This window comes from Filimonas lacunae, assembly GCF_002355595.1.
Classification (GTDB): Bacteria; Bacteroidota; Bacteroidia; order Chitinophagales; family Chitinophagaceae; genus Filimonas; species Filimonas lacunae.
In genome coordinates this window covers 4,844,402-5,075,087 of record NZ_AP017422.1, presented here as the reverse complement: position 1 = coordinate 5,075,087, position 230,686 = coordinate 4,844,402, and the positions used below count along the sequence as shown (strand labels likewise).

The following is a 230,686-nucleotide window of genomic DNA, read 5'->3' as shown; positions in this document are numbered from 1 at the left end:
GTTATAAGAAAGCAGGCAAGGAGGTAGAGTTTGATGCCAACAATATACCTGCCGACCTGGACTCTACTTATGAATATGTAGACAGGTACGATAAGCTGATTAGAAAAGGCAACGCAGTGGCCCCGATTGAAGACTTTAAACTTTCCAGTGAATCTGGTACGGATACTACCAACGCTATTTTACAGCAACCGGTGCCTTATGTGCTGGTAATGGCGCAAAATTTTGATAACTGGGGTAAGGCTTCTGTAGTGTTTGATCAGTTGCTGGCCGAAGCCAGAACCTGGAATATGCCGGTGATTGTGGCTACGCCTTTACCGGATGCTGCTGCCAAACTGTTTGACAAGAACAAGGTAACTATAGTAGGTTTGGATGCCACCGTATTAAAAACCGCCGCCAGGGTAGTACCTACCTTCTTTTTAATGAAGCGGGCGGATATCCTGGACAAGAAGAGCTATAAGAGCGGCAATTCTTTCCTGGAGAGTATGCGGAAAACACACCTCTAAAATAACAACACATGCTTCAGCTACTCCTACGCAAAAGTATATATGGCTTGCTGGTACTGGTAGGAGTAGTGATGCTGGTGTTTGTGCTGTTTCAGGGCTTTGGCGATCCTGCCCGCCTGGTGCTGGGCCAAACCGGCGACAGCGCCACTATTCAAAACATACGTAAAGAGCTGGCGTTAGATCAGCCCCGCTGGAAGCAGTTTCTGCTATATGCAAACGATGTATCGCCCATCAGCATTTACACGGCTGATGCTATCCAATCTAAACAACTCAAAGGCTTTTTTATAGGAGGTAACACCCGCATAGGGGTGAAGTTGCCCTACCTGCGCCGGTCGTACCAAACCAAAAGGAACGTATCGGACATGTTACTGCAGGCATTACCGCAAACCATAGTGCTGGCGTGTATAGCTATGTGCATCGCTACTATTGTGGGGATATTATTGGGCATTCTGGCTGCGGTAAAACAAAACACCTGGTGGGATGGGGCAGCCATTTTTACCAGCATACTGGGTATTTCGGCCCCTTCTTTTTTTATGGGCATTGTGCTGGCTTATATTTTCGGTTTTGTGTTATCTGATTATACCGGCCTGCATATGACCGGCAGCTTGTTTGAAGTTGATACTTTTACCGGCGAACACCTGCAACTGCGCAATGTGATTTTGCCGGCTATTACTTTGGGAATCAGACCATTGGCGGTAATAGCACAACTTACCCGCAGCGCCATGCTGGATGTGCTGGACCAGGATTACATACGTACTGCTTATGCCAAGGGGTTAACCCGTTGGCAGGTAATTACCCGGCATGCCCTGCGTAATGCCTTAAATCCGGTAGTAACAGCCATTACTGGGTGGTTTGCCGAGCTACTGGCAGGTGCCTTTTTTGTAGAATACATTTTTGGCTGGAACGGGATAGGCAAGATGACGGTAGATGCACTGGAAAAACTGGATTTTCCGGTGGTAATGGGCAGTGTTTTAGTAACAGCATCTTGTTTTATTGTTGTAAATTTACTGGCAGACTTGTTGTATGGCATTATAGATCCCAGAGTAAGAATCAATTAATCCTTAGCCTGGCCTTTTTGTGGCTTTCTTTTTGCATTAAATCCTCCACTTCACAAATTGTCAATCGCTGGTAAAAACCAGCATAAACCGAAGCGCTATGTGCACCGTATCTAAACTCCTGTCCAGGCAGGGAATGAAAAGCAATTACATTGACGCCAATGCCACCGTTCTGGAAGCGTTAAGCGCCATGGAATGCGAAAATTTAAGTTACCTGGTGGTTATGTACCAGGGCAAGTATGTGGGTATTTTTTCAGAACGCGATTATGCACGAAAGGTGATTTTACAGGGGCGCTATTCACAATCAACCCTGGTTAAAGAAGTGATGTCTGCTGATTTGCCGGTTGTTAGCAGTAATGACGATGCCGAATATTGCATGATGCTGATGAATGCCTATAAAGCCCGCTACCTGCCGGTGTTTGACGATTTTGAATTTAAAACAGTAATTACCGTGAACGACCTGGTGCGTGAAGCCTTACAGGATAAAGCCCTGGCTCCCATTGTAGAGGAAACTATTAACAATGGCTGGGTAGGTGAAGGATTTAGCACAAGGAAATTTATATACTAAGCTATTCCGCCTGGAAAGCAAAGGGCCGCTATATACAGGAAACTTCCTGCAATAGCGGCCTTTGTATTTGGGGGGATTTTATTGGATGAACTTGAATTAACGAAGCAGGTTAATGTCTCCTTTTCGTATTACCTGGTTGCCGTTGGTTAATGTTATTTTGATGGCATACACATAAATGCCTACCGGTTGCGGCTTGCCTTTGTAGGTTCCATCCCATGCCGCGTTGCTATCGCTGCTGGAAAAAATCAGTTCGCCCCATTGGTTAAATACTTTCAGCTGCATGCTTCTGATAATGTTGCTGTATACTTTAAACACATCATTCTTTCCATCTGCATTAGGTGTAAACACATTGGGTATATACACTTCGGCTGATAAGGTTTTGCCTGTTGCTGCACCTGCTGCACTGTTCTGGCAGGTTTGAACGCCCAGGGCTATTACCCGTATGCTGGCTTCCGTCATAGGCGTGAGGTCGGTAACCGTATGTGACAGGCCCGAAGGATCGTTAGGTGTTTGATATGTGCTATTGTTTACAGATACCTGGTAGCCTGTAGCGCCTGTTACCGGTGCCCAGCTGAAAGTGATGCTGTTGAGTGTAGTAGTGGTAACAGTTACCACCGGCTGTGCCAGCACAGTTAATACCGTAGCGGAAACAGCAGTGCGGGGTGTGCTTTTGCAACCTGTGGCGCTGATAGCTTCCACATAATAGGTGGCGCTGGCTGATAATGCGCCGGTGCTATAGCTGGTGCCGGGTGCTGTGTTACTGAGTGGCGTGCCGCCGGTGTTGCTGGTATACCAGGCATAGGTAGCGCCGGTAGCCGGGTTCTTTACGGTGAAGGTGGCTGTTTGATTAGGGCATACAGATTGATCGTCTACCTGTGGCGTAGTGGCGGCTTCTACAGCCTGTATGGTGGCGCTGGTGGTGTAAGTACAGCCTGCGTGGGTAACAGCCAATGTGTAAGTGTCTCCGGATAAATTAGTAATGCTGGCTGTGGTGGCAGCAGAAGGCGTCCACAAATAGGTATAAGGCGTTACGCCACCTGTTACTCCGGCGCTGACAGAGCCGGCATTAGGATGGTCGCAATCTGGTTGAACTGTAGTTACTGCTACATGCAAGGTATCGGTACCGAAAGTGAAATATACTTTATCTGTTAAATGCACCGCCGTAGCTAACTGTCCGCTGATGCTTTTTAAAGGATAGCTTACTGTAGCAGCAGCGGGGAAAGTATTGTCAGCGCTCACCAACAGGCGGGTAGCATTAGCAGGTACATCTGTAGCATTTACTGCTATGGTAACAGAGTCAATACCGCTGCCTGTTTTTTGCACTTTCCATATACGGGCCATATGCACTAATTGATTATCGGGAGAGCAGCGGGTTATCTGGGTAGAGAGGCCATTGTCTGCCGTTAATAAAAAGGAATTGTCTGTTGCTATCGTATTGCTGTTGGTAGCGTTTGCTGTGGGCAGGCTGGTATATCCAAAACCATTGTACAGGCTAATGAGTGCATTGTTGTGCATGCTGCGTGATTGCTTTTGCTGCAGACCCGATGCATCGTCGCGACCTATGCCGGTAATGTTATACCAATAACCCGTGTTAGCGGTAGTGTCCCATAACACTGTTCCGGTAGCTGCCACATAATTAAGATTATAGAAGGAGTGTTTTTTAGTTAAGGTAATTCCATATTTAATAGCCAGGTAGCTTTCTACTTTATTTTGATCCGCATCGGAAAGCAGGGTGTTAAAAGTGATGAGTTCGGCAATGCCACAACTCATGTTTTGTGCGCCTGTAGTAGTGGCATCACTGCCGAGGAAGAAACCATATGATATAGAAGGTGTGTAACTATAGCCATCGTAAGGGGCATCATAACGGTGTGTGATGGCTATGGAATCGCCATTGCGTCTGCCATTGAAAAATTTGTCGGTAGTGGCTTTGTCTACACCTTTAGCAGTAAGTAAAATACCGGAGGTTTCCGGATAGGTAGGAGCAGGGGAGGGAAGTGGTGCGCCCCAGTTATAATAATCGGCCGTGCTGCCCGAAATACCATCGCCTGTTTGAATACGAAAGCCGGGTTTAAACTGGTACGCAATGGAAGAGTTGGTAACACTATTTTTATAAGTAAAACTACTGGGGTTGCCATCGGCAATAGTGCGGTAGGTGTTAATAACCATAAATATACTGCCATTATTACCCAGCAGATTGTCGGTATTAGAGGTGTTGTATAAAACCGTATTACTGGTTTTGCTAAACTGCACAAAGGGATTAAAATTAAAACTGCCGTTTGTGGTGTTAGTGGCCGTAAAAACGGGCTGGCGGCTGGCAGTGGCCTGGGTAATGGAAAACGTGCCTTTTTCACTGTTCCATTGCGACACCCCATTAGTGGTGGTGTTAGGTATAATAATATTGCCTGTGGTATTGGCTTTAAACCAGGTGGTAAGTGACCCGGATACACCACCCGGCCACTGGCCAAAAATACAGGTTACTGTTAGGGTGAGGCATGCACATAATAAGGCAATACCTCTAACAGGGTTGCTTACAGGTGTGTTAAGCATAAGTTGTTTTGTTAGTTTGGTTGCTGAATAAAAAATCAATGATTAGCAATATCCTATATATATTCTTCCACTCCCTGAACTTACCGGGGACAAAAAGAGGACAATGGAGAAGGGGGAAAGGCTAAACCATGCAGATACAATGGTTTATTGTTGGATTGATTGGTTGGCAGAAAGTGTATTTTTCATTTTTTACCAAGGTTAGTCGCAGTTAGTTCAATTCCGCCTGAAAGGATATGCAGGCGGAATTGAAGACGCTATAGCTATTACTGTATCACCACTTCGGTGATCAGTTTTTCGCCCAGGGCTTCGTTTACCCTTTGAATGATCTGGGGTTTCTGGTAGTGTAACTCTTGTTTTAGTGGGCCTACGCTGGTGCGTATGAACAGGGTGTTGTTGATGATCTGGATTTTTTCGGTGTATTTCGAGATGGTTTTACCCATCAGTTGTTCCCATACTTCTTCTATCTGAACGGCGCGGATACCATTCTTTAGCCTGCTCTTTTGAATAAACGCCTTCATGGCATCTCCTAATGACATTTCCATAGTGCAAATGTAGTTTACAATTGAACGAGTTGGTAGACAACTGACAAATCTGTAAAAGCTTTTTCCAGGCGCTCTTTATGGGTATCAGTAATAAATACCTGGCCTTCTTCTTCTACACAAACGCGGTGCAGTAAATTATGCATACGACTGGCATCCAGTTTTTCAAAAACATCGTCCAGCAGCAACACCGGGGTAAAGCCCTTATGCTGCTTCAAGGTAATGAATTCTGAAAGCTTGATGGCAAATAAAAGGCTTTTACGCTGTCCCTGGGAGGCTATATTTTTAAATATAAGTCCATTCATGAAAATGTCTATATCATCTTTATGAATGCCGCAGGTAGTACGTTGCAAATGCATGTCGCGCTGACGGTTCTGTTGCAGCAGGGTAGCAAGTGGTGTGGTGTTAAGTTGACTATCATATTGTAGCTGTACCAGGTCGTCTTTTCCGGCTATGTGCGTGTATTGTTGTTGCACCAGCGGAATAAACTGGTCAATAAAACTCCGCCGCCACTGGTAAATGGCATCACCGCGCTCGCACAGCTGAATATCCAGTATTTCCAGTAGAGAGTGGTCTAGTCGCCGGTGTTCAGCGGCGGCTTTCAGCAGGCTATTGCGTTGTTGTAATATCTTATTATAGGCGATCAGCTGTTGCAGGTAGCCGGGAAATAGTTGAGAAAGCAGGGTGTCAAGGAATTTTCTTCTTTCCTCACTGCCGCCGGTGATCAGTTCGGTATCGTCGGGGGCTATCATTACAGCCGGAAACAGGCCAATATGGTCAGAAAATTTTTTATACTCCTCGTCGTTGGCGTAAAATTCTTTTTTGTTGTTCTCCCGTACAATGCACACTAATTTTTCGTCGGCCCCGTTTTTGGCCAGTTGTGCTTCCAGTCGCAAACCCTGTAACCCGTGGTGAACATTTTGTCCATCGGTACGTGAAAAATAGCTACGGGTAAAGCATAAATAGTACACTGCATCCAGCAAATTGGTTTTTCCACTGCCGTTTGCGCCACAAATACCCACTATCCGCTCCGAAAAATCAAACGATTCAAACAGGTAATTTCTGAATTGGGTTAACGCGATATGCCGGAAAGAGAACATGCGCAAAAATAATTAATATACCCTCCCCGTGCCGGTTTGAGATATATTACCCGGTGATTTAATTTATACCCTGCACTTTTTAAGCTTTAACTCCTATATTTGCCCCTCAAATTTTAATGACTGTGGCTACAAAGTTTTCCAAAGAAACTTATTTATACTGGTACGAGCTCATGCAGCTTATACGTCAGTTTGAGTTGAAATCAGAAGAAATGTATAAGATGGCTGGTAAGATTCGTGGTTTTTTCCACGTTTACAACGGTCAGGAAGCTATTGCCGCTGGTTGTATGACCGCGACTAAGCAAGAAGATCCATTCATCACGGGTTACCGTGACCACGGTTTGGGTTTAGCAAAAGGCATGAGTCCGAACGCTTGTATGGCTGAACTGTATGGTAAGGCTACAGGTTGTGCGAAAGGTAAAGGTGGTAGCATGCACTTCTTCAGTAAAGAACATTACTTTTTTGGTGGACATGGTATAGTAGGCGCTCAAATTGGTACTGCTACCGGTTTGGCTTTTGCTGAAAAATACAAAGAGTCCGGTAACGTAGCTTTAGGCTTTTTTGGTGATGGCGCTGCCCGTCAGGGTATGTTGCACGAAACCTTTAACCTGGCTATGACCTGGAAGCTGCCTGTAATTTATATTTGTGAGAACAACCAATACGCAATGGGTACTTCTATTGAAAGAACCTCTAACGTAGTGGATATTTATAAACTGGCTGAAGCTTACCAGATGCCTTCTGAAAAGGTGGACGGTATGTCTCCTGAAGCTGTTCACGAAGCAGTAGCACGCGCGGCTAAAAGAGCACGTGACGGCGAAGGTCCAACCTTGCTGGAAATTAAAACTTACCGCTACAAAGGGCACTCTGTTTCTGATCCTCAGAAATACCGTACCAAAGAAGAAGTGGATGAGTATAAAGCAAAAGATCCTATCACACAGGTTCTGGCTACTATTAAAAAGAACAAGTACGCTACAGAAGCAGATATCGCGGCTATCGATGCCCGTATCAACGCAGTAGTGGAAGAGAGCGTTAAATTCGCTGAAGAAAGCCCATGGCCTTCTGATGACGAACTGCTGAAAGACGTTTATGTTGATCAGAACTATCCATTTATTGTTGACTAATTAACGGTTGCCTTTTTAATTTTAAATAACAAGTATACATATCATGTCTGAAAAGCATGCGCCTGAAGTATTAGAAACGAATGACACTTTGTTAAGAGCACAAGGTTTCTGGCAAAAAAACTCTAAAGTTATCATTGGTGCTGTAGTAGCAGTAGTGGTAATAGTGGGTGGTTACTTCGGTTACCAGAATTTTGTGGTAAAACCGAAGGAAGAAAAAGCCGGAGAAGCTATTTATAAAGCTCAACACTATTTTGCTATCGATTCATTTAAGTTAGCATTAGAAGGAGATAAAGCAGCAGGAGCCAAAGGTTTCCTGGATATTGCTAAATCTTTCAGCGGAACCAAAGCCGGTAACCTGGCTGCATATTATGCAGGTATCTGCCATCTTCGTTTAGGTGAATTTGACAAAGCGGTTAAGCAGTTGAAAGACTTTAGCACCGATGCTCCACAAATTCAGCTGGTTGCGTATGGTACCCTGGGCGATGCTTACAGCGAACTGGGTAAAAAATCAGAAGCCATTGACGCTTATAAAAAAGCGGCTGTTACTTTTGAAAAAGATGAAACTTCTTCATCAGAATACTTGTTTCGTGCAGCACTGTTAAGTGAAATTAACGGTAACAGCAAAGAAGCGCTGGAGCTGTACAAACAGTTAAAAGAGAAATTTCCAAGAACTGATAAAGGTTTTCAGGCTGATAAATATATCTATCGCCTGAGCGTTGAAAAAAATGACTTTAGTGTAAAATAATGGCAACACAAGGAAATAACGCACTTCTCAAAGGCATCCCTACTACAAAGGATGCCTTTGTAGTTATAGTGAAAACGGAATGGAACGCCCCCATCATTAACAAACTGGAAGCAGGCGCAAAGAAAGTATTTAAGGCAGCAGGTGTAACGGTGAAAGTATTAACCGTGCCCGGTGCTTTTGAAATTCCCTATGCTATAAAAGCTTATGCCGAAAGCGGCGAGCCAAAGGCAGATGCCTTTATTGCATTTGGAACCGTGATCAGGGGCGATACGCCGCACTTTGATTATGTGTGTAAAGCAATTACCGATGGTGTACTTTCTTTGAACCTTACACTGGAAGTACCTGTTGTATTTGGAGTGCTTACTGTTGAAAACGAACAACAGGCACTGGAAAGGGTTGGTGGTAAACATGGACATAAAGGCGAAGAAGCCGCTGTTACTGCTATTAAAATGATAGCCCTTAAAAGAAAGCTAAAGAAGTAGTTTGCCTATGAATGTGCAGATTTTTGTTCCCTGCTTTATTGACCAGCTTTATCCCGCTGTGGCTTTTAACATGGTGAAGGTGCTGGAAAAGGCAGGCTGTACCGTACAGTATAACGGCAATCAAACCTGTTGCGGACAACCGGCTTTTAATGCTGGTTTCCATAACGAGGCTAAAGATGTGTGCAGCAAGTTTTTAAAAGACTTTGAAGGTGCTGAATATATTGTGGCCCCCAGCGCCAGCTGTGTAGGGTTTGTGCGTAACTATTACCAGCAGCTGTTCAACAATTCATCTGTACATAACGAGGTAAGACAACTGGCCGACCGTACTTACGAATTATCGGAGTTTCTGATAAAAGTGGTGGGCATTGATGATATTGGCGCTATCCTGGAGGGTAAAGCCACTTATCACGATAGCTGTGCCGGTTTGCGTGAAGTGGGCATTAAAAAAGAACCCCGTCAGTTATTGAGCAAAGTAAAGGGGCTGGAACTGGTAGAAATGAATGATGTGGAAACCTGTTGCGGCTTTGGCGGTACGTTTGCGGTAAAGTTTGAGCCTATCAGCATTGCCATGGGCGATCAAAAAATTACCAATGCCGGCAACACGGAAGCAGAATACCTCATCAGCACAGATATGAGTTGTCTTATGCACCTGGATGGCTGCTCTAAGTATAAGGGCAGTAAGTTAAAGCTGATGCACCTTGCCGATGTACTGGCTAATGGGTGGTAGGATTTTAGCGGGAAATGGGGAGCTGGCAATAGATTGTTGATGGTAGTGTTTTTTTAGTAGTGAGTTTATAAAACAAATAATAGATGGCTGCATACTGGTTAGTGAAGTCAGAACCATTCAAATACAGTTGGGATCAGTTTGTAAAGGATGGACAAACGTTTTGGGATGGTGTGCGTAATTACCAGGCACGTAATAACCTGCGTGGTATGAAAAAAGGCGACCTGGTGTTTTTCTATCACAGCAATGAAGGGCTGGAGATAGTAGGTATTGCCAAAGTAGTAAAAGAAGCCTACCAGGACCCTACTACCGATGATACCAATTGGGTGGTAGTAGATTTAAAGCCTGTAAAAAAATTGCCTAAGCCGGTTACGCTGGCGCAGATGAAAGCTGATATCCGCCTGGAGAAATTAGGATTGATTAAACAGGGCCGTTTATCTGTATCTTCTGTAACAGTGGAAGAGTGGGGCGTAATAGAAGAGATGGCCGGTTTTTAAAACCAGCCATCTCTTTTTGGTATATACGGGATATGTTAATAGCTCACATCTTTTAAGCCTTCGCAAGCTATGGTAGCTTTTACCCGGCTGCTTTCTTTCGCCAATTCAATGATACGTATAGTGTTAAAGCCGTGTTCTGCTTTTTCTAAAAGCGGCTTGCCTTCCCGGATAGCCTTGTACAGGTTATCGTAATACAAGCCAAAGTTGCCTTGTAAGGAAGGATACTTCTCTTTAAACTCTTTATCATTCACGGTGGTGTGCAACAAGCCATAGTCGTCCATATGCTCTTTGCCCCAATCTTTGCCTAATGGTAGCTGACCGGTTTTTAAAATAGCTTCCTGTGGATCTTCTCCATACTTCACAAAAGACCCGGCTGTGCCGTGTATCGCATAGCGGGCGCCTGGTTCACGTACCAGCATACCGGCTTTTAATATCACTTTAGTATAATCGTAGTGCAGCTGTATATCAAAGTAGTCATCTACTTTGGCTTCGGGGCGTTGGGTTTTAATATCTGCTGTAATATGCTTAGGCAGGCCAAACAGGCATAATGCCTGATCTATCAGGTGTGGGCCCAGATCGTACAGGATGCCACTGCCGGGCAGGTTTTCTTCGCGCCATGCGTTGGCCTTTAGCTCAGGACGGTAACGGTCGTAATGTGCTTCGTATTCATGTACATTGCCCAGTAATTGTTGCTGCAGTATCTGGCGGATGGTTAAGAAGTCGGCCACATAGCGCCTGTTATGAAACACGCTTACTGTTCTGCGTACTTTAGCAGCTGTATCTATTAACAGTTGCGCATCGGCTGAAGTAATGGTAAAAGGCTTTTCCAGTACTACATGCATGCCGGCTTCCAAAGCCTGTATGGCGTAAGGTACATGGGTTTCGTTAGGGGTGGTAATCACTACCAGTTCTATGTGACTGTTCAGTAGTTCTTCTATAGTGCGTGCTACCTTTACATCCGGAAACAATGCCTTTGAATCTTCTTTATGTCTTTCCATTACTGCCGCCACTTTATATAGTGGGGTAGTAGCTAAAAAAGGTGCATGCATTACACGTGCCGCCATTCCATATCCTATCAATCCTACATGAATCGCTGACATATCTTCTTCATTTAAGGTGACATCCAATAAGCAAAAAACAGGCAACAATTGCTGTATTGCCTGTTTTTAACGTTTTTACAGTTATATATGCTAGCCTGTTAGCGCTACTGTTACATCCAGATCGGGATTTTCGTTCAGGTAAATAGCCAGTTCGTCGTTCATCTGAAATCCTTTATCTACGCTGTACAGGCTTAGTTTAATATTCTCTTTGGGTTCCAGTATTACAAAGCGTATAGATGATTTACCAGGGTTAGCTGTGACATTACTATCTAAAAACTTCACAAACTCTTCTGTTACTGCACTGGGGTGCATGGTAATATCTATTTGCTTGGTAAGGTTTTGCTTCATGGTTTCGAGCAGTTGCAGGCTTTGTACTTTAAACTCGTAGGTGCCGGAGTTAAAGCGCTGCTTATAAAAACCATTGATCAAAATGTTCTTACCTTTTTCCATGTAGTTCTGGTACTTCACATAATCATCGCTCCATAACATCATTTCCGTTTTACCGGTAAGGTCTTCAATGGCTAAAATACCAAAGTTGCGACCTGTTTTAGTTACGCGGTGTTGTGCGTCAATTACCAGACCTGCTATACGGAAGTTACGACTGCCTGCTGCTGCCTGCAGGGTCACGCTATCTTTTACCTCGTTAAAGTCGGCAAGGGATGTAATACCGTAATGTTTTAACTCAAACTTGAAGTGATCTAACGGGTGACCACTAATGAAGATGCCCGTTACTTCTTTTTCATGCTCCAGCTTTTCGGTCAGCGTCCATTCCTCGCAAGGCAGAATTTTTGGTGGTGGAATTTCCTGCATTACTGCGTCGCCAAACAAGCTGTTATTGCTTTGGTTAAGGTTGGCCTGGTACTGGTTGCCAAAGAGTACAATGCGTTCCAGGTTGCTTTTCGTTTCATCTTTAGGGATATGGAAAAACTGACCACGGTGCATTTCTTTAAAGCAATCGAATGTGCCGGAGTGCACAAGACTTTCCAACGACTTTTTGTTTACCGTACGTTGGTTAACCCGTTTGATAAAGTTGAATATATCGGAGAATTCACCGTTCTTTCTTTCTTCAATAATGTTTTCAATCGCCGCTTCACCCACACCTTTTAAACCGCCTAAACCAAAACGGATTTCTCCTTTTTTGTTAGGGGCAAAGCCTTTGAGCGATTCGTTGATGTCAGGACCTAGTACTGTAATGCCCATACGCTTACACTCTTCCATAAAGAAGGTGATCTTTTCAATGCTACCGGCGTGGTTGAGTACTGCGGCCATGTATTCACTGGGGTAGTGGGCTTTGAGGTAAGCGGTTTGGTAAGCCACAAAAGCGTAACAGGTACTGTGCGATTTGTTAAACGCGTATTGCGCAAACGCTTCCCAGTCCGTCCATACTTTATCCAGTACTTCTTCGGGGTGCCCTTTTTCTACGGCACCCTTCACAAACTGGGTTTTCATTTTATCCAGTACCGACTTTTGTTTTTTACCCATCGCCTTACGCAGTACGTCCGCATCTCCTTTAGAGAAGCCCGCCAGTTTCTGCGACAGCAACATCACCTGTTCCTGGTATACGGTAATACCGTAGGTATCTGCCAGATCTCCTTCCATGTCGGCCAGATCGTACGTGATGGGTTCACGTCCATGCTTACGGTCGATGAAGTTAGGGATGTAGGCAATAGGACCAGGGCGGTACAAGGCGTTCATGGCGATAAGATCCGCAAACTTATCCGGTTTTAATTCGCGCAGGTACTTTTGCATACCCATACTTTCAAACTGGAACGTTGCGTTGGTTTCGCCTTTCTGGTATAGTTCAAATGTGAGTTCATCATCCAGCGGAACATCATCAATAGTGATATCAATGTTGTAGTTCTGTTTGATTAACTCCAATGCAGTCTTAATGATGGAAAGGGTTTTCAAACCCAGGAAGTCCATCTTAATTACCCCGGCATCTTCAATGATGCTACCTTCAAACTGGGTAACCCACAAGTCGGAGTCTTTAGCCGTAGATACGGGTAACAGATCGGTTAAGTCGCGCGGGGCAATGATGATACCTGCTGCGTGAATACCGGTGTTTCTTACCGATCCTTCCAGCCTTTCGGCCTGTTGCAGTACTTCGGCGCTCATGTCGCTGCCGTTGTATATTTCCCGCAGGCGTTTTACTCCTTCCAGTTCATCGGGGCCAACACCGTCTTTTTCTTCCAGAGATTTTGGGCCGTCTTTAGGAGTAAGCGGGGCTTGTAATACCCGCCCCAGCTCAATCCCCGGCCTGTCAGGTACCATTTTAGCCAGTGCGTTCGCTTCGGCCAGGGGTAAGTCCATGGCGCGTGCCACGTCTTTTATACTCATTTTGGCAGCCATGGTACCATAGGTGATAATCTGCGCTACCTGGTTTTTGCCATATTTATCTACTACGTAGTTAATTACCTTCTGACGGCCTTCATCGTCGAAGTCCGTATCAATATCGGGCATTGACTTACGATCGGGGTTCAGAAAACGTTCGAACAGCAGGTTGTACTTAATAGGGTCAATGTTAGTGATACCTATACAGTAAGCCACCGCACTACCGGCAGCCGAACCACGACCAGGGCCAATGAATACCCCGAGGTCTTTACCGGCTTTAATAAAGTCGGATACAATGAGGAAGTAACCGGCAAATCCCATTGTTTTAATAGTGAACAGTTCAAAGTCCAGTCGCTCCCTTACATGTTCTTCAATTTCGCCATAACGCTGGCGTGCGCCTTCGTAAGTAAGGTAGTGCAGGAAGTTCCACTGGTTGATGTTGTTGTCGTCACCGGTAACAAACTCTTTAGGCAAAGGGAAGGCAGGAAGCAGGATATCCTTCTTCAGGTTCAGTACCTCTACCTTGTCTATGATCATGTTGGTGTTGTCAATACTCTCCGGCACATCACTGAACAGCTTTTTCATCTCTTCAGTGGTTTTAAAATAGAACTGATCGTTCGGGAATTTAAAACGGCGGTTCTTTACCTGTGTATCATCATTCACAAAATCGTCGAAGCCTGGTGTTGCTTTCTTTTCACCGGTGTTGATACATAACAGGATATCATGGGCGTTATAATCGTCCTGATCGGTATAGTGACTATCATTGGTGGCAATAACAGGTACATTAAACTTCTTGGCAAATTTCAGCAGGGTGTGGTTGATAATTTCCTGCTCTTTTATTTCGTGGCGTTGAATTTCAATAATGAAATCTTCGCCAAACAGGTCGAGCCACCATTTGAATTCTTTTTCCGCCGCTTCTTCGCCGTCATTTAAAATGGCCTGGGGCACAGAAGCGCCAATGCAACAGGTTGTGGCTATCAGCCCTTCATGGTATTGTACAATCAGTTTTTTATCAATACGGGGGTACTTGCTATACATACCCTCAATAAAGCCCATAGAAGTAAGCTTTACCAGGTTTTGATAGCCGGTTCTGTTTTTGGCCAGTAACACCTGGTGCAAACGGCTATCGCGTTGCTCTTTGGAAAACGTTTTACGAAAGCGGTCTTCCACTACATAAAACTCACAACCCACAATAGGCTTTACTACCGGTTCGGTAATGTCTTTCCCCTTTTCATCTTTACCAATAACACGGGTATTTTTCCAGGCCTGGTTCACAAAGTCAAACACCCCGAACATATTACCGTGGTCGGTGATGGCCAGGGCCGGCATATTGTCTTTTGCCGCTTTTTTATATAAGCTTTCAATACTTGCTGCACCATCGAGCAATGAGTATTGGGTATGGACGTGTAAATGAGAGAATTGGCACATAGCTGCAAATTTCGGCTAAAAAAAGGTTTTTATGAAGTCTAAGAAATCCACATTGGAAGGGTGTTTTCCACCGGTTTGCTTTACAAGAATCTTAACAAAGTGCAAAAAAATAGCATGGAAATGTCAGCTATAGGCAACAGGGGGCTATATTGCAGCGATGTTACTATTATATAGATGTAGAAATGTAATATATGCTTGCTCCATGGTAATTGCCGTTGCCAGTTGCAAAAGCATTAAAAATATAGGAGCCAAGGACAATTCCACCGCCAAAAGCAGTAAAAGCAGCACCCGCACACGCTCGGGCAGTGGCAAGTTTATTGATGGCATTGAAGTAACGCCGGGTTCGGTGGTTACCTCCAAACATGCTACCAGCAGCAGCCTTACCGGCAAGAAAGGCAAGCTGTATCAGCCCGAAGATGATGTGCCTGCATCAGGCATGAACATAGAAGAGGCGCAATGGCTGCAGCTGAAATTTGCCATTATACTGGACGCATCGGTGGAAAAGCTCACGAATATGGCCTTGTTGCGTTCGTTGGACGAATGGTGGGGAACCCGCTATTGTTTAGGGGGCAATACGCAGAATTGTGTGGACTGTTCCGGCTTTACGCTGGCGGTAATGCGGGATGTGTATGGTGTGTCGGTACCACGCACTGCGCAGGAGCAATATGATAAAAGCGCCCGCGTGGATATGGAAGATTTACGGGAAGGCGATTATGTGTTTTTTCATACCTCAGGCCGTAGCATATCGCATGTAGGCATTTATTTGTTCAACAATAAGTTTGTACACGCTTCTACCAGCAACGGTGTTATGGTAAGCGATTTAAACGATAAATACTGGCAGCCCAAATACCGGGGCGGTGGCCGGGTTACCCGCAAATAAAAATTCCTTCTTATACAGACCCTGCCAGGGGAACCGGTATAAGAAGGAACCGCAATCTGATAGCCTTATTCTGCTACATATTCGTTTTCTTCAGTGTTATATAAAACTGCCGGTTGATAAAGGCCGGATCAAACAGTTCCTTATCATTTTTATTGACTGTAACATGCTGCCAGCTGATGCCGGGACGCAGGGTAATTATTTTACCACCTTTGGTTAAAGGCAAAGGCATGTCAAAACCTTTGATACAGTTGTTCCAGCGGAAATAAAACTGGTTACCTCTTACGCTGTATTGCAGCTCTGGTATTTGAATGGTACGCAGGTACTGATCGAACACTTTGCCCAGGTTAATACCAGCGTGTTTGCTGATATAATATTCTATTTGCTGGGTGGTTACAGTTTGATGATAGTAGGTAGTGTTTAACCCTATCAGTATTTGACGAAACAGGCTGTCGTTATTGATAATATGGCGAATAGTATGTAGCATATTGCCACCTTTGTAATACATATCGCCACTGCCTTCCTGGTTTACGCCATAAGGGCCGATGATAGGTTTATCGTTCAGTATTTTAGCACGGGTGCCATAGCAGTAATCACTGCCCGCTTCTTTGCCATAAAAATATTCGGTGAACAGGGTTTCGCTGTAATTGGTAAAGCTTTCATGAATCCACATATCCGCAATGTCGCGGGAGGTGATGTTATTGGCAAACCATTCATGCCCGCTTTCATGTACAATAATGAAATCCCATTTCATACCCCAGCCGGTGCCACTTAAATCTCTGCCCAGGTAGCCGTTTTTAAAATGGTTGCCATAAGCCACAGCTGTTTGATGCTCCATGCCTAAGTGTGGTGCTTCTATTATTTTATAGCCATCTTCGTAAAAAGGATAGGGACCAAACCAATACTCAAAAGCACGCAGCATCTGTTTTACCTGTGTAAACTGCTGTTTGGCTTTGGGAATATCGTAGTCCAGCGCCCAGTAACTGATGTCAAGTACACCTTTTCCACCTTGCATGGTGTCGGTGTAATTTTCATATTTACCTATGTAAGGAATGAGGTTGTAGTTGTTGATAGGGTTTATCACCTGCCATTTCCATTGGGTGTAGCCATTCTGCTGTGTTTTGGACTGTAACCGGCCATTGGCTACTGCTACCATTGTGTCGGGTACCGTAATGGAAAGAGAGGCGCCGTTATCAGGTTCATCGCTCTGGTGGTCTTTACAGGGATACCATACGCTGGCTCCCAGACCCTGGCAGGCTGCACTTACCCAGGCACGGTTTTGTTCATCCTTCGTCCATATCCAGCCGCCATCCCAGGGTGGCCTGATGGCTTCACGCGGCTGGCCATGAAAGTAAACGGTGATGTTGCCCTCACTATCTTTTTTTTGCTTAGGTACCTGCACGTGCCAGGCATTGCCTTCGCGGGTAAAGCGTAAAGCACGGTGGGCATCGAACAGCACGCTGTCAATATCCATAGGCTCCTGCAAATCAATTTGCATAAAAGCCGGATAGCTGTCGGTAGTTACCTTGTAACGGATCACATTGCTACCGCTGATGGTTTTGGTGGCTATATCGGGTATTACGGTGATGTCATAACGTAATACATCCCACCAGCTTCTTTCGGGGTTCATACTGCCGCGTAAAGAATCTGCATGCGTAGCTACTGGTTTATTGGTCATGAGCTGTGCCTGTGAAAAGCCAGACATCGCCAAAAACAATACAAAAAATGCTTGCTTCATACTTTAAAAATAGGATATTACACCTAATGAAAACAGTGGCAAAGGACATAATCAGCTATTGCTCAGGCACAACGGCTGTAAACACCGATAAGCGGCTGATGAGGCTGTGGAGCTGCATTGTGCTGGCAAGCCTGTGGTTATCAGCCTGCCAAAACGCCTCCACTTCTGATAAGCAGGTGTTTTACTACAATGAAGCCACGGGCATTGCAACACTGGACCCCGCCTTTGCCAAAAATCAGAGTATTATGTGGGCTACGCATCAGCTGTATAATACCCTGGTGGAAATAGATTCCGGTTTGAACATAGCCCCCTCGCTGGCTACCCGCTGGGATATTAGTGCAGACCGGCGTACTTATACCTTCCATATCCGCCCGGATATCTGCTTTCATAACAGTGTCGCTTTCCCAGGAGGAAAGGGGCGCCGGATGACAGCGCATGATATTGCCTACAGTTTGCAAAGAATTGTGGATAAAACCACCGCCAGCAGTGGTGCATGGATATTCAATAACCGTGTTGCCCCGGATGGATTTAAGGCCATAGACGATACTACTTTTCAACTGATGTTGCTAAGGCCTTTTCATCCCATACTGGGCATATTAAGCATGCAGTATTGCAGTATTGTGCCACACGAAGTGGTGGAGTACTATGGTAAAGAATTTCGCAGGCATCCCTGTGGCACAGGGCCCTTTCAATACAAGTTTTGGGTAGAAGGGCAGTCGCTGGTGCTGGAAAAGAACCCGCGTTATTGGGAAAAGGATAGCAGTGGTAAAGCATTGCCTTATCTGGATGCGGTGCATATCAGCTTCTACGATAACAAGGCTACGGAGTTTTTACAATTCAGGCAAGGCAGGCTTAGCTTTATTAATGATATAGATGCTTCTTTTAAAGATGAGGTATTGACGAAGAAAGGTGCATTGCGTGAGCAATGGCAACACAAGATTATATTACACAAGCACGCCTATCTGAATACGGAGTACTTCGGCATTCTTACAGACGAAAAAAATACTTTACTGCAAAAATCGCCTTTACGCAGCAAGGCTGTACGTCAGGCAATTAACTACGCTATAGACCGGCGTAAACTGGTGATGTACCTGCGTAACTCTATTGGCATACCTGCTGAAGCAGGTATTGTGCCAGGTGGTTTACCCTCACGTAACGAGCAACTGGTGAAGGGATATCCTTATAACCCGGCCAAAGCACGGGAACTGATTGAGCAGGCAGGTTTGAGATATGCTGCCCAATGGCCTATGGTGAAACTGCTGACGATACCTGTTTATGCCGATATGGCCAGCTTTGTTGCGCGTGAACTGGAAGAGGTAGGTATAAAAGTGCAGGTGGAAGTGGTGCAGAAAAGTTTGCTGCTGGAGCTGACCGCGCATTCCAACGCTTTCTTTTTCCGGGCCAGCTGGATAGGGGACTACCCTGATGCCGAAAACTATATGGCCATGTTTTACAGTAAAAACCCGGCCCCACCCAATTACACCAGGTATAACAACCCGCAGTTTGACAGGTTGTACGAGCAGGCATTGGAACAAACCAACGACTCGCTCCGCTATGATCTTTACCGTAAAATGGATCAGCTGGTGATTGACGATGCACCTGTGGTGCCTTTGTTTTATGATATGGTAATTCACCTGGTAAATCCTTCGGTGCATCACATGCAGGCCAATGCCTTGAATTTGCTGGAACTGAGGAATGTTACCATTCAATAATTTGTATACTAATTTGCATATATGAAAGTACTGGTTACCGGAGCTAACGGATTTTTAGGACAACATCTTTGCCTGCACCTGGATAAAGCAGGTTTTTCGGTAGCTGCCACCGGTCGTGGCGACAGCCGCTTACCGTTTGCCTTTTCACAGATCTATTACCCGGCAGATCTTACCAGCAGGGAAGAAGTGGCTGATTTAGTAAGCCAGGTACAACCCGATGTGATAGTGCATGCCGCCGCTATGAGCAAGCCCGATGAATGTAACAATCAACGTGAAACCTGTTTGCTGCACAATGTAGAGGTTACCCGCTATTTAATAGATGCAGCTAACAACACCCATCGGCAGGTGCATTTTGTATATATATCCACTGATTTTGTATTAGGAGATAATGGCCCGCATGATGAAACAGTGGCGCCGGCCCCGCTTAACTTTTATGGTGAAAGCAAATTGCAATCAGAGCAACTGGTGGCTGCACACATGCCGCTTTATACCATTATGCGCCCTGTATTCATTTATGGCCCTGTATGGGAGGGATTAAAAGGTGGCTTTCTACAATGGGTGCAGCAAAGCCTGGAACAGGGCAAGCCCATTAAAGTGGTCAACGATCAGTTACGAACACCCACTTTTATAGGAGATATATGCAAAGGGCTGGAAGCCATTATTCACAAACAGAATAATGGTATTTATCACCTGGCAGGTAAGGAGGTGTTATCGCCTTATCAAATGGCTATTCAGCTGGCTGAACGTTTAGCGTTGGATGCTTCCCTTATTACCAGCGTAACAGCAGATACATTCAATGAGCCGGTGAAGAGAGCAAAGAAGGCCGGGTTGCAAATTGGGAAGGCGGAGACAGAGTTGGGGTATGTGCCGGTGAGTTTTAATGAGGGTCTGCAGGCGACCTTTGGTAAAAGATAATAAGCAGGAATAAACTAATTGGAATTTTTTTGTAGTAGCTATTCAGGACGTAGTGCGTCCTGAATAGCTGGTAAAGTATTAATCAAACACCTCGGCAAGCATACAACGCGCACTACCTCCACCATTGGTTTCAATAGTATCCAGCGGAGAATGTATAATGTTATTATAAACCCCAAGTTGTTTTATTTGCTCTTCGGTGAGCGACTGATAGGCCTGTGTACTCATAATCAGGCATGTTTCCAGTGCTCTGCTGTGTACTTGCAGCATATTTCCGGCAAAGTGATTCATCTGGTCAAGGCTGATGTCGATAATCTCTTTATGGTTGCTTTTTAACTGCTCCACAACATACTGCCTTTCCCCTTCATCTGGGATGGCATCCAGGCATATAACTGCAAATAAACTGCCAATACACATTACTACATTGGTATGATAAATCTGCTGACCATTGGCGTCTGTGGCATGAAACACTACAGGCGTGTAATTCATCTGCTCGCAATAAGTACGGAACAGTCTTTCGTTGGTGCGGGGCGACAGGCAGGCGTAAGCTTTTCTGTTTACACGGTCTAATACCATGCTGCCAGTGCCTTCGAGAAAAACATTCTGTAACTCGTAGTAAGAAAAGTCCAGTATAGGAAGGGGGCCGCAGGCTTCTTGCATTTGGGCAATTACCGCCGGTTTACGTTCCTGTCTTCTGTTGGGCGCATACATGGGATACAGACAAATGCGGCCTTCGTGAAAGGATATCCAGTTATTGGGAAAGATAGAATCAGGTGTGTGTGGCTGTGGGGTATCGTTAATAACGGTAACCTTGATGCCATTCTTTTGTAACACTGCGGCAAAGCGGTCAAATTCTTCCAATGCTTTTTCCTGGGCATTTTCTTGTTTCCCGGTTTGTTGAAAGGCATTGTTTACAGCTGTCTGTTCGTTGTAAGTAAACTGAACAGGACGTATCATTAAAAGGTGATTGGTAGTTTGCACAATGGTAATGTTTAGATTTAGAAACGATCTCTTAATAAAGGCATGCTCATACAATGCGATCCGCCGCGGGCACGTGATAACTCAGCAGAAGGCAATAGTATCAGCGTGTTTTCCAGGCTTTGAGGAGCTACACCGCTTTCAAACAAGGTAAAGGCCTGTTGGGTGGTAATTACCTGGAAGCCTGCCTGGCGAAAAGCCTCAGAGGTTTTATCGTTACGGTCGTAACCTATTACCACGCCTTCTTTTAATGCCACTACGTTACAGGAGTCGGTCCATTGTTCACGGTCATCGTGTGGGAAATCATTACCACCACTGTAAATGATGGTTACGTCTTCTTCTTTACAGCCAAAGTCGTTTACACTTATCTGTACCAGCAACGATTCTATGCCGGCCGGATTGTTGGGGCAGCTATAGTCTTTATTGCGTTGATAAGGTTCTGCTGCTTTTTTATAAAACTGGATAATCTCCGGTTGTTCTTCTTTCTGTTGATCTGAACTATGGGCGAGAATGTTTAAGTAAGACTTTTTACTGTTGTTCTCGGCTTCCATAATCTTTTCTGAATAGCGGCCATATAGCACCCACACATTCTTTTTTACTTGTGTGAAGATGGTGTCAATATGCATCTGGGCACGTTTACGGGGGATTTTTACTACCGATATCTTTTCAATGCCCAGTTCTTCGCGGCTAAACAGGGTATGTATGATTTCGTTCACTGCATTGGAAGAGGTGCGTTCGCTGCAACCTACCACCAGGTGACCGGAATGTATCATCATAATATCACCGCCTTCTATAGTGATAATGCGTTGGCGGCGTTCCTGCTCTTCATATAAAAAGAAATCGCTTTCCTCAATAATCTCGATCACCTTTTCGGGGGTGTCTTTAAAGAAGTAATACAGCGCCAGGAATTTGGTGATCAGTGATTCTCTTTTACGGGCAGTGGTGGCCATACGGCTTAACAGTATATGGTCTTTAAGCATGATGCCAATGTCGCGCGTAAAAATGAAATTGGGGATAGGAGGGAAGATGTAATGATCTTCACCACTACCGGTTTCAGCAGCAGGCAATATGCCTGTGATCATTATTTTAGCCAGTAAAGCGTTGTTTTGAATGGCTTCCAGTTTTTGCTGTATGCTGTAGCTGGATTCTTCGTAGGAACAGATGGCGGCAATCAGGCGTATTTTCACCTTTTCGTCCTGCATAATGGCTTCCAACAGGTTCTGGGCTTCCAGTACCTTATCGGAGTTAAAGTATTCTTTCTTACCGGGTATAAAACAATTGGCCTGCACCTCTTCACTGGCCGATTGCTGGCAGCTGTTTACATACGCTACTTTTTCCGGATCAAGGAAGTATAACAACAGCTTTACATAGTGGTTATACTCTTTCTGCATTTTTTTCAAATGCACAATATCATCGTACAGGTTGTCCTGGAAAGTGCTGGGAATAATTTTACCAATGCCCCCGTCAGGGCTATGTATTAATAGTTTGCGAAGGGTACCTAATTCAGATTCTACGTAAAACGGCTTTTGTGCGCTCATACAATAGCTTTAAATGGAATAATAGAAATAGCAAAGCAGCAGGCAATAGCAGGTATTGCCCTGATTATAAAGCATAACAGGCCGTATCAGTAATCCGGAGAACCGCCACCATCCGCTGATGAAATCAGGTTGAGGAAGTAGGCGAGGAGTAGAAAAGGAGTAGTATGTTTAATGTTAAACATACTGCAATATAGCATTTTGATGATAAACACACCCGCTGTTACCGGAAAACACTAGTTATAACTCAGCTGTAAAATCTCTTGCCGGTAACGGTCTAATATGGCGGCTTTGGTAATAAAGCCAGCCCAGGCGCCGGTTTCGGTAACTACGGCCAGGGTAGAAACGTTTTGTTGCTCAAATGTATATAAGGCTGTTTCTACATCGTCGTTAACGGTAAGAAACCGCTGTTTAATCATGACATCAGTAGCGGTGGTATACTGGTTTTTATCCAGGTAGTCCAGCATAAGTGATTTAATGTCATTCAGATAAATGACCCCTTCCAGTTTATTGCCTTCGCTGGTAACAGCGTATACATCGTTTAAATCGTGACTGATGAGCCTTGCTATTTCGGGCAATGTTGTTTTAGTATTAAATCGCAGGTAGTCGGTACCTACCATGTGCGTAAGTTCTAACCGGCTTAACAGGAATTTATCTTTATCACTAGGGTTTAAGCGGCTGGTGTGCGATAGTTTTTTCATTTCCATTGATAGTGGTTCAAACGACTTCACCACAAAGAAGCTGATAGCAGCTACCAGCATTAAAGGAATGATGAGGCTGTAGCCGCCTGTTATTTCTGCACTTAAGAATATGGCTGTTAAAGGTGCGAAGAATACGCCGCTTAGCATGGAAGCCATGCCTGCGACTACAAAGTTAGCTACCGGCACATCTTCATAACCTAAAAGGATAAAACATTTGCCTATCACAAAGCCCAACACGCCGCCAATAAACAATGCAGGTGCAAAGCTGCCGCCATTACCGCCGCCTTGTACTGTAAAAGCTGTGGCAAATACTTTCATTAATATCACTGCTACCAGAAACAGCAGCAGGCCCCAGGTAGTTCCAAAATTATGCAGTAAAAAACCAGTGCTGTTAGATATGCTATTGTTATCGGCCAGCATTCTTATGGTTTGATAACCTTCTCCAAATAGCGGTGGCAGAAAAAAGATCAGCACTGCCAGTAACAGGCTACCCCATATCCAACGGTGTGTAGCCGTGCGCAAATGCTCAAACTTATGTTCAATCCAGGTGTACATACGCGCATAGTACAGGGCGCAAAAGCCGCCCAGTATGCCTATGCATACATAGAACAAAGTGTTGCTGTAATTAAAGGGATGCAGGTTGCGGAAGGATAATAAAATTTCATCTCCTAATATCATGCGTGCCAGCAATGCACCCGTAGCAGCGGATATAATTAATGGTATGAAGGTAGTAATGGTAATATCTATCATCAGCACTTCCAATGCAAACAACACACCTGCTACAGGAGCACTGAATGCTGAAGCGATGCCGGATGCAATGCCACAGGCCAGTAGTACGGTGCGTTCTTTATAAGGAAGAAAATACAGGCGGCCAAAGTTGGAGCCGATAGCTGCACCAGTGGCTACCATGGGGGATTCCAGGCCTGCTGATCCTCCTAAGCCTACTGTAATGCTGCTGGTAACAATATGAGAATATATCTGGCTGGAAGGAAGGTTTGCGCCATTTTTGGCAATGGCATATACTATTTTATCATTGCCTTTCTTAAACTCTTTAAACACTTTTACTATCAATAAACTGCTTACGCCAATACCCACAATAGGCAATAGTACCTGGTACCACATAACGTTGCCGGGGGCAGCATGTGTAAAGAATAATTCTTCTAATCTAAACACCAACAGCTTTAAGGTGACAGCTGCAAGACTGGCTGTAGCGCCTACTATTACGCAGGCAACAAGCAGAAATTGACGTTCGGTTAACTTTGACTTTACATAAAGTACTCCTCTGCGAACCGGGCCATGCACTATGTTCATCATGAAACAAAGGTACTTATCCTGCGTTTAACATCTTCCTGTTATCTTTGCCGCGTGAAAAGGGGGACAAGGCCGTATGTTAAAAAAGATGAAACGGGTAACCCGTATATCCCGTTATGTAGTATATAAAGAAACGTTAGTAGATTTTAAAGAACACTTCTGGTCGTTTATTGGCTCTTTTGTGGGCATTGGCCTTATTGCTTATCTCCAGCAGTTTGAAGTAGCCGTTCAGGATAACATTTTTCTTATTGGCAGTTTTGGTGCTTCCAGTGTGCTGGTGTATGGTTTTATACAAAGTCCACTGGCGCAACCCCGTAATTTAATTGGTGGACATGTTGTGTCGGCTATAGTAGGTGTTACAGTAGGCAAGTGTTTGCCGGATATAGTATGGCTTACGGCTCCTTTAGCTGTGTCTTTGTCTATTGTGCTGATGCAGATCACTAAAACTATTCATCCACCCGGAGGTGCCACTGCATTGATTGCGGTTACAGGTTCAGGGCAGATTAAGGCGCTAGGTTATGGATATGTGCTTTCGCCTGTATTATCGGGAGTGCTTATTTTATTTATAGTGGCACTCATTTGTAATAACCTTACACCTCATAGAAAATACCCGACAGATAAACGCTTTACTAAAACAGTGAAAAGGCTGTTTTTTAAAAGAATGCGTTTGAAAGAACATAACCCTGATGTCCATCATGGTTAGTAATTCGTTTTTGATTGGGATTATTAGATATTGAATTATTGTTTATGTGTTTGCTGTTGCAGCGCATGTTCCCTATCTTATTACTAATCTTATTCATAATTAAGCAGTTAGCAATTGTTTTCGCCACACTTTTACTGGGAAAATGAACCTTATGGGGTTTTCATGTGTTACGGTAATGGAAGATTTTAACCGTAAAATGAAAACAGATATGAAAAGAAAGCTACTAGCTTCGGCTTTTGCCCTTATTGCAGCCATGACTGGTGTGAAAGCTCAGATTCAGAAAGGCAACGTATTGGTAGGGGGAGATCTTGCTAACTTATCCCTCGGATTGAACAGTTCCAAGACCTTTAATGTAGACATTACTCCCAAAGCCGCCTGGTTTATTAAAGACAATGTGGCCATTGGTGGTTATGTAAACTTTAACCTGTATACCGCTAAAGACTATGGTGGCAGTGATGTTGGGTATGGAGTAGGTGCGTTGGGCCGCTATTATGTAAGTGATCCCAGTATTAATATCCTGAAACATTCCCGCTTTTTTGTAGAGGGGAATGTGGGGATAGCTGGTTATAACCCTGCCGGAGCCGGTGGAAGCACCAATGGCTTAGGTATTGGCTTTGGTCCGGGTATGGCCTATTTTATTACGCCCAATATTGGTTTGGAAACCTTGTTAAAGTATGATGGTATTGTTGGCTTTGGCTCTGCTACCACTACTAATACCTTAACGCTTGACTTTGGCTTTCAGATTTATCTGCCTACCAGCAGAATCAAAAATGCCGTTAATCGCGAGCGTTAGTTTTCCCTTGGTTTAGCTATAAACGAAAACGGGGCTTCTTATTGCTAGAAGCCCCGTTGCTTTTGAATATGTTGTTGGTAGTGAACGTTTCCGGAGTTACATTCTTTCCGGAACCTGTATGCCCAGCAGTCCCATTGCTTTGCTTAGCGTTTGGGCAGTAAGCTGTGCCAGTTTCAGACGCAGTTCTTTTTTCTCTTCGTTTTCGGCATTGCCAATAGAATGACCCTTATCGTTATAGAAGGTGCCAAAGGCCTGGGCCAGGTTAAAGGCAAACACTGCTATTTTAGATGGGTCGTGTTCGGCAGCTGCTTCTGCTATAACGCCTGGATAGAGTTCCAGTTGTATGATCAACGCTTTCTCTAATGGTGTTAATTCAGTGGCGATGCTGCTGTTACCTGCTGCTTCGCCAAATTTGCGGATGATGCTTTTAATACGCACATAAGCATATTGTATAAAAGGGCCGGTAAATCCATGTGCATCAATGCTTTCTTCCGGATTGAAGATCATTTTCTTTTTAGGATCTACCCGTAGCAGAAAAAACTTCAGGGCGCCAATACCAATGGTATCGCATAGTGTGGTCAGTTCTTCCTCGCTATAATTTTGTATACTACCTATTTCGGTCAGCTTTTCTTTGGTAGTGTCGTAGGCGGTAGAGGTCATCTCCTTTACCAGGTCGTCAGCATCTACCACCGTGCCTTCGCGGCTTTTCATTTTACCACTAGGTAGTTCTACCATGCCGTAGCTTAAATGGTAAATACCGTCAGCAGAAGGTAGGCCTAGTTTCTGGCAAATGAGTTTTAATACTTTAAAGTGGTAGTTCTGTTCGTCGCCTACTACATAAATGCTTTGTTCTGCGCCGTATTCTTTTTGTTTCAGTTCGGCCAGGCCAATGTCCTGGGTAATGTATACAGAGGTGCCGTCTTTTCTTCTTACCAGTTTTTCGTCCAGTCCGTCAGCAGTAAGGTCAATCCATACGCTGCTGTCTTCTTTCTGGAAAAACACGCCTTTGGCCAATCCTTCTTCTACCAGGTCTTTACCCAGCAGGTAGGTATTGCTTTCGTAGTAGGTTTTCTGGAAATCGCTGCCAATGCGCTGGTAGGTGGTGTTAAAACCATCGTATACCCAGCTGTTCATTGTTTTCCATAATGCAATTACTTCCGGCACTCCGTTTTCCCAGTCCAGCAGCATTTGCTTGGTGGCTTTCATAATAGGAGTAGCGTTTTCGGCAATGTCTTTTATTTCCTCCTGTTCGGTGGCTATTTTATCTTTCAGGGAAGGCGCTTTTTTAGCAACCTGGTCTGCTGGCAGATTTTCCAGAATACCTGTCAGTTGCGCCACTTTTGCCTGGTGAGTAGCTATTTTAGCTTGTTCTTCACTGGTGAATGCAGAAACATCGCCTTGAGCGATAGCGTCTGTCAGCACCTTTGACTGTACTTTTAGTTCATTGCTGAATTTTACATAGTAGTCACCCACAAAGTGGTCGCCTTTTTTACCAGTGCTTTCAGGAGTGGCGCCATTGGCAAATAATTGCCAGGCAATCATGCTTTTACAAATGTGAATGCCCCGGTCGTTTACCACGCATGTTTTTACCACCTCGTGTCCATTGGCTTCCAGGATGGCGGCAATGCTCCAGCCTAAAAAGTTATTTCTGAGGTGACCCAGGTGTAAAGGCTTGTTGGTATTAGGGGAGGAATATTCCACCATCACCTTGCTGCCATTGGCAGGCTGGGTGCCGTAGGCGGGGTTTTTATATTGCTGTTCCAGGAAATTTACCCACCATGGGGTGCTTACTTCCAGGTTTAAAAAGCCTTTAATAACGTTAAAACTGCTGAAGAGATCCGGGTGGTTTTTTACCAACAGGGCGCCCAGCTGCTCGCCCAGTTCGTCGGGCGATTTTCGCAGTTGCTTTACAAAACCAAATAAAACAATAGTATAATCGCCGGTAAATTCAGGTTTGGTGGCATTGATAGTAATATCCTGTTCAGCTATATCCTGCTGATACAATTCTTTAAGCGCTGCTGCTGCTACCTGTTTTATCTGGGCTACTATACTCATGATTCTTTATTTGGCTGGCAAAAATAGCGATGTAAATTGACAGGTTGAAAATTGCCTTATCTTCACGGGCATTTATGAGGCAATTGCACCACCAGATACGCGGATTCATTCTGAAAATAATAGATGCATTTTATCCGCTTTTTAAAAAGATAATGCCCCTGCAAACATTCCGTTATGCGGTTTGCGGTGGGGGAAATACGGTATTAAGTATTGCATTACTGTCTATAGCCCACAACTTTATTTTCAATAACGAAATTGTACAGCTGCCTTTTGGACTGGCCATGACCTCTTATATAGCTGCTTATGTACTGCAGTTTTGTATCACTTTTCCTTTAGGCTTTTACCTGAGCTTGTATGTGGTATTCCCCGAATCGCATTTGCGCCGGCGCATACAATTGTTCCGTTACCTGCTGGTGGTGGCTGGCAGCTTTATGCTCAACTACGTGTTGCTGAAATTCTTTATCGAAAACCTGGGCTGGTATCCTACACCGGCCATGGCGGCAAACTGTGTAGTTGTTATCACCTTTAGTTATGTGAGCCAACGTTACTTCTCGTTCCGGACTAAAAAGCAGTCTGAGCCGGTTAAAACTGAAGCTTAAAGCTGCCGAATACACCAAAACGTTGCTGTACGTAACCTGGTAAAGTAGGCGTTTTTACTGGTGGAGCAAAGCGCCATACAAAGTCTATACGGAAGAATTTATAGATGTTATCCAACCCGGTACCTACTTCTGTATAACGGTTGCCATCCAGCGTACGCAGGTGGTAAGCGCCATATTCAATACGGTTGAAGCCCCGGTTTTCCTTACCCAGATTACCCCATACAGTTTTAAAGTTCCAGAATTGACGCATACGGGTTTTGCGCATGAAAGGAATGATATTCAATAGTTTCTTCTCAAAATTATGTTCCAGGTTAATGCCGGCATACCGGTCGCTGATGTACTCAAAACGGTTCATCAGGTTAAAAGCATCTTTGCTGTAGTAGTATATTTCGTTGCCAGGATGAATTTCCAGTAGCATAAAAGGTATTTGCTGGCCAAACACACGGCCTCCATAAGCCATATAACTCACCTGCCCCCAGCGTGGAATGCGGAAATTCTGACTTACACTCATCTGTATTTTGTCGTAAGTATACTCGCTTCCCATCATGTTAGGACGGGCTATGCTGTATTTCAGCTCTGTTACCGGCATCCAGTTTTTCAGCGAATGTGACCGGCGGTGCGTTTTTATCAGCTTTTCTCCGGGGGCGTAGCGTAGTTTAATGCTGGCTTCTGCATTTACAATAGAGCCTTTGGAGTTTAAAGAGAAAATATCTTTGGGTGGAAGTGGGGTAAAGGTTTCAAAATCGCTGCGGGTGCCTGCTACCTGTACCGAAAAGTTGTTCGGGAAGGTTTTGGTAATGGCTAAACGGGTTTGGGAGGTGCGGATAAACTTCTGTCGGATACCGTGCCGGCGCAATAACTGGCTGAACATATTATCTGTAGTAACATCTTCATCATTGAATCGCGTTCGGCCATTGTCCAGGTCGTGAATAAAGGAGGGGCTGATATTCCAGCCACCATGCCCAGGTAAATTCCAGGAAGCTGCGGCCTGACCTTTCCAGGTGCCATCGCGATAGCCATAAGCCAGATAGCCATATAGGCGCAATTGTTTGCTAAAAGCTTCGGTGGTGCCGAGGTCAAAACGCAGACGCAGCTTTTCCAGCTGGTTTCCGCTGATCCAGCGATACCAGGGGCCAATTTCAATCTTACCCAGTTTTTTATGGCCATCTATTATAAATGTAACGGTATTGCTTAGCTTTTTAAAAGCGGGCAGCTCGCGTAATGTGTCAATTAAGCGGTAGGCGTGTTGCTCGTTTAATGATAAAGGTTCGCTTCTTTGTGCGCTCCAGAAGGTTTTGTCCTGCTCCTGCGCACTATCGGCAATCACCACTTCTTCGCGTTTATTGTTGGTCTGCAGCTTATCTACAATAAATGTTTCATTCACTTTTACCTTGCGGTAAGTGCTGCTTTTGCGACCAATAAAAGACAGTTTGTCTTTACTGAAAGGGGAGAGGGCGACGATGAATTTATCTTTTGCCACTACCCACTGTTGTTCGTTTAAACGGGTAAACTCCTGGGAGATATTTAAGCGGGTAACAAAGTTGATGTTGGCTGTGGCCGAAGCTTCCAGGCTTATCCTGTACAGCGCCCAGCTGGTGCTATGCAGCCAGCAATCACCACTAAATACGTTTTCTCCTTCCTGGCGGGGCGAGAACAGCAGATGAAAATACTTTTCGCCATTAATTACCTGTGTATCGGCTCCTTTATAATTATAGTATTTATCGCCCACGCTGCTGGCAGGACTAATAAATTCCTTGCCAAACAGGGTAATGTAATCGCTATAGGTATTCACTTTCTGGCTCATACCACCCAGGTATTCCATTACCGATTCATTTTTTATACCGCTGGTATGAATGGCTTTGATCTCTTCCCGTTGTTTATCGGGGTGGGGAGAGCTGTAATAATCACTGAGGGTTTCTGTTAAAAACACAGGCAGGAAGGGTTTGGCCTCACTGGTGCTGTCTACATCGTTCCACACGAACGACATAGGTTTAAGTAATTTGTGTTTATCAAACTGCTCCTTTTTCAGGTTGCTGATATCTATTTCCAGTTTATTGTATAGCTCGCAATAGTAGCTACTGTAATGGGTGGGCGCATTTTCTTTTTTGTGCGCCACCAGGGCTTTCCACCAGCGAAGGCCCTTATTGAACTTGGTTTTAACTACAGCGCCTTCTTTTTCAGGAGCTGTTTCCATAGAAACAATCAATTCTTCTTTATGCTGCAACAGTGTTTGTAAAGCAATTTTTACTTCTTTATAGCCTACAAACGTAATAAGAAGGGTATCGCTTTTAAACAAGGATGGTTTTATAGTAAAACGGCCTATACTGTCGGTGATGTTGCCAAAGCCGCCAATTTTCCAGTGTACGCTGGCAAAGGTGACAGGATCTTTGGTAAAACCGTGAATCACCACCCCGGAAATAGGGGTTTGCTGAGCGAAAGAAGGAGAAATGTAAAAAGAAAAGAGTACATACGTAAATATGTACCAGTTAATGGGTTGAATATGTTTGAACAGCCGCTTCAATGTCTACCTGTTAAGGGGATTTTGTATGGAATGAAAGTATGTTAATTTTTGATTAATCAAAATATTAAATAGACATTTTAAGCTGTTTTGGGGTTGAATTTAAGGTATACATTGAAAAAAGCCGGCTATCAGCCGGCTTTTGACACTTGAAAAATAATAAATATGCGTTTATTCCTTAGTAATGCTCCAGATTGTGTTGGAAGCATCATCTGCCACCAGCATGCTGCCATTTTGTAATACGGCCACACCTACCGGGCGACCATATACATTATTATTGCCCGCTGCTGTGTTGATAAACCCGGTTAAAAAGTCTTCGGGTTTACCATTGGGGTGCCCGTTTTTAAAAGGTACAAATACTACTTTGTAGCCTACCAGGGTGCTATTGTTCCAGGAACCGTGCTGGCCAATGAAGGCCCCGTTCTTATACTTGTCGGGAAAAGCGTCTTTATCGTAAAACGCCAGTCCCAGAGAAGCGGTGTGCGATCCTAAAGGCACGTCGGGCACAATGGCTTTGGCTACCAGGTCTTCGCGCTGATTGTTTAAACGAGGATCTTTATGATTGCCGAAGTAGCTGTAAGGCCAGCCATAAAAGCCGCCTTCTTTTACAGAGGTCAGGTAATCGGGCACCAGGCCATCGCCCAGGTTATCCCTTTCGTTTACTGCAGTCCATAAGCTGGCACTGCCAGGTGCCCAGGCCATGCCCACAGGGTTACGTAGTCCGCTGGCATAAATGCGTTCGCCCGATCCATCGGGGTTTATCTCTAATATATTGGCCCTTCTAATCTCGTTTTCCATCCCATGCTCTGCCACATTAGACCCGGAACCTACAGATACATATATTTTGGAACCGTTGCCATTGGCCACTATATTACGTGTCCAGTGATTGTTGTAACCGCCTTTGGGCAGGTCGAGAATCTTTTGGGCCTTACCGGTTATTTTATGTGTTTGGGCATTATAAGGATAACGGAGTAGTGCATTGGTATTAGCTACGTAGAAGAAATTTCCCAAAACCAACATTCCAAAAGGCTGTTCCAGGCCTGACAGAAAAACTTCCTGCACATCAGGCACACCATCGTTAGTGGTGTCGCGAAACAATAATACATTATTGGCGCTGTTGCCCAGGTTTTGTGATTTGCCTTTGCCGGAAATGGCGGCTGCAGCTTTTTTGATGGCATTGGCGTCGGTACTTGCCTGGGTTACGAAAATGTCGCCATTGGATGCCTGGTAAATCCAGCGGGGATTATTCAGTTCTCCTGCAAATTTTACCACTTTAAAGCCATGTGGTGCTTTTGGGGTTATTCCTTCGGGCCAGCCGGTGACATTGCTGAACAAATTAGAGGATTTAGTGGCAAATGGTGCAGGGAGCTCTACAGAATCGGTGCGGGTAGCTACGGTATCTGCCGGTGTGTTGGTGGTATTATTCTGCTGATTTGTACCTGTTTGGCAGGAAATCAGGGCTACCACTGTACAAAATGACATAATCACAAATTTCATAAAAAGAGGTGTTTGGCTTAGTGCTGCAATAGGAGTGCCATTAATGATGGCACACTAACTGCCATTTTTTCACTCTAACAGGCAGTGGCATAATGATTGAGAAATGTAAATGTAACAACAAGGAAATTAAATTAATATGGGAAAGATAATTGGAATAGACCTGGGTACTACCAACAGTTGTGTAGCCGTAATGGAAGGTAACGAACCGGTGGTAATAGCCAACGATGAAGGCCGTCGCACTACACCGTCTGTAGTAGCATTTCTTAAAAATGGAGAACGTAAGGTGGGCGACCCTGCCAAGCGTCAGGCAATTACCAACCCGCATAACACTATAATGAGTGTGAAGCGTTTTATGGGTCGCCGTCACGACGAAGTGACCGAAGAAATCAGCCATTGGAGCTATAAAGTGGCAAAAGGTGACAATAATACCGTTCGCGTTGATATTGACGGACGCTTATATACGCCACAGGAAATTTCTGCTATGGTGCTTCAGAAAATGAAGAAAACCGCAGAAGACTACCTGGGCCAGGAAGTTACAGAAGCGGTTATCACGGTTCCTGCTTACTTTAACGACGCTCAGCGTCAGGCTACTAAAGAAGCTGGTGAAATCGCTGGTTTAAATGTACGCCGTATTGTAAACGAACCTACTGCCGCTGCGCTGGCTTACGGTTTGGACAAAGCCGGTAAAGAGCAAAAAATTGCCGTATTCGACTTAGGTGGTGGTACATTCGATATCTCTATCCTGGATTTGGGTGACGGTGTATTTGAAGTAAAATCTACCAACGGTGATACGCACTTAGGTGGTGACGACTTTGATAAAGTAATTATGGACTGGCTGGCTGACGAATTCAAGAAAGATGAAAACGTTGACCTGCGTAAAGATCCTATGGCTTTACAGCGTTTGAAAGAAGCTGCTGAAAAAGCGAAAGTAGAACTGTCTTCTTCTTCAGAAACAGAAATTAACCTGCCTTATATCACTGCTATTGACGGTGTGCCTAAACACTTAGTGTTAAAGTTGAGCCGTGCTAAATTTGAGCAGTTAGCAGATAAGCTGTTTGAAAGATGTTTGAGGCCTTGTGAAGCTGCCCTGAAAGATGCAGGTTACAGCACTTCACAAATTGATGAAGTTATCCTGGTAGGTGGTTCCAGCCGTATTCCTAAAGTTCAGGAAATTGTTGAGAAGTTCTTTGGTAAAAAAGCCAACAGAAGCGTAAACCCGGATGAGGTTGTTGCTGTAGGTGCTGCTATTCAAGGTGCGGTATTAACCGGTGAAGTGAAAGATGTGTTACTGTTAGACGTTACTCCATTAAGCCTGGGTATTGAAACCATGGGCGGTGTAATGACTACCATGATCCCAAGCAACACCACTATCCCTACCAAGAAGTCGGAAGTATATTCTACTGCCAGCGACAATCAGCCTGGTGTACAAATACACGTTCTGCAGGGTGAAAGACCTATGGCTACTCAAAACAAGAGCCTGGGTGTATTCAATCTGGATGGTATTCCACCAGCACCACGTGGTGTTCCGCAAATTGAAGTAACCTTCGATATCGATGCCAACGGTATCCTGCATGTAAGTGCAAAGGACAAAGGCACCGGTAAAGAACAGAAAATTCGTATTGAAGCGGGTAGCGGCTTAAGCAAGGAAGAAATTGAAAAAATGAAAGCCGAAGCTAAAGCGAACGAAGGTGCAGATAAAGAAGCACGCGATCGCGTAGAAAAGCTGAACCAGGCCGACAGTATGATTTTCCAAACAGAAAAGCAACTGAAAGATTTTGGCGATAAAGTTCCTGCTGATAAAAAAGCGCCTATCGAAGCTGCCTTAGAGAAGCTGAAAGAAGCGCATAAAAACCAGGATTTTGCTGGTGTAGAAACTCACCTGGCTGAATTGAACACTGCATGGACTGCCGCTAGTGAAGAAATTTACAAAGCGCAACAAGATGGTGGTCAACCAGGTGCAGATGCTGCTCACGCAGGCGCACAAACTGCAGATAACGCAGGCGATCATGTAACCGATGCAGAGTTTGAAGAAGTGAAATAGTCGGATTCATTATATGTGATATAAAAAGGCCAGTCAGTAATGACTGGCTTTTTTGCGTATTGTATTTGAATTGAATTTTAGTAACTTCGGATTCAAACGTCATATTAATGGGTAGCAATCAGATAAAGTTATTATTAGATCTGGCAAAGCAGATCGAATCTGAGCCAAGGAAAAAGGCAGAGATTGTGGAGACCCTGACCGCAGCAAAAATTCTTACTCCTAAAGGGAAATTTACCAGTCATTACTCAAATCTTAGAAAGGTAGTAGCTACTCCTAAATAATGTACAGTAACAGACCTAACCTTATGCTCGGATTCCACGGATGTGATGAATCTATAAGGAATAAGCTCGTGTTAAGCCCTAATACAGTTAAGAAAAGCGAAGAGGTGTTTGATTGGTTAGGACATGGGTTTTATGTTTGGGAAAATAATTACGAAAGAGCATTTAAGTGGGCAAAGGATAAGAAAAAGCGTGGTAAACTGACTAAGCCTGCTGTACTAGGAGTTATGTATCAGTTAGATAATTGTCTTGATTTAACAGATTCCGGATCTATTAGTGTTTTATCAACTTATTATAATTTTATGAAGGTTGATTTTCAGGCATTAGGGTCTGAACTGCCAAAGAATAAAGATCTTCCCCAATCACTTTATCACGATTTGGTTTTTCGTGAACTGGATTGTGCTGTAATAGAATACATGCATCAGAAAATTGAAGAAAAAATCAATTTAGATATAAGAAGGCAAGGGTTTAGTGATTTAAAACACTTTGATACCGCCAGAGGGATTTTTACAGAAGGAGGGCCTGCGTTTGAAGGGGCAGGTATTCAATCTAAGAATCATATTCAAATTTGTATTAGAAATTTAAATTGTATCAAAGGCTTTTTTGTTCCAAGAGATGAAGCTCCGTTTCCTTTAAATTGGTAATGTTTTCTTGATTTTTCACATGTCTAGAATTGTTAAGTTGTCAATAGCATTCTCATCTGCTTTGATAAATAACCCAATCCGCTTATAAACCATAAAAACACATGAAGCAAACCATTACAGTAATTACTGTTGTTCTCCTGATTACCCTTGCAGGGTGCAAACCCAACAAGCAAAAGGAAAACACAAGCAAAAACATGGAAATGCCCAAAATAACCAAACCCGTAGAGAACATTGAAGCGACCCCGGAACAACGGGAGAGACGCAACAAATCTGAAGACATTTGTAAAGCACATGACGTTCCTGTGTATGTAAATCCTAATTCGTTATTTGTAGAAACGGATGAAAAAGTAACCATTCGCAGTAAAGACGAAGTGGTGGATAGGGCGTTAGCTTTATTATACATCGGACTCAAAAGCGAAGGGCTGGAGCAGAAATATTTAGATCAGATTGAGAAGGAGTATGGGATAAAGCAAAAGCTTTCTGAGAAGGAAAAAGATTATGCTTTCGCGCCTAATGCCACCGAGCAGCAAAAAACGGATGCTAACTGGCGATATGAAAGTTTGCATGTGATGCTTTGGGCTTTAGGTTTTATAGATCAGTTAGTGTATCCTGACCAGATGTGTGATGTAGCGAGTGATGTAAAAATAATTCATGGTCTTTCGGAGAAGCAGTTCAGAGACAAAGCCAGGCTGAGAAGCAAGAGTGAAATTCTTGATCAGGCAGACCTTATTTTACGATTAGATTGGGCTTGTGTAAGCGCAAAAGTGGCTAATAAGCCTGCCCCGGGGCATCTGGATAAAAGCGTTGTTTATGAAAGGCATTATTCATTAAACTGGCTTATTAATTATCTGAATCAATACTGGGATGATGTTTCTGCTGATACATAATTCATATTAAACATTCATTGATGACAGTTGCAGGATTGGAAGATAATATCCGGAAACTTGTTTCGGACTTGCTTACTATGGCAAGAGAGCTGACATGGAATACTATTTCAGATAATTGTAAGTACATTATAACAGAGATTAAAGACATTCAGGGTAATATTCATGAAGAAAAAAGACTGCAACAAAAGATCAATAAACAGAAAATACCGTTGGAGTGGCAAGAGATTATGCCAACGTTAAATGCGTTATATGATAATGTCTATGATTTCAATCTTTATGTTTATAGGGCTAAGAAAAATGTAACTATAATAGAAATTTGCTATTATCCAAAGTCATCTCTCGGGGTTGCTTACCACGAAGAGGTTTTGCATAATCCACCTATGTATCATTGTAAGGTAGCCATGCCGTGGGTAGATGATAAGAAAAAGAAGTTTAATATTAACTGGCAGCATTATGAAATGTTGATCAAGTGGAGAATGTTCTGGGAGAGATTAAAGCTAAAAGTTAATTAAGTATCCTTCTAACTGTATCATTCTGATGTGCCGCCGTATACGGAACCTTACGTGCGGTGGCTCCAAACTATTCTTATCTTTTATACACAGCCAGGTGATATAGGATAACTGGCAAATGATTCTAAAAGTGCTTTATATACCAGGCGGTTGGCTCGCCTGGTATTCCATTTCCGGCTTCGTAAAAACTGAACCTTTTTTGTAAGCTTGTTAAAGTCGTCGTTGGGCTTTGTGAAATCGCCTAGCCGGGCAGGAGCGTATTTTTTATCCAGCTTTTGAAACCGGCTTTTTCTTTTAGGGGAAGTCAACGTTTTTACAGGAGGTGCAGCTATGATAATGGTGGTAGCTTCTGCTTGTAAAAGTGTAAGAACTTCTTCCGTAGAATGGCCTTGTTTTAACCATAGAATGGCTTTTCCTGCCAGTTGCTGGTAATGTTTTCGTTGTTTGCCGGAAGGTAATGCCTGGTATACGGTGGATGCAAGCGGGGAAGCTATTTTAAGCCAGTGGGCGTATTGGCGAAGTCCTGCAAATTCAGGTGCTGTTTTCACCCGTTTACTGCCGGGTGGATTGCTGATGCGGGCTAATCCTTCGCCATTGGCTACATAAAAATTGACGCCGCCAATAGTTCCTTTTATCCAGATAGGCCCAAGCTGCTTTGCCATAACATACGGATTTTGCTTTCTGAATTTAATGATTTTTTTTATGAACTGCTTATTTGTTTTTTAACCTAATAGCGCCTGGTATAAGGCATTCATATTTGTATGGAATATGAATAGAAATAAATATTATGTTTGAATTATTTTAATCATACACCATTTTTTACTTCTTTGAGTGCTAACCTATATGTTGCGATTTGAACGCTTTATCCCAGGGGATGGCATACATCATCCATACGGTTAGCATGCTTATAGTATAGGTTTGATATAGGGTTAACCCGCCTTTGGTGTAGCTATATCGTCTTACATAATGTTATTATAAGCTGACCGGGTTATATGCTGTTCTGGCTCGATTTTCGGTAATTATCATTTCTCCTGGTTAACCTAAAAATCGGCACTCATGAAAAGACATCTTTTGCCGGTATTATTGACGGCATTGCTAATAGGAACAGTGGCTCAGGCGCAGCAATTGGAAGGCGTATATGCGGGGGCTGAATTGTACAACACTCCTTTTAATGGTATGCAAATCAGCTACCTGGCATTTTATCTTAGAAAAGACAAAACATTTAGTGATAAGCTGGATGCGACAGACTGGCAAACCCATAAAAGCGGCACTTACAGTGTAAATGATGGGGTGTTGCAGCTGGTGTTTGCCAATGGAGAGGATAGTAAAAAATACCGGTTAAGTAAAAATGGTAATCTGGAAAGCACTGCTGGTATTAAACATACCCTGCACAAACTACAACGCGTGGATCGTATACCTGAAGGGTATTATCAAATGAAATCAGCTGATTATAGTGGTGGCATGGGAACAGGAACGCCGGGTGTATTTTCTTCTGCTTCTAAAGGTTTGTATTTTGATGGTAAAGGTCATTTTTCGCTGGATGGTTCCAGGCTGGTGAGCATTGGTGGTGATGCTGCCGGCGGTACAGTGGCCGGTAAGTTTGAAAAAAATAAGCCGCCTACCGGGGGAACGTATCAGTTGACTAATGGCGAGATTGTTTTACAGTATAATAATGGAACTGTTTCGCGACATAGTTTCTTTTACAGTCCACCTAAAGAAGAAGACCTGGTTTTGCTGGATGGAGTGTTTTACTTTAAAGAGGAACCGGAAAACACTACTACAAGTGCTTCTGCGAGAAGCAGCCATACGCCTGCTTCATCTGCAACCTCTTCAACAGATATATCTGCAACGGCTTCATTACTGGAAAAATTAAGGCAACGTTATGGCGGTATTGCTATTGATAAAATAGTAAGATTGAAAGAAGTTGCCACTATCAGTCCCAACCTTGAAGCGGTTACTTTAACGGATATCAGCAACCAGAAGATGCGGATAGAAATACGGCAGGGTGGCAAGTTATTGCTGGTAAAGATGATGGATAAAAACTCGGGTTGGCAATGGCAAAATGGGGCTATACACTCTATGGCGCCAGATGATTTAACAGAGATGCGTTTAAGCCTGTACCAGGGTGTTTTGGGGCTGCATCAAAAACTCAACACGTTTTTTATGAATGGAACGGTTTCCAGTAAGCAAGGAGATTATATGGTAACCTTTTCGGTGAATGATAAGCAGGTGGTTTACCTGGTAGGAGGTGATTACAGTATGAAAGGAAATGCCTACTCCATCACGGGAAAGCCTAATATATCTGTATATAAAAAGTTTATTCAAACAGAAGGTATTTCTTTTCCTTCTGTTACAGAATCTTCAGACGGCTCCCATACAATTACTGTAACAACAACAGCAGTGGTCATTAATCCGGTTATCCAGGATACGGAATGGGCACAGCCCTAAAAAAAGGAAAAGGTGTACTCTCCTGCATTGCTGCGCTCAAGTACACCTGATCATGAAACAGAAGGGGGAAGGGGAATAATAATTTAGTACCCTGTATTTTGACTCATATTCGTATTAATATCTGTTTCGGCCTTCGGAATAGGAAATAGTAGGTTAGTGGTAGAAGGCTTCACCACAATGCTGTCTGCGGCTGTTTCAGAGATAGGTTTGGTAAAGGTTCTCTGTAAACGGTACAGGTCGTAGAAGCGGTTACCTTCAAAAGCCAGTTCTTTTCTTCTTTCGTTGATAATATCTTCCAGCACCTGTGTTCCGCTATTGGCATAAGCTTTTGCGGAAGGATCTCTTTGCTGTGCCACTTTGTTCAGGTACAGGTTGGCATTGGTGATATCACTGCCGTTGTAATAAGCTTCTGCCAGTATGAGCAGCACATCTGAGTAACGGATCACTTTGTAATCGGCATTGTAGCTGCTGTATTTTAAGCTGAAATAGGTGGTATTGGACTGGCCGGTACGGGAAGCTGTTTTCATCAGGCTTCTTCTTGCATCGGTGGTACTAAACAGGTTGTATACAGCGGGATTTACCAGCACATCGCCATAGCTACCGCCCAGGGCAGAAGTGAGGTAAATGCCTGAGATGGAGTTGCTGCCATTGTTGGCGTTGTCATCTGCTGCAATTTCAAACAGGGTTTCCAATCCATCGGTACGCGTAGTTAAAGTAGCCCAGTAATCACTATAAGCGGTGCTGCTGGCCAAAGAGAAGGAGCTGCTGCTTACTACTTTTAAGGCCTGTGTTTTAGCATTATTCCAGTCGCCCATAAATTGATAAACGCGGGCCATCAATGCGTATATGGCATACTTGCTCACCTCAGATGTGTTTAACTGTCGGGTGGTGCCGGTGCTAAAGGTCATGGTATTACCTAATTTATAGCTGATGAGTGAATCGGCTTTGTTTAAGTCTTTCAGTATTTGTGTATACACCTGGCCTATGGAGTTGCGGGCTGGTTTGGCAAACTGATCGTATTGCAATACAATAGGAACACCTGCTGCACTGGTATCGGCTGCATACGGGGCGGCAAAGTTTCTTACCAGCTCAAAATGCATCAGGGCTCTGATAGCGTAGGCTTCTCCTCTCAGTTGCTTTGTGTTGGTGTCGTCAGTAATAGTAGCGTTGATGATGTTGTTGGCATCTTTAATGGCTGCATAGCAATACAGCCATACTTCTTCAACGTAGGAGTCGGTGGAAATGATCTGGTATTTGTTCCAGTTGAGATAACGGCCGGAGTTGGAAGTGGCCATGAAAGCGTTGTCGCTCATTAAATCACCTCTCACGGGGATGCTGCGTCCGTATACACGATAGGATAACAGATCGTTGTACATACCATTTACAGCTGCATACATACTTACATCGTCGGTAATGGATTCGCTTAATACCACCCCATCGGTAGGAGATTTTTCGAGGAAGCTTTTGCTGCAGGAGGTGAATGCCGCTGCCAGTAAAAATGCTCCTGCTATATATATCTTTCTCATTTGTTTCTTTTGAATCATAAAAAAATGTGCATTGCTTTAGAAGCCTACGTTTAAGCCAATGGTCATTGTTTTGGATAATAGCAAGCCTTGCAGGTTGGTGCCGTTTACGCCTTGCTCGGGATCAAAAGGAATGCTTTTGTCGTAGATTTTAGTCCAGAAGTTGCTGCCACGTACGTACAGGTTTACAGATGTTAAGTGCATGCGCTCCAGCATTTTGTTGGTGCTGCTGTTCATTCTATAGCCTAACTGAACGTTCTTTAAGCGGATGTAGTCGCCTTTGTATAAGGCTCTTTCGCCACTGGTGGTGTTGGTTTCGCCATATACATATTTGGGAACATTGGTAATGTCGCCGGCTTTTTGCCACCTGTTTAGGTTAGCTGCATATTTACCACGCGTAGGGTAAGCGGCTCCCATAAAGTAAGTGCCATAGCTGTCGTATACGTAGTTGCCATAGTTGTAGTAGAAGTCGAAATTAAGCGAGAAGCCTTTATAGGTGAAGGTGTTGTTTAATCCTCCGAAATATTTAGGAGAAGCGCTTTTGCCTACAAACTGGTAACCGGCACTGCTGTATGAGGTGGTAGTGGTTGCACGGGTGGCATCGGTATACCATAATGCACTACCGGTAGCAGGATCTACACCTGCAAATGCTTTCAGGTAGTAGGAGTTGATGTCCATACCTTCTTTAAAGCGTTTGGTTCCATCGTTGGCATTGGCCATTTCGGCATGGTTGGGTAATTCCAGGATGGTGTTTTTGTTATGCGCGATGTTAAAGCTGATATCCCATTGAAAATCTTTTTTCTGGATAGGAGTGGCGTTGATGGCGAATTCCCAACCTCTGTTACGCATTTTACCAATGTTGTTGGAATATTTGCTAAAGCCCACTGTTTCTGATAACGGGTTATCAAACAGCATGTCATCTGCTACTTTATTGTAGTAATCGGCAGTGATGTTGATCCTGTTTTTAAAGAAGCCTGCATCAATACCAAAGTCCAGCTGGCTGTTCTTTTCCCAGGTAAGGTTGGGATTACCGGCATTGTAGAAAACACCACCTGCTACACCATTATAGGCATAACCATAATTAAAGGTTTTCATGGAAGCGTAGTTGTCAATGCCAGCGTTACCGGATTTGCCGTAAGTAGCGCGGAATTTGAGTAAGCTGATGGGTTTAACTGATTTCATAAACTCCTCCTCGCTCACGTTCCAGGTAAAACCAGCTGCGGGGAAGGTGCCGTATTTGTTGGCATCGCTAAAGCGGGAAGATCCATCCCGGCGCATGCTCAGGTATAATGAATAGCGGCTATCGTAGCTGAATACGGCATTGCCATACATAGAGGCAAAAGTGTAATCGCTGCCATAAGCGCCTGCGCTAACAGCAGTGGCTGCGTTTACAGAATAAGGCAGGTCCATGTTGAATGGATAGCTTTTGGCAGTAGATGTTTGTTTGTAGCGGCTGCTGCTGATGGCTTCATAACCTACTTTAAAATCAGCAGTGAGTTTGCTGGCTTTTATAATATCCAGGTGGTAATCGGCCTGGTTGTACCAATCCCACAGGAAATATCGGTTGTATACATCAGAAGAATAACCGCCGTACGATTTACCATCGCCATGGTAGGGGTTGTTATAGGAAAACTCTTCCAGGTTATTGCTTTGAATGCCCATGTGAGAAGTGAATTTCAGGCCTTTGATAACTTTATATTCCAGGTTACCGCCGCCAATGATTTGCGTACTTCTCATCCAGTTTTTATCATGCGCCAATACATACAATGGGTTGTAGTGCGTGGCAAAGCCGGTGTCGTTGGCTGCTATGTTTAAGCTGCCATCGGCAGTATATGGGTTTTGTGTTGGGCGTAAGGTTAAAGCTACGTACCAGGGGTTGCCGTAATAACCAGAGCCGGAAGCGGGCGTATTCTGATACACGTTACCTACGTTCCAGTTGGTGGATACGGATACTTTATCGCTGATGTTATGGTTTACTTTCAGGTTGCCTGAAATTCTTCTAATACCAGAACCGATGTTGGCGCCTTCCTGCTGGAAATAACCGCCAGACATAAATATCTGTGTTTTGGCATCGCCTGCGGAAAGACTCAGGTTGTATTGTTGTTGTTTGCCGGTTTGGGTAGTAAGGCCTAACCAGTCTATATCTACACCATTACCATAGCCGTATTGTTTAAGGGTGCTGGTAATTTGTGCATCGGTATACGTGCCTTTGTTTACCATACCTTCTTTTAACAGTGCAAACCAATCGGCTGCACGCAGTGGCTTACCTGCATCGGGCAGGTTGGCATATTTAGATGCACCTACTTCGGTATCGAAACGTAACTGGCTTTTGCCGGTTTTACCTTTTTTGGTAGTAATGATGATAACACCGTTGGCGCCGCGTGAACCGTAAATAGAAGTGGCGGCGGCATCTTTTAATACAGAAACGCTTTCGATATCGTTGGCGTTGATATTGGATAATACGTTGGAAGTAGACTGGTTGGTTGACAGGTCGCCACTGTTAATTTGTACACCATCTACAACATATAAAGGCTGTGAAGTAGCGGTATAAGAGCCAATGCCCCGTATACGTACCTGCTGGTTGGCACCTGGCTGTCCGTTAGAGGAGGTAGACTGTAAACCGGCTACTTTGCCCTGCAACATCTGGTCAACAGAGGGCATGGGGGTGTTTTCTATTCTTTCGCCACCTATTTTGGCTACAGAACCGGTTAGTTGAGCTTTCTTCTGTGTACCATAGCCTGTTACCACCACTTCGGATAAGCTGCTGGTGCTGGCTGCCAGTTTAATGGTCATGTTATCTGATAAGATTGTTTCCTGTACTTCAAAGCCAATGGCTGAAATAACCAGTGCTGTTGCAGTGGCAGGAACATTGATGCTAAAAGAACCGTCAGCTTTGGTAAGCGTGCCTGCCTGAGCGCCTTTAATGGTAACCGAGGCATTTTCAACAGGATGGCCGGCTGCGTCGGTAATTTTACCGGTTACCTTTTTCTGTTGTGCTAATAGTTGCAGTGTGGAACAGAGTAACACCGCAATAACCATTAGTTGTTTTCTCATAATAAACACATTTTATAATTAATAAAAAATCACAGACGTTTGGTGCAGGTCATAACATTCCCGTCAGGCTTTTACGTTGCGGTAACAACCTGTTCAGGTAATAGCATAGCTGTATTCTTTGCTGTTGCGTGCGCAGTGCACACAATAGCATCCGTGGCCTGTTGCTGTGCAACAGGTGCCAGAATAACGGCTTCGTTTGTTTGGTGTAAATCAGAACAATGAAAGGTCAACTACCCGTGTAAAGCAAGCTTTACAGGATATGCGCGCCGGAATGTTTTATTGCTTCCGGTGCAGGAAGTGTAATAAGGGAATTCGCACAACGAATAAGGGGATGTGAAATAAAAGGACGTACAATCCACGCCTGGTAACGGTTTTACAATTTTCTCATGCCTATATATTTCATCAACACTGTAAACTTATGGATAACGACCGTATTTTTTTCGGTAAAAAGACCAAATGCCAAATTGTGTCGACATTAACAGAAAATAAAGCCAATTAACCTGAATAATATTGTGTTTGTTGTACGCAAATGGTAGAAACAATAATGGCATCCTTTGCGGGGATGCCATTATACATGGGAAATATAGAAAGGATTAGTAAGTCTTTAAACTGGCTCTGATCACAGAATCTTTCTGCGCAGTAGTTAACTGGCGGTTATACTGAACCAAAGCGTTTTCCCAATCACCGTAGGCTGCATTGGGCAGTACAATGAATTTTTTACCAAAGTCAGCGGCGGAGGATAATACATTGGATTCCCTTTCCTGCTGGCTCTTTTTATCAAACAAGGCACTGAAATCGCCCAGGTTATCGCCTAAAAGCAACACAATGTCGTGTGTCTGTAATACCTGCTGTCTTCTGCTTTCCTTGCTGGAAGCGGCACCGGGTTGTTTTAGCACCAGGTGTTCGTTATCGGCATAGGGAAAGCCATAACGTTGCAGGTTTTTTAAAGTGCCTTCCCGCTCCGTTTCATCCCGGTTGGTGATATAATAAACAGCTACCTGGTTGGCTGCTGCATATTTAAAAAAGCTAAGCGCACCGGCCAATGTATCGGCCTGGCCCAGTTGGGTCCAGCCATGCCAGCTGTCGGTGGTATAGTCTTTTCCCTGTAACGCCTGTTTGGCATCGTACGGGCTGTTATCCAGCATAGTTTCATCAATATCTGTTACTACTGCTAAAGGCCGGTTATGCGGCTGCTGTAACGCCAGTTGCAAACGCAGCTGAGCAATGTTATAGGCTTGCAGGCATAATGCCTTGTATTCTGCGGCTTTTTGCTGAAACAGGGAAGCCCATATTTTACCATCGGGTATTAATGTGCTTTCTGCCGTAGCGGTTGATGCGGGTTTTTGCGTGGCGCAACCTGCCAGTAAAGCGGCAGCCAGGATAAAACGGGAAGTTTTTTGCATATTACTTTACCATTAAACCGGTGAAAGAAAGATTTTAGATACTTACGTTAAAATCTCTCAAACAGTCGTTCAGGCTGGTTTTTAAGTCTGTGCTTTCTTTGCGTTTGCCAATGATCAGCGCACAGCTTACCTGGTATTCGCCCGCAGGGAATTTTTTGGTATAGCTACCGGGAATAACCACGCTTCTGGAAGGAACACGGCCTTTCATTTCAACAGGAGTATCTCCACTTACGTCAATGATTTTTGTAGATTGGGTCAGTACTACGTTTGCACCGAGTACGGCTTCTTTTTCTACAATTACGCCTTCTACCACAATACAACGGCTGCCTATGAAACAACCATCTTCAATGATTACGGGAGAAGCTTGTAATGGTTCTAAAACGCCACCTATGCCTACGCCACCGCTCAGGTGAACGCCTTTGCCAATTTGTGCGCAGCTGCCTACTGTAGCCCAGGTATCTACCATGGTACCTTCACCTACATAAGCGCCAATGTTTACATAGCTAGGCATTAATACTACGTTGCGGCCAATGAAGGCGCCATAACGTGCTACTGCATGGGGTACGGCACGTACGCCCAGGTTTGCATAGTTCTTTTTCAGTAACATTTTGTCATGAAACTCAAACGGCTCTACCGACCAGGTTTGCATTTGCTGAATACCAAAGTATAAAAGAATAGCCTGCTTTACCCACTCGTTCACAACCCAGCCGTTCTCTGTTGGAGAGGCTACACGTAAACGGCCTTTATCTACTTCTTCCATCGTAGTTTTAACGGCTTCTGAATAGGTGTTCTCTTTTAACAGCTCTCGGTTTGCCCATGCGTCCTGGATCAGTTGCTTTAATTCCATGATTGTTACAATTTTTCACAAAAATAGGCAAACTGAACTAAGGGCAAGCAACTACAAACCGAGTACTTCTTTTAAGCGGCTATATCCGCTTTTACTAACGGGTAATCGCATGCCGGTTTGCAGTATTACCAGGTGGCTGTCTTTTTCGTATGGATCTATACGGGTGATGAGTTGTATGTTGATGATGTAAGAACGGTGAATGCGCACAAACTGCTGTACACCCAGCAGCTGCTCAAAATGCGCCATTGTTTTGTTTTTGAGGTAGCAGCCATCTGCTGTATGAATTTTTACATAATCGTCGGCTGCTTCGATATATTGGATGGAAGGAACGGGAATGATCTTGATTTTGCTGCCTTCTTTCACTACCACACGGTGCTGGTTGGCAGGGCCTTGTGCGGCCGTATCTAATAATGCCTGTGTATTGTCGGCGCTGGTGTTGACAGCGGGTGTATTGGCCGCGTTGGCGCGGGTGTTTAGCCATTTTTGAATAGCCTTATCAAATCTTTCCTGGCTAAACGGTTTTAATAAATAATCCACCGCATGTGTTTCAAATGCTTTAATGGCATATTCATCAAAGGCGGTGGTGAATATAATGGCGGGTGCTTTTTCTACCAGTTCCAGCATTTCAAATCCGTTGATCTTAGGCATCTGAATATCCAGGAATATGATATCCGGTGTGTGTGCCGTAATAGCTTTAATGCCTTCAAATCCATCCCCGCATTCCTGCGCTATGGTAAACTCTGGCCAGGCCTGCAGGTATTCTTTTACAATACTGCGTGCCAGGGGTTCGTCATCTATCACAAGGGCTTTAATCATGAATCTGCGGTATAATTAACGTGGTGGTAAAAATAGTATTATCTGTATGTGTTTGAATAAGGTCGGTACGGGCAAAGAGTAAAAACAAACGACGCTGTATGGAAGCCAGTCCAAACCCGGTTCCTTTGCCGCCAACGCTTGTTTCGGGATCAAAGGGATTGCTAACGGTGATGAAGAGTTTGTCGTTCTCTTTATAAGCTTTCAGTACAATTTCCACGCCTTCGGTGGTATCGTATAAACCAAATTTAATAGCGTTTTCTACTACGGGTTGCAACAGCAGGGCAGGCACCTGCAATGTCATAGCTTCTTCTGTGCATTCCACGCAGGTTTGCAGCCGGTGACCGAAACGTACCTTTTCTATTTCGAGGTATAGTTCCAAATCGGCCAGTTCTTCCTGTAGCACAACCCATTGCTTGCCATCTTTGCGCAGGGTACCTCTTAAAAAATCGCTCAGCTGCTGAATCATGTGCCTGGCCTTTTCGGGCTCGGTGCGGGTGAGGGCGCTGATGGAGTTAAGGCTGTTGAATAAAAAGTGCGGTTGCAGTTGTTCTCTTAATTTAAACAGCTCGGCTTCCCGTGTTAGTTTTTCTGCATCTGCCTGTCGGCGTGCGGTCAGTGTTTGTTCCTGCTGTGTGTACCACAGCAGGCCAAACATGGCAATGAAACCTACCAGTAAACTATCGAATGCAAATCGTAAAGGAGCAGATGCTTTTACAAAGGCCACATATTCCGGGTTGTTGTAACCTACCAATACTAACAGCCATTGAGTTAATAACATGCACACTACACCTAACACCACGCTTATTACCAGTATATACCAGTATTTTTCGTTTCGCGGTAAATAATAGCGCATGTTGTTAATGATAAGCAGGCAACTGCCGGCCAGCAGGTTGTTGCTGATTAAGCTGTCGGTGATGGGCAGCATCAGGCCAAAGTTGTCTTTGTACACTACTGCTACATGAATAACAGCGCATACCAGCCACCATTTAAAAAAACTACGGTAAAAGCTACTATCGGAAAGGGCCGTTTTCAAATGCGATGATTTATAATGATTCAATAAACTCGTGTGAGTGCTTATCCAGTAACTGGGCTGCGCGCACATTGGTCATATGAACATAAATATCGGCATCCTCTTCTTCTTTTATGCGGGAATATATTTCTGCTCCGTCTGTTAGCTTATCCAGCCGGTGCAATTCGCTTACATTAATAAATTTCCATTGCACGGGTGAGTGCTGCTGGTTTAAAAAGGTTTCCTGTTCGCGTTCGCCCATTGCCTGGGCTTTGTTAAAGGCCTGTAAGCCATCTTCTGCTTCAATTAAGCGTAATTGCTCATCAAACTGTGGCGTGTGGTCGCCATCGCCGCAAATGATGCGGTATACAATTTTTGCCAGATACCAGTTCATAAGTAAAAGATTGTTTGTTTGTTCAATAGATTTTAATAGCTCACTATATCAATACCGCCAAAAACGGACGTGCCTTTTAATATCAACACTTTGCTAAGGTCTACGGCTGTGCCATGTAATACGCGTTTGTCTTCTACGCCGCCAAAAACGGCTGCTACATCGGCCTTCAAATCCCAATGGGGCGGAACAATGAGTTTGGTGCCCCCAAACACCTGGGTAATGTCTAATATCACTTCTCCCTGAATGTCGGCCTGTGAAAGGTCTATTTCTGAGCCACCCATAAAGCAGGTAACCTCGCCGCCTGCAAATTTTTTAGATACCACTTTTTTGCGTACGGCTCCGAAAACAGATACCGAGTCGAGAATTTCATTTGCCTGCGCGCCTGAATTGCCGGCAGTGGCAAAAGTGTCTGCCATGCCTGAATAATCAGTTGTGCCAGCTGCTCCTGCATTACCTGCTACTCCGCCTGATTCATTTTTTTTTTCTCCGTATACAGGCTCACCGGTATTCATGAATGGATGCTGGCGCATACGATGACGAAAATGACGTGGGCCGCAACGGGAATGATCTTTAAAATGCCGTGGGCGAAACAGGAAGCAGATACCTATAAAAATAACCACAACAGGTAATATGTATTCTTTAAAGTTGAGTTCGGGAAACATGCGTTCGGTAAGGAAAATGCCGCCCAATGCAATGAGTATAAGCCAGCTGAAATCGCGAAAGCGTTTTTTGATACCACTGAATATACCGGCAACAATTAATATCATGGGCCAGGTAAACAGCCAGTCGGGGAAAGGAGCGCCCATTTTGTGCGCCAGTAATACAGAACCTATTATCACCAGAAACAGTCCCCCCAGCACTCCGCTTCGTTTTATTTCTGGTTTATCTTCGAAATTATCCATGTGATCAGTTATTTAATTTGTTCCTCAAAACTATACACATGGCTGTTTGTGGGAAAGTGTATTTAGGTTGTTATCCGTTCACCGCCGGTTAATGACGTAAAAAAGCCGGTGAAAATTTTACCTTCGCGCCATGAACATCGCATTTGAGGCAAAACGTGCTTATACAAATGGCACTGGATTGGGTCATTACAGCCGTACATTAATCAGTTCACTGGCAACGGCATTTCATCAGAACGAGTATTTTCTTTGTACGCCTAAATTGACGAACAGGTTCAATACAGATGGATTTGATAATGTGCATGTAGTGCTTCCCAGGCACTTTCCTTCTAATTTGTTTACAGCCGCCTGGCGCAGCAGCTGGGTGAAAAAAGATCTGAAAAAGCTGGATATTGACGTGTATCACGGTCTTAGCCATGAAATACCGGTGGGTATACAAAGCACGGGTATCAAATCAACGGTAACCATACATGATTTGATTTTTGAACGCTATCCTAAGCAGTTCAATCCTATAGATGTGCAGATATACCGTAAAAAATTTAGTTACGCCTGTCATAATGCGGACAGGGTTATTGCCATCAGCCAGCAAACAAAACAGGATATCATTGACTATTATCAGGTGCCGGAAGAGAAAATTGATATCTGCTATCAAAGCTGTAATCCCTCTTTTGCGGTAGAAATATCAGAGATGGAGAAAGCACGTATTCGTGAGGAGTATCAACTGCCCGAACGCTTTTTCCTGTATGTGGGTTCTATTATTGAACGTAAAAATCTGCTGACCATTTGTAAGGCTTTACAATTGTTGAAAGATAAGCCTGACTTACCTCCACTGGTGGTGATAGGTGAGGGGAAGGAGTACAAGCAACAGGTTCAGCAATATATTAGCGAAAATGGTTTGCAACAGCAGGTTATTTTTATGGCCGACAAGCCGGTGGTAAAAGACAAGCCTTCTTATCGCAATGCGGCCGATTTTCCTGCTATTTATCAGCAGGCTATCTGCATGATCTATCCTTCTATTTTTGAAGGCTTTGGTATTCCGGTTTTAGAAGCGCTGTTTAGCAACCTGCCGGTGATTACCAGTAATGTTTCGTGCCTGCCTGAAGCCGGTGGCGATGCGGCTTTTTATGTAAACCCCTATAGTGCCGAAGCGTTAGCCAATGCTATGTGGCAACTGGCCACCAATGATGGATTGCGACAGGAGATGATGGTGAAAGGGCAATTGCATGCACAAAACTTTACACCGGAAAAATGCGCTGAGGCTGTGATGCAGGTGTACCTTCGTTTATGATGACAACAAATAACGACTTTAACCAGGACGTGGAAGCCTGTCTACAGGTGTTACAAAATGGAGGAATAATTCTCTACCCCACCGACACTATCTGGGGGCTGGGTTGTGATGCTACCAATGCTGCTGCGGTGGAGCGTATCATTGCCTTAAAACAACGCCCGGAGGAGAAAAGCTTTGTGGTGCTGGTGGCTTCGGAAAGAGATGTTTTACAACATGTTGCAGGGCCTGATCTGGCCGTTTTTGATTACCTGAACCAGGCGTCTAAACCTACTACGGTTATTTATGAACATGCGCTGGGACTGGCGGATAATGTAACCGCTGCTAACGGATCGGTAGCTATGCGGATATGTGGTGACGATTTTTGCCGTCACCTGATAAAACGGTTTAAAAAACCGATAGTTAGTACTTCTGCTAACATAAGTGGTAAACCTTCCGCACCTGTATTTTCCGCCATTGACGAGGTAATTAAAAATGGGGTGGATTATGTGGTGAAACACAGGCAACAGGAGCAAACACCGGCTGCGGCTTCTGCAATTGTAGTATGGAAAGATGGCGAGGTAAAGGTGATTCGCCCCTAACGGAAAATGTGGATAACTTTTGATAGGTTTCAGGAAATATTAATGTAAAAAGGTTGCATGGGCCGGGTAGTGGTTGTACCTTAAATATGTGAAAGCAGAGATACCTTGAATTGAAATACCCATTAGCGTACTTCAAAATCCGGTGCCCATGACAAAGGTTATATTAGATGTCCCTACGGACAAAATGCACTCATTTATTAAGCTGGTGTTGAAACTAGGCATTGATAAACATGCCATCAGTTCCAGTTCGCGGGATGCGGATGGAAATATGAAAACTACCGCTCTTTTAGACGCTTACCCGAGCGGCGGCAAAAAGCATTTTGCCCCATTTCTTCTGTTTGACTGGGAATTTTTCAGCAACGAGCTTGAGTTTGAATAGCTTACCGGTTGTTTTCTTTTCAGATCCCCTTTTCAGAATGCCCCATGCCTGATTATTTGACCGAATAGTTCATTGGCTTATTTTTGCCGCAATGCAAATAGTATGTTCAGATAAGGAGGCGGAAATATTCAGGCATATATCAGCAGCAGCGCAGTCGTTACAGATGCCTGCTTACCTGATAGGCGGTTTTGTGCGCGATAAAATAATAGGAAGGCCCACCAAGGATGCAGATATTGTATGCTTAGGGGATGGCATTGAACTGGCGCATGCCGTAGCTAACCGTTTTTCTCCCAAACCAACAGTGGCATTTTTTAAAAATTTCGGTACCGCCCAGATTAAGCTGGACGAGTTTGAAATTGAGTTTGTAGGTGCCCGTAAGGAAAGTTACCGTAGCGATAGCCGGAAGCCGGAAGTGGAGCCTGGTACACTGGAAGATGACCAGAACCGGCGCGATTTTACCATTAATGCACTGGCTATTAGCCTGAACGAAGCCGATTATGGTGTGCTGGTAGATCCTTTTAATGGAGTAGTTGATATAGATAAGAAAACTATTCAAACGCCGTTGGAACCCGACCGCACTTTTAGTGATGACCCCTTGCGTATGATGCGTGCCATCCGTTTTGCCAGCCAGCTGGGATTTGCCATTGCACCTGAAACGTTTGAGTCTATCAAACGCAGCGCTCATCGTATTAAAATAATTTCCCAGGAAAGAATTACAGACGAGCTGAATAAAATTATGCTAAGCCCTGTGCCTTCTGTGGGCTGGGATTTGCTGGATAAAAGCGGGTTGCTGAAATTTATTTTTCCTCAGATGTGCGATTTGCATGGGGCGGAATATATTGACGGTAAGGGACATAAGGATAATTTTTATCATACGCTGCAGGTGCTGGATAATATTGTACCGCACACAAATGATTTGTGGTTGCGTTGGGCAGCATTATTGCATGATATTGGCAAACCGGCCACCAAACGTTTTGAAGAGGGGCATGGCTGGACTTTTCACGGGCATGAGGTGGTGGGTGGCCGTATGGTACCCAAAATTTTTGCCCGCTTAAAGCTTCCACTGAACGATAAAATGAAGTTTGTGCAAAAGCTGGTGGAGCTGCATTTGCGCCCTATTAGCCTTACCAAGGAAAATATCACAGATAGTGCTATCCGCCGCCTGTTGTTTGATGCGGGTGAGGATATTGAGGCGTTGATGTTACTGTGCAGTGCAGATATTACCAGTAAAAACAAACAGAAAGTAAAACGTTACCTGCAAAACTTTGAACTGGTGAAGCAACGGTTGCTGGAAGTGGAAGAGAGCGACCGCATTCGCAACTGGCAACCACCAGTAACCGGTGAAATGATTATGGAAACTTTTGGGTTATCGCCCAGCCGTAATGTAGGACTTATTAAAGATGCTATCCGGGAAGCAATTCTGGATGGTATTATACCCAATACCTTTGAAGCGGCGCATGAATTTATGCTGCAAAAAGGTGCAACCCTGAACCTGGTACCCGTAAAACACTAAATTCAAAAGTTTCCTTTATTTTAGTGTTTTATATAGAAGTGATTAAATAGCATAGAATTTAAACTAATGGCTGTATTAAAGTTCAGGGCTTACTACGAAGAAGATGATGCGATATATCGCGACATCGTTATTAAGCATACGCAAACTTTCCTGGATCTTCATTTAGCAATATTGAAGTCCTATGAGTTTGATAGTAAGCATAAGGCTACCTTTTATCGCAGTAACGACCACTGGGAACGTGGCCGTGAAATAAGTGTTGATAAATATGATAAAGAATATCGTGCACAGCCATTATTGATGGCCGAAACAACTATAGGCAGCGAAATTCGCGATCCTAACCAGAAGTTTGTTTATGTGTATGACTTTGATAAAAACTGGACTTTCCTGGTGGAGTTAATTAACGTAACCAAGGAAGAAAGCTCTAAAATAACTTATCCATCGGTATCGCGTTTAGAAGGTATCGGCCCCCAGCAATACGGCACCCGCAGCCTGTTAGGCAGCAAGTTTGTTGAAATTGAAGAGAAGTACGATTTAACGAAAGGATCGGAAGGTTTTGGTGAAGAAGGAGAGGAGAGCAACGGGTCGGACGACTTAATAGACGATGGTGAAGATCATTCAGAAGTAGTAGGGGAAGATTAAACATCTCCCCTTTCTTTTTATCTGTTTATGTTGTTCTTTAGCTTGTCTTTAAATACTTTTTCAAATTTTTCCAACTTGGGCATAATTACGTATCTGCAATACATTTGCTGATTGTTGTTGTTGTAAAAATTTTGATGATAGTCTTCGGCCGGGTAAAAATTCCGGTAGGCTACAATTTCTGTTACAATCGGTTGGTCGTAAGCTCCGCTTTTATTCAACTGTTCCTTATAATATTCTGCTTTTTCCTTTTGCGCTGCGTTCTTGTAAAAAATAGCGCTACGGTATTGGGTGCCCACATCATTACCCTGCTTGTTTAAAGAGGTGGGGTCGTGTGTTTGCCAGAAAACCGCCAGCAAATCGTCGTAACTGATTTTGGAAGTATCGTATATAAGCTTACACACTTCGGCATGTCCGGTGGTGCCATTGCTTACTTCTTCGTAGGTGGGATTTTTTACAGTGCCGCCGCTATACCCGCTGATTACTTTTAAAACACCGTTAAGGCGTTGAAAAACAGCTTCGGTACACCAGAAACATCCTGTTGCAAAAACAGCCGTATCGGTAGTGATACCCGCAATGGAGCGGTCTTCTACCAGACTTTTTTTCTGACTTTTGTTTTCTGCACAGGAACTAAGTAATAAAAAGCTTAGCAGTGATCCTGATACCCACAATTGCTTAAAATATGCCTTTGCTTTCATGGATGCAAGTACCTAAGTATTATTTGAGTGAACAAGTTAATTAACAAATCGCTAATTTAAGGGTATTTGTGGTTAAGCTGTCATAACTTATTCACATCTGAAATAAATACTCAATACCTTTGTATGATAATTTTTGTGAGACAATAAATGAAACTATATCCCGAATCTGCGGCGGTACAACTGGAATTTGATAAGGTGAAGCATTTACTAACTGAGTATTGTAAAACCGAGTATGCCAAAAACAAGGCATCAAATTTAAGGATACACACCAAAAAAGAATACATTTTAACAGAGTTGCAGCAAAGCCACGAGTACAAACTCATCACTCAAACTGCGCAATATTTCCCTAATGACCATGTGTTGAATATTCACAGGGACATTAAACTGTTAAGCATACCCGGAAGCACGCTGGTGGGCGAGCAATGGATGGTTATTCGTAAACTGGCAGAAAGCATGGAAAAGCTGTTCCGCTGGTTTGACAATGAGCGGCGCCTGGCTTATCCTGCGCTAACCCAGGTAATAGCAGAGAGCTATTATGAGAAAACGATCATTGAGTTAATTGATGAAGTGCTGGACGAGCAGGGGAATGTAAGAGACAACGCTTCGCCTGAACTGGCGAAAATAAGAATGAGCCTGTATCGCAAGCGTAACGAGCTGCGGCGCATGTTTGATAAAGTGTTGTCTAAACTGTCCAAATCGGGCTATACGGCCGATATTGACGAAAGCTTTAGCAACGGGCGCAGGGTAGTGGCTGTGTTTTCGGAACATAAACGCATGGTAAAAGGCATTTTGCACGGCGAAAGTGACAGCCGCAGAACTGCTTTTATTGAACCGGAAGAAACCATCGGGTTAAACAACGATGTGTTTAGCCTGGAAAACGACGAGCGGAAGGAGGTAATGCGCATTCTGCGTGATCTTACCGGCCGCATGTCGGTGTACAGCTCCCTGCTATTTGTATATCACGATATTGCCGGTGAGCTGGATTTTATACGCGCTAAGGCAAAGCTGGCCATTGATATGAATGGCAACATGCCCAATGTGGCAGATAAAGCGCATATTGAATTAAAAGATGCTTATCATCCTTTATTATACATCTACAACCAGAAGTCGGGTAAAAAAACAATCCCTGTAAACCTTACCCTGGACGAGAAAGAGCGGATATTGATTATCAGCGGTCCTAACGCCGGTGGTAAAACGGTTACCATGAAAACGGTAGGCTTAAACCAGTTGCTGCTGCAAAGTGGCTTGCTGGTGCCTGTGCATCCTACCAGCCAGATGGGCATCTTCCGTCAGTTATACATACATATTGGAGATACGCAAAGTATAGAGTTTGAACTAAGTACTTACTCCTCTCATCTGCTGCACATGAAGCATTTTATAGAAAATGCCAACGGTAAAACGATGTTCTTTATTGATGAGCTGGGTAGTGGTAGTGATCCTAACCTGGGTGGGGCTTTTGCCGAGGTGATTCTGGAAGAGCTGGCCCGCAGGCATTCTTACGGCATTGTAACCACACACTATCTGAATCTGAAAGTGATGGCTAATCGTACCAATGGTATTATTAACGGTGCCATGGCGTTTGATGAGGTGCATTTGCAGCCTTTATATAAGCTGATAGTGGGCAAGCCGGGCAGCTCTTATACTTTCTCAATTGCAGAGCGTATAGGTTTGCCACAGCAACTGATTAACCGTGCCCGCAACCTGGTGGATGAAGATCATTTCAAGCTGGACAGGTTGTTGAACCGTACCGAACAAGACCTGCAGCAACTGGATAAAGAAAAGAAAGACCTGCATAAGCTGATAAGGGAGAATGAGAAGCTGAAGAAGGAAATGGAGCAGGTGCTGGATAAAGAAAAACATCGCCAGCAGGTTGAACTATTGAAACACCAGAATGTTATAACAGAAGATCGTATTAATTATTTAAAAGATACTGAGCGAAAATTAAAACAAATTGTACTTGAATGGCGTAAAGCAGATGACAAAGCTGCGGTGATGAACCAGGTGCAGAATCTTCTGTTTAAGAAAAAAGAGCAACTCGTTAATAATAAAGTGGCGAAAAAGCTTGATTCTAAGTACAAAGAGGTGAGCGCTGACATAACAGTGGGAGCTAAGGTGAAGCTTCGTAAAAACTTCCAGGTAGGACAGGTGAAGGAGATAAGAGGTAAAAGAGCTATCGTTCAAATAGGCGTGGTTCCTATGAGTGTAGAGCTGTCTGACCTGATTGTTGTAGAAGAAAAACCAACATCTTAGCTAAAATCATATATATTTGAATCCCCTGAAAGGAGAGTGCATCGTTATTAAGAGTCAGTAAAATTACTTATGAATGTCCCGTTTTAAATCAATTTTGCTAATTGAGGATGATCCTATTACTATAATGGTATGTGAGCGAATAATCCGAATGACTGGTTTTGCTGAAAAGCTGAAATCAGTAACCAATGGTCAGGAAGCGATGGATTATTTGCAGGATCTTGCCAAAAAGCAGGAGAGTGAAATGCCGGACATTATTTTCCTGGACATCAATATGCCTGTGATGAATGGTTGGGAATTTTTAGAACAATTCAATAAGGTAGAAGCTCTTTTTACCAAACAGCCTTCTGTTTATGTACTTTCTTCTACAGTTGACCCGGAAGATTATGCCAGGGCAGCTTCTTACGGAGTGGTAAAGCGTTTTGTTTCAAAGCCATTAACTAAAGACGTACTGGAGAGTATAGACTAAAAAGATTTGTGTAACAATTACACAATGTCTACTTTTAGCGCTCATTTTGCTGCCATTTCCGTACCGGGCATGCTTTTTATTCTGTACACGGTAAACATTGACTTTGATGAAGGTTATCTTTCAACTTCGTTTTCACACGCATTTCGGACAATCGTTGTTTGTAAGTGGGAACCATCCGGTGCTTGGAAATGATGCGTTTTCTTCTGCTGTACCCATGCATTACTTTAACAGTGACTATTGGGTTGCAGAAATTGCTATCAACAGCCAGCAACTTCCGCTGGAAAATATCAGTTACCATTATATATTAAAAAATGCCGATGGCAGCATCTATGCTGACTGGGCAGGCAGCAGAACACTACAGTTTACCGGTAATGAAACTGATACTGTGGTAATTGTTGATGCCTGGAATCATGCGGGATTTTTTGGAAATACCTTTTATACCGAACCTTTTCAGCAGGTGTTGCTGAAAGAAAATTTTACGGAGGTGCCTGCTGCAGCTGTTAAAGCTGTTGCGTTTTCGCATACATTTCGTGTAAAAAGTCCCTTACTGCAAAAAGGGGAGGTGCTGTGTATTACAGGCAGCGCTCCAGGATTGGGTGAGTGGAATACTGAAACTCCTACCTTATTGCATCGCCAGCCTGGACAGGACGATTGGACTGTTTCGCTGGATCTGAACAAGGAAGATTTTCCTATTGCTTATAAATATGGTGTGTACAATACCATTATTCACCGCTTTGTGCATTACGAAGAGGGAGTAAACCGTGTATTGTTTGATACACCTGCTAAAAACAGGAAGATTGAAATTAACGATGGCTTTACGGCATTGCCTGATAATACCTGGAAAGGGGCGGGCGTGTCTATTCCTGTGTTTAGCTTAAAAAGCGACAGCAGTATGGGGATTGGCAGTTTCAGTGATATTCATTTGCTGGTTGACTGGGCTGTGCAAACGGGGTTGAAATTGATTCAGCTATTGCCTGTTAATGATACTACAGCTAATTACACTATTTCTGATTCTTATCCATATGCAGCTATTTCTGCTTTTGCCCTGCATCCTATTTATATAGATGCCGGGCAGGTGGCTTTGCCTGCCAATCAATTTGTGGTAAGCAATGCTGCTAAAGAGGCGGCCCGGTTAAACAAGCTGGAAGCCATTGACTACCCCGAAGTAATTAAACTCAAGCGCAGCCTGTTGAAACAGCTGTATGCTTTACAGGGGAAAGACACTTTTGCGGATGCGGACTTTAATGAATTTTTTGAGGAAAACAGTCATTGGTTGGTTCCTTATGCGGTGTTCTGCCACTTCCGTGATAAATACAATACTGCGGATTATAGTCAATGGGCTGAGCATGCAGTGTATAACGAAGCTGCCATTGCGAAGCTGGCTTCTGATACGCAGGGACGTGCTTTTGAAAGTATTGGACTGCATTATTTTATACAATATCATTTGCATTTGCAGCTGAAAAAAGCTACGCAATATGCGCATGATAATGGAGTTATTATTAAAGGGGATATACCTATTGGCATTTACCGTTACAGTGTAGATGCCTGGCAGCAGCCTTCGTTATATAATATGAATGTGCAGGCTGGTGCGCCACCGGATGATTTTGCCATCAAAGGTCAAAACTGGGGCTTTCCTACTTACAACTGGCAATTGATGCAATTAGATGGCTTTGCCTGGTGGAAGCAACGTTTGCACCAGATGAGCTATTATTTTGATGCCTTCCGTATTGATCATATACTGGGCTTCTTTCGCATATGGACGATTCCTATTCATGCAGTAGAAGGTATCATGGGGTATTTTGAACCTGCTATTCCTGTGCATGTAAGCGAGTTTTACAACAATAATATCTGGTTCGATCATCATCGTTATACACAGCCTTATATTAACGACCAGGTATTGCAGGACATTTTTGGTGATAACAAAGAGAATATCAAGAAAGAGTTTCTGAATAATAATGGTCCGTATGAATATACGCTTCGTGCCGAGTTTGCTACGCAACGGCAGGTGGAAGCGCATTTTGCGGCATTGGACGATTCTGATTATAACAATGCTACCCGCCAGGGATTGTACGATCTGTTATCGAATGTTATACTGTTTGAAGTAAAGGGGAGCGAAGGCCAGCAGTATCATTTCCGTTTTGGAATGGATCAAACCCTGAACTTCCGCTATCTCGATCCACACACACAATACCAGTTACACCAGTTATATGTAAACTATTTTTACCAGCGTCAGGATGATTTCTGGCGTCAGGAAGCCTTGAAAAAGCTGCCTGCTTTGAAGCGGGTAACCAACATGCTTATTTGTGGCGAAGACCTGGGTATGGTGCCTGCCTGTGTGCCGGATGTAATGAAACAACTGGGTTTTTTAAGCCTGGAAATTCAGCGTATGCCTAAGAACCCGGCTACTGAATTTTTCCATCCTGCCTATGCACCTTACCTGAGTGTGGTTACGCCTTCTACGCACGACATGAGTACCATACGTGGCTGGTGGGAGGAAGACAGGAACAAAACACAGCATTTCTTCAACAACGAATTAAACCAGTGGGGCGATGCGCCTTATTTCTGTGAGGCGTGGGTAAACAAAGCCATTGTAATGCAACATCTGTATTCGCCGGCTATGTGGAGTATATTCCAGTTACAGGATCTGTTGGGTATGGATGCTCATTTGCGCAGGGATAACCCGCACGATGAGCGTATTAACATCCCGGCCAATCCTAAACATTACTGGAGGTACCGCATGCATCTGAGCCTGGAACAGTTGATGGAAGCCACTTCATTTAATACAGAATTAAAAGAAGCTGTAAAAGCAGCTAACCGGTAATTAGCTCCTACATTTGGCTTTTAATCGTTTTCTGAATTATTGTTATGGTGCTTCATTACCGTACTTACGAATTGCCTTTTGAGTATCCGTTTACCATTTCTAACGGACGTACCAAAACGCATCAGCCAGCATTAATGGTGGCCCTGCAGTTGGGCCCTTTCTGGGGCTTTGGCGAAGCGCCTGCCATTGCTTATTATAATATTACCGTAGAGCAGATGGTGGCCGAGCTGGAAGCGAAAAAGCGCATGGTGGAAAAATTTGCTTTCACCGAGCCGGAACGATACTGGCATTACCTGCATCACCTGATGCCGCAAAATCCTTTCCTGGTATGTGCCCTGGATATGGCCGGATGGGATTTGTTTGGAAAAATGAAAGGGAGGGCGTTGTACCAGTTGTGGGATACGCCTTTTACAGCATCTACTACACTTACCGATTACACGATAGGGATTGATACTGCCGAGGCTATGATTGCTAAAATGAAAGCAAAGCCCTGGCCGGTGTATAAAATAAAAGTGGGCACGCCAGGGGATGTTGAACTGGTGAAAGCTTTGCGTGCGCATACGGATGCCACTTTTAGAGTAGACGCTAATGGTGGCTGGACGCTGGAAGAAGCGCTGGACAAAATTCCTCAGTTACAGGCGTTAGGGGTAGAACTGGTTGAGCAGCCCCTGGCAAAAGATAACTGGGAAGGGATGAAGGAGTTGTACCAGCAATCGCCATTGCCGTTGTTTGCGGATGAAAGCTGCGTAGGCGAAGCAGATGTGGCAAAGTGTAACGGATTTTTTCATGGAATTAATATTAAGCTTACCAAATGCAGCGGCATAACGCCCGCTATCCGCATGATTAAACAGGCTCGTGAACTGGGTATGAAAGTGATGATGGGCAGTATGAATGAAAGCTCGGTTGGCTCTGCTGCTATAGCTAACTTTTTGCCTCAGCTGGATTATGCCGATCTGGATGGTCCGCTGTTGCTAGCCGAAGACAAAGCCACTGGTCTTACTTACGACCAGGGAACAGTAAGGCTTTCCGGTAAGCCCGGCCTGGGCATTCACCCTGTATAATGGTGGCAATAGCCCCTTAAAATATGCTAAAAAGCTGCTTAGGCAGCTTTTTATGTTGTATTATTACTAATCGTTACTGAGTATCTATGAAGCTATCTTTAAATTCCCGCTTATATGTGTTGTTTACATTGGCTATCTTCCTGGTATTGGTTGTAGGCGTGAGATCGTATACTGCTTTTCAGGCACAGACCGAAGAGGGGGAGCTGGTAAAGCATACTTACCAGGTGATTGCTGAAGCTGATAAACTCCAGAAGCTGCTGGTGGATATGGAAACTGGCAGAAGGGGCTACCGAAACACTACTGACACCTCCTTTCTACGTCCTTATTATGAGGCATTGCCGAATGTGGCCCTTACTTCTGCTAACATCAGAAGGTTAGTGCGGGATAGTTCTACACAAATTTCCAAAGCCTACGAAATGCAGCAGCATATTCAAAATCTGCTGAATTTTTGGGAAAGTCTGGGGCAGGAGGCAGATTCTTATGACCAGGAAAAACGCATATCGGTTACCCGCAAGGAAAAGGAGCTGATGGATATGGTAAGACATTCTGTGAGCGATATTATTGTAACAGAAACTGCATTGCTGAAAAAACGGGAACTGAAAAATGCTGCCACCATCCGCACTACCAACTGGGTGTTAATTATAGGCACTTTGCTGATATTGCTGATTGTGATTACACTTATTTACATCATTGCAGCAGAATTCAGGCGGAGGCGCAGGACAGAAATTGAGCTGCAAAAAAGTCTTGAAGAGCAGGAGCAGTTAAATGACGTGAATGTAGAAAGAAACTGGTTGCTTACCGGCATGACTGATGTAAATCATGGAACACAGGGAATAGACGATCTGGATGCCCTAAACAAGTTTGTTATAGATGCGCTGATCAAGTATATGGAATTGCCTGCCGGCGCCTTATATTATTATGATGAGGAAACAAAACTGCTGGAATTAAAAGCGGCTACAGGAGTTACTTATACTAAAAAGCAATTTTCATTAGGTGAGGGAGTTCCGGGAAGGGCAGCTGAGGGTAAAAATATTCTGGTAGTGAAGGATGTGCCTGAAGGATATTGGTCTATTGCATCAGGCACAGGTAATACACAAAAAGGTTGTATTATATGCATGCCTTTATGGTATAACCAGGAGTTGAAAGGCGTGCTGGAGTTGATTTCTTTTGCACCCATGAAACAGGCCTGGCTTGATTTGCTGAATGCCATCAATAATAACCTGGCCATTACATTAAATGCAGCAGAAGGAAGGGCCAGGATATTGAACCTGCTGGAACAGGTGCAGGTACAGAAAGAAGAACTGGAGCATCAGCAGGAAGAGCTGCGTCAGACCAATGAAGAGCTGACGCGTCAGGCAGAAGTGTTGCAAGCCTCCGAGGAAGAGCTTCGTGTGCATGATGAAGAGTTAAGGCAAATTAATACCGAGCTGGAAGAGAAAAACGAGGCGGTGGAGTTAGCCAAAGTGGCACTTACCCAAAAGGCCAAAGAGCTGGAAATAACCAGCCAGTATAAATCGGAATTCCTGGCTAATATGTCGCATGAATTGCGTACGCCCTTAAACAGTGTATTAATTCTTGCCAATATTCTGGCTGAAAATAAAGGCAATAACCTCAACTCCAAACAAATTGAATACGCGCAAATCATTCATAAGTCAGGTTCCGATCTGTTGAAGCTGATCAATGATATTCTTGACCTGAGTAAAATTGAAGCAGGCAAGGTGGAGCTTTCCTTTGAAGCCGTAAGTGTTAAAAATATTACAGAAGATATTCAACAGCTGTTTCATGTGGTGGCTGAAGAAAAAGAAGTGGAGTTTACTGTTACCACACAGCCGGAAGTGCCTGCTACCATTACTACCGATATACAACGTCTGGAGCAGGTGATTAAAAACCTGTTGTCCAACGCCTTTAAGTTTACGCCTAAAGCAGGAAGAGTGAGTTTACAGTTTTATTATGCTTCTTCTGTTTCCACTATCAAAGGGCAGCCTTTGGCAGATGGTGAAGCGGTAATTGGTATAGCTGTTACTGATACAGGCATTGGTATTTCTCCTGTAAAACAACAACTCATTTTTGAAGCTTTCCAGCAAGCAGATGGCAGCACCAGCCGTAAGTATGGCGGCACCGGGCTGGGGCTTTCTATCAGTAAAGAACTGGTAAGGATATTGGGGGGGGAATTGCAGGTAACCAGTAAGGAAGGCGAGGGTAGCACCTTTACTATATTGTTGCCGGTAAATGCTTCTGCTATTCAACAGCATATTGCCACCACGCGGCCATTGCCCGAAGAGATGGATGGTGATGTTGCTGATATCACTCCATTGCAGGTAACAGAGCAAACCAAAGTGCTGGACGATCGTAATAAGCTTGCCAAGGGCGATAAGATAATGCTGATTATTGAAGATGATGCACAGTTTGCCCGTATAGTGCAGGACTTTGCCCGGAATAAAAACTACAAAACTATTGTTGCATTACAAGGGGATGAAGGTTTGTATTACGCCCGTAAATACCGTCCCAATGCCATTATACTGGATATGCAGTTACCAGTAATTGATGGCTGGAACCTGCTTAAAATATTCAGGGAGGATGAAATGGTAAAAAATATACCTGTTCATATTATTTCTGCTGCAGATGAGGCGAGGCTGGCATCCAATGGTGCAGTAGCCTATCTGTCGAAACCTGTTTCTAAAGATGACCTGGAAAAAGCTTTTTCTGTGCTTGGCGAGCAGGTTTCGGCTGGTATTAAAAAGCTGTTGGTTGTGTCGGGGGAGTATTTAAAAAGCAACGATCTGCACGGCATATTGCAGGAAAGGCACCTGGATGTAAACTGTACCTATGCCGGCAATATCAACGAGGCCATTACGCTGATTAAAGAAACCCGGTTCGATTGCATTATTGCAGATATAGGAAAGGATATAGAAAAAGGTATTGAAGAGGTGCAACGGTTACGCAATAGTATACAGGGGATAGAGATTCCGGTGATCATTTACCTGGATAACGATATTTCTGCTTCTGACGAACTGCAGCTGAAACGTATATCTAACGTTATTATCCGCGACTCTTCATTTGCGCGCGACAGGCTGATTGATGAAATGGAGCTTTTTTTATACAAGCTGCAGGAGGGCGCTAAAAAAATAACCCCGCCGCAGAATATTACCCTGGTTGATAACGATATTTTAATAGGGAAGAAGGTGTTGCTGGTAGATGATGATATGCGCAATGTGTTTGCATTAAGCACGGCACTGGAAACTCAGAAGATGGAGGTAATTACTGCCAGTGATGGTAAGGATGCCCTGGATCAATTAAAAAATAACCCTGGTATACAGGTGGTGTTAATGGATATCATGATGCCTGAGATGGATGGTTTTGAAGCCATCAGGCAAATTCGCGGGCAATTGAAATTAACACGTTTGCCAGTGATTGCTTTAACGGCAAAGGCTATGCAGGGTGATAAGGAAAAATGCCTGGAGGCAGGGGCGAGTGATTATATAACCAAACCAATAGATATTAACAGGCTGTTTTCGCTGATGCGGGTATGGCTGTCGCAATAATATGAGCGCAAAGTATGAAATTAGTCTGGATGAGCTTGCCGGTATTGTAGAACTGATCAGGTTAACGTATGGTTACGATTTCAGTGACTACGCGCAGGCTTCCCTGCAGCGCAGGGTGTTGCGGTTTATGGATACGGCAAGGGTAAAAACGCCCTACGATTTAAAGTATAATCTCACCAATGATAAAGATTTCTTTGCCTGGTTTTTACAAACGGTTACGGTGAATGTAACAGAAATGTTCCGTGATCCGTTGTTTTATAAAACCCTGCGCGAAAAAGTGCTGCCTAAACTGGCTACTTACCCGGTGATAAAAATATGGCATGCAGGCTGTGCTACGGGGGAAGAAGTGTATTCTATGTGCATTCTGTTGCATGAAGCGGGTTTGCTGGACAGGACGCGTATTTATGCTACTGATATCAACCCGGCCAATATAGAAAAAGCGAAAACGGGTATTGTGCCTATGCGGTATATGAAGGACTATACTGCTAACTACCAGCAATCGGGCGGGCTTCACGATTTCTCTACCTATTATACTGCCCGTTACGAAAATGCGTTAATAGCGAAAGAGCTGCGCAGTAAAATCATTTACTCACAGCACAATCTGGTAAGCGACCAGGTTTTTAACGAATTTCAACTGATATGCTGCCGCAATGTGCTTATTTACTTTAACAGGGACTTGCAAAACCGCATTTATCATTTGTTTTACGATAGCTTGTCGCCGATGGGATACCTGGCAATTGGTATGAAAGAGTCATTATTATTTACCGATTTGCGGGGCAGGTTTGAAACGGTACATGCCAGTGCCAAAATTTTCAGGCGAAAAATATAAACTCCGGATTGCTATGCACAAATCTGTACAACATATGGTGCTTATTGGAGGGTCGGCAGGAAGTGTGTCGGTGATTATGTCGCTGATAGAACAACTACCTCCTGACTTTATACATCCAATCGTAATTGTACTACACCGGTTAAAGAATGTAAGCAGCGAGCTGGATAAAATACTGATGGGGCTGCATAAACATAAAAGGGTGCGGGAACCGGAAGATAAAGATATTATCAGGAATAAACATATTTACCTGGCCCCACAGAATTACCATTTGTTAATAGAACCGGATAAAACCTTCAGTTTAGATTATTCTGAACCGGTGCATTTTAGCCGGCCTTCTATAGATGTAACTTTTGAAAGTGCTGCAAGGGTATTTGGTGGCAATCTTACTGCTATATTGCTTAGCGGGGCAAACCAGGATGGTGCTGCCGGATTGCAGATGATACAGCAACAAGGTGGGCAGGTTGTGGTGCAGGACCCGAAAACGGCAGAATATCCAACTATGCCTTTGGCGGCGATAGAGATAATCCCGGAAGTGCTTATCTTGCAACCTTCCGGATTACCCTTATTTTTTGAAAACTTATTACGCACCAAATGACCAGTATCCTGAATAGTAATGATAAGGTTTTTACGATTTTATTAGTAGACGACCGGGAGGAAAACCTGATTGCCCTGGAAGACATGCTTGAGGGTGAAAACCGGCATTTTATTAAGGCCACATCGGGTAACGATGCATTAAAGTATGTTTTAAAGAATGAAAATATAGGCCTTATTATGCTGGATGTGCAAATGCCCGGCATGGATGGTTTTGAGGTGGCCAAGCTGTTGAAGTCGAACCCTAAAACGCGCGATATCTCTATCATATTTGTTACCGCTATTAATAAAGAGCAGCAATATGTAATGAAGGGCTATAGCCATGGTGCTGTAGATTATCTGCAAAAACCATTAGATCCGCATGTTACCAAGGCTAAGGTGAGTGTATTTGAGCATCTTCATTTTTATCAGCAAAGCCTGAAAGACTCGCTGGAAGAGGTGGAGCGTATCAATAAACAACTGGAGCGTTTTGTATACATTGTTTCGCATGATTTAAAATCACCTTTGTCAGCCATTATTACCCTGTTATCAGTAATGGGGCAAAATGAAAATGTAAACAAGCAAGCTGATGTAAGAGATCATGTGGAAATGCTGTCGCAGGCAGCAAATCATTTAAGTGATATGATTGGTTCTATCCTGGAATATTCCCGTAAAAGCATAGGGCAGCAAACCAGGGAAGAGGTGGATGTGCGCGAGTTGGTGTTACAAATAGCCTATCTGTTATTTCCTCCAAAGCGTATTACCATAGATGTGGTAACGGAAATGCCGGTGCTGAACACCCGTAAATTAAAGCTGCAGCAGGTGTTTCAAAACCTTATCAGCAATGCTATCAAATACAACAATAAGCCGAATGGGGTGGTGGAGATAGGTTGTAACGATAAAGAAGGTGAATTTTACGAATTTTTTGTAAGAGATAATGGTCCTGGTATTGCACCGGAAGATCGTAAGAAGATATTTCAGCTGTTTCATGTAACCAACAATGTATCTACGCAGGACAGTAGTACAGGTGTGGGTTTGAACATTCTTAAAATGCTGATAGAAGAGCAGGGGGGAAGAATATGGGTAGAGTCACAACCCCATGAAGGCAGCTCTTTCTTCTTTGAATGGAGAAAGCAATAAAAAAATTAAAGGCAGCTTCTGGCTGCCTTTGCTCTTGAATTTATTTAGAAAGCTCGTTAAACTTGTCCATTGCCTTTTCAAAAGCAGGATAGTTTATACTGTAGCTTACAATACGGCCGAATTTTTCGGAAGTTACAAGGCCCGCTTTTCTCAGAATGGCCAGGTGCTGCGATACGATAACACCATCAATTACATTCTTAGCCTTTATCTCTTTCACCGTAATGTTTTTCTTCTTGTCGATTAATTTCAGCAATTTTTGCCTTAATGGATGATCAATCGCTCTCAGAATTAATACATTCTGTTTCAGTGCAGACTTGTTGAACGCTAATGCTTCAGCGCTGTTAGAAGAACTGCTTTTAGGAGTAACTGCTTTCTTTGCCATGCTAATAATTTAATTAGGGGAAATACCTACCGGTGAACCGGCAGGTTACTTAATAAATAATAGGGTACCAATTACGTTAGATTTTAGCAGAAAGTTCTTTACCTGCTTTGAAGCGGGCTACTTTCTTAGCTTTGATCTTAATTTTTTCACCAGTTTGGGGATTGCGACCAGTACGAGCTGCTCTCTTAGACACAGAGAATGTACCAAATCCAACAAGGGTAACTTTATCACCCTTTTTCAAAGTCTTAGCTACTGCTTCAGTGAAAGAGTCAATTGCAGCGCCAGCTTGTTTTTTAGTGATGCCTGCGTCGCCGGCAAGTTTTTCAACTAATTCGCCTTTGTTCATAAATGAAGTGTATTGGATGAAATAATGGACCAAAGATAGGGGACATGAATCAAGTATAATCATTCTAATTAACAGTATTATACATAATTTATGATTTTTTTTATACTCGTGGCTCCCTATTCCATTGGTGTTGCATTACCTGAACGTTGTTAAACGCAGTACAGGTAATGTTTTCGCGATTTTTTACTATTAAACAATCATGAATGGGTATTGTTGAAAAGCTGTGTAAAAAAAATAGCCTGTACCGTTATCATTCCTTTAAATATGGGGTGTCCTGCCCTTTCTATAGGGGAGGGGCTTTTTATTGATGAAATATGGTTTTTTATACTTATTTGTTGCTTTTACACCTTTAAATGATGGGATATGTAGTGCAGATAGGGTAACACAGCTGGTGTTTTCCGGTACACTCGGGCATTCTTTGTACTTTTGCTGCGATGCAAAACAAAAAATATTCTATAGAGGATGCCCTGGCTGGCTTAAACATTGAAGCTTTAAACGAGATGCAGGTGGCATCTATAGAAGCTAATAAGACGCATAACAATGTGCTGCTGTTGTCGGCCACGGGCTCGGGTAAAACGCTTGCGTTTCTGTTACCGGTGCTGGAGGGACTGGATTACAGCAATACCAAATCCACACAAGCCCTTATTATAGTGCCCTCGCGCGAGCTGGCGCTGCAAATAGAGCAGGTGTTACGTTCTATGCGCACGGGCGTGAAAATAACCTGCTGCTACGGCGGGCATTTGCGCGAAACAGAAGAGAAGAACCTGGTGCAACCGCCTGCTATATTAATAGGCACGCCCGGGCGTTTAAGCGATCATATCAGAAGGGGTAATATTACCATAGATACCATTACCACATTGGTGTTGGACGAGTTTGATAAATCGCTGGAAGCCGGCTTCCAGGATGAGATCTCTTTTATTATAGATTCGTTGCCGGGCATACAAAAACGTATTCTTACTTCTGCAACAGAAGCGGTAGAGGTGCCGGACTTTGTAAAATTTGACGAGCCGCATAAGCTGAATTTCCTTTCTGAAGAAGATGCAGAGAACAACAGACTGGCCATAAAAACGGTGATTTCGGAAGATAAAGACAAAATTGAAGCCTTATTCCGTTTAATATGCTTCTTAGGTAACAGGCTTACCATTGTGTTCTGTAACCACAGAGAAGCTGTAGAGCGCACCAGCTCCCTGTTGTCTGAAAGAGGTATTACCAACGTGTTTTACCACGGTTCTATGGAGCAGCGTGACAGAGACAGCGCCTTGTGCAAGTTCAGGAACGGAACGGTGAACATCCTGGTGACCACCGATCTGGCAGCCCGTGGACTGGATATACCACATATCCGTTACATTATACATTATCATCTACCACATACCGAAGATATATTTACGCACCGTAATGGCCGTACAGCCCGTATGGAAGCCAGCGGTACCGCTATTTTACTGCTTTCGCGCGAAGAAAAGGTACCGGCATATGTAACGCAAATAGAAGAAGAAATTACCTTACCTGAGGAGGTGGAGTTGCCTGAAAAGCCTAAATGGACTACTTTCTTTATTGCCGCCGGTAAAAAGGACAAGGTGAACAAGGTGGATATTGTAGGCTTCTTTACCAATAAGGGCCAGTTAAAGAAAGAGGATATAGGGTTGATTGAGGTAAAAGATTTCTCTTCCTTCGTTGCCATCCGAAAATCCAAAGCGAGCACCACGTTGAACCTGGTGAAAAATGAAAAGATAAAGAACCAGAAGGTGAAAATAGAAATTGCCAAGTAACCGGCTTACAATGGCGGTCAATTGGTAAATTTATAACATGTTTAAACCAACTGCCTATATGGCCATGAGCGCCTGTGTGCTCATGGCCTGTGCCAATAATACCAACACTGCCCGTGAGCAAACGCATGTGGAAGCGGTGAAAAAAGATTCGGAGATGTCGTGTATGAGAACGCCATCCCGCTTTGGCGCTATCTCCGATACGCCTGCTATCAAAGAAAGTAGTGCTGCTTCTACAGAAGGCATGGTATTGATTCCCGCTGGCATTTTTGACATGGGCGGGGATAATAACCAGGCCAGTAACGACGAATATCCCAAACACAAAGTAAAGCTGAATGCTTTTTGGATAGATGCTACAGAGGTAACCAATGCGCAGTTTCGTGCGTTTGTAAAAGCAACGGGGTATGTTACCACGGCAGAAAGAAAGCCGGATTGGGACGAACTGAAGAAAACCCTCCCTCCTAACACTCCCAAACCGCCTGATAGTGTGATGGTGGCCGCTTCTCTGGTGTTTCACACTACCAACGGCCCAGTAGATTTACAGGACTATAATCAATGGTGGAGCTGGGTACCCGGCGCCAGCTGGCAGCACCCTGAAGGGCCTGGAAGTTCTATTACAGGAAAAGATAACTACCCCGTAGTGCAGGTAAGCTGGTTTGATGCGGTGGCTTATTGCAAATGGGCGGGTAAGCGCCTGCCTACCGAAGCTGAATGGGAATTTGCAGCCCGTGGCGGTTTACTCAATCATATATATCCCTGGGGCAACGAGCACATTAATACCGGTAAACCCAAGGCCAATAGCTGGGAGGGGAGCTTTCCTTATAAAAACGATAAAAAGGATGGTTTTGCTACACTGGCTCCTGCAAAGCAGTTTGCCGCCAATGGGTATGGTTTGTATGATATGGCGGGTAATGTATGGGAGTGGTGCAGCGATTGGTACGATGCGGGCTATTATGCCACCTTACCGGCGCTAAGCGATAATCCGAAGGGGCCTGCTAAAAGCAATGATCCTGATGAGTTGTATACGCCTAAAAGAAGCCTGCGCGGGGGCAGCTTCCTGTGTAACGATAGTTATTGCAGCGGCTACCGCGTGGCGCGTAGAATGAAAAGCAGCCCGGATACGGGGTTAGAGCATACCGGTTTCCGCTGTGTAAAAGATGGGGCCCGGTAATAAAAAAACTACCGCCCTGCCGTAGCAGAAGCGGTAGTTGACAATCCAACAGGGATAAAGCTATTAGTAACCGTAGTTTTGGGTAACTACACCGGCACCTGCGTTAATTTCAGATTGCGGTACAGGCCATAACAAACGGTAACCTTGAGAAATAGATAAAGCAGATTTTGCTTTGTTTAATCTGCGAAGGTCAAAGAAACGTTGCCCTTCATGCGCCAATTCCACACGACGCTCATTCAATACAGCGTCTACAATTCCATCTACCGTAGTGGCTGTTGAAGCTTTTAACCCGGCGCGGGCACGCACCATGTTTACATCAGCTAAAGCACCGGTTAAGTCAGGTGTCGATTTCCTGGCACGGGCTTCTGCTCTTATAAGGTATACTTCTGCCAGTCTTATCAATGGGATGTTGTCAGAATAGTCAGAGTGGGTAAACTTCAGCTGGCGGTATTTTGTAGCACTTACACTGTTGTTGTAGTTTACTGTTAAACGCACGTCTCCCGATTCGTGTGCTGCTGCCAGGTTGCTGTTGCTGGCCACTTCGCTACGGCCATAGTAATAATAGCCCAGGTAAGTGCCATCTGTAGCAGTATTCTGTATTTCCCAGATGCTTTCCGGCTTCGTGTTTTTAGTAGAGAAGATAGAAGCATAATTAGCTGCTAATCCACCATAGGCAGTAGAAGATGAAAACTGGTTGATGATTTGGGTTGCCAGGCTTTCTGCATCATCAAAGCTTTCGCGGTATAACTGCACTCTTGCTTTTAAAGCTACTGCTGCATTTAAATCGGCTCGGCCTGCACTGCTTAGATTAATGCTTAAACCTGCAATGGCAGTGTCCAGATCTTTTAACACCTGCGTATATACTTCCCCTGCATTGGATCTTGCTATGGCAACCGCCTGAGAAGATTCGGTGGTAGGGGTAAGGCGTATAGGTACGCCAGCTCCTGAAGCACTGGCATAGCTGATGGTATCGCCACCGTAGCAACGCAGCAGGTCAAAATACATATAGGCTCTCAAAAAAGAAGCTTCTGCTATCACAGCTTTTTTTTCATCGGCAGTGAACGAAGCATCTGTAATGCTGTTGGTAGCACTAATTACATTGTTGGCACGGTTAATACCGGCGTAAATGTAGTTCCATGCATTGGTGGTGCTGGTATTGTTGGTGGAAATAGTAACGTTGGCTATTTCCTGGTAATCGGTATAGGAACCGGTTTCGGTGAGGTTGCCGCCTTCCAGTTCCGGTAAAATCATCAGGGCCACACCTGTGTAATAGGTGCTTTGAAATTCGTCATACACACCTACCAGCCCGGCTCGTACAGCCGATTCGGTAGTAAAGGCGGTGCTGGCATCGAGGTAGTTTTGAGGATCTTGTTCCAGTATTTTGGTACAGGAAGAAGTGATGCTTCCCGCTGCCAGTAAGGATATATAAATAGCTCTTTTTAACATAGCATTGTTGTTAGATGGTTAGAAACTAATGTTTGCTCCAAAAGTGAATGCACGTGACTGTGGGTAAGTCAGGAAGTCTGTACCAGGCGCTGTGTTGGTAGAGGTGGCAGAAGAAGCACCGGAGTAACTTACTTCCGGATCAAAGCCACTGTACTTAGTCCAGGTAACCAGGTTTTGTGCCTGTGCAAATACTTTCACATTGCTGATCTTTAATTTGTTCAGCCATTGCTTAGGTAAATTGTAAGACAGGATTATGTTTTTCAAACGTGCATAAGAACCATCTTCTACAAAGCGGTCAGAAAGGCGACGGTTTAAACTAGGGTCGCCATAAGCAGCACGTGGTACATTGGTATTGGTGTGTGTAGGAGTCCACCTGTCCAGTGTGCTGGCAAACTGACCGTATATACTGTTCATGCCTTCGCCATACAGCTTAGTATAGTTCAATACTTTATTGCCCTCTACAAACTGGAAAAACACGGATAACTCAAAACCTTTGTAGGTAAGGGTGTTGGTCATACCTCCAAAGTATTTAGGATTGGCAGAACCAAGAATTTCCTGGTCATCTGAAAGTATTTTACCATCATGAGTCAGGTCTTTAAACTTAATATCACCGGCAGTGGTAGAAGCGTTTTGAGTAGGACTGCTGGCTACTTCTGCTGTGCTTTGGAAAATACCTGCTACACGATAACCTCTAAAGCTACCCAAAGCTTCGCCTTCCTGCACCCAGCTACCTAAACCAGAAGAATAGGCGGCAGAAGCCAGTTTCAGTATTTTGTTCTTGTTAAATGAGATGTTAAGACTAGTGGTCCAGGTGATATCTCTGTTGGTAATGTTGGTTGAGGTAATGCCTATTTCCAGGCCTTTGTTCTGTACTTTACCAATGTTGGTTGATACGCTGGTAAAGCCCGAAGAACCTACCAGTGATTTGTTGGAAATAAGGTTGTTGGTGGTTTTGTTGTATAGGTCTACTACTAACTGAATCCTGTTTTTGAATAACCCCACTTCCACACCCAGATCGGTTTGGATAGAAGATTCCCAACGCAGGCTGTCATTACCTAATTGGTAAGGATATAAGCCGGGAGTGGCTGCGCCGGAAAACGTAGCGTTGGCACCTGGGCTTACCAGTGAACGGGATGCAAAGTTGCCTAATTCTGAGTTACCCAGCTTACCCCAGCTACCCCTGATTTTTAAGTCACTGATAACGCTGTTGCCTTTCAGGAAGTCTTCTTCCGAAACACGCCATGCACCTGATACGGCAGGGAAAGTGCCCCATCTGCTGAGAGAGCCAACGCGGGAGCTTCCATCACGTCTTACACTGGCGCTGAACAGGTATTTGCCCAGGTAATCGTAGTTGGCGCGCGCAAGGTATCCTATCACACCATAGCTGGTACCGGCTGAGGTTAAAGACTTAATGGTAGAAGCGGCTGATAAACGGCGAATGCCATCACCAGGATAGTTACTGGCCGAACCATACATTGATTCTGCTCTGGATTCCTGGTAAGAAGCCACACCGGTAAGAGTAAGGTGATGATTGGCAGAAATTACCGGACGGTAAGTCAGGATGTTCTCGTTCATCAGGTTCAGTTCTTTGCTGTAACCTTCTTTGCCTACGCCATTAGGGCCGGAAGCGCCTTCCAGTGTAGTGCTGGGGGCAAAAGCTGCTTCATTGTAATCAATGTAATCTGCACTTACCTGCGATTTAAAGGTAAGGCTGTTCAGTATTTTGTATTCGCCCGAAAAGTTGGCTAACACACGGTTGGTTTTGGCTACGTTGTAACGCAGGTAACCGGCGGCCAGTGGGTTTTCTACTGTTCCGTTGTTGGGATCGTAAGCATAAGTGCCATCTGCTTTATAGGCATTAAAGTAAGGTGCCAGCAATACGGCAGAGCTTAATACGCCATAGATGTTATTGTCGTTGTTGATCCTGTTGTTGATAGAACGGGATAAGGATAAACCACCTGATATTTTTAAACGGGAGGTAACCTGGTTATCGAGGTTGATACGGGTGTTGTATCTTTTGTATTCCGAACCGATAATGGTAGCCTGCTGATCGAAATAACCGGCAGACACAAAGAACTTGGTTTTGTCGTTACCACCTCTCATATTCAACTCGTAGTTCTGGATAGGTGCATTTTTAAAGATCAGATCCTGCCAGTTGGTAGTGGGATAAGTAGAGGGATCGTTGTCTAAGCCGGAAAGGCTTCTGGAAGAAGGTAAGGCAGTGCTGCCATATACATTCTTTACTGCTTCCTGCACCAGTGCTACATATTCCGGACCGGTAAGGGTAGGCATTCTTTTAATAACGCTTTGAGTGCCGTAAGAAGCATTTAAGCCTACTTTGGTTTGCTGGTTAGCCCCTCTTTTGGTGGTAATTAAAATAACGCCATTCGCACCTCTTGCTCCGTATACGGCAGCAGCGGCAGCGTCTTTCAATACTTCAAAAGACTCTATGTCGGCAGGGTTAATCTCCGATAAAGCATTGGTGGTTTGACCACCCACATCTACCTGTGCATAGCTGCCGGTGTTCATAATTACCCCGTCAATCACATACAAAGGCTGGCTGCTGGAGCTGATAGAACCGGCACCTCTTATTTGCACGTTTATGCTGGCGCCGGGGGTACCGGAGCTTTGCGAAACGGTTACACCGGGTACACGGCCACGTAAAGCCTGATCGGGGCCAGAAAGCGGAATGTTGTTTAAGCTGCTGTCGGCCAGTTTAAACACCGCGCCGGTAAGCTCTTTACGCTTTTGCGTTCCATAACCTACTACCACTACTTCCGATAAGCTTTTCTCTTCAGTAGCCAGTGATACCTGCAGGCTGCTGCCTTCAATTTTCTTTACCTGTGTGGCAAAACCTACATAGCTAAAGGTGAGGTTTTTTTCATTTTTGGTAATGCTGATGGTAAAGCTTCCATCTTGTGCAGTGGTAACCGAGTTTTTACCGGTTACGCTTACCCCCGATAAGGGGTTTCCTTTCTCATCTGTAACCTTACCAGTAATGGTAAGGTTCTGAGCCATTAGTTGTGTTGTACATGCCAATAAAAGCACGTACAACAGCATAGGCAGTTTTCTCATGAACATTGCATTTTAATTAAGAAAAATCGATCGGTACGGTTTTTTGCAGTTTGTTGCTGCTTTTAATATGTTGAGATATTTGTAGTAGTATTTAAAAGAAGATTAAATTTTGTTTAAAAATGTTTACTAAATAAACGCAATTGTTAGATTTTGTCTACGAATGTGTAACTTTTACATATGGATGGAAAAGTTATTTAACAAACGCTTGTGTGTTTTTGCCTGATTATGCTGTTTTTAAAATAAAAGACTTATAAGTGGCTGGTAGAGATTAGATTTTAATTAAAACCCTATTCTTATGGTGGACTAATTAGAAAGCCCCTTATATTTGTTCTCAGATAAACAGATAACAGATGCAAGCACATAAACTGATAACCTGGTTATCCATTCCATTGATGGCAATGATGGTGAGTGTAACAACGGGCAATGTGCCGAGGGTACCTTACATTATTAAAGGATGTGTATTATCCGCCAGCGACCAGAAGCCTGTGGAAAAAGTGTACGTGAGCACCGTAGTGGGAGAGGAAGAGGCACTGACAGACAAGAATGGCAATTTCGAACTCAATACTTGGGAGAAACTTCCTGTAACCCTTCAGGTGCAGCATGCAGACTTTGTTCCGGAGAAAATAGTTCTTACAGATGTAAGTCAAAAACAAGTTTTCCGATTGAAGAAAAAGTAATAAATTGCTGTAACCCCCAAACTGCTTTATCATATATGAGAACTGAAACTTTGCTGTACTCCAATGGAGACAATGAGCAATACCCCGGAATTTTTTCCGATGGTATATCTAAAGTCAAAGCGTATAAGAATGTGCACCACACAAAAGCTGCTACATACAAATGGTGGGTGATTGGTGCCAGTACGGTAGCCCTTCTTTCGGGCGCTGGTTATCATTGGCGCAGTGCTATTTATAACAAAATGCACCCTATGGTAATGCAGCAGTTAAGCACCGGGGTGGGGCAACGTAAATTAATTAGTCTTTCCGATGGCACACAGGTATGGTTAGGACCTGCCACTACGCTGGACTATCCCCAGTCGTTTACCCGCGATGTGCGGGAGATGACTGTTACCGGGGAGGCTTTTATAAAAGTATCCTCTTCTACCAGCCGTCCGTTTATTATCCATGCCAACGGGGTAAATACACAAACCACCGATGGGCATCTGACCGTTCAGGCTTATAATAATGAGGCCTATGTGGCGGTAACGCTGGTAAAAGGCAATGCCAGCGTTCAGGTACAGGACACGGTATCTGCGTCCACTACCGATGCCGGCCAGCTGCCCGAAGGGGCTGCCAAACAAGTGGCATTGCAGGCAAATGAGCGTGCTGTATTTGTGAAAGAAGAAAACCTGATAGTAAAGCAAAAGTTTGCTTCGGCCGATAAGCATATGCAGGCGCGTGTAAACGGTACTTACGAGTTTTGGGGTATGCCGGCGAATGAAGTGATTAAAGAGCTGTCGAGGCAGTTTCAGGTGCCGGTAGAACTAAAGGGGGAATATTTCAATTGTAAATATTATGGCGAGCTGAAGGCGAATGCGCCACTGGATAAGTTTTTGAAAATGTTTGCCGAAAGCATTAATGCCACATTGACTAAAGAAAACGACACCTGGGTTATCAACTCCAAGGGTTGTCAGAACTAATATACACAGGCCTGAACGTTAGGAAATAATGTTCAGGCTTTTTTTTACTTCTTTATGGTAGGCTTCTGTAATGTTGAAGGTTTTGCTTCCTGCCTTTAGCACATCGCCTGTCAGTTCTTCTACAAAAGACAGTTGTATCACTTCGGCCCTGTTCACCTGAACAAACCTGCCGCGCAAGGGAGCAGGGATAATAAACTGCAACGCTTTTTGCAGCGAACTTCTTATTAAATATTCGCCCTGGTCGCGCGCGGTTAACACGCGGGTGTAGTTTTTTTCAGAAACCAGGCAGATCACATCTTTCCAGTCTATTTTTTTATACTTATTGCCTTGCTTAATAAAAAATGATTCGTAACTGTCGTCAGATTGTTCCGTAACCGTTTTCTGCTGGGTGAAATTATGAATGGCACTATGAATGGTTACAAACAACGATGCCGGGTTAATAGGCTTGATAAGATAAGCCGATGGGTTGGCAGTTACTGCTTCCTGTAAGCTATGGGTGCTAAGGCTGGAGGTAACAAAAATAAAAGGCTTATGAAAATTCGTATGCAGCATTTTACCTATTTCAATGCCGCTGTTGGCGCCGTTTAAGTGAATGTCCAGCAATACTATATCGTAATTAAGGGCATTCAGGGCGGGTAATGCTTCGGCTACATTGGTGGCTATGGCTGCAATTTCAAATCCCATTTCAGTAAGGCTTATCTGCATAGTGCGGGCCCAAACCTCTTCGTCTTCAATTAGTAGAACTGAAATGTTATCTTGCGTCATATTGCTATCTCTGGCACTTTTCCTGTAGTAATGTGCCTGCAATATATAAACTCTCTACAATATAATGGAAGCAGCAAATGCAAAAAACGCTAATTCATTTACAGCAAGGCTGGCCCGCTGGTGGCACGTCATATTGTATATGGGTATCAGGGCGGATATGCCTGCGCGCGACCGGCAAAGTACATTGGTTATCAATGTGGTGATTATTAGCGCCCTGCCTATGATCACCTGGTTTAGTTGTATAAATTTTTTTCATCACAATAATGTGTTGGGCAGCTTAAATGCTTGTAATATACTTATATATATAGCATTAGGCTGGATTAACTACCTGCAGAAACACTTCTGGCTACGTTTTCCGCTGCTGTGGTTGCTGGGTGGCATTTTTGCGGCAGAAGCTTTATTGTTTGCCAATGGTGCTGAATATTTTTTGCTGATGATAGTGCTGATTGCGGTGATTATGTTTAACAGTAAGCTAACTTACCTCATTTTTTCTACCGTGCTGGTAGCTTTGTTTACCTGCATTCGCATTCAGCTTACACCCGAATCGCATGGTATGTTTTTGTCGCATGGGCGGGTGGCAGCTAATCTTATTTCGGCCAGTTTGTCTATGGTGCTGATTGCCCAGTATTTTAAAAGCCTGGTATATAATTACCAGGTAAAACTGGAAGAGGGCAACCGCAAACTGAAAGAGGCCAATGCTACCATGCAAAAGCTGTTTAGTATTGTAGCACATGATTTACGTTCGCCCATTTCGGCTTTAAGTTATTCGCTTACATTACTGAACGATCAGATTATATCGGAAGAAGAATTCCGCTCTCTCTCCAGCCGGTTAAGCAGCGATGTGGGGCAATTACAATATAACCTGGATAACCTGTTGCGCTGGAGCATTACCCAGCTGCAGGGCATAGAAGTAACCCCGCGCGAAATTGTGGCCGAGGAAGCTATTAACCATGTTATTGGTTTTTACCAGCAAACATTAATGCAAAAAAATATACAGGTGATCACACAGTATGCACCGGGTGTGCGTGTATGGGCCGATGCCGATCATTTTGCATTAATTATGCGCAACCTGCTGTCTAATGCGGTGAAGTTCAGCTATCCCGGTTCGTTTATTACCATTACGGTACAGGCCAGCCAACAGCAGGCGCAAATTATGGTGCAGGACAGGGGAACGGGCATGAACGAGCAAATGCAGCAACAGTTGTTCAGCGGCGCCAAAAGCAATAGTTTGTCCGGCACACGCAACGAAAAAGGTACAGGACTGGGGCTGTTGTTGTGTAAAGAGTTTGCCGAGCGCAACAATAGTACTATTCGTGTAGAAAGTACGCCGGGCGAAGGCAGTGTGTTTACTTTGTGCATGCCCCTGGCCGTATAAGAAACCGTCCCCGGTTTTGCCTGCTTCATCTATAAAAAACTCCCGCTTCAACTACAAGCCAGTTAATGTGTAGAAGCTCTCTGCTTATCTTCAATGAGTGCTATAAGAATAGTAGTAGTAATTAGCCGTTATCAGATTGGCCTATTTATACCCTGCTGATTTGTTAGGTAAGTACCCTTGTTGAATGAATAAGCATTTCCGGTAATGTGCAGCGAACACATTGCCGGGCGCTTATGTTCTTCCTCCCGCTTATAAAATTCACCTTTTATATTTTTTTGTTCTTTTTTGGCTGTTGCTGACAGCTAAAAGGGCCAGGTAGAAACCCGGCCCGCGTAATGCACGTGAGAAAAAAAGTTTATTTCTGTATATCGTCTGTTTTTACACCTCTTTTGCGGCTGGTGCTTTCCGATAATTTGCCAAAATTCCACTTCACATTCAGCACAAAATTTCGTTGTATAAAGCTGTTGGTGGTTTGCTGTATAAAGTTGGCATCGCTGAATTTGCGGGTAAAAGGCATATACTTCTGTAAAAAGCTGTTGGCCCGCAGACTTATGCGCAACTGGTTGTTCAGCAGCTTGTAACTAACACCTGCATCGTACCAGTAATTAAAAGGATATTTCCCCTGCAGCTGAATGGGCGATTGCCAGTAGCCGCCGCTGTTAAAGAAGGAGAACTTTTTAGTGATGTCAATAGTACTGCTGAGGTTGCCATTGCCACTAAAGCCCTGGTTTTGCTGGCTGGGGTCGTTCCTGTTTTTAACGCGGTTGTATTGTACGCCTGCATTCAGGTTGAGCGACCATATGGTATATAGTTTCAGATTGGCGTTGATGCTTACTGCCGTAAAACGGTTTTCACCTATATTATACGGGATGATAGTAGCTACACCGGTGGCATCGTTAAATATGGTATAACGGATAATCTGCGAATTACAAATGTTTTGTGAAAGGATAACTGAAAGGCTGTTTGAATTTTTAAAGTAGCTGTAGCTGAGTTCCAGGCTATGGGTTACTTCTGGTTTCAAGGCGGGGTTTCCGGAGGTGATGTTGAGTGTGTCTATATTGTTTACAAACGGGTTCAGATCCCAGATATAAGGGCGGCGCAGCCGTTTGCTGTAGCTTAACGATACATCGTGTTTATCTTTAAACTTCCTCGACAGGTACAGGGTAGGTATATAGTTGTAGTAATTCTGGTGTAAGCGATCGTTAATGCTTTTAAACGAGCCGTTAATGGTGGTTTGTTCCAGCCGGCTACCTGCTTTCAGCGAGTAGCCATGTATTTTCATGGTATACGTGAAGTAGCTGCTCCATACGTTTTGAGTATAGTTAAACCGGTTGGTGTTGGCTTCATCCTCTGTAAACTTATCGCCCCCGTTATTATAACTGGCTGCATAATTGGCGTTGGCATTGCGGAGTATACTTTTTAAACCCAGTTCCAGTTTGCGGTCGTGCGCCATAGGCAGTACCAGGTCGGTTTGCAACACATACTGCGTATTTCTTTCCCGGTTATTATTGCGTACAAAGTAGGTGTAATCCAGCGCGTATTGATTGTTGTCGTTGTTGGATACATCATCTGAATACTGCCTGTTCATTTTAAAGCTCCATTCCTTGTTGGGGTGGTGGGCAAACTTTTGTATATAGTCCAGCCCAAAATCGTTATAACGGCTTTCAAACCTGCCAAATTCCTGGAAAAGGCTGCGGGCCGTATCCGTGATGTTAGTACCTACTACTGTTACGTTGCGGTTCACTTCCCGGCTAAAGGGGTTGGTGCCTATGTTGCCATATACGCTAAGTGTGTGCAGGCTATCTATATCATAACTTAACTCTACCGAACCCGATTGCCAGTTGTAGCGGTTGTTGCCGGTGCCGTCTAAAATACGTTCGGTATAGGCCACCGGGTGTAACGAGCGGGTGTAAGAATAGTTTTTGTAATTGGAATTGTGGCCCCTGCCATTGCTGAAACTGCCGGTAAAGCCCAGTTTGCCATATTTTACGTTGAGCGAAAAGTATTCGTTGTGCCGGTAATTGCTGATGTTAATGCTGGAAGAGGCGTTATAGCCGGTTACTGCTTTTTTGGTGATGATATTGATAATACCGCCTACACCTTCTGCATCGTATTTGGCGGAAGGGGAGGTGATCACTTCTATCTTTTTAATAGAACTGGCCGGAAAGGATTTCAGCGCTTCTTTGGGATCGCGGGAAAAAAGGCCGGATTCTTTACCGTTGAGCAATATTTTAAAATTCGACTGGCCTTTCAACTGCACATTGCCCTCACCATCAACGGATAAAAAAGGAGTTTTACGCAGGGCATCCGTGGCCATTTGTCCATCCAGTGATACATCGTTTTCTACATTGAACACCAGCTTGTCTTCCTTTTTTTCTACCAGCATTTTGCGCGTGCCGGTAACCGTAACAGCGCCGGGCGTATTGTTTACAGCGGTGAGCAGAATGGTAGCAGGCAGGTGGCTGGTAAGCGCCAGGCGTTGCTCCTGGTAGTTGGTATGCAGTATGCTCAGCAGGTAATGAGCAGTATCGCTGAGGTTTACTGTAAACGAACCATTTTCTTTACTAATCAGTTGTTGCACAGGTTTAGCGGTGTCGTACTGGTTGTAAACATATACTGTGGCATAAGCTACCGGTGTTCTGGCAATGCTATCGGTTAATGTAAACTCCCGTTTCAGCTGTCCTTTTGCCAGCACAGGTAGCAGCAGCCATACAGGTAATAAGTAAAACAGCTTCATGGATATTGTTTTTAGTGGTGTAAGGGCATAGCAGTGCCACTTGAAAAAGAAACTTTTCAAAAATGAATACTGCTATGCTTTTGTAAAAAGGAAAAAGAAGGGGGAGGTTACTTGAAGTCTATTGAACAGTAGGTACACTTGATCACAAACTTAGGCCCACTGCCATCGCCGGTTTTGGCGGTAAAATTGGATTCTTTGTCTAAGCGTTTACCGCCTACTCTTATGCTGTATGCCTGCGCCTTGTCCAGTTCAGCGTTTTGCTTTGCTTCTGCTATAATAGCATCTGTATTTATATCTATTACCTGGCCGTTTTCTATTTTAATGCCATTCACCTTATTGGTGGTTATACTATTATTGGGCGCTTTGGGGGCAGTAGCGGCCGTAGGGGCAGCGCTGGCATGTGTTGTTTTAGTGTTGCTGGCGGTGGATGAATCTTTTGATGGTATCGGAATTTTTTCAAAAGAAGCATACACGCTGTTGTAACTGCCCTCCATACTTACAGTGTAATTTTTTAAATCGGCGGCAGGCAGGCGTAAATCTGCATATTTGTTATCCAGTTTAATATATTCCACAGAAGGAGCAATGTTGCGAATTTTAATATCTGCATTAACGCCTTCCAGTTCTATGGTGTTTTTAATAGTGGCTATGCGCAGGGTACCATAGCTTTTAATGCCCCGTACATTGCCAATAGTTTCCACTTCATACTCATCGTTGTTGCTGCGTATAACGGCTTTGTCAATGTTTACCGCATCCACACTGCTATAACGACTGTCAACATCCAGGTTAGCAATGTTTTTGGCGGTGAAGTGGCCGTTGTTCATTTCAATAAAAGCATCTTTAATATTGCCGGCAGCAATGTTGTCGTTCTGGCTACGCAGGGTTAAGGTGTTTACATCTCCCAGTTCTACAGCGGTATTTTTAGTGATCAGTTTTAACGATTCCAGTTTGCCGGAAAAGCTCAGCCCGCCGCTACGGCTTTCTGCTTCTACTTTTACCTGTGCAGGCACAAATATGGTAATGGTTTTCTTTTTACTGGTGCTTACCATGCGGGCAGGTTTGTCGCCGTTATAGTTCCAGTTATAGCTGCCGTTGCCATAGCTGTTGTTGTTACTATTGGTCATGAGGCGAAAGCTGCCGCCAAACTTTTTCCAGCTGATACTCAGTTTTTCAAACCACTCTTCATCGGTGAAAGTATTGTTGCCTTTAAAGCTTATCTGTGTTACAATTTTTACTTTAGGCTGGTCCCAGGTTTTCAGTTCAATGGTTCTGCCGTTGTTTTCAATCAGTATGTCAGTGCCCTTTTCCAAAGCAGTTTCAAAACTGATCTCTTTTTCTGTTGCCGGCAACGAGTCGTCTGCATTGTTCAGAGAATGTCTGGTAACAAGTTTTAAGCTATTGGTGGTGCGCACACTGGTGGCAGGCTCCTGAGCATTACCAAAAAGAGAGAAGACTATGGTAAATGGTATTAATAATAACAATTTCATTGTACGTAGTTTAAATGTCCATAAATGCAGCATGTTGTGTTGCCTGGTTATGTTTTTGTTTAAAATGCTTGTTGGTTTTACTAATCTCGTTCTGTAGTAGTTTTAGCACAGTTAGCTTTTGCTGGTAAATGTTAATCAGCTCTTCCAGTTGCTCTTCTGTAACGTTGCCATTGCTAGCTTTTTTCTTCCAGGTTCTTTCTTCTTCGTTTAACTGGTTAAACTCTTTTTTAAAAGAACTGAAATAGGCTGCGTTTTCGGAATAGATGGGCGTGCTGCGTACTTTTTCCAGCTGCAGGTTGATAATATGTATAAGACCAGTTTCCAGTTGTATGCCTGATGGGGCTTCATTGCCGGCATCAGTGACGTGTTTGGCGGCCAGCAGGGAAGTGTTGGTGGTGTTGCCTCCGGTGCCTGCCTGGGCATGTTTAGTGCCTTGTTCCCGTTTAGGGTGCATGGTTGTTGGTGCTGTTTGGGCAGTTGTTTCTTCTGCTACAGGTATGTGCGTTTCTGTTGATGGCTGGCTGTCCTGCGTGGTAATGGCCGGGGGATTGTATGCCAGCCCTTTGTTTACCGGGGCAGTCCAAAACCACCAGGTGCTGATGCCGATGATCGCTGCCAGGCAGGCAGCGGCGGCCACAGGCCAGTATAAACGCCTTACTTTAGGGGCGGGTGCGCTTTGCTGCTGAATGCGTTGCCATACCGCTTCGCGGGGCAAATCGGTATCCAGTTCGCTGGCATGTTCCTGTAAGTATTGTTTAAATCGATCCATGTTCTGTTATTTTTTTGGTCAGGCGTTCTTTCAGCAACAGCCTGGCCCGTTGGTATTGACTTTTACTGGTGCCGTCTGATATTCCCAATAACCCGGCTATCTCTTTATGACTATAATCTTCCAGCGCATACAGGTTAAAAATCTGCCGGCACCCATCGGGCAGCAGCTTTATTTCCTGTTGAATCAGCTCGGGCGATACCATTTGCCACCAGGCTTCATCCACCTCGTCGTCAAATAAATCGTCATAATGTTCCTGCCAGTCGTTCCAGTAAAAAGTTTGTTTGGCAAACCGGATACATTCCGACACCACAATTTTGCGCAGCCATCCACCAAATAAATGGTCTTCCTTTAGCTGGTGCAGCTTTTGAAAGGCGGTAATAAAAGATTCCTGCAGAATATCTTCTGCGTCACTTCTTGTGCCTGTCATGCGGGTGCATATGTTAAACATCCCCCGGTTGTATTGCTGATACAGCCAGGATAATGCTTCTGCATCGCCCCCACGCGCTTTTCTCACAAATGCTGCTAGTATGTGTTGTGCCTGTTCCAAATTTGTGTTCCTATTATAAGAGCACGGAAGTGAAAAAAGGTTGGAAAAAAAAGGAAAGTTTTTTTAAAACTCCTTAGGTATATTATTTGTTCAAAAAAGTAACTCATACAATAATAAAGCATATGTGGGATCAATTTGAGCAATCACTAGACCATTTACCTGATTTTTTGTGGAACATCATCTTGGTGGGCATTGGCGTGTTAGTAGGTTTTATTATCAAATTCCTGCTCACTTTTCTACTGCGTTTTTACACTAAAAACACCAGTTATTCCATTGTAGCGTCTATTTTAAGGCGCTTGGGCAAGCCGGTGAATTATTTTTTACCGTTGCTGGCCATCAATGCGCTTATTCCGTTTATGAAACTGAAGGCCAGGCCCGAAGCACAGATAAGCCGCATAGCCGAAATTTTGCTCACCATTGCGTTTGCTGCTATATTAATAGGTATTATAAAGGTGCTGGAAGATTATGTGTATCACCGTTTCGATCTGGCTAAACCTGATAACCTGCGCGAGCGCAAGGTGCGCACGCAGCTACAGTTTGTGCGCAAGTTTGCCATCAGTCTTATTATTATACTCACCCTTTGCGCCATCCTGCTCAGTTTTGAAAGCTTACGTAAACTGGGAACAGGCTTGTTAACCGGTGTGGGGGTGGGGGGTATTATTATCGGTTTCGCCGCCCAAAAATCGCTGGGTAATTTACTGGCAGGTTTCCAGATCGCTTTTACGCAACCCATTCGTATCGATGATGTATTGGTGGTAGAAGGGGAGTGGGGCAAGGTGGAAGAAATAACGCTTACCTATGTAGTATTAAATATATGGGATAGCCGCCGGCTGATTTTACCCATTAATTATTTTATAGAAAAGCCTTTTCAAAACTGGACGCGCACAGGATCGGACCTGCTGGGCACTGCTTTTTTCTATCTCGATCACACAGCGCCTATTCCTGAAATACGGGCCGAGCTGGTGCGCCTGCTGCATGCCAGTGCCCTGTGGGATAAGCGGGTAAGCGTGTTGCAGGTAACGGATATAAAGGAAAGGGTGATAGAGGTAAGAGCATTAATGAGTGCGCAAAGCTCTGGTATTGCTTTTGACCTGCGTTGTTACATTCGCGAAAACCTGATGCTGTTTATTCAGAAAAATTATCCGGACTGTTTACCACGCACCCGGGCAGAGATTGTACAATCCCCTGAAAACAAGCCACCGTTTACAGATGCCGCTACTGTATTAATGTAATTACATTAATTGCACCTAATAACAGGGGGAGGGCAGTGTAGTGAAGACACTTATTTTTGTAATAGAAAAACGAAGGATTTCTATCCTTTTCGAAAGATATTCACTTTAACCCTATTCCTCTTGAAAACTAAAGAAAGCCGGTAAGTTATTTACCGGCTTTCTTTTTACCCTTAGGTGATTACTTATCCGGCCACCCTGATACCGGAAGCGGTTAACCGTATTTCTTTTTTAGGTGTAGTAATAGCGTCTATTTCGGCCTTTGGCTTTTTCGCATCTTCTGCGTAATGCTTTAACTCCTGTACCGAGGTTTCTTTTACAAACGATTCGCCTTCAATAATCACCGTTTTTCCTTTTATGGCCAGCGGTACAAAAAAGCCATAGTCTTTCATTTTTACGAAGGCGGTAGTGCTGTCGTTTACTTCCAGCTTCATCCAGCAACCTTTTTTAGGACATACGTCTAACACCTTAGCCCGCACTTTTACCTGCGCTTTTTCACCGGATTGTAATTTCTGGGGCAGGTTACTGATAGCAACAACTCCTTCTGTAGTAATAGAATCACCATATATACTACCTACACTGGCGTTGCCTTGCGGGGGCTGTGCCAGCACAGCAGCAAGGTTGCAAATCCCGCTTAACAGGAATAAAAAAAAGAATTTCATGCTATTTCTTTTAATAATATCTACAAATTAAATAAATTACACATCAAATTGGTTTGTCAAAAATAAGGAAGGATAGATGTAGTAGTTATACTACAACACAATCATTCTTATTTTACAGGATTGTAGAAATAGATAAATTAACTTCGCTCTCCTGCTAACCAGACATAATAAGTAGAGTATAACTTAAAATATTGGTTTTTCACGGGTTAATTACTACTCTAATAACCCAAGGGGAAGGGACCGTTAGTCTTAACGGTCCATGTTTTTTTATATACACGAAGGTAATAGCAGTAAAATAACCGTTCCGGAGTCTTTTTTACTTTGCACCATAATATTACCCTTTATCAGCCCGATCAATTCTTTTACCATTGCCAACCCTAAACCCTGGCCACCATTTTCACTCATAAAATCTTTTACAGCCAGGCGGTTGTTACACCAGTTTACCAGTTCGGGCGCCATACCGGCACCACTATCCTGCACACATACCTGTAGTTTGCCCCTGTGATGATTGGCCGAAAAAAGGATACGCCCGTTTACAGTATACTTTATAGCGTTATCCAGCAGGTTATGAATAATTACCGACAGCAGTTCTTTATTGGTGCATACCATCAGGTTAGGGTCAATATTGTTTACTACCGTGTTATTTTGAGAAGCGATCATTTCCGTAAAAATGGAGATCTTTTCTTTCACCAGGTCGTCCAGGTTAAACACGCTGGTAACAATCCGGTTGTCTTCCAGATATAAGGCAGCATATTGCAGCAGGTTGTTTGTAAAATGATACATCTGAAAGCTGGATGCATAAATGGCGCGTATACTTTCTTCCAGGTTACCGTTCTGGTTGCGTGAGTTGCGGTACAGGTTTTTGCCTGTAAGCATCAGGTACTTCAACGGGCTTTTGATATCATGTGTAATGGCGGCTATCAGTTTTTTTTGCAGGCGCGATTGCTGGCGCAGTTCATCCCGCGATAGTTCCAGTTCTTTCACTGTTTCGTTCAACAATAAGGTTCTGTTATTGAGTTCTTCAATGGTTTGGGTAAAGGCGTTAAAGAAATGGTAGTGGGCAAATATGATAAACACAAAGTTTACCAGCAGCACCATTCCAATAACAAGGCCTTTTGTTTGATAACCTCCCCAAAGCAACAGGCCACCATTGGCCTGTGTCCACAAATGCCAGCTTAATGGCATAGCACAACAAAAGGAATAAATGAACCCCCATGTTTTGCCCAATACATAAAAGCTACAGAGAATAACCAGTAAGGCAAACTGCAGGGTAATGAGTTGTGTGTTTTGTAACGGCATTAGCAGCAACACCCATATAATACCTGTTTGCAGTATAAGTGCTGCGTGCGACCAGTATTTGCTGCGGTGTTTAATAATCAGTAACAAAAGCGTTGCACAAAAGGCCACCATATATAATATAATATGGAGTGCAAAATTGGTTTGACGGGTCAGGAGAAAATATATAGTCATAAATAAGGGGGTGAATAGGGCCGGTAAAAGAGTATAGGCAAGTATTCTATGTTTTACCTGCCTGATAGCGTTATTGGTGGCGCTTGTAAAATCTTTTATGGATTGTACAAAAAATAACATGATTAAAACGTGAAATGAAGTGGGTTATGTTAAAAGGGTAAGGCTTTTGTAGCATAGTTCTATTAATGATAACGCCAATAGAGGCTTTGCTGGAATGTAGCTGAAATACTACCTGTTACTGTTACAAGTAGTATTTCAGCTACAAAGTGAAACGTCCTTTTTTAGGAGATTTGCTATCCTTTGCCGGCTTTGTGCTTTTTATTTTTAATCCAATATAATGAATATCCTTACCATATTGTATAGTACCGGCATTAACATTTTCTATATTTTAGGAAGTTGTGTGTTTGCGGTGGCAGTGGTTAACCTTATGATATTGCTTACTTATGTAAAACGGGCTAAACGAAGAGAAGAAGAGCTGGAAGAAAAGATATTGCTGCGTACCGAAGAACTGATAACAGTGATCAATGAGTTGAACTTGTCGCAAAAGACATTGCAGCAGCAGGCTGATTTTCAGAAGAAGATGATAGCGGCCATTGTACATGGTATTAAAAGCCCGCTGAAATACCTGGCGCTAACCGGGCGTCAGCTATACAACCGTAACGATTTAAGTGGAAAAGTGCGTGAAGTGGCTAATGGCGTGTACACTTCATCACAGCATTTATATGTGTTTACCGATAACCTGCTGCAATATGTAAAGGTGTACCTGCGCGAAAGCAAGCCTGTACCTGCTTACTTTTTTTTACATGCGCTGGTGCAGGAAAAACTGGCGGTGTTCCAGGATATAGCCACGGAAAAAAAAAGTGTGCTCAACAATCACATACATCCTAACATGCAGTTGTTTGCCGATGAAAGGTTGTTATCTATCATTATACACAACCTGGTAGATAATGCGGTGAAGTTTACGAGTGGGGGGGCTATTACCATATCGGCGTTTATGGAAAACGATCTTACTTATATAGCTGTGCAAGACACAGGTATAGGCATTAATGATGAAATGGTAGAGCAGTTGTATTATGGTGAAGAAATTTCTTCCGGCCTGGGCATTACCATTGTTCGCCAGTTATTGGAACTTATTAATGGTAAATTGGAAATAAGAAGCAGGGAAGGAGAGGGAACAGTGGCTATTATCAGTTTGCCAATACAAAATATGGTATCTGTCAGATAATGGATTTATCGTACAGGCGTACTTTTTCTACCAGTTCTACCAGGTTGTTTATTTCCAGCTTTTCAAAAATTCTGTTTTTATAGGTGCTGACTGTAGATATCTGCAGATGCAGTGCTTTAGATATTTCCATTAAAGTAAGTCCCTGCACTAAAAAGCGAGCTACCTCTATTTCGCGATTAGATAATGTATTTAAGGGGTTCGATTGTGTTGTTTTTTTTCCGTTGCTCACTATCATGCGCAGCAGGCTTTCTTTCACCTCACGGCTCATATATTGCTCATCGGCCAGCACGGTTTCTATAGCATTTTTAATTTGATCTTCCGATGCAAGTTTGTGCAGGTATCCGTTGGCGCCAGCCTGTAAATACCGGATAGCATAGAGCTGTTCGTCGTAAGCGGTAAATATCAATATCCTGATACCGGGTTGTTTTAACCGCGCTACATCAATCATTTGAATGTTATTGCCTCCGGGTATGTTAATATCTAAAATCAGCAGGTCAAAAGTGAGTTCTTCCAGTGTTTTTACTACCTTATTAAAATTGTCGGCCTCCCACACTTTAGCTCCGGGGAGCCACTCATTAATAAAAAGCATAGCACCATGCCTTACAATAGCATGATCATCTGCAATTAGTATGTGCATTGCGGTTTTAAAGTTGCTTTACGTAAACATACAAAGAAATAGTTACGGAATAGGAATAAGCGGCAGGTTACATGCATTTAAATGCGGTTTTTTAGCCTATAGGTTTTTTATTCCTATAGATTTTGTCAATGTTCCCCCTAAAATATACTATACCCTTTTTCATATGAAAACGTAGATGTTCATTGAATTTTGGTTGTGTAAACGTTAAAATTTCATAACAGGGAATCAATGCTTTTCAAAAGCTAAATGGTTTTTATTTGTATTAGAATTAGAATTATGTACTTATATTTATGTTATCAGTATGAAGCTACCCCTGAATCAAGGGTAATTATGCTGAAAAGATCCAATCCCGAAAAACTATTGTCAATCTAAATCTTTTAAAACGATGTCAACTGTACACCCCCGGTATGTAATGTCTGACAGCATCAGCTTACAACCTTGCAGTTCTCTGAATGAGCACTATGCAAAAAACAACCCCCATTTTTCTAATCCTTTAACTATCTGTGTAAACGATTCCCACCGAAGTTAAATTTTATCATCCTTGTTAAAATATGTTTAACGTGCATAGGCATGTACTGTGCAGGAGCTGAGAGGTGAGCCAGGAGTAGTGTGGCTTCTTGTATAGGTTATTTTAACATGTGTGTTGATATTAAATCCAAATTCCATATCCCCATTTTGAAAAAACCAAATATTATTTTATGGTAACCATTGGCATGATTGAAGATGATCCCAAAATTCGTGGAAATTTTCAAGATTACTTTAAATACGACAGCCAGTTTAAGCTGAGTTTTTCTTACCATAGTCTGGAGCATTTCCTTTCCGACGGGCAAATGCAGGTAGAAGAGCCTTATATCACGTTCCTCGACATTAACCTTCCCGGCATTTCAGGTTTAGAAGCTATTCCCATCCTTAAAAAATCGTTGCCTAACACCCACCTGGTAGTATTAAGTGGTAACAGCGATCCGGATATTGTGTGGAATGCTATTACAAAAGGTGCCCGCGGTTATTTATTGAAGCCATTTTCTATTAACAACATCAAAACCAACATCCAGGTAGTTAAAAATGGTGGTGCTTTACTTTCTCCCGAAATAGCACATATTCTCATTGATCGTTTAAATGAAGAGAAGCCACAAAAAACCTACCGTTTGAAGTTTTTAACCAAACGCGAACAGGATGTGCTGGAGCAGTTGTTAAAGGGCTTTACCTATAAAGAAATTGCCAACGTGCTTTCTTTATCGGTGACTACGATTAACGATCACATCAAAAATATTTACAAGAAAATGAATGTCAACTCTAAAGCAGAGTTGTTAACGGTGTTCCTGAGATAACGGCAAGTAACAACAGCAGAGAAGCATATGGATGTAAAGTTTGTGAATATACTATCGCACGAATTGAGATCGCCCCTAACTACTGTGCAAACCAGTGCCGAAATTCTGGATCATTTACTCAGTTCCGATATCGTGGACACGAGTATCATGAAAAAGCACGCCAGGCAAATAATGGACGAGGTGGCCGACATGGCCCAGCTACTGGAAAAAGTGCTGGTAATGAGCCGTCTCGAAAACACGCAAACAGGCTTTAGTCCTACTATTGCCGATCCTGTCACCTTTTTGGAAGAGGTGCTGGACAGGCCGTTTGTTTGCGGCCGTTATAGCCAGAAAGTAGATTTTGGCATCAAAGGCGAACACCGCCCTGCATTAATAGATCCGTTTATGCTTACGCATATTGTCAACGGACTATTGGACAATGCATTTAAATATTCCCGTAATAAAGAAAATACTGTAGCACCAAGGCTGCGCCTCTCTTTTGAGGCGTCGCACTGGCGCATTATGGTTCGTGACACAGGCATAGGTATTAAAAGTGCTGACAAAACCAGGTTGTTCCGTTCATTTTCAAGGGGTTCTAATGTAGGTCATATACAGGGTACCGGGTTGGGACTGGAAATTATAAAATATTTTGTACGGTGTCATAAAGGCGCCATACAGCTCAAAAGTATAGAAGGGAAAGGCACTGTAGTAGTAGTGGACTTACCATATTAGACAGGCTGCCCCTTGTTTCAGGGGTGGCGTACTTGCAATAAAAAAAATTTATTTGCACAGTGGGATGCTTTCAGTTTACCCATGTGGTACCTATTGAGATCAACCGCTAAACCTTTGTAACATGGAAGAATTAAACGCTGGAACTAAAATGCCTGACCTAAAAATGCAAGGCTTGCGTGCAGGACCTGGCATTGCGGGGCACTTTAGTAGTGTATGGAAATATTGCGTAGGGCTAATGTTGGCTGTATGTATGTCTTTTGTAGTAAAGGCACAGCCATTTATATCCTCCTTTACACCTACGTCGGGGCCAATAGGCACTACTGTTACCATTTCCGGTAGCGGTTTTGGTGCTGCGGCTACTGATAATATTGTGTATTTTGGTGCGGTAAAGGCTACCGTAACCGCGGTAACAGGCACCTCGCTTGAAGTGACAGTACCGGCTGGTGCGTCGTACTCGCCCATTAGTGTTACTGCTGCTAATTTAACAGCGTCCAGCTCGGGCTTTTTTACGCCTACTTATGTTACGTGTGTAAGTATTACTACCGCAAGTACGCCGTTTGTAGCAAAAGCATCGCTAACCAACTCTAATAATGCCACCAAAGTGGTGAGCGCCGATATTGATGGTGATGGAAAACCTGATGTGGTTTCTTTTAATAACAGTGCCACAGGGGTGTATTTGAACACCACTGCGGATGGAGCCAATACCATTTCCCTGGCTGCACGCAGTACATTGCCTTCGGCAGGTACTTTATGTTATGGCGGTGTGGTTACCGATCTGGATGGAGATGGAAAACCGGATATCGCATTAGTGAATGCTGCTAACGGCAGGGTGAATATATATCATAACGAAAGCACACCTGGGTCGGTTAGTTTTGCCACTCCTGTAGTTTATACAGGATACACTAGTCCGCAGGCCATTGCTTCGGGAGACTTTACGGGAGATGGGAAACCCGATCTGGCCATTGTTTCCAGTACAGGAGCAACGGTCAGTTTCTTAAAAAATACTTCTACTTCTGGTACCATCAGCTTTGCAGTTGATGGTTTGGCGGTTTCTACAGCTATTAATCCGGGTAATATTGTTTGCGGTGATTTTGATAACGATGGCAGAATTGATTTTGCTGTTACCAATTCCGGCTCTAGCTCGGTATCTGTGTTTAGAAACACCTCTTCCGGCACTATCAGTTTTACTGCTCAAACACCTGTGCCCGTAGGTAACGGACCCACCGGTATTGCAGCCGGCGATTTTGATGTGGATGGAAAAACCGACCTGGTGGTGGTAAACGAAAGTGCCAACACGTTATCTTTTTTATACAATACCAGCAGTTCTGGTAATATTTCTTTTACACCTAGCACCTTTACTCCATCAGGCAGTGCCATACTGGCTGGTAAAGTAGCGGTGGGTGATCTGGATGGCGATAATAAGGCCGATATCTTAGTGGGCTCTACCGGCAGCGCCATCAATGCGTTTAAAAACGGAAGCCCTGTAGGTACTATTGCATTTGACAATACACCGGTAAGTGTGTCAGTAGGTTTTGCTACCGGGCAGCCGGTGGCTGTTTGCATCAACGACCTTAATGGCGATAACAAACCCGATTTGATAGATGGCAACCAGAATGCATCCGCTTTAGAAACCTTCTTGAACTCGCTGGACAAAGTAAGTGTTACCGGTATTTCTCCTGCTACAGGTGTGCCTGGCCAGGAGATAGTGTTAACAGGTACCGGTCTGGATTGCGTGCAAAGCGCTACCATTGGCGGTATAGCGGCTACATTAGGAACTAAAACTCCGTACACATTAAACATCACCGCTGGTTCGGGTAACACAGGTAACATTGTGCTGGTTACTACCGGTGGTACGTTAACGGGGCCTAAGTTTACTTTCGTTACACAACCTTCTAATCTTACTTACGGTGCGGGTAGCGATACCACTATCGTATATGGTACTTCTGGTTTAACCAGGGCGCCTTCTTTAAATGACGGGGGTGGCGGTATTGTGTACACCATCGACTCAGGCGCTGTTGCAGGGTTAAGCATCAACACCAACACCGGCCAGATCAGCTGGGCTGATAACCTGCCTGTAGATACAGGTTATGTATTAAAGGTTACTGCTACCAATAGTGCAGGTCATGTGTCTGCTTATATTAAAATAAGAGTGATTCCTGATGTTCCTAAAGACTTCAGCTATTTAAATACGACCTATACTACCAATTTCGGTTCTAAAGATTCTTCTGATATACCAGATATCAACTGGATGGGAGAGGTGGGTAAGTTTAAACTGACTTCACCATTGCCCAATAGTTTCTCTGTAGATACTACCAGTGGTAAGGTGTACTGGAACGACACCACGCATGTGGGAACTTATACGGTGCAAATTACAGCTACCAACTCGGCAGGTTCGGCTACTGCAACTATTACAGTAACTGTAAAACCACTGATTCCGGATAATCTTACTTACGACATGGTCAGCCCGCATACTGTGAAATGGGGCAACCGCGACACTACTCATGTGGCTACTATTAACTGGCATGGCGAAGTAGGTGATTTTGTTATTACCGATCCTACACTCAATTCAAATATTGCAGTGAACTCCACTACCGGTGCTATCCGTTGGGATACTTTACCGGTAGGTACTTATATTATACCTGTTGTTGCCAGAAACAGTGCAGGCAACAGCACCCCGGCTACTGTATTTACTTTAATAGTAGAAGCAGAAGCGCCAACCGATTTAAAATATGTAAGCCCGGTATACGGTACCTACGGTACTGCTGGTTCTACCACTGCGCCTTCTGTAAACTGGCATGGCAGTGTGGGCACTTTTGAATTTACCCCAGTACTTCCTGCACCTACTGGTGTAACTATCGATGCCACTACTGGTATTGTTAGCTGGCCAAACAACCTGGCGGTGGATACTTTCAAAATGACCATCAGGGCGGTAAACTCTGTAGGTAACAGCAATGAAGACACGCTTACTTTAATTATACGTCCGTTACCGCCAACCGGGTTAGATTATTCTCCATTGGAGTATTCTGTTCCTTACGGTCAGGCAGGTAATGCCGCTATATTACCTACACTCGACTGGCATGGCCAGGTGGGCACCTTTACGGTTTCCGGTTTACCGGCATCACCCACTGTACCAGCTGGTGTTGGCGTAGGACCTACCACCGGCACATTGAGCTGGAGCAACACAGTTGCTGTAGGCACTTATAATTTAATTGTATCGGCCACCAACCAGGGCGGAACAGATACAGTGCTGGTGAAACTGATTGTGTATGCCGAAAAACCAAGCGGTTTTGCATATGTGCCACCAACCGATACGGTATATTATGGTAAGGCAGATACTATCCCTGCTAATCCTACCATTAACTGGCATGGGGATGTGGGTACTTATTCTATAGTATCAGTGGTGCCTGCACCTACTACAGGATCTATTTCTGTAGTACCAGCTACCGGACGTATTGTGTGGACTGCCAATGCAGCAGTGGGTACTTACACTATTACGGTTCGTGCCACTAACTCTGCCGGAACAGCAGATGCTACCTATACATTGGTCATTAAACCTAAGCCACCAATCAACCTGGCTTATTCTGCTACTACTATTACTAAAGTATACCTGCAGAACGGAGCTTCTGTTGCACCTACCGTAAACTGGAATGGCGAAACAGGTACTTTCATTGCTGGTGGTACCAACTCTTACATTTCTATTAATCCCACTACCGGTGTGGTAAGTTTTGTATCTGGTTTACCAGTAGGCACTTACCCTGTGTATGTAAGGGCGCAAAACTCTGCCGGTTACAGCGATACGGTTATTATTACTATTATTATTAAACCTATTCCTCCTACAGGATTGTCGTATGTAAATGGTGGTGATACCGCCATCTATAACATTGCCGATTCCAGCTTAGCTCCAACAGTGAACCTGGGCGGTGGTGTTGGTGTGTATACTATAACTACGCCTACTTCTCCTGAAATCAGCATTGACCCGGCTACGGGTAAAATTCACTGGACAGGAAGTATAGCGGTAGGCACTTATACCTTTACGGTAAGTGTCAATAACGGAACCAGTTCTACTACCACCACATTTACTTTAAAAGTAATTCCTGGTGCACCCACCAACTTTGTATACACGCCTAACACGGTTACCGAGCAATATGGTACAGCTGGTACCTCTGCAGTTCCTACTATTAACTGGCATGGAGAAAACGGAACCTTTGCGTTGATTGGTGCACCTGCCGGCATTACCATAAATTCTACTACCGGCGTTATCACCTGGTTTGCTACCTTAACTGCACAAACGTATAATCTGCGCATTAAGGCTACTAACAGCACTGCGCCACCTGATACAGCTATTTTCACCTTAATTGTGAAACCACAGGCGCCTACCAACCTCATTTATACACCAGCGCTGGCAACACCAGATGCAGGTGTGGGCGGTAGTTCTGTAACGCCAACGGTAAACTGGCATGGCGAGAAGGGGACGTTTACTATTGTAAGCGTGACGCCTGCCTCTCCTGAAATTTCTATTGTAGATACCACAGGTATTATTAAGTGGACTACTTTATTGCCGGTGGGTTCTTATACGGTAGATGTACAGGCTAACAACAGTGTGGGCAGCAGCAATATTGCTACTTATACTATCACTGTAGCGGCCGGTGCCCCAACTATCGTTTACACACCGGATTCTATAGCAGTGAAAATCGGTACTCAGACTCAGTCTGCAATTCCGGTAATACAATGGAACAGCTCTAAAACGCCTGGTACTATCACTTTACCGCCGGGAGGAAGTTATCCGTCAGGATTTGTTACCCTAGATGCCACTACCGGACAGTTATCTATTGATGCTTCGGGCGTTACCTCTCCGGCTACTTATAGTGTGCTGGTGTTGGTAACCAACTGGGAATCCAAGCCAGGCTTTGGTTCCTATAAAGTAATAGTGGCAGATGCACCAACCAACCTGGCGTACAGTAAAATACAGTACAACGGGGTACAGGGAACTGCATTTACCTCTGTAGCACCTACTGTTAACTGGAACGGTTTAACAGGTGTGTTTAAAGCAACGGGTGCACCAGCCGGTGTAACTATTGATGCTGCTTCCGGTGTTATTACATTTGGTTCAACCGTGTTAGCAGGTTCTTACACCTTTACTGTGGAGGCTGAAAACCTGTTAGGTACCAGCAACGCAGTTACCATTGAACTGAATATAGTGCCACAGGCTGATGCCACTATTACAGGCGGTACTACTATTTGTTCGGGTAAATCGGTTGATCTTACTGTTTCCCTTATAGGGACGGCACCGTTCAGCTTCACCTATAATGATGGTGTTAATCCTGATGTTACTGTCAATAACATTACTACCAATACATATACATTAACGGTTACACCTGCAACCACCACTACTTACACTGTTACCAGTGTAATTGATGCTAATACTACCAGCATGGTGAGCAGTAACACAACAGTAACGGTGAATGCAGGCCCGGCGGCTACTATTAACGGCGGCACAGCTATTCCTGCATGTTTAGGCACCAGTACGGTGTTAACAGCCAATGCCGGCACCTTCACTTACTTATGGAGTACAGGTGCTACTACTAATACATTGAATGTAACTACTAGCGGTACGTACTCTGTAACAGTAACAGACGCCAACGGATGTTCGAGCAAATCGGCGGATGCGGTGGTAAATCTGAATACCATTCCTACTGTAGCTATTAATAAAACCGGCATCTCCCGTTTAATTTGTGAAGGTACCAGCAGGGCCATCACCGCTACCGGAGGTTCTATGTACAACTGGTATAAAGACAATGTGTTAATTACCGATTCGGTAAGCGCTACTTTATATGTAAGTGCAGAAGGTATTTACAAGGTGGAAGCGGTGAGTGCAGCAGGTTGTACTTCTAACAACTTTGATACTATCAGCTTGAGCTTTGCTAAGAAGCCTACTGCCGACTTCTCTTACGATACTTATTGTAAGGATGTAGACATGAATTTTGTGAACAACAGTGATGAAGGCGGTGGCGAAGTAAGTTACAAGTGGGTGTTTGACGCAGATAATGCCAGCACAGAAAAAGAACCTGTGTTTGCTTACAGTACATCGGGCGGTAAAACCATTACCTTAACCGTTACTTCCCTGGCATGTCCTAATTTATCTGATACCAAAACAGTTACCCTTACGGTAGAAGAGCCTACGCCATCCAAGCGTTACGATCCTATCAATGGTATCCTGGGTCGCACGGTAAACCTGGAAGCTAAGGCAACGGGTACTTCTTATAGCTGGACGCCCGCTACTAATTTAAGCAGCGCTACTATAGCCAATCCTGTATTAACGATGAAAGATTCGGCTACCTATTATGTAACAGTAAGTACCGATGCTGGTTGTTTAACGGTAGATACACAACAGGTACGCATTTTCAAAGGAGCTGATATTTATGTGCCTAAAGCGTTTACACCTAATGGTGATGGTATTAACGACAAATTGTTCCCGATACCGGTGGGTGTGCCGCAGCTGACTTATTTCAGGGTGTTTAACAGGTGGGGTGTAATACTGTACCAGATTAACCATATGCCAAGCGTTGGTGAGGGCTGGGATGGTACCTACAAAGGAAAAGAGCAACCATTTGACTCTTATACCTGGGTGGCAGAAGGTATTGATGTGGATGGTAAAACGGTAAGATTGAGTGGAAACTCTGTGTTGATTCGATAATTAATAAAAGGGTTAAAATGAAGAATATCCATATACGGTTATTGTTGGTTCTGCTCATGGCATCGGCTGCGGTGCCTGTGCTGGCGCAAGACCCTGGCTTTACACAATATTTCAGTTCGCCGCAAACGGTGAACCCGGCATTTACTGGTTTTTTCTATGGTAAAGCAAGGGTTATTACCAACTACCGCAGGCAGTGGTGGGGGGCAGGTGAGCCTTTTACTACGGCTTCGCTGGCTTTTGATTTAAAAGGCAAAAGCCTTACCTATAACGATTTCGACTATTGGGCCATTGGTGGTTCGGCGCTGAACGATAAATCGGCAGGTGGATTATTAAAAAGTAATTATTTCTCTTTATCTGCTGCTTATCATAAAGCGTTGGATGAGGATGGCTTTCAAACTATTGCGGCAGGTTTTCAGGCTACCAGTGCTTCCCGCCGTTTAGATATAGCCAATGCTACTTTTGAAAGTCAGTTTACCAGTGGTGGTTTTAACTTAAACCTGCCCAACGGCGAATCGTATATCCAGGGCAACTCCAGCTATATGGATGTAAGCGCAGGTTTGTTGTATAAGTATGATGATGAAGAAAGCAGTTACTATGCAGGTGCGTCTGTTTATCATGCTACACAGCCTAAAGAGTCTATATTAAACAACAAAACCAACAAGGTGCCTACCCGCATGGCTTTTGAGGTGGGAGCCTCTTTGCCGGTGGGGTATAACAGTAAAGTGTTTTTAAGTGGTTTGTTTCAGCAGCAGGCAGGTGTGTTGGCTTACTCGGCAGGTGGTGCTTATTCGTTTGGATTACCTACAGAAAATGCAGATGCCAGCTTATATTTGGGTGGATGGTATAGTAATGCCAATATCTCGCCTTATATTGGGCTGCAATACAATAGTTTTCAGCTAGGTGTTACTTACGACATGGTAACTACCAGCATGAAATCGGCTGTTAAAAAGAATGGAAGTTTTGAGTTGTCACTGATTTATATATTTTTCGGTAATGATTCGGATGAGGGCCGTAAAGTTGTTCCTCAATTCTAATTGCTAATCTTGGTTTAACATCCATTAAATTTTTTTTAAACAACAAGGGTTATGGTTAATCTGGACTTTAATGAGGAAAACGACGAGCTGATTGTGCAGGATGAAGAAGAAAGCAGCGGCGGAGTTGTTAAAGAAGAGAAGGAGAAAAAGCGCGTGGCTACCTTTATGATAGTCTGCGTTGCTTTACTGCTGTTGTTGTTATCAATAGGCGGCTGGGTTGTTTATGATAAGTTCAAAACCAGGGACGATTGGAACATGTTACAGGTTCAGTTCGATTCATCCCGCAACCTCCTTCGTGAAGAATATAACAAGGTATTACAGAAAATGGACTCGCTGAACAGTTCTAACATGGACTTACAGCACGAGTTAACTACTAAAAGAAAAGAGATTGATAAGCTGAACAGCGACCTGGACCGTATTGTGCGTGAAAAAGATTCTGATTTGAACGAAGCACGTGCTAAAATTCAGGAATTAAGCTCCCGTATTAAGGAGTTGATGGAAGAGGTGGAATCGTTAAAAGCAGCTAACAGGGAACTGATGGCCAGCGGTGGTCAGATGCAGATTGTAAGTGGCGATACCATATTGGTAAGTACACGCCCTATGAAGCTGGTAGGTGGTGAGGCCGTTCCTTTGGCTAACCCTAATGCTAATAACGGACGTTTACAGGCAATAGATGTGAACATTGTTCCGGTGGTGAATGGGGAAGAAAAAGTAGGTGGCTTATCAAAATATACTTCCAGCTTAAAAGTAACTTTTACACTGGCTAAAGATTCTTTAATTGCTTCCGGTAACAGAGAGTTACAGGTGGTATTAAGTGGCCCTAACACGGCTTCCGGTGTAGGTAATGCAACGGTGAACGGTAAAGAATCTAAAGAAGAAGCCAATAGCATCTCTATGCAAAGCGCGGGTGTACAAAAAGTATACACTATCAAGCTTGTTCAATACTACGATAAATTTAAAGGCACTCCGGTTGCACATATCTGGGACCAGAAAACACGTTTCGGTTCTGGTGAATACAAGGCAGAAGTTTTTTATCTCGGAAATAAAATCGGCGAAGGCAGGCAATACCTGAAAAGAGGAACCAAAGCGTTTCCTTTTTAATGACGCAATCATAAGAATGAGTTAGTATATCAAACCCCTTCCCCTTGTTTCTTAATCGCCTGGCAGACTTCAGCAACCTGCCAGGTATTTTTGTTAAGCTGGGTTAATATACTTGTGTAATTGATATGGCAGTACTTAAAGAGCTTGTGCAGGCATTAAACTTTTTAATTCTCAATGGCGAAACCATTAGAGGAATGGAGATTTATTATGCAGAGAATGTGGAAATGCAGGATAACGAGCTGGCGCCGCGCGTAGGGAAAACAAACTGTATTACCGTAGAGCAAAATAACCTGTCTAAATTAAAGGATATTCATTGCAAACTGTTAAGTCAGGCGGTGAACGAAGAAACCCTGGTGGTGTTAAGTGAATGGGAAAACACCTACACGTATAAAGATAACCGGGTTTTTATACTGCGTACCGTTTCTGTCCAGCATTGGAACAGCAAAGGGCTGGTGATCAAAGAAAAGTATTATTACAAAGAGTTTATTAAAGGATAGAAGCAGCTGAATAGCTGCTTTTTTTATGGGTATGCAACACTGTGCCTGTTTCGGATGTGCTTTTGCAGGGCAGGCCCTTATGCAAGGGGAGGAAAGTTGCTGATTAGTAGGTTAGCTTCGCCGTTTAACCGTGCTAAATAAAAAACAAATGAAGCTCTTTAAGATGTTATCTGTTGCAGTTGCTGCAACTATTGTTGTTGTCGCCTGTAAAAAAGATGAAACTAAAGCTACCACAGGTGGTTCGGCTACTTACCAGAATAAAACCTATATGATGGATTCGGGGTATACCTATAGTAGCAATGATTACAGTTATGTGTACCTGGCCAATCAGAATATTGTTAATGTACTTGGTTATCGCGATACTACAAAACTATTAAACGTGGTATACCTGGTGTTTCCTAAAGCAAGCATACCTGCTGGCACTTTTACATACGATAGCAACTTGGAAACGTTAGACAGTACAAAGAATTTTTCAGGCGGAGAGGTTGCACTCAACTATAATATACAAACAGGCGCTGGTGTTGGATTAGGTATAGTAAGTGGAACTGTTACTGTTAGTAAAGAAAATACTAATTATGGTTTCAACTATAAATTAAAATTGTCTGATTCTACTACTATCACAGGAGGTTTTAATGGTTCATTAGGAATTGTAGAACCATAATAATACTTGTTCTTTCTATAAAAAACGAGGCACTACTTTAAGCAGTGCCTCGTTTTTTATTTAGGTGTTCACTATTAGTTACTGAATACTCAGCGGCACCAACTGAACAGGCCCTTCCAAACCAGAAGGCTGTACTTTCCAGTTGCTGGCATCAAAGTTTTTATAGTTGATGTTCACAAAGTTGATTTCGTGATAATTTCTCCAGGTAATACCGTTTCTATCCATATACCGGATGCGGTTAGCCATCAGGTTGGCCACTTCAATGGTAATGGTGTTGGTGCCTGCCTGTAAAAACTTACCTACTCTTGCCTGGTAAGGAATGCTCCACAACAACCCTACGTATTTGCCATTGATCCACACTTTGGCGCTTTCATCTACTTTACCGGGTAACAGCAAGTAATCCGCTGCTTTGCTGCCTGCGGGCAAGGTAAAGCTGGTGCTGTAAGCTGCTGTGCCAGAGAAGTTGGTAATAGCCGTGTCAGTTAACGAACTCCATAACACAGGTGTTGCCAGGGTTTGGTCGGCGGGTAACACCGGGCCGCCACCGGTAAAATGCAGTTTCCATTGACCATTAATAGCAATAGGTTCACCTGCTTTTTCTATATACGCCCATTTAGCGCCAGTTATGGGTGTTTTGTTGGTTTTTACAATCATGGCTTCACCGGGTTGCAGTTGCACTCTTACACCAGTGGTTCCGTTCTGTTTAACTACTGCTGTTGCTCCATAGCTGCCTGTTTGCGGGTCCATTAATAACGCACCACCTGCTACGGTGTTCAACGGTAACACGGCGTCTACGGCTTTAGCAGTGTGGTTTACCAGGTAGTAATATTTATTGCCATCTGTTGCGGCGCGGCGTATAAATTTCAGGCCATTATCGGTTAACTGTTCTCTTTGTACACCTGCATATCCCAGCGCTGTTTCTACCTCACTACATACCACAATACGGCCTTTGCCAGTGCTGTATTCCTGTATGCCATTGCCTTTGTTGGTAAAAGTTAAACCTTTTACCAGGGCATTCAGCGATGCGCGTTTGGCGTCTGCCTGGTAAAAACCGGGCACATCCTGTGGCAACTGCTGAATAATTACCGTAGCACCTTCACCTGCCAGGCGAATGAATTGCTGAAAGGTTTGGGCAGGTATATGGGTGGCTTTAGGCACCAGCAACACTTTATAGCGTGCGCCGGCATCGGTAACCGCCAGTTGTCCCTGCTGGCTACGTGCTTTCTCCAGCATATGATCGCTGATAAAATCCATGCTGTAACCACGGCTTTGCAGGCCGGTTACCAGGGCGTAAAATGGAGTAGGGTGCAGCCATTCATCAATATCATGCACTTTCAAAGGCATATCCATGCCTTTGGCATTTTGCCAGGCATCGAATACAGGCCAGTAAATAGAAATTTCATTGTCGGGCTTGCCGCTTTGCAAAATGCTCTGGCAACGGGTAATGTAATCGTTTAAACCATTCAGGTGAGGCCATAAACTGTTAGAAGGCACAAAGTTCACCGAAGCGTAAAACAACCATCCCGGCCACGGAGCGCTGGCAGGTGAGTAGGTGGTGCCATGAAAGAACACATGGTTAATACCCGATAAAAACACCTGTTCTACTTCGGGCTTACATTGTGAAAGACCGGTTTTAAAATGCTCGGTAAGCCAGGTAAAGGTTTCAGAGCTGATGAGCGGATGGCCCATTACGTGCGCTGCCGAAGAAGCAAACTTGAGCATGTTAGGATCGGGGTCCACATTACGCACATCAGCACTGTCGCGGCGCAGGCCAGGAATGGCAAAAGCGCTGCTGCCAAAGGTTTCCGCTTCGGCAATGTCTACACCTGCATACAGGTCCAGCAGGTTGCCGGGGCTGCCATGCGCCTGGTTTAACGAAAAAGCTTTTTTCCCATGCGCCCAGCTGTTAAAGGTGTGCGTAAAGTTTTCCAGCATAAGATCGGCCATCGTTTCGCGATAGTCACATTTAATACGGGCTACTTTTTCCGATAATTCCTCCCCGGTTAATTCGCGTAGGTAGGGCTTTAAACTATAGCCGCGTCTTTTTTCAAATTCGGTAAAAAAGTCAGCGGTCCAGTTAGCGCCGTACACCTCATAGCTATCGTTATAAAAACTGCGAATGCCGTGCGAGCTTTTGCCGTAGGCACTGTCTGTTTTACGTAAATAGTTTTGTAAAGCGGTTTTAGAAAAGTGGTCCAGCGTATAGCCTTCGCCGCCGGGGGCAGCGCGCTTTACCTGTTGCAGGGTTTTACCGGCAAAGGCGGCATATAACTGCCACTGGCCTTTTTCGGGCGTCCAGTTTAACTCACCCGCCGCATTTACTTTAGCAGTGAGGTCAACCGTATTGCCATCATCACTGTAGGCAGTTAGAGCCTGCAGGTTTACACCGGGCAGGTTGGCTTGCTTTGGATTGGTTATTTTAATTTTTTCGGTGAACGGCGTACCGGCGGTAACGGTGTAGCGTTGCACCAGCAGGCAGGTAGCAGCATCTTCAATGCCCGCCTGCGGACCACCGATAGGCCAGCCTGTACCCACGGCTATATCAGTGCCCATATTGTTTTTACGGGATTCTGTTACCGTGTGGTCTACCATCGCAAACCATTGGGGCGTTAAATAGTTCAGGTACTTGCTTTCATATCCTTTTGCACCATAAATAGGCACAATTTCCACGCCCCCGATGCCTGCATCGGAATACGTTTTTAACAGGCTGCTGATATTTTCTTTATCCACTGCATTGCCCATCCACCACCAACGCGTCCACGGCTTATTCTCCTTTACTACTGCCGGCCAGGGAGTAGTGGCAACAGTTTTCTTTTGTGCACCTGCTGTAAGGGCTGTAACAGCCAATGTTGCAGATAAAAGGGTAATACCGGGCAGTTTCATTTTAACAAGCATCCGATTATTTTAATAAATTCAGAAAAAGTTGAAAGTGGCTAAAGTAGTTGCCTGCTGCAAAAATACTGTCCTGTAGTGTCATGAACCGGGGGAGAGGTAAGGGGGGATAAAAAATAAGCCCGCTCAATAAAAAGCAGGCCGTTTTTTAAACCTATGGAATCTGTAAAAAGCATCCCAAAATAGTACGCATCTTTCACAAATACAATAGGTAGTTCCATAAATAAATCAGGCGGCAGCCTTTTTACGTGCTGTTTTCTTTGCAGCTTTCTTCGCTGTTTTGCGGGCCACCTTTTTTGCCGCCTTTTTAGGGGCTGCTTTGCGGGCCGTTTTTTTAGCGGTTTTCTTCGCTGGTACTTTGGCGCCTTCTTCACGTGCCTCGGACAAGCCTATAGCAATGGCCTGTTTAGGATTAGTTACCTTTTGGCCACTGGTGCCGCTTTTTAACTTGCCCTGCTTCATCTCACGCATGCTTTTGGCTACCTTTTCCTGGCTTTTTGCAGAATACTTTGCCATAACATTACTGTTTAATTAATAATGGGTTAGTAATAAAAGCTGTTTGCAAATTTGCTGCCATGGCACAAACTATACCCTGCGAGCCTCCAGGGTGGGTAACGTAATACACATTTAAAGCTTATTTAATAGTTATTTAGCTGCAGGCTTGTTATGTTTGAAAAGAGATTTGCCAAAATAACGATTGCCTTGTAAATGTGTGAGCGCATGCAAAAGCTACTGGTTTGCCTTGTTTCAATTGTCATATGCACATTCCCTGTTTCGTGCGAGCGGGTAGTAGATGTAACATTGAATAGCTCCATGCCCCGCTATGTGATAGAAGGAGTAATCACCAACAATGGCGTATGTCGTGTACTATTGTCTACCAGCAACAATTTTGATGAGGATAATAATTTTGATGCTATCAGCGGGGCTACGGTATCAATTACAGAAGATCAGGGGGGCGCCATTCTGTTAACAGAAAGAAAACCAGGCAATTATCAATCTGCTTATCTCAAAGGCAAAACCGGCCATACCTATCATTTACTGGTGAATATTAAAGGCCAGCAATTCACCGCCAGCTCGGTAATGCCGCCGCAGGCGGTAAAGATAGATTCTGTGTTTTTCAGCACGGAAATATTAGGCGGTACCAACCGGCGCATTGCCAATGCCTGCTATACCGATCCGCCAGTCAAAGGCAATTGCTACCGTTTTGTACAGTATATCAATGAACACAAAGAAAGCACCGTGTTTGTAGATAATGATAAATTCAACAATGGGCACACGGTAGCTTATCCGTTATATTTCAGGAACAACGACGATGATGCGCGGCGCAATATTATCAGCGGCGATACCGTGCGCATAGAAATGCACTGTATTGATAGCACCCTATATAAATATTGGTATAGCCTCAGTTCTCTCACGGCTGCCGTATGGGCAGCGCCTGCCACTCCTTCCAATCCAGTAACCAATATCACAGGCGGAGCACTGGGTTATTTCAGCGCACACACCGTGCGTAGCATCAGGGTGGTGGTACATTAACAGGCATAACAAGGATGGATAATTCTCTTATATACTGCTTTAGCACATTTTAAGGTGGTTAGCCTTCGGATAGCTTTTATTTAAATGTTTCTTTAAGATACTTGATAAATAATCATACTACGTTTGTATAAGATTATTTGTTAGTAAACATCCCACTATGAAAGCGTATATAATGGCCCTGGCCTGTCTCTTTGCCATGCCTGTTCTGGCCCAGAAAAAATACATGATAAACAGCTTTATGATAGCAGATAAAGTTATTGCAATGCCTGCTATCACTGACATAGATGGAATTCCTACTCCTCCCAACGACTTAAAACAGGTTACTGTAAAATCTACTAAAAACAATCATTTATTACAATCACAAACAGGCCTTGAAAAGTTTTTATTAAAAGATACCAAACAGCTGCCTACTATGCTGGGCGAGCGCGATATATTAAAAACCATACAGCTGCTGCCTGGTGTAAAATCGGCAGGTGATGGCAACAGTGGCTTTTATGTAAGAGGGGGCGGGGCCGATCAAAACCTGGTGTTACTGGACGATGCTCCTGTTTATAACCCTGCACACTTCCTGGGTTTCTTCTCTACTTTTAATGCCGATGCTATTAAAGAAGTATCCTTATACAAAGGCGCTATGCCTGCTCAGTATGGTGGCCGCTTATCTTCTGTGCTGGATGTGAGCATGAATGAAGGGGATAAAGAACAATGGAAAGTAAGTGGCGGCGCAGGCCTTATTGCTACCCGTTTAAGTGTGGAAGGGCCTTTACAAAAAGAGAAGTCTTCCTTTTTAATATCTGGTCGCCGCACCTATGCCGATATGTATTTAAAGCTGTCTCACGATTCTGATATCAGGAAAAACAGGATGAACTTTTACGATCTGAATGGCAAGTTCAGCTGGTCGTTAGGTAAAAAAGATAAATTGAGTATATCAGGCTATACCGGTCACGATGTATTAAACCTGTCTGGTTTGTTTGGTTTAAACTGGGGTAATAAAGTGGGGGCAGTACACTGGAACCACACTTTTAACGACCGCGTATCAGTAAACACCGCTGCAACCTATAGCAACTACGATTATACTGCTGCTGTTACACAGGCCAATTATAATGTAAGCATGTACTCCTCTATGAAAGATGTTTCTGGTAAAACCGAAGTGATATATGCGGCCAATGCCAATTATAAAATGCACATAGGGACCAGTGCTACTTATCACCACATGGTGCCGGGCAATGCACAAAATGCCCAAAAGGGTAGCGTAAACAACGTGCAGCAGCCCACCCGCAATTCGCTGGAAAATGCGTTGTATGTTCAAAACGAATGGCAGGCTTCCGATAAGTTGCTGTTAAGCTATGGCACCCGTGTTACTGCTTTCAGCGTGTTAGGCACCGGCGATTTTTACAGGGTGGATGGAAATGGGGTAGTAACCGATACTTTACGCTACAGCCCCGGCCAGCGTGTGGCTACTTATATTAACCTGGAACCACGTGTATCGGCCAGCTTTCAGTTAACACAAACAGCAGCGGTAAAAGCATCTTACACACGTAACGTGCAAAACCTGCACCTGATAGCCAATACCACTTCTGCATCACCTACCGACAGGTGGGTGGCCAGCACCAACATTATTAAACCAGAGATTGCCGATCAGTTCAGTGTAGGCTACTATAAAAACCTGGCAGATAACCAATACCAGGTAACTGTAGAAACCTATTATAAGAACATGCAAAACCAGATTGATTACCGCAATGGCGCTGATGTGTTTGATAACCAGGCGCTGGAATCAAAATTGTTATATGGCAAAGGCCGCGCATATGGTATTGAAACGCTGATAAAGAAAAGAAAGGGTAAGTTAACCGGATGGGTGGCGTATACCTTATCAAAAACCGAACGTAAAATCGATGGTATTAATAACAACCAATGGTACAATGCCAGGCAAGACAGAACGCACGAACTGGCTATTGTTGCCGCCTACCAGCTTAGCAACCGTTTTTCTGTAGCCGCCAACTGGGTATTCTATACAGGTAATGCCGTTACTTTTCCCGCAGGCAAGTATATCATTAACAACCAAGTGGTGTATTACTATACCAACCGCAACAGTTATCGCATGCCCGACTATCACCGGTTAGATGTGAATGCTACGGTGTCCTTGTTTAAGAAAAAGAAGTTTTCGTCCGATCTGTCTGTGGGTATTTACAATGCTTACGGACGCGAAAATGCTTTTTCTGTCTTTTTCCGCCAATCCAAAACGCAGCCCGGCCAAACAGAAGCGGTGCAGGTTGCCTTATTCAAATTTGTTCCATCCCTGTCGTACGACTTTAAATTCTAAGTAACAATGATAGCCAGATTTATGCTGTGGGCACTGCCCGCCTGGTCGCTTATTGCCATCAGTTGCAAAAAAACAGTAGACGTAAATATTGACGATAGCCCATCCCTGTATGTAATTGAAGGTAAATTGAATAATAGCGGAGGTTGCTCTGTTTTAATTTCCCTGACTCAGAATTATAAAGACTCCAGCGCATTTAAAGGGGTAGATAGTGCAGTAGTAACTATTACGCCGGAAGGAGGCGCACCGTTTAAACTAAAGGAAATGGCTAAGGGCCAGTACTTAACCTACTATAAAGGTATACCTGGTAAAACATATCAGTTACAGGTAAACGTAGGCGGCCAGCAATTTACAGCTTCCAGCACGATGCCACAGGTGGTAGAGCTGAATGAGGTAAACGTTACTTACGAAAAAATATCCGGCGATAGCCGCTATGTAGCCAATGCTACTTATTCCGATCCTGCGGCACAAGCCAACTACTACAATTTTATACAAACCGTAAACCGCAAAAGGGCAGGGGCTGTATTTATTAATGAAGACCATTTAACCAACGGTTCCAAGGTAACTTTCCCGCTTTTATATGAAGGTAACCTGGCCGACAGTTATTCCAGCGATATTAGAAAAGGCGATACGGTACAGGTAGAAATGCAGTGTATTGATCCGGTAGTATATAAATATTGGTACAGTTTAAAAGCCGGTGCCAGCGGAGAAAGTATTATGGCTACCCCTGCCAACCCCGTTACTAATATTACAGGTGGCGCTTTAGGTTATTTTAGCGCATATACTTCCCAGTCAAAAAAGGTGATTGTAAAATAGCGCCTGCGTAATGCGGGAAGATACAGGGCGCCTGCAGGGAAAATGGTTACTTCTTAGGGAAGATTATGTAGATGTAACGCAAGAGCAGGTAATAGTGACGAAAGAAAATGTAATTGTTACGGAAGAGCGTGCAGTACTGACGCAATATAAAAAAGTACTGCCGGAGAAATGGTTAGTTGTTACCGGTTTTTGGGCAATAGTGCCGGAAAAACGGGAAGTACTTACGGGAGATTCGGTAATACTACCGGGAGAAAATGCAATACTGACGAAAGAATGGTAAGTTGTTACGCGTTGCCGGGAACAACTTTTTTATTTTCGGTTAGTACTGACGAACCAATTTGTAGTACTACAAAAACAGTGGTGAGTATGTACGGAAGAAAATGCACTACTTACCGGAGAAATTGCATTGTGTACGGAAGAAATTGCAGTGTTCACCTTCTCTAAAATAAACAACCCCAAAAGTGATGGTAAATCGCTTTTGGGGTTGAGAAATATGTAGAAGCACCTTTCTAATAGTTAAACCGGATACCACCCATTAACCAGCGGCCTGGCATTTGAGCTCCGGTAAGGTCGGCGTATGTTTTGTTAAACAGGTTATCTGCTTCGCCATACACACCCAGCTTATTTTTAATCACAAACACTTCTGCCTTCAGGCTGGCTACAAAGTATTCTTTGGTCACCTGTCCTAAAATATTAGCAGCCGATTGCGGATCACGGGTTTTATACAAACCGTTGAAACTTATCGCAAATAACGGGTTGCTGTAACGCAGCATGCCGTTGACTAAGAACTTCGCATGCGAAGATAGATAAAAAGAAGATTTGCCCTCTTTGGTATCTGAATCCAGCCAGATAGCGCCTGCGGTAGCCGAAATTGTGTGCTTTTCGTGGTAGGTTTTAGTCCATTGAATATCGGTTTCTACACCGCTGGTCACCATTTTGGCAATATTGGTAGCCAGTGCATAAGAGCTGGTTGGCGACAAATTGCTTTGGCGCGGCATATCGGCATAGGCAGTGGTGGTCCAGTCAATCAGGTTGCTGTGCCTGCGCTGAAACAGGGTAGAAGAGATGCGCAGGTTTTTGCCAAAGTAATCGGCGCCTGCTTCGTAGCTGAACGAGCGTTCTGCTTTCAAATCAGGGTTGCCCACTCTTTGCCCGCTGCTTACCAGGGTTTTGTTATAGTTGTTATACAGTTCGGTAAAATCGGCATTGCGAATGGTTTTGCCGGCGCTACCTCTTAACTGAAAGCGACCTTGTTTGTAAGATGCGTTAATCTGTGGCACCAGTTCGTAGCCGGCCGCTTCGTTCCAGTCTAAACGCACTGCCGGACTAAGGGTAATGTGCTGGTTCACTGCCGCTGTCATAGACACAAAGCCAGCAGCCTGGTTAACGGTATGGTTACCCCTGTCGTTGCTGGCAATGCTTTTTTGCTGAAACTGCGCACCGCTTATCAGACTGATATTGTTGCTGAACTCGTGTGCATATATAGCCAGCGATTGCCACAGCTTGCTGCGGTTATCATTAGCCACGGCATGTGGCGTATATTGGTAATGATCGTTTACATTTTTATAGCCACCCTGCAGGCTAAAGCTGTTGTGGTTGTTACGGTAGCTCAGGCTCAGCTGGTGCCACCAGGTGCTTACCTTTTCGTTGGCGGTATCGCCCACGGCAGTGGTGTAAAAGTTTTGAGCGGCAAACTTGCGGCTGTCGTAACTAAGGCGGTAGGCGAGTTTCCAGTGGTTGCTGAGTTTATAGCTGGCAGCAGCCGATATCGTATGCAGGTGAAAATAACCGTCAATGCCTCTTTGTGGTTGTCCATCGGCATTGTTGGTTTGGCCACCCAGGCTTACCGATAATTTATCATTGCTGTAATAGCCCGAAGCATTGGCGTTAAACAGGCCATAAGCTCCACCTGTTACGCTGGCATTGTAGTTTTGCGAAGGCACACCAGTGTGAGAAAAGGTTTTGGTAATAATATGTACCACACCACCCACGGCATCCGAACCGTAAATAGCCGAAGAAGCGCCTTTCAGTACCTCAATACGTTCAATATCAGAAGGCGAAACCGGAATATAGCTGCTAAAGTGACCGGTGTTAGGGTCGTTTACCCTTAGCCCGTCTACCACCACCAGCACCTGCTGAAAAGTACCACCACGAATCACCAGGTCGCTCTGTGCACCCATGGGGCCACGGGCCTGCACTTCAAAGCCTGGTAAATAACGCAGCAATTCGTCCAGCGAATGCACAGGCATTTTGGCTATATCTTCTCCTTTAATTACATATAAATTACGCCCGGTTTTAGAACTGGCCAGCGGGTTTACCGTGGCGGTGATTGTAACGGGGTCCAGATTACTTGCAGGCTCCTGGGCATTTGCACAAAGCACACTTAGCATTCCGGCTGCAACAGGCAAAGCTATTCTCGAAAACATCATTTGCATTACCATTTTTTTAACAATGGCAGGCAAAAATGCACCAATAATGAATACAAGCAAAAAAGAGCCGGTACTGATTGCTCAGTCCGGCTCTTTACTGTTGGGTACTTAAAAATGGGTGTTTAACCCTTAATCACGGTTGAATGGTTATGCCGTAATGTATGCGCACAGCGCCAGTATCTGGTAAAAAGCCTTGTAAACAAGTTTTAATTCCTCGATATCTGTAATCGCTCTCTGTACTTTCAGTTCCAGTTTGTTGCCTTTCTTTTTTTCGCTGGTAATTTTCAGCGAATAGCTGGAAAGGGCTTCAAACACCTTGCGGGTGTCGCGGCTCGAAAACACTTTTCTAAACTTCAGGGGGTCGTTGGTTTTTACAATCACCTGGTTGTCAAATTCGGTGTAGCCGGTTTTAATATCCTGCATGCCAAAAATCTTACCAATTTCTGTAAACACATCCTGCGGATAAATAGTAAAAAAGAAATCGTGTGTAGGATTAAGGCCCGAGGTTAATGTGGTGTATTCATAACCACCCTCATCACTTCCACCCTGGTGAACGCCCAGGGTAAGCTCAATGTTCCTGTTTTCCTGTTCTATTAATACGGTGTAATCACTTAAGGTGGTTAATGTGGCAAAATCATCCTGCAACTGCTGCCAAACTTCTTCTGTACTGTTTCCTCTGATCCTTTTTGCAACTTCCATAAATGCCGTTTTAAGTATATGATCGTAATAGCCGGAATAGCTTTTACTTTCCTAATTAAACAGGTAAATGAAAAAAAAGTTGTAGGGATAAGGTTAAGAAATAGCTAAAGCAGAAAAGCTTGTTGATCCGATGCCGGAAGGCTAAAGCTGAAGGTGCTGCCTTCGCCAGGCTTGCTTTTTACCAGAATAACGCCGCCGTTACGGGTAATAAACTCCTTAATCAGCTGAAGGCCAAGGCCTATGCCTTTTTCGTTTTGTGTGCCAGGGGCGCTGGGCAATACCGAGGTGCTGAAAATGCCAGGCAGCACTTCGGGGGCAATGCCCATTCCATAATCTTTTACCTGCACCCAAATTTGTTTGCCGCTGCCTTTGTTAATGATAATATCAATATTGCCATTGGGGTGACTGAATTTAATGGCATTGGTAAGCAGGTTGCGCAATACCAGTTTTACATGTTCCGGATCGGCAAACACCATCACGGGTTCGGCAGTAGAAAAGTAAATGCTGATATGTTTAAACTCCATCAAAGGTTTCAGCAGGCTTACTATTTCAGCAATATGCGTTACCAGGTTTATATGTCGTGGATGCACCTCAATGCCCTTTAACTGGCTATGCGCCCATTTCAGCAACACCTCCATGTTTTCGTTCAGGTGCTTGGTTTGGTTGGCCAGTAAGCCACTCAGCTGTTTGAACTTTTCCGGAGTGATATAGGCATTGTCCAGTAGCTCCAGCGTGGTGCTGAGCGAGTTCAGGGGCGAACGCATATCGTGCGCTACAATGGAAAACAGTTTCTCTTTGGCCTGGTTACTGGCTTTCAGGTTTTCGTTGGCCTTTTCCAGGCTGGCCAGGTAGGTAAGGCTTTGTTTTTTAAAGGTGTACAGGCAGCTTAGTAACAATACCAGCCAGATGAGCAGGTTAATAAATCGCCGGTTTTCGGTAGCCTGCTCAATAACTGTATGTGGCGCCAGCTTATTGGACACCAGGAAGAGGATGCTGTTAAAAAACAGTATCATTAATATAATACGCAGGTTATCGAACAACACCAGACCTAAGCCCACCACCAGCAGCACATAAAACTCCATGTTATTATTATATAGCACACCGTTTAAACACAACACCGCCGAAATCAACACCATTATAATGGCAGGTCCCTTTAAAAAGCTTTGCCTGAAATTGCAGTATAATAAACCCAGTAATAACAAAAGTGTGCTCACGTTAATGCATGCCAGCAGGTAGTTTTTATTCAACACATTGAGAATGCTGAATAAAAACGAAACACTTCCACCCAGCAAAGCTGCCAGGTTAATCACTTTAATCCGTGCGTTTTTGATAAAATCCAGCTCGGCCGAAGTGCCGGTATTCATTAGTTTTTGTACAAAATGCGGCATGAATCAATAAAAAATACTATCAATATACCTCTAAAAAGCGGAAAAGTTACGTCAAAAAATATACCTGGTGTTCTTTTGACACGATACTGGCTTTTTCAAAGCAGGGCAGTTATATACGTATATGATAAAATAATATAATTAATCAAATAGTAAATTACCTTAACTAAGGTAATATAAAGACAAAATATCGTTATATGTTTGACTGATGATTTAGTTCATATTAACCCCTTTTAAACCATTTTTTATTTCCGGATGAAAATACCAATAAACTGGCTGGTAACAGCATGTCGTGTCCCTGCTGCCAAACATTGCCGTAAAGGCATTATCAAAAAAACTATTTTCTTTTCGTACTTCCTGTAAAAACAGCGCCGTTCTGCGTAGAAGGGTATAATACACTGAAACCGGTATGATATATATAGGAATTGTAGAAAAGAATGAATCGTTTGTTCTGGCAATTAAAACCTTTTTGCTTGACCGGGCTGACTGTAGCATCGTGTTTGAGTGTGCCACCATCGAAGAGTATTATCAACTAAACGATACCATAAAGATAGCGGATGTGGTTTTTGTGAGCGTAGCAGAAGAAGCGCATGCATTAATCATGGCTGCCGGTATAAGAAAGCAATACAATTTTATGCAGGTGGTGTTTATGTTAAGCAGCAACGACGAAAGGCTGGTGCTAAAAGCCATTAAGGCGGGAGTGACCGGATTTTTGAAAAAGCCATTTTCGCAAAAAGCCCTGGAAGATTGCCTGGGGAATATTTATGAAGGAAAAAGTTACCTGGCCTTTGATATTCAACGTAAGGTGTTTGACATGTTGTACCAGGAGCAACTGCAATCGGGCCGGAAAATTGGCACACATATTCTTACTGCACGAGAAGCCGATATCATAAAACTGATTTTAAAAGGAAATACCAATAAAGAAATAGGGGAAGCATTGTTTATATCCCACCATACGGTGAACGAACATTTAAAACGGATCTTCCGCAAATTGAATGTAAACTCCCGTATTAAATTGATTTACAAGGTGGTGGCCGATTTTAACTTGTACGATTAGTTGCTGTTTGTAAATGCGTTTGCATTCCCCTTGACGTTTTAGAGTGTTACATGGCCGCTTACATTATTATAATGATAAGCGGCTTTTTTGTGTCTGAAATTGTCCTGTTTAAGAAACGGGACTGGATATATACCTTATATAAGTTATTTTTGCCCCTTGTTTTAAGGAGTTTATCCTTACTTTTTCAACACTGCTCGTAAAAAACTGAATACCAATGAAACAACTGAAGTACCTGCTTCTGAGTTGCTATGTTTTGTTCACTAGTGAAGCCCTACAAGCTCAAGACCCGCATTTTTCGCAATATTTTAGTGCTCCCATGTTGGTGAACCCGGCCTTAACTGCCAAAGGGGTAGATGATTGGCGCGGTGCCATCAATATGCGCTCGCAATGGTGGGGGCAATCTATTAAACCGTATTTTACCGAAACCGCTTCGCTGGAAAAAAGGCTGGGCAACGGACAAAACTACTGGGGATTAGGTTTAGTGGCTTTAAGCGACCAATCGAACGGTGGTATTTTAAAAAACAACTACTTCTCTTTATCCGCTGCTTATCATATTACGCTGGATGCACAAGGCAGGCATATGCTGGGGGCAGGGCTTACCGGCACCTATGCCAACCGGGTACTCGATGCCAGTAAATTTCTCTTTCAATCGCAGTTAGGCTCTATGGGTTTTCAACGCAGCATACCTGCCAATGACGGTATTACTATTCAAAAGAATACCTATTTGGACGTAAGTGCGGGATTAACTTACAGCTATACTGCTGAAAAATTTGGCTTGTCTGCTGGCGGTGCACTGTTCCATGCCAACAAACCCCGCGAAGGTGCTTACAGTAATACTACCTATAATATGCCTACCAAAACCACTTTGCAAGCAGGTGGCTGGATGCAGGTAGGCTATAATAACTCTCTTCATTTCAGTTCACTGGCCGAGTTGCAGGGTGACAACAGCATTTATACCCTGGGTGGTATATATAAAATAGGTGTGAACGACGAACTGCTGCGCAGTGTAAACGTAGGCGTTTGGAATCGCTTTGGCGATGCCTGGTATCCTTACTTTGCACTGGAAACCAAAAACTGGCTGGTAGGGCTTACTTACGATTTTGTTACCTCCGGCGCAGCAAGCAATGCTTCTGTACAAAGCCTGGAGTTGTCGTTTGTATGGCAAATGGGCAAAGGGCATACACAAAAGGTGGCCGCCAGCCCGGTAGTTACTTACTAATCCCTCTATACATTTTTATATCTACTGCACCACTGTAAAAAAGTGGCAGCAGTTTCCTGTATTCAATCATGGAAATAACCTCCTTTTCTAAGATGAAAAAGATTATCCTGTTTTCCCTGTTGTGTATCCTAACCCTGGGTTGGGCGCAGGCACAAACAACACCCGATGCCAATGGCATATTGTATGTAAAAAAAGGCAGCACCGGTAACGGCAGCAGCTGGGCCAATGCATTGGGCGAAATGGCCAAGGCTTTAAAAGATGGCACTTCCTTAAACAGTACTCCAGGAACCGTAAAACAAATATGGGTAGCGGCAGGTACGTATTATCCTTTGTATGCGCAGTATGACGGATCAGCTGGTGCAGCTACTACTACCGATGTAACCAATTCGTTTGTATTGCTGGATAATGTAAAGGTATATGGCGGTTTTGCGGGAACTGAAACAGACACGGCTGCCCGCGATTTAACCAATACGGCCAATGCCAGTATATTAAGTGGCGACCTTAATGTGGCGGGTACGGCTACAGACAATGCGTACCATGTAGTAATTGCCAGTAATTTATCGGGGCAGGTATTGTTAAACGGTTTTACTATTACAGGTGGTTATACGTCTACTGCAACCAGTTCCAGAGTAGTAAACGGAGTGAGTGTTGCTATCAACCGCGGCGGAGGATTGTATATTATGAATGCTTCTCCTTATGTTACCAATGTTCGTGTTACGGGCAACACAGCTTATGCAGGTGGCGGTGGTGTTACTATAGAAGGTGCTTCTTCGCCGGTGCTTACCAATATAGTAGTAGATAACAATGTTAGTACTACTACTAATACTTCCACCTCCATGGGAGGTGGGATACGTGTAGCTGGAACGGGTACGCCTGTGTTAAGCAATAGCGAACTATATAGTAACGCTGCTTATCAGGGTGGAGGATTGTATATAGTAACTGTTACAGCTGCATTTCATGATTTGAATATTCATAATAATACAGCAACTGGCGGTGGTGGTTTATATACTATTACTGCTAATTCTGTATTGTCTAATTCTATTTTTAAGAACAATACAGCTACCAGTATTGGTGGTGCGATTATGCAGGCTAATAATGGTATACTGACTTTGAAAAACAGTGTGCTGGAAGGAAATACTTCGCTCAATTTTGGTGGTGGCGTGTATTCTCAGGCAACTTCTACTTTCAAAAATTGTACAATTCTCAACAATAAAAGTACGAATAGCGTTAATGGAAATGGCGGCGGCGGATATTTTACCCAGGCAGCTAGTACATTAGATAGTTGCCGGTTCTGGGATAATAAAGCAGGGAACATGGGAGGGGGCTTGTTTTCAAGTATTGCTTTGTCTGTTACCCATTGTTCTTTCCTGAGAGATTCTGCTGCATACGGTGGTGGGGTGTATAACAGCGGTACAACTACGTTTATCAGTGATTCTATCATGGGTTGTTATGCTGCTACTACTGGTGGTGGATTATATACTTCGGAGGGGATATCAGCTGCGAATGTGCTTATTGCCGGTAATGCAGCTGCCAGCGATGGTGGAGGTGTTCTTTGTGCAGCGTCAAATCCCTGCAAATTTACCAATGTAACCATCTGTGGCAACAAGGTTATTGCCACGGGTACAGTATGGGGAGCTATATCCAGCACTTCTCCGCAAACACTGCAAAACTGTATTGTGTATGGAAATAGTACGGGAGTAGCTTTTTCGGGAAGCACTACCTGGTCTTTGCTACAGGATGCAACAGAGGATGCAGCCAGCCATGTGATAAACAAGGATCCGTCGTTTGTAAGCCCGGTGGCTTATATTAATGCACCGTTTACCAATGGCGATTATCGTTTGCAGAACAGCAGTCCTGTCAGAGATACTGGTGCGTTGTATTTATATAACCAGGTAAGTGGTGCTACTGCGGTGGATCTGGATGGCCAGCCACGTATTTCTAAAGATTCTATAGATTTAGGTGCATATGAATTGCAGTTTGTGAAGCAGGCCCAAACCATCAATGCCATAGCAGATATTACAGCTACTTATGGTGATGCTGCTATGGTATTAACTGGTACAGCCACTTCTGGTTTAACGGTAAGCTATAGTTCTGCTAATAATGCTATAGCCCAGCCTTATCAGGATGCAGCAGATGGTAATAAATGGAAATTAAAAATAAAAGGTGCCGGTGCTGTAAACATTACAGCCAGTCAGGCAGGCAATAGTTATTATAATGCAGCAGCGCCAGATGTGGTGTTTGCTGTTACTGTCAATAAAGCTGCTTTAACAGTTACGGCTAAAGATAGCGTGATCGCTTATACCGGTGCTGCTTTTAGCGGTGGTAATGGTGCTATCTACAGCGGTTTTGTAAATGGGGATGATTCTACTTCCGCCTTAACAGGGGCGCTTACTTACAGCGGTACTGCGCAGGGGGCTATCAGTAGGGGAACCTATACTAATACGCCTGCCGGTTTATTGGCAGATAACTATACTATTACTTACGCCAATGGAAAATTGGTGATTTCACTTGCTACCGATGCTAACGGAGTTCTTTTTGTGAAAAAAGGCGGTACCGGTAATGGTAGCAGTTGGGCTAACGCAGTGGGAGAGGTGGCAGATGCTTTAAAAGAGACTGCTATTATGAATGCTGTTGCTGCAGGTAAAGTAAAGCAAATATGGGTGGCTAAGGGAACTTATTATCCTGCTTATCCTGCTAACGATGCTACTGGTGGGGCAAATACCAATACAAACCGTTATAACTCTTTTGTGCTGGTAAAAGATACCAAAATCTATGGTGGCTTTGCCGGGAACGAAACGGATACTACCGGCCGTAACTTTACTACTAATACTACTATTTTAAGTGGCGATATAGGTACAGCAGGAACCAGGTCAGATAACACTTATCGTGTAGTAATAGCAGCTGGTGAAATGGGCCAGGCTTTAATCAGTGGCTTTACCATTTCAGGAGCCTATGCTGAGATTTCAGGTAACGTTGTGGTAAACGGGGTGAATTCTAATCTTGAATTTGGTGGTGGGATAACAGTAAGAAGCGCTGCGCTTTTAATTGAAGATATGGTGCTTACCAATAATTATAACAATAGAGGAGCAGGGGCAGCAGTGTATGCAGGATCGGGTGATGTAATGGCAAATGCCACATTCCGGCGTGTGAATATTACTAATAATTCGGGCCTGGTATATGGCGCAGGTATGTATGCTACTTATGCTACTGTGCAACTGGAAAATTGTACCGGCAGCTATAATTCCATTTCAGGGTCGGCGAGTGCCATCGGTGGTATGTTTTACTTTACCACAGCAGCTACCGTTTATTGCCGCCAATCGTCTTTTAATAACAACACTTCATCAGTAGCTGCAGGAGCGCTCTATTGTGGAGACAATGCAATTGCTTATTTTCAGCAATCCTCTTTTAACGATAACAAAGCCACTACACTGGGGGGCGCTTTCTATGCCAGCGGCATCGCTTCTAAACTTACCTTTTATAAATGTGAATTTTTAAGAGACACTTGTCTTGCAATGGGTGGAGCTTTCAGTACTGCCAGTAACGCAAATGTTCTGTTCGAAAACTGTACTATAAAAGGTTGTGTTGCCGGTACTTACATTGCTGTAGGCTATTTGAATAGCGCTGGCTCTAATGTGGTGTTCCTGAATACACAGATAACCGGCAACTACAATACTGCTACTACCGATTATGGTATTATTCGCATAGCTAATGGTACATTGAAGGTAATTAACAGTACCATCAGCGGTAATAATAAAACGGCTATTCTTAATGCAGGATCTTCTCCGGTTTCTGTGCTCAATAGTATCATATATGGTAATGGTGCTGGTATTTCAGGAACCTATAATGCTATGTACAGCACCATTCAGGAGGCCACAGCTGATGCTGCTAATCATATCACGGACATAGATCCGTTATTTGTAAGTAGCAATGCTTTTACTTCAGCACCATTTGTAGGTGGTAACTATAGTTTACAATCTGTCAGTCCGGCTATAAATGCAGGATATGATAGCATTTACCATGCAAATGATACTATTACTACAGATCTGGCCGGCAATGCCCGTTTTATGGGAGCTGCTATTGACCAGGGCGCTTATGAATTGCAGTTAGCATCTCAAACCATTACTGCATTGACTGATACTACTGTAGTATATGGTGATGTGTTTACCAGGGCCTTTGCTGCCAGTTCAGGCTTAACGGTTGCTTTGAGTTCGGCAGATAACACTATTGCAGAAGTGTTCCAGGATGCTGCTGATAATAATAGCTGGAAAATAAAAGCAAAGAAAGCGGGTGTAGTAAACATTACCATGAGTCAGGCGGGCGATGCTACTTATGCACCGGCAACTAATGTGCTGTTTGCTTTAACTATTAACAAAGCTGCCTTAACCGTTACGGCTAAAGACAGTACGGTTGTTTACAGTGGCACAGGTTTTGGCGGTGGCAATGGTATTGCTTACAGCGGCTTTGTAAACGGCGATGACTCCACTGCGGCTTTAACAGGCGCAGTAACTTATGCCGGCACCTCACAGGGTGCTAAAAATGTAAACACCTATGCTATTACGCCGGGTGGTTTATCTGCTGATAACTATGCTATTACTTACGCCGATGGAACCTTAACCATTAGCAAAGCTGCTTTAACAGTAGCTGCTAAAGACACCACTAAAACCTATGATGGTACAGGGTACACCGGTGGTAATGGATTAACTTATACCGGTTTTGCAACGGGGGATGATTCTACTGCCGCTTTAACCGGAACGGTAACGTATAGCGGTACTTCGCAGGGGGCTAAGAATGTAAATACTTATATAATTACACCTGCCGGATTATCGGCTGCCAACTATACTATCACTTATGCTAATGGTAGCTTAATTATAAACAAAGCTGCTTTAACTGTAACTGCCAAGGATAGCACTAAAACCTATGACGGTGTGGCCTTTGGCGGTGGTAATGGTGTTAGCTATACTGGTTTTGTAACAGGAGACGATTCTACTGCTGCTTTAACCGGTAACCTCACTTACACGGGTACTTCGCAAGGAGCTGTTGATGCCAATGCTTATATGATCACACCGGGTGGTTTATCTGCCGGTAACTATACTATTAACTATGTAAACGGTGCTTTAACTATTGATAAAGCTGCGTTAACCGTCACTGCTACTGATAGTACCCGGGTTTATGATGGTACTGCGTTTAACGGTGGCAATGGTGTTACTTACAATGGTTTTGTAAACGGAGAAGATTCCACTGCTGTGTTAACCGGAACAGTAATTTACAGTGGAACCTCGCAAGGGGCTGTTAATGCCGATAGCTATATCATTACTCCGGGTGGTTTATCTGCGGGCAACTACGCTATCAGCTATACCAATGGTACTTTAACCATTGATAAAGCCGCATTAACCATCACAGCAAAAGACAGTACTAAAACTTACGATGGTACCGCCTTCAACGATGGTAATGGTTTGGAATATGCCGGTTTTGTAACAGGTGATGATTCTACGGCAGCCTTAACCGGTACAGTAACCTATAGTGGTACTTCTCAGGGAGCTAAAGATGCGAATACCTATGTTATTACACCGGGTGGTTTAACGGCTGTTAACTATACCATCAGCTATGCTAATGGTAGCTTAACCATTGACAAAGCTGCTTTAACCGTAACTGCGAAGGATAGCGCCAAAACATATGACGGTGTGGCCTTTGGTGGTGGTAATGGTGTTAGCTATACTGGTTTTGTAACAGGGGATGATTCTACTGCTGCTTTAACCGGTACGCTGGCTTATAGCGGCAGCGCACAAGGCGCTACCAAAGCCGATACCTATGTTATTACGCCGGGTGGCTTATCTGCTGATAACTATACCATCAGCTATGCCAATGGCGCTTTAACTATTGATAAAGCGGCTTTAATCGTAACTGCTGCCGATAGCACCAAAACCTACGATGGCACTGCCTTTAGCGGTGGCAATGGTGTTACTTACAGTGGTTTTGTAAATAATGAAGATTCCACTGCTGCTTTAACCGGTACACTGGCTTATAGTGGCACCTCACAGGGCGCTAAAGATGCTAATATATATATAATAACCCCGGGTGGTTTAACAGCAGATAACTATGCTGTAAGCTATACCAGCGGTGCTTTACAAATTAACCAGGCAGCTTTAACTATTACAGCTACTGACAGTGCCAAAACCTACGACGCTACTACCTTTAGTGGCGGCAATGGCGTTACTTACAGTGGTTTTGTACCTGATGAAGATGCAGCTGTGTTGTCGGGTAATATTGCTTACAGCGGCACTGCACAAGGTGCTGCCGATGCGGGTTCTTATAGCATCACTGCCAGTGGTGTTACTTCGGGTAACTATGCTATCACGTATGTGGATGGTGCGCTTACCATAGATAAAGCTGCCTTAACCATTACGGCTAAAGACAGTACTAAAACCTACGATGGCACAGCCTTCAATGGCGGTAATGGCGTTACCTATAGTGGCCTGGTAAGTAATGAACAACCGGGAGTGTTGGGTGGCACAATGGTGTACACTGGTACTTCGCAGGGAGCAGCGCATGTAAACCAGTATGTAATTACCCCGGGTGGTGTTACTTCTGATAACTATACTATCAGCTTTGTAAATGGTGCCCTCACCATTCAACCAGCTACGGTAACTATTACGGCTAAGGATACCAATCGTTGTTATGGCGTGGCGAATCCCGACTATGCCTTTAGCTATAGTGGTTGGGTAAACAGCGAGTCTGTTACCGTGTTAACGGCACAGCCAACAGCTGCTTCTGCTGCTACTGCACAGTCGGCCGCAGGGGATTATGTAATTGTGCCTTCCGGTGCTGCTGCTGCTGATTATGTATTTACTTATGTAAATGGTCAGTTAACCGTAACGCCGCTGCCGGTGAGTACTTTATCGGCCAGCCAGGGATTGATATTGTGTGGCACAGGTAAGCAGCTGCCATTACAGGCTTCCGGAACTTATACGTTTGAATGGTATTACAATAATGCGACTGTGGCTGGTAACACCACGGGGGCACTGACGGCTAATGCGCCGGGTACCTACGCCGCTAAAGCTACCGATACCTATGGTTGTAGTGCTATGGCAGGCAATAACCTGGCAGTAACACAACTGCTTGCCCCACAGCCGGCATTTAGCTTCGACAGCTATTGTAAAGATGTACCGGTGTCCTTTACCAACAGCTCTGCTGTAGACAACAGTGCTACGGTACATTACAACTGGGAAAGTGGCAACGGACAAACCAGCACTGTGGCTGCTCCGGAGTTTACTTATGCTGCTGCCGGTACGTATAATGTTGTATTAAAGGTGAGCTTGTTAGAGTGTCCTGTGTTAGACTCTACAGTAACCCATGCTATTACTGTAGAAGCGCCTGTGCCAGCCGTAAGGTTAAATACAGCCTTTGCATCCAATGGCCAGCCGTTGGCAATAACATGTCGTAATTATACTACTGCTGCTTACAGCTGGACGCCTGCTACCGGCTTGTCTGCTGCTACTGTTTATAACCCAACGGTTACCCTAAACAATAGCCAGACGTATGAAATAGCCATGACCTTCCCATCGGGCTGTGTTACTACCGATACCCTGCTGGTGCAGGTGCTGATTAGTAACGACATACTGGTGCCAAACGTGTTTACGCCTAACGGGGATGGCCAGAACGATAAGTTGCTGCCTAACCTGAGAGGCGTGGAAAAGCTGAACTACTTCCGCGTGTTTAACCGCTGGGGTAAAAAGGTGTTTGAAACCAGTGATGCCGCCAATGGCTGGGATGGTTATGTTAACGGCGAGTTACAACCATTGGCTACTTATGTATGGGTGGCAGAAGGTGTTGACAGAGATGGACGTGTTATTCACAGGCAGGGTTCTGTAACCTTACTGCGTTAATAACCACGATAATGTATACTAAAAAGGCGCCCCGGTTGTAAAAACGGGGCGCCTTCTTCATTTCGCATAGGGCAAAGCGCATTTCACATAGTACTTTTTAATGTTATAACTATTTATGACACTTTTGCATGGTTAAACAGCGGAAACACATTGTTTAACGCAACTCACTAACCGTGAAAGTATATATGAGAAAAAACAAATTATCCCGGATGAAACATCCGGTTGCTTATAGCAGAAGTTAGCCTGCATTTTATAAAACGTTCCGGGTATAATGCAAGGCCGTTAAGTATTATCAACGGATTGTTTATATCGGGAACAGGATTTTTTTCATGTTTAGAGTGATAAAACAGGGATAGTCTTATCCTTGTTCTTTTATTTTTTAGCTTTCTTCTTTTTCTTTTTAGTCCCGGCAGCTTTTTTAGCAGCGGCATCTTTATCAATTTTCATATTGAACTTCACGGTATCCCAATACTCTTTACCATATCCCACAAAAATTTCACCTCCTTTAGGAATGTCTTTTGTAGCTATCAGAAACACGCGGGTGCCTTCTTCTACAAATTCTGTATTGTTAACCAGTCCGGTTATTCTGGTTAATCCGCGGGCATCATTGGCATATTTAGCAATAGAAGATTCGTCTTTGCTGGCGTCTATCACATGGTTTTTGTTCACATAAAAGATGTAGGGGTTAGTGCCCTCTGTATGTTCTACTTCTTTCCAGGTAGTGATTTTACCCGTGTATTCTACAATTTTATCACCTTTGATAATCGCTTTTTTAGTAAACAGGCCCTTGCCGGCATTTGGAAGGGTGGATATTTTTACGGTAAGTTGATTTTCTAATAATTCCATAGCAGGCAAGATACGTATTGGATACGAAACAACGTTTTTTTACATTTACCATATGTTTTTTTAAGCATGGATTTTTAGTTCACCTTCCGTTTTCGGGCGGGAGGTGTTTTTTGTACCTTATGTAAGGGGATGGCGGAGAGGAAAAAAACTTTTATAAAAATACCAATTGTAGCTGTTATATCTGTTGGGTTTTACGATTCTATATGTAACAAACTACATGCTAAATGTTTATATGTCCGGTTATCGCTCTTTTATGCTGTGTGGCGATAGTCGTCCTAAGAACTACCGAGGGAGTTGATTAAGTCGTAGACAATTGTTTTGGAAGCCACAGGACAATTCCTACATTTGACGTTCTCTTCGTGTTTTAGGAACGTAGATTTTTAGTTCATACCCCGTTTTCGTACGGGGTATGTTTTTTTAGGCCAGTAAGGCCATCAATGCCGTAAACGACTCCACGTAAAAGGTATAGGCATGTTCCCATTGTTGCAAAGGAAGTTCCCGGGCCAGTTTTATGAAAGGTTGTTGTTGCCAGGTTTGCAGCACAGCCGGGTGGTTATTGCGCGTAACAGGGATGTAGGTATCCGGGGCAAAATGATGCTGCCAGGGATCGGAACCTGTGGCCACCTGCCACTGTTGCAAATGGCCGGCAGCTAACTTTTGCGACAATACGTTTTGAAGCAGGGTTTTATAATGCCCCGCCAGGTGCAGGTGAATGCTAAAGCTGTGTCCCCACCAGAAAAAAGAACGGATGGCAAAGGCATCGTCCTGTTTAAAATAACGGGGCTGGTCCAGTACCACATAAGGCAGCTGCCGGTAAAACTCGCCGCGTGCAATTTTAGGCGATACGGCTTTAACGGCAGCATCGGCTGCCGTGCACTGTTGTAGTAAAGGCGTATAGGCGGTGCTTAATTGTCCGAATAGTTCGTACACTTTTTCAATCACCCGTTGCTTGGTAAGCAGCCACTGCGCATTTTGCACCAGTTCCTTTTCTTCTTGCGCCAGCAGCCAGGTGTGTTGCATGTTTATGGTTTTTTAGCGGCAGCTTCACTTTGCAGCAAGGCCTTGTAATAAATTTTACCCATCTGGCCTGCCACAAAACGTTTAGGCAGCAGGTGCATAAACTTACTACCAAGTCTGTTTAACACGCCTGGTATATAACTGTGCTTGCGGGTGATAAAAGCCTGCAGGCCTTCTTTGGCAGCCTGTTGCACCGGCATCAGCCAGCTTTTTAAACCATGAAAAGCTTCGCCTTCGGTCATTTCCGTAGCAATGCCTGCGGGGGTATAAGCGGTGATAGAAAACTGTTTGTTTTGAAGCTCGTGCGAAAGGGCATTGGCAAAGCTTAACAAAAAGGCCTTAGTGGCCGAATAAGCGGCCTGGTAGGGTACAGGGTATAACGCGGCCATGCTGGATACTACCATTACACCACCTTCCTTACCACTGCTTTCAAAGTGCTGTACCAAACGGCTGGTCATACGCAGCACACTTACCACATTGGTTTGCAGCATGGCGTTGAAATGATCCCAGGGTAAATCCGTATGGCGGCCAAAAAAGGTAAGGCCGGCATTGAGAATAGCGCCATACAACTGTCCGCCTGCCAGGCTTTGATCCAGTACACGCTCCACATCCGCAGGTATCGACAGGTCGGCAGCAATTACCCTTACCTGCACGCCGGCTTCTTTTTCCAGCATGGCTTTCAGCAATTCCAGCTTTTCGGCCCGGCGGGCTACTATTATTAAATTGGCTTTGTGTTCAAATGCCAGCTGACGGGCCATTTCCTGTCCTAGTCCGGCCGATGCGCCGGTAAGTAATACCCATTGATTGTGTAACTGCAAACGTTTCATAAAAGTTGACGCAAAGCTAACCCGTTTTTAGGCAGTAGCCGCGGCTAAAATGCTTATATTTGAAGCATTCCCCCTGATAGAATGACAACTCTGAACAACTTTTTCCTGGACACCATTTACCATCTGCGTAATCACGAAGAAATTCTGCTGCATACCTCCTACACGCCACCGTTGGAAGAAGATAAAGAACTGCTGACGCATTTTCTGGAAATGGAATATGGCAATGAATGCCTGGAATATCCCGGCACCGCCCCGGTGTTTGATGGCGCTGCTGCTTTGTGGGGGGCACAGGTGGTGTATACGGCTTCTTTATTATTGCTCGATCGTAAACACCATGTGGAAGAGATACCCACGCTGCTGCCGTCCTATACCGGCCCGGTTACGGAAGGGGCTATGTTAAGTGCAGATCTCTGTTTGCGCTTTTTGCCACAGATTATTAAACAGCTACAGGCTATTGATGCAGAAGATGTGCTGATTCCTTTGCTGGAGCAGGTGTTAACGCGCTGGCATTATTCGGGTATTGGCCTGGAGTTAGGGATAGAGAATGAGCTATTGGAAATAGCACTACGACATAACTGTTTACGCCAATTGTATGTAAACAGGATTATACAATACCAATACAAACCACTGGCAACACACCCGTTGTGGCAGCCTTGGGTAATGGCGGCTATGGGCAATTACACTACTTATTTCTGGAAAGACTTATAACGTTTATATGAAGCAGATAGATGAGCTGAATGCCGTGCTGGCTTATATCAAACAAAATTTTGTGGGTAAAGATGATATTGCCGATTTGTTGGGCATAGGCCTGGTAGCGCGCGAAAACCTGTTTTTATTAGGCCCTCCCGGTACCGCTAAAAGTGCTATTGTGCGCTTGTTGTGCGAATGCCTGGAAGGAGGTAAGAACTTTGAATACCTGTTAACCCGTTTTACCGAGCCCAACGAAATATTCGGGCCTTTCGATATCCGCCGGTTAAAAGAAGGCGAGCTGGTAACCAATACCGAAGGCATGATGCCCGAAGCATCGCTGGTGTTTTTAGATGAAATATTCAATGCCAACAGCGCCATCTTAAACAGCTTGTTAATGGCGCTGAACGAAAAACTGTTCCGCCGTGGTAAAGAAACCCGCAAGCTGCCTGCGCTGATGTTTGTAGGGGCCAGTAACCTGCTGCCTGAAGATGATGCGCTGAGTGCCTTGCTGGACAGGTTTCTGATACGGGTGAAGTGTGATTATGTAAACCCCGACAGATTGCACGAAGTGTTGCTGGCCGGCTGGAATATGGAAAGCCGTGCAAAAGAACAGCAACCGGTAATTAGCCCGCAGGCTATTATAGAATTACAACAGGCTTGCCGCCAGGTGGATATTGCACCGGTGCGTAAGCAGTATATAGATGTCATTCATAGTCTGCGTAACACCGGCATTAAGGTGAGCGACCGCCGTGCCGTGAAGTTGCAGAACCTGATTGCGGCCAGTGCATTGATCTGTAAACGCCAGGTAGCGGAACTGTCCGATCTGTGGGTGCTGAAATATATATGGGATACGGAAGAACAGATAGAAATACTGGCGGGTATTATTAATAATATTATTGAAAAAGAGCCGGCAGCTACTGCACATCCGCAGGCGTTAACCAATAAGGTGCCGCAGGCCGAAGAGGTAATGAAGGAGGTGACCTTGCTGGTGCAGAAATGGAACGACAGCACTTTGTCGCCGGAAGAACAGAATGTAGTGAAAGATAAGCTGCGTTATGTGCAAACCCGGTGCGATTGGGTGAGTGATGCGGAACAAAAGCAATTTATTCAAAAGGAAATTGATGCGTTATGGCAGAGGATGCTGCAAACCCTATAACCTGGCTGCTGCATCTGGCCCTGCCGCACAGGCATTACCTGGGGCGGATAAGGCATTGGGATAATCTGAGCATAGCAGAGGAGGGGGAGCATTGCTGGGTAAAGGATTTTACACCGCAACAGCTGGATAGTACGGCAGTGAAAAGCATTCCTTTTATCACTATCTATTACTGTAAACAACAGCAACTGTTTCCGGCTGGAAAACTGGTGCCGGTACAGTCAATGCCTGCCGGTTTACACTGGCAGCCTATAGCCAAAGGCTTAGGGGTTACACTGCCCGGCTTTAATCACAACTACTTTGGTATTCAGCAGTCGATACCAGTTACACTGGTGCCCAGCCAGCTGGAAAGGCAGGCATATGCGATGCTGGTGAAACTGGAGGTGTTGCAGGCTTATATAGAAACCGCGCCTGCTGTGCGTTTGCAGCCCCTGCAATGGATAATACTGGATAACCATACCGCTTGTGTTATAGGGGTGCCTTTATTACCCGTGCAAGGAGAGGTATTGTGGAAGGATGAGCGTTTTCTGCTACCTGTTGGTTACGATTTTGAATGGCGCATATTATCGGAAGTGATTAGTAGTAATATGAAAGACCATTATAACTGGGTGCTATGGCAAAAAGAAGGCAGTTGGTTACCTATTGCTCCCCAGCAATTGCAGCCTTTAACGATTAGTTCCTTCCGTTTAAGTATGCAACGGATTACTACTCAAAAAAGAAGTGAAGGGTAATGGAGGAAAAAAAGTACATAGCTATTTCACCGGATTATTTCTGGCGGGTAAGTGAAGCCGGTAATGCCATCGATTGGTGGAATGGCAGTTTTGTGGCCACTAACGAATATGTATGTGAAGTGCTGGGCCTTTTATCTACACAGGGATGGCCACCTTTTGGGGCTCTGTTGATAGCGCTGGCGGCCACCGGAGAAGGGGCCAGAGCATTATTACTGAAAATGGAAGAGTGGCGGCTCAACACCCAGTTGGAATATGCCACAGAAGTGTTAGATCAGGTAGATTGGGTGAGTGTAAAAACGGTGTATATGGCTTTGATGGATTTACCACCTGCCTATAAAAAAGGGGCGAAGCGGCTGATGGTAATGCAGGCTATTTTTACCTATTGCCACAATATGTTGTCGGCTCAGAAAGCAAAATCCATTAACAGTCGTATTCGTTTGCTGCTGATACATGATGTTACTGAGATTGAAAAAATACCCTTTCGTGCTGCTTTGCGGCATTGCGAGCATGATTTCAGGTGTATTGCTTTAATGGCCAGGAAGTTTGCCAATGCAAGCGCTATAATGCAGAAAGCAGACCAGATGTCCTGGCCGTTGATAGGGGGAATGCCGGAAGTGCCCGAAGAAGATATGACCAGTGAAAGTGTTTCCGGTAGCTTTATACAACAACTCATAGCTCATTCCCGTACCTTCCAGATAGGTGCGTTGATAGAATACCTATGGTCGGGTTTGCGCATTCCGGTATATCATCCGCAGGAGAGCGAATTATTGCTGGGCGGCGTGCAGGATATCACCAACAAAGGCAACTTTGATAAACTGTTAACCTCCGAGTTAGCCAATGAAGATATGGTGATGTTATCCAGGTTGGCTAACAGCGAAGCTTTGTATTTACATAAAGAACCGCCGCCCGAAAAAGATGATATTATACGAGCCATCGTAATAGATGTTTCTTTAAAAAACTGGGGCACGCCGCGTACCCTGGCCTACGCCATAGCATTGGCTATAGACAGGCACCCCAAACGCAATACCGCTTGCGAAATATATGGAGTTGGCAATACCTGTTTGGCGCTGGACTTTAGTACTGTAGATTCTGTTGTTAACAGCCTGCAGCAAATGGATACCAGCCTACATGCCGCAGAGGGTTTACAGCTGTTTTTTAAAACAAACGCCCGGGAAAAGAAGATGGAAGTTATACACATCTCCACCCGGCATGCCAGCAAGCATCCAGCTGTGTTAAAGGTGTTCAGTGAATATGAGCACCTGGTAAGTTATTTTATAACCGCTGAAGCCAGCGGCGAACTTATACTCAGCAAAAACATGCATAAGAACAGGCGGGAGATGCAACGCCTGATGTTGCCTTTGCAGGAGCTTTGGGAAAAGCGGCAGCCTGCAAAAGAAAAGCCGCCTGTGCGGGTAGATGTGGCAAAGCGGGAAGTGCTGCCGGATAGTCCGTTGTTATATCCTCATTTTTTTACCGGGGAAGGTGTGATGATAGGCAATATGGCAACCAATGAAGTGTATGTGATTAAAGGCAACCGCATTTTTCAACTGGATAGCAGGCATGCAGAATCTCCTGGCAGTAAAGGCTGGAGATTATTGCCCGTGTTGTTGCCACAAGGGCAATGGGAATATGTAATGGGTACCTTCAACGGCAATGAACACATATTATTTTGTATCGATTACAGCGTCAATGATGTGTTGTTAATTGATTTACTTACGGGATCGCTGTATACAGTAAAACTGCGTGAGGAAGAGTTGTTTGCCCCTGCCTTTTTCTATGAAAATGCGCTGGTGATAACATGTGTGGATGGATGTGTTACTGTGGATATTATAACTCGGAAAGCGGCAGCTAAAAAGTATAAGCGTGGATATGATCCTTTTGCCGGAGAGGAGAACCAGCTACAGGCGGAAGAGGCGTATCGTACTTATCAGCAGCAGGTGGATTTACTTTACAGGGTAAGCAATAAAGCACCACTGGGTGGGTTAACACATGTGGCAGTTAATAAATCCGGGCAGTTATTATTGAACAATAGATATGTTTTATCTCTGGTAGATGTAGGTATCAAATTGCTGGAAGCTGATGAGGAAAAAAAGCAGATAGCTATCACGGCTATCCGGTTGGAGAAAGAGAGTTGCTTTGTTTTTCCGGATGGCAGTAGTATTGCCATGGACGATAATGGAATGCTGGTATTGAAAAGTAAAGAAGCTTTAGGTGTAGGCTTTGTGAGTGCTGTGGTGCACCGGACGGAACATGCTGACAGATTAAGCCTGATAGGTAAAAAAGATAGGGATCAGAAAATGATGCACTATGGGAGTATGTTAAATCATTGCCCTGTAGTGCTGGAGTCATATAATAACATGGATAACAATGCGGTTCTTTTTCAAAAGGAAATGAAACAGCATGGTATTGATGTAGTAATAGAGTCTAATAAGCCAGAATATTTTCTGTTTATTCCTGCGGTGGTGAACACAAGTTTAGGAGTGTCAACCACCCATTATTTTACTGGCAATGTCTATTACAAACCTTCTCATGTCTCTTTGACAAGATGGGATCCCAGACCATTTTATATAAGGTATATAGATGTGTTTATAGGCAACATACGTACATTGGCTGAAAATGTAAACCGTGGTTAAGTATGGAGCGTTTAATAGGTGCAAAATTTTCTACTTATTTTGGTGAGTGCCACAGCTATTGGTGGACATGGCAGGATGATGCCAGTGTGATAAGCCTGCGTGAGGGCAATACTATTGTATTCCAGGAAGAGTTGTGCAATATATTGGAAGATATGCAGGTGCAGGGATGGCCGCCGCTGGGAGCATTGCTGCTGATACTAATGGCCTGTGGTAATAATACTTCTGCTTCTTTACATCAGTTACATGATCACTTGCTGTTAGATTTTTTGAAGAATGAACCCAAAGGGGATGCAGAAGGGGCAGATGTGAATGGCCTTTTTGTGAAAGGGTGGGCCTTAATAAGAAATATAGCTGAGATACCTAAAGAATATACTCAGGGGCCCAACAAGCGCCTGTTGGTATTACATCTTCTCAGGAAAAACCGGCATCCTGTTGCAATGCCCCGGACAGCACAATGGTTGCAGTTGTTCAGGAGTGACTATAAAGATAGCCGTGAGCGTGAGGGATTGGTACGGGTACTTACATTCGGTCAAGGTGAGGCAATAAGAAAGTTTCTAGGAGATTTTGCCTTCCTGGCAAAGCTGGCTGCACAATATCCTACAGTAGATAGTATACTGGAAGGTCTTGTGCCGGGGCAGGAAATATTGCCGGTACCGGAATGGGAAGAAGAACTGGCCACAAATAGCATGCTACCCGAAGCCTGGATAGAAACTTTATTGGCCAAAGATGCCACTTTTGCAGTAGGCGCTTTGATAAGGCATGTATGGGCAGGCTTGCGTATTCCTTTACATATGTACCAGCCCGGCGCGCAACCGTTAGGCGGTATCACGGATATCACCAACAAGGGGAGTTTAGAAGGCTTGCTGGTATCTGAATTTGCCAATGAAGAAGTGTTGTTGCTTTCCCGGCTGGCCAATAACGAAGCGTTGTATTACCAGCGCGAGGTGCCTCCGGTGGCCGATGACACGGAAAGGGTGATACTGCTGGATGTGTCGCTTAAAAACTGGGGAGTACCCAGGCAACTGGCTTATGCATTAGGTATAGCTATTGGCAGGCATCCTAAAACAGATATGAACTGCCATCTTTATGCGATTGGCAAGCAATGCCGGGAAGTGTTATATCAAACCACAGAGGAGATAGAAAACAGTTTACGGCAGATGGATACAGGCGTACATGCTGCCAGTGGGTTACAGCAGTTTTTTGCCGGAAGGCAACCCACTGACCGGATGGAAATTATATTTATTTCTACAGAAGCAGCAGCCAGGCATGAAGAAGTGCAACAGGTAATTCGCCTTCATTATTCGGTTTTTAAGTACTGGATAACGGTAAACGGCAGCGGGCGTGTATCTGTATGGAAAAACAAACGCCAGGGGCAGCAATTGGTACAACAGATGCAGTTGCCATTGGAAAAACTATGGTCTAAGAAACTGGTGTCTCGTGTCCCGAAGCAGGAAAAGGTGTTGGTGCCAAAAACGGATATGCCCATTGGCGACACACTGGATCGTTGTCCTTTACTATATCCTGCCCGTAAGTATGTGCTGCACTTGTTGGCATCTGATGAGAAGGCGTATATCGTGTCTAAGCATAGGCAACTGTTTCAGGTGTATAAAAGTGATATAGGATATCCGATGAAACTATTGCCTTTAAAATTACCTTCTCACGTAATAACGTATGTAGCTGGTAAGGGAAAGGATGGTGTGGAATACTTGTTTTGTTTTAAAAAACAGGTAAGTGAAGTAGAGGTAATTAACCTGCAAACTGGCGGCAGTCAGAAAATGTATTACCGTAGTAACATACCGGATGGGTTCTTGTGTTATGAGGGGGCTTTTTATCATGTAACGGCAAATAGTATTGCAGTGTTTACCCTGGAAGATGGCTTACAATTCGCCATGCACCAGGGATACAGTGAAGTGTATCAGGCGATTTATGAAAAAAGGAAGCAGGAAATAAATGATTTGTGGCAGCAGTGGTGGATGCGTTGCTCGAATGTGTTAATCCATATTTCCCGGTTATATGTTAGTTCCAGTGGCAAGTTGGTTTTTAATAGCCATCGGCTGGTGTTAAAAGAAAATGGTTCTATACAACTGGAGCGTACGAGGAAGGATGATGGGGTGTGGATAGCTGCGCAATATAACCAGCGGCAGCATTGTTTTGAATTTGCTGATGGCAGCCAGGTATCAGTAGATAAAGAGGGAATGATAAAAATAAAAAGGGCATTACCGGCAGGACAAAGCAAGTATGAGCTGGTGTTAAGCAGCCGGGGGGAGCAGAGGTTGTATACTATTAAAACGGTGAAAGAGGGTATGAGCTGGTATATGGGCTTGAATAATTTGGTTGAGCTGGTAGAGAACTGCCCTGTTGTGGTGTGTCATACAAATAGAAAACAACAGGCGGAGCTTTTTTTGCAAAAATTGCTAGATGTTGGGGCTTCCGGGTATATCAATAAAGTGACTACGGAGCCTATCGTGTATTTTTCCCCTGAATTGGAAACTTCATTAATGTTGGCTACCCCTTACTGTTACACAGGCAGCAAGCGTTATAAACCTTTTGAAGGGCCGGGGAGCTGGCTGGAGAAAATGAATGGGAAGGAGTTTTATGATACTTTTATACAGCCGTTAATTACTCAAATACAAGATTATGCAGCTAGTAGTTAAACCCGCCATCACGAATCAATACCCGTTAAAGGCCTTGTTTATCCGGGGCGGCGATGTAAAGCTGTGGTTGCGTGAAATACAAGCAATGGGCTTGTCTTTGTTAGAAGTGGACGTATATGCTTTACCGGGTACCAGCGCCAACACCGTATGGGGCTGCCTGCTGGTGCCCTTGAAAGGTCTGGCAGCAGTAGAAACAGGGATACATGTGCGCAGCCAGCTGGTGGGCGAATGTTTGTTTATACCTGCTTATTCCACTATATATCCGGTGGTTACTCCAACAGAGGTGAACGTGTTGCTGAAAATGCAATTGCATTGCTGGCACCCCGAAATCGGGATTACCGAATTGGAGCAACCGGTACAGTTTAGTCAGCTACTGGCTATGCCACAGCTATCACAACAACAGATAGTGCAGCCAGCTAAAGGTGTGCATTTGCCCGCATTGATTCAAAGCTACCAGGTAAAAGAGGTGGCAGCGGAAGAAGTATTACAAAAAATGGAGGAGCAGCTTTTTCCGGAAAGTAAATCACTCGAAAATAAACCCCTGGGCATCTGGGAAAAAATAAAGCTTTGGATACTGCGCCTGTTGTTAAGGGGCGGTATGCCATCTGCAGGTGGCAGTGCCGGATTGTCGGGCTGGCGGTTAAAGATCGCGAACTGGCTGGCTGGAAAAACGAATGGTAAATGGTTGCAGAAAATGCAGCAAAGCCTGGAAAACCTGGAACAGCGAAACCAAAGGCAGCTGGACAGGTTGTTGGATATGCTAAAGAACGATCCGGATACTGCTTTGCAATATGCCATACCACTGGATCCCGATGGGGCCGGAAGGGGCAGCAAGTTGATGGAGTGGGACTTGGGCAAGCGGTGGTTTGATTTTGGTTTAGGCAAAGGAAGCAGTAGTGGAGTGGGAGGAAGTTTTGGTTTTACAGATAACTCCTTTAAGCGGCTGGAAGATCAGTATCGTGCTACGGCATTGGAACTGATGAAGCAACAGCAGTATGAAAAAGCAGCTTTTGTGTATTTAAAGCTGTTAAAAGATCATTTCCAGGCCGCAAAGGCATTGGAAGAAGGAAAGCTGTATGCCGAAGCGGCGGCATTGTATCTAAAGCACGGTAATCATCTGGCTGAAGCTGCCCGCTGTTACGAAAATGGAAATATGACCCTAAAGGCAATTGAGTTGTATGCGCAATTGGGCATGCATGAAAAAGCGGGCGATCTGTACAGGAGTATCGGGCAAAAAGAAGACGCTGTTTACCATTATGGTAAAGTAGCGGATGATTATATACAGGGGAAGCGCTATTCGAAAGCAGCAGACATCTATCAGCACAAAATACAGGATATGGCACAGGCACAAAATCTGTTGCTGGAAGGTTGGCGTGCTTATAAAGGAGATGCCCGGAATTGCCTGGATAAATATCTTACCAACATAGGCGAAGAAAGGCTGGTGATGAACGCTATTGACAATATATATATGCGCGAAACCAATGAAAGGAATAAGCCGGCTTTTCTGGATGTATTAAAAGGCTCCTATACTAAATATCCGGAACTGTCTGCTCCTATTAAAGACATTGCCTATGAAATTATTGCGGAATATATAGAAGGGCAACCTGCTATGGCCGAAGAGTTACAGCATTTTAACAAAGAAGATCACAATTTAACGAAGGATATATTGCTATATAAGCAAATGAGAAGGTAATTTTAAGCAGTATCTTTTACTGGAAAATTACCGTATCATGATGAACACAGAACAGCAACGATTACAGCAGGCAGGATGGAAGAAATGGGGATCGTATGTAAGTGACAGGCAATGGGGCACCGTGCGGGAAGATTACAGCGCCAATGGCGATGCCTGGAATTACACCACACACGATATGGCACGCAGCAGGGCCTGGCGCTGGGGAGAGGAAGGTATAGCGGGTATTAGTGATGATAAGCAATTGTTGTGCTTTGCTATTGCCTTATGGAACAAAAGAGATCCTATTATCAAAGAGCGTTTTTTTGGGCTCACCAACCAGCAGGGCAACCACGGCGAAGATGTAAAGGAACTCTATTACTACCTGGATGCCACGCCCACGCACTCCTACATGAAAATGCTGTATAAGTATCCGCAGCTGGAGTTTCCTTACCGGCAGCTGGTAGAAGAAAACGCCCGCCGTAACCGTCAGCAGGAAGAGTTTGAAATTATTGATACCGGCATTTTTAATAATGATGAATATTTTGATGTTTTTGTAGAATACGCCAAAGCGGGTACGGATGATATACTGGTGAAAATAACCATTCACAACCGCAGCAATCACAGTGCAGCGTTGCATGTATTACCCACTGCCTGGTTCAGGAACACCTGGAGCTGGGGCCGGCACGACTACAAACCGGTACTATTGCAGGATTCAGGCAACAGCGTTAAAATTCAGCACGAAAAACTATCGGTAAAGCATTTGTATTATGAAGCCGGTGGCAACGCGCTGTATTGCGAAAACGAAACCAATAACGAGCGTTTATACCAGAGTGCCAATAGCACGCTTTATCCCAAAGATGGCATCAACGATTATATTATACATGCTAAGCCTGCCGTGCATCCGGATTTGCATGGTACCAAGGTGGCTATTGATTATGATGTGGCTATAGAACCACGGGGTGTGCATATGGTAAAGCTACGTTTAAGTGCCCAGGAGCTACCTGATGCGTTTAGCGATTTTGATAGTATTTTTCAGCAGCGCCTGCAGGAAGCCGATGCGTTTTACCAGGATGTGCAGTACAATGTGATTGAAGACGACGAACGGTTGGTACAACGCCAGGCGCTGGCAGGCATGTTATGGAATAAACAGTTTTATTCGTACAAAGTGCAGCAATGGCTGGATGGTGATCCGGATATGCCAGCTCCGCCACCGGAGCGAAAAAACGGCCGTAATGCCTACTGGAAACAGTTGAACAATGAGGATATTATCTCTGTCCCTGATAAATGGGAATTTCCCTGGTATGCTTCGTGGGATCTGGCTTTTCATTGTGTTACATTGGGTATGATAGATCCTGATTTTGCGAAGCAGCAATTGTTGATGCTGACAGAAGAGTGGTATATGAATCCTTCGGGCGAATTGCCGGCTTATGAATGGTCGCTGGGGGATGTAAATCCGCCGGTGCATGCAGGAGCGGTGTTTCGTGTGTATAAGCAGGATGCTGCGGTTAATGGTAAAAAAGACTATGCTTTCCTGGAAACCCTGTTTCATAAACTACTCATCAATTTTACCTGGTGGGTAAATCGTAAGGATAACAACGGCAGTAACATTTTTGAAGGGGGCTTCCTGGGCCTGGATAATATTGGCGCATTCGACCGTGGTATGATATTGCCCGGCGGTGCTGTAATGGAGCAGGCAGATGCTACCAGCTGGATGGCCATGTATGCGTTGAATATGCTGCACATTTCGCTGGAGTTATCCAACTACAATAAGGTATACACCAGCATGGCTATTAAATTCTTTGAGCATTTTATGCATATAGCAGGCGCTATGGCCAGCATGGGGGAAGGCAGCAGTGGTTTGTGGGATGAAGAAGATGAATTCTTTTACGACCAGATACGTTCTCCCGATGGGCATATTGTAAAAGTGAAAATAAAGAGCCTGGTGGGGCTGATACCTTTTTTTGCAGTGGAAGTAATTACCAAACAAACGCTGGACAGTAACCCGGTGTTTGCGCAACGTATGGCCTGGTTTCTGCGTCACCGGCCCGATCTGGCCCGCCTGGTATCACGCTGGTACGAAGAAGGGAAGGATGAAAAGCACTTGTTAAGCCTGCTGCGCGGCCATCGCATGAAGCGTTTGTTAAGCCGTATGCTGGACGAAACGGAATTTTTAAGTGAACATGGCGTACGCTCGCTCAGCAAAAGATATGATGCGGAACCCTATAGCCTGAAAGAAGGGGATACAGAGCTGCGGGTAAAATATACACCGGGCGAAAGCGACACGGCTATTTATGGTGGTAACAGTAACTGGCGTGGTCCCGTTTGGATGCCGATGAATTTTTTAATGATAGAAAGCCTGCGCAAGTTCCATTATTTCTATAGCGATGATTTTCGTATTGAATATCCTACTGCATCCGGCAAATACTATTCATTGCGGGAAGTAGGGCATGAGCTGGCAAAACGTTTGCTTACCCTGTTTGTAAAAGATAAGCAGGGCAGAAGAGCGGTACTGGGTGATAATGAAAAACTGCAAACCGATCCGCATTTTCAAAACCTGGTATTGTTTCATGAATATTTTCACGGCGACACAGGTAAGGGGCTGGGGGCTTCGCACCAAACGGGGTGGAGCGGATTGGTGGCTAACCTTATCCGGATGAAGAATAATCCATAAAGTATAATAGATATAGGTATGGAATAATTCATATATACTTAATATTTGCAGGGCCGGAATCTCCCTTATTATAAGGGGTTCCGGCCTTTTATTTTGTTTATTCATAAACAAAAGGCAGTTTTGTGTGCGAATAAAATCCAACTATAAAAAACACATCCAATCACCAATAAAGCCCACCGACTGCATAAAACCTACGCGCAAACTCTAACCGTTACATATTTATTCTAAACCAATTATGAAAAAAACAGCACTGACCCTTGCAGCACTTTTGTGGCTGTACAGCGGATCCCTTCATGCACAGGAGCAAGCAACCCCGCAGGAATGGAGTCTTACCACTGGAAGCGTAGCTAGTCCGCCAAAGTGGATGAAACAATTTACTACAGGCATATTGGTTGTTGCCAACGATTTAGGTGGCTTAACCGGTATCGATCCCGAACAGCATAAAGCCGTTTGGACCAAGCCCGAACTGAAAGGGGTAAAAGAAGAAGATATTCAGGATATTAATGGTTCGCCACTGGCTATGATCAACTATCCTGTGCTGGGTAGCCCGTTCGGTCGTGTTATTATTATTAACACGGTGGATGGCACTGAAATATTTGATAGCAAGGATGAGCATATCCGTATGGGAGATTATTATCCTTTAGCCAGCATCAATAGCCTGTTACTGGAAGGCACTAAAGAGAAGAGAGCCTTTCAGATGCTGATTGACTTTAACACCAACGAAAGAAAATGGACGGTAGACAGGGGAGAAGGTAAAAGTGGCTGGGGTGCTTTGATGGGTAAAATGAAAGGGGCTATGAGGGCTTCTATGGGTTCTCAGAAATTTCCTTTTGTAGATGCTGAAGGCAATATTGTGCTGGTGGAGCATAAAAACATTTCCCGCATTGATATTAAAACCGGAGCTTTTTTATGGACCAGTGAATACGATAAAAAAATTGGCCGCGTAAAAGAGACAGAAGGTAAAATTTACTTTGGCGAACAAGGTAAATCCAACCTGCATTGCATTGCCCTGGCAACAGGACAGGAAGAATGGAAGAAGCCGGTAAAGCTGGATGGTAACTTCAATAACCTGGTTTCCTATTCCGATCATGAAATGATAGTGCTACATTCTGATGGTTTCAATATTCTGGATTTGAGCACACTGGCTTTCAAATGGAAAAGAGATCCTTCGGTAGGGGATGTGTCTGAAATTCGCATACTGGACAATGGTTTTGTTACAGCCCACATGGAAGAGAAAAAGGCTATGATTGCCTATACTAACATGGAAGGTAAAAAAGTATGGGATAAAGATCTGGATGACGCTTTAATCACCTATAATGTAACGCCTAAAGGGGTTTATTATGTTACCACCGACCGTGCTAACGTATTAACTATGGAAGAAGGACGCAAAGTATGGAGAAAGGATATTAAGATTAAAGGTATTCCACGTTACCTGGTAGATGCCCAGTCTAATGCGGTAATCATGTACACCAATAAAAACCTGTATAAGTTTGACATGGGAGCAGGTGAATACAAAACTATCCTGGAAGATATTGAGCTGAAAGACTATGTAGATAAAGATGCAGACAGGAATTTTGGTGTAGGTTTATATTCTATCGATTTTAATGACCATAATGATATGCTGGAAATTGAAAACGTGGGTGGCAAATACCTGGTACGCAGCAACCAGAACATGTGGCTGATTGAAGAGAGTGGCAATGTCGTGTATAAGAAATATTATAAAGATGCGGCTATGTCAAAAGGTGTTCGCAGCCTGTTACGTGCAGCCAGCGCAGGTGGCGGATTCTTTACTTCTTATTCTGCTATGGCTGGTGTTGGTTCTATGCCTGGCGATATTATGAGTGGTAACACCAGCAAAACCGAGCGTCATCTTACTAATGCGCAAGTTAGTGCAGTAAGCAGTGACGGTTTACGTGCGTTATCTGCCCGTGTTGCCGCTACCAAAAGCAGCAGGAATGCGGTTTCTATTTTAACCCGTTTTGATGATGGCACCAAAGGCCTGGTAAGTGTTGATAAAGTTACCGGTGAAGAAAAAGCAAGGATTCTGTTTAAAGACAATACGCCTATCTATGTAGTAGATGACGTGATGAACAAGTTATACCTGGTTGTTGGTACGGAAGTTTCGTGCTACGACCTGGAGAAAAAAGCAAGCTAGCAGGGTATAGTATAGTTTGACACTTTGATGAAACATTTGGCAAAAGAAAAGGGTGCATCTGTAATGGATGCACCCTTTTTGATGATAAGTGGTAGTTACTCCGCAGTTGCTTCCGGCTTACCGGGTTGCTTTTTATTACCCAGTTCTTCCAGTAGTTTCAGGCCCAGCAAACCGTTCACGGGGTTAGCATTGCCATCACCGCCACTGATCAGTACATCCGGCATAATTTTCACTTTCTGTTCTGCAATAGCTTCCATTACTTTCAGCTGTGTGAAGTTATCGCCACCCATTGCTTCCACCGCCAGTTTGTACGATTCGGCGTGTGACTGCCCAATAGCCAGTATCTTCTCCGCTTCTGCTCTACCGGTTACAGAAATCTTCTCTGCATCAGCGCGGGCAATCAGTTCGGTACGTTCTGCTTCCGCTTTCGCCAGCAACCTTACTTTTTCTGCTTCACCACTGGCCAGCAGTTTCATACGGTCGGCATCGGCATTCGCCTGCAGGCGCACACTGTTGGCGTCACCGGTAGCTTTTTTCACAGAAGCATCGGCTATTCTTTCTGCAATCAATACACCCTGATCGGCTTTTACAATCTCCTTCTGTATCTCGGCAATAGCAGTTTCTTTTTCCAGTGCCTGACGTGTTTCCTGTGCGCGCATTTGTGTGTCGTAGGTTACCTTTTGTTCTTCGGCAATCTTCCGGTCAATCAGTGTTTTCATTAAGCTGTCGGGAGGTACAATGTCACCAATTAAAGTATCCACGCCATGTACGTTGTATTCTTCCAATACACGGCCTATATGCATCTTGGCCGATTCCTGTCTTTCCTTCCTGCTTTTTAAGAAGTCAATCACTTCCGCGTCCTGGGCCGAGTTTCGGAAATAGTTACCAATGGTAGGTTCCAGTACCTGTGTTACCAGGTTGCTCATGTTACCAAAGCGTGCAATTACTTTAGGGGCTTCGGTGGTAGGTATGTGAATGATCTGTGCCACATCCAGGTTAAATGTAAAACCATCACGGCTACGTACGGTGATAGTGCTCAGGTTTTTATCCAACTGGTGTGCTTCGCTGCGGGCGCTGGCCCAGTTTAAAACCAGGTTAGTGGTAGGTACATATTCCACTTTCATAATGTAGGGGTTTACCGGGTATTTACCAGGACCAAAAGGTTCGGCCCATACACCTTTATGTCCTTTTGCTACTATATTGCCATGCTTAAACTCTATGCCACTAAGGTCTTCCCCATCAGAGCCTACATAGGAAATAACTACACCCACGTGGCCTATCGGAATCTCGGTCATTTTTACCATCTCTACCTTGGCAAACCAGGGGTTAAAGAAGTAAGAACCTGCCAGTACCACCTGCTCCTGTAAGCCTTTATAACCACCATTCAGTACAAAAGAATCTGCATCCTGGAAATTGTTGTGTCCTGCAACGATTTTGCCGGCGATGGAACCGTTTTCTAAAGCCTGTCCCTCCATAGTGGTAACAATACCTACGGCGTTGTCGGGTATGTTTACCATATCGGTAATTTCCACGTTAAACAGGAAGGTGTTTACCCGGTAGCTACCAGGCGTCATCATAGTGGTTTGACGGCCTTTTTGTCCGCCGTTCTTTAAAAAAGCTTCTGCATCCTGGAAGGCATCGCAGGCTACTTTGCGGGCCAGGATGGCGCCCAGTGGGAGTTCGGTGCCGTCTTTGGCCATTACCAGCCCTACTTTACCGGTAGGTATCACGGTAAAAGGTTCAAAGATGACGGTATACTGCCATGCCCATTTACCAAAGTATACGCCGGGAGCCAGCGTTTGCGCCTGGAAGCCCGCTTCGCCATCTACAGCAATAATGCGTCCTTCGGGTAACTCCTGCTTACCCATTAATACAAATTTTTTGGTAACAAGGCCAATACGGTCTTCCGGTACTATTACAACGCCAAAGAAGATACGTAGCACCACACGGTAACAAATAGCAATAATAATAGGTATGCCTATAAACAGCAGTACCTTTATAACATTAGCGTCCATACTTTTTTTCTTTTTTTATGTGATTAAGGGAATAGAAAAGCTTGTCGCATGTGTGCATGCGGAGATGTGCTGCGCATTACGGCGCAGCGGGTTACTGCATAGGCTATTACATGGTGTTATGTAAATAGCTATGCCTGTGTAACAGATCATAAATTTCTTTTACTAAAGTGGTGGTGATGTATTGAATATGATGAAGCGCGGGTAGTGCGGAAAAGCACAGTTGGTTGAAGAGGTATTCATTGTAATATTAATTACCATACAAAGCTTACTAAAAAATCCGGATTACAAAAAAATATTTGTTGAATTTGTATGGGCGGTAAAGTGGGTTTTAAGTATTAGATTTGTTTATATATAACCTTAACACTCACTATGAAGTACATTCAGATGTTGTTGTTGTTATCAATGACAACAGTTGCCTTTAGCCAACCGCCTACGGAGAAAGATATGGCGGATATAGCGCAAAAATATTATGGTATAAGCCTGAATAGCGGCAAGTCTGTTTATGCGCTGGCCGATGATTTACGGGCCAAACATAACCTTACGGATGTATATTATAGAAGACGCACACACGATTCTTTGTTTTATATGCGGGGCGTTGCTACTTCTTTTAATCCCTTTGCCATTCCTGTTACTAAAGTAGAATTTCAACTACGCGAAAACTGGTACGTGATGCCTGACGGTAAACGGGATACCCTTTTGGCGCTACAGATATTGGGGGTTGCAGATACTACCATTGCCGCTGCTGATAATGTGCGTGAAGAGTATGCCCGCATTCAATCAGATTTTGCGAAGGTGTTGTATGTTTTTAGAAAGGGGCGCTATGAAAAAAAAGAAGAAAATTGGACGCATGAATATGCCTTGTATAGCGCCGATCAGCAAGAAGTTGTAGCCCAATTAGGCTATGGCTTATACTATAGAGATAAAAAGTCTAAAACCGTGGCTGTAGCCTTGTTTTTTCGTACTGCTGTAAATAAAAAATAGTCCAGTTATCAATCCGGATCGTTTTAATGCAACGGTAATGATAGAGGGATACAATCTCCGTTTTTCGCCGGGTATGGCTAAGGTAGATTTTATGTTTGGTTTAGAAGACTGCTCTAATGTAATAGCCAAACTTAAGAAAGGTGCTAATCTGAAAGTGCTGGCCGAAAGGATAGAGACTAATAAAATATGGTTATTTATAGAAACGCCGAAGGAATCGCTTGTGAGTGACAGGCAATCGTTTGATTTTGAATTTTCACGCCAGCAGGTGCGTGGTTGGGTGAGTGACAAATTTGTGGTTTATCAGTAAGTTTGCAGTAAAGCCTTACTGCTTCATTTTATCCATGCAACAATTTAAAACCCTGCCCGGCTCTTTTGAGGAATACAAGAAAGTCAGCCTGAAAAAGATAATCCCTGTTTGTATAATTGCGGTGTTGATAGCATTGCTAACCATTTACTGTACTAAACCAGCAGGAGCGGAGTGGGATGTATGGATGGTGTTGTTGATGTTAGGAGTAATAGCCCTGTTTTTGGTAAGAGGTATTAAACGGGGACTTCATAAGAGCAAAATATTATTAGAGAGCTATACCTTAACCATCACGGATAATAGTCTTGTCCGTCAGCAGGCAGGTACCCCGGAAATTACACTGTATTACAAAGATGTAAAATCCATTGTGAAAAGCAGTAGCGATAGTATTACTGTTTATGCGCACAGCCAGTCATCGCATATTTTCATTCCGTCGCAAATAGAAAACAAAGAAGCCCTGGAAGCTTTGTTGCAGGCTATTCAGCCTTTTTCCAATAAAAAGCCCTGGATGCAGCAATTTCGTTGGTTGATTATGCTGGTGATGCTGGGATCATTTGTAGCGATAGATTTCCTGGAAAATAAAACGGCTGTAGCCATTTCCGGTGTGGTATTTACTGCTATAATGGTGTGGAGTATTTATGAGATGCACACCAATAAAAATGTACCGGATCAGAGAAAGAAACGTATGCTCTGGTATTACATCATTGCCGTGTGTGGCATTCTTACAGCTGTAGCAAAGGTAACGGGCATAACCGATAATCCAGCCCCTGTACAGGAAGATGTTATAGCTAAAATGGCGGCCGGTGACACTACGCCTCTGCTGGACACTCATGTGAATCATTCTCTCAAAGAGCCGGTGGCAGACGATTGTGTTTTTGATACCAGCATATACAAGTTTACAGTAAAGAGTTTGCGCGCCTGGAAGCCGGATGTGGTTTTTAGCTGGGATAAAGAAGAGAAGTTTGCAATAGTAGCGCTGGCAAATGGGGATAGCTTACGCTTACATATTGGTGGCTGCTATTTTTACTGGTACGCTGCTACCATCGTTACCAATATTACGGACACTGTAGATACGGCTGCTTTGCACGAAAAAGCCGTATGGGCAGCCAAAACCTTTTTAACCCCGTTAGATAAACGCTGGCCTGCTTTAATAGCCGCAAGCAAGGTAGAAAAGGATGTGGAAGGGAAGGCGGATTATGTCATCCGTTATAAGAATCCCGACAGGCTTACCAATATCAGCTTTGAGCCTGTTTACATTGTAAAGGAAAACGGCAAATGGCGGATACAGGTAAGCGGTGGAATGGATTAAGCAATTTAAGCCTGTAAAATGTCTGCAAAATCTTCCGGATGACGCTTTACCTGTGCGGCTACATAAACGCATAAAGGAATCAGCTTATAATGCCGTTCCCGTACATAGCTTACCATGGCGTTCAATAGCTCTTTGGCCAGACCCTTACCTTCGGCTTCGGGTTGTACCTCGGTGTGGTAAACGGTCAAATGGTTGGTACCCTCGTGTATCACCATTTCGGCAATTTTTTTGTCTCCATCCAGGATAAAAAAGCTGCCATTTCCTTTTTCGTCTTTAGTAAACTGAACATTCTCCATACTGCATATATTTTTTCCGTAGCTCAAATCTACACCACACAAGTGTTGCAATCATTTAAAACAGTATCAATTAGTTACACAGGAAAAAAAGTTTGAAAATTTTTGAAAAAGAATTTGTTGGTTCAAAATAATTACCCCTATATTTGCACTCCCAAAACGGTAGAACGGTAACGTGGAAAGCCACTAAAGGGAAGGTTTGGATCGGTAGTTCAGTTGGTTAGAATGCCGCCCTGTCACGGCGGAGGTCGCGGGTTCGAGTCCCGTCCGGTCCGCAAAAAGCTCACAGGAATGTGAGCTTTTTTGTTTTTAAACCATTTCCTTTTTTTGTGAATTGTTATCTACCAATACTATCAACATTCCTATTTACAATGTTTTCGAAAAATTGTATATTGAGCTATGCTGGTTGTATATTAAAATAGCAGGCCATGGCAAATCCGAAAAGAAAGAAAGGAACTAAACTTAGAATATCAAGTACCGGAATGTTTTATCGCCGGTTGGAATCACGTTACTCTTCTTTAAGTGAAGTGGAAGACAAACATGACAAACAGTTTTTTACAGAAATAGCACGCAGTGCTGCTGCAAATGCTATTAACGAAAATAAAGCTTTGAATATACCAATTGTTGTGGCGGAGGATGGATGGGTAGTTCAAAAGAATAGTAATGGCGATGTGGAAAGACTTAGCAAAATAGAACAACATACCACCGCAATCAATAAGAGAGTCTTCACTAAAGGAACTGTATTGCATGTCAAAAAAGGCTAGCCGGAGAATGCGTGTTTTTGCAGGCCCCAATGGCTCAGGCAAAAGCACCATTATTAAAGAAATTCAGAAACTTGTAGCCACTGGGGCATATGTCAATGCTGACGATATTGAAAAAGCTTGCCGTGACAAAGGATTTATTAACCTGGGAGATTATGGTTTAGCATCTACGGCTCCTGCTTTCGCTGCTTTTTTACAACATTCTACACTATTGGCTAAGGCGGAAAATGAAGGATTGCAAATAGGTATATCATTTTCCAACAATGTTATAAAGGTTGATCAGCAGGCTAATTCCTATGCTGCTGCGCTTATAGCTGACTTCCTTAGAAACCTGTTATTAGATCAGGGTGAAACCTTCTCATTCGAAACTGTGATGTCTCATGAATCTAAGCTCGAGATGCTTCAGCGCTCCGCTAAGTCAGGCTTTAAAAATTATCTTTATTTTATCTCCACTGAGTCAGCAGATATCAATGTAGCAAGAGTTGCAGCTCGTGTTAACAAAGGAGGTCATCCAGTAAGTGAGCAGAAAATCAGAGATCGCTATGTTCGTTCTATGACATTGTTATCATCAATGATTCCTTACTGCTATAGATGTTTTGTGATAGATAACTCAGATGATCACTATCGACTGGTGCTGGAGATTGTAAATGGAACTACTATAGAAGTGATCGATAATAATATTCCAGCATGGGTTGATGCCTATGTATTAGATAAGCTGATGTTATAGTTTGTATGAACTACAACAGAAACAAGGGGGATGTATATACTTAATATCCTTAAAATATTAACCTATGCTTCCGGTAAGGTAAAAGCTATGATTTCGGCATCATGGTATCTGCCGGATTGATAGTATAAGTAAGTTCAGGGTATTCAAAATCTACATTTCTGTTCTCTTGTCCTCTCAGTTTGAAGAACTCGGTAGCCTGTTCTTCGTTCGCTATTGTGAGTGGTTGCCCGGTGCTAAAATAGGGTTGGTTATCCTTAAACTGAATATAGGTTTTTGAGGTGCGAAAAGTGATGCCCAGCCATTTATTGTCTGTAGCCAGTGGTTTTGCATTCGGGAGCACATTCAATACAATTTTATGCAGGAATTGCGTGTTGGTGGCTAATGAAAACAGGATAACCGAATGCTGGGTTAAAGAATGCTCATGCTCTTCATCCGTTACTTTGTTTTTGATCTTTAGTTTTCGGATATGCTGTTCGGTAAGTGTATCCGGATTTTCATAACAGGAGAACAGGCCTATGTAAGAATCATTGGCCAGATCCAGGTTTTGATCGGAATGAAAATTCATTTTGGCATATACTGCATCATACACTTCTATGAGGGCATTGTTAAAATGCAGGGCAGGAATGTTGGCCGGGTTGTTATTACGGATAGTAGCATAGATTCTGTCTGCAATGCGCTGGTGCGTGGCAGAGAAGGTGTTAGCAGGTATATGGTACCGGGTAGTGGTGCGTACTATGGGTATACCTTTATCCTCTGGCTTTACCAGGTGATTGCCGGTGCGGCCTTTTATAACGGGCTCAAACGTTGTTGAGCCCGCCAATTCGGAAAATAAGTTATGCGGAAAATTCAGTGTGATTTTATGAAATGCGGTATTACTCATCCGGAATAGGTTTAGTAAATAGGTTTTTCGTAATCGCCTGTATTCATGCTAAAATGCACTTTGCCGTATTGCACTATTTTCTCTGATATGTTTTCTTTGTAGTAAACACCCTTCAATTCCTGGTGGGTTTCTGTGGTGATGGGCTCCAGTTGAATAAGCTGCCCGTTTTCAAATAGATAGGCCTGGTCATCGATATACCGGGCTTCTACATTAGAGCAACGAACCACATAGCCCAGCCTGGTAGGCATACGGTCGGCGTTGAGCATGGATGGCCTGATTTCATGCGTGTATAATCTATTGGTAGAAAGCGGGATAATGAAAGCAGAATCAGGGTATAAGGTAACACTGAATTCTTTTTCTAAAGACGCATCTTCCACGGTGCTTTTTAATTTAAAGTGCAGCTTTGTTAAGCCGCTCACATCTTTAAAGCATACATCATACCTGTCGGTAGCGGAGGGCTTCAGGTGACTGGCATCTGCGTTTTCATAAAAAGTGCAAAAAGCAATCAGGCCTTCCTGGGGCATGTCTTTCGTTTTATCGGAATGCGCTTTAATCCTGGCTTTATCTTCTTTCTCGCTGCCATCTGTTCTCTTCTTGTTTTCATATATCTGTGCCAGTACGTGATTGAGATCTGTCGGGTACTCAAAAACATATTTTGCGGCATCATTCAGCAGGTGTATAATTTCGCGGTCGGTAGTACGGAAGTTATCTGTAGGACCGGTTAAATTGCTGGAACATCTTAACAGGCGGTAGTGCAACGCTTCTTTGCCATCTTCCTTTTCTTCTTTGGTAATGTTGGTTAAGTAGATGCCTTTGCGGAAAGCTTTGGATTGTTTATTCGATTCTGTGAGCTCCTGGAAGTTGTGCTCTGATTTTATTTTATGAAAATAGTCGTTGCCTGTAAATAGCTTTCTAAAGTATACGCCGGCATTACTGATAACAACAGGGACTTCGCCTAGTGTGATGAGCCGGGTGTTGTTGTTAGGGTAGCTTTCGTAATTGGTGGATAGCTCTTTGATAATAAAGAAGGCACCGGGCGTTTCTTGTGTAGCGTTGATATTGCCACATACATACACTCTTTCCTGCGTTGGCTGTATCTCTGCAAAGCTGTGTACTACCTTTCCACAAAAGTGATCCATTAAATAGCGGTTTTCGGCATCAGGGGGAGTATTGTCTTCCTGTAAAACAACCAGCACGTTTTTGTGGGTAGAAATCTTGTTTTCGATTACTGATGTATTCATTATGGTTCAGGTTTTAAAAGTTTAGGTGGTTAAATATAGTATTTTAGGTAAAATGAACGAAGGCTGTTTTATGCAGGACAGCACAGGACGCAAGTCGTGTGCCTGTCCGCTAACTTGGCTGCTGCCTGACAACAGTATAATTGTTTGCTCATAAAATCACGCATATAGTGCTTGCATCTCCCGGCGGTTGGCTGTTTATCCAGGTATATCTATTGGCTTAAAAGCTGTTTGCAATATGTATCATACACGTAGTAACAAGTTAAAAGTGATGGCATTGGCTGCCCTTTCCCTGTATGCTGTAGAGTGCGGCGCGCAGTGGAACTGGCCGGAAGTAACCAGGCAGGCTAAGCCTTGGACCCGTTGGTGGTGGGAAGGCAGTGCGGTGAATAAAAAGGATCTTTCCTGGAATATGGAAACCTATAGCAAGGCAGGTCTGGGAGGTTTGGAAATAACGCCTATCTATGGCGTAAAGGGGCACGAAAAGGAGTTTATTCCGTTTCTTTCCCCGCAGTGGATAAACATGCTGCAATATACTTTGCAGGAGGGCAAACGGCTGGATATGGGCATTGATGTTGCCAATGCAACAGGTTGGCCATTTGGCGGGCCCTGGGTGTCGGATAACGATGCCAGTAAAGAGCTGTTCTGGAAAAAGTATGAAGTGAAAGGGGGCGCTAAGCTGGATGAACCGATAGTGTTTGTGCAGCAGCCCCTGGTGCGTGCCGATGGCGTAGCGCCGGATATTAAAGATATTAAACAGCCTTATGGCAGTAATGCTAACCTGCAGGTAATGGCTTTAGATCAGCTGCGGTTTCAAAGGAATTTACCATTGACCATTCTGATGGCATATAACGGTAAAGGCAAAAAAATGGATCTTACCAATAAAGTAGATAAGGATGGACGTTTAAACTGGACAGCGCCTGCGGGGAATGACTGGCATTTATATGCGTTGTTTCTTGGCGATCATGGTAAAATGGTGGAAAGAGCAGCGCCTGGCGGGGAAGGCTTTGTAATAGATCACTTTTCTCAAACAGCTCTTGCTCATTATTTAGGACATTTTGATTCCGCTTTTAAAGGGCATGATCTCAGTGGTATCCGCGCTTTTTTCAACGATTCTTATGAGGTGGATGATGCGCGTGGTCAATCCAACTTTACACCGGCATTCTTTGCGGAGTTTATCAAACGCCGTGGTTACGATCTCCGGTTTTTTTTGCCTGCTTTGTTTGGCGATGGGGATAAGGAAACCGTTAGCCGGGTAGTGTGTGATTACCGCGAAACCATATCCGAACTGTTACTGGATAATTTTACCCGGCCCTGGCATGTCTGGGGCAGTGCCAAAGGTGCGTTGATCCGTAACCAGTCGCACGGCTCACCAGCCAACATCCTGGATTTGTATGCTGCTATCGATATCCCGGAAACAGAAGGAAATGATGTGCTCCGTTTTAAGTTTGCTACTTCAGCAGCACATGTAAGCGGTAAGCCATTGGCTTCTTCCGAATCGGCAACCTGGCTGCACGATCATTTTCTGTCTTCTTTAGGAGATGTAAAACAAGCTATTGATAAATTCTTTGTAGGGGGTGTAAACCATGTCTTTTATCATGGTATCAGTTATTCGCCCAAAGATGAGCCCTGGCCGGGATGGTTGTTTTATGCCGCTGTGCATTTTCAGCCCACCAATCCGTTCTGGAAGCACTTTAGCACTTTAAACGAATACATTGCCCGTTGCCAGTCTTTCCTGCAACAGGGTACGCCGGATAATGATGTGCTGATATATTACCCGGTATATGATAGTTATGCCGAACCCGGGAGTGCTTTGCTGAAACATTACGATGCTTTGAAGCCCGACTTTAACGGAACCGGCTTTGCCAGTGTATCTGAAACGATGCTGAACAAAGGGTATACATTCGATTTTATATCTGATAAACAAATTGCTGCCATGAAGGCAGAAGGAGCTAAGTTGTTATCCGGCAAACAGCCCTATAAAACCATTGTGTTGCCCGACTGCCGCTACATGCCGCTGACTACATGGAATAAGGTGGTGAGCATGGCTAAAGAAGGTGCAACTGTGCTGGTATATAAAAACCTGCCTGTGGATGTTCCGGGACTGGGGCAATTGGAAGAGCGCCGCAAAACCTTTGCTGCTTTAAAGTCGTCCCTGCAATTTGCAGATGTCAATGGTGTTAAAACGGCCAGCATAGGCACGGGAAGAGTAGTGTTGGCGGATGATATTACTACTTTATTACAGGTAGCGGGCATTCAGCGGGAGGTGATGACAGACGAAGGCTTACAGTTTGTACGCCGCAGGGATAAGGATGGTTATTGCTATTTTGTAACCAATGCCGGCAATAAGGCTATTGAAAAGCAGGTGAGCCTGGCTACCCATGCCGCATCTGTAGTGGTATATGATCCTATGCAAAAGCAAGCGGGACTGGCAGCTGTACAACAACAGTCTGACGGGCAAACAGCGGTATATCTGCAACTGCAACCCGGCGAAAGCTGCATTTTGCATACTTATGTACAGGCACAGCAGGGAGCTGCATACGTATATTATCAGCCTGCAGGACAAGGGGTATCAATAAAAGGCAAGTGGACTATCCGTTTTGAAGAAGGCGGTCCTGTTTTGCCACAACCTGTTACAACAGACAAGTTGGTTTCGTGGACTGAACTAGGTGGCGAAGATGTAAAAGCGTTTTCGGGTATCGCTGCTTACCAGATCGGTTTTGCAACGCCGCAGGGTAGCGCCGAAGCCTGGCGTTTACACCTGGACCAGGTGTATGGAAGTGCGGAAGTGTATTTGAATGGTAAGAAGCTGATTACTTTACTGGGGCCGGATTATTCTATCGATATTCCTGCCACTGCTTTGCAGCCGCAAAATCAGCTGGAAATAAAAGTAGCCAACCTGATGGCTAACCGGATCATTGATATGGATAAACACCAGGTACCTTACAGGATATTTTATAACACCAACTTTCAGGCGCACGACAAAGCCAACAGGGGCAGCGATGGCTTGTTTACGGCTATCAACTGGAATCCACTGCCTTCGGGAATAAATGGTAATGTAACGTTAACGCCGTTGAAAAAAGTAAGCTCGTCTTTATAAATGTGTGGATATGGATAAAGAGTAGTGTCAAACAGGCGTTCCATAGAACGCCTGTTTGCTTTTACAGGGGGGATTTTTCGTCAGGTGGTATTGTAAACTGGTCGGCAAAATACTGATACAGGGGTTGTTTTAGGTGAAGCAACCGTTTTGATAGGTCTGGCAGATTCTTGTACAAATTGTTTTTCAACTACTTTTACCAGATAAACACCTAATATATACACGCATGAACTTCATTCATAAAGAAGTGCGCATTTTTAACCGTACTGTTCCTTTTATCTATATTATCTGGTTTGGGATGGCTTTTGCGGCTGTATTAGCCGAAATACTTCATCATTCCATCAACAACTACTTCGTTTATAAAAATGTATTCTGGCATACCGTACACCAACGCAACCTGTATTTATTCTATCCGCAGGAATATGAAGATCTTAATCATTACGGCCCGGTGTTCAGTATACTGATTGCCCCGTTTGCATTGTTGCCTGATACAGCAGGGGTAATACTCTGGGCTTTGTTCAGTGCCTTTATGTTATTGTACGCCATTCGTCAGTTGCCATTGAATCGAAAGGCTACCACTGCCATCCTGTTTATTACGGCATTGGAAATGATGACCTCTATTCACAATGTGCAATACAACGCGCTGGTAGCTGCTTTTATCATACTGTCTTTTACACTGGTGGAAAAAGAGAAGGATAGTTGGGCTACTTTATTCATCGCATTGGGCTTTATGACTAAACTATATGGCATTGTAGGGTTGGCCTTTTTCTGCTTCTCCAGGCACAAGTGGAATTTTGTGATGTCGTTTATCGGCTGGCTGGTGGTGCTGTTTGCATTGCCCATGGTGATTTCATCTCCTTACTTTGTAATACAATCTTACCAGGACTGGTGGTATTCGCTGGTAGGGAAGGTGGCAGAAAGTGTAAATAATATGACTCCTACACATATGCAGGATTTTTGTGTGCAGGGCATGATACGGCACGGTTTTAATCCTTCCTGGTTTAAAGATATCCAGGTTTTATTGCCTGCTATGCTATTGTTTGGCTTGCCTTTGTTACGCTTTTCAAAATCAGCGTTTCTTTCCTTTCGCCTGAGATACCTGGCGCTGGCGCTTATTTCGGTGGTGATTTTCAGTACCTCTTCTGAGTCGTCTACTTATGTAATTGCTGTAGCAGGTGTGGGCATCTGGTTTATGTTACAACAACCTAAGCCTGGCAAATGGGCTATTGCAGCATTGGTGTTTGTGTTATTGGTAACCAGTTTGTCGCCTACAGACTTGTTCCCGGCCTATATCCGTAATCATTTTATCCGGCCTTATTCTTTAAAAACCCTGCCTTGTTTTATTGTGTGGTTATGGCTGGTGTGGGAGTTGACTTTTAAAGCGTTTACTGCTGCGGATGAGATAGGTACTGTTGCGTCAAAAATAGAGTAATGTTAACCTGATGGCGTCTGTTGTGTTGCGGAAGGGCATACTAAGAGAGTGTTGTGTTTTCTTTTATATTGCAGTGCCTTTTAGCAATAAACATGTAATGGAATAATCTATGTCTGAACAAAACTCCTTGTACGTACACGTTCCTATCAGCAAGGAACGATTAGCGCAATTTTTTCAATCCGAATCTGTTGCCCATGAAGTAGATGAAGATTGGACTGCCTGGTGGAACAGCCGGGAAATGTACAGTCCATCACCACTTACGCAAGTGCCGAAATTTTATGATTCAAAAAATAACGGTGATATTGCCACCGGGTTTCTGGCGCTTCCGCAATTGGGATGTTATGAAGATGAAAATGCGCAGGAAAGCGTGTGGACTTTCAGTGTATTGTTTTTAAGTGAAAACTATGAGGAAATATTGCCTACACTAGCCTGGGTGAAAAGCCTGGCAACTTTTATGGAGCCGGGAGAAAAAGGTTTTGCGCTTATTTATGATTATTTCTGGGGTGATAAAACGGTGATGGCGCATGTAGTGTTAGAAAATCAGCAGGCATTTTTAAAACACACTTCCCGCACAACACAGCTGGAGCCTGAAGTGTTGGAAACCGCTAATGCGGCGCTTAGCAAAGCATACGATAAGTTTAGCGAGTTGTATAAGGATGAATAAGGAACAACAGCTATTGACATAAAATAAGGGGCAGTGGCTGATATTGTAGCAACTGCCCCTTATGCGTCTTATAAAGAATCATCTATGCCGTAACGTTTTCGGCTTTAGCGGTAACTGCTTTTTTGCCGGCTTTCTTACTGCCTTTCTTCTTTTTACCCCACCAGATAATAAACCCGGTAACCGGTAAGGATGCACCTATTAAAGTAGTACAGAAAACAAGAACCTTACCTGATAAGCCCAATATAGTGCCTACATGCAAATCGTAGTTCATGCGGCGTAGTTTAATAGCGGCTGTAGCGCAAGCTTTGAAATACCCCTTTTACTACTGATACTGCCGTGTTTGAACCTGGATGTAAGGAGGGGATTTAAGTAGTAGCACTGCGACTTATTCTGATAACAGCCAGATCGTCTGTTGGTTTCAGACCATATACATGTTCCAGCTTTTTCAGCTTTAACTGTAGCATGTCTTCGTCATGGTTCTTCTCGCTATCCTGTAGCAGTAAATGGATGGGATCTATTGTGCCGGTATCCTGCTTCTCTGCAATGCGGGTAAAAGTGAGTATACCGTCTGTGGCAATACTGATATCATCCCATTGGGTAAAGGTTACTTTCTGTTTTTGTCGTTGATACCATTCTGTCACATTTTCATTCAGATGAAAACCGAGGTAGTCGGGCTTGTTATCCTGATCAAACTCTGTAACCTGACCATTGATGCTGATGATGCCATCGCCAATAACCAGTATAATACCGTGGTTTTCCTTCTTGTCTACCAGTAACAGCAGCAAGGTGGTGAGTAGGTCTTTTTGATCCAGTAGTAATTGATTTTTAATGCTGTTTAATTCCTGGAAAAGATCCTGTAGTATGGATAGCAGATAGCTGTCCATATTTGTGGTAGCTGGCTCTAAGGCATACAGCTCTTTGTAGCCTTTTACTTTGGCTATTTTCTTTAATATTTTACCTGCTAAGGTGGCCGCAAAATAGCTTTCGTTGGCCATAGTGCAGCCGTCCAGTACGGCACACAGTAGTTTGTTGTTGCCAATTTCTTCTATAACCAGGTAATCTTCGCAATGATTCAGGTGGTATTCACCAATTTGGAGGGCAGAATATATTTGCATGAATGGAGGATACAAAAATAAGAAAGCTTTACGGTTTACAAGCAGTAAGGCTGGATAAATAACAAATTCATGAATATTTAAAGATGTGCATGTATAGGTTTGCCGTTGTACCTACTTATATTGCAGCAACAATACTAATTGATACTATGCCCCTTTCCCTTAACTCTAATAGCCTTTCCGGGCGTTTTATTTTATTTCTTGTGATTTCAGGCAGTTTTTTTATCAGTAGCAACTCTATTGCGCAAAGCGATCCGCCGGGAGGTTCTGTTAATTACAAACCTTATATCATTTTGTTACCTAAGTCTGGGTATGACACTACGCAATCATATAATTATTATGTACTAGATGTTAGGGTAGCGGGTAAAAAACTAGTATACTATAACTGGGAAGGTGATAAGGAAGACGATATTGAAAAGTTAAGTTCGTTTTGTGAAAAGGAGTTTGCGCAACAGGATACTACTAGTCAAATGGCATGTGTTATACGGTTTAAGAAGGCAATTCTCTTTTCCGATTATAAGAGAATTGCACGAATGTTGAATGAACGGGAATATTTATGGGATATAGACCTGAGAAAGAATAACATATATGTATATCACCGAAAATTTTATAATCAACCCACATTCCTGAATACCACGTTAACAGCAGAAGTGTTGAAAGATACTTTGCCTGTAGCGCAGTTTGCATTTGAAAAGGACAGGCTTTATATGGTTAAAGAGGATTATGCGCATGATCCCTGTTGTAAGTATTACAATTATTATACGCTTGACCAGCGCTATAAAAATAAGAAGGTTGCTGTATGTTCTCTGGATAAAGCGTATTGGACTTCGCTGGCAGAATGCAATGCTTTTATTGAAAAAATTGTGACCCGCATTAAAAAGGAGAAGTATGCTATAGGGGCTATAGGAATGGGAAAAGACATCAGTCTTCAGGAGGTATTTACTATTGAATCAGCTTTGATACATTATAATCTGCGTTTTGATTATGATCCCCGCAACTCCTTCTTTTATTTCTTTGTAGAAATACCTAAAGATATATTATAGTTGCACCCGCTTTATCATAATACGTACAGGTCATTGCCTGCATATCTATGATCCATTTTTCAATGCCTGATTTTGCGCAGTCAGCACAAAAAGTGGGATAGTTGGTGTGGCCTTGCTGGTGTGCTTTTAAATCGGCGGTAAATTGTGGTATATTGGCTGTTCCGGCTATAGTAAGCGTTGTATATTTTGCTGGTGACACTACATGGTGAAAAATCCTTTATCTGCTCATGGCTTTGGCTTTTAGTTCAGCCGGCATTAGCTCTATCGCATAGCGCAGGGCGGTGCGTGGCATTTCCTGCTTATGTGTCATAATAAACCGGAAAATTGCTTTCTCATGGTGTTTGCTGGCTACCTTCAGCAACCAGCCATAGCCTTTTTGTACCAGGTCGTCCGTATCGTGCAGCTGCTGGGTGGCAATGTCAATGGCTTCGGTGAGGAACAAACCATTCCGGGCTGGAAGTATTAACGATACAGCTGCCGCCCTGCGCATCCAGCGGTTGGAGGAAGTGGCCCATTTAGTAAGCAGGGAGAGGTGTTCGGGGTATTGTGTTAGTAAAGCACCTACGGTGTTATTGCAAAAGTTGTCGCAGGAAGACCAGTTGTTGACATACTGCTGTATCCATTTTTCAAAAACCTTCATGTCTTTGGCTTCAAACTGCTTGCGTAAGGAGTATGACCACTCGCAGGCAATCACTGATTCTTCTACATAGCCAGACTGCCATAGCTGCTCACAATAACCAAAGATAGTGGCCTTCGTTTCCTGTTTGCATTCTTTCCAGAGACTTTTGGCGATGGCCCTTGCATCTGGCGTTTTTACGCCATAGGCGAGGATGGGTTCCTTAAAGAACTTTTGTGCAGAAGCAAGTGTTTTAGCGTCAGCCAGTTGTTGTAGTTCTTTTCTGGCTTTATCAACATAATCTTTCATATCCAACAATGTTTTATAGTACGGATATGCAAATGTCAGGAATAGATATAAACCACAATTGTAAAAAGTTGTTTATTGTGCCGGGGGGGATGTGTGGGGCCATTTGTACATTCCTATGAAGTGTTTTAAGTAAAAAAATGTATCGTTGTAGCCTTAACTGCTTAAACTAATGCGTATGATTGCCACCGTTTATTCTATCCTTAAAAAAATGCTGTGCATTATAGCGTTGCTGATTTCTTCTTTGCTGTATGGTCAGCAGCCGGGCAGTGGTATTTATTATGATGATATTGCCCGTTTCTGGAAAGCTTATGACAGCGTAACTGTTACAAAAGATACTGCTTTGCAAAGAATGATCATGCAACGGTTGTACCTGGATAAAGGGTCCGTGGGCATGCAAAAGATGGCAGGCATCAGAAACTGGACGGCAGTAAAATTTATAAAAAGTATTCAGGCACACCCGGCTTTCTGGCAATCGATAAGACCCCATACACTACATATTGCAGATAGCGCGGTTGTAGTGCAGCAATTGATAAATCGTTACCGGAAACTTTACCCGGCATTTAAGAAACCGGATATTTATTTTATCATGGGGTTTATTGGCACAGGGGGTACTACTACACAAACGGAAGTGCTGGTAGGGACAGAAATAGCCACAGCAGATAGTTCAGTCAATGCAACAGGCCTGCACCCTTTATTGCAGGGTTTCTTTAAAATGAACAAGGGGATTACTCCTCTTATTGCGCATGAATTAACGCATACACAGCAACAGGGTGGCGATATGGAAACCCGGCGTAATTCTAACCTGTTGGGATTTTGTATTGCAGAAGGTGTGTGTGATTTTATAGCAGAATTGTTATTGCAATATCCTTTGAACACGCCTTATATAGAATACGGCAAACAGCATGAAAATGAGGTGTGGGAGTTATTTGTGAAAGAATGGGAAGGGAAGGACGTAAGCAACTGGTTGTATAATGGAGGTGACAAAAAAGAAGGGCAGGCCGATCTGGGGTATTTTATCGGGTATGCTATCTGTAAAGCTTATTATCAGCAGGCTGCTAATAAACAGCAGGCATTAATAGATATGATTACACTTAACCTGGAAGATAAACAGGCGCTCAGCCGTTTTCTTGTTACATCCCATTATAAAGGCGGGCAGTAAGAAAACGGCTTACGCTGAGCTATACCGGGGATACTTATTTAAAAGCTGCAAACTCTTGTGCCTGCCTATCTAAGGCTTGTGCTGTTATAGTTTTGCCGGAAGTGATGAGAATACGGTAACGGAACGTGACAGATTGCCCGGGAAGCAGAGTGAGTTGCAGCTGTTCTTTTCCATTACTAAACACCTGTTGCCCCAACGGGTTGGCTGCAAATAAGCCATAATCGCGTGCATGCCAGTAGGTAGGATAACCCGGATTGGCAGGATGATCGATAATAGCAACAGATAATGGTTGTTGTTGTGCTGTGGCTGATATCAGGCACCAGCTGCCGCGTGTGCCCCAGGCATCGTTACCGGTTTTGCCGGCGCAGGTAAGATAGTTGCCTGTAGCGCCGTTGCCGGAAGCGCTGCGTTTACTAAGGTTGCCGGTACTGTCAATAAATTCAGCTATTTTATCAGAAGGCATTTCCAGCACAGTAGCTATGCGAATGCCGAGCATGCCATCTTTTACATCTTTAAAAAATACAGTGTCCTGGAGGGCTGTTAATGTAGTAACCCGGTCTATGATCCTGCTGCTGTCTGCTACGCTGAATAACAGGTTGGTTTTTTCTGCCAGCAGGCGATGGCCGGCCTGGTTTTCCCAGTTGGCAGTATAACTTAGCAGGCCTTTATTGTCTTTTGCCTGTAATGGCTTTACCTGGGTGTTCCTTATCCAGCCATACTTTACTTTGTTGGCGGCAGGGATATTATAAGAGTTGTTCCAGAAGTCAAGCCCGTTTACACTTTCGTAATTAAACCAGATACCTGTATGGTGTGGGTGATCGGTTCTGTCACCATTACGCGGAGCCAGGGGGAAACCGCGTGTAACGGTAACGCCGTTGCCAGCTATTACAGGGTATAATATGGGCTTTTCCAGCGTATCGGGATACAAAAAACTGGTAAACAGTTGTTGATTGATGAGCACATCTATTTGTTGCCTGTTCTTTTGCACCAAACGCACATTCTGTGCAGATAGCTGTAATAGCATACAGCAGCATAGCATCGTTATAATACAGTGTTTCATATGAATATCGTACTCAGGATAATAACTATGCCTTAAATGTAATACATTGCTGTAATTAAAACCAGCATATCTACCTATGAGTGTGCAACAACAACTGGAAGCAGCCAGCAAAGGTTTGCTGATGATGAGCGAGTCGGATTATCCTTTTCAATATGTTCATGCCGATGCCACGGTGGTTACCAATACTTTATTGCAGCAATGGAGTGGTCAGCAGGCAGATGCCCCTGTACAGCAGGTAACAGTGGAGTACCTGTTTCGTAATATGGTAAAAGCGGAGCCAGGAAGTTCCCGGGAGGAAGAAGCTGCTACATTCAGGCAGTTAATAACCGTGTTGAAGCAGGAGTTGCAGGAGGTAACAGTATATAGGATAGGGCAGGTGCAGGTAGATGTATTTATTGTGGGGATAAGCCGCGAAGGAAAAATAGAAGGGTTACAAACGAGGCTGATAGAAACCTGATGATCACTAAATTTTAAACTAACAAAGGAAGTGGGGTTACTTCCTTTGTTAGTTTATATCTGTTGTTACAAAGTGGTATAAGTAGCGGTAAATGAGCCATCCGTAACATCCTTCGTAATGCCGTCAAAATTATAAGCCTGGCCGGAGAAAGTGCCGGTTACAGTTTTAGTAGCAGCATCAGCAGAAGTTACTTTGATAGTAGTTACCGGGTAGTCTTCCAATGGTATAGCAGCCCATACCACATCTCCATTGGGAGCCATCAGTTTCATAGAAGTGCCCAGGTCGGAAGTTTTGTAGCTACCTGTTTCTATGCTGGAGCCAGGGAATTGAATAGAAATGCTAAACAAGGTATCGGTGTTGTTTAACTTACCAGCAATAAGCAGGTTGGGGCCCATTATAGTCGTGTACACTCCTGAAAGGATGCTGCCGCTATAGGTACGACCGTTAACAGTAAATTTCCAGGTGTTTGTGGTACCAGCTTCGTCAGGAGTAGAAGCGGAATCTTTTTTACAGGCAGTAAATGCAAAGATCAGCAGCAGGCTGCCCATCAGCAATTTCTTCATCATGCTTTGTTTTTTTAAAGTTTAGAGTGATTGAATAATACGTTTAAGTATTATGAATGCAATATATATGTGTTATTGCTGCTTGTTCGGTGAAAAATCACCTTTTTATGTGTAAATTATCGCTTATGAAAGCGCTTGTGTGGATGAGTGTTTGACTTTTTATGCAGTCATTGTGTTACTAACCGGCAGCGTGCCCGGAAAGTTTATCATTTTTTTTGAAGTACGATTGCGTGTTTTTTGGTAATTTGAAGATCTCTAAGTGAGGGATTGCTGCATTTGTAATAATGAAAAATGATAAACAAGATGAAATTCGTTATTAAGCCATATGAAGGGGCGCTACCTGTGAAATTTGGTATGAACCAGGAACAATTAATTGCTCTTTTTCCTGAAGTGGCCACCATGGATATTCCCGGTTTTGGGGTGGCCAGTATTATGGTACAACAAAAACTGAAAATCTCTTTTATTAAAGGAGTGGTTACTGAACTGGAGTTTTATGTGGGACGTAATGATGCAAACACGGGTGCATTAGTAGAACCCACGGAAGGGTTGAGCCTGGAGCTGGACTTTGCCGGTTTATCTTCCGATTTGTTTACAGGTAATAACGCACTGGAACAACTTACTCCCGCTTATCCCGCCAGGTATTTGCCAGGCATATGGATATATCCTGAATTAGGTCTTTCTCTTTGTGGATACGATAAGTCGCCCGATTATGAATATCGTGTCGTAAACCTGTTTGATAAAAGTGTGTTACAGCTGCAATTAATGGATACCCGGGAGGAGCCTGCACAAACTGATTTGCGCAGGACTTTGCCTGTTGATTAGTTGATAAACCAGCAATTGATGGTATTGTATTTACCAGTGGCTACTATTTTGTGCATGCCTTGTGGCAGGCTGGTCAATGGTATACTCCATTGGGTAGCCTCTGCAGGTAAAGTAGTCAGCTTCTGGTAGTTATCTGTACCACCTTCTTTTTGTTTATTGCTATGGGCTATCCATAAAGTGATGGTTTCCTTGGGGTGCAAAGCAGCCCAGGTAATATGTAATTGGTTATTCTCCTGTTTGGCTTCGAGGTTGCTGATAGATAATGAACCGGTAAAAGGAATACCATCTATTTCATAGGCGTTGTTTTCAGCTATAGGTAATTGCATAAACCGGGCTACGGTAGGGGCAATGTCTACTACAGCGCAATAGGGAGCCTGAAATTCTTCATTCAGGTTTTTAGCATTGGTAAATATCCAGCTGCTGCGTTCCCGGTTGCTTTGACCGCCGTGATGATGGCCGGTGGCGGAATCGCGGCCATGGTCGGTGGTTACTATCACCAGCCAGTCTTCTTTAAACTGTTGCATGCGGTATTGAACCGCATCGTATATATATCCTACCCTGGCATCTGCTGCTTCTACTGCCTGGTAAAACTTCGGGCTATCTCCAAACATATGTCCCATATCATCTGTATGCTCCAGGTATACCCAGGTTAAGTCAGGGGCTTGTGTGCGAATGCTTTGTGCAGCTATATGTGCTACGCTGTCATCTATACGGCTCATGAAATTGCGGGCGGCATCGTGTGGATATTGTATGGTATCCAGTTCCAACCCATCATAATGTATGTCTATTGCCAGGTTGCCTGTGGCAGGGAGTTGATCGCCTACCAGTTTGGTACGGTTATCCTGCCAGGAGGAGAAGATGGCTGTTTTGCCTTTTGGGTAGGCTTCTTTGTAATAACGGAACAGTGTAGGGTAATGATAGTTGGGGGCTTTTATGTCATTGTCCCATACATTATGTTTATGTACCCAGGTGCCTGTTAGCACACTATTATAACCTACTGCTGAAATGGTGGGTGTTTCGCTGTAGGTGCCTTTTTTACCTCCCACATAAGCCCTGCTATACCCGCCAGCCTTTGCAATGGCGGCAAGGTGCGGATGACTCACTTTTTCTATTACATTAGCAGGGATGCCATCCACTATTATAAACACGGTTTTACGTGCTTTTTGTGCCTGCAGTAAGGAAGGCATATATAATAGAATAAATACGATCAGAATGTATTTAATGTTTAAACGCATAAAAATATAAATAAGTAAACCAGGAATATAAAGCTTGAAAGTAGAGAGAAAAACAACAGAGGAAACACTTCTTTTCTTTATTAATAATTGCATAACAGGGTTTACATATGTTATACATATTAGTGTTAATAAAATGGTAATATGACTAATTGTGAACTACTGTTTAGTGTAGCTTAACTTTGTGCTATAAGAGAAAATTATCTGAAGGCATTGTGTGACTACTGTCCGTTTACTGCATAACAACCCAGTTATAAGCAATCATTTGCGCTATTAGAACAGCATTTTTTTAAAACGATAAAAAATTCAATTATGAATTACCGGTTCACGGGAAGAATTTTGTTCTTCTTATGGATTTTTCTTGCAGGTACCTTTGCTATGGCCCAGCAGGAAGGACAGAAAACCTACAAATGCCTTGTTCTGGACGGCGCTAATCTACCCATCCCGGATGTGGCAGTGGTGTTAAAAGGCTCCAGTAAAGTATTTTCTTCCGACGAAAAGGGAAGGGTTGTTTTTCAGGCAGCGACAGGACAAGTGGTTCGTATAGGACGTGTAGGATACAATACAGTAGAAATAACCTTAACCGATAACCTGCAACTGAACGTGCAGCTTACCGGAAGTGCTGGTTCGGGTAACGAGGTGGTGGTAACCGCTACGGGTATTAAAAAAGAAGCCCGCCGTTTAGGTTATGCTACACAAACTGTGAACGCATCACAGTTTATTAAAGCAAGGGAACCGAATGCCGTAAACTCGTTAAAGGGTAACGTAGCTGGTTTAACAGTGAACATTAACCCCGAGCTGGGACATGCACCTGACATTAGCTTGCGTGGCGATGGCGCTCCTATGTATGTGGTAGATGGTGTGCCTATGACTTCTGATACCTATAATATCAACCCCGACGATATTGAAACCTTTACCGTGTTAAAAGGCCCTAACGCCACAGCATTGTATGGTTTTGCCGGTCAGAACGGTGCTATTGTTATCACTACCAAAAAAGCAGCTAAAAAAGGCGTGTCTGTTGATGTAAACAGTACTACTCAGTTTACAGGCGGTTTTCTGGCTATCCCTAAATCGCAAAACGAGTATGGTCCCGGTGAACATGGAGCTTATGCTTTTGGTAACGGTAAAGGTGGTGGTATCAACGACTATGATTATGATGGAGGATGGGGACCCAAACTGGATGGTCGTTTATTACCTCAATATGATGGTGAATACAATGCCAATGAAAACTATGTTACTACTTTTAAAAACGCTACCCCTTACACAGGTCACATTAAGCCTACTCCGTGGTTGGCAAGAGGTGCCGACAACTTAAACCGCTTTTTACAAACAGGTTTATTACAGTCTAACAGTGTAGCTATCAGTACCAGTTCAGATAAAACAGATGTACGTTTTTCTTTTGGCAACACTTACCAGAAAGGTATTGTGCCTAATACCTCTTTGAATAACTTCAACTTCACGGGCAACATTGTACAACGTTTTTCTCCCAAGGTTACTTTAAATACCTATGTAAACTACAACAGACAATCTACCCCTAACATGCCGGATGTAAACTACGGCCCTAATAGCCTGATATATAACCTGGTATTGTGGTCTGGCGCTGATTGGAGTGTGGATGATATGCGTAACTACTGGCAGGCAGGTAAAACGGGAATACAGCAAAAGTTTGCAGAATACTACCGTTATAATAACCCCTGGTTTATGAGCTATGAATGGCTAAGAGGTCATTATATGAATAATCTGTATGGCTATTCTACTTTAAGCTACAAACCCAATACTTCTTTTGAATTTTTACTCAGACCCAGCATTAACGCTTACGATTTCTTAAATACAGAAAAGGTGCCTGTTTCGGCCAATACTTACCGTGGTGAGAATAAGGGTGATTACAGGGAAGATGTAAGACGTTTGTTTCAAACTAACATAGAAGTACAGGCGTTGTATCACAAAAACAATATCCTGGGCTTTCTGGATGTAAATGGTTTGTTAGGCGCTAACGTGAGAAGTTTCCGTTTTAATGCTAACTATACTACTACCAACTATCTGCAAATTCCTGGCATATATGCATTCTCTAACACCCGCGATGCTATTGCGGCTACTTCTTTCAACTCGCGTATGAAAGTGCTGAGTGCTTATTATTCATTAGACCTGGGATATAAGTCTTATGCAAACCTGAACATTGTTGGCAGGGTAGATAAATCCTCTACTTTACCTGCTAACAGCAATACTTACTTTTATCCTTCATTTAACCTGAGTTCTGTTATTTCAGATTACGTGCATCTGCCCGAATTTGTATCTATGTTAAAAGTGCGGGCTTCTTATGCAGAAAGCAAATCTGGCGGTACCAATACTACTTTTACACCTAATATCACTGGCTTGCCAGGTAACGAGTATGGTTATGCGTATCTGTCTCCCTACGACGGACCTTCTTATACATTCTCTAAAAGCTATACTTTAGCGCCTACCTACAATAATAATAACAGCGCTTCTTATACAGATAAGCTGGTAAATCCGGATATTCAGACAGCACAAAGAAAGGCTACTGAATTCGGTGTAGATATTCGCTTTTTACAAAACCGTATCGGTGTAGATATCACACGCTACCATTATAAAAATACCGGTATCGTATCACAGGGTGTATCTTCTGCCAGTGGTTATTCTACTTTCCTTACTAATGGTAACGTATATACCAATGATGGCTGGGAAGTGGCTGTGAATGCAACACCTGTTAAAAATGTGAATGGCTTTAGCTGGAACGTGGCTGCTAACTGGAGCACTTATGTGAAAAAATGGGTAAAGAATGCCAACCCGGATAACTACTCTTATGATGGAACCCGTGTTGACCTGGTATATGGCGATGCTTATGTAAGAACACCACAAGGTGAACTGGTGCATAACAGCGGCGGTACATTATTACGCGTGAAGGATTTGGGTGTAAGCGCTAAAAAAGTATTCGGCCATTACGATCCTGATTGGCAGTGGGGCATCACTAACACCCTTACATATAAGAATATAGCTTTCCGTTTCCAGTTTGATGGTATGGTGGGTGGTGTAATGGAAGATTTTGTGCGTAAGAAAACCTTACAGGGAGGCCGTCATTTAGAAACCGTTCAGGGAGCTTTTGGGGTAGCACGTCCGGATGATGAAACACCTGCTGGTTCTTATGTAGGAGAAGGTGTTGTGTTAACAGGTGGTAACATTACATTGGATCCTGTAACCGGTGCAATCACTAACTACAGCAGTCTTACCAAAAGCAAGAATACCCAGGCTACATCGGTTCAGGATTACGTTACCCGTATGGCCGATCTGCCTGAACTGGATATGATAAAGAAAACCTTTTCTAAGTTAAGAGAGGTGAGCATCTCTTACATGATTCCTCAGAGCTGGTTATCACGTCAGCATATCATTCAGCAGGCATCCGTGTCGCTGGTGGGCAGAAACCTGTTATATTTCTTCCCAAGTCGATATAAAGATCTGGATGTAGACCAGTATACACAAAGTAATGTCTCTGGTTTGCAAACACCTTCTACCAGAAGCTATGGTATCAACATTAATGTATCGTTCTAAAAAATAAGCCATGTTATCCGCAAAAAAAATATGTAGCTATATACTTCCGCTTATAATTTTAGGCGGCTGTAATAAAACCATTAACAGTTTACAGGAAAATCCTAACCAGGCAGTTTCTTCTCCTCCTGATTTAATATTGGGAACGGTACTTACTGCACTTTCAGGTACCAGCACTAACGGCGATTTGGCTGGATCTGGTAGCTGGGACGATGTTCATAAATACAATCAGTATTATCTCGGCGCTTATGCTTATTACGGAGATAATCAGTATGGCTGGAGCAGTGGCTCGTTTAACAGCTACCTGGTAATGAAAAACGTAGTACAGATGGAGAAGGCCGCGGCAGCGCAAGGTTTGCCTGCTGCCAATGCCTACGAGTCGATAGGTAAATTTATCAGAGCCTGGTATTTATACAATCTCACTTCTTTAATGGGAGATGTGCCGACAAGTGAAGCATTACAGGAGCAGAATATGTCGCCTGCATACGATTCACAAAAAGATGTATTTAAGTATATTTTAAATACATTGGATTCTGCCAATGCACACCTGTCTGTAATGGCGGCTGCAAAAGATGCCACACTTACCGGTAGTGTACAGGATATTTATTTTGGTGGCGATCTGGCTAAATGGCAAAAGGCTGTGAATGTATTCAGGTTACGTGTGTTGGTGAGCTTAAGTAAAAAAGCTACTGATGCTGATTTACAAATTCCTGCACAGTTTGCTAAAATCATAGGCAATCCGGCTACTTATCCCATTTTTAACAGCGCGGCGGAAGATCTGGCTTTTACTTATATTCAAAACTACAACCAGTATCCGCTGAATAGTGCCAATTTCGGATCAACGGCTACCAGGTATTGTATGTCTAAAACCTATGTACAAAGCCTTACCGCTTTAAGCGATCCGCGTGTATATATTACCTGTGAGCCAGCATGGGCGCTGGTGGATTCTTTATCATATGATCCGCTTGATTTCAGGGCGTTTGTGGGGCAGAGTACCGGCAGCCCTATGGGAGTTGTTGAGCCGCAAACGAATGGTAAATATGTTTCTTTAATTAACCGTAAGCGGTATTACTCCACCTTTACCGGCGACAAGGATGTATTGCTGGGATACGCTGAAATGTGCTTTAACATTGCAGAAGCTATTAACAGAAACTGGGCAGCAGGTAATGCGGAAGACTGGTATAAAAAAGGCATCCAGGCGTCTATGGCGTTTTACGGGTTAAGCAGCAGCAAAACATCTTACTCTGCTTATTTCCTGAAGAAAGGTGATTTGAATGATATCCAGGAATATCCTTTCACTTTCAGCTTTGACAACTACTATAACCAGGAAGAAGTGGTATATGCAGGTGGCGCTACTGGTTTACACCAGGTGCTGATGCAAAAGTATATTGCCATGTTCCAGAACTCCGGCTGGGAGGCGTATTATAACTATCGCCGTACAGGTGTACCAGCTTTTGAAGGAGGTTCCGGTATTGGTAACAACGGCAATGTTCCCAGCAGGTGGGCTTACCCCAGCAGCGAGCAAAACCAGAACAAGGTGCATTGGCAGGCTGCTTTAACCAACCAGGGTTTTAGTACGGACGATATCAATGGTCAAATGTGGTTACTGAAGAATTAATGCTATACATATGAAGAAGGTTACAAGTGCGATAGTGCTGTTCTTTTTCACCTGCAGCTTACAGGCGCAGGTGAAAAAGACAGAAAATATAGTAGTGGTTACTTTAGATGGTATGCGCTGGCAGGAAGTGTTTACAGGCATTGACAGTGCCCTGGTAGCCAATCATCACTTTACCAAAGACTCTGCGGATGTTGTAGCAGCATTTGGTGCAGCAAACGATACTGCCAGAAGGAAAAAACTGTTTCCGTTTCTTTGGACGGAAGTGGTGGCAAAGGGGCAGTTGTATGGAAACAAAAAACGTGGGGGCAATATGCAGGTGGCCAACCCTTATAAGTTCTCTTATCCGGGATATAATGAAATATTCACCGGTTACCCAGATACTGCTGTAAACTCAAACGATAAAATTGCCAATAAAAACCACAATGTGCTGGAGTTTATCAATGGCAAAAAGGGGTATACAGGTAAGGTGGCTGCCTTTGCTACCTGGGATTGTTTTCCTTATATCCTCAATAAATGGCGCAGTGGTATTTATGTAAACAGTGGTTTAGATACTATACGGTTACAAGCCCCGGCCTTACAACTGATCAATGATATGCAGTTTATTACTGCGCGTCCTATTGATGTGCGGTTGGATGCGTATACCTATTTTGCTGCACGGGAATATCTGAAAGCGTATAAGCCCAAAGTATTGTATGTGGCTTTTGATGAAACGGATGATTTTGCGCATTCGGGTATGTACGATCAGTATTTGAAAAGCGCTCATGCCGAAGATGCGATGCTGGCCGATTTATGGCACACCTTGCAATCCACTTCGGAATATGCCGGCAAAACCACTATGATCGTATTGTGCGATCATGGTCGTGGCGATGCGGTAAAAGCGGAGTGGATTTCACATGGAAAGGAAATTGTGGGTGCAGAAGATATCTGGATGGCTGTAATTGGTCCTGATACGCGTGCTTTGGGCGAAATCACCCATAGCGGTGTAGTATATCAGAAACAAGTAGCCGCCACCATTGCTGCTTTACTGGGTTTTGAATTTAAGCCTGCAGGGCATGAAACCGGCGCACCTGTTACAGGTATGCTGCCTTAAACGAATAATGTTATGAGTAACCTCCTGGAGGGAGATATTAATCTTTCAGTGGAAAGAGAACAATGGTCACTACGTCAGATGCATGCATCTGACGTAGTGCTTTCTGCAGATAGTGAATTGTTTTTACACCAAACATTGTCTACCCCTTGCCTGGACACGATTGTGGCCTGTGAAGATATTTACCTGGTAAATGCACAGGGCAGGCGGTATATGGATTTTCATGGCAATAACGTGCACCAGGTGGGATACCGAAATCAGGCTGTGCTGGAAGCGGTGAAAAAGCAGATGGACACCTTGTGTTTTAGCCCCCGCCGTTTTACCAACCCGGTGGCGGTGCAATATGCCGAAGCGTTAACGGCGTTGTTTCCCGGTAATTTAAAACGGGTGTTGTTTGCCCCCGGCGGCACATCGGCGGTAAGTATAGCCATTAAACTGGCCCGGCTGGTAACCGGCAAGCATAAAGTAGTAAGTCTGTGGGATTCTTTTCACGGGGCTTCGCTGGACGCTATTGGGGTGGGAGGAGAAGCGCAGTTTCGCCAGCAGATGGGGCCGTTGTTGCCTGGTGTGGAACGCATTCCGCCACCTGCTACCTATCGTAACAGATGGGGCGGGGATAGTGATATGCCTTATGCCGATTACCTGGAATACGTGATTGAAAAGGAAGGTGGTGTAGGGGCGTTTATTGCAGAAACCATTCGTAATACAGATGTGCAGATCCCTTCGCCGGATTACTGGAAAAGGGTGCGGGAAATATGCACGAAGCATGGGGTGCTGTTAATACTGGATGAAATACCTATTGCCTTTGGGCGCACGGGTAAGATGTTTGCTTTTGAGCACTATGGCATAGAACCAGATATTATTTGCCTGGGCAAGGGCATGGGTGGCGGTGTTATACCGATGGCCGGTATTGTAACCCGCGATAGCTATAACGCTGTGGCGGCTAACATTTCCCTGGGGCATTTTACTTTTGAAAAAAGTCCGTTGGGCTGCGCGGCGGGTATGGCAGTGCTGCAGTTTATACAGGATCATCAGTTATTGCAGAAAGTGCAGAACGACGCGGTTTATTTTCAGCAACGTTTACACCAGTTGCAACAGCATTACCCGCTGATTGGGGATGTGCGGGGTAAAGGGCTGTTATGGGGAATAGAGCTGGTAACAAACCGGGAAACCAAAGAAAAAGCAGTAACGCAGGCCGAAAAGGCGATGTATTACTGCCTGGAACATGGACTTAGCTTTAAGGTTTCGCAGGGAAATGTGTTGCAATTATCGCCGCCCCTGATCATTTCCCGGCAGCAGCAGGTGGAGGCATTACAAATTGTGGAAGACGCCATGAAGCATATTGTGCAGGGTTAATTATATTTGAAAAGACTATTGCTGTCATGGTAATTATTTAGTGAATGGGTCAACCGGTGGTTGGCCCTTTTTGTTTATTTTTAGTAGCGTACCGCCTAAATGTAAAACTGATAGTGAAACCGAATAAAACCGCCATACTGATAGCTGTACAGACTGTATTATGCCTGCTGGAAGCGTATCTTATTTCCAAAATATCCTTATTGGGTAAGCTGGGTATTGCCATGTTTTATAAGCAATACCGTTTTTTACGTTCCGGCTGGAAAACCTTTCTGTTGTTGTTAGCCATACAATTGTTGTTAACAGGCATTCTTACCATGGCTAAAAAACGCCTTTCGCACCGGAAGGTGGTGTATACGGGAATGTCTTTACTGCTCATTGGCATGATTGCTTTATGGGGCACTTATTACGATTTCCAGTACACTTTCTCCCATCGTTTGTTAAAAGAGAAATTTCACCTGGGTTTTTACCTTTTCTGGCTGGGCTGGATAGGAACCTGCCTGTTTTTCCTGGTAAAACGGGCTGAAAAAGGGGAGGAACCGGTGGTTTCACCTTTGCAGGAGGAGGGGGTTGAATAACCTGCAATTTTTGCCGCTTTGCCGGCAGGTTTGGCGGGTCAGTAACTAGTTTTTATTTTTATAGCAAAATGCAACCCTAATGGTGGATATTGGTATAATAGGAATTATATTGATTGTATTAAACTTTCTTATTTCCAACAAAGGCTTTTCAAGCAGGGCTTTTTTTGATAAGTATAAGTTCCAGGTAAGTAGCATCCTGGTGGGGCGGGAGTACGTCCGTTTTATCAGCTCTGGTTTTTTACATGTGGGCTGGCAGCATCTTATCTTTAATATGATCACCTTGCTGTTGTTTAGCAGCAGCATGGAAAACGTTATTGGCAGCATTCCCTTTCTCGCTATCTATTTTGCGGGTTTGGCAGGTGGGGGCCTGCTGGCTTTATTTATTCACAGAAATCACAACGACTATAGTGCAGTAGGTGCATCTGGTGCGGTTTGCGGAGTGGTATTTGCTTCTATAGCCTTATTTCCCGGCTCGGATATCGGCTTTTTCGGTATTCCTTTTGGCATTCCCACCTGGTTATATGGCACCGCTTACATATTGTATTCTATTTATGGTATCCGGTCTGCTAAAGATAATATCGGGCACGAAGCACACCTGGGAGGTGCGTTGGTAGGTATGATCACGGCTATTATTATGTATCCGGTGGTGTTGCAAACCAATGCTTTTACTATTGCTCTCATTACTATTCCGGCTATCTTGTTTATTATATTCATTACCGTACGCCCACATAGCTTGCTGGTAGATAACTCTTTTTTCAAGTCGAGTCATAATATCACTATCGACCATAAATACAATATCGAAAGAAATATACAACGGCAGGAGATAGACCGTATACTGGACAAGATTAACGAGAGAGGAATGAATAGCCTTACGCGACAGGAGAAAGAACGACTGGAAGAATACTCCAAACATTCTTAATAAACAACAAAGCCCGCAGATGATGATACTGCGGGCTTTGTTGTTTATTAAGTGTTATTGTTTATTAATCAAAAATCACTTTGCTATACTTATTACGGATGAGGTATACTTCCAGTATCTGCTGAAATAAAGCAGGCTCAATGCCCAGTTTGCCTGCCAGGTATATAAGTAATTCCTTCTCGTTGGCGTCTATCTGGCCGTCGGCAAGTACTACTTCGGTTACTATACACAGGAGGGTAGCCCTGTCATGTTGCGGAATGTGGGGTACACAGTCGTCAATTACCTGCTGCGATCCGTTGGTGTTTTGAAAAGTGGCTGCTTTGTTAATATAGTCCACTATATCGTGCCCGTCAAAAATGCTGCTCATTACCAGAGAGCGGGCCAGGTTATCAATCTCTACATCACTCAACGATCCGTCTACCCTTCCCATGGCTGTGATAATGCCAACCCATGCATCCTGCACGTTTAATGGGGTGTAGTTAACTGGTTGTGCTGGTTGCTTTTTAAAGATGTTGCTCAATAATCCCATTGTCAATATCGGTTTAGGGCCGGAAAATAAGAAGAACTGTTAAATAGGATTGTTAAAAAATGATGGGTGGCTATGACGGATAATCGGGGCGATTATTTGAATTTTTCAAAAGATGGATTGAATGTCACAAAAATGCGGCCCGTTATCTGTAGCAACTTTGTGGTAACAAAAAATGATTACCATGAGTACTACAAGTAAAATAGCCCTGGTTACCGGCGGCAGCCGTGGTTTAGGAAAGGATATGGCATTGCGCCTGGCAGAGAAAGGGGTGGATGTAATACTTACCTATGTAAGTAAAGAAGATGCTGCATTGGAGGTAGCAGCACAAATACAGCAAAAAGGACAAAAGGCCGCAGTGTTACACCTGAACACAGGCGATATAAAAAGCTTTGATACGTTTATTCAGCAATTGAAAAGCACCTTGCAAAGTCAGTTTCAGGCAACGCATATCGATTACCTGGTAAACAATGCGGGAGTGGGCCTGTATGCAGCTATACCGGAAATGAGTGAGGAGCAGTTTGATGAGGTGTTGAATATCCACTTCAAAGGGGTGTATTTTTTAACGCAGAAAGTATTGACGTTGATGAATGACGGCGGGGGAATTGTAAATGTATCCAGCGGACTTACCCGTGTAGCGGTACCTGGCTCTTCGGCTTATGCGGCTATGAAAGGCGCGGTGGAAGTATATACCCGTTACCTGGCTAAAGAACTGGGTGCACGTAAAATAAAAGCCAACGTGGTGGCTCCGGGTGCTGTAATGACGGATTTTGGCGGCGCTCATTTAAGGAATGATGAGCAATTGCAACAATTTATCAGCAGTGTAACCGCGCTGGGACGCCCAGGGCAGGCAGAAGATATTGGGGGTGTAGTAGCCTTTTTATGTTCGCCGGAAGCGGGCTGGGTAAATGGCCAGCGCATAGAAGTGTCGGGCGGAATGGCATTGTAAGCGCTATGAAAAGGTTTAGTAACTTTGAATTTTACAAAAGTGGTTATGGTTTCGCATTCTTCTCTGAACGATTTTTATCAAGGCAGCGGGGCTTCGTATCCCGAAGGCGTTAGCAAGGATATTGGCCATTTCAATGTATTTGAAGCGGAGAAATTGTTTGATAAAGTCACCGGCAACCGTACTATGCCTTACAGCAGGCGGGACTATTACAAGGTGAGCTGGATAAGAGGTAAAAGTACTGCTGAGTATGCAGATAAGGTAATTGATATTCCACAGAATGCGTTGCTGTTTGCAACGCCTAAAATTCCTTACCACTGGTTGCCTGCGGATGGTAACCAAACAGGGATGTTCTGCATATTTACATCCGGATTTCTTGACGAAAGGAAATCGGGTGTGGTATTGGATGAACTGCCTATTTTTCAACCGGGACAGGTGCCGGTGTTTCCGCTGTCGCCCGAAGAGTCTGCTGAGGTAGAATACCTGTTTCGTAAAATGCACAAAGAGCTGGCTTCGGACTATGCTTTTAAATACGATCTTTTGCGTAACCTGCTGCTGGAGCTGATTCATTTTGGTCAGAAGCTGCAACCGGTGTCGGTGTTGAGCACTACTCAAAATGCTTCGCAGCGCATTGTCTCTTTATTTATTGAGTTGCTGGAAAGGCAGTTTCCGCTGGAATCGCCCAGGCAGCTGTTGGCGTTACGTACAGCAAAGGATTATGCCACCAGGCTGGCGGTGCATGTAAACCATTTAAATAAGGTATTGAAAGAGGTTACGGGAAGCACTACTACAGAAACCATCCATCAAAGGATATTACAGGAAGCACGCGTGCTGTTGAAGCAAACCAGCTGGACGGTGGCGGATATAGCCTGGTCGCTTGGGTTTGATGATGTGCCGCATTTTTCCAATTTCTTTAAAAAGCATACCCAGGTTACACCAGTTGCCTTTCGCCAGTGATAACAGGCATATACTCCGGCAAGCAGGTGCAGGGAGCGTGCTGGAGGAAAATGGTTGCCGGAAACAAAAGTTGTATATAAAAAGGGCTCTTATCGCTTTGAGTGATAAGAGCCTTTTTTACAAAGTACAATGAGGTCAGTTTTATATCGTGATGTTTAACCACTTGCGTTCGTTCTCTATGTCCACTACATCCTGGCCCTGCTGGTACACCATTACTAATTTGGTTAAGTTGGTGCGTGACAGAATTTGCTTAATCAATGCTTCATCTTTAAAGAAGCCATTGATGTACAATACCGACCATTGCGGAATTTCCAGTAATTGAGCAAAGGTGTCTGGGATAGGTTCCCAGTAGTCAAATGCAACAAATAAGGTTTTCAATTTGGGCAGTTGTTGTAATACTGCTATGTTGTCAAATTTATTGTGCAGGTAAAAGGAAAGTTCATCCAGCTGTTTTAAGTTAGCCAGCTCATCTGGGAAACCTTTCAAATAACGCGCAGATTTGATGTCGAGCTTTTTTAGCTTTTTACAACCTGTAATGCTGGCGGGTAATGCCGGTGTTGCTTTCAGGCTTATAGACAAGCGTTCCAGCTTGGGTAAGGCTACCTGTAAATCGCCAAACAGGGTTAATTCTTTTAACTGTGAAAAGCCTTCTTTAATATCCAGTTCTGCTATTCCTCTTTGAAAATCGGCATTCAGCACTTCCAGATTTGGCAGGTGTGACAGCGTTTCGGGCAGTTGCTGAAACATGCAATTGGCCAGGTACAGCTTTTTCAACTGTTGCAATGATGCAAAGGAGGAAGGAAGTTCGGAGAGTGGATTAAAGGTGAGATCCAGTTGCTCCAGTTCAGTTAACTGCGTAATAGCTTCCGGGAATGTTTCCAGCTCACACGATTCCAGTTCCAGCACCTTCAATTGTTTCAATTGCGTTATTTCGGTGCCTATGGTAGTAATAGGATTATAAGCGAGGTTCAGCTGTTGCACGTCTTCCCACTGTAGCAACTCTGCGGGCAAGGCTTTCAATCGTAGTTTGGAAAGGTCGGCCCTTTTGTTTTTTGATTGTTTCGCTTTTTCCAACCTGCTCACTAAGGGGGGAACGCTTTTGGTGGATTCAATTACCGACTTGCCTGCTTTCATAGCCGCAAGCAACTTGTCTGTCAACAGGCGTTGGTCTTCTTTATCCCAGTATTTCTTTTGGAGTACAATGTTGGGTTCTGTAACCGGGATATTGTTATCCTCTATATCTGTAAGAAAATAGCCTTTCTTTAACCGGGAGGGGGTAAACTCAAAACCATGATCGTAGCAGAATAATACTTCTGCTTCAATAGTACCATCTACACTGGTGTACCCGTGATTATACGAGCCGGCAAGAAAACTTTGTGTAACGGTTACATTGCCATGCAAATGGGTGTGGCCGCCACCCAGGTATATGTTTTTGGCGGTAGTGGTTCCTTTTACATAGGTAAAAGGGCCATAGTCCAGCTCGCGCTGAAAAATATATTCCTCAACGGTAAGGTTGCCTAAGAAGATTGCTCCGTTGTGTTTTGCATCATAAAAAAGCGCATCCAGGTCCAGCTTATCGAAAAAAGCATCTGCTTCAAAAACGTAAATGTTATTTTCCATGCCATCATACAGGTGGTCGCCTGCCTGTGGTAGCTGGTAGGTTTTAATAGCTTCTTCCAGCGGCATTACGCGCGCATTTTTCAGGGGGTTGTTCTTTTTGGGTTCACTCATAGTAAGGATTATTACCTGTTTTTCAGGGCGCAATATGCAACAACTTTGGATGTTTTGGAGCAAATGCTGGCAGAATTGCTTACTACAAGGAGAGGGAATAAATATGTTTGTATATTTAACAGGTTTCCTTTTATAAATAGCTGCATCATGAAAGTTGCTCTGCAAAAACAACCCGATACTACAAATACACCTGCACATGCGGGCTATTCTGCCAACCCTACTTTACTGTTACAAAGGAAAATAGCGAAGGAGGAAGAAAAGGAGACAGGGGGGCGCTTGCCTCATTATGATCGCATACAGCAATCATTTGGCAGGCATGATGTCAGTCATATTCAGGCACACGTGGGAGCGGAAGCGGCTGCGGCTTCAGGAGCCATAGGGGCTGCTGCTTATGCGCCTGGGGTTGATATTTCGCCTGGGATGCCCGTGGCAGATTCTCTGCCATTTGAAGTGGTACATCCGTTGCAGCGTAAGCAGGCATCACTTGCGCATGACAACAGCGTGCAGGATACAGGCAATAACCTTACTCATAAAGCCATTCAAAACAATATCGGGCAGTTGCAACGTTTTATGAAAGCGGGCAAAGCCTGAGAAAGTATAACAACGCCAGACTAACCATCATTTTCATGCGGTAAGATTTTGCTAAATAATAGTGGTTTTTAACTATCTCCTATAAAAAGGATATATTTGTAGTAGTATAGAATAGGATAGGTTGCTGTCTTTCCCGTCTTACGCTTTTAAGATGTTAACCGGTGCAGATGTGAGAAAGCAGCATGTGTTTGTAAACAATTGAAAAACTACTGATTATTTATGCGGGATGTGTACCAGGAGATACGTCAGCTGGAAAGTATAAACGGCTTATCTAAACACGAACAACTTGTACAGGGTATTATCAATGCTATTAATGATAAAATTCTTTCGCAGGGTGATATGCTGCCTTCGGTAAACAGCCTGATTAAAGAGTTGGGTTTTGCCCGGGAAACCATTGCTAAAAGTTATAAAGAGCTTACCAGCCGCGGCATTGTAGAAAGTAAAAACCGCGTGGGGTTTTATGTAGCCAATGAAGATACCGAACAGAATTTGCGCCTGGCGCTGATCATCTTTGCTTTTGACAGCTTCCAGGAAGTATTTTATAAAACCTTACGCGATAAGCTGGGTAAGGGCGTGCATATAGATGTGTTTTTTCATCACAATAATATGGATGTATTTGAGAGTATTATCTCTAATGTGCGGGGTAAGTATGGCATGTATGTGGTAGCGCCTATACCACATAAGAAAACGTCCGAAATTTTAGGCACGCTGCCTATGTCTAAATTCCTGATGATAGACCGTTACGAGCCGTTGGAAGGTGAGTTCTCTTATGTGGCGCAGGAATTTGAAAAGTCGTCTTATGCAGCTTTTAAAGAGTTGAGCAGCACCATTCAGCAATATAAGGGCATGATATACTACCACAGGCCCAGTTCAGATACGCCTATTGAAATACTCAATGCTTATAAGAAGTTTATAAAGCAGTATAAGATCAACAGCACTATTAAATCGGAGTACATACCCGGTACTATTGAAAAAGGGTATGTGTATTTTACCATCAACAACAGTGAGCTGTGGGCTATGCTGAAAGATTGTATGGCCAAAGGCCTGAAGCTGGGAAAAGAGGTAGGTATCCTCTCTCATAACGATGACCTGGTAAAAGAGATCATCTGCGATGGCATCACCACGTATTCTACCGATTTTACCCTGATGGCAGAACGAGCGGCAGAATTTGTGCTGCACCGCGAAAAGATACAAGAGATTATACCTACCGTTTTAATCAGAAGAAATTCGTTATAGTTTATTCAGCCGGTATATTACCGCATCACTGGCTGGTATTGTTACCTGTAAGCTATTATTGTTAAGTGGTATAGGGCTGTTGCTAAACAGTTCCGTTGCCTGCTGTGGTGTTTTGGAGAGAACGCCTGCACGTTGAAGAGGAATGTGGTACTCCTGTTCTTTATCGGTGTAGTTAAACACGGCAATATAGCGTTGTCCGTTTATTTCCTGTGTAAACACATTCACTCCTTTATTGCCGGTGTTGGCGTCAACCGGGCGAAAGCTTTTCCCGTTTTTAGCGATAGTAAGCAGTGCTTTGTTCTGCAGCAATTGCAGGGCCATGCTGGTCCATTTGCCTTTTGATGAAAAATCATCACCGGTAGTGAGCGTGCCTGTAACCAGCGAGGAAGCCAGGCGGGCACGGTTCATATTGTCGGGGGCAGTGCCAAAAACAACATGATCGGCATCTATATAGTTATACAGCTGGTTTTGCCACCAGCCATAGCCGGTGCTGTTTAAAGTGTACTCGGTATTGTCAATAGCGCTGAAAGCATCGCAGGCAATACGGCGCATGTGTACATAGCGGGCTGTGGCAATGTTGGGCGATATAGCGGCGTATACCAGCATTTTACCATCCAATACACTGTCTACCAGTTCCATACCCTTGCGGTAGGCTTGCATGCCGGTGGTAACGGTAGGGTCGTAGAAATAGTCGCCTTCGATAGCTCCATGTGATAAAAAATCGATCTTAATCATCTGGAAGCCCAGCTTTACCAGGTGGGATAGGGTGTAGCGTACTCTGTCGCGTGTTCCGGGATGGGTGGGGTCCATAGCGCGACCACCATCGGTGTCTACAAATTTGCCATTCTGTTGTGTCCAGGTTTGCTGGTATTGAAAGGAGGAGCCTTCTATGGCGCGATCGTACTTGCCCCAGTCGGTAAACGGCCCCCAGTAAATGCCGGGTTTAAAACCGTTCTTTTTACAATAGGCTACAAACTGCTGTAGCTTATTAGTGTTGCCGTCTAGGCCACCTTCTACCATGTTATCCCAGAATGAGTCCAGGTCAATGAACAGGCTGTTGTCTGCATTGCGGAAAGCCTGGCAGCTGTCCACGAAAAAGCGGGTTACAGCGGCGGCTTTGTTGTAGCTGATCTTATCCTGTATAGCGCCCCAGCTGTTCCAGCCCATAGGGGTGGCCTGGTTCCAGCTAAACACTATGCGTGGTTCGTATTTCAGGTGCAGGCGTGCATAGGTTTCCATGCCATTGCGCCAGTCGTCAAAAAAGCCCACCATCATTTTGGGTGAAGTACAGTAACCGTTTTGAGGTAACACAGCACCATGTTCACAACGGTCGTGAGTGATAATGGAGTCGGCCAGGCCGGCATAGAGTATCATCGAAGGGGGCTTTGTTTCGTTACCGGTAGAAAAGCCGATGCCTGATTTCCATACATCCTGCTCCAGTGATCCCAGCACTATACCTGCATACGTGTCGTTGTTATATAGTGCGGTTACTTCGCTGCTGGTAAAGCTGCTGTTGCCCAGTTCCTGTGCATGATAGCGGGCCCACATATCATTATCAAAAGGTACCTGCAAAGCATAGGGATGATTGCCTTTGCCGGGAAGGTCTACGACGGCAGCTACCATAGGTGAGATCTTATTACAGCCTGTTTGTTCGCTTTTAACACGCACCTGGGTGATGAAATAGTTTTGATGGGGGTAGATGTAAAACAGTTGCTGTAACTGCCCGTTATTGCTTTGGTGTGTAATGGTATACACGGTGGCTTTACCAGCAGGTGTGCTGGCGGTTGTTTGGGTATAGGTGTGTGTGCCGGGGTTACGGGAGTCGTAATCCTGCTGCCTGCTCTGGCACAGCGCATAAGCATTATGTACGGTGGCTATCTCATTTTGCAGCACGGAATAGGTGCCCTGCTGCAAATGATAGATGATACGGCCCCGGGCGCCGAAAGGGATGTTAAGGGTGTCTGTGCTTTTGGGGCGGGCCTGGCAAGAAGTGGATATTAGCATGCCGGTGCCGGACACCAGTAATAAAAAAAAATATTTCATACGTATGGGCATAAGTGATTATTCTACAATGATTTCTACTACTGCACTGGTTAACTGGTTGCTGCTGGAAACGTTCAGGCCAATATTCATCAGGTATTCGCCGGTGAATTGTTTGTTGTTCTCTGCCAGCTCGGAATGGGTGCCGGGATACAGGTTGGTTTCTTTTACGGTATACAATTTAGCCGCATCTAATCCCTGTAATTTTACCGGCGTCCAGTTAGTGCCGTAGCGTGGGTGCAGGGTGTAAGAGAACAATACGGCTTTCTTTTTATCTTCTTCTACATACATCACTGCTGCACGTTCTTCCTGGTTGGGGTTTATCAAACGGTATTGGTTACCCTGCCAGATGGTGTTGCTTAATTGTTTGTAATTCTTTACGGCCTGCTGGCTGAATTGCAGATCTTTTTCTGACATGCGGGCCACATCTATATCATAACCCAGGCGGCCCATCATGGCTACATCGGTACGGTATTTTAACGACTGCCTGCCCCATGAGGTAACATGGCAGGCGATGGTGTTGGCCGGGAAGAAATAGGAGAAGCCCCATTGTATAAACACGCGCTCGAAAGGATCGGTGTTGTCGCTGGGCCAGAACTCGGTGAAGTATTTTAAAGCTCCATAATCGGTGCGACCGCCGCCGCCACTACACAGCATCATGGGCAAGGTGGGGTATTTTACCCGTAGTTTTTCCAGTATGGCATACAGGCTGCGTACGTACTCAATGTATACATGCGATTGCTTGTCGCGCAGGAAAGGGGAATAGGTATTCGTCATCATACGGTTACAATCCCACTTGATATAAGCAATGCCCTGGTTTTTAGACAGTATTTCATCTACTATGTTGTACACGAATTGTTGCACGGCGGGGTTGATGATGTCCAGCACCAGCTGATTGCGGTAATAGTGTTCCTGGCGGTTAGGCAGTTTTAAAACCCAGTCAGGATGCTTTTCGTACAGCTCGCTTTTCGGATTCAGCATTTCCGGTTCCAGCCAAATGCCAAACTTTACGCCATTGGCCGCCGCTTCTTTTACCAGGTAGCCAAGGCCGCTGGGTAGCTTTTGTTTGTTCTCCTGCCAATCGCCCAGGCCTGCGTGGTCGTCGTTGCGTGGATACTTGTTGGCAAACCAGCCATCATCCAGCAAAAACAGGTCGGTACCCAGCAGGCTGGCTTCTTTAAACAAACCGCTTAGCTTTTGTTCGTTGAAATCGAATTGTGTGGCTTCCCAGTTATTGAGCAAAGTATAGCGGCTGCCTTTGCCGTTGAGTACGCCGTAGTTGCGTGCCCAGCTATGCAGGTTGCGGCTGGCTTGTCCTTTGCCCTGGTTACTGTAAGTGAATATAAACGCAGGAGTGGTAAAGGTTTTATTGGCTTCGAGTTCGTAGTCCGATGCGTAGGGGTTCATGCCTGATAACACATGCAGCTGGTTCTTTTCGTCCATTTCAAACAGGAACTGAAAATTGCCCGACCATGCCAGGGTGCCGGCCACTAACTCGCCTTCGGTTTCGGTGGCTTTATCGTTGAGTGATAACAAAAAGGCGGGTGTCTGGTACATATGGGCACGGCTGCCCAGTTTGCTGTCTATGATCTTAATACCGCTGGTAAGCTTGTTTTCTTCTTCATGCATCTCTTCTGCCCAGTCGCCATGAAAATGCGTAAGCCAGTAATTGGTGGCCTGGAAGTGTAGCATAGACGATGCAAAGTGAGTAAGACGCACCGGCTTCTTTTCCTGGTGGCTGATTACTGTCCACGATTGAATCACGTCTTCCTTTTCGTAAGCAGAGATGAATAACTGTACGGTAACCGGGTATACGGAATCTTTTAATACAATACAGGTAACCGTATTGTTTTTGTCGGGATGAGTGGTTTGCACATTGGCTACGCGCAGGTCAAGCGATGGATTGCCATCTGTATGTACCATGCGTATGGCAGGCTCGAACAGGTAACTGCCGCCACCCGGTGCATAGCTTTCAAACTGGGTGCTGTTGGCGGCGCCGGTGGTAGTGTTACTTAGTTTTTTACCCAGATAGCTTTGATATAGCTTGTGGTCTGGTGCAACTGTAAACACCAGGCTGGTATGGCTGGTTTGGATATCAATTTGCTGTTGTGCAAATACAGATAGCTTTACACATAATGCTGCCAGTAACAGGCCGCTATATAACCTCAATCGTTTCATCTGTATTTTTTTATTTAATCATTAATCTTGTTGAGTTCATTGTTATTCTTTTCACGAGTTTCAGGCAATCGTTATGCGGCAAGTCCCAAAGGAGAAAACAGCACAAACATCAGTATCATGGCTATCAGTAATGCGCCAAAATACCAGTAGCGGTTTTTCCAGGGCTGCACGTTAATGGTGGTAGTGGTTTGCAGCTGAAACGGCCGGGGCATGGGGTACAGCCTGCCTATCAGTAGCATACCGGCTACAGTAATCACGAATAATATGGCCAGCACATGCAGATAGTGCAGACTGGTGGTAAAAACAAACTGGGTAAGTACATAGCTTACCACAAAAAATAATAATCCTGCTTTGGCGGCTATGGGCGGCGTGCGTTTGGTTACAAAACCCACTGCCATAATGGTGAATACCGGTACGCTGAAAAAGCTGGATGCTTTTTGCAGGTAGTTATAAAAGCCGCCGCTGAAATACATGATAAAAGGCGAAAAACATACGGCCCATATAATCACCAGTAGTTGAAACAGTCTGCCTGCTTTAACTACTTTCTTTTCGTGGAAAGGTTTGTGGCGGTGTTCCAGCCAGGGTTGGTACAGGTTTACCACAAACAAGGTACCCAGGCTGTTGAGCCCTGCGTTAAAGGTGCTGAGTGCGCCACCAAATACAATGGCGGCAATAAAGCCTGCTATGGCGGGTGGCAGCACATCGCTTACCAGTTTAGGAAACACAGTAGCTGTGTTGGTCAGGTGCGGGTATAAATGCACGGCCATTAAGCCGGGCACATTCAGCAACAGCGGGGCCAGCAGTTTACCCACACAAGCAAGCGATATCCCTTTCTGACTGGCGGCCAGGCTGCGGGATGCCAGTGTTTCCTGCACAATGTATTGTTCCATGCCCCAGTAGTAAAGGGCTGTGGAGCAGTAATGGTATACGTTGTAATTTTACCATCTTTCCAGCTGAAATCCACTGTAAAGTTTCCTTCTGCTTTTAAGCCTTTCACAGAGCCGCCGGCCTGCCAGTTATCAGGTATAGCGGGCAGCAGGTGTATAAAGCCCGCGTGGCTTTGCAGCAGCATTTCGCCAATACCGGCACACGCGCCAAAATTGCCATCTATCTGAAACGGAGGGCCGGCGCTTAACAGGTTGGGATATACGCCGCCACCGGCTCCATAGTTAATATCTGTTTTCAGCGTTGGCTTCATAATCTCACAAAACAATTTGTAGGCGCGGTTGCCATCGTGCAGGCGTGCCCAGAATAACAATTTATAAGCAATAGACCAGCTGGGGCCATCATCACCGCGCACGTTTAATGTTTTTTTACAGGCTTCTGCCAGTTCGGGGGTGGCTTCGGGCGTAATAAGCGGGGCAGGATATAAACCATACAGGTGCGAAATATGCCGGTGGTTTACGTCGGTTTCTTTATAGTCCTGCAGCCATTCCATCAGGCGTCCGTCTTTGGATATTTGTCCGGCAGGGGGCACGCGTTGCAGTGTGGTTTGCAGCGTTGTGCGGAAGGCGGCATCTGTGCCCAGCACCTGGGATGCAGCGATTACGTTGTTAAACAGTTCACGCACTATCTGGTTGTCGATAGTAGGTCCCATACATATGCTGGCCGATTTGCCACTGCCATCGGGCAGGTAAAAAGAGTTTTCCGGAGACGAAGCGGGGGACGTAACCAGCCAGTGTGTGGCAGGATCTTCTGTAAGCATACTTACATAAAAGGTAGCAGAGCCTTTTAGTACCGGATATATTTTTTGCAGATAGCTTTTGTCGTTACTGTACAGGTAATGCTGCCACAGGTTGTTACAAAGCCAGCCGGAGCCTGCTTTGGAAATGCCCCAGGATGCACTTTCGCCAGGCTCGGTAAACTGCCACAGGTTGGTGATAACGTGTGCTACCCAGCCATTGGCATTGTAATAGGCTTTGGCTGTTTTTTCGCCATGTGGCACCATGTCGGCTACCAGGTTGGCTAAAGGCAGGTTTAACTCAGAGAGGTTGGCAGTTTCCAGTGCCCAATGGTTCATTTGCACATTTACATCTAAATGGTAATCGCCGTTCCAGGGTGTATGCACCTGGTTGGCCCACAAGCCCTGTAAGTTGGGGGGCAGCAGGCCTACACGGGTGCTCGCTATGCTGAGGTAGCGACCAAACTGGAAAAACAGTACTGGTAAGGAATTGTCGCTGTTGGGTTGTTGTCTGAAACGGGTAAGGCGCGTGTCGGTGGGAAGGCTGTCGGCAGCACTGTTACCGAGGGTTACGCTTACACGGTTAAATAGTTTTTGATAACGGGTAATATGTGTTTGTACCTGCTGCGTATAGCTTTTGCGCATAGCTGCGGCAAGGGTTTGCTGCAGGTGTTGCTGGTACGCGCTATCCTTGTAATCGGTAGCTGCGGCTATAAACAGGATAACAGACGTAGCATTTTTAATCACCAGTGTATTGTTGCTGGTGGTAAGGGTGCCACCTTGTAGCTGGGCTTGTGCAGTGGCCTGGTAGCGCATGCCTTTGCCGTTAATGCCATTTTCGAGCTGACCATACAACCACAGTTGCTGGCCCTGAACATGGCTGGTGGCTTTTTCCGGACGATTCAAGCTAAGAGTGCAATTGATTTGCCCGGGCTTGCTGGCGGTGAGTTTAATGATGTTGATGTCATCGCCAAAGCTGGTAATGTATTCGCGGGTATAGGTTACGCCGTTCACCTCATAGCTGCAATGTGCTACCGCATCCGACAGGGATAAGCTTCTGCTGTAGTGAGTGGGCTGCACCTGGTTGCCGGTTACCCCGTTATAACTATACAGCAATTCCAGGTTGCCCAGCATTTGAAAGCAGCCATAGTTATCGCCGCCCGATCCTTTGCCGGTGCAGATAAAGTCTTTGTCAATGATGCTTTGGGCTTCATCGTTCTTACCTGCTATCAGCAGTTTTTTTATCTCCGGTAGTTTTTTATATGCTTCGTAGTTGTTGGCATCCTGTGGTGCGCCCGACCATAAGGTAATATCATTCAGCACAACGGTTTCGCGGGTTACGCCGCCATCGGGCGTCATGCCCAGCCGGCCATTGCCCAGGGGTAGTGTTTCTTCCCATTGTGTGGCTGGTTTATCAAACCACAGGCGTAGCGGGGCTTTGCCGGCGGTCTTTTGCTGTGCCAGTGTTGCCGTTACGGGTGCACCTGCCAGCAGAAGATATAATGCAATTTTGTAAGAGGGGATTAAACGCATGGATAGGTATGATTATGAAATTAAAAACTGTTGTGAATAGGTTTGTCATCTGGTAGTACACCCCAGCTGGTAGCTGGTTGCGGGCCTAACGTAAACTCCAGTGTGCCGCCCTGCATAATATCGCTGTGGCGGATATAGGTGTGCGTGTAAGGTTTTCCGTTTAAAGTGGCCGATTGAATATAGATGTCATTGTCAGATGATGTATGGGTGCGGATGGTAAATGTTTTTCCTCCGGGTAATTGCAGCTTTGCATGGGCCAATAGCGGACTGCCGATGGCATATACACCATTAGCAGGGTTCACCGGGTAAAAGCCTAATGCGCTGAATACATACCAGGCCGACATTTCGCCACAGTCGTCATTGCCTGCATAGCCCGAAGACCCATTGTTGTATAGTTCGCGCATTATTTTCTGAACATAGTACTGTGTTTTCCAGGGCTGGCCTGCATAGTTGTAGAGGTAGGCCACATGGTGGCTGGGCTCGTTACCATGTGCATACTGACCTATAAAGCCTGATGCATTGTTATTGATCTCTTCTGTGTTGTGGCTAAGGGTGAAAAAGCTGTCCAGCTTGCTGATGAAAGCCTGGTTGCCACCGGTGAGTGTAATGAGTTGTGGTACATCATGTGGCACATACCAATAGTATTGCCAGGCGTTGCCTTCTGTAAAAGGATTGCCACCGTTAGAGCCGTATTTTAAAGGATCGAAAGGTGCCATCCAATTGCCCTTATCGTCTTTGGATTGAAAGAAATGTGTTTGATGATTATACAGGTTCTGGTAGTATTGCGAGCGGTGCAGAAAGCGCTGGTAATCTGCTGTTTTGCCCAGCTTCTTAGCCAGTTGTGCTACGCACCAGTCGTCGTAAGCCATTTCCAGTGTAATGGAAACAGATTGTGTTTGGATGTTTTCCGGCATATAGCCATAGCGTTCCCAAATAGCAAAAGGCGAGTTGGGGTGCGCGATAAGAGAAGAGTTTTTTACTGCTTCATATGCCTGCTGTATATCAATGCCGGGAATGCCTTTTAACACGGCGTCTGTAATAACAGGGATAGCATGGTTGCCTATCATGCAATAGTTTTCCTGCCCCCATAACTGCCAAACCGGTAAATAGCCATAGGTTGTGTATTGGCTAAGCATACTTTTTACAAATTGTGCGCTTCGCTGTGGTTGTAACAGGGTGTATAATGGATGCGCGGCGCGGTAGGTGTCCCATAACGAAAAGGTGCTGTAATGGGTACCGGTGGTATGTTGTTGTGTATAGTTGGCAGCCATAAACGAACCGTTTACATCCGACAAGGTGTTGGGTTGTAAAAAGGTATGGTATAAGGCTGTGTAAAAGATCTCTTTTTGTTTATCGGTGCCTTCTACGGCTACTTTTTGTAACTCCTGTTGCCATAGCTGCTTTGCCTGAGTGGTGGTTTGGTCAAAGTTCCAATGGGCAATTTCGTGTTGCAGGTTTTGTTGTGCGTTGGCAATGCTTACAGAGGAAAGTCCCACTTTTACCAGCAGGGGGCTGTTGGCAGGGGTATCAAAATCAAGTATTGCACGCACATTGCTGCCGTTGATCACCGCATTGTTGTAATAAGTGGTATTGCCATCCACAAACAGGTGCTGTGTTACCGGGCGGGAGAATTCTATATGAAAATATACTTTTCTTAGTTTGGCCCATCCGGTGATGATGCGATAGCCTTCAATGGTGCGAGCGTTTACGAGCTTCAGCTGTGATTGAATGATGCGCGTGTTCCAGCTGTTTTTGTTAAGCGAGTGGTTCAGGTCTATTACTACATGACTGTTGCTGTTGGCTGGATAAGTATAACGATGAAAGGCGGCATGTGTGGTAGCGGTTAACTCGGCGTTGATATTATACTGTAACAACTTTACCTGGTAATAGCCGGGCCGTGCTGTTTCCTGTTGATGTGAGAAGGTGGAACGGTAACCGCTTCCCGGTTGGGATGCATCGCCCGGCTCTGTGCTGGTGGGGCCGGTGATGGGCATTAACAGCACGTCGAACAGTTCGGCAACACCGGTACCGCTCAGGTGGGTGTGGCTGAAGCCGGCAATGGTTTTATCGTTGTAGTCGTACCCGGAGGCAGTGCCCCAGTCTGGCACATCGCGCGTGTCGGGGCTTAGTTGTACCATTCCAAAGGGAACGGTAGCACCAGGAAAGGTGTTGCCCGAAAGGCCGGAGCCTGCTGCCCCTGTGCCTATGAATGGATTCACAAAATCGGTGATGCTTTTAGTGAGCTGCGGGCCATTTACCAGGAAGTGTACAATACGACAGGCGTGGCCTTTGCTTTTGGTATTGGTTTGCTGGCTGATGGTAATATGTAATACATGTTTGCCATTGGTGAGATTGCCGGCCAGCAGGTAATAGCTGGGTAGGTGCAGCCAGCTGCTATGTACGGTATATAGATCCAGCGTTTGGGGCGGGCCGTTATCAATAGAATAGGTGATAGTACCTGCATCTGCACCGGCAGTTACTGCTATACCTGCGGCAGTGCCCTGGAAGGGTAGTTGTAAGGTGGCTCCCGGTGTTGCGCTGGTAAGCATGGGAACGTGCACAAAGCCTTCGCGGGTAGAGAGTCCATCAGTAGGAGTCCAGTCTTTATCCAGTGTCCAGTTGTTATCTGTTTGCGCACGGGTAATATCGTAATAATAACCTGCTTCAAAGCTGGCTTTGTTCATGGCTGCGGGTATGGTAGCCATGGTACGCGCGGGTTGCTTGCCAAGGCACACCTGTAGCAGGTGCTGAATTGTTTGAAAGTAGAGCTGCTGCCCGTATTCTGAAGGGTGAATGTCTTTGATATCGCGATCCCAGTCCAGTTCGTGGTGTTGAATGCGGTCGTGCACTTCCTTGCCCAGGTTTACAGAGGGCAGGTGGTAGTGAGCGGCTACTGCTTCGTGATTGGCGATTTCTACAGGCGTTTTGTGGTGGTGGTAGTCATTGGTTTTGTCTGGATCGGCAAACGACATGAGAACCACATCTGTGAATTTGTTCTGTTGCTTTATCTGGCGCACAATGCCATCCAGTGCGCGTATTTGTGTAATGCTGTCTGTGCCGTTGCCACGATCATTTACTGCGGCTTCTACCAGCACCAGGTCGGGGCGCGTAGTACTGAGTAAATCGTTTTGCAGGCGAAATACATGCGCTACGCTGCCTAGTGAAGGGATGGCAGCAGTTACAAAAGTAAACTGCACCTGCGGGTATTGCTGTTGCAGCCAGGCGCATAGTTTGTTGCGCCAACCCGGGTTGTAGGTAATAGAACCACCTACAAAACCAATGGTGGCTTTATGTGTAGTATGTAAGCTTTGGTAAAAATGAGGTAGTCCATCGCGTACGGTAATAAAATCGTCTTTCGGTAAAACCGGAAGCGGAGCCTGGGCTTGTGCCAGGCCGCTCCACAGTAAAAATATAAAGCACCAGTTTCTCATTGTAACGGGGGATGTATTTATTCTTTGTTCCAAAAAGTAAGCTCACTCATGTTGGCCGAATTGTCGGAGTTGCTGGCCACATGCAGTATGCGCATTCTGATAAAGCGAACAGGCGGTGGGTTGTCCATGACAGTAAACTTCATGGCAGCCACGCCATCGTCTCCTCTTTTGGCTGTTAACAATAAAGTCCAGCCTTTGGTTTGCATATCCGCTGTCCAGCCGCTGTTTTGAGTGGGCAAGGGTGTAATGGCATTGGTGGTATCGGCAATGCCCCATATTTCAAAATTATCCGGACTGTGATAGCTGCCCGATCTGCCTGTTTCTTCCAGTGTTAACAAGTGGTTGTATACAGCACCCATATCAAAGCTTAATGCTAATGGAATTTTTTGTGCATCGTTGCTATGGTAGATGTTGGGGTATTGCTGTGGAGTAGTAGAGCCATCCCATAACCTGCTTACAGAGGTTTGTGATTCATACACGCCTGCATCGCCGGGTAAGGGCATTTCTTTGAACAAACTTTTGTTACATACTACAATCCGGAATATTTCGGGGAAGGTGTCTGCTACAGCCACTGTAAAAGTGTCTATTGCATACTTTGCCGGAATATAAGAAGATTGGTAGGTGACTTTTGAGCCTGACAGGAAAGAGGGCAGGGTTACTGTTTTGGCACCGGGGCCAATGTTTATTACAGAAGGCGCACCTGCTGCATTGGTATAGTGGATGGTAGTAGTAATGTTGATAGTGTCGGGTGTGGTAAAATTCAGCGTTACTGTTTTGTCGTCGTTTACCACAAAAGGGGTGGATGCATCCGGCAGGCGGTTGTATAATGTGCTTTGGTAGATAGCTCCGTATGAGCGCGCATTGTTTACCGTAGTGGTAATAGATTTGTTACCACTGCTATCGAATGAATTAATATAAAAAGAATAGTTGTATTCCGAAAGGTTATTGATCAAGGTTTTTACCGTATCGCTGGCATTGTGGGTGGTGGCTTTGATTACTACAGAATCGTTGTAGTTGTTCCAGTACACCACGTATTTGGCAATGCCGGGGTCGGGGCTGGGTGTCCATGCAAGCATCAGGCGGCCATTGCCTGGCATAACGGTTACGTTGGTAACTGCGCCGGGATAGATAAGCTCTTCGCCATTTAAAAAAGACCGGTAGTCGGTTGCTTTTTTGCTGCAGGCGGCTGTGAGGAACAAGCCGGCTGCTATAGTGATCATGAATATGTTGCGTTTCATTGTAATTGGTTTGTAAGTGAATGCCTGCATGTGTTACCGGGGATCGCCCCAGAAGCTTAATTCCATCATGTTAAAGAATTCGTTACTGCCGCCTGCGTTGGTAAAACACTCAAAGCGCAGGTATCTTACTTTGGGCAGGTTTAAATCAAAGTTGAATGGAAAGCCTGCATTCCAGTAAGCCAGATCGGCATTGGTGTATTGCGGGGCTATCAGGCCAGAAGGTTGTGCCGGCAAATGATACATGCCCATATTAATCCATCCGTTTGGTGTAGCCTGGCCTACGGCGGGTAAAGCCAATGTGTCGCCTGGTAATGTTTCATCCACGGCATCTGTGTTTCTACCCCATATTACCCAGGTTTGTGGTGCGCCGGATGCCCACAGAAAGTTGTTGCTGCCGTCAATACCTCTGAACCAGGCATTGTAGCGGCTGAGCTTGGCGCTTTGTCCCATGTCAAAAGTGAGCCATTTAGGCAAAGGTACTGAGCTGGGAAAGGTGGAGTGAAAGCCGGGCGAGCCGGTGTTGTTATCCCACAGGTAGGGCATTTCCCAACCAAAGTCGGTACCTACATCGGAAGGAAATTTCATGGCTTTGAACAATGATTTAGTCATCATCACTTCATAGATAGGTTTGATGTTGGCATATACCGTGTCGGAAATATTACCCCACTGATCGGTAATGTATACCCCAAAGCGGTATGTAGTGGTGTCGTACCCTCGAATGCTGTAGTTGATAGAATCCTGGTTGGTATAGTTCTGGTTGATGATCTCCATCTTTTTAGTAACCGCATCGGGCTGGATAGTGATAATGCCCAGGTTGGCTTTGCTTTTGTTGGTAACGCGAATGTTTACACCTCCAAAATCATTGCTTAATACAATGGTGGGCAGCACCAACAGGTAAGGTGGCGTATCAGGATGTACAGTTATTTGTACCGGATCGGATTTTACCTGCGCGCGTGATACGGCGTATAGTGTTACGGTGTAATCCTGGCTTTTGGCAAAGCCGCTTACAGTAAGGCTGTCCGAATAAAAAGATGATTTCGTTTGACGACTGGCGTGGTCATTTATTTTATACTCCGCCTGCACATATAAAATGTTTTTAGACGAAGGGAGGTTGTAAGTGATGTAAGCGCCGCCATTAAAGTTGGTTACTCTAACATTGGTTACTACACCTGGTTTGCTGGTATCGTCTGATACTATATCGTTATAACCATCTGTTTTTTTGCAGGCAGGTTGCGCGGCCAGCCAGGTGGCGGCCATCAGCAGTGTATAAGCCCGTTTGTATAGTAGGTTCATATGTATTCGTTAAGTGATTGTAGTAATGGGATGTGGCCAGCAGGTGTTATTGCCAGTAAGGCGTTTGCACGAGGTTGGGGTTAGTGAGTAAATCGTAATTCTGAATAGGAAATAAATAATCGCGCACGTTAAATACAGGCTGGTACACGTTGGATACCTGGTAAAAGCCAGGTGCTGTTTTTTGCCTGTAGTTCCATCCCTGCACAGGGCCGGATAGTACGTTCTGTAATTCTTTCCATCTTCTTAAATCCCATCCCGCCTGGCCTTCAAAAGCCAGCTCAATCCTTCTTTCCTGGTGTATGATCTGGCGCAGCCCATCTTTAGTAGCATATTTGCCGGGGTTGCGGGAGTATTGTGTCCACGCCTGTGCCACACCTGGTAAACCTGCGTGTGCCCTCACTTTGTCCAGCCACTCATAAGCAACGCTGGAAGGGCCATTGGCTTCGTTTAAACATTCTGCATACAACAGCCATAAACCGGTAATGCGTATGAAAGGCCAGGAGTAACTTTTCCATACCGTGGTTTTACCGGCAGAAGATAAATAGTGTACCAGTTTTTTAGCCCAGTAGCCGGTAACGTTATAGCGTTGCGGTACATAGGATGCATAACCGTTTACTGCGTTGATATAATAGGGATTGTTGTCATCGGTATTGCCCGATCCAAACCATACGCTGCCGTCGAAGGCAATACTGGAATAGTAACGGGGTTCGCGGTGAAAATTGCCGCTGGCGCTGGTGTAATTGTTTTTTATATAATAGCGGTGTGCATCATCACCCGGCTGCGTTTTATAACGGTTGGTATAGTCCCAGGTTTTGTCTTCTGTAATGGGTACGCCATTGCTGGTGTAAAACAGTTCCGACTCGGCCAGGGGCACTGAAAAGTTAGAATACACGGCAAAGGCATCCGAAGCAGCATCGGCATTCACGCGTGGTGTGGCCATATAGCTCCATCCAAAAGTGGGGTTTAAGGTCCATACCTGTTCGGGGTTCCAGCTTTCCACAAAACCGCCTTGTAATGCAAGCAGCTGTTTGGTACTGTCGCTCATATGAACAATGTTGCCATTGCTGGTGAACTGGTATAAACCTGCGCCCGTGGCGTTAGCGGCGTCAATCGCTGCTTTACAGGCTACTGCTGCTTTTTGCCATTTGGTGGCATCGGCTGTGGTGGGAAATAAGAACTGCCCATCTTTACCTTTTACCTGTGCATAGTCGGGGTTGCCATTGAACAGGGGGCTTGCCTGTGTGGTTAATACCTCGGCTTTTACTGCCAGTGCAATGGTAGAAGTAATACGGCCTGCTTCGGTTGCTGAGTTTTGAATGGCTGCGGGTAAGCCGGGTACAGCCTCATCCAGTAAACGCACTACATAGTTGAAACAGGAGTCTACTGTTTGTTGTTTCTGCCGAACTTCTTCGCTGGTGGTATTTACAGGCAGCGCTACATCCGAAATGGGTATAGGGCCATACATGCGAATAAGCCAGTAGTGGTAGTATGCTTTTAAAAACTTAGCTTCTGCTATCCATCTTGTTCTTTGAAACTGGGATACATCGGTAGGTTTGTCTACATTGTCTAAAAAGGTATTACACATGCGTATGGGACGCCACAGGTTCAGGCCCATGTTATACCCCTGCCAGTAATTGAGTATCGGGTTTTCGGCATTTTGTAAGCCACGCATGAGGTTAAAACCTGCATCGCCACCTGCGCCGCCTAACACGGTAGGGTCTTGCAGGGTGATAGGGAATACTACTTCGGCTGAGGACGTGAAGCCTGGGTTGCGGCGTACATCGGCCAGGGCCTGTAAGGTGGAGTAACAGCCAAACAGGTAAGCCTGTGTTTCGTTGGCATTGGTAAATGCGCTTTCCAGTGTGGCCACGTTATCGGGTGTTACATCCAGGTATTTTTTGCAGGATGCAGCAAACTGTAAGGCGATGGCTACCGGTAATATTTTGAAAAGAAGTTTCATCTTGTAACTGTTTATGGCAAGCTAGAAATTGATGTTAAGGCCCAGGTTAAACACTTTCTGAATAGGATAGGCAAATCCATTACCGGATTGCTCCGGGTCCCATAATTTAAAGTGACTGAACGTAAGCAGGTTTAAGCCGCTAAAGTACAGGCGCACATTTTCGAGGTGCATGTGCGTGGTCCATCTTTTAGGAAAGGTATAACCTGCTTCCAGCGATTTCAGACGCATAAAGCTGCCATCGCGTAACCACCAGCTGCTTTTTTGTGTGTTATTGCTTACTGTTTGTGCCGAGTAACGTGGCCACAAAGCATAGAGGTTCTGGTTTTCTTCGCTCCAGTGATTATCTGAGTAGGCTTTCAGCAGTTGTGCATTGCCTACAAACGGGGCGGTGGCAGAAGCATCTATAAAGAAGGACTCTCTGGCCAGGCCCTGGAAAAAGGCACTCAGGTCAAACGATTTGTATACGGTAGAAAAGCCGAAGCCATATATTACCTGTGGTGTAGTTGGCAGGCCCAGTGGTACCTGGTCGTCGGAGGTAATAACACCGTCTTTGTTGATATCGCGGTATTTGATATCACCACCCATGGGTAGGCTGTTGCCGCCGAATAACTGGGTGGGAGAGTTGGCGGCTTCTTTGTCATCTACAAACAGGCGTTCTGCTACATAGCCAAATTGCTGGTTGATGGGTTTGCCTGATTGAAAGCGGTAAGCATATTTGTATTCCGGTTCTTCGTAGTGGCCTGCTTTGTTGCTGGTAACCGTAAGGTTGGCCATTACAGATGCCTGCAGGTTTTTAGAGAATACCTGTTTGTAATCGATGTGTAAGTCTAAACCCTGCGAGTAAGCGGTTCCCAGGTTGGCCTTGAGGTTGTCCTGCGCACTGCCTTCAATGCCTGCTGTAACAGGGATGTAGCCGCGGGGGATTAAGATATTATAACGGTATTCGTGATATATTTCGGCAGTAATGTTCATTTTGTTGAACAGGGTGATTTCGGCAGCCAGGTTGCTTTTTTGTGAAGTTTCCCAGGTAACGTCGGGGTTAGGATACGCCTGTATGCTGGTGCCGTTCATGGAAGTGCTGTTGCCTGAGCCGAAGACTGCCCCGGGGCCGCCATCGGGCGTTACGCTGGAGAGGTAAAAGAAGCGTTGGTCGCCAATGTTGTCGTTACCTACCAGGCCGTAGCTGCCACGCAGTTTTAAACGGGTGATAACATCTGTAATACCTCCTTTCCAGAAATTTTCGTTAGAGATAACCCAGCCTGCTCCGATAGTTGGGAAAAAGCCGAAGCGGTGGTCTTTGGCAAAGCGTTCTGATCCGTTATAACCAAAGTTGGCTTCCAGAAAGTATTTGTTGGCATACGCATAGCTGGCGCGGCCTGCATAGTTCAGGTTGCGGTAGGGCAATGATTGCAGCAGGCTGCCGGAGTTGCCGCGCTGGGTTTGCTGGCGGGTGCCTACCAATGCACCGCTCACATTGTGCTGTCCAAAGCTGCGGTTGTATTCCAATGTTCCCTGTAAGTAAATGAAAGTATATATGTTTTTACCTCCTTCATAATAGCTGAGAAACTCCTGTGCCGCACCGGGCTGGTTGTTAAGCCAGCGAAGGGTGTAGTAGTTGGCATTAGGGTCGTAGCTTTGAACGGAATAATAGAATGGTTTGTAAGCCCGCATGAGATCAAAATAAGAATAGCGGTTGGTGCTGAAAATGCCCCGGAAACTAAGCCCTTTGGTAAGGGCGCTCAGGTTCTGGTTTACTTCAAACTGCGCGCTCATCCTTGACTCCGAAAAGCTTTTATAGCCCAGCATTAAATCGGCATAGGGGTTGTCCAGCAAGCTGCCTGATGCGTTATTGGTGGTGTTGCCAAACAGAATGTGTTTGTTTAAACGGGTGGCGCTATCAGGCTCGTAAAAAGCCGGGAAAGCCACAGGGCTGGTATGTAATACTTTGCTGTATAGGTCGGTGGCCAGCGAATTACTGTCTTTGGAAATAGGTCCGGTGTAGTCGTTGAAGTTGCCCCATAAGCGTACTACAATCTCTGTTGTTTTGGTAACCTTTACATTCAGGTTAGAACGAAGCTGATAGTTTTCAAACTTCATTCCTGAGTTGAAATTGTTCACAGGGTTTACCTGTAATATACCATTGTCGCGGTTATAAGAACCGGCGATATAATATTTGGTAACATCGTTACCACCCGATACGCTGAAATTGGCCCTGCGGGTGGTGGTTTGATTTTTAAACAGCATGCTCATCCAGTCTACGGCCGGGTATATATAAGGGTTGCTGCCAGGCGCTTTGTCAATGGTGGCTTGTGTGTTTAATATCTGGTTGGGCGTATAGAAGGGAGTTGCCAGCGGGTCGCGTGTGGTAATGGCTTCGTTATACGCTTTCATATAAGTAATAGGATCGGCCAGCTGAATGTTTTTAGTGGCTTTGGATATAGAGTTTTCCAGCCTTATGTTAATCCTGGCTTTGCCTGGTTTTCCTTCTTTGGTAGTAACCAGTATCACTCCATTAGCGCCACGGGCGCCGTAAAGGGCGGCAGCACTGGCGTCTTTTAATATAGAAAAGCTGGCAATGTCATCTACCTGTAAGCGTGCCAGGTCGCTGGCGGTGAGCTCTACGTTGTCTACCAGTATTAAAGGGCTGGCGCTATAGCCTAAGGTGGTAACGCCCCGAATAAAAAACTGGGAATTATCAGCACCGGGCTGGCCCGCGCGCTGGAAGGCTATTACACCCGCTACCTGCCCTGCCATGGCATTGGTGAGGTTGCTGGCGGGAATTTTTAACTGGCCCGGGTTAATAGTAGATACAGAGCCTACTACGGCTTCTTTCCGTTGCCTGCGCCCAAAGGCAGTTACTACCACCTCGTCACCGCTGGTAGCAATGGGTTTGAGTGTTACCTCCAATGTGCGGGTGTCGCTATTGATGGTAAAATGCTGTTCTACAAAACCTACAAAAGCCACCACCACATCCGACCCTACCGGAACGTCCAATATAAAACGGCCGTTCTGGTCAGAACTGGTAGCAGTTGCTTTTTTAGCATTGGCAATAATGCTGGCTCCTTCGAGTATTTTGCCCGAAGTGTCTTTGACCGTTCCTGTGACGGTAACGGTGCGTGTGGTGGATTGTGACAGTGCCTGCAGGGATGCCAGCAGTGTAAACAACAGGCACAAACAATAGCAGCTAGATTTACTTTTCATAATTGAAGCAATCTTTGAATAGTCAATGGATAATGGTAATAGATTACCTGTAGTCTTCTTTGTGGGAAGGCAGAGCAATCATCTTAATACGGCTTATAGTTTTCGTTCACTAGAGTAGTTCTATACTATTCTATACTACAAATATAGAAGCTTTTTGTTTCCGTCAAAAAAATATCGGATGGGTTAAAAAAATATAATACGGGGTGGTGCTGCGGTAATAATTCCCCGCTAATCTTATTAAACATCAGTGATTTAAATGGGGCATGTGAGGGAATGGTAATTGCAGCACCTGTTTAAAATGTACATCCTATGAGCATCGTAAAAGTAATAGAAGTGATTGCCACTTCTGAAAAAGGTATAGAAGATGCGCTGCAGCAGGCTGTGGCGGAAGCTTCTAAAACTGTGCGTAATATCGATTCGGTATATGTGAAAGATATAAAGGCGCATGTGCAGGATGGAAAGATCAGCAGTTACGGTTTAATCTGTAAAATATCTTTCCGGTTGGATGAGGTTAACAAGCAGGGGAATGGTGAAAATCAGGCTGAGGAAGTTGTTTCAACAGAAAACACGTCAGAGCATCAGTTAAAAGTGCCCAGGCAGGAAGAAGCGGTTGCTACTCAACCGGAGGAAAAACAGCAGGTGGCTGTAGAAGAAGAGGTAGCTACAGAGGAAGAGGTGGCGCAGCCTGCCAATCAAAAAGATTTTGTACCTGCCCATTAGGCAGGTACTTTTCATTTTATCGCCACTTGCTTTTTGTTTCTGCAATTTCCTGTTTAATCTTATCATTGATATTGACAGTGGCGCCGGTGAACAGGAATATAGTTGCGCCATATTCACGGGCGTTTTTATTCTCTATCTGGCCTGCTACCTGAGCCGTTTTAAAATAAGGGCTGGTTTCGGCCATTTCTTCATGAGCGCTTTCGTAGTCTTTTACGCGTATCAGGTTGCGGTATTGCTTGCTAAGATCAAACCAGTTAATATAGTCGGCATTAAAAGATACTGCTTTAATACCTTTGTGTGTATAATAGTTAATGGCCCCGGTTTGTCCGTAGTTGTCGCATAGTACCAGTGTTTCTTCGTTGCCGGGTATAGTAGCATATATCGAATCTACTTTATGGGCCAGTTCTTTCCAGCCCAGCATGTCGGCGTAGTCTAAGGGCAATGTATGGTCTTTACCATCTTCCCAGCGAAGCATACCAAATCTTTTAAATTGTTCCGGATTAGCGATAATGTATTCCGGGGTTTTATTGGGAAAGGCTACCTGGAAAAGCCGGATAGAAATGAGTAAAGGTATAAGCAGGGTGATGGGATACCAGTATTTGCGTTGCGCCACAGGGATGATATCGGCCAGGTATACAGCGCCAAAGGCAATGTATACAGGGTATAAACCTATAGCATAGTAATCTTTCGCGTGGAAGCATATAAATATTGCCAGTGTAGATATGAGTGACCAGAAGAAAGAGCGATGTGGCTGAAAAGGTTTATAGCGCAGTAATGCCCATGCTGCGGCAAGTATCATATACAAAGCGCCTGCATAGAACAGTAGCTGTGCTTTTAAAAAGTTGGAGGTTTTTACATGCACCAGTTGCCGCTCATTGAGTTCCTTCATGTGGTGTATTACCGGAAAATGGTTGTGGTATTGCCATAACAGGTTAGGCAGTATAAGAACAAGTGCTAACAGCATGGACAGGTACAGCTCTTTCCGAACCAGTAATTTACGTTGAGTGGTAAGGAGGATGGCGGGTATAAGGCCCATCACCAGGAACAGAATATTGTATTTGTTTAAGAAACCCAGCGCAAACACTACAGCGCCGATGTATAGCCATTTAGATTTTTCTGACTGCTGATAGCGGATAAAACAATAGTATAGTGTCATCCAGCTAAGTACATCAAATGCGTTCGGCTGGTATAATATGTTTAGTCGTAATAAGGTAGATAGTAGCACACCGGTTGCGCCGAGTATATGTGCAAATGTGCTGCCGTTTAATGCTGTGATGGTTTTCCATACCATTACAATGGTAAGTATCCCGAACAGGGCAGGGAAAAAGCGTATCCAGAATAGGGTGTTGCCCAGTAGTTGGATGATATAAGATATCCAGGACGTGAAGGGCGGAACAGATAGGTAGCCCCAGGCAAGGTGGTTGGCCTGATCCAGGTGCAGGTATTCATCTCGCTGGAGTTCGTATACAGGGTTTACCAGCTGGTATTGTAAAATAAATTTAAGCAGTACAAAAGCGAGCAGTAGTATGGTTCTTTTATTCATTCCGGAAGGTGCTTGGGCTTTAAATTTACCATTGTATACGGATATATGCTGTAAATGTTACAGGGCAGCTGTTGTTTATTTTGTTTTGAGATATCTTTAGCGGGTATTATTTAAAATCCTGACGCATCATGTTTTCTTTTTTACAATCCCTGTTTTCCAAAAAAGCAAAAGCGGATATATCCTTTTTTATAGTACCCGATCCGGGCTGGGAAAAAATCACCAACGACGCCACTGCGCGGCGGTGGAGAAATGAGGAACATACCAAAGCGCTTTCCTTGCATTTTTTTCAACTATCACCAGATCTTCCTTCCATTAAAGATGTAAACCTGCTCCGGAAATATTACAGGCGTTTGATGATAGGTATGAATACGGGTATTATTGAAGTAGAAGTGGTTAGGCAACGTAGTCTTCCTTATGTAAAAACTATTGTAAAGTCAAAGCAGGAGGGAGGGGGGATACTGTATGTTGGGGCGCTGACATTTCCTTTTAAAAACTGTAGTTATGTGGTGAAAGTGGAAGCCATAGAAACTGGCGCAACCGGCATGCGGGAAACTATTATTGCGGACAGGTTAATGAAAGAAGGGAAGTCGGCAGCGGATGATTGGGCTTCTGACCCGTATGATAGTTCTTTTACAGAAGGTGTACTTATGAATAAAGCGGAAGATGCTGTATATGATGCCGCTTTTCCTGCTCACTCGTTAACGGTGGTAAGGGAGATGCTGGCGCTTTTAGAGAAGGAAGTCAGCTGGAAGCCGGAGGCAGAAGGTTTACCTGCTTTTAGTAAATAATGGGTGTGAAATTTTGCCCGACGGAAAAAATATTCGTGCGAACGGGAAGAGGGTTGGATCAGACGGAAGGATGGTTGGACCGAACAAGACCTCTGTTCTTTCAAACGGAATGTTCGTTTGAACGTACCGATGATAAATTTGTCCAAACGGAAAAAACATCCGATCCGGCCGGTTTACGGTTTGGTCAAACAGAAAGGCGGTTTGGCCAAACAGAGTTTCCGTTTGAGAGAACGAAAACCCTGTTTGAACGAACAGGAAAAAGATTTGCGCAAACGAAAGTCCGGTTGGGCCCAACTGATAGCTTGTTTGGGCAAACTGGTTTTCGGTTGGATCCAACGGAAACTCCGTCTGATCCGACCGAAAACCGGTAAGTTCAGTTTTTAGTGAGAATAGGGTGTTAGAGAAGCCGGACAGTGATGAGTGTAATTATATCCGTTAGCTTGCATACAATAGCACAGGAGTTTTATGTTTCCTGTGCTATTGTTTTGTTGAATACAAACGCTTCATTATACGGGTATGCTGGCAATGGCTTTTTCCAGTGCTTTTTCCTGCACGGTGGGTATTTTTACGCCTTCTGCACGTACGGCAATTACTTCAGTCATACCCATAAAGCCAAGCACAGCGCGGAGGTAAGGTTCTACAAAATCGTATGCTTTCATAGGACCTTCGGAGTAAATGGCGCCTTCTGCAATAGCCAGATATACTTTTTTCCCTTTTATCAATCCTTCCGGGCCTTTTTCGCTGTAGCTGAAAGTTTCTCCTGCACGGGCGATATGATCAATCCACGATTTAAGCGTAGAAGGGATAGTGAAATTATACATAGGGGCGCCTATAACGATAATGTCCACTGTTTTCAACTGCGCAATGGCTTCATCGGAATGCTTTACGGCTGCTTCCAATGCAGGGGTACGTTGTTCGGGTGTGGTAAAAAAGGATTGCAGATGTGCTTCTTCCAGGTATGGAAAAGGGTGTATGGTTAAATCACGTGTAGTTACTGTGCTGTCAGGATAGGCTGCCTGTAGTTTTTCCACTATTGCATTGCCTAACTGTATGCTTACAGAATCTGCCCCTCGTGGACTTGAAATCAGGTGTAGTATCTTCATCTTTCTTAAAATTAGAGTGCCAAATTATTGACATTGAGGACGGGGTGTACGTAGCTATCTGTTTGGATAGTGCTATACCTTTGTATAGTAAAGCGGTGAAAGATGAAAAAAGAGACTGAAAACGAGGTGGTTGCACATACGGAAGAGAACTGCAAAAAACTGCTGCTGCCTGTGCAGGATGCGCTGGATGTATTAAATGGCCGTTGGAAACTTCCTATTTTGATAGCTATTTCTTTTACCCCCAAGCGATTTAGCCAGATTTCAAAAGAGGTGAATGGCATTACCGACCGGGTACTGTCCAAAGAACTGAAGGAAATGGAGCAAAACAAGCTGATTACCCGAACAGTGTATGATGCTTTTCCGCCGGTGGTAGCATATGCGGTTACAGAGCATGGGCGCACATTGCATAAAATTTATGGACAGCTGGGGGAATGGGGAGACGCTCACAGGAGGCTGATTATGGGAAAGTGAATGGGCTAACCCGGTTGCGCTTTCCCTTTTTTCACCACAATCTGGTCTACTACAAAATTGATGACCAGGCGATGGTCTACATTTATAATACCCGCAAAACGAATGAGTTCATCTAATGTAAAAAAGCGGTTGGTTTTCACTTTTCGTTGAAAAGTATTGTAGTGTATTCCTAAGTCAACAGCAATAGTGCTTACTGCATAAAAAGCGAATACTTGCTCCCAGCTTGATATTCTTTCTGCATCAAATTCAGCCTTCAGATAGGATAATTTTTGCAGGTTACGCCCCCCACTTTCCGCTTTAACTTTCGCTGTAGACATTTTTTCTATTTTTTCCTGCGAAAAAGTAGCATTTCAATTATTCAAATCCATTGAATGTATCACATTACAAGTGATGTATTTGTATATATAAGTGAAATACTTATTGTAGTGAGTAAATTGATGACAATTGTATTATCAGATCGCCCTCCTGTATTTTCAGAGATTCAGGCCTGCCTTTTTGTAACGCAGATCATTTTTGCAAGCTGTACTTTATACCAGTGAGCATGAATGGCAGCATTATAGGGTGAATATCGTGCCAGTATGTACAACAGAACACCTTTACAAATACTGGCCATCTGTATTTACTATGCACAGGAATGATTGCTTAACAGGCAACCTGTTAGAAGCCGGTTACAGTAGATAGTTATTATGGAGCCGGTTCAATATAACATTACACTTCCCTGGCCTTTTACTGGAAAGGGCATTCCATAGTACTACAATGGGGTATTACGGGGATAAGAAAGCACAGTTAGCTCCTATTTTTTACGGCCCATATTTCGCACATAAGTAAGGAGCGTGGGTTTGTTACAATTCTTTTCTTTTTACACCAACCTGATCTGTAGCAAAACTGATTATGATGCGATGATCAACATTAATATTCTCGGCAAAGCGTATTAACTCATCCAATGTAAAAAGACGGTTGTTTTTTACCTTTTTTTGAAAGGTGTGAAAATGTATTCCTAAATCAACCGCAATGGTGCTTACTGCATAAAAAGCAAATACCTGGTTCCAGCTGGTTATTCTTTCTGCTTCAAACTCAGCCTTTAAATAAGATAATTTTTGCCTGTTTCTCCCTCCTCTATCTGCTTTTGCTTTCCCTGCTGACATTTCGTTCCATTTTTTCCTGCGAAAAAGTAGTATTTCAATCATATAAATCCAGTGAATGTCTCTTGTTTGAAGTGTATTGTTTAAATAAATAAATAAAATACTTATTTTAATGAAGTAAAAAGTTTACATTTATGAGTCTTTCTTCCACTTTATTTATACCGTTACCTCTACTATTAGTCACTTTTAATACACTAAGCAAGGTCTTCGTTTTAAAATCCTGGTTCCTCATGTAGAATTTACTTTTTGCTGTTGCACGATTAACTGGTCCGGTTAGTCAACCCTTTTTATTTTCATAGATTCAGGCCTGCCCTGTCCAGGGCGGGCCTCTTTGGTGCTGGTGGTTAGTAACCTGTTAGAGGTTTTTGGAGAGACGATTTTTAGAAAGCTTACTTTTAAATATTGGTAGCTAAACAATCTTATATAGAAACAGAGTTGCTTTTACAGCTTTCAACAGGAGAGAAACGGGCGTTGCATATACTCTATAAGTTAGAGAAGGAGAAACTGAACGAGCATGAAGCAGGATAGGCGGTTGATCTTGTTACTGGGGGGTATTGTATTAGTAGTATCTCCGGGTGCAGCATACGAAAAGGCCGGAGTGCAGAAGTATGTGGTTGCAGGAATAGATCATCTTCCGGTGGTGGTTAGGAATTTAGACAGTGCAACAGCCTTCTACAGAAAACTGGGCTTTGCTTTAAAGCCTGGCAGATGGCATCAGAATGGCATCCGCAATCAGCACATTAAATTTAAGAACGGTATTGAGTTGGAGCTGATCACTGCATCGCAGCCTATAGATACTTTAACAACTGAATATTGTCAATCGCTTCAGGAAGGAGAAGGGCCAGTGTTTTTCGGACTTTATACTCCGGATATCGCTGTGGTAGCCAGGCGGCTTGATAGGCGTTGGAAGTATGAGCGTGAGAGTGGAGCTATTACATTCCCGGCATCAGACTTATTGCATCCGTTGTTTTTGGGAACAAGGAATTCGTCGCCAACGGATAAGCCTGAACATTTTTCGCATCTAAACACGGCTAACTCTCTCATAGGTTTGTGGTTGGCAACAGATAACACTGCTTCATATGTTCATTTGTTTCAACACCTGGGAATTGTAATCAGGCCAGGTAAGGTGCATACACCTTTTGTAAATGGTACAGCGTCAATTGCAACATTAAAAGAAGGGGAGGTGGTGTTATTGCCGGCTTCTTTTCAAACAGTACCTCATCATATTGTAATAGGCGCAACGGTGCGTGTGAGTAATATGGATAGTGTTAAAGCTGTATTGTGTAAAGGGGGCTTACAAGTGCCAGCTTTGATAAAGGGGGAGGGAGGGGCGGTTAGCTTGTTTCTATCTCCGGAGCTTACGCATGGCATCTGGCTGGAGTTTAGAAAAGATAGGTGATTAAGAAGTGTAGAGTGCTTTAGTGGTATTCATGACGCTTGCATTTCTTAAATGAGAGTTTTCTGAAACAGTCAATTTATAAGGACGATTAAACGCTTCCTGTTTAACTTTGAAATACGTCGATAAGTTTCTTATCACTTCTTTAGAAAGCCCTTTTTTATAGTTTAGGATATCTGAAATATAACCTTTACTTACCCCAAGGATGTCCACAAGGTCTTTTGCTTTTAGGTTGTGTTCTTTGATAAAAGAGTGTAGTAGTTGAATGGGATCTAATTCTTCAAACGTATTGTGCTCTGAATCCCATTTTTCAATAAGTAAAGTTAATAGCGCTATTTCATCTTTCGCATTTCTATCTTTTGAAGGCAGAAACAGGAGTTTTTCCAGTGCGTTACAATATTCTTTATACTGATTTTTGCTAGTGATTACTTTGTATTTGAGCGTTTCCATAATCTCTTCTTTTAATATTGACTTATATTAAACTGTTCCTTATCTGCACAGAGTTTACTATATTCTGCATGGGTGCCAATCCAGCAAATAAATAAATGTACTTGCTTGTCGCCAAAAGCATATTTTATAATCATCCTATAATTATTGCCGCCAATGTCCATTACTGCTCTGCTTGAGCCATTTCCTAATAAATCTGTACTGGGGAAAGTTTCCAGTATATCCAATGGATTTTCCCAGTCAGCATATTTTAGCTTTGTTAAGAACTCTCTAAAGCTAGTCCGGCTTTGGGTGTTTTTTGTAGCAAAATATTCGATTGTTTCCCTTCTTATCAGGTGAACTTTCATGGTAAAGTTACTTTTTTCTTCTTAAAAGTTCACAAAAGGTGAACTTTTATTTTTTGAGAAGCTAAAAATTAGTCTTCGACCTATAAGAAGGAGGGAATGGATATTACATTTCAAAAAGGAGGAATTAAAATTTGAAAAAGGTATGTTCTTATTGAATTACCTTAGATAAGGATAAGTGATGAAGGGAAACAAACAGAATGAGAAGCAGAAAACAGAAGTGAAATGAGTGAGCATGAACGGTTGGTGTATAAGGATATGTTGTCGCCTGTAGGCTTTATCAGGCTTATTGCCACAGATACAGGGCTTGCGGCTATATTGTGGGAAGGGGAAGATTATACAAGAACAAAGTTGCCTGCTCCTGAAAGGGACGATCAGGCTGTAATATTGCTACAAACGGAGCAACAACTGAAAGAGTATTTTGATAAAAAAAGAAGAGTGTTTGACATACCACTTGATTTTAGAGGAACAGCGTTTCAAATAAGGGTTTGGGAAGCGCTTTTGAATATTCCATATGGGGTAACCAAAACCTATGGAGAGCTGGCGCGTTTATTAGGCGATATTAAAGCTGTTCGTGCAGTGGGTGGCGCTTTAAATAAGAATCCTATCTCCATTGTAGTGCCTTGTCATAGAGTGGTGGGGGCAGCCGGAAAATTGGTGGGTTTTGCAGGTGGGCTGGATAACAAATCAATCCTGCTTGACCTGGAGAATGAATACAAGGCACCTACACTTTTTTAATTATCCAATTGTAAATAGTGAAAAGGAAAACGTTAGATACGGAAGAAATACCGGCAACTTTTCATTCCGGTAATTACCAGGAGTTATGTGAGCGATTGGCCAGTGAGGATAACGATTTGAAAAGAATTTTGGATGCGCATGGTTATCCCCCGATGTGGATACGGGAAAATACTTTTGAAACCCTTGTACATATTATCCTGGAACAACAGGTTTCGCTGGCATCTGCTTTGGCTGCGTTGAATAAGCTAAAAGAGAAAATAAAAGAGATTACTCCCGATACAGTACTGCCACTGAGTGATGAAGAGATGAAGGCGTGTTATGTGAGCCGGCAAAAAATGGTGTATATAAGAGGGCTTGCGCAGGCGATAAAAGACGATGTGATCAATTTGGCACAATTGGCAAAAATGTCTGATGATGAGGTGCGTAAACTGCTGATAAGTCTAAAAGGTATTGGTAACTGGACTATAGATGTTTACTTGATGTTTGCGCTGCAAAGAGCAGATATTTTTCCGATTGGCGATTTGGCTGCTGTAAATGCGTTAAAGCGTTTGAAACAACTGCCAGTTTCTACTACAAGAGAGGAAATGCTTGAAATCAGCGAACACTGGAAACCCTTTCGGTCGGTAGCCAGCATGATGCTTTGGCATTATTACCTCTCTAATACCCGGAAGAAAATAGCTCCGGTGGATTAGAGAGGTTGAGGATCATGTTTATTTATTCAAGGCTAAAGCATGATCCCGAATTTTTATTAAAAAGAAAGCTGTGTTTTAATGTCATCAATTTTAGTCTTGGCTTCACTGAATGCTGTTTCAATAATATCTCCAGTGTCAATGAATAATGTGTTGTCAGAACCATATTTTTCAAGTGTTAAATACCACTTGGTTGCTCCATTACTGATAAAATATCCAACCTGAAAGCCATCTGTCGTGACAAACTTATTTTCTAGATAGTCGGAGTTTTCGATTGCATCTTTTATAGCATCGGCTTTTAATACTTTTATTGCTTTTATTACTTCTATTAAATCGTTGTATTCAATTGATGCTGTTGTGCCTGAATATTTACTTTCCTTTACTATTTGGTAAAAATATCCTGTTAAAGAACCGCTTTTAACCATCCTGACTCTGGTTTCTGCACTCCCGTAAGTTGTATTTAGCTTAGGAAGATATTTATCTGTGAATTTGGTGATAGTGCCTGTTTTTGAGGTAAAAGCTTCCATTTTAGTTTTAATTCTCTCTGCTTCTTTCTTTGTGTCCTGGGCTTTTAGTTGTAAAGCATAAAAAGTGAATGCAAGGCATAGGATTATTAATTTCTTTTGCATAGACGTCTATTTAATAATGTTTGGCGTAAAATAAGTGTAAGGTGTTGACGTGTGGGTACGGGAAACCGTAACTATTGTATGTACATAGTAGGTTTCTTTGTGCTCCTAAAAGCTTGTTGAAATGAATGCAAAAAATCTTATTCTTATCTTCTTATTGTTTCTGATTTCGTGTAGTTCTTCCAGGTATTACGAGTGCAAGTTGGAAAGCCCGCTGGTAGTATATGACAACTTGCACTTGTCTAAAACTATTTGCACTATTCCTGCTGGTAATACCTTCGTTATTGGTAAAAGTGTTAAAAGGAAACGGTCTATTAATTACATGTCTTTTAGTGGCTATGCAGAGGATTTGCGATTCAGAAAGGTGAAGCGACTTCCTGATTATAAGTTTGTTTCTCCTGATATGGCCAGTTCTTCTGTGGGTGCTCAATCTACTGCGGTGTACACTAGCAATACAGGTAGTATAAAAGGTAGTGGTAGTAGTAGTAGTAGTAGTAGTAGTAGTAGTAGTGGTGGTAATGTTCAGGTAAAAGGATATTATAGAAAGAATGGTTCATATGTGAGCCCTCATGTAAGAAGTGCCCCGAGAAGGCATTGATTAGTGAAATAGAAAGTAATTGTGGCTACTTTCTATGGATTACCTAAAAAACGATAAATCGTTTCTGATAAATATTATAACACCAGGCATCTGCCTGGTGTTTGTTTTTTAAAAATAGCGGAAAACCCTACCTTCGTCCCTTATCTGGAAGCTCATTTCAACCTGGGCTTTTTTCTAGTAACGATCACGGCCTGATATGAATTCGAGCAAATCATTGCATTCTAACGCTGATGAGTTTGAGGTGGAGGTTTGGAATGAAGCCTCTTTCGAACGGTTTTTCAAAGAAAAATTTGCTTCCTTATGTGCATCCTGCCAGTATAAATTCGATCTGGGTATTGACGAAACCAAAGATATTGTTCACGCAGCCTTTATTAAATTATGGCAGCTTCGGGATGAGGTGGAGCCGTGCCGTGCTACCGCTTTTTTAGTGAAAGTAATAGGAAACAGTGCTTTAGATAGCATTAAACATAGTCAGGTAAGGCAAAAATATGCCCGGGTGGTAAAAGGTACTGCTGAGGAAGCGGACGATGGGCAGTTTGATGTAATTGATGCCAAAGTGCTTTCTGCCAAAATTCAAGGGGCTTTACAGGAGTTACCCGGCCAAATGCGGGTGGTGTTTGAGTTGAGCAGGCTGGAAGGACTTACCTATGCTGCCATTGCTGCCCAGCTGAATATTTCCGTTAAAACGGTGGAAACACAAATGAGCAGGGCGCTGACTAAAATGCGTACCAAATTGTCGGACTATATACTATTATTAATGGCCCTGGTGCAGCTTTTTACTTTTTTTTAAAATATTTCACATTTCTGTAGGGGTACTTCCTTTTTAAATCGTTTAATAACAGATGCAGCAAAATCACCCTGATATTGACATCCTGGTAAAGTATATCAACGGCGAATGTTCCGAGCAGGAATGTTTGCAGGTGGAGCAGTTACTGCGTGAAAATGCGGCGTTGCAGCAGGAATGGTGGAAGCTGAATGAAGCTGTAAAGCTTGTAAATACGTATAAAGAGACAGGTGATATTAATATAGAGGAGGAATGGAAGCGTGCCAGAACGGCTATATATAGCAGTATTCAGGCGGGCGAAGCGATAGAAGAACCTGTGACGAAGCCTGTTTCGAGGGTATATACATTATTGAGAAGGTTAGCGGTGGCAGCGTCAGTAATTACAGTAGTGGCGGGAGCCTTTTATTTTGTTACTCAAAAGGTAAACAAGGTAGAGGAAAGGGTTGCCATTGTGCCGAAACAAAATGCAGGTACGGAATTGATTACCTGGCGTAATGTTACAGGAAAAACAGAGAGAAAGGTATTGCCGGATGGTTCGGTAGTGTTTTTAAACAATGGTAGTGCTATTACTTATCCTGGTGTGTTAGCACAACATGGTATGGATGTGCAATTGGATGGGGAAGCGCGGTTTGAAGTGGTGACGAATAAATTAAGGCCATTTACCGTGTCTGGTGAAGGATTGGTAACGAAAGTACTGGGTACCATTTTTGAAATGAGCGCTGATAAAACCCGGGATTATATAGTAGTGCGGTTGTTTGATGGAAAGGTGGCGGTAAAGCCATCGGTTAACAGCGAAGAAGTGCAGCTGAATCCGGGTTATCAGTTGGTATATAATAAGCGAACCTTCAAAGCCAGTGTTAGTAAAATGCCGGGTGTAAAAGCGAAGGATAGTAAAGGTACCGGTGCTGTTAGCGAAGCGGTTGATCAGTTGAACATGCCGGTGGCGAAAAGCTCGTGGTATATGTTCAATAACCAGCCACTCAACAAGATATTCGATCAGCTGTCAGGTATGTATAAAACCAAAATTCATTATAACGAAGCAGACCTTAAAAACCTGTATTTTATTGGTCAGTTTAGTAAATCCGATTCTATTGAAACGATTTTAAGCCAGATTGTTGAATCGCAGAATCTGCGGTATAACAAAACAGAAGATGGATACGAGATCCGCAAATAATTAAACAATATTCAATACACTGCATTTTTAAAGAGAAATACTCCATAGCTATTATTATTTAGTTTAATCATCCAAATTGTCCTGTCATATGAAAATTGATCTACTAAGGTCCCGGCATTGTATTGCCCTCTGTTTTCTTGTGTTTTTGATGGCCGGTGGTGTAAGCGCCCAAAGCCAGGCAGTAGTAAAAGGGACGGTGCACAGCACTTTAAATCAGCCGCTTTCAGGTGTTTCGGTAGTGGTGCGTAACCAATCTACCAACTTTACTTCCGGTACGGTGTCTGACAGTGTAGGCGCGTTTTTCTTTACACGTGTACCTGCAGGCGGTCCTTACAGTTTTACCTTCTCAGGTGTAGGTTACGAACCACAAACTTTATCGGGTTATACTATTAAAGAAGGCGTTACGCTTTCAGTGGTAGTGAAGCTGAAAGAAGCTGCCGGTGCATTGGAAAGTGTGGTGGTAGTGGGTTACGGTACGCAATCAAAAGCTACGGTATCTACCGCTATTACCAAGGTAGAAAGCAAAAGCATTGGCGTGCAGCCAGTGGGTAACGTGGGGGAAGCTTTGGCGGGTGTAGCTGCTGGTGTGCAGGTGCAGTCTGATCAGGGGGCTAAGCCTGGTGCAGCGCCTACTATCCGTGTAAGAGGTATCAGTTCTTTAAGTTCTTCCAATGATCCATTGTATGTGGTAGACGGTTATCCTTTGCAGTCTGCCAATAACTTTTCGCTGATCAATCCCAATGATATTGAGTCTATCGAAATTTTAAAAGATGCGGCTTCTGCTGCCATCTATGGCTCAAGAGCGGCCAATGGTGTGGTAATTGTTACCACTAAAAGAGGTAAGGCTGGTCGTACGGTGTTTTCTGTATCGGCCTATACGGGTTTACAAAGTGTCAACAGGTATTACAAAACTTTAAACAAGACTGATTTTATTACGCTGGTAAAAGATATCAGCCGTATCAGAAACCTGGTATATCCTTCTATCCTGGATGGAAATACTGATTCTTTGCCTGATGTAAACTGGCAAAAGCAGGTGTTTCGTACAGCGCCTATCAGCAATTTTGAAATCAATGCTTCCGGTGGTAGCGAGAAAGTAAAATACAGTATCTCTGCGGGTTTATTTAAGCAGGAAGGTGTGGTTGTGGGAACGGAGTATACCCGTGTAAGCACACGTATGAACCTGGATGCGGAAGTGGTGAAGAATGTGAAAATGGGCTTTTCTATTGCGCCTTCTTATGCTGAGCAGTTCAGACAGCCTACTTCTGGTCAGGCTAGTGGTGCTGGTGCCAATACTGCTGATTATTTAACGGGTGTACCTGGTCTGGTATCAGATTTAAATCTGCCCAGTCCATTAAACCAGGCGCTGACGTTTCAGCCGATAGTGCCTGTGCATATGCCTAATGGCGATTTTGCGCAGCCTTATAATCGAGCGTTGAACTTTAACCTGTCGCCTACTTCTGTATTCTTTGCTACTAACTTCTTTAACCCGGTAGGTATTTTAAGTCAGAGTATAAACCGCTCCCGCGCTTTCAGAACACTGGCCAATACTTTCCTGGAATATACGCCCATTCAGGGGCTAAAGCTGAGAACCTATATTGGTGCTACGCTGGAAAATGAGCAGGTACATGCTTATGTGCCATCTACTATGGCGTATGCACTGGCTCCGAATGCTTCTTATTCTAATCCATTGCTGGCGGGCATTTTTGCTTCAGACAATGTTAAAAAGTCATTTGACTGGGTGTGGGAAAATACAGTTACTTATGATAAAACGATAAAAGACCACCACTTTAACCTGTTGGGCTTGTTTTCTACCCAGCGTTATAATGCACAGGTAAGTTATGTGGCAGGTGTACCAGGTACTTTTGTAACAGCAGCGGTAAAAAGCCCGCTGGCATCTCCTAATACGGTAGGTACCGAAGCGTTTGATGAAAGTTCTTTTCTCTCTTATGCAGCACGTTTAACTTACGACTATAAGCGCAGGTATTTGCTTACGGCTGCTGTGCGTAATGATGGCTCTTCCCGTTTTGGTCCTAACAACCGCTTTGCAACCTTCCCTTCTTTCTCTTTGGGCTGGCGCGTTGCGGAAGAAGATTTTGTAAGGCCTTTAGCGGATAAATTGTCTATGAATGAATTCAAATTACGTGGTGGTTATGGCCGTACCGGTAATGCCAACATTGGTAGCTTTACTTATGTGAATGCTATTACCATTAACAGAAACTATGCATCCGGAAACAGCAGGTTATATGGCGGACAGCAGTCTGGTTTTGCCAACCCCGATCTTACCTGGGAAAAGAACGATCAGGTGAACATAGGTGCAGATATCGCGTTTAAAAGAAACATGTTTGTGTTCACCTTCGATTACTTTGTTCGTACTTCTAAAGGCATGCTGCTGAATAAAACTTTACCAGCTGTGGTAGGTTATGCCAGCAGTTATCAATCCAATCTGGGTACTTTACAAAACAGGGGCTTTGAGGCTACTGCTGCTGCCAACCTAAGCTTCGGTAAGTTGAAGTGGAATATCAATGCTAATATTTCTACGTATAAAACCAAGGTTACAGACCTGGGTGGTCCTTCGCAACTGGCTGCAGTAGCTGCTATCAACGGATGGAACAATGTGTTTCAGGTGAAGGTTGGTCAGCCGTTGGGTTTGATGTATGGTTACCAGGTAGAAGGTGTATTTAAAAATACGGCCGACCTGGCAAAATATGCACAAACCACAGCGGGTAACGTAGTGGGTGACTGGAGAATCAAAGATCAGAACGGTGATAAGGTAATTGATACGAAAGATGCTACTGTGCTGGGGCATGGTTTACCTGATTTTACCTACGGTTTAAGCAACATGCTTACTTACGGTAACTTCGATTTTACGATGATGATACAAGGTGTACAGGGCGTAAATATTATCAATGGTAACTATCGTCAGATAATCACCGGCAACCACAACCAGAATACCATTTATAAGTATTTCAATAACTATTTCGATCCTGCTAAACCTGATCGTGATGTGGAGTATCCTATACCTGCATCCAGCAGCACTATTAACCCGGGTAATGCACTGGTAAATAAAGATGTGGAAAATGGTTCTTATTTGAGGATCAGAAATATGACCGTGGGTTACAGAGTGCCTGACAATGTGATGAAAGCGATTTTCCTGAAATCGGCAAGAGTATATGCTACGGCACAAAACCCATTCCTGTTTACGAAGTATACAGGCTATAACCCGGAAGCTAACGTGAGTGGCAGTAGCCCTATTACTGCGGGTGTTGACCAGGGTACTTATCCGGCGGCACGCACTTTTATCTTCGGTGTTAACATTGGGTTTTAATCTTAAAAACGACTTATTATGCAACTTAGAGCATCCATTATAAAAGGCATAGCAGCATTGCTGTTGCCGGTTACTTTCACTGCCTGCAGCAAATCATTTGTAGATGTTACCCCGCAGGGTATTATTCCGGTAGGCAGCTATTACAATACAGAAATTGATATTAAAAACGCATTGAATGGCACCTATAACAGCCTGCGTACTATTTATAATGAACAATATGGTTACGGAGAGTTGCCTTCGGATAACGCGCAAACGTTTGGAGAGAGCGAGGTAATGTATGGCGAAGAGGACAAGCTTACCTGGAACGCTACTTCGGTAAGGCTACAAGCGGCATGGACCCGTTTTTATGCCACTATCGCGTATGCAAATATTGTATTGGATCACGTAGGTACGCCTGTGATGTCTGATGCCAACAGGGCTAACTATACGGCGCAGGCTAAGTTTTTAAGGGCGCTTACTTATTTTAACCTGGTGCGCATGTATGGTGCAGTGCCCCTGGTATTAAAAGAAATCAAAACAGAAGCAGAAGCCTATACGTATTTGCGCACTTCTGCCGATTCGGTGTATGCACAGATAGAAAAGGATTTAACAGAAGCAGCAGCTGTGCTGCCAGCTTCTTATACCGGAACGGATATAGGAAAGGCTACCAGCATTGCAGCCAAAGCATTGCTGGGCAAGGTATATATGTATGAGAAGAAGTATCCGCAGGCAGAAAGTACGCTGGCTGAAGTAGTGGCTACTGCAGGAACGTTGTTGTCATACGATCAGATATTTGGGCTGGGAAAAGACAATAACAAGGAAATTATTTTCTCTGTACAGTACCTGGGTGGCGGCTATGGAGAGGGTAATACCTTCGCCAGCGGTTTTGTTCCCCAGCCATCTGGCTCTACTATTATCAGTGTAAGCGGAGGCAGTAGTAACATTGGTACAAAAGATTTGTATGATGCGTTTGAATCCGGTGACTCCAGGCTGAATACGGCTATCGGTATTTTTACTACCGGTACTTTTACTTATTACTACGCCAAGAAGTTTGTTTATGCAACGGTAGCAAGTGGTAGTGAAGGGGATAACGACTGGCCGGTATTAAGATATGCAGATGCGATACTGTTGTACGCCGAAGCGTTGAACGAAAACAGTAAAACCCCTGCTGCATTAGATCAGTTAAACCTGATAAGGGTGCGTTCTAACCTGATTGCTAAAACGGGGTTATCTCAAAGCGATGCGCGGGATGCTATACGTAAAGAGCGTCGCGTAGAGTTGTGCTTTGAAGCAGAACGCTGGTTTGATTTAAACAGGTGGGGTATTATGCAAACAGTAATGACAGCACACAAAGCCAATTATCCGGCAGCAAACGGTACTATTGGGAATATAGTAAGTACTTTGAATCTGTATCCTATACCACAGCAAGAGAGAACACTGAACCCGAACTTGTCGCAAAACCTGGGTTATAACTAGTATTAGCGCAATAAAAGGATTGGTGCCGGGGGCACGGGCTTTCCCTATAGGAGTAAGTTCCGTGCCCTCTTTTTTATATTGTCAATGAAAACGTATGATAAGACTTTACCAGAAAGGATTTTTATGCCTGGCAGGTGTTTTATGCAGTGCCGGGTTATGGGCACAACGTAGTCTTGCCGATTATGTACAGCCATTATCAGGTAGCGGGGCTGCTACCACGCCAGCCGCTTTAAAACATGGAGGTGAGCTGGCTTTTGCTTTGTTTGCCAATACCATTCCGGCGGTTACTACGCCCTTTGCCATGACGCAATGGACGCCGCAAACGCAAACCACAGAAAATAAATGTATTCCTCCTTATTACTATAAGGATACAAAGTTCAATGGCATACGCGGCTCGCATTGGTTAAGTGGTTCCTGTACGCAGGATTATGGCAGCGTTACCGTGATGCCTGTTACCGGTAAGCTGAAAACAGGGGCGGCGGCTACAGAAGTGACTTTTTCTCATGAAGACGAAACTACCACTCCTTATGAGTATCGCGTCAGGTTAAAGGCATACGAGCTATCGGTGAGTGCTACTTCTACTAACCGTTGCGGACTTTTACAGTTTACGGCTGAAAAATCGGATAGTGTTTATTTGCTTATCACGCCTAACAGTGATTATGGAGAGGGGTTTGCCCGCGTAAATGCGGCTTCTGGTGAAGTGTGGGGTTATAACCCGGCACACCGTATTTACCAGGGATGGGGTAAACCTGCCGGTTTTAATGGTAGTTTTTATATGCAGGCAGATCGCCCGGTGGTGGCACATGGTGTATTTACTGATAATACGGCTGTTGCCGGTGACTCTATAGGCGGACAACATAAGATAGGTGTGTACATTGGCTTTTATCTGCAAAAGGGAGAAAGCGTGCAGTTGCGCGTAGGAACTTCTTTTACCGGTGTAGCAGGTGCCAAAGTCAACCTGGCATCGGAAATAAAGGGCTGGAGCTTTGAGCAGATAAGAAACGCGAATAAAGCTGCCTGGGAAAAGGCGTTATCCAAAGTGACTGTTACTACATCCAGCGAAAAAGATAAGCGTATTTTTTATACAGCCTTGTATCATTCCATGCAACAACCCCGGTTGTATAACGATGTAGATGGCCGTTACCCGGTGTTTGCCGCACAGTACGAGGTTACAAAGCTGACGGCTGGCAACTATTACGATGATTTTTCGCTGTGGGATACTTATCGTGCGCATTTGCCTTTATTTGAAATACTACAGCCGGAGATGGCTGGTAACCTGGTAAAATCACTGATGCTAAAAGGGCAGCAGGGTGGTTGGTTGTCTATTTTTCCTTGCTGGAACAGCTATACGTCAGAAATGATCGGCGACCATTGTACTTCTGCTATTGCTTCTGCTTATCTCAAGGGCATCAAAGGTATTGATGGCAAGGAAGCCTACCGTTTAATGCGCCAGAATGCATTTGATCTGCCGGTAACAAAAGAAGAATACCAGGAAGGGAAGGGGCGTCGTGCGCTGGATAGTTACCTGAAATATGGCTATATACCGGTAGAGGATAGTGTGTTGGATGCTTTTCATAAAATGGAGCAGGTGAGCCGTACAATGGAATATGCTTATGACGATTATGCGCTGGCGTTGGTAGCTAAAAAGATGGGTAATACAAATGATTACAAAGCTTTATTGCAGCGGGCAGGCTATTATCGTAATGTGTTTGATACTACCCAGGGGCTGGTGCGTGGCCGTCATGCCAATGGTGTGTGGGTGCAGCCGTTTCATCCGGATAGCAAGGAGCATTATATTACTGAAGGTACACCAAGGCAATACACGTTTTATGTGCCACAGGATGTGCCGGGGTTAGCCCGGCTGATGGGGGGAAGGGATAAACTGGAGCAGGCGCTGGATACTTTATTTGTGAACAACGAGTATTGGCATGGTAACGAGCCGGGCCACCAGATACCTTTTATGTATAACTTTACCGGGGCTCCCTGGAAAACACAGAAGGCGGTAAGGGATATTCTGCAGCGCGAATACAGTGACGGTCCGGGAGGGTTAAGTGGTAATGATGATGCGGGTCAAATGAGTGCCTGGTATATTTTCGCTTCTTTAGGGTTTTATCCTTTAAATCCTGTTTCCGGTGAGTTTCTGTTATGTGCGCCTGTTTTTGATGCGGCCAGTATAAAGCTGGCAAATGGCAAAAGCTTTACCGTTAAGACAAAAAAGCAATCAGCTACATCTTTGTACATAAAGCAGGTAAAGCTGAATGGAAAGCAGATAGCCACCAATTATATTACCTATGCACAGATAACAAGTGGTGGCTTGTTGGAAGTGTATTTGCAGGATAAGCCGGATACTGCCTGGGGAGCTGCTGTGGCAGCACAACCGGCAGGTATGGCAAATGTTTCAAAGTAATAGTTTAAGCAATGCAAATGAATTGGAATAGTTATAAAACAGGGGTGCTGGCTTTGTTGTTAGCGTTTTCGTTACAGGGGCATGCACAGGGGCAACCGACAGACAGTACGCTGCCCTCCGAGATAGAAAACCCGGCATATATTGGCTGGAATAAAGAGCCGGCGCATGCCAGCCTGATGCCTTATGCTTCTTTGCAGGAAGCGCTTCTTGCCAACAGGCACGCTTCTTCTTATTGTGCCAGCTTAAATGGTAGCTGGAAATTTCATTGGAGCGCCTGGCCTAAACAACGGCCTATGCGTTTTTATGAACCGGGCTATGATGTATCTACCTGGAAAGAAATAAAAGTGCCTTCCAACTGGGAAGTGCAGGGATATGGTACTCCTTTTTACAGGAACATCGGGTATACATTTCAAAAAGACTTTCCGCATGTAATGAGCACTCCGCCGGAAACCTATACTGCTTTTAAAGAGCGTAACCCGGTAGGTAGTTATCGCCGTGAGTTTATAGTAAACGATAGCTGGCTGGCCAATGGCAGAACCTTTTTAACGTTTGATGGGGTGGATGCGGGCTTTTTTGTGTGGATTAATGGAGTGAAAGTAGGTTATAGCGTCAACAGCCGTAATGCGGCAGAGTTTGATGTTTCCCCTTATGTAAAAAAAGGAAAGAATGTAATTGCGGTGGAAGTATATAAATATACCTCGGGCAGTTACCTGGAAGATCAGGATATGTGGCGTTTAAGCGGGATATTCCGGAACGTTACACTATGGCATGCGCCAGATGTGCATATGCGGGATTTCTTTATCCGCACCAGCTTTGATAACAATTATCAGCATGCAGTAGCTACGGTTACTGTAAAGGTAAAGAACTATGGCAAAGTGGCTGTTCCGGCACAAACGCTGCAGGCAGTGCTGTATAATGCCAATAAGGTGTTGGTGACAAAGGCAGCGGTAGCTGTAAATGCATTGCAGCCCGGTGAGGAGCAGCAGGTGCAGCTTGCCATTCCGGTAAAGAATGCGCTACACTGGACAGCCGAAACCCCTTATTTATATACAGCAGTTTTACAGTTGCAGAAAGGTGCGGTGGTAACAGAAACTATTTCATCCCGTACCGGTTTCCGCCAGATTGAAATACAGGGTAAGGTGTTTTTGGTAAACGGTGTTGCCATTAAACTAAAGGGTGTTAACAGGCATGAAAATAATCCTGAGGTAGGGCATGCAGTTACAGAAGCACAAATGATACAGGATATTAAAGTGATGAAACAAGGTAACTGTAATCATGTGCGTACCAGCCATTACTCCGACGATCCGCGTTGGTATGAGTTGTGTGATGAATATGGATTGTACTTGTTGGCAGAAGCGAATGTTGAGTGTCATGGTTTGCGAAACCGCTTTAATGAAGAGCCGACTATCAAAGCTGCTATTGTTGACAGAAATGTGGCCAACGTAGAAAGTTTTAAAAATCATCCTTCCGTTATTATATGGTCGTTAGGTAATGAGTGTGGTACGGGGGGCAGCAACTTTGCAGCGGCACTGGCAGCCATCAAGCACATTGATGCAACCAGGCCCACGCACTATGAAGGTTTTGGAGTAGGTGCAGCAAACCCTGCCGATCTGGATAGTAAAATGTATTCCCCTATCATTCCCTATGCCAATCCTACACCCAAAGAGAAGTTACTGGCTTCTGTAGAGCTAACCGCCACTGATTCTACACTTACCAAGCCTTTTTACTTATGTGAGTATGCACATGCCATGTTTAATTCTATGGGTGCGTTGAAAGAGTACAATGAGGTGTTTGACAAGTATTCTTCTATCCTGGGCGGCGCTATATGGGAGTATCAGGATCAGGGCATCTGGAACCGCAGAAACCCGGCACATCCTATACTGGCTTATGGTGGTGGCTTCGGTGAATACCCGAACGATCATTATTTTATTCATAAAGGAGTAGTTGCCAGCGATAGATCGCCCAAGCCGCATTATCCTGAAATGAAGCATGTATATCAGTGGGTGAAAGTGGCTGTGAGTGATTCTGTGAATGGTTTGTTTGAAATAAAGAACAAATATCAGTTTATAGATTTAAACCATCTGACTGCCACCTACACCGTTAGCCGCCAGGGAAAGATAATTGCCACGGGTAATATTGATGTAGTCGGCATTGCGCCTTTTACAAGCCGTGTAATTAATTTAAAGAAACAACTGGGGGCAGTTGCTGGTAATGAGCCTTGTTATATCCGTTTTTCATTTTGTTTGAATAAAGAGATGGCCTGGGCTAAAAAAGGATTTGAGTTAGCGTCTGAGCAGATAAAGATAGGGGCCGGGCAGTTGTTGGCACCTGCACTGGTTGCTGGTAAACAGCCATTGCGTTTACAGGAAACGGCAGATGTGATCAACATTACAGGCGGGCAATTTGCTTTGTGTTTTGATAAGAAGAAAGGAATGTTGTCTTCACTGGTAAGTCATCAGAAAGAATTACTGCACGGTAATATGGGGCCACAGTTGCATCTGTGGCGTGCCCCACACCAGGAAGATGATATTTATGCTAATAAACTGTGGGATTCGTTAGGTGTTAAGCATCTGAACTGGCAGGTAGAAGCTATTCAGGCTACGCAGCAGAATAGTGTGGTGCTGGTTACGGTTAAAGCCAAAGGTGCAGGTAATCATGGCTTTTTTGTGACTCATTCGGCTGTATATACCATTTATACGAATGGTAGTGTGCGCCTGAGCAACCATGTATCGTTTTCTGATACCAGCATAATACTGGCGAGGATAGGCGTGCGGTTGTTTGTGGATAGCTCGTTTAATAAGGTAAGCTATTTTGGTCGCGGGCCGTTTGAGAATTACTCCGACAGAAAATCAGGTTCTGATGTAGGGCTGTATAGCAGTAGCGTGCGTGAGCAGCTAACGCCTTACGAGAAGCCAATGGAAGCGGGTAATCATGAAGATGTAGATTGGGTAAGGCTGGTGAATAACGCAGGTGGCTCGCTGATGGTTGCTGGTGTAGGCAAGCCTGTTCAGATGTCGACCTTACCTTACAGTGATGAGGATATGGAGCCGGTAGCTAATAGAATTGATTTACCGGTGCGTACGAAAACGGTGTTATGTGTAAGTAGTAAAACACTGGGCGTGGGGTCTAACTCCTGTGGTCCTAAGCCTATGCCGGAGAGTATGGTGTATTCGAAGGATGCTGATTTTGAATTTTTGATGATATTGGGGCAGAAATAAAAGTCTTGAAGCGTCTTTGTTTGATATTTATTTTAAGTATAAGCAGAAGCCTTACAATTTAATTGTAGGGCTTTTGTTTGTGTATTAGATAGTGACGATATGAATTTCACTGCACAAAATTTGTCAGCTATTACAGCTCGCACGCTAGTGGTGCATGGTGACCGGGATAATTTCTTTCCTGTAGAAATTCGTGTAAATATGTATCATTCTATACCGGATGCTGCCTTGTGGATTATTCCCTAAGGCGATCACGTTCCGATTTATGATGCTGCTGTGCCGTTTATCTCAACGGCTCTGCGGTTTTTGGGTGAGTCTGTTATTTAATAGAGGTGATGAAATTTTGCCGGAAAGTGTATTGTGGCGCTCATTTCTACGACTGAAAAAATAATTTCTTCTACTGCCAGGGGCATTTTTACAGCTATGGTATTCCTTTCTGCAACTGCTTCAACAAATTCTGCAGCAATTACAGCAGCTCTTCTATAGCAGAATGGAATGCCGCAGCTGTAAAATTCATTGTTATAGCAATAGGGGGCAATTTTGCAGCTGTAAAACTCATCGCTACAGTTATAGATATTGTACCTGTAGCTGCCATATTGAGTGTAGCAGCAATTGGTATCCATTTATAGCTGCAAAACTCACCGCTACTGTTATGAGATTTGATAAATCAGTAGCCAAACTTATCGCTATAGCAATGGCGATGAGTTTTATAGCGATAAATATGGCTGTTACAGTAGCCAGTTGGAATCCATATAAAGCAAAACCGGGGCAGGTATATGATAAAAAAGAACTGGTAAATACCAATAGAAATGGGATATTTTGAATTAAACCAGCATTTCGACTAATAAATGAAATATTCTAATCTTCAGGAGGCATAAACGGCTTAATGAGGGAGGCAGTTTACTGTTTTCTTTGAACTGAATTAATGTATCAATATATACAACATCACTATACTTGTCAAGAACGGCATTTACTTCGACTTTATCAGATCGTCTTTTTGTTCGGTTTTGGAATCATGCATTTTTTTCTGACCATTACAATAGGGTTAAAAAGTAAATTGTAATAGCACAAAATCAGCATTAAAGTGGATGCGGTTTTACTTAAAAATCTTGCTGGTTAACCTTTTAGCTGCTTTTAGAAGTGGGTCTTTCCTTATTTCAAATTTCATAAAAAAGGAGCTTTCCGTAGCCTCATCCTATAGGACGAGCAACTCGCTCTATAGAACCTGTTGCTCGTCTGTTGTGCTGAGCCCCTCGTCCTATAAGATGAGCAGTCCGTAACAACGGCTGAGCTGCTGGTTCTATAGGATGAGCGTTAGGCTTGCAGGAATCAGCAGCCTGTCTGATGGTATAGGCACCCAAAAAGCACGCTCCGAATGCCTGAAAGAGCTTTCCAATGCCTCGTCCTATAGGACGAGCAACTCGCTCGTACAAGCGAAGCGCCCGTCCGTTAGCATATGGAAGCGGAAAGTATCATTCTTGCTCATACAGGTTTTCTGGAAACCCTCTGCCGTTGCCCTTTATTTTTCTTAGGATCAACCCACATTCGTCTAATAAAGGCTTCGGCTTACTTATAGTAGCCGCAGAAAAATGGTACAACAGCCGATGAAAAGTTTCTGCTTATCCTCTTTTCCGGCTACACCGGACTTCGTGGATGTAAAACAAAAAAGCCCACATTGCTGTGAGCTTCTTGCGGACCGGACGGGACTCGAACCCGCGACCTCCGCCGTGACAGGGCGGCATTCTAACCAACTGAACTACCGATCCAAACCTTCCCTTTAGTGGCTTTCTGTGTTACCGTTCTACCGTTTTGGGAGTGCAAATATAGGGGTAAATGTTTTGAACCAACAAATTCTTTTTCAATTTTTTTTAAAGAGCTAATTCTTTGCTGGTTAAATCTTTAGCCAGCCGGTGATGCTTCTTCTTTCTTTATGTGTAACCAACACTTCGTGTTCTATTTCACTGCTTTTAAAAAACACGCTTTTACAGTTGTTGGGAGATATGTTTTGTAAACTATCGCTGTGGTGAATGCATAACTCGCCACCATCGCTTTCCTGCCAGTTGCTGTTCAGGTAAATAATCATGGAATATTGCCGGCTGTCGTTGTTGCGGAACTGGTCAAGGTGCTTTTTATAAAAGCTATCTTTTTCGTACAGGGTGTAGTGAAATTCGTAACCGGTAATACCGGTATAGCAAGTACTGTTTAAATGGCTTACAAAGCTGTCCATGAGGTCGAAAAAGGCATTTTCGTGCACGTTGTTGTGCTTGCGATCGAGCCAGTGAATAATATCGCTTCTGAAAAGCTTATCGTGTACTACCTGGCTATTATTGCCTGTGCCGGCTGCCTTCATTTGATTTTGGGCATACAGGCTGTTCAGGTTAGCTTTCAGGTGTGCGGCCAATGACTCGCTTAAGAAATTATCCGAAATACCTACTTTATTACTGATAAAACTATCAATAAGGTCGTTAAATGTTTGTTCCAATGAGGACAATTGAGTGTAGTGTGTGGCAAATTGCCGGTATTCCGGTGAAGATAGTCTTATTGCATCTGGCAGCACTTACTTTATATTGGCAGCATATCCTGGTTATGCTGGTGACAGTGCATAAAGGGGTAGTCATTTCCGCATGTCAGGCGGAAATGACGCATTGTATAATGAAGCAGAAAGGTAGTTAGCAGGCTTATTCTGTCTTCAGGCTTTTTACGGGGTTGGCAAAGGCGGCTTTGATGGCCTGGTGGCCGATGGTTAATAAAGTGATGCCTATAGCTATACCTGCGGTGCCGGCAAACATCCACCATTGTATACTGATGCGGTAGGTATAGCTTTCCAGCCAGCTGTGCATGGCAAGCCAGGCGATGGGGCTGGCAATAGCAAATGCCAGTAGAACCAGCAACACAAACTCCTTAGCCAGCAGGGTTACTATCTGGGTTATGCTGGCACCCAATACCTTTCTTATGCCTACTTCTTTTGTTTTTACCTGGGTGGTGTAGGTGGCTAGTCCTAATAGGCCTAAAGCGCTTATAATAACGGCTACTGCGGCAAATACGTTAAACAGCGTGCCTGCGCGGTTATCAGAGCGGTACATTTTATCAAACTCTGCATCCAGGAAAGAGTACTGGAAAGGAAAGTCGGAACCTAGTTGCTGCCAGCTATTTTGAGCGATGGTTATTACACTGGCGGCATCTTTGGGAGTGGTTTTTACAAAAATGCGGTAGTTCTGTTTTTCGTAAGTGAGTATTACGGGATCAATAGCTGTTTTCAGCGAAGCAAAGTTGTAGTCTTTTACCACACCTATGATAATACCAGGGATGTTGTGTAAGGAAAAGCGTTTGCCTATAGGGCTGGTGATGCCCATTTGTTTTACAGCGGTTTCGTTGAGTATGTAGTGCAGGCTGTCGCCAATGCCGGTGAAATTGCCGCCTTCGGCCATTTTTAGTTGCAACAATGGGATAAAATGTTCATCTATAGCTCGCTGGTTAATCATCATGCTGCTTTTGGGTGCTTTACCTTCCCAGTCGGTATCGCCGGTTATGCTGCTAACACCGGCAAAGGTGTTGTCGGAAACAGCAGTAGCCAGTACGCCGGGGTGTTGTTGCAGCTGATGCAGCAGCACATCCTGGTGTGCATAGGTTTGATCATTTAGTCCAAAGGAGAATACCTGCTCTTTATTAAAGCCCAGGTTTTTTTCACGCATAAACTTCAATTGCCGGGCTATGATAACAGTGGCTATGATTAAGCCGATAGAGCATACAAATTGTGTAACCACCAGTGCTTTGCGAAAGGTGGTAGTAGCCATACCGGTAGTAAGTTTGCCTTTTAATGCCTGCATGGGTTTAAAAGAAGATAACAGTAGTGCGGGGTAAATAGCAGATAATAACAAGGTGCCTGCAATAGCGCTGCCGGTTACCATCCACACATCAACTGAAAACAGGTTGAAGTAAAGCTGCTTGCCTGATATATTGTTGTATAAAGGTAACAATGCATATATTAATCCAAATGCCAGCAGAGTGGCCAAGGTGAATAGTACTGCTGATTCTATGATAAACTGTATAAATAACTGTGCACGTGCAGCGCCTATTATTTTACGCATACTTACCTCTTTAACACGTTGCATGCTGCGGGCAGTGCTAAGGTTTACGTAGTTGATGCAGGCTATTACCAGTATTAATATGGCTATTAAAAAGAAGATACGGGCTGTTTGCAGGGCGTGTTTACTGCCATCGGGGCCAACGAGATGCAGGCTTGCTAATGATTGTAATGTAAAATGTGCCCCGTTTGGGTCTATACCGCCACGATGTTTCCAGTAGATATCGGTAATTTTTTTGATAGCAGTAGCTGGTTGAGCATGGGGTTGTAGCTGCACATAAGTGTTGAACGCATAATTGCCCAGGTCTTCATCAATAGTTTTCCAATCGCCGTTACCGCCATTTTGTATAAACTCCTTCGCATACCGGCTCATAGGATAGAGGAGCTGGTACTGCATGGTAGAGTTGGCAGGAAAATCGGCCATTACTCCGGTTATGGTGTAGGGTTCTTTGTTGACGGTGAGGGTTTGACCCACGGCAGATGAGGTGCCAAAGTATTTTTGTGCGATGGTGCTGGTGATGATAACAGAGTTGGTTCCGTTGAAGGGATGGGCAACGGAGCCGCTAAGCATGGGCAGGGTAAACAGGCGAAAAAAGTTGCTATCTACGTAGGCTGTATTCGGCTCTACGTACTTTTCGCCTTTTGCTACTATAGCCTGCGGGGCATAGTTTTCTTTTACTCTTACGGTTTGTGCAATATCGGGAACGCTTTCTTTAGTATATACTGCCAGTGGGCCGGGCGAGGTACTCCATACCTGTTCGTGATTGCCGCCTATAAAAGAGTTGATTTTATAAATAGAGGATGATTGCTGGTGAAACCGGTCGTAGCTCATTTCATTCTGCACCCATAATAGAATCATAACGCCTACGGCTAATCCTATGGCTAATCCTGTAATGTTGATAATGCTGTAGAACTTGCTTTTGAGCAGATTGCGCCAGGCTGTTTTAAAGTAATTGAGTAACATAAAAAGGATTAGTTTGCTTTTTTACTACAGAGGATGTGCCAATGTGCTAAGGTGTTGATTCGCATTTAGTTAGATGGTTAGAGGTGATGGTGTAGGTGTACGGTATTTATACAACAACTGTCCGGTTTATGCTTTTTGTAATGCATTTTTGCATCCAGCTCTTCTGTAAAACAAACGTATGAATTTACCGCATCTGCATTTCCATCGCACACGTATAGCGCCCACGCCCAGTGGTTACCTGCATATGGGTAATGTGCTGGCATTTGCTATAACGGCAGCATTGGCGCATAAAGCGGGGGCTGATGTATTGCTGCGGATAGATGATATGGACCGGGAGAGGGTGCGGCCTGAATATGTACAGGATATTTTTGATACACTACAGTTCATGGACATTCCTTACACAGAAGGCCCACGGGATGTGCAGCAGTTTGAATTGGACTATTCGCAACAAGTAAGATTGCCGCTTTATCACAAAGCATTGGAGCAATTGCGCGAAAAAGGGGTTGTATATGGTTGTGATTGCACCCGCACACAGCTGGCCGGGTGGAATATGGAACATGGATGTCCGGGCAGTTGCAGAGAGAAAGCGCTGGCTTTAGATGCACCTGATGTAAACTGGCGGCTGAAGACGAACCTGGTACCCATGTTGCATGTGAACACGCATGAAGGCATTGTAACAACAACTTTGCCTGCAGAGATGACAGATTTTGTGGTGCGTAAGAAAGATGGTTGCCCTGCTTATCAGCTTACCTCGCTGATAGATGATGTATTTTATAACATAGATGGTATTGTAAGGGGAGAAGATCTGTGGCACTCTACACTGGCGCAGCAAAACCTGGCGGCACAACTGGCATTTACTTCGTTTCAGGAGGTGTTATTTTATCATCACCCTTTGTTGATGAATGAGACCGATAAAAAACTTTCTAAATCGGCAGGGGCTACTTCTATACAATACCTGCGCAAGCTGGGTAACACCAGTGCTGATATTTATACTATCATAGGTTCATTGCTGAAACCTGTTGTTAATGCTGATAGCTGGAGACGTTGGTAATGTGCATCCCTTATGTAAGGGGTGTTTTGTAGTGCTGGTACTACATATGCTCAAATGCAGTATACGTAAGGCTTCTGGCAGATACATAATTTTTATTCTCCAATGATATATGCTGCCTTGCTTTCGTTGATTTAAGCTTGTATAAAGCCCTGCTTAAGTGTAATTTAATAGGTTAAGATTCTGTTATTAGGGTATTTGATAATACTTTTGTTAGTAAAGTCCAATGTATCCTTTGACTAAGATGTAAAGCTGCATCATTGTCTTTATGTATACACAACCCGTTTATTCAATATCCTGATATAACCTTATGTTTCGTTATTTACTAACCATGCTGCTGGTAACAGTATGCACCCAACCTTTTGCCCAAACGTGTGCCACCAACCTTGCTTATGGCAAGCCTGCGTACACTTCCAGCGAGCATACTGCTGCCAACCTGGCTATACGGGCATTTGACAACAATGCCGGTACGCGCTGGGAAAGTGACTGGACCGATAATCAATACATATATGTAGATCTGGGTGCAGACTATAGTGTATGTAGTGTAAACCTGAACTGGCAGTCGGCGCCCAAGAGTTACAGAATAGATGTTTCGTCAGATGCATCTAACTGGACTACGCTTGCCACGGTAACCAACAACAGCGCCACCAGCCTCTCGCATACGTTAAACACTACTGCGCGTTATGTGCGTATGTATGGTTTAACCCGTAACAATGGTTATGGATTTACTATGTGGGAGTTTCAGGTAATGGGCACTTTGCCTGCTTCGGCAACCTGTTACAATACCAACGTGGCATTAAACAAAACGGGTACCGCTTCTTCTACCTATCTGCAACCGATAGCAGGCGCTTTTGATGGCGACGCTACTACGCGTTGGGCCAGTAATGGAGGGGTGGATCCGCAATGGCTATATGTAGATTTAGGAGGAGAGTTTGATCTATGCCGGGTAGATTTTGATTGGGAGGATGCACTGGCTAAGAATTATACCATTGATGTTTCCAATGATCTGGTGAACTGGACCACGATAAAAACGATTACGGGTAACTATACTTATGATAACAAAAACTATGTATCAGGAGTAGGGCGTTATATAAGGATGTATGGTACCGCACGCGGTACCACGTTTGGTTATTCTATCTATGAATTCAGGGTATATCCTGTTGCGCCTTATGTGCGTATTGTTAATAATGCCAATGCTGCGGAGCCTTCCACCAATGGATCGTTTCTGGTAGGTTTGGCTCCCGGACTTACTTACAGTCAGGATGTAACTGTTACCTATTCGGTAACAGGTACGGCTACTGCGGGCAGTGACTATACTGCATTAACCGGTACAGTGGTGATACCTGCCGGGCAGAATAGCGTTACGGTAACAGTGCCGGTAAAAGATGATAACCTGGCAGAGGGTACAGAAACGGTGATTGCTACTATTACCAGCGCTGTTGCTACCAGTGGTTACAACATGCACGTGAACTCGCCTGAGAAAAGTGCTACTGTAACTATCACAGATAATGAAAGCAAGCTGATCAGCATTTCTAAAGTGGCAGATGCGAGTGAAGATGGCACAGCGGGTAGTTTTTTAATAAGCCTGGCTTCAGGTGTGGTGGCTTCGGAGGCTATTACGGTTAACTATACTATTAGTGGCACGGCTACCAATGGTGTTGATTATGCTACATTGTCGGGAACAGCAGTTATTCCGGCAAACAGTTCCAGTGTAACCGTGGCGGTAACACCTTACGCCGATATGCTTACAGAAGGTACTGAAACGGTAGTAGCTACTATTACCGGGGGAGCTTCTGCAAATGTTACTTATACACCGGGCACCAGCAACAGTGCTACGGTAAATATTGCAGATGTGGTGGTAAAGGGCTATATCTATGTGCATTTGCGTGCATTGAATGAGGAGTCCAGCCCCGATTTTCCGTTTACTCTTACAGGAGGCCCTACTACGGTAGCCGGTTTTTCTTTAAACGATCAACCCGATTATATTTCTGCATTGGTAGATATAGGCGTTAGCCATGGCGCCACTACCACCGGTAAAGGGGATGGTGAACTATGGACGGCTTTATCTACAGGTGCTGTGTATCACCGACTGGCCACCAGCAGCCAGTGGCAGCTGGTATCCGGTGTTACCGGTACAGCCCTTGATGGTGCCGGTCCCGGGCAGTTTGTGTTTGTGAACTCTACCGGTAATGCTTATTTTTATGATAACGGCACGTATACCACTATTTACACAGCCTCCTCGCACAGTGGAGTAAAAGCGGTGGATATTAGTTATGGAGGTGGACGTATTGCAATAGCCTGTAGCAATGGTAGTATTCTTAAAAATAATACAACCAGCGGAAGTGGTTATACTGATGCATGGACTACGCTTGTGGCCAGTGGCTCGGGTGCTGCGCGTTTAGATATATTGCCTTCTGCCGGTACTGTGGTATATTATAATAGTAGCAACTCTAACGCTTATACCATTGCTTTTGGGGGTGGTACTGCTACCAGCCTGGGTGCTCCGGGGTCTACTGACGTGTGTTTTGATGACCTGGGTAGTATTTATTCCAATGGGTATAAATGGAGTTCGGGCACCACCTGGGTGGCTGATGCAACCAAGGGCAGCAGCTTTAAATACATTACAGGAGGTGCAGGTGGGCAGGTGTGGAGTTTGTCTAACTCTACCAATACCGCCAAAACCATTTACACGCGCACAACCAGCAATGGAGTGTGGATTGATGATGAACGTGTAAGAACTTCCTATAAAGACAATTCTATTATCATACCGGTTGTGGCGGGTACCTATAATTTAGGCATCACTAACCCAACCTCATGGGATCTGGCAGGTATTGATATATACGATCCTACCACTAACTCAACTGCTAACGTACCTGGTAAAACAGCCAGCATTAATGTAACAGAGGGAGAGGTGGTGCATGTGGTTATGCGTGAGCAGTACCTGGTGCCTTTAAGCATAGCTCAGAACTGTGGAATGTCGGCAGTAGAGGATTTTGGAATGGCGGCTTCGGCTCCGTCAGTAATTACTTCTTACCACTATACTTCGGTAATTACCGCGAATGATGGTTATTACACCATTCAGAAAGTGGCTACCGGCTGGAATAATGCATCGCTGGTAGATCATACTACAGGATCTGGCAATTTTATGATTGTGAATGCGAGCTACCAGGCAGATGAATTTTACCGCAAACGGTTAACGAACCTGGTACCGGGGCAGCAATACCTGATGAGCTTTTGGGTGGCAAACCTGATGCCCCAACATCCAATACAGCCCAATATTACGGCAGGTGTGGCCAGTACAACAGGGGTTGACTTATCTACTATAAACACAGGAGATATTACCAGCACCGCCTGGCAGCAGTTTACCTTTACTTTTACCGCACAAAGTGCCACACAGGATGTTTACCTGCGTAATAACGCCAACGGTGGCAGTGGTAACGATCTGGCTTTAGATGATATTGCTATTAACCCGCTTTCGGGCACCATTGACGATAACGTTGTTAGCGGAGGCTCGAACAGGCTTTGTATGGGCGGCACGTATACTTTATCTAACACCAGCACAGGGGGTAAATGGAAAAGCAGCAACCCGTTCATTGCTACTATTGATAGCGTAACAGGTGTGCTTAGCGCTGTTGCTGTTGGGCTGGATACGTTAACGTATACTGTATCCAACACTGTGGGATGTGTGGCCAGCAAGCAAACCTTTATAGAGGTGATCAGCTCGCCTGTAGTGACGGCTACGCCAGGCAGTGCAGCTATTTGTTTAGGCAGTACTGTTGCGTTAAATGCAACAGTTACATCGGGCAAAACGCCTTATACTTCGTATGCCTGGAGTGCTGCTCCTGCTGCTAATGCAGGTTTAGCCGGCACTGCTACGCAAAATACAACTGCTACCCCTGCGGTGGCAGATACTTATATATATACGCAAAAGGTAACGGATGCGAATGGTTGTGTGGGTAGTGATACGGCCGTGGTGCTGGTGAATGCCTTACCTACTGCTACTATAGCGTATGGTTCCGGCACTTATTGTGCCAGCCGCTTTGCTGCAGATTCGGCCCTTGTAACCAAAACGGGGAATAATGCCGGAACTTACACCGCCACTCCTGCGGGCCTGGTGTTAAACAGCGGTACCGGAAGCATTAGTTTAAAGGCCAGTACGGCTGGTACTTACCATATTACGTATTCCTATACTGATAATGATACACATTGTAACGGCACAGCTTCAACAGATGTTGTCATCAATGCGCTGCCAACAGCTACCATATCATACAGTGCCGCCAGTTTTTGTGCAAAAGACACTACTGTTGTAACTGTTACGCAAAGCGGTGTAACCAGCGGCTCGTTTTCTGCGCCTTCAGGTTTGGTGGTGAATGCAACGCGCGGAACCATTAACCTGGCAGCCAGCACACCGGGTACTTACCGGGTGTTATACACTTTTACCAACAGCACCACCGGTTGTTTTGACACTACCGGTGCCACTGTTACGGTAAAGGCTATGCCAACAGCCAGCATTGCCTATGGTGCTAACAGCTATTATACACAGGGTACTGCGGCGGTGACTATTACGCAATCTGGTGTAAGCAGTGGCAGTTTTTCGGCTGGTACAGGTTTAGTGGTAGATGCCACTACCGGTATGCTTAACCTGGCAGGCAGCACCGCCGGTACTTATCGTGTATTATATAC

General features: G+C 44.2%; 172 protein-coding genes, 2 tRNA genes and 1 pseudogene (2 of these 175 cut by a window edge). 101 read left to right on the top strand and 74 right to left on the bottom strand.

All coding sequences use genetic code 11. The annotated features are described in order from the left end of the window. The 3 genes from FLA_RS19930 to FLA_RS19920 all read left to right on the top strand — a co-directional run. Nucleotides 1-503: the 3' end of a BT_3928 family protein gene (locus FLA_RS19930; RefSeq protein WP_076379243.1), read on the top strand. Its footprint begins 607 nt before the window's first position; the window shows 503 of its 1,110 coding nt (coding positions 608-1,110); the start codon falls outside the window, past its left edge; the stop codon is at nucleotides 501-503. Between the two features lie 11 nt (nucleotides 504-514). After that, a complete protein-coding gene (locus FLA_RS19925; RefSeq protein ID WP_076379242.1) occupies nucleotides 515-1,561 on the top strand; it encodes an ABC transporter permease in 1,047 nt (348 codons plus the stop codon). 97 nt (nucleotides 1,562-1,658) lie between these two features. Further along, nucleotides 1,659-2,126: a CBS domain-containing protein gene (locus FLA_RS19920; RefSeq protein ID WP_076379241.1), complete on the top strand. Its 468-nt coding sequence runs from the start codon at nucleotides 1,659-1,661 to the stop codon at nucleotides 2,124-2,126. 96 nt (nucleotides 2,127-2,222) lie between these two features. On the opposite strand, the gene FLA_RS19915 is transcribed toward FLA_RS19920, so the two are convergent. The 3 genes from FLA_RS19915 to recF form a co-directional block, all read right to left on the bottom strand. Continuing rightward, nucleotides 2,223-4,673, bottom strand: coding sequence for an Ig-like domain-containing protein (locus tag FLA_RS19915; protein ID WP_076379240.1), 2,451 nt, complete (start codon nucleotides 4,671-4,673; stop codon nucleotides 2,223-2,225). A 263-nt stretch (nucleotides 4,674-4,936) separates the two neighbouring features. Next, nucleotides 4,937-5,215 carry a DUF721 domain-containing protein gene (locus tag FLA_RS19910; RefSeq protein ID WP_084206229.1) on the bottom strand — a complete coding sequence of 93 codons (279 nt, stop codon included), beginning with the start codon at nucleotides 5,213-5,215 and terminating at the stop codon, nucleotides 4,937-4,939. A gap of 14 nt (nucleotides 5,216-5,229) precedes the next feature. Beyond that, the gene (gene recF / locus FLA_RS19905; RefSeq protein WP_076379239.1) at nucleotides 5,230-6,312 is read right to left on the bottom strand and encodes a DNA replication/repair protein RecF; all 1,083 of its coding nucleotides are present in this window, start codon (nucleotides 6,310-6,312) and stop codon (nucleotides 5,230-5,232) included. A gap of 122 nt (nucleotides 6,313-6,434) precedes the next feature. Here recF and pdhA point away from each other — a divergent pair, with 122 nt between their 5' ends. The 5 genes from pdhA to FLA_RS19880 all read left to right on the top strand — a co-directional run bounded on the left by pdhA (nucleotide 6,435) and on the right by FLA_RS19880 (nucleotide 9,878). Beyond that, nucleotides 6,435-7,430 (top strand): pyruvate dehydrogenase (acetyl-transferring) E1 component subunit alpha, encoded by a 996-nt coding sequence (pdhA, locus tag FLA_RS19900; RefSeq protein WP_076379361.1) that lies wholly within the window; start codon nucleotides 6,435-6,437, stop codon nucleotides 7,428-7,430. A 43-nt stretch (nucleotides 7,431-7,473) separates the two neighbouring features. Further along, nucleotides 7,474-8,175: a tetratricopeptide repeat protein gene (locus tag FLA_RS19895; protein ID WP_076379238.1), complete on the top strand. Its 702-nt coding sequence runs from the start codon at nucleotides 7,474-7,476 to the stop codon at nucleotides 8,173-8,175. Further along, nucleotides 8,175-8,657 (top strand): 6,7-dimethyl-8-ribityllumazine synthase, encoded by a 483-nt coding sequence (gene ribH, locus FLA_RS19890; protein WP_076379237.1) that lies wholly within the window; start codon nucleotides 8,175-8,177, stop codon nucleotides 8,655-8,657. The genes FLA_RS19895 and ribH overlap by 1 nt, the downstream gene beginning before the upstream one ends. Nucleotides 8,658-8,664: 7 nt before the next feature. Then, entirely contained in the window at nucleotides 8,665-9,384 is a 720-nt protein-coding gene (locus FLA_RS19885) for a (Fe-S)-binding protein (protein WP_076379236.1), read from the top strand. An 83-nt stretch (nucleotides 9,385-9,467) separates the two neighbouring features. Next, nucleotides 9,468-9,878 (top strand): EVE domain-containing protein, encoded by a 411-nt coding sequence (locus tag FLA_RS19880; protein WP_076379235.1) that lies wholly within the window; start codon nucleotides 9,468-9,470, stop codon nucleotides 9,876-9,878. A 35-nt stretch (nucleotides 9,879-9,913) separates the two neighbouring features. On the opposite strand, the gene FLA_RS19875 is transcribed toward FLA_RS19880, so the two are convergent. Then, nucleotides 9,914-10,978, bottom strand: a complete 1,065-nt coding sequence (locus FLA_RS19875; RefSeq protein WP_076379360.1) for an oxidoreductase — start codon at nucleotides 10,976-10,978, stop codon at nucleotides 9,914-9,916. A gap of 90 nt (nucleotides 10,979-11,068) precedes the next feature. Then, on the bottom strand, nucleotides 11,069-14,737 hold the full coding sequence (dnaE, locus tag FLA_RS19870) for a DNA polymerase III subunit alpha (protein ID WP_076379234.1): 3,669 nt from the start codon (nucleotides 14,735-14,737) through the stop codon (nucleotides 11,069-11,071). A gap of 202 nt (nucleotides 14,738-14,939) precedes the next feature. Here dnaE and FLA_RS19865 point away from each other — a divergent pair, with 202 nt between their 5' ends. After that, entirely contained in the window at nucleotides 14,940-15,617 is a 678-nt protein-coding gene (locus tag FLA_RS19865) for a C40 family peptidase (protein ID WP_159445104.1), read from the top strand. A gap of 73 nt (nucleotides 15,618-15,690) precedes the next feature. Here the strand turns inward: FLA_RS19865 and FLA_RS19860 are convergent, their stop codons facing one another. Then, the gene (locus FLA_RS19860; protein ID WP_084206227.1) at nucleotides 15,691-17,352 is read right to left on the bottom strand and encodes a M1 family metallopeptidase; all 1,662 of its coding nucleotides are present in this window, start codon (nucleotides 17,350-17,352) and stop codon (nucleotides 15,691-15,693) included. 35 nt (nucleotides 17,353-17,387) lie between these two features. Between FLA_RS19860 and FLA_RS19855 the strand changes: the two genes are divergently transcribed. Next, nucleotides 17,388-19,064 carry an ABC transporter substrate-binding protein gene (locus FLA_RS19855; protein ID WP_231940291.1) on the top strand — a complete coding sequence of 559 codons (1,677 nt, stop codon included), beginning with the start codon at nucleotides 17,388-17,390 and terminating at the stop codon, nucleotides 19,062-19,064. 21 nt (nucleotides 19,065-19,085) lie between these two features. Beyond that, nucleotides 19,086-19,979: an SDR family oxidoreductase gene (locus FLA_RS19850; protein WP_076379233.1), complete on the top strand. Its 894-nt coding sequence runs from the start codon at nucleotides 19,086-19,088 to the stop codon at nucleotides 19,977-19,979. Between the two features lie 78 nt (nucleotides 19,980-20,057). Here the strand turns inward: FLA_RS19850 and ctlX are convergent, their stop codons facing one another. The 3 genes from ctlX to FLA_RS19835 form a co-directional block, all read right to left on the bottom strand. After that, nucleotides 20,058-20,933, bottom strand: coding sequence for a citrulline utilization hydrolase CtlX (ctlX, locus tag FLA_RS19845; RefSeq protein ID WP_076379232.1), 876 nt, complete (start codon nucleotides 20,931-20,933; stop codon nucleotides 20,058-20,060). A 41-nt stretch (nucleotides 20,934-20,974) separates the two neighbouring features. Beyond that, nucleotides 20,975-22,492 (bottom strand): arginine deiminase family protein, encoded by a 1,518-nt coding sequence (locus tag FLA_RS19840; protein WP_076379231.1) that lies wholly within the window; start codon nucleotides 22,490-22,492, stop codon nucleotides 20,975-20,977. Between the two features lie 233 nt (nucleotides 22,493-22,725). Next, the gene (locus tag FLA_RS19835) at nucleotides 22,726-24,504 is read right to left on the bottom strand and encodes a chloride channel protein (protein WP_076379230.1); all 1,779 of its coding nucleotides are present in this window, start codon (nucleotides 24,502-24,504) and stop codon (nucleotides 22,726-22,728) included. A 73-nt stretch (nucleotides 24,505-24,577) separates the two neighbouring features. On the opposite strand from FLA_RS19835, the gene FLA_RS19830 reads away from it, so the two are divergent. After that, nucleotides 24,578-25,204: an HPP family protein gene (locus FLA_RS19830; RefSeq protein ID WP_076379229.1), complete on the top strand. Its 627-nt coding sequence runs from the start codon at nucleotides 24,578-24,580 to the stop codon at nucleotides 25,202-25,204. A gap of 151 nt (nucleotides 25,205-25,355) precedes the next feature. Next, nucleotides 25,356-25,997 carry a hypothetical protein gene (locus FLA_RS19825; RefSeq protein WP_231940290.1) on the top strand — a complete coding sequence of 214 codons (642 nt, stop codon included), beginning with the start codon at nucleotides 25,356-25,358 and terminating at the stop codon, nucleotides 25,995-25,997. Nucleotides 25,998-26,093: 96 nt separating this feature from the next. Here the strand turns inward: FLA_RS19825 and FLA_RS19820 are convergent, their stop codons facing one another. Then, the gene (locus FLA_RS19820; RefSeq protein WP_076379228.1) at nucleotides 26,094-28,052 is read right to left on the bottom strand and encodes an arginine--tRNA ligase; all 1,959 of its coding nucleotides are present in this window, start codon (nucleotides 28,050-28,052) and stop codon (nucleotides 26,094-26,096) included. A gap of 74 nt (nucleotides 28,053-28,126) precedes the next feature. Between FLA_RS19820 and FLA_RS19815 the strand changes: the two genes are divergently transcribed. Beyond that, complete coding sequence (locus tag FLA_RS19815; RefSeq protein WP_076379227.1) at nucleotides 28,127-28,651, top strand: GtrA family protein; 525 nt, start codon at nucleotides 28,127-28,129, stop codon at nucleotides 28,649-28,651. Here the strand turns inward: FLA_RS19815 and FLA_RS19810 are convergent. Both FLA_RS19810 and FLA_RS19805 read right to left on the bottom strand, forming a co-directional pair. Continuing rightward, complete coding sequence (locus FLA_RS19810) at nucleotides 28,635-31,172, bottom strand: DUF5686 family protein (RefSeq protein ID WP_076379226.1); 2,538 nt, start codon at nucleotides 31,170-31,172, stop codon at nucleotides 28,635-28,637. The two genes, FLA_RS19815 and FLA_RS19810, sit on opposite strands and share 17 nt — an antisense overlap. A gap of 168 nt (nucleotides 31,173-31,340) precedes the next feature. Next, complete coding sequence (locus tag FLA_RS19805) at nucleotides 31,341-32,651, bottom strand: PQQ-dependent sugar dehydrogenase (RefSeq protein WP_231940289.1); 1,311 nt, start codon at nucleotides 32,649-32,651, stop codon at nucleotides 31,341-31,343. 151 nt (nucleotides 32,652-32,802) lie between these two features. Between FLA_RS19805 and dnaK the strand changes: the two genes are divergently transcribed. The 4 genes from dnaK (at nucleotide 32,803) to FLA_RS19785 (ending at nucleotide 37,028) form a co-directional block, all read left to right on the top strand. Beyond that, nucleotides 32,803-34,707 carry a molecular chaperone DnaK gene (gene dnaK, locus FLA_RS19800; protein ID WP_076379224.1) on the top strand — a complete coding sequence of 635 codons (1,905 nt, stop codon included), beginning with the start codon at nucleotides 32,803-32,805 and terminating at the stop codon, nucleotides 34,705-34,707. A gap of 304 nt (nucleotides 34,708-35,011) precedes the next feature. Further along, nucleotides 35,012-35,629 (top strand): hypothetical protein, encoded by a 618-nt coding sequence (locus tag FLA_RS19795; protein WP_197705811.1) that lies wholly within the window; start codon nucleotides 35,012-35,014, stop codon nucleotides 35,627-35,629. A gap of 101 nt (nucleotides 35,630-35,730) precedes the next feature. Next, entirely contained in the window at nucleotides 35,731-36,516 is a 786-nt protein-coding gene (locus tag FLA_RS19790) for a DUF4272 domain-containing protein (RefSeq protein ID WP_084206226.1), read from the top strand. Between the two features lie 20 nt (nucleotides 36,517-36,536). Further along, nucleotides 36,537-37,028 carry a hypothetical protein gene (locus tag FLA_RS19785; RefSeq protein ID WP_076379222.1) on the top strand — a complete coding sequence of 164 codons (492 nt, stop codon included), beginning with the start codon at nucleotides 36,537-36,539 and terminating at the stop codon, nucleotides 37,026-37,028. An 80-nt stretch (nucleotides 37,029-37,108) separates the two neighbouring features. Here the strand turns inward: FLA_RS19785 and FLA_RS19780 are convergent, their stop codons facing one another. Next, the gene (locus tag FLA_RS19780) at nucleotides 37,109-37,687 is read right to left on the bottom strand and encodes a hypothetical protein (protein ID WP_076379221.1); all 579 of its coding nucleotides are present in this window, start codon (nucleotides 37,685-37,687) and stop codon (nucleotides 37,109-37,111) included. A gap of 394 nt (nucleotides 37,688-38,081) precedes the next feature. On the opposite strand from FLA_RS19780, the gene FLA_RS19775 reads away from it, so the two are divergent. After that, entirely contained in the window at nucleotides 38,082-39,473 is a 1,392-nt protein-coding gene (locus FLA_RS19775) for a hypothetical protein (RefSeq protein WP_076379220.1), read from the top strand. An 83-nt stretch (nucleotides 39,474-39,556) separates the two neighbouring features. On the opposite strand, the gene FLA_RS19770 is transcribed toward FLA_RS19775, so the two are convergent. The 8 genes from FLA_RS19770 to FLA_RS19735 form a co-directional block, all read right to left on the bottom strand. After that, complete coding sequence (locus tag FLA_RS19770) at nucleotides 39,557-40,999, bottom strand: RagB/SusD family nutrient uptake outer membrane protein (RefSeq protein ID WP_159445103.1); 1,443 nt, start codon at nucleotides 40,997-40,999, stop codon at nucleotides 39,557-39,559. Between the two features lie 36 nt (nucleotides 41,000-41,035). Beyond that, a complete protein-coding gene (locus FLA_RS19765) occupies nucleotides 41,036-44,050 on the bottom strand; it encodes a SusC/RagA family TonB-linked outer membrane protein (RefSeq protein ID WP_084206225.1) in 3,015 nt (1,004 codons plus the stop codon). Nucleotides 44,051-44,643: 593 nt separating this feature from the next. After that, nucleotides 44,644-45,453 carry a 5'-nucleotidase, lipoprotein e(P4) family gene (locus FLA_RS19760; RefSeq protein WP_076379217.1) on the bottom strand — a complete coding sequence of 270 codons (810 nt, stop codon included), beginning with the start codon at nucleotides 45,451-45,453 and terminating at the stop codon, nucleotides 44,644-44,646. Between the two features lie 34 nt (nucleotides 45,454-45,487). Further along, nucleotides 45,488-46,300 carry a 2,3,4,5-tetrahydropyridine-2,6-dicarboxylate N-succinyltransferase gene (locus tag FLA_RS19755; protein WP_076379216.1) on the bottom strand — a complete coding sequence of 271 codons (813 nt, stop codon included), beginning with the start codon at nucleotides 46,298-46,300 and terminating at the stop codon, nucleotides 45,488-45,490. A 51-nt stretch (nucleotides 46,301-46,351) separates the two neighbouring features. Continuing rightward, nucleotides 46,352-47,116, bottom strand: a complete 765-nt coding sequence (locus tag FLA_RS19750) for a LytR/AlgR family response regulator transcription factor (RefSeq protein WP_076379215.1) — start codon at nucleotides 47,114-47,116, stop codon at nucleotides 46,352-46,354. Beyond that, nucleotides 47,109-48,149: a sensor histidine kinase gene (locus FLA_RS19745; RefSeq protein WP_197705810.1), complete on the bottom strand. Its 1,041-nt coding sequence runs from the start codon at nucleotides 48,147-48,149 to the stop codon at nucleotides 47,109-47,111. Before FLA_RS19745 ends, FLA_RS19750 begins: the two co-directional genes overlap by 8 nt. A 10-nt stretch (nucleotides 48,150-48,159) precedes the next feature. Continuing rightward, complete coding sequence (locus tag FLA_RS19740) at nucleotides 48,160-48,519, bottom strand: DUF4288 domain-containing protein (protein WP_076379214.1); 360 nt, start codon at nucleotides 48,517-48,519, stop codon at nucleotides 48,160-48,162. Between the two features lie 32 nt (nucleotides 48,520-48,551). Beyond that, on the bottom strand, nucleotides 48,552-49,421 hold the full coding sequence (locus tag FLA_RS19735; RefSeq protein ID WP_076379213.1) for a LiaF transmembrane domain-containing protein: 870 nt from the start codon (nucleotides 49,419-49,421) through the stop codon (nucleotides 48,552-48,554). Nucleotides 49,422-49,551: 130 nt separating this feature from the next. Between FLA_RS19735 and FLA_RS19730 the strand changes: the two genes are divergently transcribed. The 5 genes from FLA_RS19730 to FLA_RS19710 all read left to right on the top strand — a co-directional run bounded on the left by FLA_RS19730 (nucleotide 49,552) and on the right by FLA_RS19710 (nucleotide 53,815). Beyond that, the gene (locus tag FLA_RS19730) at nucleotides 49,552-50,706 is read left to right on the top strand and encodes a glycosyltransferase family 4 protein (RefSeq protein ID WP_076379212.1); all 1,155 of its coding nucleotides are present in this window, start codon (nucleotides 49,552-49,554) and stop codon (nucleotides 50,704-50,706) included. Next, complete coding sequence (locus tag FLA_RS19725) at nucleotides 50,703-51,284, top strand: L-threonylcarbamoyladenylate synthase (RefSeq protein ID WP_076379211.1); 582 nt, start codon at nucleotides 50,703-50,705, stop codon at nucleotides 51,282-51,284. The genes FLA_RS19730 and FLA_RS19725 overlap by 4 nt, the downstream gene beginning before the upstream one ends. 148 nt (nucleotides 51,285-51,432) lie before the next feature. Further along, a complete protein-coding gene (locus FLA_RS19720; RefSeq protein WP_076379210.1) occupies nucleotides 51,433-51,663 on the top strand; it encodes a hypothetical protein in 231 nt (76 codons plus the stop codon). Nucleotides 51,664-51,754: 91 nt separating this feature from the next. Continuing rightward, on the top strand, nucleotides 51,755-53,176 hold the full coding sequence (locus tag FLA_RS19715) for a CCA tRNA nucleotidyltransferase (RefSeq protein ID WP_076379209.1): 1,422 nt from the start codon (nucleotides 51,755-51,757) through the stop codon (nucleotides 53,174-53,176). A gap of 66 nt (nucleotides 53,177-53,242) precedes the next feature. Next, nucleotides 53,243-53,815: an IS1096 element passenger TnpR family protein gene (locus tag FLA_RS19710; RefSeq protein ID WP_076379208.1), complete on the top strand. Its 573-nt coding sequence runs from the start codon at nucleotides 53,243-53,245 to the stop codon at nucleotides 53,813-53,815. Between the two features lie 17 nt (nucleotides 53,816-53,832). On the opposite strand, the gene msrA is transcribed toward FLA_RS19710, so the two are convergent. After that, nucleotides 53,833-54,510: a peptide-methionine (S)-S-oxide reductase MsrA gene (msrA, locus tag FLA_RS19705; protein WP_076379207.1), complete on the bottom strand. Its 678-nt coding sequence runs from the start codon at nucleotides 54,508-54,510 to the stop codon at nucleotides 53,833-53,835. A 147-nt stretch (nucleotides 54,511-54,657) separates the two neighbouring features. Between msrA and FLA_RS19700 the strand changes: the two genes are divergently transcribed. The 8 genes from FLA_RS19700 to FLA_RS19665 all read left to right on the top strand — a co-directional run bounded on the left by FLA_RS19700 (nucleotide 54,658) and on the right by FLA_RS19665 (nucleotide 67,189). Further along, nucleotides 54,658-56,760 carry an endonuclease MutS2 gene (locus tag FLA_RS19700; protein ID WP_076379206.1) on the top strand — a complete coding sequence of 701 codons (2,103 nt, stop codon included), beginning with the start codon at nucleotides 54,658-54,660 and terminating at the stop codon, nucleotides 56,758-56,760. A 148-nt stretch (nucleotides 56,761-56,908) separates the two neighbouring features. Continuing rightward, on the top strand, nucleotides 56,909-57,226 hold the full coding sequence (locus FLA_RS19695) for a response regulator (protein WP_231940288.1): 318 nt from the start codon (nucleotides 56,909-56,911) through the stop codon (nucleotides 57,224-57,226). Between the two features lie 106 nt (nucleotides 57,227-57,332). After that, a complete protein-coding gene (locus tag FLA_RS19690) occupies nucleotides 57,333-60,047 on the top strand; it encodes a 4-alpha-glucanotransferase (protein WP_076379204.1) in 2,715 nt (904 codons plus the stop codon). 44 nt (nucleotides 60,048-60,091) lie between these two features. Beyond that, a complete protein-coding gene (locus FLA_RS19685; protein WP_076379203.1) occupies nucleotides 60,092-61,108 on the top strand; it encodes a dipeptide epimerase in 1,017 nt (338 codons plus the stop codon). Between the two features lie 86 nt (nucleotides 61,109-61,194). Continuing rightward, nucleotides 61,195-64,650, top strand: coding sequence for a response regulator (locus FLA_RS19680; protein ID WP_076379202.1), 3,456 nt, complete (start codon nucleotides 61,195-61,197; stop codon nucleotides 64,648-64,650). Nucleotide 64,651: 1 nt separating this feature from the next. Continuing rightward, complete coding sequence (locus FLA_RS19675; RefSeq protein ID WP_076379201.1) at nucleotides 64,652-65,479, top strand: CheR family methyltransferase; 828 nt, start codon at nucleotides 64,652-64,654, stop codon at nucleotides 65,477-65,479. 13 nt (nucleotides 65,480-65,492) lie between these two features. Further along, nucleotides 65,493-66,074 carry a chemotaxis protein CheB gene (locus FLA_RS19670; protein ID WP_076379353.1) on the top strand — a complete coding sequence of 194 codons (582 nt, stop codon included), beginning with the start codon at nucleotides 65,493-65,495 and terminating at the stop codon, nucleotides 66,072-66,074. After that, nucleotides 66,071-67,189 (top strand): hybrid sensor histidine kinase/response regulator, encoded by a 1,119-nt coding sequence (locus tag FLA_RS19665; protein WP_076379200.1) that lies wholly within the window; start codon nucleotides 66,071-66,073, stop codon nucleotides 67,187-67,189. The genes FLA_RS19670 and FLA_RS19665 overlap by 4 nt, the downstream gene beginning before the upstream one ends. A 40-nt stretch (nucleotides 67,190-67,229) precedes the next feature. Here FLA_RS19665 and FLA_RS19660 read toward each other — a convergent pair whose 3' ends face one another. Then, nucleotides 67,230-67,571, bottom strand: a complete 342-nt coding sequence (locus tag FLA_RS19660; protein WP_076379199.1) for a metalloregulator ArsR/SmtB family transcription factor — start codon at nucleotides 67,569-67,571, stop codon at nucleotides 67,230-67,232. A 76-nt stretch (nucleotides 67,572-67,647) separates the two neighbouring features. Continuing rightward, nucleotides 67,648-67,917, bottom strand: a complete 270-nt coding sequence (locus FLA_RS19655) for an HU family DNA-binding protein (protein WP_076379198.1) — start codon at nucleotides 67,915-67,917, stop codon at nucleotides 67,648-67,650. A 434-nt stretch (nucleotides 67,918-68,351) separates the two neighbouring features. Here FLA_RS19655 and FLA_RS19650 point away from each other — a divergent pair, with 434 nt between their 5' ends. Further along, a complete protein-coding gene (locus tag FLA_RS19650; protein WP_076379197.1) occupies nucleotides 68,352-69,683 on the top strand; it encodes a DEAD/DEAH box helicase in 1,332 nt (443 codons plus the stop codon). A gap of 37 nt (nucleotides 69,684-69,720) precedes the next feature. After that, nucleotides 69,721-70,851, top strand: coding sequence for a formylglycine-generating enzyme family protein (locus FLA_RS19645; RefSeq protein ID WP_076379196.1), 1,131 nt, complete (start codon nucleotides 69,721-69,723; stop codon nucleotides 70,849-70,851). Nucleotides 70,852-70,914: 63 nt separating this feature from the next. Here the strand turns inward: FLA_RS19645 and FLA_RS19640 are convergent, their stop codons facing one another. Together FLA_RS19640 and FLA_RS19635 are read right to left on the bottom strand one after the other, a co-directional pair. After that, nucleotides 70,915-72,297, bottom strand: coding sequence for a RagB/SusD family nutrient uptake outer membrane protein (locus FLA_RS19640; protein WP_076379195.1), 1,383 nt, complete (start codon nucleotides 72,295-72,297; stop codon nucleotides 70,915-70,917). 18 nt (nucleotides 72,298-72,315) lie between these two features. Further along, complete coding sequence (locus FLA_RS19635; protein WP_076379194.1) at nucleotides 72,316-75,372, bottom strand: SusC/RagA family TonB-linked outer membrane protein; 3,057 nt, start codon at nucleotides 75,370-75,372, stop codon at nucleotides 72,316-72,318. Between the two features lie 350 nt (nucleotides 75,373-75,722). Here FLA_RS19635 and FLA_RS31235 point away from each other — a divergent pair, with 350 nt between their 5' ends. Both FLA_RS31235 and FLA_RS19630 read left to right on the top strand, forming a co-directional pair. Then, nucleotides 75,723-76,049 carry a carboxypeptidase-like regulatory domain-containing protein gene (locus FLA_RS31235; RefSeq protein WP_076379193.1) on the top strand — a complete coding sequence of 109 codons (327 nt, stop codon included), beginning with the start codon at nucleotides 75,723-75,725 and terminating at the stop codon, nucleotides 76,047-76,049. A 35-nt stretch (nucleotides 76,050-76,084) separates the two neighbouring features. Continuing rightward, the gene (locus FLA_RS19630) at nucleotides 76,085-77,008 is read left to right on the top strand and encodes a FecR family protein (RefSeq protein WP_076379192.1); all 924 of its coding nucleotides are present in this window, start codon (nucleotides 76,085-76,087) and stop codon (nucleotides 77,006-77,008) included. A gap of 18 nt (nucleotides 77,009-77,026) precedes the next feature. Here FLA_RS19630 and FLA_RS19625 read toward each other — a convergent pair whose 3' ends face one another. Then, entirely contained in the window at nucleotides 77,027-77,773 is a 747-nt protein-coding gene (locus FLA_RS19625; RefSeq protein ID WP_076379191.1) for a LytR/AlgR family response regulator transcription factor, read from the bottom strand. Between the two features lie 64 nt (nucleotides 77,774-77,837). Here FLA_RS19625 and FLA_RS19620 point away from each other — a divergent pair, with 64 nt between their 5' ends. Then, the gene (locus tag FLA_RS19620) at nucleotides 77,838-79,148 is read left to right on the top strand and encodes a sensor histidine kinase (protein WP_076379190.1); all 1,311 of its coding nucleotides are present in this window, start codon (nucleotides 77,838-77,840) and stop codon (nucleotides 79,146-79,148) included. A gap of 355 nt (nucleotides 79,149-79,503) precedes the next feature. On the opposite strand, the gene FLA_RS19615 is transcribed toward FLA_RS19620, so the two are convergent. From FLA_RS19615 to FLA_RS19600, 4 genes are all read right to left on the bottom strand, one after another. Then, nucleotides 79,504-81,885 carry an outer membrane beta-barrel family protein gene (locus tag FLA_RS19615; protein WP_076379189.1) on the bottom strand — a complete coding sequence of 794 codons (2,382 nt, stop codon included), beginning with the start codon at nucleotides 81,883-81,885 and terminating at the stop codon, nucleotides 79,504-79,506. Nucleotides 81,886-81,992: 107 nt separating this feature from the next. Then, nucleotides 81,993-83,369, bottom strand: coding sequence for a hypothetical protein (locus FLA_RS19610; RefSeq protein ID WP_076379188.1), 1,377 nt, complete (start codon nucleotides 83,367-83,369; stop codon nucleotides 81,993-81,995). 10 nt (nucleotides 83,370-83,379) lie between these two features. Next, nucleotides 83,380-84,138 (bottom strand): hypothetical protein, encoded by a 759-nt coding sequence (locus tag FLA_RS19605; protein ID WP_076379187.1) that lies wholly within the window; start codon nucleotides 84,136-84,138, stop codon nucleotides 83,380-83,382. Continuing rightward, nucleotides 84,125-84,652 (bottom strand): RNA polymerase sigma factor, encoded by a 528-nt coding sequence (locus FLA_RS19600; RefSeq protein WP_144264031.1) that lies wholly within the window; start codon nucleotides 84,650-84,652, stop codon nucleotides 84,125-84,127. The genes FLA_RS19605 and FLA_RS19600 overlap by 14 nt, the downstream gene beginning before the upstream one ends. Nucleotides 84,653-84,807: 155 nt before the next feature. Between FLA_RS19600 and FLA_RS19595 the strand changes: the two genes are divergently transcribed. Then, complete coding sequence (locus FLA_RS19595; protein WP_076379185.1) at nucleotides 84,808-85,917, top strand: mechanosensitive ion channel family protein; 1,110 nt, start codon at nucleotides 84,808-84,810, stop codon at nucleotides 85,915-85,917. A 182-nt stretch (nucleotides 85,918-86,099) separates the two neighbouring features. On the opposite strand, the gene FLA_RS19590 is transcribed toward FLA_RS19595, so the two are convergent. Both FLA_RS19590 and FLA_RS19585 read right to left on the bottom strand, forming a co-directional pair. Continuing rightward, a complete protein-coding gene (locus FLA_RS19590; RefSeq protein ID WP_076379184.1) occupies nucleotides 86,100-86,576 on the bottom strand; it encodes a DUF4920 domain-containing protein in 477 nt (158 codons plus the stop codon). Nucleotides 86,577-86,843: 267 nt separating this feature from the next. Further along, the gene (locus FLA_RS19585; protein WP_159445101.1) at nucleotides 86,844-88,046 is read right to left on the bottom strand and encodes a sensor histidine kinase; all 1,203 of its coding nucleotides are present in this window, start codon (nucleotides 88,044-88,046) and stop codon (nucleotides 86,844-86,846) included. Nucleotides 88,047-88,383: 337 nt separating this feature from the next. Between FLA_RS19585 and FLA_RS19580 the strand changes: the two genes are divergently transcribed. Beyond that, on the top strand, nucleotides 88,384-89,271 hold the full coding sequence (locus FLA_RS19580; RefSeq protein WP_076379182.1) for a sensor histidine kinase: 888 nt from the start codon (nucleotides 88,384-88,386) through the stop codon (nucleotides 89,269-89,271). Here FLA_RS19580 and FLA_RS19575 read toward each other — a convergent pair. After that, nucleotides 89,264-89,908 (bottom strand): response regulator transcription factor, encoded by a 645-nt coding sequence (locus FLA_RS19575; RefSeq protein ID WP_076379181.1) that lies wholly within the window; start codon nucleotides 89,906-89,908, stop codon nucleotides 89,264-89,266. The genes FLA_RS19580 and FLA_RS19575 overlap by 8 nt on opposite strands. Nucleotides 89,909-90,606: 698 nt before the next feature. Between FLA_RS19575 and FLA_RS19570 the strand changes: the two genes are divergently transcribed. The 7 genes from FLA_RS19570 (at nucleotide 90,607) to FLA_RS19540 (ending at nucleotide 101,934) form a co-directional block, all read left to right on the top strand. After that, nucleotides 90,607-91,236 carry a LuxR C-terminal-related transcriptional regulator gene (locus tag FLA_RS19570; protein WP_076379180.1) on the top strand — a complete coding sequence of 210 codons (630 nt, stop codon included), beginning with the start codon at nucleotides 90,607-90,609 and terminating at the stop codon, nucleotides 91,234-91,236. 27 nt (nucleotides 91,237-91,263) lie between these two features. After that, entirely contained in the window at nucleotides 91,264-91,947 is a 684-nt protein-coding gene (locus tag FLA_RS19565) for a sensor histidine kinase (RefSeq protein WP_076379179.1), read from the top strand. 121 nt (nucleotides 91,948-92,068) lie between these two features. Next, nucleotides 92,069-98,641, top strand: coding sequence for an FG-GAP-like repeat-containing protein (locus FLA_RS19560; RefSeq protein ID WP_076379178.1), 6,573 nt, complete (start codon nucleotides 92,069-92,071; stop codon nucleotides 98,639-98,641). A gap of 17 nt (nucleotides 98,642-98,658) precedes the next feature. Then, the gene (locus FLA_RS19555; RefSeq protein ID WP_076379177.1) at nucleotides 98,659-99,675 is read left to right on the top strand and encodes a PorP/SprF family type IX secretion system membrane protein; all 1,017 of its coding nucleotides are present in this window, start codon (nucleotides 98,659-98,661) and stop codon (nucleotides 99,673-99,675) included. Nucleotides 99,676-99,726: 51 nt separating this feature from the next. Further along, nucleotides 99,727-100,776, top strand: a complete 1,050-nt coding sequence (locus FLA_RS19550; RefSeq protein WP_076379176.1) for a hypothetical protein — start codon at nucleotides 99,727-99,729, stop codon at nucleotides 100,774-100,776. Between the two features lie 125 nt (nucleotides 100,777-100,901). After that, nucleotides 100,902-101,273, top strand: a complete 372-nt coding sequence (locus tag FLA_RS19545; protein ID WP_076379175.1) for a hypothetical protein — start codon at nucleotides 100,902-100,904, stop codon at nucleotides 101,271-101,273. Between the two features lie 148 nt (nucleotides 101,274-101,421). After that, the gene (locus FLA_RS19540) at nucleotides 101,422-101,934 is read left to right on the top strand and encodes a hypothetical protein (protein WP_144264030.1); all 513 of its coding nucleotides are present in this window, start codon (nucleotides 101,422-101,424) and stop codon (nucleotides 101,932-101,934) included. Nucleotides 101,935-102,012: 78 nt separating this feature from the next. On the opposite strand, the gene FLA_RS19535 is transcribed toward FLA_RS19540, so the two are convergent. Then, nucleotides 102,013-104,829 (bottom strand): glycosyl hydrolase, encoded by a 2,817-nt coding sequence (locus tag FLA_RS19535; RefSeq protein WP_076379173.1) that lies wholly within the window; start codon nucleotides 104,827-104,829, stop codon nucleotides 102,013-102,015. 225 nt (nucleotides 104,830-105,054) lie between these two features. Then, nucleotides 105,055-105,342, bottom strand: coding sequence for a DUF6496 domain-containing protein (locus tag FLA_RS19525; protein WP_076379171.1), 288 nt, complete (start codon nucleotides 105,340-105,342; stop codon nucleotides 105,055-105,057). A 204-nt stretch (nucleotides 105,343-105,546) separates the two neighbouring features. Between FLA_RS19525 and FLA_RS19520 the strand changes: the two genes are divergently transcribed. The 4 genes from FLA_RS19520 (at nucleotide 105,547) to FLA_RS19505 (ending at nucleotide 109,769) form a co-directional block, all read left to right on the top strand. Next, nucleotides 105,547-106,359, top strand: a complete 813-nt coding sequence (locus FLA_RS19520; protein WP_076379170.1) for a DUF4249 domain-containing protein — start codon at nucleotides 105,547-105,549, stop codon at nucleotides 106,357-106,359. A 157-nt stretch (nucleotides 106,360-106,516) separates the two neighbouring features. After that, nucleotides 106,517-108,676, top strand: a complete 2,160-nt coding sequence (locus FLA_RS19515) for a TonB-dependent receptor plug domain-containing protein (RefSeq protein ID WP_076379169.1) — start codon at nucleotides 106,517-106,519, stop codon at nucleotides 108,674-108,676. Nucleotides 108,677-108,682: 6 nt separating this feature from the next. Further along, the gene (locus FLA_RS19510; RefSeq protein ID WP_076379168.1) at nucleotides 108,683-109,489 is read left to right on the top strand and encodes a DUF4249 domain-containing protein; all 807 of its coding nucleotides are present in this window, start codon (nucleotides 108,683-108,685) and stop codon (nucleotides 109,487-109,489) included. Nucleotides 109,490-109,499: 10 nt separating this feature from the next. Further along, nucleotides 109,500-109,769, top strand: coding sequence for a hypothetical protein (locus FLA_RS19505; RefSeq protein WP_076379167.1), 270 nt, complete (start codon nucleotides 109,500-109,502; stop codon nucleotides 109,767-109,769). A gap of 229 nt (nucleotides 109,770-109,998) precedes the next feature. On the opposite strand, the gene FLA_RS19500 is transcribed toward FLA_RS19505, so the two are convergent. From FLA_RS19500 to FLA_RS19490, 3 genes are all read right to left on the bottom strand, one after another. Next, nucleotides 109,999-111,924 (bottom strand): TonB-dependent receptor plug domain-containing protein, encoded by a 1,926-nt coding sequence (locus tag FLA_RS19500; protein ID WP_231940287.1) that lies wholly within the window; start codon nucleotides 111,922-111,924, stop codon nucleotides 109,999-110,001. Nucleotides 111,925-112,065: 141 nt separating this feature from the next. Beyond that, nucleotides 112,066-112,617, bottom strand: a complete 552-nt coding sequence (locus FLA_RS19495) for a hypothetical protein (RefSeq protein WP_076379166.1) — start codon at nucleotides 112,615-112,617, stop codon at nucleotides 112,066-112,068. Between the two features lie 104 nt (nucleotides 112,618-112,721). After that, on the bottom strand, nucleotides 112,722-114,005 hold the full coding sequence (locus FLA_RS19490; protein WP_084206219.1) for a sensor histidine kinase: 1,284 nt from the start codon (nucleotides 114,003-114,005) through the stop codon (nucleotides 112,722-112,724). Between the two features lie 406 nt (nucleotides 114,006-114,411). On the opposite strand from FLA_RS19490, the gene FLA_RS19485 reads away from it, so the two are divergent. The 3 genes from FLA_RS19485 (at nucleotide 114,412) to FLA_RS19475 (ending at nucleotide 124,161) form a co-directional block, all read left to right on the top strand. Further along, a complete protein-coding gene (locus FLA_RS19485; protein ID WP_076379164.1) occupies nucleotides 114,412-115,059 on the top strand; it encodes a response regulator transcription factor in 648 nt (215 codons plus the stop codon). 214 nt (nucleotides 115,060-115,273) lie between these two features. Then, nucleotides 115,274-116,278 carry a PorP/SprF family type IX secretion system membrane protein gene (locus FLA_RS19480; protein ID WP_076379163.1) on the top strand — a complete coding sequence of 335 codons (1,005 nt, stop codon included), beginning with the start codon at nucleotides 115,274-115,276 and terminating at the stop codon, nucleotides 116,276-116,278. A gap of 92 nt (nucleotides 116,279-116,370) precedes the next feature. After that, on the top strand, nucleotides 116,371-124,161 hold the full coding sequence (locus FLA_RS19475) for an MBG domain-containing protein (RefSeq protein WP_096511187.1): 7,791 nt from the start codon (nucleotides 116,371-116,373) through the stop codon (nucleotides 124,159-124,161). Between the two features lie 372 nt (nucleotides 124,162-124,533). Here FLA_RS19475 and FLA_RS19470 read toward each other — a convergent pair whose 3' ends face one another. From FLA_RS19470 to FLA_RS19460, 3 genes are all read right to left on the bottom strand, one after another. Next, nucleotides 124,534-125,007 carry an SET domain-containing protein gene (locus FLA_RS19470; protein WP_076379161.1) on the bottom strand — a complete coding sequence of 158 codons (474 nt, stop codon included), beginning with the start codon at nucleotides 125,005-125,007 and terminating at the stop codon, nucleotides 124,534-124,536. A gap of 417 nt (nucleotides 125,008-125,424) precedes the next feature. Continuing rightward, complete coding sequence (locus FLA_RS19465; protein ID WP_076379160.1) at nucleotides 125,425-126,027, bottom strand: hypothetical protein; 603 nt, start codon at nucleotides 126,025-126,027, stop codon at nucleotides 125,425-125,427. A 2-nt stretch (nucleotides 126,028-126,029) separates the two neighbouring features. Next, nucleotides 126,030-126,851: an SDR family NAD(P)-dependent oxidoreductase gene (locus FLA_RS19460; RefSeq protein ID WP_076379159.1), complete on the bottom strand. Its 822-nt coding sequence runs from the start codon at nucleotides 126,849-126,851 to the stop codon at nucleotides 126,030-126,032. 81 nt (nucleotides 126,852-126,932) lie between these two features. Here FLA_RS19460 and FLA_RS19455 point away from each other — a divergent pair, with 81 nt between their 5' ends. The 8 genes from FLA_RS19455 to FLA_RS19420 all read left to right on the top strand — a co-directional run bounded on the left by FLA_RS19455 (nucleotide 126,933) and on the right by FLA_RS19420 (nucleotide 141,210). Continuing rightward, nucleotides 126,933-127,559 carry a hypothetical protein gene (locus FLA_RS19455; protein ID WP_076379158.1) on the top strand — a complete coding sequence of 209 codons (627 nt, stop codon included), beginning with the start codon at nucleotides 126,933-126,935 and terminating at the stop codon, nucleotides 127,557-127,559. A 7-nt stretch (nucleotides 127,560-127,566) separates the two neighbouring features. Further along, nucleotides 127,567-128,697, top strand: a complete 1,131-nt coding sequence (locus FLA_RS19450; RefSeq protein WP_076379157.1) for an AAA family ATPase — start codon at nucleotides 127,567-127,569, stop codon at nucleotides 128,695-128,697. Further along, complete coding sequence (locus tag FLA_RS19445; RefSeq protein ID WP_076379156.1) at nucleotides 128,670-129,425, top strand: hypothetical protein; 756 nt, start codon at nucleotides 128,670-128,672, stop codon at nucleotides 129,423-129,425. Before FLA_RS19450 ends, FLA_RS19445 begins: the two co-directional genes overlap by 28 nt. Next, a complete protein-coding gene (locus FLA_RS19440) occupies nucleotides 129,425-132,058 on the top strand; it encodes a hypothetical protein (protein WP_076379155.1) in 2,634 nt (877 codons plus the stop codon). The genes FLA_RS19445 and FLA_RS19440 overlap by 1 nt, the downstream gene beginning before the upstream one ends. Nucleotides 132,059-132,060: 2 nt before the next feature. Then, nucleotides 132,061-134,712 (top strand): ribosomal protein L7/L12, encoded by a 2,652-nt coding sequence (locus FLA_RS19435; RefSeq protein ID WP_076379154.1) that lies wholly within the window; start codon nucleotides 132,061-132,063, stop codon nucleotides 134,710-134,712. Next, nucleotides 134,696-136,405, top strand: coding sequence for a hypothetical protein (locus FLA_RS19430; protein WP_076379153.1), 1,710 nt, complete (start codon nucleotides 134,696-134,698; stop codon nucleotides 136,403-136,405). The genes FLA_RS19435 and FLA_RS19430 overlap by 17 nt, the downstream gene beginning before the upstream one ends. Before the next feature lie 37 nt (nucleotides 136,406-136,442). Further along, entirely contained in the window at nucleotides 136,443-139,055 is a 2,613-nt protein-coding gene (locus FLA_RS19425; protein WP_231940286.1) for an MGH1-like glycoside hydrolase domain-containing protein, read from the top strand. A gap of 235 nt (nucleotides 139,056-139,290) precedes the next feature. Next, nucleotides 139,291-141,210: an outer membrane protein assembly factor BamB family protein gene (locus FLA_RS19420; protein ID WP_076379151.1), complete on the top strand. Its 1,920-nt coding sequence runs from the start codon at nucleotides 139,291-139,293 to the stop codon at nucleotides 141,208-141,210. Between the two features lie 95 nt (nucleotides 141,211-141,305). Here FLA_RS19420 and FLA_RS19415 read toward each other — a convergent pair whose 3' ends face one another. Next, a complete protein-coding gene (locus FLA_RS19415; protein WP_076379149.1) occupies nucleotides 141,306-143,225 on the bottom strand; it encodes an SPFH domain-containing protein in 1,920 nt (639 codons plus the stop codon). A 369-nt stretch (nucleotides 143,226-143,594) separates the two neighbouring features. Between FLA_RS19415 and FLA_RS19410 the strand changes: the two genes are divergently transcribed. The 3 genes from FLA_RS19410 to FLA_RS19400 are packed head-to-tail and all read left to right on the top strand — an operon-like array spanning nucleotide 143,595 to nucleotide 145,819. Beyond that, nucleotides 143,595-144,206 (top strand): hypothetical protein, encoded by a 612-nt coding sequence (locus tag FLA_RS19410; RefSeq protein WP_144264029.1) that lies wholly within the window; start codon nucleotides 143,595-143,597, stop codon nucleotides 144,204-144,206. Between the two features lie 37 nt (nucleotides 144,207-144,243). Further along, the gene (locus FLA_RS19405; RefSeq protein ID WP_076379145.1) at nucleotides 144,244-144,513 is read left to right on the top strand and encodes a hypothetical protein; all 270 of its coding nucleotides are present in this window, start codon (nucleotides 144,244-144,246) and stop codon (nucleotides 144,511-144,513) included. A 34-nt stretch (nucleotides 144,514-144,547) separates the two neighbouring features. Further along, the gene (locus FLA_RS19400; protein ID WP_076379143.1) at nucleotides 144,548-145,819 is read left to right on the top strand and encodes a hypothetical protein; all 1,272 of its coding nucleotides are present in this window, start codon (nucleotides 144,548-144,550) and stop codon (nucleotides 145,817-145,819) included. A 5-nt stretch (nucleotides 145,820-145,824) separates the two neighbouring features. On the opposite strand, the gene FLA_RS19395 is transcribed toward FLA_RS19400, so the two are convergent. Next, nucleotides 145,825-146,115: a GNAT family N-acetyltransferase gene (locus FLA_RS19395; RefSeq protein WP_076379141.1), complete on the bottom strand. Its 291-nt coding sequence runs from the start codon at nucleotides 146,113-146,115 to the stop codon at nucleotides 145,825-145,827. 198 nt (nucleotides 146,116-146,313) lie between these two features. On the opposite strand from FLA_RS19395, the gene FLA_RS19390 reads away from it, so the two are divergent. The 3 genes from FLA_RS19390 to FLA_RS19380 all read left to right on the top strand — a co-directional run bounded on the left by FLA_RS19390 (nucleotide 146,314) and on the right by FLA_RS19380 (nucleotide 147,600). Next, nucleotides 146,314-146,387 (top strand) — tRNA-Asp (locus FLA_RS19390). A gap of 153 nt (nucleotides 146,388-146,540) precedes the next feature. Next, on the top strand, nucleotides 146,541-146,876 hold the full coding sequence (locus tag FLA_RS19385) for a hypothetical protein (RefSeq protein ID WP_076379139.1): 336 nt from the start codon (nucleotides 146,541-146,543) through the stop codon (nucleotides 146,874-146,876). 7 nt (nucleotides 146,877-146,883) lie between these two features. Beyond that, nucleotides 146,884-147,600, top strand: coding sequence for a hypothetical protein (locus FLA_RS19380; protein ID WP_076379137.1), 717 nt, complete (start codon nucleotides 146,884-146,886; stop codon nucleotides 147,598-147,600). 85 nt (nucleotides 147,601-147,685) lie between these two features. On the opposite strand, the gene FLA_RS19375 is transcribed toward FLA_RS19380, so the two are convergent. Both FLA_RS19375 and FLA_RS19370 read right to left on the bottom strand, forming a co-directional pair. Then, entirely contained in the window at nucleotides 147,686-148,480 is a 795-nt protein-coding gene (locus tag FLA_RS19375; RefSeq protein WP_076379135.1) for a hypothetical protein, read from the bottom strand. Between the two features lie 11 nt (nucleotides 148,481-148,491). Continuing rightward, nucleotides 148,492-149,721, bottom strand: coding sequence for a hypothetical protein (locus tag FLA_RS19370; RefSeq protein ID WP_076379133.1), 1,230 nt, complete (start codon nucleotides 149,719-149,721; stop codon nucleotides 148,492-148,494). A gap of 235 nt (nucleotides 149,722-149,956) precedes the next feature. Here FLA_RS19370 and FLA_RS19365 point away from each other — a divergent pair, with 235 nt between their 5' ends. The 3 genes from FLA_RS19365 (at nucleotide 149,957) to FLA_RS19355 (ending at nucleotide 154,911) form a co-directional block, all read left to right on the top strand. After that, nucleotides 149,957-152,818 carry a glycosyl hydrolase gene (locus tag FLA_RS19365; protein ID WP_197705809.1) on the top strand — a complete coding sequence of 954 codons (2,862 nt, stop codon included), beginning with the start codon at nucleotides 149,957-149,959 and terminating at the stop codon, nucleotides 152,816-152,818. Nucleotides 152,819-153,041: 223 nt separating this feature from the next. Continuing rightward, nucleotides 153,042-154,247 carry a glycosyltransferase family 87 protein gene (locus FLA_RS19360; protein WP_076379131.1) on the top strand — a complete coding sequence of 402 codons (1,206 nt, stop codon included), beginning with the start codon at nucleotides 153,042-153,044 and terminating at the stop codon, nucleotides 154,245-154,247. 109 nt (nucleotides 154,248-154,356) lie between these two features. Beyond that, nucleotides 154,357-154,911: a hypothetical protein gene (locus FLA_RS19355; RefSeq protein WP_076379129.1), complete on the top strand. Its 555-nt coding sequence runs from the start codon at nucleotides 154,357-154,359 to the stop codon at nucleotides 154,909-154,911. Between the two features lie 82 nt (nucleotides 154,912-154,993). Here the strand turns inward: FLA_RS19355 and FLA_RS19350 are convergent, their stop codons facing one another. Together FLA_RS19350 and FLA_RS19345 are read right to left on the bottom strand one after the other, a co-directional pair. After that, nucleotides 154,994-155,182 carry a PepSY domain-containing protein gene (locus FLA_RS19350; RefSeq protein ID WP_084206218.1) on the bottom strand — a complete coding sequence of 63 codons (189 nt, stop codon included), beginning with the start codon at nucleotides 155,180-155,182 and terminating at the stop codon, nucleotides 154,994-154,996. 94 nt (nucleotides 155,183-155,276) lie between these two features. Beyond that, a complete protein-coding gene (locus FLA_RS19345) occupies nucleotides 155,277-156,026 on the bottom strand; it encodes a protein phosphatase 2C domain-containing protein (RefSeq protein ID WP_076379127.1) in 750 nt (249 codons plus the stop codon). Between the two features lie 200 nt (nucleotides 156,027-156,226). On the opposite strand from FLA_RS19345, the gene FLA_RS19340 reads away from it, so the two are divergent. After that, nucleotides 156,227-157,066, top strand: coding sequence for a hypothetical protein (locus tag FLA_RS19340; RefSeq protein WP_144264028.1), 840 nt, complete (start codon nucleotides 156,227-156,229; stop codon nucleotides 157,064-157,066). Here FLA_RS19340 and FLA_RS19335 read toward each other — a convergent pair. Both FLA_RS19335 and FLA_RS19330 read right to left on the bottom strand, forming a co-directional pair. Continuing rightward, entirely contained in the window at nucleotides 157,050-157,265 is a 216-nt protein-coding gene (locus FLA_RS19335) for a DUF1398 family protein (RefSeq protein ID WP_076379123.1), read from the bottom strand. The two genes, FLA_RS19340 and FLA_RS19335, sit on opposite strands and share 17 nt — an antisense overlap. A gap of 18 nt (nucleotides 157,266-157,283) precedes the next feature. Next, nucleotides 157,284-157,991: a DNA alkylation repair protein gene (locus FLA_RS19330; protein WP_076379121.1), complete on the bottom strand. Its 708-nt coding sequence runs from the start codon at nucleotides 157,989-157,991 to the stop codon at nucleotides 157,284-157,286. A 175-nt stretch (nucleotides 157,992-158,166) separates the two neighbouring features. Between FLA_RS19330 and FLA_RS19325 the strand changes: the two genes are divergently transcribed. Then, nucleotides 158,167-159,150 carry a DUF2268 domain-containing putative Zn-dependent protease gene (locus FLA_RS19325; RefSeq protein WP_159445100.1) on the top strand — a complete coding sequence of 328 codons (984 nt, stop codon included), beginning with the start codon at nucleotides 158,167-158,169 and terminating at the stop codon, nucleotides 159,148-159,150. 34 nt (nucleotides 159,151-159,184) lie between these two features. On the opposite strand, the gene FLA_RS19320 is transcribed toward FLA_RS19325, so the two are convergent. Further along, nucleotides 159,185-160,174, bottom strand: coding sequence for a DUF6807 domain-containing protein (locus FLA_RS19320; protein WP_197705808.1), 990 nt, complete (start codon nucleotides 160,172-160,174; stop codon nucleotides 159,185-159,187). Nucleotides 160,175-160,286: 112 nt separating this feature from the next. On the opposite strand from FLA_RS19320, the gene FLA_RS19315 reads away from it, so the two are divergent. Continuing rightward, nucleotides 160,287-160,667: a nuclease A inhibitor family protein gene (locus tag FLA_RS19315; RefSeq protein ID WP_076379115.1), complete on the top strand. Its 381-nt coding sequence runs from the start codon at nucleotides 160,287-160,289 to the stop codon at nucleotides 160,665-160,667. A 65-nt stretch (nucleotides 160,668-160,732) separates the two neighbouring features. Here FLA_RS19315 and FLA_RS19310 read toward each other — a convergent pair whose 3' ends face one another. After that, on the bottom strand, nucleotides 160,733-161,233 hold the full coding sequence (locus tag FLA_RS19310) for a hypothetical protein (RefSeq protein ID WP_096511180.1): 501 nt from the start codon (nucleotides 161,231-161,233) through the stop codon (nucleotides 160,733-160,735). A 300-nt stretch (nucleotides 161,234-161,533) separates the two neighbouring features. Between FLA_RS19310 and FLA_RS19305 the strand changes: the two genes are divergently transcribed. Continuing rightward, entirely contained in the window at nucleotides 161,534-162,052 is a 519-nt protein-coding gene (locus tag FLA_RS19305; RefSeq protein WP_076379111.1) for a hypothetical protein, read from the top strand. On the opposite strand, the gene FLA_RS19300 is transcribed toward FLA_RS19305, so the two are convergent. Continuing rightward, nucleotides 162,049-163,239 (bottom strand): alkaline phosphatase family protein, encoded by a 1,191-nt coding sequence (locus FLA_RS19300; protein ID WP_231940285.1) that lies wholly within the window; start codon nucleotides 163,237-163,239, stop codon nucleotides 162,049-162,051. The two genes, FLA_RS19305 and FLA_RS19300, sit on opposite strands and share 4 nt — an antisense overlap. 357 nt (nucleotides 163,240-163,596) lie before the next feature. On the opposite strand from FLA_RS19300, the gene FLA_RS19295 reads away from it, so the two are divergent. The 6 genes from FLA_RS19295 (at nucleotide 163,597) to FLA_RS19270 (ending at nucleotide 172,400) form a co-directional block, all read left to right on the top strand. Next, on the top strand, nucleotides 163,597-166,848 hold the full coding sequence (locus FLA_RS19295) for a SusC/RagA family TonB-linked outer membrane protein (RefSeq protein ID WP_076379109.1): 3,252 nt from the start codon (nucleotides 163,597-163,599) through the stop codon (nucleotides 166,846-166,848). A 10-nt stretch (nucleotides 166,849-166,858) separates the two neighbouring features. Next, the gene (locus FLA_RS19290) at nucleotides 166,859-168,463 is read left to right on the top strand and encodes a SusD/RagB family nutrient-binding outer membrane lipoprotein (protein ID WP_076379107.1); all 1,605 of its coding nucleotides are present in this window, start codon (nucleotides 166,859-166,861) and stop codon (nucleotides 168,461-168,463) included. A gap of 10 nt (nucleotides 168,464-168,473) precedes the next feature. Then, nucleotides 168,474-169,553, top strand: coding sequence for an alkaline phosphatase family protein (locus FLA_RS19285; RefSeq protein ID WP_076379105.1), 1,080 nt, complete (start codon nucleotides 168,474-168,476; stop codon nucleotides 169,551-169,553). A gap of 12 nt (nucleotides 169,554-169,565) precedes the next feature. Then, nucleotides 169,566-170,906 (top strand): aspartate aminotransferase family protein, encoded by a 1,341-nt coding sequence (locus FLA_RS19280; protein ID WP_076379103.1) that lies wholly within the window; start codon nucleotides 169,566-169,568, stop codon nucleotides 170,904-170,906. A 113-nt stretch (nucleotides 170,907-171,019) separates the two neighbouring features. Next, on the top strand, nucleotides 171,020-171,481 hold the full coding sequence (locus FLA_RS19275; protein ID WP_144264027.1) for a hypothetical protein: 462 nt from the start codon (nucleotides 171,020-171,022) through the stop codon (nucleotides 171,479-171,481). 79 nt (nucleotides 171,482-171,560) lie between these two features. Beyond that, the gene (locus FLA_RS19270; protein ID WP_076379101.1) at nucleotides 171,561-172,400 is read left to right on the top strand and encodes a rhomboid family protein; all 840 of its coding nucleotides are present in this window, start codon (nucleotides 171,561-171,563) and stop codon (nucleotides 172,398-172,400) included. Between the two features lie 64 nt (nucleotides 172,401-172,464). On the opposite strand, the gene FLA_RS19265 is transcribed toward FLA_RS19270, so the two are convergent. Continuing rightward, a complete protein-coding gene (locus FLA_RS19265) occupies nucleotides 172,465-172,929 on the bottom strand; it encodes a tellurite resistance TerB family protein (protein WP_076379099.1) in 465 nt (154 codons plus the stop codon). 181 nt (nucleotides 172,930-173,110) lie between these two features. On the opposite strand from FLA_RS19265, the gene FLA_RS19260 reads away from it, so the two are divergent. Both FLA_RS19260 and FLA_RS19255 read left to right on the top strand, forming a co-directional pair. Further along, the gene (locus FLA_RS19260; RefSeq protein ID WP_076379348.1) at nucleotides 173,111-173,875 is read left to right on the top strand and encodes an SDR family NAD(P)-dependent oxidoreductase; all 765 of its coding nucleotides are present in this window, start codon (nucleotides 173,111-173,113) and stop codon (nucleotides 173,873-173,875) included. Between the two features lie 45 nt (nucleotides 173,876-173,920). Further along, entirely contained in the window at nucleotides 173,921-174,829 is a 909-nt protein-coding gene (locus tag FLA_RS19255; RefSeq protein WP_076379097.1) for a helix-turn-helix domain-containing protein, read from the top strand. Nucleotides 174,830-174,970: 141 nt separating this feature from the next. Here the strand turns inward: FLA_RS19255 and FLA_RS19250 are convergent, their stop codons facing one another. Beyond that, nucleotides 174,971-176,560 (bottom strand): leucine-rich repeat domain-containing protein, encoded by a 1,590-nt coding sequence (locus FLA_RS19250; protein WP_076379095.1) that lies wholly within the window; start codon nucleotides 176,558-176,560, stop codon nucleotides 174,971-174,973. A 147-nt stretch (nucleotides 176,561-176,707) separates the two neighbouring features. Here FLA_RS19250 and FLA_RS31230 point away from each other — a divergent pair, with 147 nt between their 5' ends. Next, complete coding sequence (locus tag FLA_RS31230) at nucleotides 176,708-177,151, top strand: hypothetical protein (protein WP_076379093.1); 444 nt, start codon at nucleotides 176,708-176,710, stop codon at nucleotides 177,149-177,151. Nucleotides 177,152-177,370: 219 nt separating this feature from the next. Next, the gene (locus FLA_RS19240; protein WP_076379091.1) at nucleotides 177,371-178,387 is read left to right on the top strand and encodes a GntR family transcriptional regulator; all 1,017 of its coding nucleotides are present in this window, start codon (nucleotides 177,371-177,373) and stop codon (nucleotides 178,385-178,387) included. Here FLA_RS19240 and FLA_RS19235 read toward each other — a convergent pair. The 9 genes from FLA_RS19235 to FLA_RS19195 all read right to left on the bottom strand — a co-directional run bounded on the left by FLA_RS19235 (nucleotide 178,382) and on the right by FLA_RS19195 (nucleotide 196,942). Next, nucleotides 178,382-180,430, bottom strand: coding sequence for an alpha-galactosidase (locus FLA_RS19235; RefSeq protein WP_084206212.1), 2,049 nt, complete (start codon nucleotides 180,428-180,430; stop codon nucleotides 178,382-178,384). The genes FLA_RS19240 and FLA_RS19235 overlap by 6 nt on opposite strands. Nucleotides 180,431-180,448: 18 nt before the next feature. Beyond that, nucleotides 180,449-182,605, bottom strand: a complete 2,157-nt coding sequence (locus FLA_RS19230) for an alpha-galactosidase (protein WP_076379089.1) — start codon at nucleotides 182,603-182,605, stop codon at nucleotides 180,449-180,451. A 71-nt stretch (nucleotides 182,606-182,676) separates the two neighbouring features. Next, entirely contained in the window at nucleotides 182,677-183,495 is an 819-nt protein-coding gene (locus tag FLA_RS19225; protein ID WP_096511496.1) for a sodium:solute symporter family transporter, read from the bottom strand. Then, nucleotides 183,387-185,819 carry a glycoside hydrolase family 95 protein gene (locus FLA_RS19220; protein WP_231940284.1) on the bottom strand — a complete coding sequence of 811 codons (2,433 nt, stop codon included), beginning with the start codon at nucleotides 185,817-185,819 and terminating at the stop codon, nucleotides 183,387-183,389. The genes FLA_RS19225 and FLA_RS19220 overlap by 109 nt, the downstream gene beginning before the upstream one ends. Nucleotides 185,820-185,839: 20 nt before the next feature. Further along, entirely contained in the window at nucleotides 185,840-189,250 is a 3,411-nt protein-coding gene (locus FLA_RS19215) for a GH92 family glycosyl hydrolase (protein WP_084206211.1), read from the bottom strand. A 17-nt stretch (nucleotides 189,251-189,267) separates the two neighbouring features. Next, nucleotides 189,268-190,488, bottom strand: a complete 1,221-nt coding sequence (locus FLA_RS19210; protein ID WP_076379083.1) for a DUF4998 domain-containing protein — start codon at nucleotides 190,486-190,488, stop codon at nucleotides 189,268-189,270. Nucleotides 190,489-190,521: 33 nt separating this feature from the next. Then, entirely contained in the window at nucleotides 190,522-191,781 is a 1,260-nt protein-coding gene (locus FLA_RS19205) for a DUF4959 domain-containing protein (RefSeq protein ID WP_076379081.1), read from the bottom strand. 46 nt (nucleotides 191,782-191,827) lie between these two features. Continuing rightward, entirely contained in the window at nucleotides 191,828-193,741 is a 1,914-nt protein-coding gene (locus FLA_RS19200) for a RagB/SusD family nutrient uptake outer membrane protein (protein WP_076379079.1), read from the bottom strand. A 21-nt stretch (nucleotides 193,742-193,762) separates the two neighbouring features. Continuing rightward, nucleotides 193,763-196,942, bottom strand: coding sequence for a SusC/RagA family TonB-linked outer membrane protein (locus FLA_RS19195; RefSeq protein ID WP_084206210.1), 3,180 nt, complete (start codon nucleotides 196,940-196,942; stop codon nucleotides 193,763-193,765). Nucleotides 196,943-197,251: 309 nt separating this feature from the next. Between FLA_RS19195 and FLA_RS19190 the strand changes: the two genes are divergently transcribed. Beyond that, on the top strand, nucleotides 197,252-197,662 hold the full coding sequence (locus FLA_RS19190) for a dodecin family protein (RefSeq protein WP_084206209.1): 411 nt from the start codon (nucleotides 197,252-197,254) through the stop codon (nucleotides 197,660-197,662). A 16-nt stretch (nucleotides 197,663-197,678) separates the two neighbouring features. Here the strand turns inward: FLA_RS19190 and FLA_RS19185 are convergent, their stop codons facing one another. Continuing rightward, on the bottom strand, nucleotides 197,679-199,205 hold the full coding sequence (locus tag FLA_RS19185; protein ID WP_076379077.1) for a glycosyltransferase family 39 protein: 1,527 nt from the start codon (nucleotides 199,203-199,205) through the stop codon (nucleotides 197,679-197,681). 128 nt (nucleotides 199,206-199,333) lie between these two features. Between FLA_RS19185 and FLA_RS19180 the strand changes: the two genes are divergently transcribed. Further along, nucleotides 199,334-199,993: a hypothetical protein gene (locus FLA_RS19180; RefSeq protein ID WP_076379075.1), complete on the top strand. Its 660-nt coding sequence runs from the start codon at nucleotides 199,334-199,336 to the stop codon at nucleotides 199,991-199,993. A gap of 516 nt (nucleotides 199,994-200,509) precedes the next feature. Beyond that, nucleotides 200,510-200,626 (top strand): hypothetical protein, encoded by a 117-nt coding sequence (locus tag FLA_RS32080; protein ID WP_394337500.1) that lies wholly within the window; start codon nucleotides 200,510-200,512, stop codon nucleotides 200,624-200,626. Here the strand turns inward: FLA_RS32080 and FLA_RS19170 are convergent. Beyond that, nucleotides 200,572-201,096: pseudogene (locus FLA_RS19170) on the bottom strand (FMN-dependent NADH-azoreductase); the annotation flags it as partial. The gene FLA_RS32080 and the pseudogene FLA_RS19170 sit on opposite strands and share 55 nt — an antisense overlap. A gap of 102 nt (nucleotides 201,097-201,198) precedes the next feature. On the opposite strand from FLA_RS19170, the gene FLA_RS19165 reads away from it, so the two are divergent. After that, nucleotides 201,199-201,567 carry a winged helix-turn-helix transcriptional regulator gene (locus FLA_RS19165; RefSeq protein WP_076379069.1) on the top strand — a complete coding sequence of 123 codons (369 nt, stop codon included), beginning with the start codon at nucleotides 201,199-201,201 and terminating at the stop codon, nucleotides 201,565-201,567. A 5-nt stretch (nucleotides 201,568-201,572) separates the two neighbouring features. Here FLA_RS19165 and FLA_RS19160 read toward each other — a convergent pair whose 3' ends face one another. Further along, complete coding sequence (locus tag FLA_RS19160; protein ID WP_076379067.1) at nucleotides 201,573-201,884, bottom strand: hypothetical protein; 312 nt, start codon at nucleotides 201,882-201,884, stop codon at nucleotides 201,573-201,575. Nucleotides 201,885-202,409: 525 nt separating this feature from the next. Beyond that, entirely contained in the window at nucleotides 202,410-202,712 is a 303-nt protein-coding gene (locus FLA_RS19155) for a hypothetical protein (protein WP_096511176.1), read from the bottom strand. Between the two features lie 511 nt (nucleotides 202,713-203,223). On the opposite strand from FLA_RS19155, the gene FLA_RS19150 reads away from it, so the two are divergent. Further along, nucleotides 203,224-204,108, top strand: a complete 885-nt coding sequence (locus tag FLA_RS19150) for a VOC family protein (RefSeq protein ID WP_076379063.1) — start codon at nucleotides 203,224-203,226, stop codon at nucleotides 204,106-204,108. Here FLA_RS19150 and FLA_RS19145 read toward each other — a convergent pair whose 3' ends face one another. Beyond that, complete coding sequence (locus FLA_RS19145) at nucleotides 204,109-204,555, bottom strand: helix-turn-helix domain-containing protein (protein ID WP_076379061.1); 447 nt, start codon at nucleotides 204,553-204,555, stop codon at nucleotides 204,109-204,111. A gap of 11 nt (nucleotides 204,556-204,566) precedes the next feature. Continuing rightward, nucleotides 204,567-204,899 (bottom strand): type II toxin-antitoxin system HigB family toxin, encoded by a 333-nt coding sequence (locus tag FLA_RS19140; RefSeq protein ID WP_076379059.1) that lies wholly within the window; start codon nucleotides 204,897-204,899, stop codon nucleotides 204,567-204,569. A gap of 222 nt (nucleotides 204,900-205,121) precedes the next feature. Here FLA_RS19140 and FLA_RS31985 point away from each other — a divergent pair, with 222 nt between their 5' ends. Further along, entirely contained in the window at nucleotides 205,122-205,634 is a 513-nt protein-coding gene (locus FLA_RS31985) for a methylated-DNA--[protein]-cysteine S-methyltransferase (RefSeq protein ID WP_076379057.1), read from the top strand. A 17-nt stretch (nucleotides 205,635-205,651) separates the two neighbouring features. After that, nucleotides 205,652-206,326, top strand: a complete 675-nt coding sequence (locus FLA_RS19130; protein WP_076379055.1) for a DNA-3-methyladenine glycosylase family protein — start codon at nucleotides 205,652-205,654, stop codon at nucleotides 206,324-206,326. Nucleotides 206,327-206,382: 56 nt separating this feature from the next. Here FLA_RS19130 and FLA_RS19125 read toward each other — a convergent pair whose 3' ends face one another. Then, a complete protein-coding gene (locus tag FLA_RS19125; protein WP_076379053.1) occupies nucleotides 206,383-206,952 on the bottom strand; it encodes a hypothetical protein in 570 nt (189 codons plus the stop codon). A gap of 791 nt (nucleotides 206,953-207,743) precedes the next feature. Between FLA_RS19125 and FLA_RS19115 the strand changes: the two genes are divergently transcribed. From FLA_RS19115 to FLA_RS31535, 7 genes are all read left to right on the top strand, one after another. Further along, nucleotides 207,744-208,337: a sigma-70 family RNA polymerase sigma factor gene (locus FLA_RS19115; RefSeq protein WP_076379051.1), complete on the top strand. Its 594-nt coding sequence runs from the start codon at nucleotides 207,744-207,746 to the stop codon at nucleotides 208,335-208,337. A gap of 52 nt (nucleotides 208,338-208,389) precedes the next feature. Further along, complete coding sequence (locus tag FLA_RS19110; protein WP_076379049.1) at nucleotides 208,390-209,505, top strand: FecR family protein; 1,116 nt, start codon at nucleotides 208,390-208,392, stop codon at nucleotides 209,503-209,505. Between the two features lie 88 nt (nucleotides 209,506-209,593). Then, nucleotides 209,594-212,830 (top strand): SusC/RagA family TonB-linked outer membrane protein, encoded by a 3,237-nt coding sequence (locus FLA_RS19105; protein ID WP_084206208.1) that lies wholly within the window; start codon nucleotides 209,594-209,596, stop codon nucleotides 212,828-212,830. An 18-nt stretch (nucleotides 212,831-212,848) separates the two neighbouring features. Next, a complete protein-coding gene (locus tag FLA_RS19100; RefSeq protein ID WP_076379045.1) occupies nucleotides 212,849-214,285 on the top strand; it encodes a RagB/SusD family nutrient uptake outer membrane protein in 1,437 nt (478 codons plus the stop codon). Nucleotides 214,286-214,379: 94 nt separating this feature from the next. After that, entirely contained in the window at nucleotides 214,380-216,692 is a 2,313-nt protein-coding gene (locus FLA_RS19095) for a GH92 family glycosyl hydrolase (RefSeq protein ID WP_076379043.1), read from the top strand. 17 nt (nucleotides 216,693-216,709) lie between these two features. Continuing rightward, a complete protein-coding gene (locus tag FLA_RS19090) occupies nucleotides 216,710-219,910 on the top strand; it encodes a glycoside hydrolase family 2 TIM barrel-domain containing protein (RefSeq protein WP_076379041.1) in 3,201 nt (1,066 codons plus the stop codon). 649 nt (nucleotides 219,911-220,559) lie between these two features. Further along, nucleotides 220,560-220,730 (top strand): hypothetical protein, encoded by a 171-nt coding sequence (locus FLA_RS31535; RefSeq protein WP_159445099.1) that lies wholly within the window; start codon nucleotides 220,560-220,562, stop codon nucleotides 220,728-220,730. Between the two features lie 869 nt (nucleotides 220,731-221,599). Here FLA_RS31535 and FLA_RS19075 read toward each other — a convergent pair. Further along, a tRNA-Asp gene (locus FLA_RS19075) sits at nucleotides 221,600-221,673 on the bottom strand. A 125-nt stretch (nucleotides 221,674-221,798) separates the two neighbouring features. Continuing rightward, nucleotides 221,799-222,389: a 2OG-Fe(II) oxygenase gene (locus FLA_RS19070; protein WP_076379037.1), complete on the bottom strand. Its 591-nt coding sequence runs from the start codon at nucleotides 222,387-222,389 to the stop codon at nucleotides 221,799-221,801. Between FLA_RS19070 and FLA_RS31530 the strand changes: the two genes are divergently transcribed. Next, nucleotides 222,389-222,580 (top strand): hypothetical protein, encoded by a 192-nt coding sequence (locus FLA_RS31530; protein WP_076379035.1) that lies wholly within the window; start codon nucleotides 222,389-222,391, stop codon nucleotides 222,578-222,580. The two genes, FLA_RS19070 and FLA_RS31530, sit on opposite strands and share 1 nt — an antisense overlap. Before the next feature lie 5 nt (nucleotides 222,581-222,585). Here the strand turns inward: FLA_RS31530 and FLA_RS19060 are convergent, their stop codons facing one another. Beyond that, nucleotides 222,586-224,955 carry an ABC transporter permease gene (locus FLA_RS19060; RefSeq protein WP_076379033.1) on the bottom strand — a complete coding sequence of 790 codons (2,370 nt, stop codon included), beginning with the start codon at nucleotides 224,953-224,955 and terminating at the stop codon, nucleotides 222,586-222,588. Between the two features lie 178 nt (nucleotides 224,956-225,133). Here FLA_RS19060 and FLA_RS19055 point away from each other — a divergent pair, with 178 nt between their 5' ends. Both FLA_RS19055 and FLA_RS19050 read left to right on the top strand, forming a co-directional pair. Next, nucleotides 225,134-226,006, top strand: coding sequence for a glutamate--tRNA ligase family protein (locus FLA_RS19055; protein WP_076379031.1), 873 nt, complete (start codon nucleotides 225,134-225,136; stop codon nucleotides 226,004-226,006). Nucleotides 226,007-226,313: 307 nt separating this feature from the next. Further along, nucleotides 226,314-230,686: the beginning of a discoidin domain-containing protein gene (locus tag FLA_RS19050; protein ID WP_096511172.1), read on the top strand. It continues 16,297 nt past the right edge of the window; the window shows 4,373 of its 20,670 coding nt (coding positions 1-4,373); it begins with the start codon at nucleotides 226,314-226,316; its stop codon lies off the right edge, out of view.

Bases quoted from the DNA above. Each gene is read 5' to 3' on its own strand.
- FLA_RS19315 (WP_076379115.1), top strand. From the start codon at position 160,287: ATGAGTGTGCAACAACAACTGGAAGCAGCCAGCAAAGGTTTGCTGATG.
- FLA_RS19595 (WP_076379185.1), top strand. From the start codon at position 84,808: ATGTGGGATCAATTTGAGCAATCACTAGACCATTTACCTGATTTTTTG.
- FLA_RS19780 (WP_076379221.1), bottom strand. From the start codon at position 37,687: ATGGCAAAGCAGCTTGGGCCTATCTGGATAAAAGGAACTATTGGCGGC.
- FLA_RS19760 (WP_076379217.1), bottom strand. From the start codon at position 45,453: ATGCAAAAAACTTCCCGTTTTATCCTGGCTGCCGCTTTACTGGCAGGT.
- FLA_RS19260 (WP_076379348.1), top strand. From the start codon at position 173,111: ATGAGTACTACAAGTAAAATAGCCCTGGTTACCGGCGGCAGCCGTGGT.
- FLA_RS19545 (WP_076379175.1), top strand. From the start codon at position 100,902: ATGGCAGTACTTAAAGAGCTTGTGCAGGCATTAAACTTTTTAATTCTC.
- FLA_RS19605 (WP_076379187.1), bottom strand. From the start codon at position 84,138: ATGGATCGATTTAAACAATACTTACAGGAACATGCCAGCGAACTGGAT.
- FLA_RS19615 (WP_076379189.1), bottom strand. From the start codon at position 81,885: ATGAAGCTGTTTTACTTATTACCTGTATGGCTGCTGCTACCTGTGCTG.
- FLA_RS19160 (WP_076379067.1), bottom strand. From the start codon at position 201,884: ATGTCTACAGCGAAAGTTAAAGCGGAAAGTGGGGGGCGTAACCTGCAA.
- FLA_RS19575 (WP_076379181.1), bottom strand. From the start codon at position 89,908: ATGCACATACTAATTGCAGATGATCATGCTATTGTAAGGCATGGTGCT.
- ribH (WP_076379237.1), top strand. From the start codon at position 8,175: ATGGCAACACAAGGAAATAACGCACTTCTCAAAGGCATCCCTACTACA.
- FLA_RS19790 (WP_084206226.1), top strand. From the start codon at position 35,731: ATGAAGCAAACCATTACAGTAATTACTGTTGTTCTCCTGATTACCCTT.
- FLA_RS19470 (WP_076379161.1), bottom strand. From the start codon at position 125,007: ATGGAATTATTAGAAAATCAACTTACCGTAAAAATATCCACCCTTCCA.
- FLA_RS19550 (WP_076379176.1), top strand. From the start codon at position 99,727: ATGGTTAATCTGGACTTTAATGAGGAAAACGACGAGCTGATTGTGCAG.
- FLA_RS19505 (WP_076379167.1), top strand. From the start codon at position 109,500: ATGCGGGAAGATACAGGGCGCCTGCAGGGAAAATGGTTACTTCTTAGG.
- FLA_RS19450 (WP_076379157.1), top strand. From the start codon at position 127,567: ATGAAGCAGATAGATGAGCTGAATGCCGTGCTGGCTTATATCAAACAA.
- FLA_RS19740 (WP_076379214.1), bottom strand. From the start codon at position 48,519: ATGAACTGGTATCTGGCAAAAATTGTATACCGCATCATTTGCGGCGAT.
- recF (WP_076379239.1), bottom strand. From the start codon at position 6,312: ATGTTCTCTTTCCGGCATATCGCGTTAACCCAATTCAGAAATTACCTG.
- FLA_RS19730 (WP_076379212.1), top strand. From the start codon at position 49,552: ATGAACATCGCATTTGAGGCAAAACGTGCTTATACAAATGGCACTGGA.
- FLA_RS19350 (WP_084206218.1), bottom strand. From the start codon at position 155,182: ATGAACTACGATTTGCATGTAGGCACTATATTGGGCTTATCAGGTAAG.
- FLA_RS19460 (WP_076379159.1), bottom strand. From the start codon at position 126,851: ATGAAACGTTTGCAGTTACACAATCAATGGGTATTACTTACCGGCGCA.
- FLA_RS19725 (WP_076379211.1), top strand. From the start codon at position 50,703: ATGATGACAACAAATAACGACTTTAACCAGGACGTGGAAGCCTGTCTA.
- FLA_RS19630 (WP_076379192.1), top strand. From the start codon at position 76,085: ATGAGAACTGAAACTTTGCTGTACTCCAATGGAGACAATGAGCAATAC.
- FLA_RS19925 (WP_076379242.1), top strand. From the start codon at position 515: ATGCTTCAGCTACTCCTACGCAAAAGTATATATGGCTTGCTGGTACTG.
- FLA_RS19480 (WP_076379163.1), top strand. From the start codon at position 115,274: ATGAAACAACTGAAGTACCTGCTTCTGAGTTGCTATGTTTTGTTCACT.
- FLA_RS19565 (WP_076379179.1), top strand. From the start codon at position 91,264: ATGGATGTAAAGTTTGTGAATATACTATCGCACGAATTGAGATCGCCC.
- FLA_RS19310 (WP_096511180.1), bottom strand. From the start codon at position 161,233: ATGATGAAGAAATTGCTGATGGGCAGCCTGCTGCTGATCTTTGCATTT.
- FLA_RS19485 (WP_076379164.1), top strand. From the start codon at position 114,412: ATGATATATATAGGAATTGTAGAAAAGAATGAATCGTTTGTTCTGGCA.
- FLA_RS19415 (WP_076379149.1), bottom strand. From the start codon at position 143,225: ATGGACGCTAATGTTATAAAGGTACTGCTGTTTATAGGCATACCTATT.
- FLA_RS19200 (WP_076379079.1), bottom strand. From the start codon at position 193,741: ATGAAACTTCTTTTCAAAATATTACCGGTAGCCATCGCCTTACAGTTT.
- FLA_RS19305 (WP_076379111.1), top strand. From the start codon at position 161,534: ATGAAATTCGTTATTAAGCCATATGAAGGGGCGCTACCTGTGAAATTT.
- FLA_RS19885 (WP_076379236.1), top strand. From the start codon at position 8,665: ATGAATGTGCAGATTTTTGTTCCCTGCTTTATTGACCAGCTTTATCCC.
- FLA_RS19670 (WP_076379353.1), top strand. From the start codon at position 65,493: ATGCACAAATCTGTACAACATATGGTGCTTATTGGAGGGTCGGCAGGA.
- FLA_RS19770 (WP_159445103.1), bottom strand. From the start codon at position 40,999: ATGAGAAAGATATATATAGCAGGAGCATTTTTACTGGCAGCGGCATTC.
- FLA_RS19535 (WP_076379173.1), bottom strand. From the start codon at position 104,829: ATGCTTGTTAAAATGAAACTGCCCGGTATTACCCTTTTATCTGCAACA.
- FLA_RS19430 (WP_076379153.1), top strand. From the start codon at position 134,696: ATGCAGCTAGTAGTTAAACCCGCCATCACGAATCAATACCCGTTAAAG.
- FLA_RS31230 (WP_076379093.1), top strand. From the start codon at position 176,708: ATGAAAGTTGCTCTGCAAAAACAACCCGATACTACAAATACACCTGCA.
- FLA_RS19710 (WP_076379208.1), top strand. From the start codon at position 53,243: ATGGCTGTATTAAAGTTCAGGGCTTACTACGAAGAAGATGATGCGATA.
- FLA_RS19370 (WP_076379133.1), bottom strand. From the start codon at position 149,721: ATGAATACATCAGTAATCGAAAACAAGATTTCTACCCACAAAAACGTG.
- FLA_RS19435 (WP_076379154.1), top strand. From the start codon at position 132,061: ATGGAGCGTTTAATAGGTGCAAAATTTTCTACTTATTTTGGTGAGTGC.
- FLA_RS19225 (WP_096511496.1), bottom strand. From the start codon at position 183,495: ATGGAACAATACATTGTGCAGGAAACACTGGCATCCCGCAGCCTGGCC.
- FLA_RS19095 (WP_076379043.1), top strand. From the start codon at position 214,380: ATGATAAGACTTTACCAGAAAGGATTTTTATGCCTGGCAGGTGTTTTA.
- FLA_RS19500 (WP_231940287.1), bottom strand. From the start codon at position 111,924: ATGCAAATGATGTTTTCGAGAATAGCTTTGCCTGTTGCAGCCGGAATG.
- FLA_RS19660 (WP_076379199.1), bottom strand. From the start codon at position 67,571: ATGGCAAAGAAAGCAGTTACTCCTAAAAGCAGTTCTTCTAACAGCGCT.
- dnaK (WP_076379224.1), top strand. From the start codon at position 32,803: ATGGGAAAGATAATTGGAATAGACCTGGGTACTACCAACAGTTGTGTA.
- FLA_RS19440 (WP_076379155.1), top strand. From the start codon at position 129,425: ATGGAGGAAAAAAAGTACATAGCTATTTCACCGGATTATTTCTGGCGG.
- FLA_RS19365 (WP_197705809.1), top strand. From the start codon at position 149,957: ATGTATCATACACGTAGTAACAAGTTAAAAGTGATGGCATTGGCTGCC.
- FLA_RS32080 (WP_394337500.1), top strand. From the start codon at position 200,510: ATGCTGGCAATGGCTTTTTCCAGTGCTTTTTCCTGCACGGTGGGTATT.
- FLA_RS19680 (WP_076379202.1), top strand. From the start codon at position 61,195: ATGAAGCTATCTTTAAATTCCCGCTTATATGTGTTGTTTACATTGGCT.
- FLA_RS19285 (WP_076379105.1), top strand. From the start codon at position 168,474: ATGAAGAAGGTTACAAGTGCGATAGTGCTGTTCTTTTTCACCTGCAGC.
- FLA_RS19110 (WP_076379049.1), top strand. From the start codon at position 208,390: ATGCAGCAAAATCACCCTGATATTGACATCCTGGTAAAGTATATCAAC.
- FLA_RS19785 (WP_076379222.1), top strand. From the start codon at position 36,537: ATGACAGTTGCAGGATTGGAAGATAATATCCGGAAACTTGTTTCGGAC.
- FLA_RS19240 (WP_076379091.1), top strand. From the start codon at position 177,371: ATGCGGGATGTGTACCAGGAGATACGTCAGCTGGAAAGTATAAACGGC.
- FLA_RS19640 (WP_076379195.1), bottom strand. From the start codon at position 72,297: ATGTTAAAAAGAGCTATTTATATATCCTTACTGGCAGCGGGAAGCATC.
- FLA_RS19385 (WP_076379139.1), top strand. From the start codon at position 146,541: ATGGCAAATCCGAAAAGAAAGAAAGGAACTAAACTTAGAATATCAAGT.
- FLA_RS19180 (WP_076379075.1), top strand. From the start codon at position 199,334: ATGTTTTCTTTTTTACAATCCCTGTTTTCCAAAAAAGCAAAAGCGGAT.
- FLA_RS19230 (WP_076379089.1), bottom strand. From the start codon at position 182,605: ATGAAACGATTGAGGTTATATAGCGGCCTGTTACTGGCAGCATTATGT.
- FLA_RS19100 (WP_076379045.1), top strand. From the start codon at position 212,849: ATGCAACTTAGAGCATCCATTATAAAAGGCATAGCAGCATTGCTGTTG.
- FLA_RS19835 (WP_076379230.1), bottom strand. From the start codon at position 24,504: ATGATGAACATAGTGCATGGCCCGGTTCGCAGAGGAGTACTTTATGTA.
- FLA_RS19490 (WP_084206219.1), bottom strand. From the start codon at position 114,005: ATGCCGCATTTTGTACAAAAACTAATGAATACCGGCACTTCGGCCGAG.
- FLA_RS19585 (WP_159445101.1), bottom strand. From the start codon at position 88,046: ATGACTATATATTTTCTCCTGACCCGTCAAACCAATTTTGCACTCCAT.
- FLA_RS19625 (WP_076379191.1), bottom strand. From the start codon at position 77,773: ATGACGCAAGATAACATTTCAGTTCTACTAATTGAAGACGAAGAGGTT.
- FLA_RS19140 (WP_076379059.1), bottom strand. From the start codon at position 204,899: ATGAAAGTTCACCTGATAAGAAGGGAAACAATCGAATATTTTGCTACA.
- FLA_RS19255 (WP_076379097.1), top strand. From the start codon at position 173,921: ATGGTTTCGCATTCTTCTCTGAACGATTTTTATCAAGGCAGCGGGGCT.
- msrA (WP_076379207.1), bottom strand. From the start codon at position 54,510: ATGAAAGCAAAGGCATATTTTAAGCAATTGTGGGTATCAGGATCACTG.
- FLA_RS19205 (WP_076379081.1), bottom strand. From the start codon at position 191,781: ATGAACCTACTATACAAACGGGCTTATACACTGCTGATGGCCGCCACC.
- FLA_RS19215 (WP_084206211.1), bottom strand. From the start codon at position 189,250: ATGAGAAACTGGTGCTTTATATTTTTACTGTGGAGCGGCCTGGCACAA.
- FLA_RS19090 (WP_076379041.1), top strand. From the start codon at position 216,710: ATGAATTGGAATAGTTATAAAACAGGGGTGCTGGCTTTGTTGTTAGCG.
- FLA_RS19235 (WP_084206212.1), bottom strand. From the start codon at position 180,430: ATGAAATATTTTTTTTTATTACTGGTGTCCGGCACCGGCATGCTAATA.
- FLA_RS19650 (WP_076379197.1), top strand. From the start codon at position 68,352: ATGCAAAACAAAAAATATTCTATAGAGGATGCCCTGGCTGGCTTAAAC.
- FLA_RS19805 (WP_231940289.1), bottom strand. From the start codon at position 32,651: ATGTCATTTTGTACAGTGGTAGCCCTGATTTCCTGCCAAACAGGTACA.
- FLA_RS19735 (WP_076379213.1), bottom strand. From the start codon at position 49,421: ATGGATAATTTCGAAGATAAACCAGAAATAAAACGAAGCGGAGTGCTG.
- ctlX (WP_076379232.1), bottom strand. From the start codon at position 20,933: ATGATACGTCCTGTTCAGTTTACTTACAACGAACAGACAGCTGTAAAC.
- FLA_RS19590 (WP_076379184.1), bottom strand. From the start codon at position 86,576: ATGAAATTCTTTTTTTTATTCCTGTTAAGCGGGATTTGCAACCTTGCT.
- FLA_RS19380 (WP_076379137.1), top strand. From the start codon at position 146,884: ATGCGTGTTTTTGCAGGCCCCAATGGCTCAGGCAAAAGCACCATTATT.
- FLA_RS19150 (WP_076379063.1), top strand. From the start codon at position 203,224: ATGAAGCAGGATAGGCGGTTGATCTTGTTACTGGGGGGTATTGTATTA.
- FLA_RS19620 (WP_076379190.1), top strand. From the start codon at position 77,838: ATGGAAGCAGCAAATGCAAAAAACGCTAATTCATTTACAGCAAGGCTG.
- FLA_RS19655 (WP_076379198.1), bottom strand. From the start codon at position 67,917: ATGAACAAAGGCGAATTAGTTGAAAAACTTGCCGGCGACGCAGGCATC.
- FLA_RS19495 (WP_076379166.1), bottom strand. From the start codon at position 112,617: ATGGAAGTTGCAAAAAGGATCAGAGGAAACAGTACAGAAGAAGTTTGG.
- FLA_RS19475 (WP_096511187.1), top strand. From the start codon at position 116,371: ATGAAAAAGATTATCCTGTTTTCCCTGTTGTGTATCCTAACCCTGGGT.
- FLA_RS19290 (WP_076379107.1), top strand. From the start codon at position 166,859: ATGTTATCCGCAAAAAAAATATGTAGCTATATACTTCCGCTTATAATT.
- FLA_RS19165 (WP_076379069.1), top strand. From the start codon at position 201,199: ATGAAAAAAGAGACTGAAAACGAGGTGGTTGCACATACGGAAGAGAAC.
- FLA_RS19555 (WP_076379177.1), top strand. From the start codon at position 98,659: ATGAAGAATATCCATATACGGTTATTGTTGGTTCTGCTCATGGCATCG.
- FLA_RS19830 (WP_076379229.1), top strand. From the start codon at position 24,578: ATGTTAAAAAAGATGAAACGGGTAACCCGTATATCCCGTTATGTAGTA.
- FLA_RS19125 (WP_076379053.1), bottom strand. From the start codon at position 206,952: ATGCAAAAGAAATTAATAATCCTATGCCTTGCATTCACTTTTTATGCT.
- FLA_RS19895 (WP_076379238.1), top strand. From the start codon at position 7,474: ATGTCTGAAAAGCATGCGCCTGAAGTATTAGAAACGAATGACACTTTG.
- FLA_RS19645 (WP_076379196.1), top strand. From the start codon at position 69,721: ATGTTTAAACCAACTGCCTATATGGCCATGAGCGCCTGTGTGCTCATG.
- FLA_RS19195 (WP_084206210.1), bottom strand. From the start codon at position 196,942: ATGAAAAGTAAATCTAGCTGCTATTGTTTGTGCCTGTTGTTTACACTG.
- FLA_RS19525 (WP_076379171.1), bottom strand. From the start codon at position 105,342: ATGGCAAAGTATTCTGCAAAAAGCCAGGAAAAGGTAGCCAAAAGCATG.
- FLA_RS19145 (WP_076379061.1), bottom strand. From the start codon at position 204,555: ATGGAAACGCTCAAATACAAAGTAATCACTAGCAAAAATCAGTATAAA.
- FLA_RS19510 (WP_076379168.1), top strand. From the start codon at position 108,683: ATGATAGCCAGATTTATGCTGTGGGCACTGCCCGCCTGGTCGCTTATT.
- FLA_RS19410 (WP_144264029.1), top strand. From the start codon at position 143,595: ATGAAGTACATTCAGATGTTGTTGTTGTTATCAATGACAACAGTTGCC.
- FLA_RS19690 (WP_076379204.1), top strand. From the start codon at position 57,333: ATGAAGGTTATCTTTCAACTTCGTTTTCACACGCATTTCGGACAATCG.
- FLA_RS19280 (WP_076379103.1), top strand. From the start codon at position 169,566: ATGAGTAACCTCCTGGAGGGAGATATTAATCTTTCAGTGGAAAGAGAA.
- FLA_RS19920 (WP_076379241.1), top strand. From the start codon at position 1,659: ATGTGCACCGTATCTAAACTCCTGTCCAGGCAGGGAATGAAAAGCAAT.
- FLA_RS19325 (WP_159445100.1), top strand. From the start codon at position 158,167: ATGATTGCCACCGTTTATTCTATCCTTAAAAAAATGCTGTGCATTATA.
- FLA_RS19560 (WP_076379178.1), top strand. From the start codon at position 92,069: ATGGAAGAATTAAACGCTGGAACTAAAATGCCTGACCTAAAAATGCAA.
- FLA_RS19815 (WP_076379227.1), top strand. From the start codon at position 28,127: ATGAGGCAATTGCACCACCAGATACGCGGATTCATTCTGAAAATAATA.
- FLA_RS19190 (WP_084206209.1), top strand. From the start codon at position 197,252: ATGAGCATCGTAAAAGTAATAGAAGTGATTGCCACTTCTGAAAAAGGT.
- FLA_RS19755 (WP_076379216.1), bottom strand. From the start codon at position 46,300: ATGGAATTAAAGCAACTGATCCAGGACGCATGGGCAAACCGAGAGCTG.
- FLA_RS19300 (WP_231940285.1), bottom strand. From the start codon at position 163,239: ATGCCTTCCTTACTGCAGGCACAAAAAGCACGTAAAACCGTGTTTATA.
- FLA_RS19425 (WP_231940286.1), top strand. From the start codon at position 136,443: ATGATGAACACAGAACAGCAACGATTACAGCAGGCAGGATGGAAGAAA.
- FLA_RS19840 (WP_076379231.1), bottom strand. From the start codon at position 22,492: ATGAGCGCACAAAAGCCGTTTTACGTAGAATCTGAATTAGGTACCCTT.
- FLA_RS19820 (WP_076379228.1), bottom strand. From the start codon at position 28,052: ATGAGTATAGTAGCCCAGATAAAACAGGTAGCAGCAGCAGCGCTTAAA.
- FLA_RS19635 (WP_076379194.1), bottom strand. From the start codon at position 75,372: ATGAGAAAACTGCCTATGCTGTTGTACGTGCTTTTATTGGCATGTACA.
- FLA_RS19825 (WP_231940290.1), top strand. From the start codon at position 25,356: ATGGGGTTTTCATGTGTTACGGTAATGGAAGATTTTAACCGTAAAATG.
- FLA_RS31985 (WP_076379057.1), top strand. From the start codon at position 205,122: ATGAGTGAGCATGAACGGTTGGTGTATAAGGATATGTTGTCGCCTGTA.
- FLA_RS19880 (WP_076379235.1), top strand. From the start codon at position 9,468: ATGGCTGCATACTGGTTAGTGAAGTCAGAACCATTCAAATACAGTTGG.
- FLA_RS19750 (WP_076379215.1), bottom strand. From the start codon at position 47,116: ATGATTAAAGCCCTTGTGATAGATGACGAACCCCTGGCACGCAGTATT.
- FLA_RS19405 (WP_076379145.1), top strand. From the start codon at position 144,244: ATGATAGAGGGATACAATCTCCGTTTTTCGCCGGGTATGGCTAAGGTA.
- FLA_RS19580 (WP_076379182.1), top strand. From the start codon at position 88,384: ATGAATATCCTTACCATATTGTATAGTACCGGCATTAACATTTTCTAT.
- FLA_RS19355 (WP_076379129.1), top strand. From the start codon at position 154,357: ATGTCTGAACAAAACTCCTTGTACGTACACGTTCCTATCAGCAAGGAA.
- FLA_RS19875 (WP_076379360.1), bottom strand. From the start codon at position 10,978: ATGTCAGCGATTCATGTAGGATTGATAGGATATGGAATGGCGGCACGT.
- FLA_RS19420 (WP_076379151.1), top strand. From the start codon at position 139,291: ATGAAAAAAACAGCACTGACCCTTGCAGCACTTTTGTGGCTGTACAGC.
- FLA_RS19220 (WP_231940284.1), bottom strand. From the start codon at position 185,819: ATGCGTTTAATCCCCTCTTACAAAATTGCATTATATCTTCTGCTGGCA.
- FLA_RS19915 (WP_076379240.1), bottom strand. From the start codon at position 4,673: ATGCTTAACACACCTGTAAGCAACCCTGTTAGAGGTATTGCCTTATTA.
- FLA_RS19345 (WP_076379127.1), bottom strand. From the start codon at position 156,026: ATGCAAATATATTCTGCCCTCCAAATTGGTGAATACCACCTGAATCAT.
- FLA_RS19865 (WP_159445104.1), top strand. From the start codon at position 14,940: ATGGTAATTGCCGTTGCCAGTTGCAAAAGCATTAAAAATATAGGAGCC.
- FLA_RS19910 (WP_084206229.1), bottom strand. From the start codon at position 5,215: ATGGAAATGTCATTAGGAGATGCCATGAAGGCGTTTATTCAAAAGAGC.
- FLA_RS19115 (WP_076379051.1), top strand. From the start codon at position 207,744: ATGAATTCGAGCAAATCATTGCATTCTAACGCTGATGAGTTTGAGGTG.
- FLA_RS19540 (WP_144264030.1), top strand. From the start codon at position 101,422: ATGAAGCTCTTTAAGATGTTATCTGTTGCAGTTGCTGCAACTATTGTT.
- FLA_RS19610 (WP_076379188.1), bottom strand. From the start codon at position 83,369: ATGAAATTGTTATTATTAATACCATTTACCATAGTCTTCTCTCTTTTT.
- dnaE (WP_076379234.1), bottom strand. From the start codon at position 14,737: ATGTGCCAATTCTCTCATTTACACGTCCATACCCAATACTCATTGCTC.
- FLA_RS19185 (WP_076379077.1), bottom strand. From the start codon at position 199,205: ATGAATAAAAGAACCATACTACTGCTCGCTTTTGTACTGCTTAAATTT.
- FLA_RS19570 (WP_076379180.1), top strand. From the start codon at position 90,607: ATGGTAACCATTGGCATGATTGAAGATGATCCCAAAATTCGTGGAAAT.
- FLA_RS19295 (WP_076379109.1), top strand. From the start codon at position 163,597: ATGAATTACCGGTTCACGGGAAGAATTTTGTTCTTCTTATGGATTTTT.
- FLA_RS19055 (WP_076379031.1), top strand. From the start codon at position 225,134: ATGAATTTACCGCATCTGCATTTCCATCGCACACGTATAGCGCCCACG.
- FLA_RS19210 (WP_076379083.1), bottom strand. From the start codon at position 190,488: ATGAAACGCAACATATTCATGATCACTATAGCAGCCGGCTTGTTCCTC.
- FLA_RS19060 (WP_076379033.1), bottom strand. From the start codon at position 224,955: ATGTTACTCAATTACTTTAAAACAGCCTGGCGCAATCTGCTCAAAAGC.
- FLA_RS19400 (WP_076379143.1), top strand. From the start codon at position 144,548: ATGCAACAATTTAAAACCCTGCCCGGCTCTTTTGAGGAATACAAGAAA.
- FLA_RS19665 (WP_076379200.1), top strand. From the start codon at position 66,071: ATGACCAGTATCCTGAATAGTAATGATAAGGTTTTTACGATTTTATTA.
- FLA_RS19465 (WP_076379160.1), bottom strand. From the start codon at position 126,027: ATGCAACACACCTGGCTGCTGGCGCAAGAAGAAAAGGAACTGGTGCAA.
- FLA_RS31235 (WP_076379193.1), top strand. From the start codon at position 75,723: ATGCAAGCACATAAACTGATAACCTGGTTATCCATTCCATTGATGGCA.
- FLA_RS19270 (WP_076379101.1), top strand. From the start codon at position 171,561: ATGGTGGATATTGGTATAATAGGAATTATATTGATTGTATTAAACTTT.
- FLA_RS19860 (WP_084206227.1), bottom strand. From the start codon at position 17,352: ATGAAGCAAGCATTTTTTGTATTGTTTTTGGCGATGTCTGGCTTTTCA.
- FLA_RS31535 (WP_159445099.1), top strand. From the start codon at position 220,560: ATGAGATTTGATAAATCAGTAGCCAAACTTATCGCTATAGCAATGGCG.
- FLA_RS19765 (WP_084206225.1), bottom strand. From the start codon at position 44,050: ATGAGAAAACAACTAATGGTTATTGCGGTGTTACTCTGTTCCACACTG.
- FLA_RS19700 (WP_076379206.1), top strand. From the start codon at position 54,658: ATGAAACTATATCCCGAATCTGCGGCGGTACAACTGGAATTTGATAAG.
- FLA_RS19720 (WP_076379210.1), top strand. From the start codon at position 51,433: ATGACAAAGGTTATATTAGATGTCCCTACGGACAAAATGCACTCATTT.
- FLA_RS19675 (WP_076379201.1), top strand. From the start codon at position 64,652: ATGAGCGCAAAGTATGAAATTAGTCTGGATGAGCTTGCCGGTATTGTA.
- FLA_RS19775 (WP_076379220.1), top strand. From the start codon at position 38,082: ATGAAAAGACATCTTTTGCCGGTATTATTGACGGCATTGCTAATAGGA.
- FLA_RS19520 (WP_076379170.1), top strand. From the start codon at position 105,547: ATGCAAAAGCTACTGGTTTGCCTTGTTTCAATTGTCATATGCACATTC.
- FLA_RS19250 (WP_076379095.1), bottom strand. From the start codon at position 176,560: ATGAGTGAACCCAAAAAGAACAACCCCCTGAAAAATGCGCGCGTAATG.
- FLA_RS19360 (WP_076379131.1), top strand. From the start codon at position 153,042: ATGAACTTCATTCATAAAGAAGTGCGCATTTTTAACCGTACTGTTCCT.
- FLA_RS19715 (WP_076379209.1), top strand. From the start codon at position 51,755: ATGCAAATAGTATGTTCAGATAAGGAGGCGGAAATATTCAGGCATATA.
- FLA_RS19105 (WP_084206208.1), top strand. From the start codon at position 209,594: ATGAAAATTGATCTACTAAGGTCCCGGCATTGTATTGCCCTCTGTTTT.
- FLA_RS19375 (WP_076379135.1), bottom strand. From the start codon at position 148,480: ATGAGTAATACCGCATTTCATAAAATCACACTGAATTTTCCGCATAAC.
- FLA_RS19330 (WP_076379121.1), bottom strand. From the start codon at position 157,991: ATGAAAGATTATGTTGATAAAGCCAGAAAAGAACTACAACAACTGGCT.
- FLA_RS19455 (WP_076379158.1), top strand. From the start codon at position 126,933: ATGACAACTCTGAACAACTTTTTCCTGGACACCATTTACCATCTGCGT.
- FLA_RS19320 (WP_197705808.1), bottom strand. From the start codon at position 160,174: ATGCTATTACAGCTATCTGCACAGAATGTGCGTTTGGTGCAAAAGAAC.
- FLA_RS19795 (WP_197705811.1), top strand. From the start codon at position 35,012: ATGCTCGGATTCCACGGATGTGATGAATCTATAAGGAATAAGCTCGTG.
- FLA_RS19515 (WP_076379169.1), top strand. From the start codon at position 106,517: ATGAAAGCGTATATAATGGCCCTGGCCTGTCTCTTTGCCATGCCTGTT.
- FLA_RS19265 (WP_076379099.1), bottom strand. From the start codon at position 172,929: ATGGGATTATTGAGCAACATCTTTAAAAAGCAACCAGCACAACCAGTT.
- FLA_RS31530 (WP_076379035.1), top strand. From the start codon at position 222,389: ATGAGGACAATTGAGTGTAGTGTGTGGCAAATTGCCGGTATTCCGGTG.
- FLA_RS19695 (WP_231940288.1), top strand. From the start codon at position 56,909: ATGACTGGTTTTGCTGAAAAGCTGAAATCAGTAACCAATGGTCAGGAA.
- FLA_RS19445 (WP_076379156.1), top strand. From the start codon at position 128,670: ATGGCAGAGGATGCTGCAAACCCTATAACCTGGCTGCTGCATCTGGCC.
- FLA_RS19395 (WP_076379141.1), bottom strand. From the start codon at position 146,115: ATGGAGAATGTTCAGTTTACTAAAGACGAAAAAGGAAATGGCAGCTTT.
- FLA_RS19155 (WP_096511176.1), bottom strand. From the start codon at position 202,712: ATGTCAGCAGGGAAAGCAAAAGCAGATAGAGGAGGGAGAAACAGGCAA.
- FLA_RS19685 (WP_076379203.1), top strand. From the start codon at position 60,092: ATGGTGCTTCATTACCGTACTTACGAATTGCCTTTTGAGTATCCGTTT.
- FLA_RS19850 (WP_076379233.1), top strand. From the start codon at position 19,086: ATGAAAGTACTGGTTACCGGAGCTAACGGATTTTTAGGACAACATCTT.